The organism is Buchnera aphidicola (Hyalopterus amygdali) (assembly GCF_964059015.1).
Taxonomy (GTDB): Bacteria; Pseudomonadota; Gammaproteobacteria; order Enterobacterales; family Enterobacteriaceae; genus Buchnera; species Buchnera aphidicola_BN.
Map to the genome: position 1 here is coordinate 1 of NZ_OZ060383.1, position 230,686 is coordinate 230,686.

The 230,686-nt window shown below is 25.2% G+C and carries 203 protein-coding genes, 9 tRNA genes, 2 other RNA genes and 3 pseudogenes; 132 read left to right on the forward strand and 85 right to left on the reverse strand.

From position 1 onward, the window contains the following. The first annotated feature begins 237 nt into the window (after positions 1–237). The 9 genes from mnmG to AB4W74_RS00045 all read left to right on the forward strand — a co-directional run bounded on the left by mnmG (position 238) and on the right by AB4W74_RS00045 (position 8,977). Entirely contained in the window at positions 238–2,136 is a 1,899-nt protein-coding gene (gene mnmG / locus AB4W74_RS00005; protein WP_367681979.1) for a tRNA uridine-5-carboxymethylaminomethyl(34) synthesis enzyme MnmG, read from the forward strand. 269 nt (positions 2,137–2,405) lie between these two features. Beyond that, positions 2,406–3,224 (forward strand): F0F1 ATP synthase subunit A, encoded by an 819-nt coding sequence (atpB, locus tag AB4W74_RS00010; RefSeq protein WP_367681980.1) that lies wholly within the window; start codon positions 2,406–2,408, stop codon positions 3,222–3,224. Between the two features lie 42 nt (positions 3,225–3,266). After that, the gene (atpE, locus tag AB4W74_RS00015; protein ID WP_367681981.1) at positions 3,267–3,506 is read left to right on the forward strand and encodes a F0F1 ATP synthase subunit C; all 240 of its coding nucleotides are present in this window, start codon (positions 3,267–3,269) and stop codon (positions 3,504–3,506) included. A gap of 109 nt (positions 3,507–3,615) precedes the next feature. Continuing rightward, positions 3,616–4,101, forward strand: coding sequence for a F0F1 ATP synthase subunit B (locus tag AB4W74_RS00020; RefSeq protein ID WP_367681982.1), 486 nt, complete (start codon positions 3,616–3,618; stop codon positions 4,099–4,101). 17 nt (positions 4,102–4,118) lie between these two features. Beyond that, the gene (locus tag AB4W74_RS00025) at positions 4,119–4,652 is read left to right on the forward strand and encodes a F0F1 ATP synthase subunit delta (protein WP_367681983.1); all 534 of its coding nucleotides are present in this window, start codon (positions 4,119–4,121) and stop codon (positions 4,650–4,652) included. Between the two features lie 13 nt (positions 4,653–4,665). Beyond that, on the forward strand, positions 4,666–6,204 hold the full coding sequence (gene atpA, locus AB4W74_RS00030; protein ID WP_367681984.1) for a F0F1 ATP synthase subunit alpha: 1,539 nt from the start codon (positions 4,666–4,668) through the stop codon (positions 6,202–6,204). Positions 6,205–6,242: 38 nt separating this feature from the next. Further along, on the forward strand, positions 6,243–7,118 hold the full coding sequence (gene atpG, locus AB4W74_RS00035; RefSeq protein WP_367681985.1) for a F0F1 ATP synthase subunit gamma: 876 nt from the start codon (positions 6,243–6,245) through the stop codon (positions 7,116–7,118). A gap of 21 nt (positions 7,119–7,139) precedes the next feature. Then, entirely contained in the window at positions 7,140–8,537 is a 1,398-nt protein-coding gene (gene atpD / locus AB4W74_RS00040) for a F0F1 ATP synthase subunit beta (protein ID WP_367681986.1), read from the forward strand. A gap of 17 nt (positions 8,538–8,554) precedes the next feature. Beyond that, positions 8,555–8,977, forward strand: coding sequence for a F0F1 ATP synthase subunit epsilon (locus AB4W74_RS00045; protein ID WP_367682263.1), 423 nt, complete (start codon positions 8,555–8,557; stop codon positions 8,975–8,977). 64 nt (positions 8,978–9,041) lie between these two features. On the opposite strand, the gene gyrB is transcribed toward AB4W74_RS00045, so the two are convergent. From gyrB to dnaA, 3 genes are all read right to left on the reverse strand, one after another. Beyond that, on the reverse strand, positions 9,042–11,435 hold the full coding sequence (gyrB, locus tag AB4W74_RS00050) for a DNA topoisomerase (ATP-hydrolyzing) subunit B (protein WP_367681987.1): 2,394 nt from the start codon (positions 11,433–11,435) through the stop codon (positions 9,042–9,044). A 79-nt stretch (positions 11,436–11,514) separates the two neighbouring features. Further along, a complete protein-coding gene (dnaN, locus tag AB4W74_RS00055; RefSeq protein ID WP_367681988.1) occupies positions 11,515–12,615 on the reverse strand; it encodes a DNA polymerase III subunit beta in 1,101 nt (366 codons plus the stop codon). Positions 12,616–12,619: 4 nt separating this feature from the next. Next, the gene (gene dnaA, locus AB4W74_RS00060; protein ID WP_367681989.1) at positions 12,620–13,984 is read right to left on the reverse strand and encodes a chromosomal replication initiator protein DnaA; all 1,365 of its coding nucleotides are present in this window, start codon (positions 13,982–13,984) and stop codon (positions 12,620–12,622) included. 357 nt (positions 13,985–14,341) lie between these two features. Between dnaA and rpmH the strand changes: the two genes are divergently transcribed. The 5 genes from rpmH to mnmE are packed head-to-tail and all read left to right on the forward strand — an operon-like array spanning position 14,342 to position 18,094. Next, a complete protein-coding gene (gene rpmH, locus AB4W74_RS00065; RefSeq protein WP_295163978.1) occupies positions 14,342–14,485 on the forward strand; it encodes a 50S ribosomal protein L34 in 144 nt (47 codons plus the stop codon). A 13-nt stretch (positions 14,486–14,498) separates the two neighbouring features. Beyond that, positions 14,499–14,843 (forward strand): ribonuclease P protein component, encoded by a 345-nt coding sequence (gene rnpA, locus AB4W74_RS00070; RefSeq protein WP_367681990.1) that lies wholly within the window; start codon positions 14,499–14,501, stop codon positions 14,841–14,843. Beyond that, positions 14,822–15,079 (forward strand): membrane protein insertion efficiency factor YidD, encoded by a 258-nt coding sequence (yidD, locus tag AB4W74_RS00075; protein WP_367681991.1) that lies wholly within the window; start codon positions 14,822–14,824, stop codon positions 15,077–15,079. Before rnpA ends, yidD begins: the two co-directional genes overlap by 22 nt. Before the next feature lie 2 nt (positions 15,080–15,081). Beyond that, on the forward strand, positions 15,082–16,686 hold the full coding sequence (yidC, locus tag AB4W74_RS00080) for a membrane protein insertase YidC (RefSeq protein WP_367681992.1): 1,605 nt from the start codon (positions 15,082–15,084) through the stop codon (positions 16,684–16,686). Positions 16,687–16,723: 37 nt separating this feature from the next. Continuing rightward, positions 16,724–18,094, forward strand: coding sequence for a tRNA uridine-5-carboxymethylaminomethyl(34) synthesis GTPase MnmE (gene mnmE, locus AB4W74_RS00085; protein WP_367681993.1), 1,371 nt, complete (start codon positions 16,724–16,726; stop codon positions 18,092–18,094). Positions 18,095–18,102: 8 nt separating this feature from the next. On the opposite strand, the gene AB4W74_RS00090 is transcribed toward mnmE, so the two are convergent. Continuing rightward, positions 18,103–18,175, reverse strand: a tRNA-Phe gene (locus AB4W74_RS00090). 227 nt (positions 18,176–18,402) lie between these two features. Here AB4W74_RS00090 and AB4W74_RS00095 point away from each other — a divergent pair. From AB4W74_RS00095 to efp, 3 genes are all read left to right on the forward strand, one after another. Next, the gene (locus AB4W74_RS00095) at positions 18,403–18,693 is read left to right on the forward strand and encodes a co-chaperone GroES (RefSeq protein ID WP_367681994.1); all 291 of its coding nucleotides are present in this window, start codon (positions 18,403–18,405) and stop codon (positions 18,691–18,693) included. 69 nt (positions 18,694–18,762) lie between these two features. Next, a complete protein-coding gene (gene groL, locus AB4W74_RS00100) occupies positions 18,763–20,409 on the forward strand; it encodes a chaperonin GroEL (protein ID WP_367681995.1) in 1,647 nt (548 codons plus the stop codon). A gap of 217 nt (positions 20,410–20,626) precedes the next feature. After that, positions 20,627–21,193 carry an elongation factor P gene (gene efp, locus AB4W74_RS00105; protein ID WP_367681996.1) on the forward strand — a complete coding sequence of 189 codons (567 nt, stop codon included), beginning with the start codon at positions 20,627–20,629 and terminating at the stop codon, positions 21,191–21,193. Between the two features lie 18 nt (positions 21,194–21,211). Here the strand turns inward: efp and dnaC are convergent, their stop codons facing one another. The 3 genes and pseudogenes from dnaC to rsmD all read right to left on the reverse strand — a co-directional run bounded on the left by dnaC (position 21,212) and on the right by rsmD (position 23,055). Beyond that, positions 21,212–21,952 (reverse strand): DNA replication protein DnaC, encoded by a 741-nt coding sequence (gene dnaC, locus AB4W74_RS00110; RefSeq protein WP_367681997.1) that lies wholly within the window; start codon positions 21,950–21,952, stop codon positions 21,212–21,214. Beyond that, entirely contained in the window at positions 21,952–22,449 is a 498-nt protein-coding gene (gene dnaT, locus AB4W74_RS00115; RefSeq protein ID WP_367681998.1) for a primosomal protein DnaT, read from the reverse strand. The genes dnaC and dnaT overlap by 1 nt, the downstream gene beginning before the upstream one ends. Positions 22,450–22,483: 34 nt before the next feature. Beyond that, positions 22,484–23,055 (reverse strand): annotated as a pseudogene (gene rsmD / locus AB4W74_RS00120) (16S rRNA (guanine(966)-N(2))-methyltransferase RsmD). Between the two features lie 125 nt (positions 23,056–23,180). On the opposite strand from rsmD, the gene ftsY reads away from it, so the two are divergent. Next, positions 23,181–24,236: a signal recognition particle-docking protein FtsY gene (gene ftsY / locus AB4W74_RS00125; RefSeq protein ID WP_367681999.1), complete on the forward strand. Its 1,056-nt coding sequence runs from the start codon at positions 23,181–23,183 to the stop codon at positions 24,234–24,236. A 131-nt stretch (positions 24,237–24,367) separates the two neighbouring features. After that, positions 24,368–25,225 (forward strand): RNA polymerase sigma factor RpoH, encoded by an 858-nt coding sequence (rpoH, locus tag AB4W74_RS00130; protein ID WP_367682000.1) that lies wholly within the window; start codon positions 24,368–24,370, stop codon positions 25,223–25,225. Between the two features lie 164 nt (positions 25,226–25,389). Here the strand turns inward: rpoH and glmS are convergent, their stop codons facing one another. Continuing rightward, entirely contained in the window at positions 25,390–27,216 is a 1,827-nt protein-coding gene (gene glmS / locus AB4W74_RS00135; protein WP_367682001.1) for a glutamine--fructose-6-phosphate transaminase (isomerizing), read from the reverse strand. Positions 27,217–27,300: 84 nt separating this feature from the next. After that, a complete protein-coding gene (glmU, locus tag AB4W74_RS00140; protein ID WP_367682002.1) occupies positions 27,301–28,659 on the reverse strand; it encodes a bifunctional UDP-N-acetylglucosamine diphosphorylase/glucosamine-1-phosphate N-acetyltransferase GlmU in 1,359 nt (452 codons plus the stop codon). A gap of 191 nt (positions 28,660–28,850) precedes the next feature. On the opposite strand from glmU, the gene AB4W74_RS00145 reads away from it, so the two are divergent. Next, a complete protein-coding gene (locus tag AB4W74_RS00145; protein WP_367682003.1) occupies positions 28,851–29,657 on the forward strand; it encodes a Cof-type HAD-IIB family hydrolase in 807 nt (268 codons plus the stop codon). 49 nt (positions 29,658–29,706) lie between these two features. On the opposite strand, the gene metR is transcribed toward AB4W74_RS00145, so the two are convergent. Next, positions 29,707–30,609 (reverse strand): HTH-type transcriptional regulator MetR, encoded by a 903-nt coding sequence (gene metR / locus AB4W74_RS00150; protein WP_367682004.1) that lies wholly within the window; start codon positions 30,607–30,609, stop codon positions 29,707–29,709. 134 nt (positions 30,610–30,743) lie between these two features. Here metR and metE point away from each other — a divergent pair, with 134 nt between their 5' ends. Beyond that, positions 30,744–33,002, forward strand: a complete 2,259-nt coding sequence (metE, locus tag AB4W74_RS00155; protein WP_367682005.1) for a 5-methyltetrahydropteroyltriglutamate--homocysteine S-methyltransferase — start codon at positions 30,744–30,746, stop codon at positions 33,000–33,002. Positions 33,003–33,202: 200 nt separating this feature from the next. On the opposite strand, the gene purH is transcribed toward metE, so the two are convergent. The 15 genes from purH to murB all read right to left on the reverse strand — a co-directional run bounded on the left by purH (position 33,203) and on the right by murB (position 49,389). Next, on the reverse strand, positions 33,203–34,783 hold the full coding sequence (purH, locus tag AB4W74_RS00160; RefSeq protein ID WP_367682006.1) for a bifunctional phosphoribosylaminoimidazolecarboxamide formyltransferase/IMP cyclohydrolase: 1,581 nt from the start codon (positions 34,781–34,783) through the stop codon (positions 33,203–33,205). Between the two features lie 176 nt (positions 34,784–34,959). After that, positions 34,960–35,232, reverse strand: a complete 273-nt coding sequence (locus AB4W74_RS00165) for an HU family DNA-binding protein (RefSeq protein WP_367682007.1) — start codon at positions 35,230–35,232, stop codon at positions 34,960–34,962. Between the two features lie 461 nt (positions 35,233–35,693). Further along, positions 35,694–39,941, reverse strand: a complete 4,248-nt coding sequence (gene rpoC, locus AB4W74_RS00170; protein WP_367682008.1) for a DNA-directed RNA polymerase subunit beta' — start codon at positions 39,939–39,941, stop codon at positions 35,694–35,696. A 73-nt stretch (positions 39,942–40,014) separates the two neighbouring features. Next, positions 40,015–44,043 carry a DNA-directed RNA polymerase subunit beta gene (gene rpoB / locus AB4W74_RS00175; protein ID WP_367682009.1) on the reverse strand — a complete coding sequence of 1,343 codons (4,029 nt, stop codon included), beginning with the start codon at positions 44,041–44,043 and terminating at the stop codon, positions 40,015–40,017. A 187-nt stretch (positions 44,044–44,230) separates the two neighbouring features. Then, positions 44,231–44,599: a 50S ribosomal protein L7/L12 gene (rplL, locus tag AB4W74_RS00180; protein ID WP_367682010.1), complete on the reverse strand. Its 369-nt coding sequence runs from the start codon at positions 44,597–44,599 to the stop codon at positions 44,231–44,233. Positions 44,600–44,668: 69 nt separating this feature from the next. Further along, a complete protein-coding gene (rplJ, locus tag AB4W74_RS00185; protein WP_367682011.1) occupies positions 44,669–45,166 on the reverse strand; it encodes a 50S ribosomal protein L10 in 498 nt (165 codons plus the stop codon). Between the two features lie 247 nt (positions 45,167–45,413). After that, the gene (gene rplA, locus AB4W74_RS00190; protein ID WP_367682012.1) at positions 45,414–46,109 is read right to left on the reverse strand and encodes a 50S ribosomal protein L1; all 696 of its coding nucleotides are present in this window, start codon (positions 46,107–46,109) and stop codon (positions 45,414–45,416) included. A 1-nt stretch (position 46,110) separates the two neighbouring features. Then, on the reverse strand, positions 46,111–46,539 hold the full coding sequence (rplK, locus tag AB4W74_RS00195) for a 50S ribosomal protein L11 (protein ID WP_367682013.1): 429 nt from the start codon (positions 46,537–46,539) through the stop codon (positions 46,111–46,113). Between the two features lie 50 nt (positions 46,540–46,589). Next, positions 46,590–47,135: a transcription termination/antitermination protein NusG gene (gene nusG, locus AB4W74_RS00200; RefSeq protein ID WP_367682014.1), complete on the reverse strand. Its 546-nt coding sequence runs from the start codon at positions 47,133–47,135 to the stop codon at positions 46,590–46,592. 5 nt (positions 47,136–47,140) lie between these two features. Continuing rightward, positions 47,141–47,524 carry a preprotein translocase subunit SecE gene (gene secE, locus AB4W74_RS00205; RefSeq protein ID WP_367682015.1) on the reverse strand — a complete coding sequence of 128 codons (384 nt, stop codon included), beginning with the start codon at positions 47,522–47,524 and terminating at the stop codon, positions 47,141–47,143. A 313-nt stretch (positions 47,525–47,837) separates the two neighbouring features. Then, positions 47,838–47,910: transfer RNA gene (locus AB4W74_RS00210), tRNA-Thr, on the reverse strand. Between the two features lie 27 nt (positions 47,911–47,937). After that, positions 47,938–48,009 (reverse strand) — tRNA-Gly (locus tag AB4W74_RS00215). A 14-nt stretch (positions 48,010–48,023) separates the two neighbouring features. Beyond that, a tRNA-Tyr gene (locus AB4W74_RS00220) sits at positions 48,024–48,105 on the reverse strand. Positions 48,106–48,126: 21 nt separating this feature from the next. Then, a tRNA-Thr gene (locus tag AB4W74_RS00225) sits at positions 48,127–48,199 on the reverse strand. A gap of 158 nt (positions 48,200–48,357) precedes the next feature. Further along, complete coding sequence (gene murB, locus AB4W74_RS00230) at positions 48,358–49,389, reverse strand: UDP-N-acetylmuramate dehydrogenase (RefSeq protein ID WP_367682016.1); 1,032 nt, start codon at positions 49,387–49,389, stop codon at positions 48,358–48,360. A 117-nt stretch (positions 49,390–49,506) separates the two neighbouring features. On the opposite strand from murB, the gene metF reads away from it, so the two are divergent. Further along, a complete protein-coding gene (metF, locus tag AB4W74_RS00235) occupies positions 49,507–50,385 on the forward strand; it encodes a methylenetetrahydrofolate reductase (RefSeq protein ID WP_367682017.1) in 879 nt (292 codons plus the stop codon). A gap of 6 nt (positions 50,386–50,391) precedes the next feature. Here the strand turns inward: metF and argE are convergent, their stop codons facing one another. After that, a complete protein-coding gene (gene argE, locus AB4W74_RS00240) occupies positions 50,392–51,540 on the reverse strand; it encodes an acetylornithine deacetylase (protein WP_367682018.1) in 1,149 nt (382 codons plus the stop codon). A gap of 141 nt (positions 51,541–51,681) precedes the next feature. On the opposite strand from argE, the gene argC reads away from it, so the two are divergent. From argC to cysE, 7 genes are all read left to right on the forward strand, one after another. After that, the gene (gene argC / locus AB4W74_RS00245) at positions 51,682–52,686 is read left to right on the forward strand and encodes an N-acetyl-gamma-glutamyl-phosphate reductase (protein WP_367682019.1); all 1,005 of its coding nucleotides are present in this window, start codon (positions 51,682–51,684) and stop codon (positions 52,684–52,686) included. Between the two features lie 21 nt (positions 52,687–52,707). Further along, positions 52,708–53,481: an acetylglutamate kinase gene (gene argB / locus AB4W74_RS00250; RefSeq protein ID WP_367682020.1), complete on the forward strand. Its 774-nt coding sequence runs from the start codon at positions 52,708–52,710 to the stop codon at positions 53,479–53,481. Between the two features lie 28 nt (positions 53,482–53,509). After that, positions 53,510–54,712, forward strand: a complete 1,203-nt coding sequence (locus AB4W74_RS00255) for an argininosuccinate synthase (RefSeq protein WP_367682021.1) — start codon at positions 53,510–53,512, stop codon at positions 54,710–54,712. 56 nt (positions 54,713–54,768) lie between these two features. Further along, a complete protein-coding gene (gene argH / locus AB4W74_RS00260) occupies positions 54,769–56,148 on the forward strand; it encodes an argininosuccinate lyase (protein WP_367682022.1) in 1,380 nt (459 codons plus the stop codon). A 122-nt stretch (positions 56,149–56,270) separates the two neighbouring features. Then, a complete protein-coding gene (locus tag AB4W74_RS00265; RefSeq protein ID WP_367682023.1) occupies positions 56,271–56,708 on the forward strand; it encodes a rhodanese-like domain-containing protein in 438 nt (145 codons plus the stop codon). Between the two features lie 74 nt (positions 56,709–56,782). Next, a complete protein-coding gene (gene secB, locus AB4W74_RS00270) occupies positions 56,783–57,247 on the forward strand; it encodes a protein-export chaperone SecB (RefSeq protein WP_367682024.1) in 465 nt (154 codons plus the stop codon). A 58-nt stretch (positions 57,248–57,305) separates the two neighbouring features. Then, on the forward strand, positions 57,306–58,136 hold the full coding sequence (gene cysE / locus AB4W74_RS00275) for a serine O-acetyltransferase (protein WP_367682025.1): 831 nt from the start codon (positions 57,306–57,308) through the stop codon (positions 58,134–58,136). Positions 58,137–58,246: 110 nt separating this feature from the next. Here cysE and rpoD read toward each other — a convergent pair whose 3' ends face one another. The 3 genes from rpoD to rpsU form a co-directional block, all read right to left on the reverse strand. Continuing rightward, positions 58,247–60,136 carry an RNA polymerase sigma factor RpoD gene (gene rpoD / locus AB4W74_RS00280; protein WP_367682026.1) on the reverse strand — a complete coding sequence of 630 codons (1,890 nt, stop codon included), beginning with the start codon at positions 60,134–60,136 and terminating at the stop codon, positions 58,247–58,249. 87 nt (positions 60,137–60,223) lie between these two features. Beyond that, on the reverse strand, positions 60,224–61,963 hold the full coding sequence (dnaG, locus tag AB4W74_RS00285) for a DNA primase (RefSeq protein ID WP_367682027.1): 1,740 nt from the start codon (positions 61,961–61,963) through the stop codon (positions 60,224–60,226). A 68-nt stretch (positions 61,964–62,031) separates the two neighbouring features. Further along, entirely contained in the window at positions 62,032–62,247 is a 216-nt protein-coding gene (gene rpsU / locus AB4W74_RS00290; protein ID WP_009874014.1) for a 30S ribosomal protein S21, read from the reverse strand. Positions 62,248–62,453: 206 nt separating this feature from the next. Between rpsU and tsaD the strand changes: the two genes are divergently transcribed. Then, entirely contained in the window at positions 62,454–63,467 is a 1,014-nt protein-coding gene (tsaD, locus tag AB4W74_RS00295; RefSeq protein WP_367682028.1) for a tRNA (adenosine(37)-N6)-threonylcarbamoyltransferase complex transferase subunit TsaD, read from the forward strand. A 31-nt stretch (positions 63,468–63,498) separates the two neighbouring features. Here tsaD and ribB read toward each other — a convergent pair whose 3' ends face one another. Together ribB and rfaE1 are read right to left on the reverse strand one after the other, a co-directional pair. Next, a complete protein-coding gene (ribB, locus tag AB4W74_RS00300) occupies positions 63,499–64,152 on the reverse strand; it encodes a 3,4-dihydroxy-2-butanone-4-phosphate synthase (protein WP_367682029.1) in 654 nt (217 codons plus the stop codon). Positions 64,153–64,387: 235 nt separating this feature from the next. Further along, on the reverse strand, positions 64,388–65,335 hold the full coding sequence (gene rfaE1, locus AB4W74_RS00305) for a D-glycero-beta-D-manno-heptose-7-phosphate kinase (RefSeq protein WP_367682030.1): 948 nt from the start codon (positions 65,333–65,335) through the stop codon (positions 64,388–64,390). Between the two features lie 213 nt (positions 65,336–65,548). On the opposite strand from rfaE1, the gene AB4W74_RS00310 reads away from it, so the two are divergent. Beyond that, a complete protein-coding gene (locus AB4W74_RS00310) occupies positions 65,549–66,781 on the forward strand; it encodes a tRNA CCA-pyrophosphorylase (RefSeq protein WP_367682031.1) in 1,233 nt (410 codons plus the stop codon). A gap of 16 nt (positions 66,782–66,797) precedes the next feature. Here the strand turns inward: AB4W74_RS00310 and AB4W74_RS00315 are convergent, their stop codons facing one another. The 5 genes from AB4W74_RS00315 to cysK form a co-directional block, all read right to left on the reverse strand. Next, complete coding sequence (locus tag AB4W74_RS00315) at positions 66,798–67,595, reverse strand: undecaprenyl-diphosphate phosphatase (RefSeq protein ID WP_367682032.1); 798 nt, start codon at positions 67,593–67,595, stop codon at positions 66,798–66,800. 61 nt (positions 67,596–67,656) lie between these two features. Next, the gene (crr, locus tag AB4W74_RS00320) at positions 67,657–68,160 is read right to left on the reverse strand and encodes a PTS glucose transporter subunit IIA (RefSeq protein ID WP_367682033.1); all 504 of its coding nucleotides are present in this window, start codon (positions 68,158–68,160) and stop codon (positions 67,657–67,659) included. Between the two features lie 61 nt (positions 68,161–68,221). Then, positions 68,222–69,934, reverse strand: coding sequence for a phosphoenolpyruvate-protein phosphotransferase PtsI (ptsI, locus tag AB4W74_RS00325; RefSeq protein WP_367682034.1), 1,713 nt, complete (start codon positions 69,932–69,934; stop codon positions 68,222–68,224). A gap of 147 nt (positions 69,935–70,081) precedes the next feature. Then, complete coding sequence (locus tag AB4W74_RS00330) at positions 70,082–70,339, reverse strand: HPr family phosphocarrier protein (RefSeq protein WP_367682035.1); 258 nt, start codon at positions 70,337–70,339, stop codon at positions 70,082–70,084. A gap of 142 nt (positions 70,340–70,481) precedes the next feature. Beyond that, positions 70,482–71,450, reverse strand: coding sequence for a cysteine synthase A (gene cysK, locus AB4W74_RS00335; protein ID WP_367682036.1), 969 nt, complete (start codon positions 71,448–71,450; stop codon positions 70,482–70,484). Positions 71,451–71,806: 356 nt separating this feature from the next. On the opposite strand from cysK, the gene ligA reads away from it, so the two are divergent. Further along, positions 71,807–73,813, forward strand: a complete 2,007-nt coding sequence (gene ligA, locus AB4W74_RS00340) for an NAD-dependent DNA ligase LigA (protein WP_367682037.1) — start codon at positions 71,807–71,809, stop codon at positions 73,811–73,813. A 70-nt stretch (positions 73,814–73,883) separates the two neighbouring features. Here ligA and AB4W74_RS00345 read toward each other — a convergent pair. After that, positions 73,884–73,956, reverse strand: a tRNA-Lys gene (locus AB4W74_RS00345). Positions 73,957–73,966: 10 nt separating this feature from the next. Further along, positions 73,967–74,042: transfer RNA gene (locus tag AB4W74_RS00350), tRNA-Val, on the reverse strand. A 205-nt stretch (positions 74,043–74,247) separates the two neighbouring features. On the opposite strand from AB4W74_RS00350, the gene gltX reads away from it, so the two are divergent. Together gltX and AB4W74_RS00360 are read left to right on the forward strand one after the other, a co-directional pair. Next, complete coding sequence (gene gltX, locus AB4W74_RS00355; protein WP_367682038.1) at positions 74,248–75,681, forward strand: glutamate--tRNA ligase; 1,434 nt, start codon at positions 74,248–74,250, stop codon at positions 75,679–75,681. A 225-nt stretch (positions 75,682–75,906) separates the two neighbouring features. Continuing rightward, positions 75,907–75,978: transfer RNA gene (locus AB4W74_RS00360), tRNA-Ala, on the forward strand. 187 nt (positions 75,979–76,165) lie between these two features. On the opposite strand, the gene fliE is transcribed toward AB4W74_RS00360, so the two are convergent. Further along, on the reverse strand, positions 76,166–76,471 hold the full coding sequence (fliE, locus tag AB4W74_RS00365) for a flagellar hook-basal body complex protein FliE (RefSeq protein WP_367682039.1): 306 nt from the start codon (positions 76,469–76,471) through the stop codon (positions 76,166–76,168). A 166-nt stretch (positions 76,472–76,637) separates the two neighbouring features. On the opposite strand from fliE, the gene fliF reads away from it, so the two are divergent. The 13 genes and pseudogenes from fliF to fliR all read left to right on the forward strand — a co-directional run bounded on the left by fliF (position 76,638) and on the right by fliR (position 86,590). Beyond that, a complete protein-coding gene (gene fliF, locus AB4W74_RS00370) occupies positions 76,638–78,296 on the forward strand; it encodes a flagellar basal-body MS-ring/collar protein FliF (RefSeq protein ID WP_367682040.1) in 1,659 nt (552 codons plus the stop codon). Then, a complete protein-coding gene (fliG, locus tag AB4W74_RS00375) occupies positions 78,293–79,288 on the forward strand; it encodes a flagellar motor switch protein FliG (RefSeq protein WP_367682041.1) in 996 nt (331 codons plus the stop codon). Before fliF ends, fliG begins: the two co-directional genes overlap by 4 nt. Further along, on the forward strand, positions 79,281–79,967 hold the full coding sequence (locus AB4W74_RS00380; RefSeq protein ID WP_367682042.1) for a FliH/SctL family protein: 687 nt from the start codon (positions 79,281–79,283) through the stop codon (positions 79,965–79,967). The genes fliG and AB4W74_RS00380 overlap by 8 nt, the downstream gene beginning before the upstream one ends. Next, complete coding sequence (locus AB4W74_RS00385) at positions 79,928–81,334, forward strand: FliI/YscN family ATPase (RefSeq protein ID WP_367682043.1); 1,407 nt, start codon at positions 79,928–79,930, stop codon at positions 81,332–81,334. The genes AB4W74_RS00380 and AB4W74_RS00385 overlap by 40 nt, the downstream gene beginning before the upstream one ends. A gap of 36 nt (positions 81,335–81,370) precedes the next feature. Next, positions 81,371–81,820 (forward strand): flagellar export protein FliJ, encoded by a 450-nt coding sequence (gene fliJ, locus AB4W74_RS00390; RefSeq protein WP_367682044.1) that lies wholly within the window; start codon positions 81,371–81,373, stop codon positions 81,818–81,820. 2 nt (positions 81,821–81,822) lie between these two features. Further along, entirely contained in the window at positions 81,823–82,035 is a 213-nt protein-coding gene (locus AB4W74_RS00395) for a hypothetical protein (RefSeq protein WP_367682045.1), read from the forward strand. A gap of 68 nt (positions 82,036–82,103) precedes the next feature. Next, a complete protein-coding gene (locus AB4W74_RS00400; RefSeq protein WP_367682046.1) occupies positions 82,104–82,955 on the forward strand; it encodes a flagellar hook-length control protein FliK in 852 nt (283 codons plus the stop codon). 111 nt (positions 82,956–83,066) lie between these two features. Beyond that, entirely contained in the window at positions 83,067–83,969 is a 903-nt protein-coding gene (locus tag AB4W74_RS00405) for a FliM/FliN family flagellar motor switch protein (protein ID WP_367682047.1), read from the forward strand. An 18-nt stretch (positions 83,970–83,987) separates the two neighbouring features. Further along, positions 83,988–84,383 carry a flagellar motor switch protein FliN gene (gene fliN, locus AB4W74_RS00410; RefSeq protein WP_367682048.1) on the forward strand — a complete coding sequence of 132 codons (396 nt, stop codon included), beginning with the start codon at positions 83,988–83,990 and terminating at the stop codon, positions 84,381–84,383. Between the two features lie 11 nt (positions 84,384–84,394). Next, positions 84,395–84,700: pseudogene (gene fliO / locus AB4W74_RS00415) on the forward strand (flagellar biosynthetic protein FliO); the annotation flags it as partial. Positions 84,701–84,802: 102 nt separating this feature from the next. Beyond that, on the forward strand, positions 84,803–85,534 hold the full coding sequence (gene fliP / locus AB4W74_RS00420) for a flagellar type III secretion system pore protein FliP (RefSeq protein ID WP_367682264.1): 732 nt from the start codon (positions 84,803–84,805) through the stop codon (positions 85,532–85,534). A 25-nt stretch (positions 85,535–85,559) separates the two neighbouring features. Next, positions 85,560–85,832 (forward strand): flagellar biosynthesis protein FliQ, encoded by a 273-nt coding sequence (fliQ, locus tag AB4W74_RS00425; RefSeq protein WP_367682049.1) that lies wholly within the window; start codon positions 85,560–85,562, stop codon positions 85,830–85,832. Then, entirely contained in the window at positions 85,832–86,590 is a 759-nt protein-coding gene (gene fliR / locus AB4W74_RS00430; protein WP_367682050.1) for a flagellar biosynthetic protein FliR, read from the forward strand. The genes fliQ and fliR overlap by 1 nt, the downstream gene beginning before the upstream one ends. A gap of 159 nt (positions 86,591–86,749) precedes the next feature. Here fliR and rpmG read toward each other — a convergent pair whose 3' ends face one another. After that, positions 86,750–86,917, reverse strand: coding sequence for a 50S ribosomal protein L33 (rpmG, locus tag AB4W74_RS00435; RefSeq protein WP_367682051.1), 168 nt, complete (start codon positions 86,915–86,917; stop codon positions 86,750–86,752). 11 nt (positions 86,918–86,928) lie between these two features. After that, positions 86,929–87,156, reverse strand: coding sequence for a 50S ribosomal protein L28 (gene rpmB / locus AB4W74_RS00440; protein ID WP_367682052.1), 228 nt, complete (start codon positions 87,154–87,156; stop codon positions 86,929–86,931). Between the two features lie 181 nt (positions 87,157–87,337). Between rpmB and AB4W74_RS00445 the strand changes: the two genes are divergently transcribed. Next, on the forward strand, positions 87,338–90,223 hold the full coding sequence (locus AB4W74_RS00445; protein WP_367682053.1) for a translocation/assembly module TamB: 2,886 nt from the start codon (positions 87,338–87,340) through the stop codon (positions 90,221–90,223). Between the two features lie 16 nt (positions 90,224–90,239). On the opposite strand, the gene ppa is transcribed toward AB4W74_RS00445, so the two are convergent. After that, positions 90,240–90,773: an inorganic diphosphatase gene (gene ppa / locus AB4W74_RS00450; RefSeq protein ID WP_367682054.1), complete on the reverse strand. Its 534-nt coding sequence runs from the start codon at positions 90,771–90,773 to the stop codon at positions 90,240–90,242. A 176-nt stretch (positions 90,774–90,949) separates the two neighbouring features. Between ppa and pmbA the strand changes: the two genes are divergently transcribed. Further along, on the forward strand, positions 90,950–92,293 hold the full coding sequence (gene pmbA / locus AB4W74_RS00455) for a metalloprotease PmbA (RefSeq protein WP_367682055.1): 1,344 nt from the start codon (positions 90,950–90,952) through the stop codon (positions 92,291–92,293). 68 nt (positions 92,294–92,361) lie between these two features. On the opposite strand, the gene rnpB is transcribed toward pmbA, so the two are convergent. After that, positions 92,362–92,730: RNase P RNA component class A (rnpB, locus tag AB4W74_RS00460), an RNA gene on the reverse strand. A gap of 33 nt (positions 92,731–92,763) precedes the next feature. After that, positions 92,764–93,621, reverse strand: a complete 858-nt coding sequence (rsmI, locus tag AB4W74_RS00465; RefSeq protein ID WP_367682056.1) for a 16S rRNA (cytidine(1402)-2'-O)-methyltransferase — start codon at positions 93,619–93,621, stop codon at positions 92,764–92,766. A gap of 116 nt (positions 93,622–93,737) precedes the next feature. Between rsmI and AB4W74_RS00470 the strand changes: the two genes are divergently transcribed. From AB4W74_RS00470 to dapE, 4 genes are all read left to right on the forward strand, one after another. After that, the gene (locus AB4W74_RS00470; RefSeq protein WP_367682057.1) at positions 93,738–94,964 is read left to right on the forward strand and encodes a beta-ketoacyl synthase N-terminal-like domain-containing protein; all 1,227 of its coding nucleotides are present in this window, start codon (positions 93,738–93,740) and stop codon (positions 94,962–94,964) included. A 121-nt stretch (positions 94,965–95,085) separates the two neighbouring features. Continuing rightward, the gene (gene tal, locus AB4W74_RS00475; RefSeq protein ID WP_367682058.1) at positions 95,086–96,036 is read left to right on the forward strand and encodes a transaldolase; all 951 of its coding nucleotides are present in this window, start codon (positions 95,086–95,088) and stop codon (positions 96,034–96,036) included. 40 nt (positions 96,037–96,076) lie between these two features. Then, complete coding sequence (gene tkt, locus AB4W74_RS00480) at positions 96,077–98,074, forward strand: transketolase (RefSeq protein ID WP_367682059.1); 1,998 nt, start codon at positions 96,077–96,079, stop codon at positions 98,072–98,074. Between the two features lie 83 nt (positions 98,075–98,157). After that, positions 98,158–99,285, forward strand: a complete 1,128-nt coding sequence (gene dapE, locus AB4W74_RS00485) for a succinyl-diaminopimelate desuccinylase (RefSeq protein WP_367682060.1) — start codon at positions 98,158–98,160, stop codon at positions 99,283–99,285. Positions 99,286–99,409: 124 nt separating this feature from the next. Here the strand turns inward: dapE and AB4W74_RS00490 are convergent, their stop codons facing one another. From AB4W74_RS00490 to aroC, 3 genes are all read right to left on the reverse strand, one after another. Then, positions 99,410–99,664, reverse strand: a complete 255-nt coding sequence (locus tag AB4W74_RS00490) for a hypothetical protein (RefSeq protein ID WP_367682061.1) — start codon at positions 99,662–99,664, stop codon at positions 99,410–99,412. After that, positions 99,642–100,526: a 4-hydroxy-tetrahydrodipicolinate synthase gene (dapA, locus tag AB4W74_RS00495; protein ID WP_367682062.1), complete on the reverse strand. Its 885-nt coding sequence runs from the start codon at positions 100,524–100,526 to the stop codon at positions 99,642–99,644. The genes AB4W74_RS00490 and dapA overlap by 23 nt, the downstream gene beginning before the upstream one ends. 529 nt (positions 100,527–101,055) lie before the next feature. Next, the gene (aroC, locus tag AB4W74_RS00500) at positions 101,056–102,126 is read right to left on the reverse strand and encodes a chorismate synthase (RefSeq protein ID WP_367682063.1); all 1,071 of its coding nucleotides are present in this window, start codon (positions 102,124–102,126) and stop codon (positions 101,056–101,058) included. 246 nt (positions 102,127–102,372) lie between these two features. On the opposite strand from aroC, the gene smrB reads away from it, so the two are divergent. The 12 genes from smrB (at position 102,373) to metG (ending at position 114,572) form a co-directional block, all read left to right on the forward strand. Beyond that, a complete protein-coding gene (smrB, locus tag AB4W74_RS00505; RefSeq protein WP_367682064.1) occupies positions 102,373–102,906 on the forward strand; it encodes an endonuclease SmrB in 534 nt (177 codons plus the stop codon). Between the two features lie 321 nt (positions 102,907–103,227). After that, the gene (hisG, locus tag AB4W74_RS00510) at positions 103,228–104,127 is read left to right on the forward strand and encodes an ATP phosphoribosyltransferase (RefSeq protein WP_367682065.1); all 900 of its coding nucleotides are present in this window, start codon (positions 103,228–103,230) and stop codon (positions 104,125–104,127) included. 7 nt (positions 104,128–104,134) lie between these two features. Continuing rightward, a complete protein-coding gene (gene hisD / locus AB4W74_RS00515; RefSeq protein ID WP_367682066.1) occupies positions 104,135–105,448 on the forward strand; it encodes a histidinol dehydrogenase in 1,314 nt (437 codons plus the stop codon). Next, complete coding sequence (gene hisC, locus AB4W74_RS00520; protein WP_367682067.1) at positions 105,438–106,511, forward strand: histidinol-phosphate transaminase; 1,074 nt, start codon at positions 105,438–105,440, stop codon at positions 106,509–106,511. Before hisD ends, hisC begins: the two co-directional genes overlap by 11 nt. 19 nt (positions 106,512–106,530) lie before the next feature. Continuing rightward, complete coding sequence (gene hisB, locus AB4W74_RS00525; RefSeq protein WP_367682068.1) at positions 106,531–107,598, forward strand: bifunctional histidinol-phosphatase/imidazoleglycerol-phosphate dehydratase HisB; 1,068 nt, start codon at positions 106,531–106,533, stop codon at positions 107,596–107,598. Continuing rightward, positions 107,599–108,192: an imidazole glycerol phosphate synthase subunit HisH gene (gene hisH / locus AB4W74_RS00530; RefSeq protein ID WP_367682069.1), complete on the forward strand. Its 594-nt coding sequence runs from the start codon at positions 107,599–107,601 to the stop codon at positions 108,190–108,192. A 6-nt stretch (positions 108,193–108,198) separates the two neighbouring features. Beyond that, positions 108,199–108,945 carry a 1-(5-phosphoribosyl)-5-[(5-phosphoribosylamino)methylideneamino]imidazole-4-carboxamide isomerase gene (hisA, locus tag AB4W74_RS00535; RefSeq protein ID WP_367682070.1) on the forward strand — a complete coding sequence of 249 codons (747 nt, stop codon included), beginning with the start codon at positions 108,199–108,201 and terminating at the stop codon, positions 108,943–108,945. Beyond that, positions 108,915–109,691 (forward strand): imidazole glycerol phosphate synthase subunit HisF, encoded by a 777-nt coding sequence (gene hisF, locus AB4W74_RS00540; protein ID WP_367682071.1) that lies wholly within the window; start codon positions 108,915–108,917, stop codon positions 109,689–109,691. Before hisA ends, hisF begins: the two co-directional genes overlap by 31 nt. Next, positions 109,685–110,314: a bifunctional phosphoribosyl-AMP cyclohydrolase/phosphoribosyl-ATP diphosphatase HisIE gene (hisIE, locus tag AB4W74_RS00545; protein ID WP_367682072.1), complete on the forward strand. Its 630-nt coding sequence runs from the start codon at positions 109,685–109,687 to the stop codon at positions 110,312–110,314. The genes hisF and hisIE overlap by 7 nt, the downstream gene beginning before the upstream one ends. 362 nt (positions 110,315–110,676) lie before the next feature. After that, positions 110,677–112,098: an NADP-dependent phosphogluconate dehydrogenase gene (gene gndA, locus AB4W74_RS00550; protein ID WP_367682073.1), complete on the forward strand. Its 1,422-nt coding sequence runs from the start codon at positions 110,677–110,679 to the stop codon at positions 112,096–112,098. 155 nt (positions 112,099–112,253) lie between these two features. Next, positions 112,254–112,835 (forward strand): dCTP deaminase, encoded by a 582-nt coding sequence (gene dcd, locus AB4W74_RS00555; RefSeq protein WP_367682074.1) that lies wholly within the window; start codon positions 112,254–112,256, stop codon positions 112,833–112,835. Between the two features lie 108 nt (positions 112,836–112,943). Then, the gene (metG, locus tag AB4W74_RS00560) at positions 112,944–114,572 is read left to right on the forward strand and encodes a methionine--tRNA ligase (RefSeq protein ID WP_367682075.1); all 1,629 of its coding nucleotides are present in this window, start codon (positions 112,944–112,946) and stop codon (positions 114,570–114,572) included. Between the two features lie 42 nt (positions 114,573–114,614). On the opposite strand, the gene tilS is transcribed toward metG, so the two are convergent. Both tilS and AB4W74_RS00570 read right to left on the reverse strand, forming a co-directional pair. Then, on the reverse strand, positions 114,615–115,958 hold the full coding sequence (gene tilS / locus AB4W74_RS00565) for a tRNA lysidine(34) synthetase TilS (RefSeq protein WP_367682076.1): 1,344 nt from the start codon (positions 115,956–115,958) through the stop codon (positions 114,615–114,617). A 28-nt stretch (positions 115,959–115,986) separates the two neighbouring features. Then, positions 115,987–116,060, reverse strand: a tRNA-Val gene (locus tag AB4W74_RS00570). A gap of 150 nt (positions 116,061–116,210) precedes the next feature. On the opposite strand from AB4W74_RS00570, the gene AB4W74_RS00575 reads away from it, so the two are divergent. From AB4W74_RS00575 to tyrS, 10 genes are all read left to right on the forward strand, one after another. After that, the gene (locus tag AB4W74_RS00575; RefSeq protein WP_367682077.1) at positions 116,211–116,837 is read left to right on the forward strand and encodes a riboflavin synthase subunit alpha; all 627 of its coding nucleotides are present in this window, start codon (positions 116,211–116,213) and stop codon (positions 116,835–116,837) included. 51 nt (positions 116,838–116,888) lie between these two features. Further along, positions 116,889–117,470 (forward strand): electron transport complex subunit RsxA, encoded by a 582-nt coding sequence (gene rsxA / locus AB4W74_RS00580; protein WP_367682078.1) that lies wholly within the window; start codon positions 116,889–116,891, stop codon positions 117,468–117,470. A gap of 8 nt (positions 117,471–117,478) precedes the next feature. Beyond that, a complete protein-coding gene (locus tag AB4W74_RS00585; protein ID WP_367682238.1) occupies positions 117,479–117,976 on the forward strand; it encodes an RnfABCDGE type electron transport complex subunit B in 498 nt (165 codons plus the stop codon). A gap of 21 nt (positions 117,977–117,997) precedes the next feature. Continuing rightward, the gene (rsxC, locus tag AB4W74_RS00590; protein WP_367682239.1) at positions 117,998–119,614 is read left to right on the forward strand and encodes an electron transport complex subunit RsxC; all 1,617 of its coding nucleotides are present in this window, start codon (positions 117,998–118,000) and stop codon (positions 119,612–119,614) included. A 7-nt stretch (positions 119,615–119,621) separates the two neighbouring features. After that, positions 119,622–120,653, forward strand: coding sequence for an RnfABCDGE type electron transport complex subunit D (locus AB4W74_RS00595; RefSeq protein ID WP_367682079.1), 1,032 nt, complete (start codon positions 119,622–119,624; stop codon positions 120,651–120,653). Next, positions 120,650–121,264 (forward strand): electron transport complex subunit RsxG, encoded by a 615-nt coding sequence (rsxG, locus tag AB4W74_RS00600; RefSeq protein ID WP_367682080.1) that lies wholly within the window; start codon positions 120,650–120,652, stop codon positions 121,262–121,264. The genes AB4W74_RS00595 and rsxG overlap by 4 nt, the downstream gene beginning before the upstream one ends. Before the next feature lie 11 nt (positions 121,265–121,275). Then, a complete protein-coding gene (locus tag AB4W74_RS00605; protein ID WP_367682081.1) occupies positions 121,276–121,962 on the forward strand; it encodes an electron transport complex subunit E in 687 nt (228 codons plus the stop codon). Next, positions 121,955–122,584 (forward strand): endonuclease III, encoded by a 630-nt coding sequence (gene nth, locus AB4W74_RS00610; RefSeq protein WP_367682082.1) that lies wholly within the window; start codon positions 121,955–121,957, stop codon positions 122,582–122,584. Before AB4W74_RS00605 ends, nth begins: the two co-directional genes overlap by 8 nt. Before the next feature lie 25 nt (positions 122,585–122,609). After that, positions 122,610–124,802, forward strand: a complete 2,193-nt coding sequence (gene priA / locus AB4W74_RS00615; protein ID WP_367682083.1) for a primosomal protein N' — start codon at positions 122,610–122,612, stop codon at positions 124,800–124,802. Between the two features lie 133 nt (positions 124,803–124,935). Then, positions 124,936–126,219: a tyrosine--tRNA ligase gene (tyrS, locus tag AB4W74_RS00620; RefSeq protein WP_367682084.1), complete on the forward strand. Its 1,284-nt coding sequence runs from the start codon at positions 124,936–124,938 to the stop codon at positions 126,217–126,219. 16 nt (positions 126,220–126,235) lie between these two features. Here tyrS and AB4W74_RS00625 read toward each other — a convergent pair whose 3' ends face one another. Then, entirely contained in the window at positions 126,236–126,628 is a 393-nt protein-coding gene (locus tag AB4W74_RS00625; RefSeq protein WP_367682085.1) for an iron-sulfur cluster assembly accessory protein, read from the reverse strand. Positions 126,629–126,822: 194 nt separating this feature from the next. On the opposite strand from AB4W74_RS00625, the gene ydiK reads away from it, so the two are divergent. The 12 genes from ydiK to yajC all read left to right on the forward strand — a co-directional run bounded on the left by ydiK (position 126,823) and on the right by yajC (position 139,194). Then, positions 126,823–127,917, forward strand: a complete 1,095-nt coding sequence (gene ydiK / locus AB4W74_RS00630; RefSeq protein WP_367682086.1) for an AI-2E family transporter YdiK — start codon at positions 126,823–126,825, stop codon at positions 127,915–127,917. 422 nt (positions 127,918–128,339) lie between these two features. Further along, entirely contained in the window at positions 128,340–129,386 is a 1,047-nt protein-coding gene (locus AB4W74_RS00635) for a 3-deoxy-7-phosphoheptulonate synthase (protein WP_367682087.1), read from the forward strand. A 135-nt stretch (positions 129,387–129,521) separates the two neighbouring features. Continuing rightward, positions 129,522–131,450, forward strand: coding sequence for a threonine--tRNA ligase (gene thrS / locus AB4W74_RS00640; protein WP_367682088.1), 1,929 nt, complete (start codon positions 129,522–129,524; stop codon positions 131,448–131,450). A 3-nt stretch (positions 131,451–131,453) separates the two neighbouring features. After that, the gene (gene infC, locus AB4W74_RS00645) at positions 131,454–131,993 is read left to right on the forward strand and encodes a translation initiation factor IF-3 (RefSeq protein ID WP_367682240.1); all 540 of its coding nucleotides are present in this window, start codon (positions 131,454–131,456) and stop codon (positions 131,991–131,993) included. 72 nt (positions 131,994–132,065) lie between these two features. Then, positions 132,066–132,263 carry a 50S ribosomal protein L35 gene (gene rpmI / locus AB4W74_RS00650; protein WP_367682089.1) on the forward strand — a complete coding sequence of 66 codons (198 nt, stop codon included), beginning with the start codon at positions 132,066–132,068 and terminating at the stop codon, positions 132,261–132,263. A gap of 39 nt (positions 132,264–132,302) precedes the next feature. After that, positions 132,303–132,659: a 50S ribosomal protein L20 gene (gene rplT, locus AB4W74_RS00655; protein WP_367682090.1), complete on the forward strand. Its 357-nt coding sequence runs from the start codon at positions 132,303–132,305 to the stop codon at positions 132,657–132,659. 144 nt (positions 132,660–132,803) lie between these two features. Beyond that, positions 132,804–133,793, forward strand: coding sequence for a phenylalanine--tRNA ligase subunit alpha (gene pheS / locus AB4W74_RS00660; protein WP_367682091.1), 990 nt, complete (start codon positions 132,804–132,806; stop codon positions 133,791–133,793). 9 nt (positions 133,794–133,802) lie between these two features. After that, the gene (pheT, locus tag AB4W74_RS00665; RefSeq protein ID WP_367682092.1) at positions 133,803–136,223 is read left to right on the forward strand and encodes a phenylalanine--tRNA ligase subunit beta; all 2,421 of its coding nucleotides are present in this window, start codon (positions 133,803–133,805) and stop codon (positions 136,221–136,223) included. A gap of 4 nt (positions 136,224–136,227) precedes the next feature. Then, the gene (locus AB4W74_RS00670) at positions 136,228–136,530 is read left to right on the forward strand and encodes an integration host factor subunit alpha (protein ID WP_367682093.1); all 303 of its coding nucleotides are present in this window, start codon (positions 136,228–136,230) and stop codon (positions 136,528–136,530) included. Between the two features lie 72 nt (positions 136,531–136,602). Beyond that, complete coding sequence (gene queA, locus AB4W74_RS00675) at positions 136,603–137,676, forward strand: tRNA preQ1(34) S-adenosylmethionine ribosyltransferase-isomerase QueA (protein ID WP_367682094.1); 1,074 nt, start codon at positions 136,603–136,605, stop codon at positions 137,674–137,676. 52 nt (positions 137,677–137,728) lie between these two features. Then, complete coding sequence (gene tgt / locus AB4W74_RS00680) at positions 137,729–138,832, forward strand: tRNA guanosine(34) transglycosylase Tgt (RefSeq protein ID WP_367682095.1); 1,104 nt, start codon at positions 137,729–137,731, stop codon at positions 138,830–138,832. Between the two features lie 29 nt (positions 138,833–138,861). Beyond that, entirely contained in the window at positions 138,862–139,194 is a 333-nt protein-coding gene (yajC, locus tag AB4W74_RS00685) for a preprotein translocase subunit YajC (protein WP_367682096.1), read from the forward strand. Positions 139,195–139,265: 71 nt separating this feature from the next. On the opposite strand, the gene glyS is transcribed toward yajC, so the two are convergent. Next, complete coding sequence (gene glyS / locus AB4W74_RS00690) at positions 139,266–141,347, reverse strand: glycine--tRNA ligase subunit beta (RefSeq protein ID WP_367682097.1); 2,082 nt, start codon at positions 141,345–141,347, stop codon at positions 139,266–139,268. Positions 141,348–141,384: 37 nt separating this feature from the next. Next, positions 141,385–142,260, reverse strand: a complete 876-nt coding sequence (glyQ, locus tag AB4W74_RS00695) for a glycine--tRNA ligase subunit alpha (RefSeq protein ID WP_367682098.1) — start codon at positions 142,258–142,260, stop codon at positions 141,385–141,387. A 136-nt stretch (positions 142,261–142,396) separates the two neighbouring features. Here glyQ and folE point away from each other — a divergent pair, with 136 nt between their 5' ends. The 3 genes from folE (at position 142,397) to rplY (ending at position 144,403) form a co-directional block, all read left to right on the forward strand. Further along, positions 142,397–143,053: a GTP cyclohydrolase I FolE gene (folE, locus tag AB4W74_RS00700; RefSeq protein ID WP_367682099.1), complete on the forward strand. Its 657-nt coding sequence runs from the start codon at positions 142,397–142,399 to the stop codon at positions 143,051–143,053. Between the two features lie 141 nt (positions 143,054–143,194). After that, on the forward strand, positions 143,195–144,058 hold the full coding sequence (gene nfo, locus AB4W74_RS00705; RefSeq protein ID WP_367682100.1) for a deoxyribonuclease IV: 864 nt from the start codon (positions 143,195–143,197) through the stop codon (positions 144,056–144,058). 54 nt (positions 144,059–144,112) lie between these two features. Next, complete coding sequence (gene rplY / locus AB4W74_RS00710; protein WP_367682101.1) at positions 144,113–144,403, forward strand: 50S ribosomal protein L25; 291 nt, start codon at positions 144,113–144,115, stop codon at positions 144,401–144,403. Between the two features lie 50 nt (positions 144,404–144,453). Here rplY and AB4W74_RS00715 read toward each other — a convergent pair whose 3' ends face one another. Then, positions 144,454–145,212, reverse strand: coding sequence for a DedA family protein (locus AB4W74_RS00715; RefSeq protein ID WP_367682102.1), 759 nt, complete (start codon positions 145,210–145,212; stop codon positions 144,454–144,456). A 264-nt stretch (positions 145,213–145,476) separates the two neighbouring features. On the opposite strand from AB4W74_RS00715, the gene AB4W74_RS00720 reads away from it, so the two are divergent. From AB4W74_RS00720 to apaH, 3 genes are all read left to right on the forward strand, one after another. Further along, complete coding sequence (locus AB4W74_RS00720; protein ID WP_367682103.1) at positions 145,477–146,769, forward strand: peptidylprolyl isomerase; 1,293 nt, start codon at positions 145,477–145,479, stop codon at positions 146,767–146,769. A gap of 66 nt (positions 146,770–146,835) precedes the next feature. Beyond that, positions 146,836–147,648 (forward strand): 16S rRNA (adenine(1518)-N(6)/adenine(1519)-N(6))-dimethyltransferase RsmA, encoded by an 813-nt coding sequence (gene rsmA, locus AB4W74_RS00725; protein WP_367682104.1) that lies wholly within the window; start codon positions 146,836–146,838, stop codon positions 147,646–147,648. Positions 147,649–147,691: 43 nt separating this feature from the next. Further along, positions 147,692–148,510, forward strand: a complete 819-nt coding sequence (gene apaH / locus AB4W74_RS00730; RefSeq protein WP_367682105.1) for a bis(5'-nucleosyl)-tetraphosphatase (symmetrical) ApaH — start codon at positions 147,692–147,694, stop codon at positions 148,508–148,510. 35 nt (positions 148,511–148,545) lie between these two features. On the opposite strand, the gene folA is transcribed toward apaH, so the two are convergent. The 8 genes from folA to ribF form a co-directional block, all read right to left on the reverse strand. Beyond that, entirely contained in the window at positions 148,546–149,031 is a 486-nt protein-coding gene (folA, locus tag AB4W74_RS00735; RefSeq protein ID WP_367682106.1) for a type 3 dihydrofolate reductase, read from the reverse strand. Positions 149,032–149,094: 63 nt separating this feature from the next. Then, positions 149,095–152,316 carry a carbamoyl-phosphate synthase large subunit gene (gene carB / locus AB4W74_RS00740; RefSeq protein WP_367682107.1) on the reverse strand — a complete coding sequence of 1,074 codons (3,222 nt, stop codon included), beginning with the start codon at positions 152,314–152,316 and terminating at the stop codon, positions 149,095–149,097. Positions 152,317–152,329: 13 nt separating this feature from the next. Then, positions 152,330–153,475, reverse strand: coding sequence for a glutamine-hydrolyzing carbamoyl-phosphate synthase small subunit (carA, locus tag AB4W74_RS00745; RefSeq protein ID WP_367682241.1), 1,146 nt, complete (start codon positions 153,473–153,475; stop codon positions 152,330–152,332). A gap of 151 nt (positions 153,476–153,626) precedes the next feature. Beyond that, entirely contained in the window at positions 153,627–154,457 is an 831-nt protein-coding gene (gene dapB, locus AB4W74_RS00750; protein ID WP_367682108.1) for a 4-hydroxy-tetrahydrodipicolinate reductase, read from the reverse strand. Positions 154,458–154,471: 14 nt separating this feature from the next. Further along, entirely contained in the window at positions 154,472–155,410 is a 939-nt protein-coding gene (gene ispH, locus AB4W74_RS00755; RefSeq protein ID WP_367682109.1) for a 4-hydroxy-3-methylbut-2-enyl diphosphate reductase, read from the reverse strand. Positions 155,411–155,486: 76 nt separating this feature from the next. Next, on the reverse strand, positions 155,487–155,978 hold the full coding sequence (gene lspA, locus AB4W74_RS00760) for a signal peptidase II (protein WP_367682110.1): 492 nt from the start codon (positions 155,976–155,978) through the stop codon (positions 155,487–155,489). After that, on the reverse strand, positions 155,965–158,784 hold the full coding sequence (ileS, locus tag AB4W74_RS00765) for an isoleucine--tRNA ligase (RefSeq protein ID WP_367682111.1): 2,820 nt from the start codon (positions 158,782–158,784) through the stop codon (positions 155,965–155,967). The genes lspA and ileS overlap by 14 nt, the downstream gene beginning before the upstream one ends. A 24-nt stretch (positions 158,785–158,808) precedes the next feature. Next, on the reverse strand, positions 158,809–159,747 hold the full coding sequence (gene ribF / locus AB4W74_RS00770; protein WP_367682112.1) for a bifunctional riboflavin kinase/FAD synthetase: 939 nt from the start codon (positions 159,745–159,747) through the stop codon (positions 158,809–158,811). A 161-nt stretch (positions 159,748–159,908) separates the two neighbouring features. On the opposite strand from ribF, the gene rpsT reads away from it, so the two are divergent. Further along, the gene (rpsT, locus tag AB4W74_RS00775; RefSeq protein ID WP_367682113.1) at positions 159,909–160,178 is read left to right on the forward strand and encodes a 30S ribosomal protein S20; all 270 of its coding nucleotides are present in this window, start codon (positions 159,909–159,911) and stop codon (positions 160,176–160,178) included. A gap of 56 nt (positions 160,179–160,234) precedes the next feature. Here the strand turns inward: rpsT and dnaJ are convergent, their stop codons facing one another. Both dnaJ and dnaK read right to left on the reverse strand, forming a co-directional pair. Next, a complete protein-coding gene (dnaJ, locus tag AB4W74_RS00780; RefSeq protein WP_367682114.1) occupies positions 160,235–161,371 on the reverse strand; it encodes a molecular chaperone DnaJ in 1,137 nt (378 codons plus the stop codon). Positions 161,372–161,476: 105 nt separating this feature from the next. After that, the gene (dnaK, locus tag AB4W74_RS00785; RefSeq protein WP_367682115.1) at positions 161,477–163,393 is read right to left on the reverse strand and encodes a molecular chaperone DnaK; all 1,917 of its coding nucleotides are present in this window, start codon (positions 163,391–163,393) and stop codon (positions 161,477–161,479) included. A gap of 368 nt (positions 163,394–163,761) precedes the next feature. Between dnaK and ndhC the strand changes: the two genes are divergently transcribed. From ndhC to AB4W74_RS00870, 17 genes are all read left to right on the forward strand, one after another. Next, positions 163,762–164,142 carry an NADH-quinone oxidoreductase subunit A gene (gene ndhC, locus AB4W74_RS00790; protein ID WP_367682116.1) on the forward strand — a complete coding sequence of 127 codons (381 nt, stop codon included), beginning with the start codon at positions 163,762–163,764 and terminating at the stop codon, positions 164,140–164,142. A 67-nt stretch (positions 164,143–164,209) separates the two neighbouring features. Next, positions 164,210–164,881, forward strand: coding sequence for an NADH-quinone oxidoreductase subunit B family protein (locus AB4W74_RS00795; protein WP_367682242.1), 672 nt, complete (start codon positions 164,210–164,212; stop codon positions 164,879–164,881). Between the two features lie 104 nt (positions 164,882–164,985). Next, positions 164,986–166,779: an NADH-quinone oxidoreductase subunit C/D gene (gene nuoC / locus AB4W74_RS00800; protein ID WP_367682117.1), complete on the forward strand. Its 1,794-nt coding sequence runs from the start codon at positions 164,986–164,988 to the stop codon at positions 166,777–166,779. A 31-nt stretch (positions 166,780–166,810) separates the two neighbouring features. Continuing rightward, positions 166,811–167,290 carry an NADH-quinone oxidoreductase subunit NuoE gene (gene nuoE, locus AB4W74_RS00805; RefSeq protein WP_367682243.1) on the forward strand — a complete coding sequence of 160 codons (480 nt, stop codon included), beginning with the start codon at positions 166,811–166,813 and terminating at the stop codon, positions 167,288–167,290. Then, entirely contained in the window at positions 167,287–168,630 is a 1,344-nt protein-coding gene (gene nuoF / locus AB4W74_RS00810; protein WP_367682118.1) for an NADH-quinone oxidoreductase subunit NuoF, read from the forward strand. The genes nuoE and nuoF overlap by 4 nt, the downstream gene beginning before the upstream one ends. A 75-nt stretch (positions 168,631–168,705) precedes the next feature. Next, entirely contained in the window at positions 168,706–171,438 is a 2,733-nt protein-coding gene (nuoG, locus tag AB4W74_RS00815) for an NADH-quinone oxidoreductase subunit NuoG (RefSeq protein WP_367682244.1), read from the forward strand. Then, positions 171,435–172,403 carry an NADH-quinone oxidoreductase subunit NuoH gene (gene nuoH / locus AB4W74_RS00820; RefSeq protein ID WP_367682119.1) on the forward strand — a complete coding sequence of 323 codons (969 nt, stop codon included), beginning with the start codon at positions 171,435–171,437 and terminating at the stop codon, positions 172,401–172,403. The genes nuoG and nuoH overlap by 4 nt, the downstream gene beginning before the upstream one ends. A gap of 21 nt (positions 172,404–172,424) precedes the next feature. Then, positions 172,425–172,967, forward strand: coding sequence for an NADH-quinone oxidoreductase subunit NuoI (gene nuoI / locus AB4W74_RS00825; protein WP_367682120.1), 543 nt, complete (start codon positions 172,425–172,427; stop codon positions 172,965–172,967). 13 nt (positions 172,968–172,980) lie between these two features. After that, positions 172,981–173,472, forward strand: a complete 492-nt coding sequence (gene nuoJ, locus AB4W74_RS00830; protein ID WP_367682121.1) for an NADH-quinone oxidoreductase subunit J — start codon at positions 172,981–172,983, stop codon at positions 173,470–173,472. Between the two features lie 49 nt (positions 173,473–173,521). Next, on the forward strand, positions 173,522–173,824 hold the full coding sequence (gene nuoK, locus AB4W74_RS00835; protein ID WP_367682122.1) for an NADH-quinone oxidoreductase subunit NuoK: 303 nt from the start codon (positions 173,522–173,524) through the stop codon (positions 173,822–173,824). Next, a complete protein-coding gene (nuoL, locus tag AB4W74_RS00840; protein ID WP_367682123.1) occupies positions 173,821–175,665 on the forward strand; it encodes an NADH-quinone oxidoreductase subunit L in 1,845 nt (614 codons plus the stop codon). The genes nuoK and nuoL overlap by 4 nt, the downstream gene beginning before the upstream one ends. Positions 175,666–175,751: 86 nt before the next feature. Then, positions 175,752–177,257, forward strand: a complete 1,506-nt coding sequence (gene nuoM / locus AB4W74_RS00845) for an NADH-quinone oxidoreductase subunit M (RefSeq protein ID WP_367682124.1) — start codon at positions 175,752–175,754, stop codon at positions 177,255–177,257. Positions 177,258–177,288: 31 nt separating this feature from the next. Beyond that, complete coding sequence (locus AB4W74_RS00850) at positions 177,289–178,746, forward strand: NADH-quinone oxidoreductase subunit N (RefSeq protein ID WP_367682125.1); 1,458 nt, start codon at positions 177,289–177,291, stop codon at positions 178,744–178,746. A gap of 193 nt (positions 178,747–178,939) precedes the next feature. Then, positions 178,940–179,707, forward strand: coding sequence for a TerC family protein (locus AB4W74_RS00855; protein ID WP_367682126.1), 768 nt, complete (start codon positions 178,940–178,942; stop codon positions 179,705–179,707). A 61-nt stretch (positions 179,708–179,768) separates the two neighbouring features. After that, entirely contained in the window at positions 179,769–180,527 is a 759-nt protein-coding gene (locus AB4W74_RS00860; protein ID WP_367682127.1) for a Mur ligase family protein, read from the forward strand. Next, positions 180,494–181,009, forward strand: coding sequence for a glutamate ligase domain-containing protein (locus AB4W74_RS00865; RefSeq protein ID WP_367682128.1), 516 nt, complete (start codon positions 180,494–180,496; stop codon positions 181,007–181,009). Before AB4W74_RS00860 ends, AB4W74_RS00865 begins: the two co-directional genes overlap by 34 nt. A gap of 36 nt (positions 181,010–181,045) precedes the next feature. After that, positions 181,046–181,501 (forward strand): CvpA family protein, encoded by a 456-nt coding sequence (locus AB4W74_RS00870; RefSeq protein ID WP_367682129.1) that lies wholly within the window; start codon positions 181,046–181,048, stop codon positions 181,499–181,501. 83 nt (positions 181,502–181,584) lie between these two features. Here AB4W74_RS00870 and AB4W74_RS00875 read toward each other — a convergent pair whose 3' ends face one another. Both AB4W74_RS00875 and ispE read right to left on the reverse strand, forming a co-directional pair. Then, complete coding sequence (locus tag AB4W74_RS00875) at positions 181,585–182,532, reverse strand: ribose-phosphate pyrophosphokinase (protein WP_367682130.1); 948 nt, start codon at positions 182,530–182,532, stop codon at positions 181,585–181,587. 62 nt (positions 182,533–182,594) lie between these two features. Then, positions 182,595–183,476, reverse strand: coding sequence for a 4-(cytidine 5'-diphospho)-2-C-methyl-D-erythritol kinase (gene ispE, locus AB4W74_RS00880; RefSeq protein ID WP_367682131.1), 882 nt, complete (start codon positions 183,474–183,476; stop codon positions 182,595–182,597). A 289-nt stretch (positions 183,477–183,765) separates the two neighbouring features. Here ispE and prfA point away from each other — a divergent pair, with 289 nt between their 5' ends. The 3 genes from prfA (at position 183,766) to sirB1 (ending at position 186,632) form a co-directional block, all read left to right on the forward strand. Further along, on the forward strand, positions 183,766–184,851 hold the full coding sequence (gene prfA, locus AB4W74_RS00885; RefSeq protein WP_367682132.1) for a peptide chain release factor 1: 1,086 nt from the start codon (positions 183,766–183,768) through the stop codon (positions 184,849–184,851). Continuing rightward, the gene (gene prmC / locus AB4W74_RS00890) at positions 184,848–185,675 is read left to right on the forward strand and encodes a peptide chain release factor N(5)-glutamine methyltransferase (protein ID WP_367682133.1); all 828 of its coding nucleotides are present in this window, start codon (positions 184,848–184,850) and stop codon (positions 185,673–185,675) included. Before prfA ends, prmC begins: the two co-directional genes overlap by 4 nt. A gap of 147 nt (positions 185,676–185,822) precedes the next feature. Further along, on the forward strand, positions 185,823–186,632 hold the full coding sequence (gene sirB1 / locus AB4W74_RS00895) for an invasion regulator SirB1 (protein ID WP_367682134.1): 810 nt from the start codon (positions 185,823–185,825) through the stop codon (positions 186,630–186,632). 17 nt (positions 186,633–186,649) lie between these two features. On the opposite strand, the gene nadE is transcribed toward sirB1, so the two are convergent. Further along, the gene (gene nadE / locus AB4W74_RS00900) at positions 186,650–187,456 is read right to left on the reverse strand and encodes an ammonia-dependent NAD(+) synthetase (RefSeq protein ID WP_367682135.1); all 807 of its coding nucleotides are present in this window, start codon (positions 187,454–187,456) and stop codon (positions 186,650–186,652) included. 129 nt (positions 187,457–187,585) lie between these two features. Between nadE and AB4W74_RS00905 the strand changes: the two genes are divergently transcribed. Together AB4W74_RS00905 and pta are read left to right on the forward strand one after the other, a co-directional pair. Next, a complete protein-coding gene (locus tag AB4W74_RS00905; RefSeq protein WP_367682245.1) occupies positions 187,586–188,788 on the forward strand; it encodes an acetate kinase in 1,203 nt (400 codons plus the stop codon). A 52-nt stretch (positions 188,789–188,840) separates the two neighbouring features. Continuing rightward, positions 188,841–190,973 carry a phosphate acetyltransferase gene (pta, locus tag AB4W74_RS00910; RefSeq protein ID WP_367682136.1) on the forward strand — a complete coding sequence of 711 codons (2,133 nt, stop codon included), beginning with the start codon at positions 188,841–188,843 and terminating at the stop codon, positions 190,971–190,973. Positions 190,974–190,977: 4 nt separating this feature from the next. Here pta and yfaE read toward each other — a convergent pair. The 4 genes and pseudogenes from yfaE to gyrA form a co-directional block, all read right to left on the reverse strand. Then, positions 190,978–191,237 (reverse strand): annotated as a pseudogene (gene yfaE / locus AB4W74_RS00915) (class I ribonucleotide reductase maintenance protein YfaE). A gap of 1 nt (position 191,238) precedes the next feature. Then, positions 191,239–192,369 (reverse strand): class Ia ribonucleoside-diphosphate reductase subunit beta, encoded by a 1,131-nt coding sequence (gene nrdB / locus AB4W74_RS00920; RefSeq protein WP_367682137.1) that lies wholly within the window; start codon positions 192,367–192,369, stop codon positions 191,239–191,241. A 58-nt stretch (positions 192,370–192,427) separates the two neighbouring features. After that, positions 192,428–194,719: a class 1a ribonucleoside-diphosphate reductase subunit alpha gene (gene nrdA, locus AB4W74_RS00925; RefSeq protein ID WP_367682138.1), complete on the reverse strand. Its 2,292-nt coding sequence runs from the start codon at positions 194,717–194,719 to the stop codon at positions 192,428–192,430. Between the two features lie 68 nt (positions 194,720–194,787). Then, a complete protein-coding gene (gyrA, locus tag AB4W74_RS00930) occupies positions 194,788–197,298 on the reverse strand; it encodes a DNA topoisomerase (ATP-hydrolyzing) subunit A (protein WP_367682139.1) in 2,511 nt (836 codons plus the stop codon). A 266-nt stretch (positions 197,299–197,564) separates the two neighbouring features. On the opposite strand from gyrA, the gene AB4W74_RS00935 reads away from it, so the two are divergent. Then, entirely contained in the window at positions 197,565–198,278 is a 714-nt protein-coding gene (locus AB4W74_RS00935; protein ID WP_367682140.1) for a DUF2076 domain-containing protein, read from the forward strand. A 92-nt stretch (positions 198,279–198,370) separates the two neighbouring features. Here the strand turns inward: AB4W74_RS00935 and AB4W74_RS00940 are convergent, their stop codons facing one another. Beyond that, positions 198,371–198,964 carry a peroxiredoxin gene (locus AB4W74_RS00940; RefSeq protein ID WP_367682141.1) on the reverse strand — a complete coding sequence of 198 codons (594 nt, stop codon included), beginning with the start codon at positions 198,962–198,964 and terminating at the stop codon, positions 198,371–198,373. 83 nt (positions 198,965–199,047) lie between these two features. Between AB4W74_RS00940 and ung the strand changes: the two genes are divergently transcribed. Further along, entirely contained in the window at positions 199,048–199,713 is a 666-nt protein-coding gene (ung, locus tag AB4W74_RS00945) for a uracil-DNA glycosylase (protein WP_367682142.1), read from the forward strand. Between the two features lie 67 nt (positions 199,714–199,780). Here the strand turns inward: ung and grpE are convergent, their stop codons facing one another. Continuing rightward, positions 199,781–200,332: a nucleotide exchange factor GrpE gene (gene grpE, locus AB4W74_RS00950; RefSeq protein ID WP_367682143.1), complete on the reverse strand. Its 552-nt coding sequence runs from the start codon at positions 200,330–200,332 to the stop codon at positions 199,781–199,783. 109 nt (positions 200,333–200,441) lie between these two features. Here grpE and nadK point away from each other — a divergent pair, with 109 nt between their 5' ends. Together nadK and AB4W74_RS00960 are read left to right on the forward strand one after the other, a co-directional pair. Then, positions 200,442–201,320, forward strand: a complete 879-nt coding sequence (gene nadK, locus AB4W74_RS00955) for an NAD(+) kinase (protein ID WP_367682144.1) — start codon at positions 200,442–200,444, stop codon at positions 201,318–201,320. Between the two features lie 119 nt (positions 201,321–201,439). Continuing rightward, positions 201,440–201,754, forward strand: a complete 315-nt coding sequence (locus tag AB4W74_RS00960) for an outer membrane protein assembly factor BamE (RefSeq protein ID WP_367682145.1) — start codon at positions 201,440–201,442, stop codon at positions 201,752–201,754. A 19-nt stretch (positions 201,755–201,773) separates the two neighbouring features. Here the strand turns inward: AB4W74_RS00960 and ssrA are convergent. Beyond that, positions 201,774–202,141: a transfer-messenger RNA gene (gene ssrA / locus AB4W74_RS00965) on the reverse strand. Between the two features lie 103 nt (positions 202,142–202,244). Here ssrA and grxD point away from each other — a divergent pair. Further along, positions 202,245–202,574 (forward strand): Grx4 family monothiol glutaredoxin, encoded by a 330-nt coding sequence (gene grxD, locus AB4W74_RS00970; RefSeq protein ID WP_367682146.1) that lies wholly within the window; start codon positions 202,245–202,247, stop codon positions 202,572–202,574. 96 nt (positions 202,575–202,670) lie between these two features. On the opposite strand, the gene rnt is transcribed toward grxD, so the two are convergent. Beyond that, entirely contained in the window at positions 202,671–203,342 is a 672-nt protein-coding gene (rnt, locus tag AB4W74_RS00975) for a ribonuclease T (protein WP_367682147.1), read from the reverse strand. 334 nt (positions 203,343–203,676) lie between these two features. Here rnt and AB4W74_RS00980 point away from each other — a divergent pair, with 334 nt between their 5' ends. The 3 genes from AB4W74_RS00980 to ychF all read left to right on the forward strand — a co-directional run bounded on the left by AB4W74_RS00980 (position 203,677) and on the right by ychF (position 206,109). Further along, positions 203,677–204,288 carry a Fe-Mn family superoxide dismutase gene (locus tag AB4W74_RS00980; RefSeq protein WP_367682148.1) on the forward strand — a complete coding sequence of 204 codons (612 nt, stop codon included), beginning with the start codon at positions 203,677–203,679 and terminating at the stop codon, positions 204,286–204,288. Between the two features lie 136 nt (positions 204,289–204,424). Next, the gene (gene pth / locus AB4W74_RS00985; protein ID WP_367682246.1) at positions 204,425–204,958 is read left to right on the forward strand and encodes an aminoacyl-tRNA hydrolase; all 534 of its coding nucleotides are present in this window, start codon (positions 204,425–204,427) and stop codon (positions 204,956–204,958) included. Positions 204,959–205,020: 62 nt separating this feature from the next. Beyond that, positions 205,021–206,109 (forward strand): redox-regulated ATPase YchF, encoded by a 1,089-nt coding sequence (ychF, locus tag AB4W74_RS00990; RefSeq protein WP_367682149.1) that lies wholly within the window; start codon positions 205,021–205,023, stop codon positions 206,107–206,109. Between the two features lie 71 nt (positions 206,110–206,180). Here the strand turns inward: ychF and thrC are convergent, their stop codons facing one another. The 3 genes from thrC to thrA are packed head-to-tail and all read right to left on the reverse strand — an operon-like array spanning position 206,181 to position 210,870. Then, entirely contained in the window at positions 206,181–207,470 is a 1,290-nt protein-coding gene (gene thrC / locus AB4W74_RS00995) for a threonine synthase (RefSeq protein ID WP_367682150.1), read from the reverse strand. Between the two features lie 3 nt (positions 207,471–207,473). Beyond that, positions 207,474–208,403: a homoserine kinase gene (gene thrB / locus AB4W74_RS01000; RefSeq protein ID WP_367682151.1), complete on the reverse strand. Its 930-nt coding sequence runs from the start codon at positions 208,401–208,403 to the stop codon at positions 207,474–207,476. 19 nt (positions 208,404–208,422) lie between these two features. After that, positions 208,423–210,870 (reverse strand): bifunctional aspartate kinase/homoserine dehydrogenase I, encoded by a 2,448-nt coding sequence (gene thrA / locus AB4W74_RS01005; RefSeq protein ID WP_367682152.1) that lies wholly within the window; start codon positions 210,868–210,870, stop codon positions 208,423–208,425. 736 nt (positions 210,871–211,606) lie between these two features. Between thrA and hpt the strand changes: the two genes are divergently transcribed. Next, positions 211,607–212,140 carry a hypoxanthine phosphoribosyltransferase gene (gene hpt / locus AB4W74_RS01010; protein ID WP_367682153.1) on the forward strand — a complete coding sequence of 178 codons (534 nt, stop codon included), beginning with the start codon at positions 211,607–211,609 and terminating at the stop codon, positions 212,138–212,140. A 12-nt stretch (positions 212,141–212,152) separates the two neighbouring features. On the opposite strand, the gene panC is transcribed toward hpt, so the two are convergent. From panC to dksA, 3 genes are all read right to left on the reverse strand, one after another. Next, a complete protein-coding gene (gene panC, locus AB4W74_RS01015; RefSeq protein WP_367682154.1) occupies positions 212,153–213,010 on the reverse strand; it encodes a pantoate--beta-alanine ligase in 858 nt (285 codons plus the stop codon). A gap of 15 nt (positions 213,011–213,025) precedes the next feature. Continuing rightward, on the reverse strand, positions 213,026–213,817 hold the full coding sequence (gene panB / locus AB4W74_RS01020; protein WP_367682155.1) for a 3-methyl-2-oxobutanoate hydroxymethyltransferase: 792 nt from the start codon (positions 213,815–213,817) through the stop codon (positions 213,026–213,028). Positions 213,818–213,935: 118 nt separating this feature from the next. Beyond that, entirely contained in the window at positions 213,936–214,391 is a 456-nt protein-coding gene (gene dksA / locus AB4W74_RS01025; RefSeq protein ID WP_367682156.1) for an RNA polymerase-binding protein DksA, read from the reverse strand. Positions 214,392–214,678: 287 nt separating this feature from the next. Here dksA and truA point away from each other — a divergent pair, with 287 nt between their 5' ends. The 3 genes from truA (at position 214,679) to AB4W74_RS01040 (ending at position 220,087) form a co-directional block, all read left to right on the forward strand. Next, complete coding sequence (truA, locus tag AB4W74_RS01030) at positions 214,679–215,473, forward strand: tRNA pseudouridine(38-40) synthase TruA (protein ID WP_367682157.1); 795 nt, start codon at positions 214,679–214,681, stop codon at positions 215,471–215,473. Between the two features lie 1,586 nt (positions 215,474–217,059). Next, a complete protein-coding gene (secA, locus tag AB4W74_RS01035) occupies positions 217,060–219,684 on the forward strand; it encodes a preprotein translocase subunit SecA (RefSeq protein WP_367682158.1) in 2,625 nt (874 codons plus the stop codon). A gap of 37 nt (positions 219,685–219,721) precedes the next feature. After that, the gene (locus tag AB4W74_RS01040) at positions 219,722–220,087 is read left to right on the forward strand and encodes an NUDIX domain-containing protein (protein ID WP_367682159.1); all 366 of its coding nucleotides are present in this window, start codon (positions 219,722–219,724) and stop codon (positions 220,085–220,087) included. Between the two features lie 15 nt (positions 220,088–220,102). Here the strand turns inward: AB4W74_RS01040 and coaE are convergent, their stop codons facing one another. Then, the gene (gene coaE / locus AB4W74_RS01045; RefSeq protein WP_367682160.1) at positions 220,103–220,747 is read right to left on the reverse strand and encodes a dephospho-CoA kinase; all 645 of its coding nucleotides are present in this window, start codon (positions 220,745–220,747) and stop codon (positions 220,103–220,105) included. An 85-nt stretch (positions 220,748–220,832) separates the two neighbouring features. On the opposite strand from coaE, the gene AB4W74_RS01050 reads away from it, so the two are divergent. From AB4W74_RS01050 to lpdA, 4 genes are all read left to right on the forward strand, one after another. After that, positions 220,833–221,882, forward strand: a complete 1,050-nt coding sequence (locus AB4W74_RS01050) for a GMP reductase (protein WP_367682161.1) — start codon at positions 220,833–220,835, stop codon at positions 221,880–221,882. Between the two features lie 190 nt (positions 221,883–222,072). Beyond that, complete coding sequence (aceE, locus tag AB4W74_RS01055; RefSeq protein WP_367682162.1) at positions 222,073–224,736, forward strand: pyruvate dehydrogenase (acetyl-transferring), homodimeric type; 2,664 nt, start codon at positions 222,073–222,075, stop codon at positions 224,734–224,736. A gap of 14 nt (positions 224,737–224,750) precedes the next feature. Further along, entirely contained in the window at positions 224,751–225,971 is a 1,221-nt protein-coding gene (locus AB4W74_RS01060) for a 2-oxo acid dehydrogenase subunit E2 (RefSeq protein WP_367682163.1), read from the forward strand. A 29-nt stretch (positions 225,972–226,000) separates the two neighbouring features. Beyond that, the gene (gene lpdA / locus AB4W74_RS01065) at positions 226,001–227,434 is read left to right on the forward strand and encodes a dihydrolipoyl dehydrogenase (protein WP_367682164.1); all 1,434 of its coding nucleotides are present in this window, start codon (positions 226,001–226,003) and stop codon (positions 227,432–227,434) included. Positions 227,435–227,566: 132 nt separating this feature from the next. On the opposite strand, the gene speD is transcribed toward lpdA, so the two are convergent. From speD to erpA, 4 genes are all read right to left on the reverse strand, one after another. Further along, positions 227,567–228,379 (reverse strand): adenosylmethionine decarboxylase, encoded by an 813-nt coding sequence (gene speD / locus AB4W74_RS01070; protein WP_367682165.1) that lies wholly within the window; start codon positions 228,377–228,379, stop codon positions 227,567–227,569. A gap of 26 nt (positions 228,380–228,405) precedes the next feature. Further along, the gene (gene speE, locus AB4W74_RS01075) at positions 228,406–229,266 is read right to left on the reverse strand and encodes a polyamine aminopropyltransferase (RefSeq protein ID WP_367682166.1); all 861 of its coding nucleotides are present in this window, start codon (positions 229,264–229,266) and stop codon (positions 228,406–228,408) included. Between the two features lie 255 nt (positions 229,267–229,521). Continuing rightward, on the reverse strand, positions 229,522–230,214 hold the full coding sequence (locus AB4W74_RS01080; RefSeq protein ID WP_367682167.1) for a 5'-methylthioadenosine/adenosylhomocysteine nucleosidase: 693 nt from the start codon (positions 230,212–230,214) through the stop codon (positions 229,522–229,524). 55 nt (positions 230,215–230,269) lie between these two features. After that, positions 230,270–230,614, reverse strand: coding sequence for an iron-sulfur cluster insertion protein ErpA (gene erpA / locus AB4W74_RS01085; protein ID WP_367682168.1), 345 nt, complete (start codon positions 230,612–230,614; stop codon positions 230,270–230,272). Positions 230,615–230,686: the final 72 nt, after the last annotated feature.

The window sequence follows — 230,686 nt, forward strand, 5'->3', positions numbered from 1 at the left end:
TTGTACACAGTTAGTTAATTAAATAAGTTCTTTGATTATCAATATGACACGTTACTTATCCACAGATTTTGTATTTTCTAATAATAAATGTTTTTTGTTTTTTTTTTTTTAGTTAAATAAAAAAAATTAATATTTAATTTAGTTTTTTTTATTTAACATTTTGTTATATGTCATCTTGATTAAAATATTAATACTGTATAGAATAATTTGAATATTTGAAATGGGCATTTTGTGTGTATGTTAAACTTAGATTCAAAAAATTTTGATGTTATTGTTATTGGTGGGGGACATGCTGGCACTGAAGCTGCTGCTGCCTCTTCGAGAATAGGTTGTAAAACGTTATTATTAACTCAAAAAAATACGGATATAGGTGTTTTATCTTGTAATCCTGCTATTGGTGGGATCGGGAAAAGTCATTTAGTGAAAGAAATAGATGCTTTAGGTGGCTTGATGGCTAAAGTTATTGATTATTCAGGAATTCAGTTTAGAATTTTAAATTCTAAAAAAGGTCCTGCCGTAAGGTCTACTAGAGCTCAAGCTGATAGAAAACTATATTCATACAATGTTAAAAAATTATTGAAAAAACAGATTAATTTGTTAATTTTAGAAGAGGAAGTAAAGGATTTAATTGTTAAAAATTATCAAGTAATAGGTGTTTTAACACAGAATAATGTAAGTTTTTATTCTACTTCTGTTATATTATCTACAGGTACTTTTTTAGGTGGGAAAATACACATAGGTTTACAAACTTATTCTTCTGGAAGAAAAGGAGAAAAAGCTTCTATAGATTTAGCAGCTCGTTTACGGGAGTTACCTCTTCGTGTAAATAGATTAAAAACTGGTACGCCACCTCGAATTAATACTACTACAGTTAATTTTAATGAGTTATTTGTACAACATGGTGATTTACCTACTCCAGTTTTTTCGTTCATGGGAGATGTATCTAATCATCCCTCTCAAATACCATGTTATCTTACTTATACTAATGAAAAAACACATGAAATTATACGTAAAAATTTAGATAAAAGTCCTATATATACAGGTATAATTAAGGGCGTAGGACCTCGTTATTGTCCTTCTATTGAAGATAAAATCATGCGCTTTCCTGATAGAAAAGCACATCAGATATTTTTAGAACCGGAGGGGTTAAATAGTATTAAAATATACCCTAATGGTATTTCAACTAGTTTACCATTAAATATTCAAGAAAAGTTAGTGAGATCTATAAAAGGACTAGAAAAATCTCAAATTATCACCCCTGGTTATGCAGTAGAGTATGATTTTTTTGATCCTAAAGATTTAAATCTTACTTTGGAAAGTAAATGGATTAAAAATCTTTTTTTAGCTGGTCAAATTAATGGTACAACTGGTTATGAAGAAGCTGCTGCTCAAGGTCTTTTAGCAGGTTTAAATGCAGCATTAAGAGCAAAAAATAAAGAACAATGGTTTCCTAAACGTCATCAAGCCTATTTAGGTGTATTGATAGATGATCTAACTACGCAAGGAACAAACGAACCATATCGAATGTTTACCTCTCGAGCTGAATATAGATTAACTTTAAGAGAAGACAATGCTGATTTGCGTTTAACTGAAATTGCTTATAAATTTGGTTTAATAGATCATCCAAGATGGATTCGCTATAATGAAAAAATATTGAATATTTCCAATGAAAGAAATCGTTTAAAAAAAATTAAAATTTATCCTAAATCCCCCGATGCTAATATTTTAAAAAAAAGATTCAATATTTTTTTAAATCGAGAAACTACAATTTTGCATTTATTAAAACGTCCAGAAATTACATATAAAAATTTATCTTATTTAAATTCGTTTCAAACTGGAATTAATGATTTAGAAGCAGCAAATCAAATCGAAAATGATGCTAAATACGAAGGTTATATTAAGAGACAATTAGAAGAAATTAATAGACATTTAAAAAATGAACATACTCCCTTATCACCTACTTTTAATTATAACAAAATTAAAGGTCTATCTCTTGAGGCGGCTATAAAATTAAATGATTATAAACCAGTTTCTGTTGGTCAAGCATCACGTATTTCTGGTATAACACCAGCTACTATATCAATTTTATTGATATATCTCAAAAGGGAATATTATAAAAAAAATTATGTTTTTTAAGATTTTTTTTATTTTTAAACATATAATAATTTATTTAACTATTAAAATTCACTTCCAATTTGTTTAAATAAAAATATTTTAAATAAAAATAATAAATTTTAAAAATTACAAAGTAGAAATAACTCATTTAAAGTTTCTACTAAATAATAGATAATCATATTAATTATTAAAGATAATTTTTTAGGTTTTTGCTTAATATTTTTTTTGATAATTTTTAAAATTAGTTATTTTATTTTTATTTAAACTATGTAAAATAAATGAGAAAAATTATGTTTTTAGAGAAAATAACAAATCCTCAAAAATACATCAGTCATCATTTAAATCATTTGCAAATAGATTTAAGTAATTTTAAAATTGTTGAACCAGGAAATATTGTCTCTCATTTTTGGATTTTAAATATTGATTCGATAGTATTTTCTCTTATATTGGGATCTTTTTTTTTAAGTGTCTTTTATATAGTAGCAAAAAAAATTACAACTGGTGTTCCAAATAAATTGCAGGCTTGTATTGAATTAATTTTTGACTTTGTTAATTTTAATGTAAAAACTATGTATCAAGGTAATAATCCTCTTATTGCACCTTTGTCATTAACAATTTTTATTTGGGTTTTTTTGATGAATCTAATGGATTTAATTCCTATTGATTTATTTCCTTTTTTTTCCGAAAAATTTTTTCGATTTTCTACAATTCGTATTGTACCATCTGCAGATATTAATATTACGTTATCAATGTCATTAGGTGTGTTTTTTTTAATTTTATTTTATAGTTTAAAAGCAAAGGGATTAGTTGGTTTTTTTAGAGAACTTACTTTGCACCCTTTTAAACATCCTATATTTTTTATTTTTAATTTTTTATTGGAATTTGTTTCTTTATTATCAAAACCAATTTCCTTAGGATTACGTCTTTTTGGAAATATGTATTCTGGTGAAATGATTTTTATTTTAATTGCTGGTTTACTTCCATGGTGGTTGCAATTTGTTTTAAATGTGCCATGGGCTATTTTTCATATTTTAATAATTTCTCTACAGGCTTTTATTTTTATGGTATTAACAATTGTTTATTTGTCAATAGCTTCACAATCTCATTAAGATTAAAATTGACTACAATTATATTGAAAACAGGAGTTTGTAATGGAAAATTTAAATTCTGACATGTTGTATATAGCAGTAGCGATCATGATTGGATTAGCGGCAATTGGAGCAGCAATTGGTATTGGTATTTTAGGTGGTAAATTTTTGGAAGGAGCTGCAAGACAACCTGATTTAGTTCCTTTGTTGCGCACGCAGTTTTTTGTAGTGATGGGTTTAGTAGATGCTATTCCAATGATTGCAGTTGGTTTAGGTCTATATATGCTTTTTGCTATTTCTTAATTTTTTTAAAAAATTTTATAATTTTAAATTATAAGTACAATCTTTACGTTTCTTAGATAGCGTAAAGATTAATTTCTATTTTAATACGTAATAATTAAGGTTTATTATTGTGAATTTGAATGCGACAATTCTTGGACAAGCACTTTCATTTTTTTTATTTGTTTGGTTTTGTATGAAATATGTATGGCCCCCTATTATTTTGGCTATCGAAAAAAGACAAGAAAAAATTAAAAAATCTTTGTTAAAATTAAAAAAATCTGAAGAAGAATTTATTCTTATTCAAGAAAAAATGAATAAAAAAATTGAAGATTCTAAACAAAAAGCTTCATTTATTATCAATGAAGCAAATAAACAAAAAACATTAATTTTAGAGAATGCTAAAAACTATGCTGTTGAAGAAAGTAAAAAAATTTTTTTAAAGAATCAATTAGAAATTGATATGCAAATTATGCTTGCACGTAAAAATTTACATAAAGAAATTGTAAATTTATCTATTGCTATAGCTGAAAAAATTATTCAAAAAAATATTAAAAAGGATCAAAACAAAGATTGGATAAATAAATCAATTGTTTCTTTGTCAAAAATAAAAAATTAATGTAGGTGGAAATATCAATGTCATCATTTGATACTATTGCTAGACCATATGCTCGAGCAATTTTTGAATTAGCAATTGAAAAAAAATCCATAAATAAATGGAAGAGAATGCTAATTTTTATTAATGATATCGTTTCTTCAAAAAAAATTGAACAATTTTTATCCGGATCTTTGTCAGCTAATTATTTATCATCATGTTTTATTTTTATTGCTGGTGATCAAATTGATGAAAATGCAAAAAATTTAATAAAATTATTAGCGAAAAATCAGCGTTTTAAAATATTTGGCCATATATTAAAAAATTTTTTAAATTTACTAAATTCTTATGAAAAAAATATAGTCGTTGAACTTACATCAGCGTATTCTTTACAAGAAAATCATATTATTAAAATACGTTCGGTTTTAGAAAAAATACTATTATGTAAAATTAATTTTGTATATAAAATTGATCATCTAATACTTGATGGTATACTTATTAAAATAAATGATACAGTATTTGATTTTTCTATTCGTAATCATTTGCAGCAATTGTCTAATATTTTAAAATTTTAAGAGAATATTATATATGCAATTAAATTCTACAGAAATTAGTCAATTAATTAAAGAAAGAATTTCTCAATTTGAAGTATTTAATCAATCTTATAATGAAGGTACTATTATTTCTGTTAATGACGGTATTATAAAAATTTATGGTCTTTCTAATGTCATGTTAGGAGAAATGATTTTATTATCTAATAATGAATATGCAATTGCATTAAATATAGAAAGAGATACAATTGGTGCTGTAGTAATGGGACCTTATATTCATATTGTTGAAGGTACTAAAGTTCGGTGTACAGGAAAAATTTTAGAAGTACCTGTAGGTATTGAACTTTTAGGCAGAGTAGTTAATGCCTTAGGTGTTCCTATTGATGGTAAAGGTTCTTTAAAAAATAATATTTATCTACCAGTAGAAGCTGATGCGCCTGGTGTGATCGAACGAAAATCAATTAATGAACCAATTCAAACTGGTTATAAAGCTATTGATGCAATGGTCCCTATTGGTCGTGGCCAACGTGAATTGATTATTGGAGATCGACAAACAGGAAAAACTGCACTTGCAATCGATACAATTATTAATCAAAAAAAATTTGATATACCATGCATTTATGTTGCTATAGGACAAAAATTATCGACAGTTATAAATGTTGTTAAAAAATTAGATGAAAACAATGCTTTGTGTAATACTATTATTGTTGTTGCATCAGCATCAGAATCAGCTTCTTTACAGTATTTAGCTCCTTATTCAGGTTGTGCAATGGGAGAATATTTTCGTGATCGTGGAAAAGATGCTTTAATTGTGTATGATGATTTATCAAAACATGCAATAGCATATCGTCAGATTTCTTTATTGTTACGTCGACCACCTGGAAGAGAAGCATTTCCCGGAGATGTATTTTATCTTCATTCGCGTTTATTAGAAAGATCAGCTCGTGTTTCTAAAGAACATGTAAAAAAAGTTACTAAAGGTCAAATCATCGGAAAAACTGGTTCATTAACTGCGTTGCCTATTATTGAAACACAATCTGGAGATGTTTCTGCATTTGTTCCTACAAATGTGATTTCTATTACTGATGGACAAATATTTTTAGAATCTAGTTTGTTTAATTCTGGTATTCGCCCAGCTGTTAATGCAGGTATATCTGTTTCCCGTGTTGGTAGTGCAGCACAAACTAATATTATTAAACATTTATCTTCTGGCATTCGTACAGCATTAGCACAATATCATGAACTTGCTGCTTTTTCTCAGTTTGCATCTGATTTGGATGAAACAACTCGAAAACAATTAATATATGGTCAAAAAATTACTGAATTATTAAAGCAAAAGCAATATAGACCTATGTCTATAGCGGAACAAGGATTAATGTTTTTTATTGCTGAAAATAATTTTCTTGATGATATTTCTATAAATAATATTATGCGTTTTGAAAATGAAATTTTAATATATTTTCATAATTATCATTTAGATTTAATCAAATCAATAAATAAAGATGGTCATTTTAATGCGAATATAAAACAGAAATTCATAACATTGATTAATAAATTTAAAGGTTCTCAATGTTAAAATAAATTAATGATATTTAATTTTATTAAGAGAAACTAGTGACTAGTACAAAAGAAATAAAAAATCAAATAAATAGTGTTATTAATACTAAAAAAATTACTAAAGCTATGGAGATGGTAGCTATTTCCAAAATGAGAAAAACAGAAGAAAGAATGCGATTAGGTCGGCCATATTGTGAAATTATTGGAAAAGTAATTCATCATATTTTACAAGGTAATTTAGAATACAAACATAGTTATTTAGAAAGTAGAAATATTAAAAGAGCATGTATAATTATAGTTTCTACTGATCGAGGTTTATGTGGGAGTTTAAATACTAATCTTTTTAAACAAGTACTATTTAAAATTCAAGATTTTGCTAAAATTAACATTCCTTGTGATTTAATATTATTTGGTTTAAAAAGTTTATCTGTTTTTAAATTATATAGTGGTTCTATTATTTCTTCTGTAACTAAATTAGGTGAAAAACCGGAAATATCAAAATTAATTGGTTCAATTAAAATTTTTTTAGAAAAATATCAAAAAAATGAAATTGATAGAGTTTTTATTGCTTATAACAAATTTCAGAACAAACTTCTTCAGTATCCTACTATTAGTCAGCTTCTCCCATTACACAGCGAAAAAAAAATACTTTACAAAAAAAAAATAAATTGGGATTACTTATATGAACCGGAATCTAAATTAATTTTAGATACATTATTTGATCGTTATATTGAATCTCAGATTTATCAAGGTATTTTGGAAAATATTGCAAGTGAGCAGGCTGCTCGTATGGTGGCGATGAAAACCGCTACTGATAATAGCGGGAATCGTATTCAGGAATTACAGTTGGTTTATAATAAAATTCGTCAAGCGAATATTACTCAAGAATTAACTGAAATTATTTCAGGAGCATCGGCAGTTTCAGCGGATTAAAATTAGTTAAAGGTTAAAACAATGGCTACTGGAAAAATTATTCAAATTATTGGTGCGGTGGTAGATGTAGAATTTGATCAAAATTCAGTGCCAAAGATATATAATGCTCTAGAAGTAAAAGATAAACATATACAACTTATTTTAGAGGTACAGCAGCAATTAGGATCTGGGGTTGTTCGAACTATTGCTATGGGTTCAACTTATGGTTTAAAAAGGGGTATAGCTGTTATTGATCTTGGACATTATATAAAAATCCCAGTAGGACGAGCTACATTAGGTCGTATAATTAATGTTTTAGGTAAAACAATAGATGATAAGGGACCTTTAAAAAATTCTGATAATTCTAATTTAGAATATTGGGAAATTCACCGTTCTCCTCCAAGTTATCAAGAACAAATTGCTTCTCAAGAATTATTAGAAACAGGAATAAAAGTTATTGATTTAATTTGTCCTTTTTCCAAAGGTGGTAAAGTTGGTTTATTTGGTGGAGCGGGTGTAGGTAAAACAGTTAATATGATGGAATTAATCAGAAATATTGCAATAGAGCATTCTGGTTATTCAGTTTTTACCGGAGTTGGTGAAAGAACACGAGAAGGTAATGATTTCTATCATGAAATGAAAGATTCTCAAGTACTAGATAAAGTATCTCTTGTATATGGTCAAATGAATGAACCTCCTGGTAATCGATTGCGTGTTGCTTTTACAGGATTGACAATAGCTGAAAAATTTCGTGATGAAGGTAGAGATGTTTTATTGTTTATTGACAATATATATCGTTATACTTTGGCTGGAACAGAAGTTTCTGCATTACTTGGTCGAATGCCATCTGCTGTTGGTTATCAACCGACTTTATCTGAAGAGATGGGCATACTTCAAGAAAGAATTACTTCAACTAAAAAAGGTTCAATTACTTCTGTTCAAGCAGTATATGTTCCAGCAGATGATTTGACAGATCCATCTCCAGCAACTACATTTGCACATTTAGATTCTACAGTAACACTTAGTCGTCAAATAGCTGCATTAGGTATTTATCCAGCAATTGATCCTTTAAATTCGACTAGTCGTCAGTTAGATCCTTATATTGTAGGAGAAGAACATTATGAAACAGCGCGTGGTGTACAGTTAATTTTACAAAGATATCAAGAACTAAAAGACATTATTGCAATTTTAGGAATGGATGAATTATCTCAAGAAGATAAATTATTAGTTTCAAGGGCACGTAAAATACAGAGATTTTTATCTCAGCCTTTTTTTGTGGCAGAAGTATTCACTGGTTTTCCAGGAAAATACGTGTCTTTAAAAGATAATATTCGTGCTTTTAAGGGTATTATAGAAGGTGAGTTTGATAATTTACCAGAACAATCTTTTTATATGGTAGGAACAATTGAAGAAGCCATTGAAAAATCAAAACTATTATAATTAAATATTTTTTGGATATATACATGGATTTTTATTTAGATATCGTTAGTGTTGAAAAACGTATATTTTCTGGATTAATAGATAAGATAAAAGTATCTGGAAGTGAAGGGGAAATGGGAATTTATCCAGGACATACTCAATTATTAAGTATAATTAAACCAGGTATAATACACATTTTTCACCAAAATAAAAAAGAAGAATGTCTTTATATATCTGGAGGGATTTTAGAGGTTCAACCTGCTACTGTATCTATTTTAGCGGATGTAGTTATTCGTGGTTTTGACTTAGATCGTGAACGTGTTTTACAAGCGAAGAAAAAAGCTGAAGAAAGTTTTCAAAAAGATAATATTGGTCTAAAAAAAGACGATATTTTACTTGAAATTTCTAAAGCTATTGCAAAGTTACGTGTACTTGAAATTATAGATAAATTTAAAAAATAAAAAATTTTTCGCGGCTGGTTTCTCCCGCCGCAATTATTAGTAAAAAATTTTTCGATTTTATAGATTAAATATCTATATTTTGTGCTTTTAAGGCATTTTTTTGAATAAATATTCTTCTTGGTTCTACTGCATCTCCCATTAGTGTATTAAACAAATTATTGGCAGATATTGCATCTTGTATTGTAACTTGCAGCATATTTCGTGTTTCAGGATTCATTGTCGTATTCCATAATTGATCTGGGTTCATTTCTCCTAATCCTTTATATCGTTGTATAAATAAACCACGTTTTGATTCTTCTATTAACCATTCTAATGTATTTTTGATGTCACTTATTTTATAGAGATTATCTCCTTTTTCTATAAATTTGTTATTTTTTTTGAATTTACAAAATTTTTGTCCTAAATTTGTCATAGAAACATATTCATTACTTGTTAAAAAATCATACTTCAAATCATATTGTATTTGATTTGCATATCTCGAAGTGACTATACTTGGTTCAAATATCTTTTCTTTTTCATTTTTTTTAATTTTTGCTGTATATATAGTGTTATTTTGATTTTGAATGTTTAATACTTTTACTAGTTTTTCTATCCAATTTTGAACTATTTTTTTATTTTTTAAATTATCTAGATGAGAGTGATAAATTAGTGCATTTGATATTGATTCAGGCAGGTGGTTTTTTTTTTGAATTTGATTGAATTCATCTATTATTTTTTGAAATTCTTTTATATTATTAACATCTTTATTTTTTGTGTTTTTTATAGTTATTTCTTTTAAAGCTATTTTCATCTGATATTTATGCATTTCCTCATCATTTTTAATATATTTTTCTTTTTTTCCTTTTTTGACTTTATATAAAGGTGGTTGAGCAATATAAATATATCCTTTTTCAATTAGTTCTGGTAATTGACGATAAAAAAAAGTCAACAATAGTGTTCGAATATGCGCACCATCTACATCTGCATCAGTCATAATAATAATATGATTATATCGTAGTTTAGATAAATTATATTCGTTATTTCCAATTCCGCATCCTAATGCAGTAATAAGGGATGCTACTTCTTGAGATAATAACATTTTTTCGAATTTTGTTTTTTGTACATTCAATATTTTCCCTTTTAAAGGAAGAATTGCTTGATTTTTTCGGTTTCTACCTTGTTTAGCTGATCCGCCAGCTGAGTCTCCTTCTACTAAATAAATTTCTGATAATTTAGGATTATTTTCTTGACAATCAGATAATTTTCCAGGTAATGCACCTAAATCTAGTGTTCCTTTTTTTTTATTTATTTCTCTTGCTCGTTTTGCAGCTTCTCTCATTTTTGCTGAGTTTATTATTTTTTGAATTATAGATTTTGAATCAATAGGATTTTCTAAAAGATATTCGATAAGATTTTCATTAATTAGTGATTCTATTACTGATTTTACTTCCGAGGAAACTAGTTTATCTTTTGTTTGTGAAGAAAATTTAGGATCAGGTATTTTAATTGATATTATTGCTGTTAAACCTTCTCGTGTATCTTCTCCTGTAATAATTGTTTTATTTTTTTTATTATATCCTTCACGTTCTATGTGTAGATTTAATGTACGTGTTAATCCTGAACGGAATCCTGCTAAATGTGTTCCACCATCTTTTTGAGGGATGTTATTAGTAAAACAACGTATATTTTCTTGATGTGAATCATTCCATTGTATTGCTATTTCTAATTCTATTCCATCTTTAATAGAACGAAAATGAAATATATGTAAATTAATTGGTAATTTATTTTGATTAAGAAATTTAATAAACGCTTTAATACCGCCTTTATAGTGATAATGATCCTCTAAATGAGTACGATGGTCTTTTAAAAAAATAGATATATTAGAATTTAGAAAAGACAGTTCACGCAATCGTTTAGATAAAATTTCATATTGAAATTCTATTTTATTAGTAAAAATTTTATAGCTAGGCCAAAATCTTATATATGTACCTGTTTTATTAGTTTTTCCTACTATTTTTAAAGAAGACTCTGGGTTTCCATTATGGTATATTTGTTGAAATTTTTTTTTATTTTTATAAATTATTAGTTCTAATTTTTCTGATAAAGCATTTACAACTGATATTCCAACTCCATGGAGTCCACCTGATATTTTATAGGAAGAATTATCAAATTTGCCACCTGAATGAAGCATTGTCATAATAACTTCTGCGGCTGAAATCTTCTCTTCAGCATGTATATCAGTTGGAATACCTCTACCATCATCTTGTATTGAAATAGAATTATCTAAATGAATAATTACTATAACTTTTTTACAAAAACCTGCTAATGCTTCATCGATAGAATTATCTACAATTTCGAAAACCATATGATGTAATCCACTTCCATCGTCAGTATCTCCGATATACATTCCGGGTCTTTTTCGAACAGCATCTAGTCCTCTTAATATTTTAATTTTAGAAGAATTGTAATTATCTGTCATTTTATTTCCTGTTTTATTTTTTTATTTATAGTTTTCTATTATTATCTACAATCATAAATTTTTTTTAAATTAATTAATATTATCTTTTTAATAGCATTATCAGATATGTACTTGGAGAATTCTCTTCTTCTTTAATTTGTATCGAAGATTCAGAGTTATTTACAAATAATAAAAATTTTTCGCTTTTTATAGTATTTATTACATCTAGTAAATAATAAACATTTATTGATAATTCTATTTTTTTTTCAAAGTAATCAATTGAAAATGTATCTTCAGCAGTCTCTTCTTCTTGATTATCAGATATTACTTTAAAATTTCCATTTTCAATTTTTATTTCAATTCCACAGAATTTTTCATGTGCTAAAATAGAAGCACGTAATAGTGATTTTTTTAGTAATACACAATTACACATAATTACATGCAATTTTTTTTTGAGCAAAACAGTCTTATAATCGGGGTACTCACCTTCAATTAATTGACAAGTAAAAGTTAAATTATTTATATTTATTCTTATATTATTAGTACCAATGAAAATATGTAATAATTTTATTTCTGTAGTTAATAATTTGTATAGTTCCATTATTGCTTTATTAGGAATAATAATTGCAAAAGAATTAATTTTTTTTTCTACTAAAAAATAAGATGTAGCTAATCTATATCCATCTGTTGCAACTCCACGAAGAACATCACCTTTTTTTTCTAAAAAAATACCATTTAGATAATATCGAACATCCTGTTTTCCCATTGAAAAACTTATTCTTTCTATTATTTCTTTTAAAAATTGTGATGATAGATAAAAATCAGAAGTATATTGAAAATTTTGATGATTTGGAAATTTATCAGCAGATAAAGTACTTAATATATATTTACTTCTTTCAGAAGAAATATGTATTTTTTTTTCCTTTAATTGTATTTTAACTTCTGATTTTTCAGATAAATTTTGACAAATATATAAAAGTTTTTTACCTGAAATTGTTATTTTTCCAGATATATTTTTTTTTAAAATTTTTATATTTGATATAAGTTCTATTTCTAAGTTTGTTGTTGTTAAAGATAATATGTCATTTTTAATTTGAATAAGTATGTTTTCTAAAATAGGAAATGAATGATTTTTGACTAATAATCGAGTAATTTTTTTTAAACTTTTAATTAAAATATCATTTTTAATAGTAAATTGCATAATTTTACACTGATAAAGTTCTGATTAAGTTTGAAAAGTCTTCTTTAATATCATGACTTTCTTCGCGTAATTGATCAATTTTTCGACAAGCATGTAATACAGTGGTATGATCTCTTCCGCTAAAAGCATCTCCAATTTCAGGTAAGCTATGATTTGTTAATTCTTTTGCCATAGCCATAGCCATTTGTCTGGGTCGCGCTACTGAACGAGAACGTCTTCTAGATAATAAATCTGCTACCTTTATTTTATAGTATTCTGCAACTGTTTTTTGTATTTGATCAATTGTAATAAGTTTTTCTTGTGAAACTAATATATCTCTAAGTGCTTCACGAACAAATTCTACAGTAATAGAACGATGAGAAAAATTAGCGTTAACAATAACTCTATTTAGAGCCCCTTCTAATTCGCGAACGTTAGAATGCAGATGTTTAGCTATAAAAAAAGCAACTTCATGAGGTAATATAATATTATTTTCGTCAGCTTTTTTTATTATTATAGCCACTCTAGTTTCTAGTTCTGGTGGATCAATAGCTACTGTTAGGCCCCATCCAAATCTTGATTTTAAACGATCTTCAACACCATTAATTTCCTTAGGATAGCGATCAGAAGTTAAAATAATTTGTTGATTACCTTCTAAAAGAGCATTAAATGTATGGAAAAATTCTTCTTGCGAATGTTCTTTATGTGCAAAAAATTGAATATCATCAATTAACAATGCATCAACAGAACGATAGTATAGTTTAAATTTTTCAATTGCATTGTTTTTTATTGCTTTTACCATATCTTGTACAAAACGTTCAGAATGCATATAGACAATTTTTACATTATATTTATATGCTAGTATTCCATTTCCTATAGCATGTAATAAATGTGTTTTTCCTAAACCTGTACCTCCATATAAAAATAGTGGATTGTAAGAATTTCCAGGATTATTTGCTACCTGTGAAGCTGCTGCTCTTGCTAATTGATTCGATTTTCCTTCTATAAAATTTTCAAAATTATATTTTTTATTAATGTTAGAACGGTAAGATAATTTTTGAAAAGTTGGTATCTTATCCCAAATCTTTTCTTCATTTTGATTATTTATTTTTTTTAAAGTGTTTTTTTTAAATTTTTTTTCTTTAGAAATTTGATATACTTTAAATTTTATTAATGGTGCATTAGAACCGCAGAAATCTTGTAATATTGATTTAAAATTAATTAAATATTTATCTTGTACCCAATCTAATATAAATTGATTTGGAGCATATATTTCTAAAATATTATTGTTTAGTTTGGCTTTCAGAGAGCGTATCCACATACTAAATTCTGTAGATGGTAGCTCATCCTGCAACCGGTCAAGACACTGTTTCCAAAGACAAAGTGACACGGTAGACTCCAAGCGAACAAAAATTATTAAATAAACTTTGAAAAGTTGCTTTTTTTATTTTGACATATATATTTTACATAAAAAATTATATTTTTTTTTATTAAAAGTTATACAATTTAAGATTATCAAGTACAGTAAAAATTATGTAATATATTTTTTATATACTATTTTTTAATATATCTAAATAGTTTTTAGATATAATACTTTTTAAAACAATACATTTATCATGCTGTCATAAAATATAAAAAAACTTTTTTTAATTTGATATATTTTTTATTTAAAACAATCTTTTATTTTTCTCTTTTTTAACAATATTATTAATTATATTTAATAAAATACATTTAGGTAAATATAAAAATGAAACGTACTTTCCAGCCTTCAATATTAAAACGTAATCGTTCACATGGATTCAGAATTCGGATGGCAACTAAAAATGGTCGTTACATTTTATCCCGCAGACGTGCTAAATTGAGAACACGTTTAACTATTTCTAGTAAATAATAGGTTAAATATAGTGTTGAATTACTTTTTTAAAAAAAAATCAAGATTATTAAAGTCTAAAAATTTTAAATATGTTTTTAGCAATCCTTATTCAAAAAATACTTTTCAAATAAATGTATTATCACGTTTTAATTTATTAGATTATCCAAGATTAGGTCTTAGTGTTTCTCGTAAAAATATTAAAGATGCATATAAGCGTAATACAATTAAACGAGTAATTCGAGAAACTTTTCGTTTATTACAACACGAACTAATATCAATGGATTTTATTGTTATAGCTAAGAAAAACATTATTTATCTAAATAATAAGAACATAATGAGTATATTGGAGAATATATGGTCAAATTATCATCGATAGTTATATTTTTTTTGATTTTTTTGGTACTAATTTATCAAAAATTTATTAGTTTCTTTATGAAATCAAATTGTCGTTTTTATCCAACTTGCTCAACATATATGATTTTGTCTTTACGTGAATTTGGTTGTATTAAAGGTTTAATTTTAACTATTTTACGTTTGTTAAAGTGTCATCCATTTCATTCAGGTGGACAGGATTTTTTACCCTTAAAAATAAAAGACAAAAGTGAAAATTAATGATGGAACTGCAACGTAATTTTTTTATTTTTATTTTTTTATTCCTGTCTTTTTTATTATGGCAAGCATGGCAAGACCGATTACCAACAAAAAATAAAACAGATAATACTACTACTTCAATTTTTCATGTTAATCAGACAAAAGAAGACAAAAGTTTAATCACCATTGAAAGTGATGTACTTCGTTTAGTTGTCAATATGTATGGTGGGGATATAGAAGAGGCAATTTTACTTAATTATAAAGATAAATTAAATTCCTCTGAAAATTTAAAATTACTAGAAACACGCTCTGATTTTGTTTATCAAGCACAAAGTGGATTAATTGGAAAAGATGGTCCAGATAATTCAACAAATAATAGTAGACCATTATATTTTTCAAAAAAAAATTTTTTTAAATTGAGTAATAATAAAAATGAATTACGTGTTCCAATTACCTTTGTTGGAAAAAATGGTGTAATTTACAAAAAAATTTTTATTATCAAGTCAGGAAAATATGATATAGAAATAGAACATAATATTTACAATACAAGTAATAAAAATATAGAACTAAATATTTTTGGACAATTAAAACAAACAATTAAATTGCCTCAGGATCGTGATATTTATAGTGGTAATTTTGCTCTTCAAACTTTTCGGGGTGCTGCATATTCTAGTATGGACGAAAAATACGAAAAGTATAAATTTGATGATATTTCTAGTAATAAAAATTTAAATATTATTACTCAAAATGGTTGGATTGCTATGCTACAGCAGTACTTTGTCGTTGCTTGGATACCTGAAGTGAATTCTAGTTCTAATTTAATTTATACATCTTATGTAAATAATGATGCTGCCGTAATTGGATATAAATCTTCTTTAATTAATATTCCTTTAAAATCTAGATATGTTATTAAATCTAAATTATGGATAGGTCCTGAAAAGCAGCAAGAGATGGCAATAGTAGCACCAAATTTAGATTTAACAGTAGATTACGGTTGGCTTTGGTTCTTATCCCAGCCATTGTTTAAATTGTTAAGTATTATACATAATTTTGTAGGAAACTGGGGATTTTCTATTGTTCTCATTACTTTTCTGATGAAAGCAATTACATATCCATTAACGAAAGCACAATATGTTTCTATGGCAAAAATGAGAAAGTTACAACCAAAAATTCATGAATTAAAGAAAAATTTTGGTTATGATAAAGCAAAAATGAGTCAAGAAATGATGGCTTTATATAAAAAAGAAAAAATAAATCCATTAGGAGGTTGTTTACCCATTTTTATTCAAATGCCTATTTTTTTGTCTCTTTATTATATGCTCATTGGATCTGTTGAATTACGTCATGCTCCTTTTTTTCTTTGGATTAAAGATTTATCTGATCAAGATCCTTATTATGTTTTACCAGTAATTATGGGTTTAACTATGTTTTTTATCCAAAAAACATCACCTAACCACATTTCAGATCCTCTTCAAAAGAAAATAATGAATTTTATGCCTATTATTTTTACAGCATTTTTTTTATGGTTTCCTTCTGGATTAGTACTATATTATATTGTTAGTAATTTAGTTACTATAATACAACAAAAATATATTTTATCTAATTTTGAAAAGAAACAAAAAATGTAAAAATTATCTATTGATTTAAAAATTAAGAAAATATTTTATGATTTTAAATGAAACTATTATCGCTCAAATTACTCATCCGGGAAAAAGTGCCGTTGGAATATTGAGAATTTCAGGAAGCCAGGCTAGTCAAGTGGCGATTAAAGTATTAGGCAAAATTCCTATTCCAAGATTTGCAACCTACTCAAAATTTTTAGACAAATATAATAAAGTTTTAGATGAAGGTATATCTTTATGGTTTCCATCACCTTGTTCTTTTACAGGAGAAGATATATTAGAACTACAGGGTCATGGCAGTCCTTTAACAATAGATTTACTTATCAAAAGAATTTTATCTATAAAGAATATTTCAATAAGAATAGCCCAACCGGGTGAATTTTGTCAACGTGCGTTTTTAAATGGAAAAATAGATTTAATTCAAGCAGAAGCAATAGATGACTTAATTAATGCAGAAACAAAATCTGTTGCACGTGCTTCTCTAAACTCTTTAAATGGATATTTTTCAATTTATATTCGTGAATTATTAGAAAAATTAATTGAAATTCGTGTGAATATAGAGTCGCATATTGATTTTTCAGAAGAAGATATCGATTTTGATTCTAATGAATTGATTATTTTGAATTTAAATAAGTTACATAATAAATTTTTAAAGATAAAAAATATAGTTTTAGAAGGTAGTATAATACGAGAAGCAAAAAAAATAGCCATAGTTGGTCCACCAAATGCTGGAAAATCTAGTTTATTAAATACTTTATCACTTCGTGAAAGAGCAATAGTGACAAAGTTTCCTGGTACAACAAGAGATATTATTTTCGATAATATTAATATTTTTGGAGTTTTATACGAAATTTCTGATACTGCAGGTTTACGTGATACACACGATGAAATTGAAAAAATTGGAATTCAACGAACCTGGAAAACTATTAAGGAAGCTGATCACATTCTTTATGTTATGGATAAAACAACAGGTTTAAAAAAACAAAAAGAAATAGCTACTTTATTTTTAAAAGAAATTTCTGATTTTGATACAAAAAATGTAACCTTTATTTTAAATAAAAATGATTTATTAAAAGATGCTTATGGAATAAAAAAAATAGAAGATTTTGTTTTTATTAGTATTTCTGCACTTACAGGTCATGGAATAGATACTTTAAAAAAATATCTCGCTAATATAGAAAGAAAAAAAATTCAAACAGGTAGTTTTATTGCTAGAAGACGTCATATACATCAAATTGATTTGTCATATTCCGAATTTGTAAAAGCTAAAGAGAATTGGTTAAAATATCAAAATATTGAACTTTTGGCCGAATCATTGAATATAATTAGTCAATTATTAGGAGAAATAACAGGAAAGTTTACTTCTAATGCTTTGTTAAAACGTATTTTTTCTACTTTTTGTATAGGTAAATAAAAATTTATTGCCCGGAGGCGGAATTGAACCACCGACACGGGGATTTTCAGTCCCCTGCTCTACCGACTGAGCTATCCGGGCAATTTTCTACATTAAATCATCAAAGATGAAACTTTGTCAATCTTTTTTTGTAAGAATACTTTTAGTTCAAGTAATTTATTTTTTTAATTTTTGATTAAAAATAAAAAAAAAATTTTTACCCTTGAAAGTTTTAATAAACATCCCTATATTTAAATATATAGAAAAAATATTCAATTTTAAAAAAATATAATATCATTAAGCAGGATTATTCTTAGGAGTATTGTTATATGAAAATTCGTCCATTGCATGATCGTGTGCTTGTAAAGCGTCAAGAAGCAGAATTAAAATCAGCAGGTGGAATTGTTCTTACAGGTTCTGCTGCGGGAAAATCTACTCGTGGAACAGTCACGGCAGTTGGTAATGGCCGCGTGCTAGATAATGGTGAAATTAAACCATTAGATGTTAAAGTTGGTGATGTAGTAATCTTTAATGAAGGTTATGGTGCAAAAACAGAAAAAATTGATAATGAAGAACTATTAATTTTAACTGAAAGTGACATTTTAGCAGTTGTTGAATAGTAAACTAAATTAGTAAAATAAAATACATTGCTATATCAATAAAAACAATATATTTAAGGAAATGTCAAAATGGCCGCTAAAGATGTAAAATTTGGTAATGAAGCTCGAATTAAAATGCTTCGTGGAGTAAATGTATTAGCAGATGCAGTTAAGGTGACTTTAGGACCAAAAGGTAGAAATGTAGTTTTAGATAAATCTTTTGGCGCACCTAGTATTACTAAAGATGGTGTATCCGTAGCTCGCGAAATCGAATTAGAAGATAAATTCGAAAATATGGGAGCACAAATGGTAAAAGAAGTAGCATCAAAAGCAAATGATGCTGCAGGAGATGGTACCACTACAGCCACTTTATTAGCACAGTCTATAGTAAATGAAGGTCTAAAAGCCGTAGCAGCTGGAATGAATCCTATGGATTTAAAACGCGGTATCGATAAAGCTGTTATTAGTGCAGTTGAAGAATTAAAAAATTTATCTGTACCATGTTCAGACTCTAAAGCTATTACTCAAGTAGGGACAATTTCTGCAAATGCAGATGAGAAAGTTGGTTCCTTGATTGCGGAAGCAATGGAAAAAGTTGGAAATGATGGTGTTATTACAGTAGAGGAAGGAACAGGTCTTCAAAACGAACTTGAAGTTGTAAAAGGCATGCAATTCGATCGAGGTTATTTGTCTCCATATTTTATTAACAAGCCCGAATCAGGTATCGTTGAATTAGAAAATCCATATATTTTAATGGCTGATAAAAAAATATCTAATGTTCGTGAAATGCTACCAATATTAGAATCTGTAGCGAAATCTGGAAAGCCATTATTAATAATTTCAGAAGATTTAGAAGGAGAAGCTTTAGCTACCTTAGTAGTAAATTCTATGCGTGGTATAGTTAAAGTTGCTGCTGTTAAAGCTCCAGGATTTGGTGATAGACGTAAAGCAATGTTGCAAGATATTTCTATATTAACTGGTGGTTCTGTAATATCTGAAGAATTAGCTATGGATTTAGAAAAATCTACTTTAGAAGATTTAGGACAAGCAAAGAGAGTTGTAATTAATAAAGATACTACAACTATCATTGGTGGTATTGGAGAAAAACATGCCATTCAAAGTCGTATTAGTCAAATTCGTCAAGAAATTCAAGAAGCTACTTCTGACTATGATAAAGAAAAGTTAAATGAACGTTTAGCTAAATTATCAGGAGGTGTCGCGGTTCTTAAAGTAGGTGCGGCGACTGAAGTCGAAATGAAAGAGAAAAAAGCTCGTGTAGAAGATGCTCTTCATGCTACTCGTGCTGCAGTAGAAGAAGGTGTGGTTCCTGGTGGAGGTGTTGCATTAGTTCGTGTAGCTGGAAAAATATCTAATTTACATGGTCATAATGAAGATCAAAATGTTGGAATTAGAGTAGCGCTTCGTGCTATGGAAGCTCCATTACGTCAAATTGTTTCAAATTCTGGCGAAGAGCCTTCTGTAGTTACTAATAATGTAAAAGATGGAAAAGGTAACTATGGTTACAATGCTGCTACTGATGAATATGGCGACATGATTGATTTTGGTATACTAGATCCTACTAAAGTGACTAGATCGGCATTACAATATGCTGCTTCTGTTGCTGGACTAATGATTACAACAGAATGTATGGTAACTGATTTACCAAAAGAAGATAAATCTTCTGATATTAATCCATCTCCTGCTGGAGGAATGGGTGGTATGGGCGGAATGATGTAAGATTTTTAGTTAATAATTTTTTTAATTAATTTAAAGATATCCTTCCTCAGATGTATTTTCTGGGGAAAGATTTTTAATTTTATTAAAAAATATATTATTTATTTTTTCATATTAAATAAATCTTTTAATTGTTAATAAAATTTTTTTAAAAAAATAAACAATTTATTTTTTAATATATTTAAATTTTTATAAATGTATTTAAAATATGGAGTTTATTGTGAAATTATATAATAGTAATAATTTTCGTTCAGGTCATAAAATTATTTTTGAAAAAGAACCTTATTTAATAGAATCTAGTGAGTTTGTTAAACCTGGTAAAGGTCAAGCTTTTGTTCGTGTTAAATTAAGAAAATTATTAACAAAACAGCTAATAGAAAAAACATTTAAATCTACACATTCTTTAGAAATAGCTGATATTTCAGAGTATACTTTTTCTTATTTATATAATGATAGTTATTTTTGGTATTTTATTAAAAACAACACCTTTGAAGAATTATCAGTAGATAAAAAAATTGTTGGTGTTAATAAAAAATGGTTATTGGAACAAGATACGTGTACAATTACTTTTTGGGATAATCAACCAATTTCTATTACACCAAATATTTTTGTTGAATTAAAAGTTGTTGAGACAGAAACATCATCAAAAAGCGATACGATTAACTCTAGTAGTAAATTAGCTATATTAAGTACAGGAGCAATTCTCAAAGTACCGTTGTTTGTACAAGTTGGGTCTTTAATTAAAGTAGATACTAGATCTGGTGAGTATGTATCTAGAATTAAATAGTTTTTCTTTAAAAAGTAATTAATATTCATTGCCTTTTACATATTTCCTATAACTATCCCATTCAAAAGTTAACCATAAGCTATTACCTAAACGCATTCTATCAATAACTCTTTCTCCTAGTAAGTTTTTCATACCTTTATGATCTAAATTAGACAGCATACCAGTAGAACGTTTAGAAGATGATCTTCTATCTACTATTTGATTAATGATAACTTTTTCATAACGTGATTCAGTTTGCATACCAATTTCATCAATCATTAATAAATCTACGCTACTGAGATTATGTAATAATTTTTCCTCAGTAATATTACTAGTACCGCTAAATGTACCTTTCATATTAGACATTAAATCTGCAACGGTTACAATTAAAATGCTTTTTCCATGTAGAATTAAATAGTTACCTATAGCTGATGCTAAATGATTCTTTCCAGTTCCTGGTCTCCCTGAGAAAATAAAACTAGCGATATTTTCATGAAATTCTTCGGCATAACGTTTTGCTGCTTTAAGAACTTTTTGCTGTCCTTCATGCTCAATTTTATAGTTTTCAAACGAACAATTCATATACAATTCACGTATTCCTGATCTTCCTAGAACCCGCTGCATCTTCATAGCTTTATTTTCGCGTAATATCGATTCAGAAGATAATCTTCCTTGTTCTTGATTCCAGGCTAATAAGTCTTGATCATTTTCAAATTTTGGTTGTATTTTATTAGGCATAAGTCGTTGAAGACGTTTAAAAAATTCAGTATAAAATGTCATTATTTACCTCTAAATCCTTCGGGTATTTTTTGATCAGGTATCGGTATGTAAGTAATATCATTTTTTTGTTTAATTATATTTATAGAACGACTGCGTTCTAAACTTCTAGCCAGTTTTTGTTGCCATTGTATATGATGAAAAAAACAGCCTTCTGCTTCCCAGTAAGAAATAAAAGATGCAAGTTCGAACTGTGAAATTTCTTTGTCTAATGATATACCCCATAGTGCGGATTTTTTAATAAAATCTGCATCTGGTTTCCAATTAGAATGCATTGAAAATTTTTTAATAATTTTTTTTTCTGTTTCTGTTATTTTATTTTGTAAATTATATTTTTCAATATCAAATAATTTTTTTAAAAAATCAGGATTGATTACATAGAATAAAATTTTTTTATTTTTTGATATAGATATAATGTTATTTTTTTTTGATTTTATTATTTGCATAGGATTTTGACAAAATGCGTTAAGAGTTATATTTTTAGAAAATAAAATTTTCATAAATTTTTAATTATCCTATAATAATTTATTTTTTTTATAGATAGACAATATAAAGATAACACGCTATTTTAGATGTGGTTTTTTTTTTATGTAAGATCCAATTTTTCGGTGCAGAAAAAATATTTTCTTTTTTCATTTCTATATAAATTAATGATTTATTTTTTATAAATTTATTTTTTTCTAATAGAAAAATTGTTTGATCAACTAATTTTTGATTATATGGTGGATCAATAAATATTATATCATATGGTTTTTTTTTTTTTTGAGCCAATCAATAGTATTAGTATGTATTAATTCTAAATTTGATATATTTAAATTTTTAATATTTTTTTTTAAGGAAAATATTGTTTTTTTTTCTAATTCTAATAAAGTTACAAATTTTGCATATCTAGATATAGCTTCTATTCCTAGTGCACCGCTACCTGAAAAACAATCTAAACAACGAGAATTTACAATATATTTAGATAACCAATTGAACAATGTTTCTCTTATTCGATTAGTTGTTGGTCGTATATTAGGATTATTTTTAATTAATATTTTTTTTCCCTTAAATTTTCCAGAAATAATATAAATTTTCCCATTTTTTTTAAAAAAATAATTATACATTTTATTAGATTTTTTATGTTATTAATATAATTTATTTTATTATTAAATAAAGTTTAAATAAATATTTTTATTTCTTAATTTTAAAATAAAACAATTATTGTTTATTTAAATATAGGAGTATTAAAGTGAGTAGTAATAAAAAAAATGGTTTTTTTTCTTGGATTAATTCTAAAATACACATGGAAAGTAAAAAAGACAAAAATGAAGATAAATTAATAACAAATGAAACAAGTAATGTTAAAAATTACAAAAATGTATTTAATAAAAAAGCAACTTTTCTTTTTAAATTAAAGAAAGGATTAAATAAAACTAAAAAATTTTTTGGTGATGGCATTAATAATATTTTTTCATCAAAAAAAATAGATGATACTCTTTTCGAAGAATTAGAAGAAACTATGATTTTATCTGATATTGGAATTAATACTACAGATAAAATTATTAAAAAATTAATTAATGATACAAGTCGCAAAGAACTAAAAAATACTGAAAAAGTATATTCTATTTTAAAAGATAGAATGCACTCTATTTTAAAAAAAGTAGAAATTCCTCTAGAAATATCTCATCAAGTCCCTTTTGTTATTTTAATAATAGGAATTAATGGTACAGGAAAAACTACAACAGTGTCTAAATTGGCGAAAAAATATAAATTAGAAGGAAAATCTGTTATGCTGGCAGCAGCAGACACGTTTCGGGCAGCTGGCATAGAGCAACTACAAAAATTAGGAAAGTTAATCAATACTCCTGTTATATCTCAATCTTTTGGTGCAGATCCCGCTGCAGTAGCATTTGATGCCGTAAAATCTGCTATTTCAAAAAAAATAGATGTTTTAATTATTGATACTGCTGGAAGATTACATAATAAATTGCATTTATTAGGAGAATTAAAAAAAATAATTAGAGTTATAAAAAAAATAAATTTGTCTTATCCCCACGAAATTATATTAGTTCTTGATGCTTGTAATGGGCAAAATATAGTTAAACAGACAGAAACATTTCACCAAGAAATAGGAATTACAGGATTGATTATTACTAAATTAGATGGAACGGCAAAAGGTGGAGTTATTTTTTCATTAGCTGATCAATTTTTAATTCCTATTCGTTACATTGGTATCGGTGAAAAAACAGATGATTTAGTTGTGTTTAATAGTAAAGATTTTATTCATTCTATCTTTCAAAGATAATTTATTAAGCAATATTTTTCTACGAATAGTATTTTTATAAAATTTTGATTTTAATTTTTAATTACAGTATGATAAAACAGTCCCACATATTTATACATATTAAATATATTTTTTAATGCGCGGGAATTACAATGATTAGTAAAGTACAGATGTTGTCTGTAACAGCACTAGGTAATTTAGATGCTTATATTAGAATAGCTAATTTATGGCCCATGTTATCTATTAAAGAAGAAAATTCATTAGCTAAACGTTTGCGTTATCACGGTGATTTAGATGCTGCGAAAACTTTAATTCTTTCTCATCTTCGTTTTGTTATTCATATTTCTCGCCATTATTCAGGATACGGTTTACTTCAAGCTGACTTAATACAAGAAGGTAATATTGGTTTAATGAAAGCAGTGCGAAGATTTAATCCAGAGATAGGAGTGCGTCTTGTTTCTTTTGCTGTTCATTGGATTAAATCAGAAATACATGAATATGTATTACGTAATTGGAGAATTGTTAAAGTAGCTACTACTAAGTCTCAAAGAAAATTATTTTTTAATTTAAGAAAAAGCAAAAAAAGATTAGGTTGGTTTAATGAAGAAGAAATTGAAATAGTAGCTCGGGAATTAGGTGTAAGCAATGAAGATGTAAGAGAAATGGAATCCAGAATGTCAGCTCAAGATATTACTTTTAATGCATTTCCAGAAGAGGATGTAAAAGATGGGAAAATAAATAATAATATGCTTTATTTACAAGATAAAACTTCTAATTTTGCTAATGGACTTGAACAAGATAACTGGGATAAACATGCTACCGATAAATTAAGTAGTGCTTTATTAAAATTAGATGAACGCAGTCGAAATATTATTCGCGCACGTTGGTTAGATAATAAAAAAAAGAGTACTTTACAAAAAATAGCAAATGATTATGGTATTTCTGCTGAACGTGTTCGGCAATTAGAACAAAATGCTATGAAAAAATTAAAAATAGCTATAGAAAATTAGTTTTTTTATTTAATCAATTTAATAAAATAAAACTAAAAATTTATTAATTTTTTTAACGTTCAACGAATATTTATATAGAGTATGAGATTAAATTTTTTTTTAACTGAGAACTCATACTCTTTTTTAAAAAAATTGTATTTTTAATATAAATATCGATCAATTTTTTATTCTACTGTAACTGATTTTGCAAGATTTCTTGGTTGATCAATGTTTTTTCCCTTACGTAATCCGATATAATAAGCAAGTAATTGTAATGGAATTATATATAAAATAGGCGCTATTATTTCTTCTACATATGGAATTTTTATAACAGTCATATTTTCTTCTAAATCTATTTCTTGGTCTGAAAAAACATAAATTATACCACCTCTTGCAGATATTTCTTTAATATTTTTTTTTGTTTTTTCAAGCAATGAGTTTTTTGGTGCAGTAATAATAACTGGTATATTTTTATCAATTAGTGCTAGTGGACCGTGTTTGAGCTCTCCTGATGGATAAGCTTCAGCATGAATATAAGAAATTTCTTTTAATTTTAAAGCACCTTCCATAGCAATAGGGTATTGGTCTCCTCGACCAAGAAATAAAATGTTATTTTTATTACATAATTGATGCGATATAGTTTTAATTATATTGTTTTTTTTTAAAATTTCTTCAATTCTAAAAGGTAAAGTAGTTAATATATTAGCTATTTTTTTTTCAATGTTACTTTTTTTTTGTTTTAATTTTGTTATTTTTGCTACTAACATTAATAAAACAGTTAATTGTGTGGTAAAAGATTTTGTAGATGCTACACCTATTTCTATCCCTGCTTTAGTGAGTAAATAAAAATCAGATTCTTGAACTAAAGAAGAACCTTTCATATTACATATTGTTAAATTTCCTAAATATCCTAATTTTTTTGATATTCTCAGTGCCTCTAAGGTATCAGCTGTTTCACCAGATTGTGATAAAGTAATAAAAAAACTTTTTTTTCTAACAGCTAATTTTCGTGAAGAAAATTCAGAAGCAACTTCAACGTCACACGGAATACTAGCAAGTGACTCAAACCAATGTTTAGATACCATTGCAGCGTGATAGGAAGTTCCACATGCTACTATTTGAATATGCTCTATATTTAAAAATATTTTTTTTGCTCTATATCCTAATTCAGAAAAATTTATTTTATCTTTTTTTATACGATGATGCAAAGCATGACGAATAGAAGAAGGTTGTTCGTATATTTCTTTTTCCATATAATATTTATATTTACCTTTACCTATTGTTTTATATTTTACATTTGATATTATTTCTTTTCTTTTTTTTATAAAACCATGTTTATTAAAAATTTTAATATTTTTGCTATGAATAATAGCAATATCTCCTTCTTTTAAATATATTAATCTTTTTGTAATATTTAATAGCGCAATTTGATCAGAAGCTATAAAATTTTCTTTTTGACCTAATCCAATAACTAGCGGACTTCCAGAACGTACTGCTATTAATTTTGATGAATTATATGCATCCATAATAACCATGCTGTAACTACCATGTAGCCTATTTTTACTGTTTTGTATTACTTCTATAAGAGATTTTCCTGTTTTAGTTTGTTCCCAGTGTAATAAGTGAGCAATGACTTCAGTATCAGTATCGGAATGAAATATATAACCTTTTTTTTCTAAAAAACTACGTAGTTTTAGACTATTTTCAATAATACCGTTATGAACTATAACAATATTTGAAGAAATATGAGGATGTGCATTTTCTTCTGAAACTTTACCGTGAGTAGCCCATCTAGTATGAGCAATACCAATTTTCCCAAATATTTTTTTTTGTTTTACTTTTTTTGAAAGTTCGTTTACTTTTCCTATACATCGGATTCGAATAATATTTTTTTTTTGATTTATTATAGCTAATCCTGAAGAATCGTATCCTCTGTATTCTAATCTTTTAATGCTTTCGAGAAGAAAATCAGTTATATTTCGTTCTGTTACTGCAGCAACAATACCACACATAGAAACGTACCTTTTTAATTTTATGAAATAGTTTTTAATAATATTTTTTGCATTAATCGTTTTATTTTATCGATTAATTTTTTATCATTTTTTAGGATGTATCAATTTTTTTTTTTCTTCTTTATTATTATAAACCAAACATGGTGTATCAACATCGTGTATTAAAGTTGTTCCTGCAGCAATAATTGTGTTTTTTGCAATTTTAATGGGCGCAATTAGTTCTGTATTTGCACCTATAAAAACGTTATCTCCAATAATAGTTTTGAATTTATTTACACCATCATAATTGCATGTAATGCTACCTGCTCCAATATTCACTCGAGCGCCAACTTCAGAATTTCCTAAATAACTAAGATGTTTAATTTTAGATAATTTTTTTATACTACTTTCTTTAATTTCAACAAAGTTGCCTATGTGAATGTGATCGTATAATATAGTTTTAGGTCTTAAATGAGCAAAAGGACCTACAATACATTTTTTTCCTACTGTGACGTTTTCTATAATTGTATATTCTTTTATTTCACTTTTATTGCCAATAAAGCTATTTTTAATCACAGATCCAGCTCCAATTTTTACATCATTTCCTAAAACAATTTTTCCTTCTAATACGACACCAGTGTCTATTTCTACATTTTTTCCATGCTTTAAGACTCCTCTTAAAATAAAATGATATGGGTCTTTTAATGTTACACCTGAAAGAAGCAAATCATCAATTTGTTTTTTTTGAAATATTTTTTCTAATATAGATAATTGTAATTTATTATTTATGCCTAATATTTCTTCGTAATTTGAAGTTTGTATTGTTTTAATTATTTTTTTTTCTAAATAAGCAAAATGAATAATATCAGTTGCATAAAATTCTTTTTTGATATTTTTATTTTGAACTTTATTTAACCATCCTTTTAAATCTTTTGCATTTGCTATAAATGTACCAGAGTATACTTCTTTTATTTTTTTTTGATCTGCATTTGCGTGTTGATCTTCTATTATTTTAATAATTTTTTTATTTTTTCTAAAAATTCGTCCATATCCATCAGGATTTTCAATTTGTGCAGTTAATAGGGTAATATGAGATTTTTTTTTGTATTTTATTAATTTTTTTATTGATTTTTCTGAAATAAATGGCATATCTCCATATAGAATAATTATATCATCGTTATCTGAAAAGTATTTTGATGCTTTTAGTATTGCGTCCCCTGTCCCTTTTGGCTCTTTTTGGATTACCCCTTGGACATATTCATTATTAATTATAGATAATATTTTTTTTTCTTGATCTTTATAAACTAATATTATTTTATTAGGTTTAATAGATTTCGCTGTTTTTATAACATGTTCCAAAATTGTTTTTCCACCTAGTTTATGCAATACTTTAGGATAATTAGATTTCATTCTGCTACCTTTTCCAGCTGCAAGGATAACTATATTTATTTCTTTTTTTAACATGAATATACCCTTTCTTATAATTTTTAAGATTCTATTTTTTAAAGAATTTTACAATATTATTTTAATTTCAATTTTTATTTTAGATGAAAGTTTAGATTGGTTTTACAAAAAAATATATCTTTAACTTATTTTTATATTTGTAATATATTTTGTATATATTAAAAATATATATTTTTTTATTGAGGTTTTTTATGTATCGAGTTATTACAGTAGATTTAGATGGTACTTTACTTTCTCCAGAAAATAAAATAACAAAATATACTAAAAAAATCATAAAATTATTAATAGAAAAAGGATTTTATTTTATTTTTGCTTCAGGTCGTCATTATATTGATATGATAAATATTCGAGATAATTTAAATATTAAAGCTTTTATGATTACTTCTAATGGTGCTAAAATATATGATGTAGATAATGTATTAATTTTTGAAAATAATTTAAATCCGAAAATTGCTTTAAAATTGTCTAGAATAAGGTATCTAGATACAGATATTATTACTCAAGTATATCGGAATAATCAATGGTATATAAATAATAATAAAATAGACAATAATTTTTCTCCGACCTTATCATTATTAAAATATAAATATTTTTTTCCAGATAAGTTTAATTTTAATAAAGTTAGTAAAATTTTTTTTACAAGTTTTAACTTTAATAAATTAAAATTCCTTGAAAAAGAAATTATTTCTACTTTAAAAAATAGCGTTAATGTAAGCTTTTCTATGCCAGGTTGTTTAGAAGTAGTGTCCAAAGAAGTTTCAAAAGGATATGGACTAAATTTAATATCTAATATTCTGGGTATTCCTTTGAAAGAATTCATCACTTTTGGTGATGGAATGAATGATTTAGATATGCTGAGTATTTCTGGTAAGGCATGCATTATGCAGAATGGAGATGTTCGTTTAAAAAAAATTTTAGCATCTGCTGAAATTATTGGAAGTAATAAATATGATGGTGTTGCAGTTTTTCTAAACAATAAATTTATACAAAAAAATTAAAGCCTTTAACGATTTTTAGGACGAAAATTTTTTAAAAAAATTGCGGTTTTCATGCATCACGAATAAACTTTAAATGAGTAGCGGCGTTTAAACATATAGAATGAATAAAATTTTTTATAATTAATTCTTTCTGATCGCCATTACGTATAGCAGCATATAAACGTTTCCAAATTCCATTTCCTAATTTTTTTGTTACAATTAATCCTTGTTTTTCAAAATTGTATACAACCCAATGTGGTAATGCAGTAACGCCCATTTGTGCTGATACCATTTGAATTAAAAGTAATGTATTATTAACATTTTTAAAAATAGGTATAATACCAGCTGGTTGTAAAAATAGTTTCCATATATCTAATCTATCACGCTGAACAGGATATGTCATTAGTATTTCTGATGCTAAATCTTCTGGTAAAATACTTTGTTTTTTTTGAACTAAATTATGATGAGGAGATAGTACTAAACGTACTTCAAAATCAAACATAGGCATATAAAATAAATTACTTCTTGGTAACACTTCTGAAGTTAATACAATATCTAATTTTCCTTGTTGAAGAGACGGTTGAGGACTAAACATGACATCTGAATAAAAATCAACTTCCACTCTTGGCCACTTTTTTCGAAATGTTTTAAGTGCTGGTGTTAACCATTGAATACAACTGTGACATTCAATAGCTAGTTTAATATTCATTTGATGATTTTTTTTACAATTTTTAATTGCTTCATGAATTTTTGGTAATATTTCTTTTGATAACTGCAGTAGAATTGCACCTTGTATTGTAAATTTTATAGGATTGCTTTTTCTAATAAACAATTTAAATCCTAGTTTTTTTTCTAGCTCATTGAATTGGTGAGAAATTGCTGATTGCGTTTGGTGCAATTGAATTGCTGCTCCACTTAATGAACCGCTATTTTTTAAAGCTTGTAGTGTTCGAAGATGTTTGATTTCGATCATGAGATTCCTTCATATCGAGAATTAACTATTTGCGCTTGCGAATTTTATTTAATACTAGAATTATAAGATATCTATTTTAAATAAATCAATATATAAAAATTTATTAGTAATTAATTTAAAAAATTGAGGAAAAAATGCTTATTTCTAATCATACACTTGGATTTCCAAGAATAGGTTTAAATCGTGAACTCAAAAAAGCTCAAGAAGATTATTGGTCTGGTAATATTACATATGAAAATTTGTTATCTGTAGGATCAAAAATACGAAGGGGGAATTGGAAGAAGCAAAAAGATGCTGGAATTGATTATATACCTGTAGGAGATTTTGCCTGGTATGATCATGTATTAACTACCAGTATGATGTTGGGTAACATTCCTGATAGACATCTTAATTTGAATAAAGAAAAAGATTTAGATTGTTTATTTCGCGTTGCTCGTGGTGCGTTTCCAGATATTTCTGCTTCAGAAATGACTAAATGGTTTAATACTAATTATCATTATATAGTGCCAGAATTTGATAAAAATAGAAAATTAAATTTTTTTTGGAAACAAATTTTACACGAAACTGATGAAGCTTTATCTTTAGGATACAAAGTAAAACCTGTTATTTTAGGTCCTATTACATATCTTTGGTTAGGAAAAGTAAAAGGAGAAAAGTTTGATCGATTAGATTTACTTAAAACTATATTACCAATATATAAAGATATTTTAAATAAATTATCTCAACGCAATGTTGAATTTATTCAAGTTGATGAACCAGCCTTAGTATTAGATCTTCCGGAAAAATGGAAAAAGGCATATTTATATGCGTATGAATATTTACATGGAAAAAATAAAATATTATTAACAACTTATTTTGATAGTATTGAACATAATTTAGAGTACATTCGTAATATACCTATTTACGGTATTCATATTGATTTAATTTTTGGAAAATATGACTTATTTAATTTTAATTCTAAAATACCTAAAGAATGGATGTTGTCTTTAGGAGTGATTAATGGTCGAAATGTATGGCGATCTGATCTGATGTATTGGTTTAAAAATATTTCTACTATTACAGGTTTTCGAAAAAAATTATTAATTGGTTCATCTTGCTCTTTATTGCATTCTCCAATTGATTTAAAAAAAGAAAATAAATTGGATCAAGAATCTAAAAAATGGTTTTCTTTTGCTGTACAAAAATGCAGTGAATTAAGTTTATTATCACAAGCTTTGAATACAAATAATATAGATTTTATTAAAGAATGGTCTGCACCTATTCATGATCGTAATTTTTCCAAAAGAGTACACAAAATTGAAGTAGAAAAACGTTTATCTGATGTCTTAAATATTAAATTTAAACGTTTAGATTGCTATGAAGTACGTTCTCAAGAACAAAAAAAGAAATTTAATTTACCAATTTTTCCAACAACTACTATTGGTTCTTTTCCGCAAACAATTGAAATAAGAAAATTACGAAGCGATTACAAAAAAGGATTAATAAATTATAGTGCATATGAAATAGGAATAAAAAAACATATTCAGGAAGTCATAAAAGTACAAGAAGAATTAGACATAGATGTTTTAGTGCATGGAGAAGCAGAAAGAAACGATATGGTTGAATATTTTGGTGAACATTTAGATGGATTTGTGTTTACGGAGAATGGTTGGGTTCAAAGTTATGGTTCACGTTGTGTTAAACCTCCTATTATTATTGGTGATATTAGTCGTCTTAAACCAATAACTGTAAAATGGTCTAAATATGCACAATCTTTAACAAAAAAACCAGTAAAAGGCATGTTAACAGGACCTGTAACTATTTTGTTTTGGTCTTTTCCTAGAGAGGATATTTCATTAGAAAAAATTGCTAAACAAATTGCATTAGCATTACATGATGAGGTCTTAGATTTAGAAAAAGAAAAAATAGAAATTATTCAAATTGATGAACCTGCATTACGAGAAGGTTTACCTTTACGAAAAAGTTTATGGAATGAATATTTATGTTGGGCAGTTGATGCATTTCGTTTAAGTGCTTCAGGTGTAAAAAATAGTACACAGATTCATACGCATATGTGTTATTGCGAATTTAATGATATTATGAATTCCATTTCTGCATTAGATGCAGACGTAATTACAATTGAAACTGCTCGTTCAGATATGGAGTTACTGGAATCATTTAAATTATTTAAATATCCGAATGAAGTGGGTCCTGGAGTATACGATATTCATTCTTCAAATATACCTAATGTTCAATCAATAATTTTTTTATTAAGTAAAGCAATAAATTATATTCCTATAGATCGTATTTGGGTAAATCCAGACTGTGGTTTGAAAACTAGGAATTGGAATGAAACTATATTAGCATTAAAAAACATGATTTATGCTGCGAAAAAAATGAGAAATAAAATATAAAATAATTTATAAAAAAAGATTAGTTTTTTATAAAATTAGTTAATAAATTCAAAATTAAATCATCTTTTAGATTTTTTTATTAAAAGTAATTAATCTAAATGATGATTTAAAAAATTTTTTTCAATATATAGTTAAATGATATTAAAAAAAATCAAATTAAAAATTTTATTAATTGAGTAAATATATTTATTAATTTTTAATTAATGCGTAAATTGACGTTTATGAGTAAAAATCATCGTTATGTTATGTTCGTTAGCAGATTGAATGACTTCGTTATCTCGAATAGAACCACCTGGTTGAATAATACAACTAATGCCGATTAAAGCTGCGCTATCTACACCATCCCGAAAGGGAAAAAAAGCGTCAGAAGCCATAGTTGCACCAATAGTATTATAATAATTTCGGTCTTTTACTTTTAAATTAGCTAATTTAGTTGCATCAATCCTACTTGTTTGTCCAGAACCTATTCCTATAGTAGTCTTATTAAGACTATAGATAATGGCATTTGATTTAACAAATTTAGCTACTTTCCAAGAAAAAATAGCATTTTTTAATTCTGTTTTAGTAGGTAAACGTTTTGTAACAACATGAAGTTTATTTACATCTAATTTATCTCTATTATATTCTTGTAGGAGCAATCCATTCGTTACTCGTTTAAAATCTAATCCCTTTTTGTTATCTTTAAATTTTCCACAAATAAGAACACGTATATTTTTTTTATTTTGTAGTATTTTTAAACTTATCGGATGTATTTCGGGAGCAATAATAACTTCAACAAATTGTTTTTTAATAATTTCTTCAATTGTTTCGACGTCTAATAGAGTATTAAATGCAATAATTCCACCAAAAGCTGAAATAGGGTCTGCATGATAGGCAGATAAATAAGCTTCTCGAAGAGAAGTACTTTCAGCAACTCCACAAGGATTGCCATGTTTAACAATTACACATGTTGGTTGAGAAAATTCTTTTACACATTCTAGTGCTATATCAGCATCACATATATTATTATAAGACAGATCTTTTCCTTGTATTTGATATGATGAACTAATCGTTCCTGATTTTAATTCTTTTTTGTCTATATAAAAAGAAGATTTTTGATGTTGATTTTCTCCATATCTTAAATTTTGTTTTTTTATAAAATTTAGTTTAATTTTATCTGGAAAGAGTTTTTTTTGATATTTTGATTTAAAATTTTTATTTTTTGTAAAATATTTTGAAATTTCTTTTTCATAATTTGAAGTATATTCAAAAGCTTTAGCAGCTAAATCAAATCTTTTTTCTAAACTTATAGCTTTATTGTTAATTAGATGAATAATTGATTCTAAATCTAAAAGATCTACTATTATTATCACATCTTTATAATTTTTAGCAGCAGATCGAACTAAAGTTGGACCACCAATATCAATATTTTCAATAATTTTTTCTCTATTATATTTTTCTTGTATGCTGACTTTATCAAATGGATAAAAGTTAACAATGACTATATCCATAGGTAGTATATTATACAATTTCATACATTTTTCGTCTTGTTGTCTTCTACCTAGAATACCACCTATTATTTTAGGATGTAATGTTTTAATTCTTCCATTCATGATTTCAGGGAAATTTGTATATTTTGATACTTCTATAACTGGTATTTTATTTTTTTTTAATATTTTTGCTGTTCCTCCTGTAGAAAATAAATTAATTTTTTTATCTAATAACATATTTGAGATTTTTAATAAATGCATTTTATTTGATAAGCTGATTAAAGCATTTTTTATAGAATAATTTAATAACATAATGTCTTTTCTTTTTTTATAAAAAAACTTTTTTTAATTGGTTTGAATATACAATATATAAAAATGTATTTATATCTAAATATGAGAAAAATAAATATTTTATTTTTTTATTTTTCTTATAGAATTTTTTATTAGGGGCGATATGCCCCTTTAATTTTTTAATATAATTGTATAAATTACTTTATTGCGTTTTTTAGTGTTTTTCCAGATATAAAACTAGGAACTTTTGTTGCAGGGATAATAATTTCTTGTCCTGTCTGAGGATTTCTTCCTGTTCTAGATGCACGTAAATTAACTTTAAATGTACCAAAACCAACAATCTGTACTGATTCTCCTTTTTTTAAAGATTCAATGATTGTTGATAGTATTGTTTCTAAGGTTGATTTAACTTGTATTTTAGATAAATTAGATTGCTTGGAAATCATGTTAATTAGTTGAGTTTTATTCATTATTTTCCCTTTCCTTACTTAAAAAGTAACAATTAATTTAATTATTTTTTTCATAAATTCAAGATAAAAATAATTTTTAATATGAATTTTTATAGATTTTATGAATAAGATAAAAAACATGTCTAATTGTATTTTTAATATAAATGAATTAATATTAGTTTAATAAAAAAGTTAATTAAAAATAAAAAAAACAATTTTTTAAAGTTGAAATATATAATATATCTTAAAATAATTAAAAAGATAGTATAAATAAAGGATGTATACGTGTTTTTAGAATAATTAATGTATATTTTTTTTAATAAAATTTATTAAATTTTTAACTTTTTTTGAATAAAAAAATTATTTAAAAGTTTTGAACTGAATGAAAATATATACACATAAGTATATGTATTATTTTTTAAATAAAAAATTTTTGTATTTTGGCTGCTTTTAAAAGCAGCCATAGTATTTTTTTAAAATATTTATATATCATCATTTTTTACAAGAGTAGAATTTAATAATTCTGACAAACTTGCAGATGCTTCTTCTGCACTTAATTGTGAAGAAGAATGATTATTTTTATTTTTTATAATTTGATTGTTGTTTTTATGACGACGATTTAAACGTTCTTTATGATATGCATATCCTGTACCTGCAGGTATTAAACGACCTACGATGACATTTTCTTTTAATCCTCGTAATTCATCTTTTTTTCCTGCTATTGCTGATTCTGTTAATACTCGCGTTGTTTCTTGAAATGAAGCAGCAGATATAAAAGACTCGGTTGCAAGAGAAGCTTTAGTTATGCCTAATAAATCTCTGGAAAAAGTAGCTGATTTTTTTTTATTTTTATTTAGAATACGATTTGAGATTTTTATTCGAGAAAATTCTACTTGCTCTCCGTCTAAAAATTCTGAGTTGCCCGATTTTATTATAGTTGCTTTTCTTAGCATTTGTCTGATAATGACTTCTATATGTTTATCGTTAATTTTAACACCTTGTAGACGGTATACTTCCTGTACTTCATTTACAATATATTTTGTTACTGCTTGTACTCCTCTTAAACGCAGAATATCATGTGGTGATTCCGGTCCATCTGATATAACATCACCTCTTTCTACTCTTTCTCCTTCAAAAACATTTAATTGTCTCCATTTTGGAATCATTTCTTCGTATGCATTACTTCCATCTACTGGTGTTATAACTAATCTTCTTTTACCTTTTGTTTCTTTTCCAAAAGATATAATTCCACTAATTTCAGCTAAAATTGCTAGTTCTTTTGGTCGTCTAGCTTCAAATAAATCAGCAACTCTTGGTAATCCACCAGTAATATCTTTTGTGCCTCCTGATTCTTGAGGTACTCTTGCTAGAGTGTCACCAGAACTAATTTGAACTCCGTCATTAATTTGCACAATTGCTTTTCCAGGTAAGAAATATTGTGCTGGCATTTCTGTACCAGAAATAAGAACATCATTTCCATTTTTATCAACAATTTTTAATGATGGTCTTAAATCTTTCCCAATTGCCATTCTTTCAGCTGTATCTAATACGACTATGGAAGATAACCCTGTTAGTTCATCTGCTTGTCTTGTAATACTTTGTCCATCTACCATATCTATAAACTGAATAAAACCATTGACTTCAGTAATAACAGGAATAGTATGTGGATCCCATTTTGCAACTGTTTCTCCTGCATTCACCTCTTCGCCATGTCCCTTAGCCATAATAGCACCATAGGGGACTTTATAGGTTTCTTTGGTTCTTCTGAAATTATCAATTATATTGAGTTCTACATTTCTTGAAGTAATTACTATTTTCCCTGCAGAATTAGTTACAGATTTTGCATTATTAAGATTAATAATACCTTTGTTTTTTATTTGAATACTTGATTCTGTAGCTGCTCTTGATGCTGCTCCACCAATATGAAAAGTTCTCATTGTTAATTGTGTACCCGGTTCTCCTATCGACTGAGCAGCTATTACTCCTATTGCTTCTCCTTTATTAACTAAGTTACCTCGCGCTAAATCACGACCATAACAATAGGAACAAACACCAAAATTAGTTTCACAATTTACTACTGAGCGTACTTTTACAGTATCTATAGAATTTTTTTCTAAAAGATCACACCATTGCTCATTTAATAGAGTATTTCTTTCAATTAAAATTTTTTTTGTGTTGGGAATTAATATTTTTTCAGCTGTAACTCTTCCTAAAACACGTTCACGAAGTGGTTCTTTTACATCTCCTCCCTCTATTAAAGGGGTCATTAAAATTCCTTCATGTGTCCCACAATCGTTTTTTGTAACAACTAAATCTTGAGCTACATCTACTAAACGACGTGTTAAATAACCAGAATTAGCTGTTTTTAAAGCTGTATCAGCTAATCCCTTACGTGCTCCATGTGTTGAAATGAAATATTGTAACACGTTTAAACCTTCTCTAAAATTAGCTGTTATTGGTGTTTCAATAATTGATCCATCTGGTTTTGCCATGAGTCCTCTCATACCAGCTAATTGACGAATTTGTGCTGCCGATCCACGAGCCCCTGAATCAGCCATCATAAATATGCTATTGAAAGAAATTTGTTTTTGTATTTTTCCTTTTTTATTTAATACAGATTCAGTAGATAAGTTTTCCATCATTGCTTTAGCTACTCTTTCATTTGCAGCTGCCCAAATGTCAATTACCTTATTATATCTTTCCCCTGCTGTAACTAATCCAGATTGAAATTGTTCTTGTATTTCGGCTACTTCAATTTCCGCTTCATGAATGATGTTTGATTTTTTTTCGGGTATAACCATATCATCAATTCCAACGGATGCTCCAGATCTTGCAGCATAAGCAAAACCTGTATACATAATTTGATCGGCAAAAGAAACAGTAGGTTTTAAACCTAAAATACGATAGCAAGTATTCAACATTTTAGAAATATCTTTTTTACCTAAAGTTTGATTTACAATATTATATGGCAATCCTTTAGGCACAATCATCCATAAAATAGCCCGTCCTATAGTGGTATTTATTATTTTTTTTGTAGGAGAAAAACTGTTGTCTTCGTTTTTTTTATATTCTGTTATACGTACTTTAACTAAAGAGTGTAGTTCTGCAATACCTAGTCGATAGACTTTTTCTGCTTCATTAGAATCATTTAAAATCATTCCTTCTCCCTTTCCATTAACTTTTTCGCGGGTCATATAATATAAACCTAATACTACATCTTGAGAAGGCACGATAATTGGTTCTCCATTAGCTGGAGAGAGTATATTATTTGTAGACATCATTAAGGCTCTAGCTTCCAATTGTGCTTCTAAAGTCAACGGAACATGAACAGCCATCTGATCTCCATCAAAATCAGCGTTATAAGCTGCACATACTAAGGGATGTAATTGAATAGCTTTTCCTTCTATTAAAACCGGTTCAAAGGCTTGTATTCCCAATCTATGTAAAGTAGGCGCGCGATTAAGAAGAACAGGATGTTCTCGAATGACTTCGTCTAAAATATCCCATACTATTGCCTCCTCTCTTTCAACCATTTTTTTTGCAGATTTGATAGTATTGGCTAATCCACGTACTTCTAATTTTCCATAGATAAAGGGTTTAAATAATTCTAATGCCATTTTTTTAGGTAAACCACATTGATGTAAATGAAGACAAGGTCCTACAGTAATTACTGATCTTCCTGAGTAATCTACACGTTTTCCAAGAAGATTTTGTCGAAATCGGCCTTGTTTTCCTTTTATCATATCCGCTAGTGATTTTAGAGGTCTTTTATTAGATCCAGTTATAGCCCTTCCTCTTCTACCATTGTCTAATAGAGCATCTATTGCTTCCTGTAACATTCTTTTTTCATTTCTAACAATAATATCAGGTGCAGCTAAGTCCAATAATCTTTTTAATCGGTTATTTCGGTTAATTACTCGACGATATAGATCGTTTAAATCAGATGTTGCAAACCTTCCTCCATCTAGTGGAACTAATGGACGTAAATCTGGTGGTAGTACTGGTAAAACAGTAAGGATGATCCATTCTGGTTTATTATGAGATTGTATAAAGGATTCTAATAATTTAATTCTTTTAGTTAGTTTTTTTCTTTTTGTCTCGGAATTAGTATCGTTGAGTTCTGTTCTTAAATTTTCACATTCTTTTGTTAAATTAATATTTTTTAATAAATGTTGAATTGCTTCTGCGCCCATTGTGGCATGAAATTCGTTTCCGAATTCTTCTAGTGCATCTAAGTATTGCTCTTCAGTTAAAATTTGACGTTTTTCAAGATTTGTCATTCCTGATTCAATAACCACATATGATTCAAAATACAGTACTCTTTCAATATCTCTTAAAGGCATATCTAATAATAAACCTATACGTGATGGTAAGGACTTTAAAAACCAAATATGAGCAGTAGGAGACGATAGTTCTATATGACCCATTCTTTCACGTCTTACTTTACTTTGTGTCACTTCAACGCCGCATTTTTCGCAAATTACTCCTCGATGTTTTAGTCTTTTGTATTTTCCACATAAACATTCATAATCTTTTACTGGACCAAAAATACGAGCACAAAATAGTCCATCTCTTTCAGGTTTAAATGTGCGATAATTAATCGTTTCTGGTTTTTTAACTTCGCCAAATGACCAAGATCTAATCATATCAGGTGATGCCAACGAAATTTTAATAGCATCAAAATCTTCAGTTTTAGTTTGGGCTTTTAAAAATTTTAGTAAATCTTTCACGCATGATCTCTCGTTGGAGTGAAATTTTTGAAGGTGTTAAATTCATATTTTTTATTTGACATTTATATAAAATTTATTCGTTTTCTAATTCAATATTAATACCTAACGAGCGTATTTCTTTTATTAGAACATTAAATGATTCTGGCATTCCAGGTTCCATTTGATGATTCCCATCGACAATATTTTTATACATTTTTGTTCTTCCGTTAACATCATCAGATTTTACAGTTAACATTTCTTGTAATGTATAAGAAGCTCCATATGCTTCTAAAGCCCAAACTTCCATCTCACCAAAACGTTGTCCTCCGAATTGAGCTTTTCCACCTAATGGTTGTTGAGTTACTAAACTATAGGAACCAGTAGAACGTGCGTGCATTTTATCATCTACTAAATGATTGAGTTTTAGCATGTACATATAACCAACAGTAACAGGTCTTTCAAATTTTTCACCTGTTCTTCCATCAAATAGAGAAATTTGTCCAGAAGTCGGAAGATTTGCAAATTTTAACATTTCTTTTATTTCACTTTCTTGTGCTCCATCAAATACTGGAGTAGAAATAGGCAGACCTTTTTTTAAATTTTTTGCTAAATCTAATATTTCTTCATTTGAAAAATCATCTAAATTAACTTTTTGTGTTTGATTTTCTCCTAAATCAAAAGCTTTTTGAATATATTTTTTTAAATTAGATATTTTTTCTTTTTGTTTGATCATATTGTTAATTTTGTCGCCTATACCTTTTGCGGCCATTCCTAAATGTGTTTCTAATATTTGTCCAATATTCATTCGAGATGGAACACCTAAAGGATTTAAAACAATATCAACAGGTACACCATTTTCATCATATGGCATATCTTCAACAGGATTAATTTTTGAAATTACCCCTTTATTTCCGTGTCGTCCTGCCATTTTATCACCAGGTTGTATTTGACGTTTTACAGCCAAATAAACTTTTACTATTTTTAAAACGCCTGGTGCAAGATCATCTCCTTGTGTAATTTTGCATCTTTTTGTTTCTATCTTTTTTTCGAATTCTTTTTTTAGTTTATTGTGTTGATGTAGGAGTTTTTCTATTTCTTTTTTTTGATTTATATTTTTTAAATCTATATTAAACCATTTTTCACAAGGCATTTTATTTAAAAAATTTTCTTCTATATTAAAAGAAATAAGAGTTTTTTTGATTCTTACAAATAAACTAGATTCAAATATTTTAAATTCTTCTGTTAAGTCTTTTTTTGCTTTTTTTAGTTGCATACTTTCAATTTCTAGTGCTCTTTTATCTTTTTTTACACCATCTCTAGTAAAAATTTGTACGTCTATTACAGTTCCAGATACCCCATTAGGAACGCGTAATGAAGAATCTTTTACGTCAGAGGCTTTTTCGCCAAAAATAGCGCGTAATAATTTTTCTTCTGGTGTCAATTGTGTTTCACCTTTAGGCGTAACTTTTCCTACTAATATATCTCCTCCAGTTACTTCTGCTCCAATATATACTATCCCTGATTCATCTAATTTAGATAAAGCTGCTTCTCCTACATTTGGTATGTCAGAACTAATTTCTTCTGGTCCTAGTTTTGTATCTCGGGATATACAAGATAGTTCTTGAATATGAATTGTAGTAAATCTATCTTCTTGTACAACTTTTTCTGACACTAATATAGAGTCTTCAAAATTATATCCATTCCATGGCATAAAGGCTACTCGCATATTTTGACCTAAAGCAAGTTCTCCTAAATCAGTAGATGGACCATCTGCTAATACATCACCTTTATTAATTTTTTCATTTAGTTTTACACATGGTTTTTGATTGATACAAGTGTTTTGATTGGATCTAGTATATTTCGTCAAGTTATAGATATCTATTCCAGCTTCGCCTGTATTTGTTTCTATTTCATCAACTTTAATAATAATACGAGAAGCATCTATATATTTAATTCTTCCCCCTCTTTTAGCTACTATTGTAACTCCTGAATCTACAGCTACTGCTCTTTCCATTCCAGTTCCTACTAAAGGTTTGTCGGTTTTTAAAGTAGGAACTGCTTGGCGTTGCATATTAGCTCCCATTAATGCTCTATTTGCATCATCATGTTCGAGAAAAGGGATTAAAGAAGCTCCAACAGAAACGATTTGTTGAGTAGATACATCCATATAATCAACTTGATTACAATTAAACAAACTCGATTCACCTTTATGTCGACAAGTTACCAAATCATCGATAAAACAATTATTTTTATCTATATTAGTATTAGCTTGAGCAATAATATAATTGCCTTCTTCTATAGCAGATAAATAATGAATTTCGTTGGTGATAAAACGATTTTGTACTTTTCTATAAGGTGTTTCTAAAAACCCATATGAATTAGTTCTTGCATATACTGATAAAGAATTAATCAAACCAATATTTGGTCCTTCTGGTGTTTCTATAGGACAAACACGTCCATAATGTGTTGGATGTACATCTCTTACTTCAAATCCGGCTCTTTCTCTTGTTAAACCACCTAAACCTAATGCTGAAATTCGTCTTTTATGTGTTATTTCTGATAAAGGATTATTTTGATCCATGAATTGAGATAATTGACTAGATCCAAAAAATTCTTTAACTGCAGCGGATATTGGTTTTGCGTTAATCATGTCTTGTGGCATTAAATTATCTAAGTCGCCTACAGATAATCTTTCCTTAACTGCTCTTTCTACCCTTACTAAACCAATTCTAAATTGATTTTCTGCCATTTCTCCTACTGATCTAATTCTTCGATTACCTAAATGATCAATATCATCTACTTCTCCCTTTCCGTTTCGGATATCAATTAGTTTTTTTATTACATCTATAATATCTAATTTATTTAAAGTACTATTTCCTTCGATTTCTTGACGCAAAAGAGATCGATTAAATTTCATTCTTCCGACTGAAGAAAGATCATATCTATCTTCTAAAAAGAATAAATTTTCGAATAAATTTTCTGTTGCTTCTTTAGTAAGAGGCTCTCCAGGTCTCATAACTCGATAAATTTCCATTAATGCACTCATGCGATCAACAGAAGAATCAATTCTTAAAGTTTCAGAAATATAAGGACCATGATCTAGATCATTCGTAAAAAGTGTTTCTATAGATGAAAAATGAGATTTTTTTAATTTTGTTAATATTTCTAAAGATAATTCCGTATTAGATGAAACAATTATTTCTTTAGTTTCAGGGTTTATATATGTTTTAGATACTGTCCTGCCTAAAATATATTCTACTGGTACAGTGATGAAATCTACTTGATTTTTTTTTAATTCTTGGATATGTCGTGCAGTAATACGACGACCTTTTTTTATATATACTTTTCCATTTTTTTTAATATCAAAAGATGCAGTTTCACCTCTTAGTCTTTCAGATACCAGTTCTAGTTGAATTTTTTCATTTTTTATATGAAAAATATTTTTTTCAAAAAATAAATTTAATATATCTTCTGTATTATAGTTAAGTGCACGTAAAATAATAGTTACAGGAAGTTTTCTTCGTCTATCAATTCTTACAAATAAATTATCTTTTGGGTCAAATTCAAAATCTAGCCAAGAACCTCGATAAGGAATAATCCGTGCATTATATAAAACCTTTCCTGATGAATGTGTCTTTCCCTTGTCACTGTCAAAAAATACTCCAGGACTACGATGTAATTGAGATACGACTACTCTTTCTGTGCCATTAATTATAAAAGTTCCATTATTTGTCATTAATGGTATTTCGCCCATATATACTTCTTGTTCTTTTATATCTTTAACTGTAGGTTCTAGAACATCACGTTCATAAATAACAAGACGCAATCTTACTCTTAATGGTGCTGAATAAGTAGCACCTCTTATTTGACATTCTTTAACATCAAATATTGCATTTCCTAAACGATAACTTACATATTGAATTTCAGAATTTCCATTATACCCCCGTATAGGAAATACAGAACGAAAAGCTGCTTCTAATCCATGTTGACCTTCTGGATCCGCTTTAATGAATTTTTTAAAAGAATCGATTTGGATCGAAAGAAGATATGGTATATCTAAAACTTGGGGGCGTTTCCCAAAATCTTTACGAATGCGTTTTTTTTCGGTATAAGAGTAGACCATGGGGTTCCTAAGCTCGTTGACAAATGAATTAAGACTAAATTGTCTTTTTGTCTGAAGGAGAGACAGTTTCTATTGTTTAAATTAAATTTTTTAAAATTATTATGTACTATTTACATCAAAACGGCTGGTGAATTAAAAACACCAGCCATTCTTATAGAATTTACATAAATAAAAATATACAGTATTTTTATTTTATTTCTATTTCAGCTCCTGCATCTTCTAGAGTTTTTTTAAGAGATTCTGCATCATTTTTACTCATATTTTCTTTTAAAATTGTTGGAGCAGATTCTACTAAATCTTTTGCTTCTTTTAATCCTAAACCTGTTGCGCTACGCACACTTTTAATTACAGAAACTTTATTAGGACCAATAACTTTTAGGAAAATATCAAATTCTGTTTTTTCTTCTACGGTGTTTTGTTCATTTTTGTTATTGTTATTCATAGACATATTTGCAGAGACGTCAAATTTTTTTTCCATTTCTGCAATAAGCTCGACAACATTCATAACAGACATTTCTGAAATAGCTTCTAGAATTTGTTCTTTAGTAATAGACATAGCAATAATTCCTAATAAAAATTAGAATTATTTTAGATGTGAATAATACATCAAAAATAATAACTTCTTTTAAGAAGTCTCTTTTTTTTCTTTTATAGCAGATAGTGTATAAATGAGTTTTCCAGCAACTAATATTTTTAGTGTTACTAAAAGTTTTTTTATTGCTTCTTCATAAGTAGGCATATCTGCAAGTTGGTTAATTTCTAATTCAGATAATAATTTACCTTCAAAAACAGCTCCTTTGATTTTAAATTGTTTATTTTTTTTTTCAAATTCTTTAAATAATCTTACGCCACTTCCAGGATGTTCTGTAGAATAAGCTATAAAGTTAGAACCTTTTATTTTTTTTTTTAAACACTCAAAAGCAGTATTTTTAATAGCCAAACACAACAAAGTATTTCGAACAATACTCATTTTTACACCAACTTCACGTCCTAACTTGCGTAGTTGATTTATTTTATTTACTGATATACCTTGAGAATTTGCTATGATTGCTGATAGTGCTAAATTAGAAATTTGATGTATTTTAGAAACGATTGTTTTTTTTTTCTTAAGATTTAATGCCATTTATCGTATTCTCCTATAATTTTATGCAGAGAAAAGATTTTATTTGATTTATAAAATTTTTATTAAATATATTAGTAAGGAAAATTGTATTTTTAGCCCTATAATAAGATTTTAAAAAAATGATTAAATAATATTTAAATTTAGGTTTTAAAAATTTTTTTAATTATAATTAATTTTGGATTTTTTTAAAAATGGGGTTTTTATTATAGATAAAAATTTTTCTATCGTAAAGTAAAAAAAGATTCAATTAAATAGATAAACTAGATTGATCAAGGATTAATCCTACACCCATAGTGCTTGATAAAACTATTTTTTTTATATATATTCCTTTGGATTGAGGAGGTTTTGCTTTTTTAATAGATTTTAAAAAAGCGTTAAAATTTTCTTTTATTTGATTTTTCTCAAAATTTATTCGACCAATTGTAGCATGAACAATTCCATTTTTGTCATTACGGTAATAAACTTGTCCGGTTTTGGCATTTTTAATGGCTTGGGAGATATTATCAGTAACAGTACCTAATTTAACGTTAGGCATGAGTCCACGAGGACCTAGTATTTGTCCTAATTTCATAACAATTTTCATAGCGTCTGGAGAAGCAATTGCAATTTGAAATTTAATACCTTCTTTTTTTATTTTTTCAGCCAGATCTTCCATCCCTATAAATTCTGCTCCTGCTTCCTGTGCTATTTTTACATTTTCACCTTGAGTAAATACAGCCACTTTAATGCATCGTCCGATGCCGTATGGTAATATTGTGGCACCTCGAATATTTTGATCTGATTTTTTAGGGTTAATTCCTAGATTAATAGCAACATCAATACTTTCGATAAACTTTACTTTAGATGATTTTTTTAATAATTTTATTGATTCATTTATAGAATACATTTTTTTAGAATTTATATCATTTTTAATTATTTTCATGCGTTTATTAGGTTTATTCATTTTATTCCTCAATAACCAAACCCATTGATTTTGCTGTTCCTTCAATAGATCGAATAATACTATTAATATTAGAACCAGTCATATCATTTTGTTTAGTTGTTGCTATTTCTTTAATTTGCGATTTTGTTATTTTTCCAATTTCTTCTATTTTTGGTTTTTTTGATCCCGATTTTATTTTAGCTGCTTTTTTTAATAAAATTGATGCTGGTGGTGTTTTTGTAATAAATGTAAAAGAACGGTCAGAATATACTGTTATAATTACTGGTATTGGTAAACCTTTTTCTATTTTTTCTGTTTTTGAATTAAACAGTTTACAAAACTCCATAATATTCACCCCTTTCTGTCCTAGTGCAGGACCTATAGGTGGACTAGGATTAGCCATTCCAGCAGCTACTTGAAGCTTAATATAAGACTGTATTTTTTTTGCCATCTCTAAAATTCTCTTAAATAGAAAATACTTATTACTAAAAATAAGTAATGTTAATTTTTTTCAACTTGTCTAAAATCTAATTCTACAGGGGTTGCTCTACCAAAAATAGAAACAGATACTTTTAATCTACTCTTATCATAGTCTACTTCTTCTACAACACCATTAAAATCTGCAAATGGACCATCATTTACACGAACCATTTCTCCAGGTTCAAATAAAGTTTTTGGTCTTGGTTTATCTCCAATTTGACGTAGTCTATTAATAATGATTTCTACTTCTTTATCACTAATAGGTGATGGTTTATCTGATTTTCCTCCTATAAAACCTAATACTCGAGGAACATTTCTTATTAAATGCCATGTTGAATCTGTCATAACCATTTGAATTAAAACATATCCTGGAAAAAATTTGTATTCGCTTTTTTTACGTTGTCCGCCTCGTATTTCAATAACTTCTTCCGAAGGAACCATAACGTCTCCAAAAAAATTTTCCATTTTTTTTAATTTAATATGTTCTTTTATTGATTGTGCAACTCGACCTTCAAATCCAGAAAAAGCTTGTAATACATACCATCTTTTTTTTTGATTTTGATGCATTTTTTTTAAAACCTTAAACTAATAATAAATGCTATTAAACGAAATATAATACTATCTATCCCCCATAAAAGTAGAGACAATACTGTTGTTACAGAAATAATGATAATTGTAGTATATAAAGTCTCTTTATATTGAGGGCAAATTATTTTTTTTATTTCATTTTTTGAAGCATTTATATATAAAAAAAAATTTTTCCCTTTTTTTGTATAACATACAATAATAATTGCACAAAACAGCAATAAAGTTAGTATAGAAATACGTGTAAAAAATTGAATTTTATCGAAAAATAAATTAATAAAAATCGAAATAATTAAAATTATAGCTATTAAAAACCACTTTATTTTTTCTAAAGATTTATATCTTTTCTGATTAGGTATGCGAATATTCATAGTTTCTCTTAATAATTATAAGAATAAAATAGTAAAATAGTAAATAAAAAAATAATGTTAATGTTTTTAACATTTGATTTATCTAAAATATTTATTTTTTAGATTTTTTCATTTTATGTTTATTTTTTTATGTTTATTTCTATTACTATTTAATGTAAAAAAACTATTAATGATTTCGTGATATGTTAGACGTATTTGATGTTAATTGAATTTATAAATTAGATATTAAAATATTTAGGTGAGATTTATTTTGACTTAGTAATTATTTTTTTTCATATAAATCTATTTTTGTATATTTTTATTTAATTACTAATGCTGATACCCAGGTTTGAACTGGGGACCTCACCCTTACCAAGGGTGTGCTCTACCTACTGAGCCATATCAGCAAATATTATTGTTATATTACTTTTTTGAGCGGTCAGCGGGAATTGAACCCGCATCATCAGCTTGGAAGGCTGAGGTAATATCCGTTATACGATGTCCGCATTTATTATTTTTTTGGTGGGAGAAGGATTCGAACCTTCGAAGTCTTAGACGGCAGATTTACAGTCTGCTCCCTTTAGCCACTCGGGAATCCCACCATTTTATTTATTTAAATTTTATGCCGGCTACCGGAATTGAACTGGTGACCTACTGATTACAAGTCAGTTGCTCTACCTGCTGAGCTAAGCCGGCTTTTTTATTTTATTTAAATTAATTTTAATTCTTTATTATATAATTTTTCGTCTTTATTGCAAGTTTTTTTGAAAAAATAATTTTTTTCTCATTTATGAAAAGTTTTTTAAAAATATATTTCTGGAAATATAATTTATAATAAAAATTATTTAAATTTTTTATAATAATTTTATTTTTCCTGAAGAATTAATAAAATCTATTTCAGGTTCTAGCAATATTTTAAATTTTTTGAAAATAGATTTTTGTATTATTTTAGCTAATTTTAATATTTCTTGACCTGTAGCTTTTTTTTTGTTAACTAATATAAGATTGTGTTTTTTATAAATTGCCGCGTCTCCAATTTGAATATTTTTAAAATTACATTTTTCAATTAACCAAGCAGCAGATATTTTTATAAAACCATTTTTTTGAAGATAATGTGGTACATTAATATATGTAGATAAAATGTTTTTTGCTATTTGAGATGTTACAATAGGATTTTTAAAAAAACTACCTGCATTGCCTATTTTTTTTAAATTAGGTAATTTACTTTTTCTTGTTTGACATATTATATTAAATATTTTATAAGCATTTATTTGTATTATTTTCTTGCTTTTTAATAGTATGGGAAAGATAATTGGTTTCCAATTTTTTTTTATTTTTATACCAACTGCAATAACTGCATATCCATTATTATATTTATGTTTAAAAATACTATTCCGATAAGAAAATTGACATGAATTTTTTTTCAGCCTTATAATATTATTTCTTTCTAAAGAAAGAACATCGACATATTCACATATATGTTTTATTTCTAAACCATAAGCACCAATATTTTGAATAGCTGCTGATCCTACTGAACCAGGTATTAAAGATAAATTTTCTAATCCAAATAAACCTATTCGCATGGTATATTTAACTAAATCGTGCCATTTTTCTCCAGAAAAAACATGCAATATCCACACGTTTTTTTTTTCCTGAATTGTAATACCCTTAATACGGTTAATGATAACTATTCCCATATAATTTTCTAAAAATAGTACATTGCTACCTTCACCTAAAATTATGTAGGGTAGATTATATGACTTGCATATTTTCCATATTTCAATTAAAGATTGAATTGTATTTACAAAAATTATTTTTTTTGCTGTAACATCCATTGAAAATGTGTTTAAATCTTTTAAAGATTGATTAGATTTTTTTTTATACATAAAAATTTAATTTTATAATAGTTTTAAAATAGTATTGTTAAAAAAATGATATAAATTTTATGTATAATATACTAAAAAATATTTTTTAAAAATTAAATTATTAATGGAAATATAAATATGAATTTTTTGAATCATTATCATCAAGATATAATTGAGAAGAAGTTAGAAAATTTAAATGATAACATAAAATGTTCTTTTGAATTTTTTCCACCTAAAAGTATTAATGGAAAAGAAAAATTATTTTCTACAGTTTTAAAATTAAGTAAATTAAAACCATTTTTTTTTTCTGTGACTTATGGTGCAAATAGTGGAGAACGGCAAAATACTTATAATATTGTTCAAAAAATATATAAAAAAACAGGTATTACAACAGCCCCACATCTTACTTGTGTAGATGCAACATTTAATGAATTAAAAGAAGTTGCCAAGTTCTATTGGGATAAAGGTATTAGAAGCATAGTTGCTTTAAGAGGCGATGCAACAGAAAAAACATATCGACATAAAATATATGCTGTAGATTTAGTTTTATTATTAAAGAAAGTAGCAGATTTTGATATTTCTGTTGCTGCTTATCCAGAAATGCATCCAGAAGCAAAAAATGCACAGTCTGATCTTTTAATTTTAAAAGAAAAAATTGATGCCGGTGCAAATAGAGCTATTACTCAGTTTTTTTTTAATGTTGAGAGTTATTTACGTTTTCGAGATAATTGTATAAAAAATAATATAAATGTTGAAATTATACCTGGTATATTACCAGTTTATAATTTTAATCAACTAAAAAAGTTTTCTAGTATGACGAACGTAAATATTCCCACCTGGATGTTTAAAATGTTTGATGGATTAGATAATGATTTATTAACTCAAAAAATTATAGGAACAAGTATCATAATAGATATGGTAAAAAATTTATCTCATGAAGGAGTGAAAAATTTTCATTTTTATACTTTAAATCAATCAGATGTAGTATATTCTATATGTCACATGTTTGGTTTTTAAATTTTTTTATTGACAAAATATTTTTATCAATTTTTTTATAATTTTTTTAGTTGGTTTGATAAAAGAACAATCCAGATATTCATCTGCTTGATGTGCTTGTTCGATAGAACCTGGTCCTAATATTAAAGTTGGTGCAATTTTTTTAAGAAATGGTGCTTCGCTACAATAATTAGCTGTTATTGGAACTAATTTACACGTATTCTCTATTATTTTAATTATTTTATTTTCTTTAGGATATTCGTACGGAGGTACTGAAAAAAAAAGATTTTTTAAAAAAATGCGATTTGGCCATTTTTTTATTATTTTTTCTAACGTTTCTTGAACTAAAAATTTAATTTGTGTTAAAGTCAATCCCGGTATAGGTCGTATTTCAAAAGTTAAATTACACAATGAGCAAATTCGGTTGATCGTATTTCCTCCATTGAGAGAAGCAAAATTCATAGTAGGGTATGATATAGAAAAATCTTTATGAAAATATTTTTTTTTTAAATATTTTTTTAGTTCCATTAATTTTTTTATAATTAAATACATAATTTCAATACTATTAATACCATTATGAGGATTACTAGAATGACCTGTTCTGCCTATAACATCGATGGAATAAGAAATATGCCCCTTGTGTGCTTTTACTAATTTTAAAGATGTAGGTTCTCCGATTATTATACAATCTGGTTTGATATTTGCAGATTTAACAAAATATTTTGCTCCTGACATATCAGTTTCTTCATTTGCCGTTGCAAGAATATAAATTGGTTTTTTAAGCATTGTCATGTTTATAGAACATAAAACATCCAATATAAAAGCAAAAAAACCTTTCATATCTACTGTACCTAGTCCATATAATTTATTATTTTTTTCGGTTATTTTGAAAGGATTATTTGTCCACGTATGTTCATCAAAATCAACAGTATCTGTATGACCAGAAAGAAAAAGACCTCCTTTTCTATTGCCATTAAACGTAGCTAACATATTGAATTTTTTTGTATTTGGAATTTCTTGTATTTCTATTGAAAATTTTAGTTCAGAAAAATAATTAGATAGTAAATCAACAAAATTTTTATTACTTTGATCAACTATTTTTTTTTCACTACTAATTGTGGGTATTTTAATTAACGATCGGAAAATTTCAATAAAAGAAGGCAATTTTTTTTTCATTGAATTAAACTTCAAAATTATTTACAAGATATAATCTATTTTAATTATAAAAAAGAAAAGATCAATAAAAAATTAAATATATAAAATATATCTATAATTTTTTATAGAAAAATAAATTTATTTTTTATTTAAGGTTTGTTTATGTTGAATGTATTAATTGTTGGTGCCAGTGGGTATGCTGGTGCAGAAGTGGTAAATTATATCAATCGTCATATTTTTGCTAAAATAAAAAAAATTTTTGTTTCAGAAAATAGTTTAAATGTAGGTAAATTATTTTCAGAATTACATCCAGAATATACAAATATTATAGATTTACCATTTGAAGAAATAACTCATTCAACTATAATTGATGAAAATATCGATGCGGTTTTTTTAGCTACAGATCATCATGTTAGTCATAGTTTTGTACCTTTTTTTTTATCTCTTAATTGCGTTGTATTTGATTTATCTGGTGCATATAGAGTTAAAAATGTTGATATTTATTCAAAGTATTATGGATTTTCGCACAAATATAAAAATATTTTAAAGAAATCTGTATATGGATTAGCTGAATGGAATGAAAAAAAAATTAGTAAAGCTCAGTTAATTTCAGTCCCAGGATGTTATGCAACTTGTATACAATTAGCTTTAAAACCTCTTATAGAAGCAAATATTTTATATAAGAAATATATTCCTGTAATTAATGCAGTAAGTGGTGTAAGTGGTGCTGGTAGAAAGGCTAGTATTAATAATAGTTTTTGTGAAGTAAGTTTAAATCCTTATAATATTTTTACTCATCGTCATACTCCTGAAATTATAGAACATTTAGGAATACCAATAATTTTTATTCCAAATTTAGGTTCTTTTGCACGCGGTATTATTGCAACGATTACATGTAAGTTAAAATCTTGTTTAAAAATAGAAGACGTTTATAGTATATATAATCAATTTTATAAAGAAAAACCATTAATTCGAATATATCAGAAAAATTTTCCTAGTATCAAAGCAGTTGTAAAGTTACCTTTTTGTGATATTGCTTTTGTACTTCAAGATTCATATCTTATCATCATTACAGCAGAAGATAATCTATTAAAAGGTGCAGCTACTCAGGCAATACAATGTTTTAATATTCGTTTTGGATTTTCGCAAATTGAATCAATTATTTAATTAATGAGGTATTTTTTTATGATGAATCCCTTAGTTCTTAAATTAGGTGGAGTTCTTTTAGAAAGTCATGATGCAATGAAACGTTTATTTCAAGCACTTCTTAATTATCAAAAATACAATAAACGATATATTTTAATAATTCATGGAGGAGGAAGATTGATAGATGACTTAATGAAAAAGTTATCATTTCCTATTGAAAAAAAAAACGGTTTGCGAGTTACTCGTGCTGAGCACATTAATTTTGTTACAGGAGCATTAGCTGGAACGGCTAATAAAATTTTACTTTCATGGGCATTAAAATATAAAATAAATGCTGTTGGTTTATGTTTATCAGATGGAAAAAGTATAAATGTAGAAAAATTAGGTGAAGATTTAGGACATGTAGGAATAGTTAAACCAGGTTCTCCTATTTTTTTGAGACGATTATGTAAAGAAGGTATTGTGCCCATTATTAGTTCTATTGGTATTACAGAAGATGGACTGTTAATGAATGTTAATGCCGATTTATCAGCAATGGCTTTAGCTGCTACTTTATCAGCTAACTTAATTTTATTATCTGATATTAGTTCAATATTAGATGGTAAAGGTCAAAGGATTGCTGAAATTAATAATGTTCAAGCTAAAAAATTAATTTCTCAGGGTATTATTACTAATGGTATGATTGTTAAAGTAAATGCAGCTTTAGAAGCTTCACGTATTTTAAAGTGTCCTGTGGATATTGCTAGTTGGCAAAATACAGATAAACTAAAATTGTTATTTGATGGTATAAATATTGGAACAAGAGTTATAGCATAGTTTAATTACAATTTATAAGAGAATATATATGAATAATAAAAAAGTTGTTTTGGCATATTCAGGTGGGTTAGATACTTCAGCAATTATTCCATGGTTAAAAGAAAACTATAGTCTTGATGTTATTGCTTTTGTCGCGGATATCGGTCAATCAAAAGAAGATTTATATGGAATAGAAAAAAAAGCATTACAATCTGGTGCAATTCAATGTCATATAATTGATTTAAAAGAGGAATTTATAAAAAATTACGTATATCCAGTGTTAAAAACTGGTGCTTTATATGAAGGTTCTTATTTATTAGGAACGGCAATGGCAAGACCTATTATTGCTAAAATGCAAGTCGAATTTGCTTTAAGCATTGGAGCTGATTTTTTATGTCATGGTGCAACTGGAAAAGGTAATGATCAAGTACGTTTTGAAATAGCTTATGCAGCATTGGCACCTCATATGAAAATCATTGCTCCATGGCGTGAATGGAATCTTAATTCACGAGAATCGTTATTAAAATATTTAAAAAAAAGAAATATTCCAACTTCAGCTAGTTTAAAAAAAATTTATAGTAAAGATGAAAATGCTTGGCATATTTCTACAGAAGGTGGTTTACTTGAAAATCTTTGGAATGCACCAAACAAAGATTGCTGGAATTGGACAGTAGAACCAGAAAAAGCCCCAGAATCGCCAGAATATATTTCTTTAAGAATAATAAAGAGTTCTGTAGTAGCTGTAAACAATGAAAATTTAAGTCCTTTAAAATGTTTAGAAAAATTAAATAAGATAGGTTCTAAACATGCTATTGGAAGAATAGATATTGTTGAAAATAGGTTAATTGGTATTAAATCTAGAGGTTGTTACGAAACGCCCGGAGGTACTATTATGAATGTAGCAATTCGGTCAATCGAACAATTAGTTTTTGATAGAGAAAGTTTTCAATGGAGAGAAAAAATTGGTTTAGAGATGTCTATGGTTGTTTATGATGGTCGTTGGTTTACTCCTATACGTGAATCTTTGCAATCTGCTGCAGATTCTTTATCTTCTGAAGTTAATGGTGAGGTTATTTTAAAACTATATAAAGGCAGTGTAGTTGCAGTACAAAAAAAATCACCAAATTCTTTATATTCTGAAGAATATGCAACTTTTAATGGAGATGAAGTTTATAAACATTCTGATGCCGAGGGTTTTATTCGTCTTTTTTCTCTTTCTTCTAGAATACGTGGAAAAAAAAAGATAAAATAAAAAAATATAAATATTTTTCATATTAATTAATTTTAAATTTTATAGAGAAAAAATATATGTCACTTTGGGGTGGAAGATTCTTGAATGAATCTAATAAAATATTCAAAAAATTCAATTCTTCTTTAACTTTTGATTATCTTTTAGCAGAAGAAGATATATTTGCATCTATTTCTTGGTCTCATGCTCTTGTAGAAGTTGGAGTTCTCACTTTAGAAGAACAAAAAAAAATAGAATCTGCATTAATTTTTTTGAAAAAAGAAATTTTTAATAATCCAAAAAAAATTCTTGAAAGTAATTATGAAGATATTCATAGTTGGATAGAATCTAATCTTATTAAAAAAATAGGAGAATTAGGTAAAAAATTACACACTGGACGTAGTCGAAATGACCAAATTACAACTGATTTAAAATTATGGTGTAAAAGAAAAGTTAATTTTTTATTAGAAAGTATTATTCTTTTACAAAAAACTTTTGTTTTTGTTGCCGAAGAAAATTACGATATTATAATGCCAGGATATACTCATTTACAGCGCGCTCAGCCAATTACATTTGCTTACTGGTGTATGGCTTATATAGAAATGTTAAAACGTGATGAAAGTCGATTAAAAGACATTTTAGTAAGATTAAATATTAGTCCACTGGGATCAGGAGCTTTATCTGGAACAGCATGGAATATTGATCGAACTAAACTTGCTATATCTATGGGGTTTGATTCTGCGACTAATAATGCATTAGATAGCGTTTCTGATAGAGATTATGTAATAGAATTATTATCTGCTTCTTCAATTAGTATGACACATCTATCTCGATTTTCTGAAGATTTAATTTTTTTTAATTCAAGCGAAGCTAATTTTATCGAATTATCTGATTCTATTACATCTGGATCATCTTTAATGCCTCAAAAAAAAAACCCCGATGCATTAGAAATTATACGTTCTAAATGCGGTCGTGTTCATGGAGCTTTGATGTCTATTTTAGTTGTTTTAAAATCTCTTCCTTTATCCTATAATAAAGATATGCAAGAAGATAAAGAAGGTCTGTTTGATTCTTTAAAAACTTGGCATGATTCTTTATCTATAGCAAATTTAGTTTTAAAAAATGTGAAATTAAATCCTGTATCTTGTCGTAAAGCTGCAGAGCAAGGATATGCTAACGCGACAGAAATTGCTGACTATTTAGTAAAAAAAGGTGTTACTTTTCGTGAAGCACATCATATATCTGGTCAATTAGTACTTCGAGCTATTAATGAAAAAAAATCTTTAAATGATTTAGATCTATCTACATTTAAAATGTATAGTGATCTTATTGAAAATGATATATATAAAGAAATAACTTTAGAAGCATGTCTTGAAAAACGTGGATCTCAAGGTGGAGTGTCTTTTCAAGAAGTACGTAAACAAATTAATAAAGAAAAAGAAAGATTGAATATTTTATAAAAAAATTTATTGCTAATCAAAATGCTATTTAATTTTTAAAATTTTAAGAATGTACTAAAATTTTTTAATATTAAAAATAAATTTTTTGAAGCATCTGCAAAAAAATATAGGATATTTATTGTATGCAAGATATATTATTTTTTATTTCTAATCATTTAGTACTTAGTATTATATGGTTATTTTCTCTTTTTTTAATAATTTTTTTTAGTACTAGAAATTTATATTCAAAATCTAAAATCATTAATAACTTTGATGCAATAAAATTAATAAATAAAAAAAAAGCTATTATTATTGATACACGTTCTTTTGAATTATATAGTTCAGGACATATTGTCAATGCAATTAATATTCCTATTAAAGATATTAGTTTAACAAATATAAACAAGTTAAAGTTGTCTAAATCTCTTCCTATTATTCTTATAGTAGATTCATTAACTCATCACAATAAATGTATTAAAGAATTTATTCGAAGTGGATTAGATAAAATTTATCTTTTAAAAGACGGTATGGATTCTTGGGAAAAAGAAAGATTACCTATTATTGTCAATAAAAAAAAATAATATTTTTAAGAAAAATAAAAAAATATTTTTTTAAGATCTAAATTATAAATTTAATTCATTTAAATGGATAATATATGTCAGAAAAAAAATTAAAAGAAAAATCTTTTGAAATTAAAAGAATTTATATAAAAGATGCTTCTTTTGAAGCTCCAAACACTCCTAATATTTTTCATAAAAAATGGGATCCAATTATAAAATTTAATTTAAATATAACTTCTAATAAATTAAAATCAAATATTTTTGAAACTGTTTTACAGGTACGAGTAATAGTTAAAAGTGAAGAAAATTTATTTTTTTTATGTGATGTACATCAAGCAGGTGTTTTTTTGATTTCTTATTTTAATGAAAAAGAATTAAGACATTGTTTGGGTTCTTATTGTCCTAATATTTTATTTCCTTATGCTAGAACATGTATATCAAGTTTAGTATCCTATGGTAGTTTTCCGCAGTTAAATCTTACTCCTATTAATTTTGATGATATTTTTTATAAAAATTTAAAATCTGAAAGTAATATTTTTAATAAAGAAGAAAATTGTTAATAAATATTAGTGTTATACATAAAATAATTTAATTGATATGTTTTTTTAAGGAGGAATTGTGGTTTCTTTAAAAAATTTGAAATTATGGAATAAGATACAAGGCGAAGCTCGACTTTTATTTAAAAAGGAACCAATTCTATCAAAATTATATGAAAAAAGTATATTAAACCATGATAAATTAAGTCATTCTTTAAGTTATATATTATCTACTAAATTATCAACATCAATTATATCTTCAAAAAAATTATTTAATTGTTTTAGTGAAATATATTCAAAAAATATTTTTATAATTAATTCTGTAGTTAAAGATTTAAAAGCAATATTAGAACGTGATCCGGTTGTAAATAATTATATAACTCCGCTTTTGTATTTTAAAGGATTTCATGCTCTAGAATCTCATAGATTAAGTAATTATCTTTGGAAGAAAAAAAAATATGAATTATCTACATATCTCCAAAGTAGAATATCTACTGTATTTTCAGTAGATATTCATCCTCGTGCTTATATTGGTTCTGGAATTGTCTTTGATCATGCACATGGTATTGTTATCGGAGAAGGTGCAATTATAGAAGATGATGTATCAATTTTTCATTCAGTAACATTAGGAGCAACAGGTAAAAATACTAGTATCAATAGACATCCAATAATTAGAAAGCAAGTTGTTATAGGTGCTGGAGCAAAAATATTAGGAAACATTGAAGTTGGTCAAGGAGTTAAAATAGGTGCTGGCTCAATAGTCTTAAAGAATGTTCCTCCATTTGTTACAGTCGCTGGTATTCCTGCGAAAATTATTAAAAATGTAAATATTTGTAAAAATTTTTCCTTTGAAAAAAATAAAAATAATTCAATGCATTATACAAAATTTTTACAATATGGAGACGGTATATAATTTATACAATTAAAACTTCTTTTTTTATTAAAACTGAAATTTATATTTTACGATTTTATCGTGTATAGTACAGAAGTTTTATTTTGTATAAAAATACATTTAATTTTAATTTAATCATCTAAAAAACTACGTAACACTTCTGATCGACTAGGGTGACGAAGTTTTCTTAATGCTTTTGCTTCTATTTGTCTTATTCTTTCACGAGTAACATCAAATTGTTTTCCTACTTCTTCTAAAGTATGATCAGTATTCATATCAATCCCAAAACGCATACGAAGTACTTTTGCTTCACGAGCTGTTAGACCTGATAAAACATTATGTGTAGCTGATCTTAAACTTTCCGATGTAGCTGAGTCTAGTGGCAATTCTAGTGTTGTGTCTTCTATAAAATCACCTAAATGAGAATCATCATCGTCTCCAATGGGTGTTTCCATAGATATTGGTTCCTTTGCTATTTTTAATACTTTTCGAATTTTATCTTCAGGAATCATCATTTTTTCAGAAAGTTCTTCTGGAGTAGGTTCTCGACCTATTTCTTGAAGCATTTGTCTAGAAATTCTATTTAACTTATTAATAGTTTCGATCATATGTACGGGTATTCGAATAGTTCTTGCTTGATCGGCAATAGAACGAGTAATGGCTTGTCTTATCCACCATGTGGCATAAGTTGAAAATTTATAACCTCGACGATATTCAAATTTATCTACTGCTTTCATCAATCCAATGTTACCTTCTTGAATTAAGTCTAAAAATTGTAATCCTCTATTAGTATATTTTTTAGCAATAGAAATAACTAATCTTAAATTAGCTTCCACCATTTCTTTTTTTGCTCTTTTAGCTTTTGCTTCTCCAATAGACATTCGTTTATTAATATCTTTAACTTGTTCAATTGTTAAACCTGTTTCTTTTTCTATTTGAATTAATTTGTCTATACTAAAAAAAACTTCTTCTTTAATATATTCTAATTTATTAGACCACGTTTGATTTGAATCCTGTTCCTTTCTAAACCAATTTTTATCAGTTTCTCTTCCTAGAAAAATTTTGAAAAAATTTTTCTTCGGCATTTTGCATTTTTCAATACATAATTTCATAATAGTTTTTTCTTGTTTTTTAACTCTATTCATCATGTTACGCATATTATTCACTAAATGATCAAATTGTTTTGGGACTAATCTAAATTGTTTAAATATTTCTGAAAGGTGATAAATTTCTAATAGTGAATCTTTATGATTTCTATTCTTTTCTTTAATCGTATTACTTGTACTAGTATACTGTTTTCGTAATTCTTTAAACTTTTCGTTTGCTAATTCTGGATCAATGCTATTTTCATCGTCGTTCTCATCGTCGTTCTCATCGTCGTTCTCATCGTCGTTCTCATCGTCGTTCTCATCGTCGTTCTCATCGTCGTTATTATGAGTGTTGGGAACTTCATCTAAAATTTCAGAATTGATATGAATCGTTGAGGGATGAGAAAAAATTTCTTCATTATTTGGATCGACAAAGCCAGTTATTATATCTGATAATCTTATTTGACCAGTTTTAATTCGATCATATTGCTCAAGAAGATAACTAATAGCTTCTGGATATTCTGATACGGAAGATTGAACTTGATTAATTCCTTCTTCAATGCGTTTAGCTATATCAATTTCACCTTCTCTTGTAAGTAATTCGACAGTTCCCATTTCTCGCATATACATACGAACAGGATCAGTGGTTCTGCCAAATTCAGATTCTACATTAGATAAAACTTGTGTAGCTGCTTCAACTGCATCTTCATCTGTATCTGTATTTATTTCGTTTAAAATTAAATCATCTGCATCAGGTGCTTCTTCTACAACTTGAATTCCCATATCGTTAATCATCTGAATAATGTCATCAATTTGTTCAGAGTCAATAATTTCTTCTGGCAAATGATCATTAATTTCAGAATAGGTTAAATACCCTTGCTCCTTACCATGTGTCACAAGGAGCTTAAGTTGTGACTTTGGGTTTTTCTCCATATGAAAACATCCAAATTTTATTAAAAATAATGAATATTAATTGACTTGTTAGTCAATAATGAATAAAAATTAATTTTTTATATGAAATTATTTTTTTGATAATTTTTTATTAATAGACCAAATTTCTTTTTTTTCATTTTTTGTTAATCCTTTAACTCTTTCTTTCGCAATTAAATTTTCTTGTCTTTTTTCTAAAATTTTACTATATGTGTTTTTTATTAAATCTAAAAACATATTTTCAATTTTTTCTCTAATTATCATGTGATCCCATTTAGATAAAATTTTTAAAATGTTAATTATTTTGCTATTTCTATAAAATTCTAGTAATTGACCTGTATTAATAATAGGATTGTTAGAACATGTTTTTAAAATTTCCAAAAAAATAGGAAGTCCTTTTATTTTTTTATTTTCAAATTTTTCAGTTGAAGATACTAATCTTGATAAATTAGGATTTTGAATTAATAGACTAATTAGTGTTCGCATAGGAGTATATTTAATTTGGAATGATGTATTTTTATTTTTTCTTTCTTGTTCATATAAAAATTTTTTAAATTGATAATCATCTAAAATTCCTATTATTCTAGCTAATTTTTGTCGTAAATAAATTCTTATTATATCGCTAGATATACAATTTATTAAAGGTAAAGCAAGTGAGCTCAAGTAAAACTTATCATTATTAGATGATAAATCAATATCTTTTAAAATGTTTTTAAAAAAAAATTCTGACATTGTGAGAGCATTATCAATTCGCAATTGGAATTTATTTGTCCCTTCTTTTTGAATAATTGTATCTGGATCTTCATTTTTTGGTAAGAGTATAAATTTAATACATTTTTTTTCAGATATATATGGTAATGCAATTTTTAAAGTTCTCCAAGAGGCATTTCGACCCGCATCATCTCCATCATAACAATATATAACTGTATTAGTATAACGAAAAAGTATTTGTACATGTTCTTTTGTAATACATGTACCCAATGATGAAACGACATATTCAATATTATGTTGTGTTAACATGATAACATCTATATAACCTTCTACAACTAATAGATGTTTTGGTTTGAAGTGTTTTTTTGTAACTTGGTATAATCCATAAATTTGTTTTCCCTTTTGAAAAATATCTGTTTCACGAGAATTTAAATATTTTGGAGAAATTTTTTTATTTATTGAACGCCCTCCAAAACTAATAGTTCTTCCATGTTGATCATATATAGGAAAAATTATTCGTCCTTGAATAGGATTATATATATATCCGTAATTATTAGTTGAGATTATTTTTTGAGTTAATAATTCTTTTTCAAGGTGCTTTTTTATATTAAATTTTTTAGAAAATACATTCCATTGATATCCTGAAAATCCAATTGAATATAATTCAATCATCTCTTTGCTAATTCCTCTTTTAATTAAATATTGATAAGCAGAATTAGAAAGGATAATGTTTTTTTGGTAAAAATAAGACATCTTCTCCATTAATAAATATAATCTTTGTTTTTTTAAATAATCATTTTTTTCAATTCTATTTTTTTTTTCAAAGGGTATTTCGACACCATGAATTGTAGCAAGTTCTTCAATGCTTTCTACAAAATTAATATTGTCATATTTTATTAAAAAATCAATTGCATTACCATGTGCGCTACATCCGAAGCAATAATAAAATTGTTTTTCATAATTTACAGTGAAAGATGGAGTTTTATCGTTATGAAAAGGACAATGAGCTTGATAATTTTTACCATTTTTTTTTAATTTTATTCGCGTATTTATAAGTTCAACAATATTAGTGCGAAATAAGAGTTCATTAATAAAATATTTTGGTATTTTTCCAGACATGTATTTTATGTATAGTATAATAAAATTCCGTTCTTGTTAAAGAACGGTTTTTTTATTTTTTTAAAATTTTAGTACATACGAATACGTCTTGCATTTTCTCGAGTTAGTTTTTTTGCAAGACGTTTTACTGCTGAAGCTTTAGCACGTTTTCTTTCAGTAGTTGGTTTTTCATAAAACTCTCTTCTTCTAATTTCAGCTAAAATGCCAGCTTTTTCGCACGATCTTTTAAATCGACGTAGTGCTACATCAAATGGTTCATTTTCGCGAACTTTTATTATTGGCATTTATATTCAACCTCAATTTTTTGTTTTAAAAACATAAGAAATATTATTTCTTTATCTGAAAAGAAATTATATCTTAATTAATATTATTTTTGTAAAATATCATTTTTTTAGAAAAATGCAATTAATAAATTATCTGTGATATTATTGATATCGAATAGTATTAAATATTATTTAATTATTAATTAATTTTATAGGTATGTAAAAAAATGAAGGTATTAGGTATCGAAACATCTTGCGATGATACTGGAATAGCTGTTTATGATGTGTCAAGAGGTTTATTAATTAATGAACTGTATAGTCAAAGAAAAGTACATGCTCATTATGGTGGTATAGTTCCAGAGTTAGCATCACGTGTCCATGCAAAAAAAATAACTATTTTGATTGATAAAGTTTGTAAAAAAATAAATATTTCGAATGAAATTGATCTTATTGCATATACTGCTGGTCCTGGTTTAGTTGGTTCTTTGTTAGTTGGTGCAACATTTGCTTGTTCTTTAGGTTTTTCTTTGAATATTCCAGTTTTACCCGTTAATCATATGGAGGCACACTTATTATCACCAATGTTAAATTATAAGTCAATTAAATTTCCATTTATTGCACTTTTAGTTTCTGGTAAACATACACAAATCATTGCTGCTCATCATTTAGGAAAATATGAAATATTAGGTCAATCTTTAGATGATGCTGCAGGAGAAGCATTTGATAAAGTATCAAAAATGTTAGGTTTAAAATATCCAACTGGACGTATTTTGTCTGATTTAGCTGCTAGAGGTATAAAAGACAATTTGTATTTTCCAAGACCTATGCTAAATCATTCAAATTTAAATTTTAGTTTTTCAGGATTGAAAACTTTTACCTTTAATACTATTAAGAATAGTATTTTAAATATGCAAAAAAAAGCGAATATTGCAAAAGCTTTTGAGGATGCGGTAATTGATATACTGTTAATTAAAACTAAAAAAGCATTACAAAAAACAGGATGGAAACGTTTAGTAATAGCAGGTGGTGTTAGCGCTAATAATGTATTACGAAAAAGATCAAAAATTATGATGAACAAATTTTTTAATGGAAAAGTTTTTTATTCTAAATTAAAGTTATGTACAGACAATGCAGCAATGATTGCTTATCTTGGATCATTGCGTCATAAAGACGTTAATTCTTCACTCGTAGAAATATTTGTTGATCCAAAGTGGTCTATAGACAAATTAAATCTCGTTTAAAAAAAATAACATTATTACGTAAAATCAATATTTATTTATAAAAAATTGGTTTCTTTTGAAGATATAGGATTAAATCTTGGATAGTTAGAATTTTCATATTTTGAGATTTTGAAAATTTTATAATTTCAGGTGCGCGAGACATAGATCCATCTTTATTTGTTAATTCGCAAATCACCCCAGATGGTTTTAGTCCCGCAAGAGATACTATTTCAATGGCTGCTTCTGTATGTCCTGCTCTTGCTAAAACCCCCCCATTATCAGCTCTAAGAGGAAATACATGTCCGGGTCTATTTAAATCGCTAGGCTTAGCGTTATCGGATATAGCTGTTTTTATAGTAGTCAATCGATCTTGTGCTGATACACCAGTAGATATTCCCTTTGATGCTTCTATTGTTACCGTAAATCCGGTACGATAAGTACTTGTATTATTTTGAACCATCATAGGCAAATCTAGTTTTTTTCGTTTGTCTTCTGTTATACATAAACATACAATTCCACTACCATATCGAATTGTTAATGCCATTTGTTCAACTGTCATTTTTTCAGATGAAAAAACGAGATCGCCTTCATTTTCACGTTTTTCATCATCTAATATAATAATACCTTCGCCTGATTGTAAAGCAATTATAGCTTTTTCAACACGATCTATAGGTTTTCCAAATTCAGAAAGTATTTTTTGATTCATTTTAAAAATCTTCTTAAATTATTTAATAAAAAATCTTAAAGAATAAAGAATTGCTGAAAATTAAATAATATATATTTTATAAGTCCATGAATTTTATTATATCGTGAATAAAATACAAGGGCAATCTAGAAATGCATCGTTTTAAGTACATTTAAATATTTTTTTATACCTAAGTATTACAAATAATATTTAGATATAAATTTTTAATTATTTGATAACAGCAATAATAATTTTTTTATTCTATGTTTAATACTGCATTTAATTCATTAATTGTTAACGTTTCAGTCCCCATTTTTTGGACCACTACGCTAGCTCCGACATTAGCATGAAAACAAGCTTCTTCTAATGAATAACCTGTAGCTAGAGAAGAAGCTATTATTGAGATTACTGTGTCTCCTGCTCCTGTTACATCTGATGCTATCTTAGATATAGCTGGAAAGTGTATTGGTTCTTTTTTAGGTTGAAATAAAGTCATGCCATTTTCAGAACGTGTAACTAATAAAGCTGATATATTTAGTTTAGATACTAATTTAATTCCTCTATCTAATATTTCTTTTTCTTCATGACATTTTCCTACTATTTTTTCAAATTCCGAAAGGTTTGGCGTCAACAAAGTCGCACCTGAATATTTTTTAAAATCTGGACCTTTTGGATCTATAAGTATGGGAATAGACATTTTTTTTACCGTATTAATAATTTTTTTTATATCAACTAATGTACCTTTTGCATAGTCTGAAAGCACTAAAACTTTATAATATGTTAATGCACTAATAATTTTTTCATATAATAAATCAAATTTTTTTGGAATGTATTTTTCTTGAAAATCCAGTCGAATTAATTGTTTTTGTTCTGATAAGATTCTAATCTTCGTAATTGTTTTATTTTTTTTTATTCTTATTAAATCAGATTCAATTCTAGTGTGATTAAGAAGTTTTTTTAATATTAAACCTTCGTAATCGATTCCAATAAATCCAATAATTTTTGAATTTCCACCAATTTCTGCAATATTTTTTGCAACATTTGCTGCGCCACCTGGTTGTTTTTGTATTGTATGAATTGGTGCTACTGGTATTAATTCTTCAGATAAAACATAGTAGTTTTTGCTATACCAGTAGCAATCTAATATTAAATCTCCTACAACAAGAACAAGTGCATTTTTAAAATTAATTAATTTTTTTTTCATGATGTTCTCTTTAAAAATTATTTAAAATCATTCATTATGTTTTTAAAATTAAATAATTAGATTTAAATAATTTAATAAAATAGTTAAAATTTCTTAATTATAATTTTTTAAAAATATTAATTTTTTTATATATTATCTTAATATCTTTTACAAGATTTTATTTTTTTTTCTATTATAGAATATAATTTAAATTTTTAGTATGGGAAAATTATTATGAAAATATATTTAGTAGGTGGAGCTATTCGTGATAGTTTGTTAAATTTACCTATTAAAGATAGAGATTGGGTAATAGTAGGAACTACAAGAGAAAAATTATTAAAAAAAAAGTTTCAACAAGTAGGAAAAGATTTTCCAGTATTTTTACATCCAGAAACACATGAAGAATATGCATTAGCAAGAAAAGAACGAAAATCTGGTAGAGGATATACTGGGTTTTATACCGAATTTCATTCTAATGTTACTCTAGAAGAAGATTTAGTAAGACGAGATTTAACAATTAATGCTATTGCTCAAGATAAGTATGGTAATTATATTGATCCTTTTGAGGGAAGAAAAGATTTAAAACGTCGTTTATTACGTCATGTATCGGAATCTTTTATTGAAGATCCATTAAGAGTTTTACGTACAGCAAGATTTGCAGCTAATTTAGTACATTTAGGCTTTCATATTGCTAAAGAAACAATGATTTTAATGTGTAAAATGGTAAATAATAATGAACTTTTATATTTAACAAAAAATAGAATTTGGAATGAAACTGAGAAAGCTTTAAAAACTTCTAATCCTCATGTTTATTTTCAAATTTTATATTCTTGTAGAGCACTAAATTATATTTTCCCAGAAATTTATTTTTTTTATCAAAGAAAAATTTTTTATTCTTCATATTTTTTTAAAAGTTTAAAAAATAATATTTACATATCAATGGGTTTGTCTAAAATATCTAATTTAACTGAAGATATTTCTATACGTTTTGCTTATTTGTGTCAGTTTTTATCTCAAAAAACAGAATATTTTTGTATAAAAAAACCTTATGATGAATATTCTGCTCTTCTTGTAAAGAATTTATGTAAACGTTTTAACATTCCATTAGAAATTAGAGAATTAGCTATTTTAAATAGCGGTTTTTATATATTTTTAAATTCTATTTATTATCAATCTTCTAAAAATATTGTTAACTTGTTTTTAAAAATTGATGCTTGGCGTAAACCAGATCGAGTCAATAAATTATCGTTCTTATGTGATTTTAACTTAATACATCATAGTCAAGATAAAAAATGTAATCTGAAATTCAAAATTAATTTTTTAAAAAAATCTTTCTTTTCCATACAAGATATTTCTGTAAAAAAAATATTAAATCAAGGATTTAAAAGTTATAATATCAGAAATGAATTAAATAAATTAAGAGTTAGAAAACTTGAGCTATGGCGTACAAAAGAAAAAATATATTAAAATAAAAATGATTTTTTTATTTTGTGAAATAAATTAATACTGCTATTAAAAATCGATAAATTCCAAAAAAATTTAAAGATATTTTATTTAGTATATTAATTAATTTCTTAATAGATATAAAAGAAATAAAAAAAGATATAATAAATCCACTAAAATAATATGGCAGATTAAGTTTATTAATATTGTGAAAATTTTTTATTAAATCTAAACATGATGCTCCTATTGTTAATGGAATTGAAATTATGAAAGAAAAATTTATTGCAACTGAACGTTTTAAACCCAATAGCAATCCTGTCGCTATAGTTGCTCCGGACCTTGAAAATCCTGGACATAAACACAATGTTTGAAAACATCCAATAATTAAAGATTGGAAAATATTTATATCATAAATAGTATTTACTGTTAATTTTTTTGGTTTAAAAATTTCTGCAATTATAAGAAAAATTCCGCCTGATATTAATGCATACATAACATTGGTAGGATTAAATAGTAATTTGATTTTATTATAAAAAATTAATCCTAAAAAAATTGTAGGTAAAATTGAAACAATAAGATGTATATTTTTTGTTTTATTATATTTTTTTTTTGTATTTATTATTAATAGTTTTATTATATTTTTATGAAAAAAAAATAAAATTGCCATAGCAGAACCAATTTGAACAAATATTTCTAATATTTTAGTATGTTTGTTTTCTACATTTAACCAATGAATAAAAATAATCATATGTCCTGTAGATGAAATAGGAAAAAATTCTGTTATTCCTTCTATTGTTCCTATAACGATAGAAATAATTAAATTATGAAGATAAAACATGTTTTTTCCTTATCTTATTTTAAAACGGTACTAAATAAAAGTACCGTTTTTATATGATAAATTAATTATATAAAGATATAATAACTGTTTTCCCGGCAATAATTTTACCTGATGCTTTTTCTATTTTTTTAAAATTTTCCATATTAGATATTACGACAGGAGTTATGATAGAATGAGCTTTTTCTCTTAATAGATTTAAATCAAATAGTATTATGACATCTCCTATTTTTACTTTTTGATTATCTTTTGCTATTTTTTTAAAACCTTGACCTTTTAGTTTAACTGTATCAATTCCAAAATGTACAAATAATTCTACTCCATCTTCTGAAACAATTGAAAAAGCATGCATACTATCTAGTATTTTTCCAATTGTACCATTTATTGGTGCAAGAATTTCTTTCCCAGATGGATTAATAGCTATTCCGTCACCTACAATTTTTTTAGAAAAAACTATATCTGGTACATCTTCAATATTTATTATATCACCTGATAAAGGTGCTAAAATGTTTATTTTTTTTGAAAAAATCGATTTTTTTTTGATAAAAAAATCAGATAAAAAATTCATTTTTCCTCCTAAATTCCTTTCTATAATACTAAATTTTTATTTTTAAAAATTTTATTTTTCCCTAAATATTAAATTTGTTTAATATATCTAAAATTTCTTTTCTAGTTGCTACATTTAGTACATTTTTAGCTAATTTTTTGGCTTTTATATAAGATGTTTTTCGAATAATTTCTTTAATTTTAGGAATACTTGATGAACTCATGCTAAATTCATCTAAACCCATACCTAATAAAAGTGTCGTTACGCGTTCATCTCCCGCCAATTCTCCACACATTCCTGTCCATTTTCCATGTAAATGCGATATATCAATAACTTGTTGAATTAATTTTAAAATAGATGGACTTATGGGGTTATAAAGATGTGAAATTAAATCGTTTCCTCTATCAACAGCTAAAGTATATTGTGTTAAATCATTTGTTCCAATGCTAAAAAAATCTACTTCTTTTATTAAATATTCTGCTATTATAGCTGATGCAGGTGTTTCTATCATAATTCCAATTTTAATATTTTTATCAAATTTTATTTTTTCATTTTTTAATTTATTTTGAATTTTTTTAATTTCTTTTTTTAATATTCGAATTTCCTCTACTGATATAATCATAGGAAATAAAATATATATTTTACCAAATGCAGATGCTCGAAGAATAGCTCTCAATTGTGCATATAACATTTCTTTACGATCCATTGAAATACGTATGGCTCTCCATCCTAAAAAAGGATTTTCTTCTTTTGGCAAATCCATATATGGAAGATCTTTATCTCCACCGATATCCATGGTTCTGATAATAACGGATTTATTATTCATTGATTTCGCAATTTCTTTATAAGATTGAAATTGTTCGTCTTCAGTAGGAAATGTATTTCTCCCCATAAATAAAAATTCTGTCCGATAGAGACCAATACATTCGGCACCATATTTTTTTGCTGAATCAATATCTTTGATATTTCCAATATTAGATCCAATCTGAATATTGCGTCCATCAGTAGTAGTAGCAGGTAAATATCTTAATTTTTTTAATTTTTCTTTTTTAAAAAAATATTTTTTTTCTATTTCTTTTTTTTCATTTATTAATTTTATTGATGGATTAATAAAAATTTCGTTATTAATTGAATCTAAAATAATAAAATCATTGTTTTTAACTTTTTTAGTTATGTTTATGGTACCTACAATCGCTGGTATTTCAAGTGATCTCGCTATAATTGATGTGTGTGATGTTGGACCACCTAAATCTGTAATAAATCCTAAAATGTATTTTATATTAATCTGTGCTGTTTCTGAAGGAGTTAAATCTTTTGAAATTAAAATAACTTTATTTTTTATATTATTTAAATCAATAATATCAATATTAAGAATATTTTTTATTAGACGTAAACCAATATCTCTGATATCAATTGCTCTATTTTTTAAATATTCATCTTTTATTTTTTCCAATGCCTTGGCTTGTTCTTCAATAACAAATTCAGTTGCTTCTGCAGCAGATATTTTTTTTTCTTTAATTAATGTAATTATTTCTTTTTCTAATTCTTCATCTTCAAGAAGCATTATATGACCTTCAAAAATGCTTTCTTTTTTCTTACCAAATTTTTCGCCTGTTATTACTTTTATTTCTGTTAGTTGTTTTACTGATTTTTTTCTACCGTTAAAAAACTTATTTATTTCTTTTTTGATATTTTCAGCAGAAATTATTTTCCGGTTAATAACAATTTCTTCATTTTTTAATAGAAGCGCATTGCCAAAAGTTATACCCGGTGATGCTAAAATTCCTGAAATCATAACATTACCTTTAACTATAAATTTTATTTTTGAAGAGGAGAAAAATAGAATGTCAGGCGAACATAGTATTTTATACAAAATAAATCCGGAAGTAATATAAAACCTCCGGTATTTTTTACTAATTTTATAATTTTTTTTAATTATAATCTATTCTAGATCTATCATAATTTCAGATAAATGTTCAATCGCTTTTTTTTCATCTTCACCTTCTGCAGTTAATTTAATAATACTGTCTTTAACTAAACCTAATGTTTGAATTTTAAATAAACTTTTTGCGTTAATAGATTTTCCGTTATAAATAATATTAATATCTGAGGTAAATTTTTTTGCTTCTTTTACAAATTCAGCTGCAGGTCGAGTATGTAAACCATGCAAAGCAGTAATTTTAATTTCTTTTTGAAACATTTTTTTTCCTTAAATGAATTAAGATTGATTATGTATAAATATATTTAATGTACTTTATAGCGAATTGTTTAATTAAAATATAAAATACAACTTTTATAATAAAAAATAACTTTTTTTGTTGTTTTATTACAGAAGTTGTATTTTAATAGTTGTATCCATTTTTAAATGATGTAGAAAAGAGATCTGTACTTAAATATCGTTCTCCAGAAGAAGGTAATATAACTACTATATTTTTATTCGAAAAAATTTTTTGTTTTTGTACTTTTAATGCTGCTGCTATTGCCGCACCAGAAGAAATCCCTGCGAGTATCCCTTCTTTTTTCATAATCATTTGAGCATGAAATATTGCTTCTTCACTTGATATAGTAATTACTTCATCAATTAACGATAGGTCTAAATTATTCGGAATAAATCCTGCCCCTATACCTTGTATCTTGTGTATTCCAGGTTTTATTTCCTTTCCTGATAAAAACTGTGTAATTACAGGTGATTCTACAGGTTCAACAGCAATACTAATTAGCTCTTTTTTTCTTTTTTTAATCTTTATATATCTTGTAGTTCCTGTAATTGTTCCACCTGTTCCAACACCTGCAATTAATATATCTATATTACCTTCGGTGTCCTGCCAAATTTCTGGACCAGTTGTTTTTTCATGTATTTCTGGATTAGCTGGATTATCAAATTGTTTTAATAAAAGATAGTTTTTTTGATTTAAAGATACGATTTCATTAGCCTTAGAAATAGCACCTTGCATACCGTATTTTCCGTCTGTTAATATCAAATTAGCACCTAAAGATTTAAGTAGTTTTCTTCTTTCCATGGACATAGAATCGGGCATTATAAGAGTTAATTTATAATTTCTTGCTGCTGCAACATATGCTAAAGCAATTCCTGTATTGCCACTAGTTGCTTCAAATAATTCTATATTTTTTTTTAAAATTCCTTTTTTTTCTGCATCCCATATCATATTAGCACCAATTCTACATTTGACACTAAAACTTGGATTTCTAGATTCTATTTTTGCTAAAATTTTTCCATTTCCTATTTTATTTAAGCGGACAAGAGGTGTATTACCAATAGTAAAAGAGTTGTCTAGATATATTTTATTCATTTTATTCTCTGATTGATTAATGATTATTTCTATTTTTTAATGAAAAATAAATTTTCCATTTGAAAAAATTTTATCATTTTCAGATATATTTTGTATAAAAATTATATTTTTTTTACATTTTATTTATTTTTAGTCATAATCAGATAAATATATTTTTTTAAATCAGAAAAATATTATTAAAATAATAAATTTTTTTATATTTTTATGTTAATAAATAGTTTTATATTTAAATATATAAAAAATATTTTTTTTTATATTATGATAAAAAATTAAATAAAAAAATATTAATATTATTAATTTAAAAAAAATTGCAATAATTAAATATTTTTTATATCAATATATTACTTAATATGCTTATGAAATCAATAAAAGAGAAAATTGATAAATTACGAGAAAAAATTCTAAGATATAATTATTTTTATCATACTTTAGATCAACCAATTGTTTCTGATTCGGAATATGATTATTTTTTAAATAAATTATATGATCTGGAATCAAAAAATAAAAAATTTATAGATCCTAATTCCCCTACACAAAAAATTGGTGCTAATTTAATTACAAAATTTCAAAAAGTAGTACATTTTTCTCCTATGTTATCTTTGGAAAATACATTTAATTTAAACGGAATTGTAGAATTTGAAAATAGGATTAAAAGAAAAATTGATCAAAATTGCTTAATAAATTTTTGTTGCGAATTAAAGTTTGATGGTGTAGCTGTAAGTTTAATTTATGAGGAAGGGGTTTTAATCTCTGCATCAACTCGTGGTGATGGTTATATAGGAGAAAATATAATAGATAATATACGTACTATAGAATCAGTACCATTAGAATTAAAAGGACTACATATACCTAGAAAATTTGAGGTACGAGGTGAAGTTTTTATGTTAAAATCTGATTTTAAAAACTTAAATCATCAATTTTATATTAATAACAAAAAACTTTTTTCAAATCCTCGAAACGCTGCAGCAGGATCTCTACGTCAACTTGATTCGAAAATTACTTCTGAAAGAAAGTTGAGGTTTGTTTGTCATGGATATACTATTTTTGAAGGAATGGAGGATTTTAAAAATCATTATGAAAGATTAATTTGTTTTTCTAAATGGGGACTACCAGTTAATAAAGAAATGTTGATTTGTTCAAATCAAGAAGAAATATTTGATTTTTATAAAAAAATAGAAAAAAAACGTTATTTTTTTAATTTTGACATCGATGGTATTGTAATAAAAGTAAATTCAATTAAACTACAAAGAAAAATAGGATGTAATAATAAGTTCCCCCGTTGGGCGATTGCATTTAAATTTTCTTCTAAGGAAGAAATTACTAAATTACGTGATGTAAAATTTCAAGTTGGTAGAACTGGTGCCATTACACCAGTAGCTTATTTTAATCCAATTTATATATCAGGAGTAATAATAAAAAAAGCGTCTTTATACAATAAAAATGAAATTAAAAAGTTAGATTTACATATTAATGATTTAATTTTAGTTAGTCGGTCCGGAGACGTTATACCTAAAATTATAGGTGTTATTAAAAATAATCGTATTAATAATTTTCAAAAAATAATTTTTCCTATTTTTTGTCCTGTATGTAATTCCAAATTAATCGAAAATAAAGTGGATAAAATAGTACGTTGTCCTTCTGGTTTGATATGTGAAGCTCAAAAACAAAAATCTATTCATCATTTTTTTTCAAAAAACGCTTTAAATGTAGATGGTTTGGGACCAAAAATAGTTAATTCATTAATAAAAAAAAATGTTGTTACAAACATTATTGATTTTTTTTACCTTACAGAGATACAGTTAAAAAAATTAGACAATATTAAAGAAAAGAAAAGTATTAATATTATTAATGCTATTTTAAAATCAAGAACATGTTCTTTAAATCGTTTTATTTATGCTTTGGGAATACCTTTTGTAGGTATCGTGTCATCGGCGAAAATAGCAAAATATTTTAAGAATATATATAGATTAATAAATGCTACTATATTAGAGTTAAATTCTATAAATGGTATAGGGAAAGTTGTTGGTAATAACATATTTAATTATTTTTCAAATTCTTCAAATCGACAATTAGTTATTAATCTTGCTCAAAAAATGAATTTTTTTGAAATTAAAGAAAAAAAAATAAAAGATAAAACTTTTCTGCATAAGAAAATAGTTTTAACAGGTAAATTTAATTTTCTTTCTCGAAGGAAAATGGTAAAAAAGTTAATTGGATTAGGTGCTGAAGTTAGCAATACTGTCTCTAAGAATACAGACCTTGTAATTTATGGGCAAAAAAAAGGAAAAAATAAGTTTGATAGAGCAAGAGAATTAAAAATAAAAATAATCAGTGAAGAAGAATTTAATCTTTTAATCAGATAGATAAATAATTAAAGGACTTTAATTATTATGCAAATTTACTTATTTATACAAATAAGTAAGGCATTTTTTATGGGTCGTGCAGGATTTGAACCTGCGACCAATTGATTAAAAGTCAACTGCTCTACCAACTGAGCTAACGACCCTGTATTTTTTTGGTAGGTGATGACGGACTCGAACCGCCGACTTCCTCCGTGTAAAGGAGGAGCTCTACCAACTGAGCTAATCACCCTTTTTAATAAAATCTGTATTTTTATTCTACAGATAAGAGAGTTAGAGTCAATCTTTTTTTTGAAAAGATTATTTGTTTGTTGTAATTTTAATCATTATGTTGAGATAATAATCTATATTTTAAAAAAAAATTATAAATATTAAACATTATATAGTTATATTATTTTTCTGAGTTGATTAAGTAATAATTTTTAACTAAGGAACATATGAAAGTAAAAACTCGTTTTGCGCCTAGTCCTACTGGAAACTTACATATTGGTGGTATTCGTACCGCTCTATATTCTTGGTTATTTGCACGCCACTATAATGGAAAATTTATTCTTCGTATAGAAGATACTGATATTGAACGTTTTAATTCAGAATCTGTTAATTCTATTTTAAATGGACTAAAATGGTTAGGTTTAAATTGGGATGAAGGTCCTTATTTTCAAACTAAGAGAATAAAAAGATATAAAGAAGTTATTAATAATATGTTAGACAAGGGTAGTGCTTATAAATGTTTTTGTTCTTCAAAAAAAATAGAGGAAGAAAGGAAAAAACAAATTTCTGAAGGGAAAAAACCACGATATAATAGAATGTGTAGAAATTTAGATAACAGCAATGTTTTCAATAAAAAATATGTAATAAGATTTAAAAATCCTATTTCTGGACGAGTAACATTTGAGGATAAAGTCAGAGGAACAATTACTTTTGACAACACAGAATTAGATGATTTTATAATTCAACGTTCAAATGGGACACCTACATATAATTTTTGTGTTGTAATAGATGATTTAGATATGAATATTACTCATGTTATTCGAGGAGAAGATCATATTAACAATACTCCACGACAAATAAATCTTTTAAATTCTTTAAGTGCTAAAGTACCTATTTATGCTCATGTCTCAATGATTCTTGATGAAGAAGGATGTAAATTTTCTAAAAGAACAAATTCTTTAAGTGTTTTACAATACTATAAAGATGGTTTTTTACCTGAAGCATTGCTTAATTATATTATGCGGTTAGGTTGGTCTCATGGCAATCAAGAAATTTTTAGTATTACAGAAATGAAAAAATTATTTAATTTAAAACATATTACGAAATCTTCTAGTATCTTTAGTATGAAAAAATTATTTTGGTTAAATAAATACTACATTAATAATCTACCATTAAATTACGTATGCAATTATTTAAAAGATTATATAAAAGATGAAAATATTGATATAAAAAATGGACCTAATTTAGAATCTGTTTTCGTTCTTTTAAGAACTCGTCATGATACTTTAAAAGAAATTGTTCAATCTTCTAGATATTTTTATGAAGAATTTGAAATATTTAATCAAAAAATATTTGATCAATATTTTATTACAGGAAATGATTGTATTTTAGAAAAATTATATAATAAAATAAAAAAAATGTCTATATGGAACAAAGAAAAATTGTCTATAATTATTAATGATGTATGTGTTAAACTTAAAATGCAATTAAGAGAAATTAACATGTTACTACGTGTTGTATTAACAGGTAGTACGTGTTCACCTAATATAACTTCAGTAGTTTTTTTGATTGGAAGAGAAAAAACTTTATTAAGGTTAAAACGGGCTATTTCTCTAATTAAAGAAAATACAATTAAAAATAAAATTAAAATAGAAATATAAAATTTTTTTTAACTATTAATAACTTAGTTATAAAATTTTTAATATATGTTATATTCAATACGATTTTATACAAATAAAACTTATTCTAGATCATTATCTTATACATTTACATATAATCTTTTTTACATTATAAGTGACACTATAATTAAATTAATTTTTTATACATGATTTTGATGGAAAAATAAATTGACAGAATTCACGTGTTTTTATATTGTAATATTTTTTGGGGCTATAGCTCAGAGGTAGAGCGCTTGCATGGCATGCAAGATGTCAGCGGTTCGATCCCGCTTAGTTCCAACAGCATTTTTTAAGTATTTATAGATTTTTAAAGAATATATATTTTAATTTTAATTTTTATTTAAAAAAATAATAATAAATAAAAAATTTATATATATTTATATATATTTTAAACTTCTGTGCTAAAAAAAATGTAAGTTTAGCACAGTATCTTAGTTGAAATTTTTTAATGCATAATTAATTCATATTAGATTTGTTGGTTCATAATTTCTTTATATGCCGAGATAATTTTATTTTTTATTTGTATAGCAAGTTCTATAGAAATAGACGATTTTTGTAGGTCCATCATTATGTTATTTAAAGATATTTTGGAATTATTTAACTGAAATTTTTCAATGTTTTTTTTTGAATCATTTTGAATATTACTAATTTCTCCTAATGCTGTTTGAAAATAATTAAAAAAATTATTAGATTCTTTACTTTTTGTTTTTTTTTTATCTAAGAAATCAATTTTTGTGTAAACATCTTGATTTTGAATGTTATTAATAAACATATCTTCCTCTTTTTTATTTGATTAAAATATTATATTTTTTAAATATCAGTGATTTTGGATATAAATATTTTAATTTCTAATTTATCAGGAAATGTTTTTATTTCAAGTAAAATTTATTTATGATTCAATTATATAGTAAGGTTAACTATTAGATTAGGAAGATGTCATGAATTTTAGTGCTGAAGAATCAATTTCAGAAGAGAAAAAAAAATTCAATAATTTTTTATCTTATTTTTTTAAAAATTCGCGTGTTTTAATTATTTTGTTAGTATTAGCTGTAATTACTACTATTTCAATTTCTATATGGCGTAAATCTCCCGATTATCAAATTTTATATAATAATTTGTCTAACGAAGATGGAAAAAAAATTATTGACCAATTAAATCAAATGAAAATTCCTTATAAGTTTTCTGAAGATTCTGGTGAATTGTTAATTGCTAAAAATAACATCTCTGATGTACGTTTGTTTTTATCTGAACACAACTTACCTCATCGAGGTGTTGGTTATGAAATTTTAGACAAAGAAAAATTTGGATTAAGTCAATTTGGTGAACAAATTAATTATCAACGTGCTTTAGAAGGAGAATTGTCTCGTAGTATAGAAAAAATTAACGCTATAAATAACGCAAAAATACATATAGTTTTACCAAAAAGTTCTTTATTTTTAGAAGATAAAAAAAAACCATCAGCGTCTGTTATTTTAAGTCTTAAATATAATCAATCATTAGATCATAATCAAGTGAATGCTATACTACATTTAATTGCTAGTAGTATCTCTGATTTATCTATAGATAATATAACTATTGTAGATCAATTTGGAAAATTATTAAATAATAAATCATTAGGAGTAAATCAAGATAATGATTTAAAATTAAGATATTCTGAAGAAGTAGAATCTCGTTATAGAAATAGAATTAAAAATATTTTAGAACCTCTTTTGGGCCTCGGTAATATTTATGCTCAAGTAACTGCACAAATAGATTTTAATGATAAAGAAAAAACACAAGAAAAATATACACCAAATACAAATCATAAAAAACAAGCAATACGATCTCGACAAAGTGTAATTAATGATAAAATAAAAACTAAACAAGATTCAGACAAATCAGAATTATTTCCTAAAGAGAATCATTTTTTTTCAAATCGTGACTTTATCAGAAAAAAACATGATAAAGATAAAGAAACCAATATTCATAAGAATCTTATTAATTCAAATTCCACTATAAGTCATGATAATACAATTAACTATGAATTAAACCATACAATATCTCATACAAAAATGAATGTAGGAGAAGTTAAAAGATTATCAGCTGCTGTCATAGTTAATTTTGTTAAAAATAAAAATGGAAAATTAATACCTCTAACTATAGAACAGATAAAAAATATTAAAAAATTAGTATGTGAAGCGATAGGATATTCTAAAATTAGAGGAGATACTGTACACATTGTCAATGAATCTTTTTTTAAAAAAGATCAAAATTCTCCTATTCAAGTATTAAATTATTCCGATAAATCTATTTTTTCAAATCCTTTTTTTATTATAACACCATGGTGTCTTTCTTTTGTATTTCTTGTCTTTTTTATAAAAAAAGTTTTTTTCTCTTCTTCCTCTCATAATTCTAAAAATACTATTCAAAATTACGAATTATCTAATCGTGAGAGAAGCGAAGATATAAATAAAACAGAGAACATTCACGATCAATTAAAAGATTCAAAAAACATGAATACAACAGATAAATTAATTCATCAAATTTGTAATATATCTAATCAAAATCCACGTATTATAGCGTCGATTATTCGTCAATGGATGAGTGATAAAAAATGACTTTAAATGGTACTAAGAAAAGTGCACTTTTATTAATGTCAATAGGAGCTGATCAAGCATCAGAGGTATTAAAACATTTAACTCCTTTTGAAGTGCAAGAGTTAGTTACTTCTATGATTAATATTCATCAATTTTCTAATGAAACATTAAATACTGTATTACAGGAGTGTTATAGTATTTTTTTAAAAAAAAATAATTCACTATCTTATAGTGATGAGAATTATATTAGTGATGTTTTAAATAAAACTTTAGGTGAGAAAAAAGGCAGTATATTATTTAATGAAATGTTAGAAATTCGAACTATTAAAAATGGGATTAAAAAATTTAATTCTATGGAACCAAAGAAATTAGTTGATTTATTGAAAAAAGAACATCCTCAGATTTTAACAACAATCCTTATATATTTAAAAAAAAGTCAAGCAGCTAAAGTTCTTTCACTTTTAAATGAAGAAAAACGTGCTGAAATTATTTTGAGAATTACAAAATTTAACGGAATTAAAGAGTCTAATTTGACTGATTTAAAAAAAATAATTAATAATTTATTACAAAGAAAAAATTTACTTTCTTCAGAAGAAGGTGGTATAAAAACTGCTGTTAAAATTTTAAATTATCTGAAAATAGAATATGAAAAAGACATTTTAAAAAAAATTAATATGTCGGATAAAAATTTGAATCGCAAACTTATTAAAGAAATGTTTTTATTTGATAATATAATTAATACAGATGATAAATATATTCAATGTCTTATCAAAAATATAGAAAGAGAAAAATTATACATTGCACTTAAAGGTACTAGTTTATTAGTAAGAAAAAAATTTTTTAAAAATATGAACGAAGAACAAGCAAAAAAATTATCTGCATGTTTAGAAAAAAAATCTTATATTTCCAACATTGCTATAAAAAATGAACAAAAGTTAATTTTAATGATATTGAAAAACATTTTACATCATGGTTTTTTTAAAGAAAAAAATTTAGGAAAATATTATGTCTAATGTAGATATAAAAGAGTCCAATGCAGATATAAAAAAAATTTGGAAATTATGGTATCCAAAAGAAACATTTTTAAAAAAATCAAAAAATAATAAAATTTTTTTTTCGAACTTACATGGTTTAACAGAAAAAGATTTCTGCATAGATCTTAAAGATAAAAAAAATTTTGATCAATTAGAGAAAAAAAATGAAATAAAATCATGTTCTTTTAATAAAGAATCATATAATTTAGGTTTTAGCGACGGTATAAAAAAACAAGAAGAAAAAAATATTATATTAGATCATAAATTGAATGCATTGTTTTTAAAGTTTGATGTTGCTATTTCTTTATTTGATAAAATGTTGTATACCCGTTTATTAAAAACAGTTTTAATTATTTCTTCTTATGTAATTGGTAAAAACATTAAATTTGATAAATCAATTTTATTAAAAAAAATAAAAAACATTATGAATAACGATAATTTCTTTTTGAAAAAAACACAATTAATTATTCATCCTAATAATAAAAAGATACTAAAAAAAATTATAGAGAATTCTGTTCATAGCAATAAATTAGAATTATACTATGATGATAGTATAGATATAAATGGTTGTAAAATTCGTTCAGAAAATGGTGATGTAGATAATACTATTGATGCTAGATGGAAAGAGATATGTCGTCTTGTGTCAGAGGAATCCTAATGGAATCAAGATTTTTTAAATTATTAAATAATGTTTCTTCTTTTGAAAAAAAAATTAACAATTTATCTGATAATATTTTATGTGGTCATCTTGTTGCTATTAATGGTTTTGTTTTAGAAGTAATAGGGTTAAAAGCACCAATTGGTGCTCAATGTTTTATTGAAAGAATAATAGATGGGAAAATATTGAACATCAATGCTGAAGTAGTCAGTTTTAAAAGAGAAAAAACGCTTTTATTTGCTTTTGAGGAAACTTATGGTGTTTTTCCTGGATCACGAGTATTTGTAAAATCTAATAAAAAAGATGTCAATTGTATTGCAAAAAAAATTCCATTAGGAATGGAATTATTAGGAAGAGTTTTAAATGGTAAAGGAATACCTTTAGACGGTTTACCTCATTTAGATCCGAAATGTTTTTCAGTTGTAAAAAATAATATCATTAATCCATTACATAGAAAACCAATTAGTGAAATTTTAGATACTGGAATACGAGCTATTAATGCTCTTATAACTATAGGAAGAGGACAAAGAATAGGAATTTTTTCTGGTTCGGGTATGGGTAAAAGTATTTTATTAGGAATGATGGCGAAATATACAAAGGCTGATATAGTAGTAATCGGTTTAATTGGAGAAAGAGGACGAGAAGTAAAAGATTTTATAGAAAATATATTGGGAAAAAATGGACTGTCTCGTTCTGTTGTTATTGCAGCTCCAGCTGACGTTTCTCCTTTATTACAAGTAGAAGCGGCGTCATATACTACTAGTATCGCCGAATATTTTCGTAATAAATCCAAACATGTTTTATTAATTATGGATTCTCTAACTCGTTATGCAATGGCGCAAAGAGAAGTTGCATTGTCTTTAGGAGAATTACCTGTATCAAAAGGATATCCATCTTCTATTTTTTCAAAAATTCCTATTTTAGTGGAACGTACAGGAAATTCAAATAATCATGGTTCTATTACTGCATTTTATACAGTATTAACTGAGAATGAAGATGATTACCAACAAGATCCTATTTCTCATATTTGTCGTTCTATATTAGATGGTCACATTATATTATCTCGATATTATGCAGATTTAGGACATTATCCAGCAATTGATATTGAATCTTCTATTAGTCGTGTAATGCCTAATATTATTAGTAGTAAACAATATTTACAAGCATGTTATTTTAAAAAGTTAGTATCTTCTTATCAAAGAAATAAAGATTTAATAAATATTGGTGCTTATTTAAAAGGTACCGATTCGGTTTTAGATCATGCGATTAAAATATGGCCTACTTTAGAAACATTTTTACAGCAAAAACAAAATGAAAAAAGTAGTTATTCATCTTCTTATAAAGAATTAAATAAAATATTTGTTTAAACTTGTTTTATTTTACTTTTAATAGGATATTTATTAATGAAATATAAAAAAATTTCATACTCTATATTAGAAGATATAGAAAAAAAAAATATAGAAAAACATAAGATAAATATTAAAATTTTATATCTTCAAAGAGAAAAATATATTCAACAATTAAAATTATTAATAAATTATAGAAGCGAATATGTAAATAGGTTAAAGAATAAAATCAATTCAGGAATATATATATATGAATGGAATAACTATAATGATTTTATTTTTATCTTGTACCTTCTTATTGAAAACAATCAATTAATTATTAAAAAAAATAAAAAACAAGTTAAAGAAAGTTTAAAAAAATGGTCTCAAAATCAAATTAAGTTAAAAACATGGGATTATTTAAATAATAAATATAAAAAACATTTAATCAATAAAAAATTATTGAGAGAGCAATTAACTTTAGATGAATTTTGTATTGCTAAAGATATTTCAAAAAGGAATTTATAACAATGTTAACAAAGCTTAATCATTTATTTTCAGATAAAAGATCATTACCTAATAAGGTTTCTTATTTAACTTCTTCAAATAATTTTTGTAAATCTATATTTGATGAATTAAAAAAACACTTAATTAAAAAAGAAATAGAATTTGATAATACTTCTACTAAAAAAAAAAAGATGATACTGAAAAAATTACCTATAATTTTATTATTGCTAATTTAATACATGTTTTAAGAAAAAAAGATACTATATTAAAATATAATATTAAAAATATTAACAAAAATAAAGTGATGAAAGAAAAAAAGTTCGATAATAATATTGAGTTAAAATTTCATCAATGTAGAAAAATTAAAAAAAATAATAATATTAAAAAAAATAAAACGTATAAAAAAATTTTTATTCATGACATCTTTAAAAAATCAATAGTTATGCAAAGTCAATTAAATAAATTAAAAGAAGTTAAAAAAAATAATATATTTAGTAATTTGAAAAATAATTTTTTATCAAAGATAAATCATATTTATAATAAAAAAAATAATACAAAAATTTTAAAAAATGATGATAACTCATTCTTTTTTAAAGAAACTAAAAATAAAAAATTTAACACTCTTTTATTTAAAAATTTTAATAAAGAAAATAGTTCAATTCAAAATATAAATATTTTTAAAGATATAAATAAAACAAAAAATTTTCAATACGATGTCAATTTTATTGAATTTTCTCATTTAGAAAAAAATGATGAATGGAAAAAAGCAATTAGTCAGCAAGTATTATTATCTATTGCAAATAAAGAAAATAAAGCAGAAATACATTTTAAACCGGAATACCTAAGTCCTATAAATATAAAAATTAAAATAAAAAATGATAAGGCGATGTTGAATTTTATTTCTAATCATAATGAGATTAAAACTTTTTTAAAAGATTCTATTCCATTTTTACAAAGTGAATTAATTAAAAATGGTATTAAATTAGACAAAATTAATATTTGTAAACCTGGTTTTGAAGAAAAAAAAATTTCTGAAAAGAATATAAGTTCAATGAAAAATTATGTTTATGAAAAATGGAAATCAAAAAATATTTTTATATTCCAAAAAAATGATACTGAATGCATTGATCATCAATATATTGATATGTATATTTAAATAGTATAAAAAATTCATTTATTTTTAATAGGACTTTAATTTATTCTTATCCTAAAATATAGGCAATGAAAATAACATTTTGATTACTTTCACCTATGAGGTGATTTATAAATGGACAAAAGTATTAATTCAAATAGTCAATTTAAAAAAAATTTACACAGCTTTTTAAGCAAAAGTGAAATAGAAATATTAGAAAAAATTAATAAAAAATTTATAAAAAAAATTATAATACAATTTTCTAATTTCTTAAAAAAAAATATTAAACTAAACTTTTATACCATCAACAAAGATACTTACACTAATGATGACAGAAATTTAGAATTTTTATATTGTAATTCAATAAAAATACTACCTTTAGAACAGGAATCTTTTATATTTTTTTCATCTAATTTATTATCTGTTTTTATAGATTTTTTATTTGGAGGGAATAGTACTTTTGTCAATAACATTGATATAAAAAGAAATATGACATATACGGAAAATCGCGTTAACAAAAAAATAATAAAATTAATTATAGATGCCTATTGTAGTTCTTGTCGAAGTTTTTTTTCTTTGGATATTGAATTCGTTAAATGTCAAATTATTAATTTAAAAAAACATACTATCTATCCGAATAATTTTTTCATCACTAATTTTTTTAACTTTAGTTGTAATGGAATTAAAATATTTTTAAGCATTTTATTGCCTATTGAAATAATTAAACAAAAAAGTTCAAAAAAAATAAATTCAACAGATAAAAATATATATTCAGAAAAAAAATTTTTAAAAAATAATGTTTCTGTTAAAAATATATATGACGTTAAATTAGACATAGTTGTAGAATTAATTGTATCGCCTATTTTTAGAGATAATTTTAATAAATTATCTGAAGGTGACATTCTTTCCCTAAAAAATCCTAAAAAAATAATAGCATTTATAGAAAAAAAACCTATTTTTTTAGGAGAACATAAAATTTTTAACAACCAATCTATCGTTTTCTTAGAAGAATTTATTATTGATAATTTAAAAAAATAAGTTTAAAGGAAAATTTTCATGAATAAAATAAAAAACAAAGATGTTTCTAATAATTTAGATAATGATTATTCAAAAAAAAATGATGGCAGCACTGTTGATATAAATTCAGCTATCAAAGAAAAAAATGAAACAAAAAAATTAAATAATATGAATGAATCTTTAGATAATAAAAAAACAATTGTTAACGTACCATTAAAGATAAGAGTTGAATTAGGAAAATCTAAAATAAAAATAAAAGATTTATTAAGTTTTTCAAAAGGAAGTGTATTTTTTTTAAATAAAAAAAAAGAAGATCCTTTAAAAATTTTTATAAATAATAAATTAATTGCTTTAGGTGAAATTGTAGTATCTGATAATAAATATGGGATTCGTATTATAAGCATAAATAATTCTTTAAATTCTATTAATATATAAATTTAAATATTATGGAAAATAATCTATCATCACAAATATTATCTAGTTTTTTTAGATCATTTTTTTCTAGTACAAATTTTTTTCATACAGTGAGTGCATTAATTGAAATATTATTATTAATATTAATTTTATTCTGGATTTTAAAAAAAATTTCTTTTTTTAAAATAAATAAAAAATATTCTAATATAAAGATTATTGATAAAATATCTCTTGGAACTAATGAATCAATAGTAATCATTAAAGTAAAAGAAAAAAAATTAGTTTTAGGTGTAACAAAAAATTACATAAATCATTTATATACGTTGTCGTCTAATTTACCAGATGAGTTAGTTGATAAAAAAAAAGAAATAATTTTACCAATACAACAGTACAACGATTCTTTAAAAAACTTTACTAAAATATCTTGGAAAAACACAATGTTGCATCGAATTATTCCATTTTTATTTTTGTTGTTATTTTGTCCATTAGCTTATGCTGATATTCCTGGTTTAACAAGTCATATTTTAAATGATGGCAGCCAAACTTGGTCTTTGCCAGTACAAACTTTAGTTTTTCTTACTTCTTTAACTTTTCTCCCCGCTTTTATTCTCATGATGACTAGTTTTACTAGAATTATTATTGTTTTTGGTTTATTACGAAATGCTATAGGTACACCATATGCACCACCAAATCAAATATTACTTGGTTTATCTCTTTTTTTAACTTTTTTTATTATGTCTCCTACGTTTGATCAGGTTTATAAAAACGCATATCTTCCTTTTAGTCAAGATAAAATAAATATGGATGAAGCTATTATTAAGGGTTCTATTCCCTTTAAAAATTTTATGTTAAATCAAACACGTTCGTCTGATTTAGAGTTATTTTCAAAACTAGCTCATATTTCTTCTTATAAAGACAAAGAAGAAATACCAATGCGGATTTTATTGCCATCGTTTATTACGAGTGAGTTAAAAACAGCTTTTCAAATTGGTTTTACTATTTTTATACCTTTTTTAATTATTGATTTAGTTATTGCCAGTGTTCTAATGGCCTTAGGTATGATGATGGTTCCTCCTTCAACAATATCTTTGCCTTTTAAATTAATGTTATTTGTACTAGTAGACGGATGGCAACTATTAGTAACTTCATTATCGCAAAGCTTTAAAATGTGACTTTTTCCTAGAAAAGGATTTTTTTATGACACCAGAATATGTAATGGAACTTTTTCATGAAGCTATGAAAGTCGGATTAATGATTGCATCGCCTTTATTATTATCAATTTTAATTAGTGGTTTGATCATTAGTATATTACAAGCGGCTACACAAGTGAATGAACAAACATTGTCTTTTATTCCTAAAATTATTTCTATTCTTATAGTAATAGCTATGCTTGGTCCTTGGATGTTGGGTGTTATGTTGGATTATATGCATAACTTATTTAATAATATATCATTGATTATGATGAAATAATGTTAACATTTAATAGTTTAGAATTAGCAATTTTAATAAATAATTTTATTTGGCCGTTAGTTCGTATTCTATCATTTTTTGCAACTGCTCCTTTTTTTAATGATGAGAATATAAATAAAAAAATTAAAATAATTTTTTCTGTTCTAATTACTGTATTAATAGAACCTTTTTTACCTAAAGTTCATATGGAATTATTTTCTATAATGAGTTTATTTGTAATATTACAGCAAATTTTAATTGGTACAGCTTTAGGTTTTACCTGTCAATTTTTATTTGCTGCATTTAATTTTTCTGGAGAGATAATAGGATTGCAAATGGGTTTATCTTTTGCAAATTTTTTTAATGCCAATCGTTATATTGGTACCTCTATAGTGTCACGTTGGATAAATATTTTAATTTTATTTTTATTTTTAACAATTAATGCCCATCTTTATTTAATTGTTATATTAGTAGATAGTTTTTATAGTATGCCTATTAATATGAACTTTATAAGCTCGAGTTTTTTTTGGAGTCTATTGCAATTTTCTAGTAGCATTTTTTTAAATGGTATTATTTTTGCTCTTCCAATTATGATTTTTTTATTACTATCTGCTTTAATAATGAGTATTTTAAATCGATTGTCTCCCCAGATATCTATTTTTTCTATTGGATTTCCACTAAATTTATTAATAGGAATGTTTATAATATATTACTTGATATCAATTATTTTCCCCTTCTTTAAAAATTCGTTAAATCAATTAATTACATTTTTGTCTTAATATATTAAAAATATAGTTTTGTTAAATTACAAATAATAGGTTTAATTTATTTAAATACTTAATCTTAAAAAGAAAAAATTATTTTACTTTAAATAAAGTATAATTTCCTCAAAATTATACTTTAATTATAAAATATAATCTTAATTTTATTAATTTTTATTATTTAATTTTTCCTTCATTGTATAATACATGTTTTCTAATGACAGGATCATATTTTTTTAATTTCAATTTATCAGGAGTATTTCTTTTGTTTTTTGTAGTAGTATAATAATGACCTGTTCCTGCAGAAGAAATCATTTTAATTTTTTCTCGATTTTTTTTAGCCATAAATTCCACCTTTATTTTTTATAATAAATTTTTTTTATTACTGCTTCTATTCCTTTTTTATCAATACAACGCATTCCGTTAATAGATACTCTTAATTTAATAAATCTTTTTTTTTCAGGAATCCAAAATCTATGATATTGAATATTTGGCAAAAATTGTCTTTTTTTTGCATTCATAGCATGTGATCGATTATTACCAATCATTCTCTTTTTTCTTGTAACTTGACATATACGAGACATGTAAAATTTTCCTAATTTTAAAAATTTATTTTTTTTTTTAAATAATATACTAAAATAGTATAAATTACTATAATAGGTATTTGATATTAGTTTGTTTCGCCTATTACATAAGTAAGTATATTATAAATGATAAAGTATATTTTATAAATAATAGGATTGATATTAAATTGGGATAATTGATATGAGTATATATCAGAAATATTTATCTAAATCTTTGATTTTTGTTTTTTCTTTATTTTTTCTGATATTATTCTTTTTAGAAACTAGTATTGGATTTAAATATTTTTTTAATTTTGCTAATTATTTTTTTATGGGACTTAAAGTAGAAAAAATATCAGGAAATTGGCGTAATTTTACGTTAAAAAAAATTAATTATAAAATTTTAGGAGGATCCATTAAAGCTGAAAATATTCATATTATAACAAATCCAGTGTCCTTTTTTAATACCCCTATTATTTTTAAAAATATAGAAACAAAAAAATTAGTAATTTCATTAGAAAAAAATCCAAAATTAATTTTAAAAAATAATTCTTTTGAAAAAATCAAATTAAACAAAAAATTTTTTTTTCAAAATTCTATAATTTTTCGTAATATATATTTTGATAAAATTTCATTAAAAATACAAAAAAAAAATATATTTTTATTTAATGTATTAAGTAGTATAACGTTAAATCGAAATACTTTAACTATATTTCCTACTTCTGTTAATTTAGTTCGCAGTAATTTAATATATAATAAAACAAAGAATGATATAGATAAAAAAAATTTTTTTTATACAAATAAAATAAATAATTTTTTATCTTTTTTTTCGAATTACAAAGAATTTCTTCCCACGTTAGACATAAAATTAATTAATTTAAAATGTAATCAGTTAAAATTTTTTGATCAAAAAAATCTAATTTTTCATAAAATAGAGTTGAGTGCTCGATTTAAAAAAAATATTTTAAAAATTAAAAATATGAAAGCATTTTCAAAATTTATTAAAATAAAGTCTAAGGGTAAAATTTTTTTTAGAGATAATTTTTCTACCTTTTTTATTATTAATAATAAAGTATCAACAAATCTTTATAAAGATAAAGTAATAAAAGTTTTATTTAAAGGTACCTTGAATAAAAAATTTGTATTTACATTAAAATCAAGTAATTTATTAAAATTTAATATCTATGGGAAAATATTATTAGATTATCTAGATTATCCTATGTGTATTAATTTACATATTGATGATCTTTTTTTCCCTATAAATAAAAATTTAATATTAAGTTCGAAAAATTTTAATTTGATATTAAAAGGAAAATTTAATAATTATTTTTTATCTTTGAAAAACATTTTTACTATTTCAGGTATGCCATCTATTTTTATGCATATTTCTGCTATTGGTAATTTGAAAAATATTTTTTTAAAAAAAATTAATTTTTTTCCATTTTTAAAAAATATACAAAAGAAAAAAAATCTACCACAAAAAAAAGTAAAATACAGTGAATATATATCCCAATTAGCAGGTAAAATAAATTTACTTCTTAATTCTAACAAAAAATATAAAAATATTTCTTTCCCTCATTTTTGTTTTAAAGGAGATATAATTAGAAAAAAAATATCTTTATCAGGTTCTTTATATTATCAAAATATAAATGGTATAAAAATACCTAGAATAAATTTTATATTAGGTAAAAATAAAGGATTTCTACTAGGTTCAGTATCAAATAAAGTTAATATCTATTCCTCTTTTAATTTCAATCATTTGGAATATTTTTTACCAAATTTAAAAGGCATAATTAAATCTACTTTAAATGCATATGGTTTTTATCCCTTTCCTTCTATTTCTTCTTCTTTTTTAGGGAAAAAAATAAATTGGAAAGATGTTATATCTTTAAATAGTATAAAAATTTTTACTAATTTAAATATGAAAAAAGATTTTTCCAAAAATATTTTTGTTAGGATTAAAAAAATACGTTTTTTAAACTTTTGTATTGATTCTTTAAATATTAAATTCGATTGGAATAATATAAATCAAAATTTTTATTTTTCTTTAAAAAATAAAAAATTATCTATGAAATTACTTTTTAATGGATATATGAACAAAAAAACAGGAGTATGGAAAGGTATTATAAAACAAATAAATATTAAACATCCTTTTGGAATATGGATGACAGAAAATAATCCCTTAATATTTTATTCTTTTCAAAAAAGTATTAATGATGATAATTTTAAAGAATTAAGAAAAAAAAATTTGTTTTCTTCGATTATATATAATACAAAAATGTTATTTATTAAATTGTTTTTTCAAAAATCTATAAGTATTAAAACTAATGTATTTATTAATACAAAATTTCAATGGCAATTAGGAAAAAAAATTTCTAATATAAAACTTGCTTTGAAAACTCAAAATATAAAATTAGAAAAAAAAATCAAAGATAATGTATTGCATGAGAAGATAGAAAATTTTAATTTATTCGTTAATTTTAAAAAAAATAATTTTATGACGCAATGGATTATAAATCGATCAAAAAATAAATTAAAAATGAATAGAATATCTGGTTTTTTAAATGTTTATGATATTTATCATACACAAAGAATTAAAGGTCAATTTTTTTTATCAAATTTTTCTTTTTCTGTATTAAATATATTTACAAATAATTTAAAAAAATTTCAAGGAAAATTTACAGGAAATATAGAATTATTAGGAAATTTATATCAGCCTAAAATATTGGCTGATATTGATTTTCAAAATATTTATATTAAAAGCGATCATATATTAAAATATATACTTTTATGTTTTCATTTTTTTTCAAAAAAATTAGAAAATGTTAAAATTGATCAAGAAATTATTATAAAAAAAGGAGATATATTATTTGAATTAAATTCAAATATTAAAAATAATATTTCTAATTTTCAATGGAATTTTTTATTTAATAGTAACAATGTTATACTTGTATTTTTACCTGAAATAGAATTTAGTTTTTCTTCTCATTTAAACTTAATTTATTCTTTGTTTAAATACAATTTAATTGGTTATTTAAATTCCTCTTTGTTTTCTTTTAAAATTAATGAAAAAAATTTTTTATTTTAAATATAAATATATTTTTTTATTTATTTTTTTTGGCACGATTATATGAAGTAGAAATTTCTAATTTTGCTGCTTTATGATCTCCCCATTCTATAATTTTTACCCATTTGTCTCTTTCTAATTTTTTGTAATTTTGAAAAAAATGTTCAATTTGTCTTTTTAGTAGTTCGGATATGTCTGATATATTATTTATATTTTCGTATTCTCTGCACACTTTACTGTTTGGTACAGCTAGAATTTTAGCATCATCTCCAGATTCATCATGCATCTTTAATATTCCAATGGGTTTGCAATGAATTACTACATTGGATTGTATTGGATATGGAGAGGCAACCAAAACATCTAATGGATCTCCATCAAGTGATAAAGTTTCGTTAATATAACCATAATTACATGGATAGAACATTGGCGTAGATATAAAACGATCTACAAAAAGAACACCTGATTTTTTGTCTACTTCGTATTTAACAGGCGACGAATTTGATGGTATTTCAATGATAACATATATATCATTTGGTATATTTTTTCCTGCTTTAATAGAATTAAAGTTCATTTTTAATATATTCCTATATTTAGCGTTTTAAAAATTTAATTTTCCACTTAATTAAAGAAAAAATTTTTTAAAAAATCAATTTGTTTGGATAATTAATTTTTTTTTTATATAATTATTTTAACAAAAATGATTTTTAAAATTCATATATAGTATATATATCACCTAAGGAGTTATAAATGCAATCATTCAATCAAATTGAAAAAGAAGAAGATACACTTATAAATACGGTAAAAAATACTCTTTATTTAGCTCGAAAAAAATTTAATTTTTCTGTTGAAGTATTTGTAAAAAAAACAATAGGTATAAATGTTAATATAAGAAATAGCATTATCGAAAATGTAGAGTTTAACAGAGATGGTGGATTATTTATTACAGTTTATAACAAATTTTCTAAAGGTGTTGTATCATCTAGAGATTTTAGTATAAATGGTATTAAAAAAATGTTAGATACGGCAGTTGATATTTCTAAATATTCTTCGTCTGATTTTTTCTCAGGTTTGCCTGATATAAAATTACTTTGCTTTGGATCTAAAGATCTTGATTTATTTCATCCTACTGAGTTTAATCTAAAAAATGCAATTAATTTTACTTCTATATCAGAACAAGAAGCGTTTAAATTTGATAAAAGAATTGTTAATAGTGAAGGAAGTTTTTTTAGCAATCATATTAGTATAAATGTTTTTGGAAATAGTTTAGGCATGTTAGAAAAATATAAATCTACTTATTATAACAATTATAATTGCATGATTGCAAAAGATAAAAATTGTATGCAAAGAAGTTTTAGTTATTCTACTGCAAGAAAACTAGAAGATTTAGAAAAACCAGATATATTAGGACAAAAAACAGCTAAAAATGCTATATCTCGTTTAGGTTCTAAAAAAATCAATACTACGAAATGTCCAATAATTTTTTCAAGAGAAATCTCTCCTACATTTTTTTCTCATTTTATTTCAGCCATTAGTGGTGATAATGTTTATCAAAAATCTACTTGTTTATTATATGATTTAAAAAAAAGAATTTTTCCTGAGTGGTTAAATATTGAAGAAAAACCACATTTGATAGCAGGTCTAGGTAGCAAACCGTTTGACAGTGAAGGTGTTGCAACAAAGAGTAAAAGTATTATTAAAAATGGAATTTTACAAACATGGTTATTAAATACGTATAATGCTCGCAGATTAAATTTATTTAGTACTGGTAATTCTGGAGGTATTACAAATTGGTTTGTTTCGCATAAAAACATCTCTTTTAAAGAAATGTTACATACAATGTATAATGGATTATTGATAACAGAGTTAATGGGACAAGGAGTAGATATTATTAGTGGCAATTATTCACGTGGAGCAATAGGTTTTTGGATTAAAGGTGGGAAGATTCAATATCCAGTTAACGAAATTACTATATCTGGAAATTTAAAAAATATGTGGCATAATATTATTAGTATTAGTAATGACATTAATATATATAGTAAGATTCGATCTGGTTCAATTTTATTATCTGAAATGCAAATTTCTGGAAATTAATTTAATTGAATGGATATTTATTAAAAAAGGTAATAAATTTATTACCTTTTATTTCTTTATATTTATTTTTAAGAAGTTGACCTATAAGCCGGGTTCTGTTTAAACAGTCATTTATCTAGATTAACAATTACTTGCTAATTCAAGCAGCCTACCCAGGTTTTTTAGTACGAGCAATACAGATAACCTATATTTGGCTTTGCTCCAGGTGGAGTTTACCTTGCCATAAATTGTTACCAATTATGCGGTGTGCTTTTACCACACCTTTTCACCCTTTCCCTTTTTATTTTTGATAATTATATATAAAAAAGGCGGTTTTTTTTCTGTTGCACTCGTCATAAGCTCACGCTTTCCAGGTGTTACCTGGCACCTTGCTCTATGGAGCCCGGACTTTCCTCTCTTCAGAAAAATTACTGAACAGCGACTGTTTAGTCAACTTCAAAAAAAAATTATATATTATTTTTATGCAAATGTCACTGATCTTCTTTTTTTATTGCATATTCATATAAATTGTTTTTTTGAATTTTGTGTATTTTAGAAGTAATCAGAACAGATTGTTTTAATGACAAAAAGTTTCTTAACATGATAAATGTATTTTTTATTTCTTCTGAAATATCTTTTTTCTTCAATTCTTTGAAACCATCTATGATAATTATCATTTCTCCTTTATTGTAACGATTTATATCTTTTTTTAACCAAGATAGAATAATATTAGCTTTTGCACCATAAATAGATTCCCATTTTTTTGTAATTTCTCTTGCTATTACTAAGTATCTATTCTGATCTATTTTTTCTATAATATCTTTTATACTTTGAAGTATTCTATGCTTTGATTCATAAAAAATTATTGTTCTTTTTTCTTCTCTTAAGGAATATAGTAAATCTCGTCTTGTTTTTTTTTTAGAGGGAAGAAATCCTTCGTAACAAAAACGATTAGTAGATATTCCAGATGCGCTTAGTGCTGTGATAGCCGAACAAGGTCCCGGAAGAGGAATAATTTGAATATTAAAAATATAACATTGTTTTATTAAAAAATATCCTGGATCATTAATAACTGGCGTTCCTGCATTAGATACTAGAGCGATTTTTTTTCCTTCTTGTAATTTTTTAATTACATAGTGACTTTGTTTTTTTTCATTTTCTTTATTAAAAGATATTAAAATATTTTTAACATTATAATGTTGTAGTAAAATGTTAGTATGATAAATATTTTCTGCTGCTATTAAATTTACACTTTTTAGTGTATCTACTGCACGATAAGTAATATCAGATAGATTGCCAATAGGAGTAGGTACAATATAAAGAACACCACTTTTTTTAAATAAATTCACTTTTTTTCCAGATATTTTTTTAAAAAATAAAAAATAATTTATTATATAAATAATATTAGATTTCATCTTTTTTTTACATATAAATTTAATTAAATTCATCATCATAGGATATTTAAGTGAAGAGAGTTGTTATTACAGGATTTGGGATTATTTCAAGTATTGGAAATAACAAGAAAGAAGTTTTAAATTCTTTATATTATGGTATTTCTGGAATTACTTTTTCTAAAGAAATGAAAGAATTAGGTATGCGTAGTCAAGTTTGGGGAAATATAAAGTTAGAAGATATAAAACATATTAAAAAAAGTAAAATATCTCGTTTCATGAATGATGGGTCTATATATGCTTTTTTATCTATGGAACAAGCAATTAAAGATGCTAATTTAAATATTAAACAATATCAAAAAAATCCCCGCGTTGGACTTATTGCTGGTTCTGGAGGTGGTTCTCCTAAATATCATACAAAAGCTATAGATTCTATTAGAAGCAAGCGTGGTTTAAAAGCTGTTAGTCCTTATATTGCTATCAAAGCTATGACTTCTGCTGTTTCAGCTTGTTTATCGAGCTTATTTAAAATTTACGGTGTAAATTATTCTATAAGTTCGGCTTGTGCTACTTCAGGTCATTGCATTGGAAATGCTTTTGAATTAATTAGATTTGGTAAACAAGATCTTATTTTTGCAGGTGCTGGAGAAGAAATTACTTGGGAATTAGCATGTGAATTTGATGCAATGAAAGCTCTTTCTAGTAAATTTAATAATACTCCTATTACAGCATCACGTGTTTATGATGTACATCGGGATGGTTTCGTTATATCTGGTGGTGGAGGAATACTAGTTATTGAGGAATTAAATTCTGCTTTGTCTCGATCTGCTCATATTTATGCTGAAATTATTGGATATTCTGCAACGTCTGATGGTAAAGATATGATTGTACCTTCAGGAGAAGGGGCAGAACGTTGTATGCGTTTAGCCAAGCAAGAAAACGATTTTTTATCCATTGATTATATAAATGTTCATGGAACTTCAACGAAAATAGGTGATCTAGTTGAATTAGAAGCAATTAAAAAAGTTTTTTTAAATGATAAAAAAAAGCCTTTTATTTCGGCAACAAAGTCAATCACTGGTCATTCTTTAGGAGCATCTAGTGTACATGAAATTATTTATATACTATTAATGTTAGAATATAATTTTATAGCACCTTCAATTAATATTCAAAAATTAGAGCCTTCTGCTAAAAAAATGAATATTATACAAAAAACTTTCAATAAAAAAATTGAAACAGTTATGTCTAACAGTTTTGGTTTTGGTGGAACTAATGTTTCTTTAATATTAAAACGATATTAGTTTTATTGAGAAAAATATTTTTTGTATGTATTTAATAAAAATACATTTTTTGAAATAAAATATTTATTTTATAGATAGTTTTAATTTTAATAATTTTTTTAAAAAAATACAAGGTATAAAAATGAATCAATTAAATGAATTAAGAAAATTTACAACTATTGTTGCAGATACAAGTGATATAGAATCTATTTGTAAATATCGTCCAGAAGATGCTACTACTAATCCTTCTTTAATACTACAAGCTGTAAATTCAAGTATTAATAAAAAATTTATTGACCAAGCTGTAGAATATGCAGTAAAAAAAGGAGGTTCGCGTGAGAATAAGATAATAAATGCTAGTGATAAAATTGTAGTTGATCTTGGAATAGAAATTTTAAAATATATACCAGGTTATATTTCTACTGAAGTTGATGCACGTTTATCTTTTGATAAAGAAAAATGTATTTTAAAAGCAAAAAAAATAATTAATATGTATGAAGAAGAAGGTATTGATCGAAATAGAGTACTTATTAAATTAGCAGCTACATGGGAATCTATAAAAGCTGCAGAAGAACTTAAAAAAAGTAATATTTTTTGTAATCTAACTCTTTTGTTCTCTTTTGCTCAAGCTCGTGCTTGTGCAGAATCGCATGTTTTTTTAATATCACCTTTTGTGGGACGAATTTATGATTGGTATATATCAAAAAATTTAATTTCAAAAAATTCTTTTGATCAAGATCCAGGTGTTTTATCTGTTCGTAAAATATATAATTTTTACAAAAAACATAAATATAAAACTATTATTATGGGAGCAAGTTTTCGGAATATTCATCAAATTTTATCTCTTTCTGGATGTGATCGATTAACTATTTCACCTGTTTTTTTAAAATATTTGGAAAACAGTAATGAAAAATTAAGTAGAAAATTAATTCCTCCTAGTACATATATCACTCCTCCATCTTCGCTTACAGAAGAAGAATTTAGATGGGAACATAATCAAGATGAGATGGCAGTTCAAAAATTATCAGAAGGAATACGAAATTTTGGAAAAGATCAATTATTTTTAGAAGAAATTTTTTCTAAGTTTATATAAATATTTGGTATTTTTTAATACTTAATCTAAGGAAATATTTATGTTTAAAAAAAGAGAATTAGCGAATGCAATTCGAATTTTAAGTATAGATGCTGTACAAAATGCAAAATCAGGACATCCTGGCATGCCTATGGGCATGGCTGATATTGCCGAAGTGTTATGGAGAAACTTTTTGAAACATAGTCCAATGAATCCTAATTGGTGTGATCGTGATCGTTTTGTTCTTTCTAATGGACATGGTTCTATGTTGTTATATAGTTTACTACATCTTACTGGATATGATGTATCTATAGACGATATAAAAAATTTTAGAAAAATAGATTCAAAAACACCAGGACATCCTGAAATAGGAGAAACACCTGGTGTTGAGATTACTACTGGTCCTTTAGGTCAAGGTTTAGCTAATGCAGTTGGAATGGCTATTGCAGAAAGAACATTAAGCTCTTATTTTAATAGACCTAATTACAATATAGTTGACCATTATACCTGGGTTTTTGTAGGAGATGGATGCTTAATGGAAGGTATTTCTCATGAAGTATGCTCTTTAGCAGGAACATTGAAACTAGGTAAATTAATTGTTTTTTATGATAATAATGGTATTTCAATAGATGGTAAAATTTCTAATTGGTTTACAGATGATACAGTTATGCGATTTAAATCTTATAATTGGCATGTAATAGATCAAGTAGATGGTCATGATGCGAATGCTATTCAAAATAGTATTGAAAAAGCAAAATCAATACAAAACCAACCTTCTATTATTATTTGTAATACAATTATTGGTTTTGGTTCTCCGAACAAATCAGGTACAGCTGATTCTCATGGTGCTCCTCTTGGAGACGAGGAAATTAATTTAACAAGAAAGGCACTAAATTGGAAATATTTACCCTTTGAAATACCTGATAAAATTTACCATGCATGGAATTGTGTAAAAAAAGGTTTAGAATTAGAAGAAAATTGGAATAAAAATTTTAATTTATATCAATCTCAATATCCTGAACTGGCAATAGAGTATTTAAGACGGATTAAAAGACAATTGCCTAAAAAATGGACTACAAAGACTCAAGATTATATTCTAAATTTACAAAACAATCCTCAAAATATTGCGAGTCGAAGTGCTTCTCAAAATACAATAGAAAAATTCTCAGAATTTTTACCTGAATTAATAGGAGGATCTGCAGACTTATCACCAAGTAACTTAACTAAGTGCTCACGATCTAGTTCTATAGTAGAAAATTTTTCCGGTAATTATATTCATTATGGTGTTCGTGAATTTGGTATGACTGCTATTGCGAATGGTATTTCTCATCATGGAGGATTTATCCCCTATACTGCAACATTTTTGATGTTTGTTGAATATGCACGCAACGCAGTTCGTATGGCAGCACTAATGAATACTAAACATATTTTTGTGTATACACATGATTCTATTGGATTGGGTGAAGATGGTCCTACTCATCAGCCAATAGAACAATTAGCAAATTTAAGAATGACTCCAAATATAGACGTTTGGCGTCCTAGTGATCAAGTCGAAACTGCTGTAGCATGGAAGCATGCTATTGATAAAAAAAGTGGTCCAACTGCGTTAATTTTATCACGTCAAAATTTATTTCAACTTCCTAGAAATAATGCTCAAGTAAAAAATATATGTTATGGAGCATATATATTATACGATTCTAATCGTCCTATTGATGTTATTTTTATTTCTACAGGTTCTGAATTACAAATAACTTTAATTGCTGCTAAAAAAATTGCTTCTTTAGGTTATTCTGTACGTGTAGTTTCTATGCCATCTAATAATGTTTTTGATCGACAAAATATTCATTATAAAGAATCTATTTTACCTTCTTATGTAACTAAGAGAATTGCAGTAGAAGCAAGTATAAAAGACTTTTGGTATAAATATGTAGGTATGGAGGGGTTAATTATTGGAATGGAAAAATTTGGAAAATCTGCATCAGAAGAAGTATTATTTAAAAAATTTGGTTTTACTGTAGACAATATAGTACATCAATCTAAAATTTTATTGAAATATTAATTGCAAATTTGTATATAAAAAATTATAGGGGCTTTTCTAGCCCTATTTTTTTAAATTTATCTATAAATAAAAATGAGAAAAAAATGATTTCTTCAATTACTAAATTAGCACAAAAATTAATTTCTATTCCCTCTATCAGTCCTCAAGATTTAGGTTGTCAAGATATTATGATTAATTTTTTAAAAAATATTGGATTTAAAATCAAAAAAATTAATATAAATAATACAAAAAATTTTTGGGCTACAAGAGGAATTGGTAAAACTTTAACATTTGCAGGCCATACAGATGTTGTTCCAGCAGGCAATTTTAAAGATTGGAAAAATAATCCTTTTAATCCAGTGATATATAATGATTTTTTATTTGGCCGAGGATCCTCGGATATGAAAGGCGCTTTAGCTTGTATGATGATTGCATCTGAAAATTTTATAAAAAAATTTCCTGATCACAAAGGACGTTTGTCATTTTTAATTACTTCAGACGAAGAGTCAAGTGCTATTGATGGTACAAAAAAAGTAGTGGATTATTTAATATCTAAAAAAGATAAAATTGATTATTGTATTATTGGTGAACCATCTAGCAGCTCTGAAATTGGAGATATAATAAAAAATGGACGAAGAGGTTCTATAACAGCTAATTTAACAATTCATGGTATTCAAGGTCATATTGCATATCCTCATTTAGCAGATAATCCGATACATAAAGGATTACCTATTATTTCACAAATAATGTCTATGAAATTAGATAATGGTAATATTTTTTTTCCCCCTACTAGTTTAAATATAGCTAACATTCATGCAGGAGATGGAAATAATAATATTATTCCTAGTTCTTTGTTTGTTCAGTTTAATTTTCGTTTTAACACAGAAACTTCTGATCAAGAAATTAAATCAAATTTTATAAAAATATTAAATGATAATAATATTAATTATTCTTTAAAATGGTATCTCTCAGGACAACCATTTCTTACAAAAAAAGGATTATTAATAGATACAGTGATGAAATCTATTACAAATTTAAATAAAATTCAACCAATTTTATCAACTGATGGTGGAACTTCAGATGGTCGTTTTATTTCTTTAATGAATTCTGAAATTGTGGAATTGGGTTTAACAAATGAAACAATTCATAAATCCAACGAATGTGTTAGAATATCTCATTTAGAAAAGTTAACTATAATATACGAAGATATTATGAGAATTATTTTAACTTAATATATTCTTTTTTATTATTGATGCAGAGTATCATTTAAGATAATCTGCACCTATTTTTTATAATTATAATAATAAAATTATTTATATCATTTTTAACCTCATTTCTTTATCAAGAATACTTTTTTTATATGGGAGGAAAAATATCATGATTTTTTTTATTTAATTCTTTTTGCGTATAAGGAATCTTATATTCTTGATTTTCTTCAGGCATATTAATTCCTTTTGGTATAATTAACTTTTTAAGTTGATTATCATGCTTTTTATTCAAAAAAAAAGTATCATTTTTTTTTAAGGTGCAAGATGTTATTAAAGAAAAAAATAAAATTTGAAAGACTATTATTGTTTTTGAGATTAATTTATATCTTTTCAAGATTGGCATATTGAAGTGCTTTTTCAATTTTTATACGCGTAGAATTTAAAATCGGTGTCATTGGTAATCTTAATTTGTCACTTTTTATTAAACCTATTTTTTTTGCTAACCATTTTATTGGAATAGGATTAGGTTCAATAAACAAAGCTTCATGTAATAACATTAGCCGTTTATTTATCGATCTTGCATTTTTAAATTTACCTTCAAGTGCATATGAACATATTTGTGTCATTTCTTTTGCCGCAATGTTAGCAGTAACTGATATCACTCCCTGTCCACCTAATTGCATAAAATCTAATGCCGTAGTATCATCTCCACTAATTAGTAAAAAATCATCCTTAACTAACTTTTTTATTTTATGAATTCTTGATAAATCACCTGTTGCCTCTTTAATTCCAATAATATTTTTAAATTTAGATAGTCTAGCTATAGTTGAAGGAAGTAAATCACATCCCGTTCGGCTGGGAACATTATACAAAATTTGTGGTAATTTTGTGCTTTCTGAAATTGCTTTAAAATGTTGATACAATCCTTCTTGCGTCGGCTTGTTATAGTATGGAGTAACGGTAAGACAGGCTGCAATACCTGTCTTTTCAAATCTCTTTGTTAATAATATCGCTTCTGTTGTAGCATTTGATCCTGTACCTGCAATTATAGGAATACGTTTTTTTGCTATTTTTAATGTTAACATTACTATTTCAATATGTTCTTCTTGGCTTAGAGTAGCAGATTCTCCAGTAGTTCCAATTGAAACAATAGCTGTCGTTTTATTTTCAATATGATAATCAATTAGCTTTTTTAAGCTAGAATGACAAATTTTACCTTCTTTATTCATTGGTGTAATTAATGCAACAATACTTCCTTTGAACATTTTTTTTTTCTCCTCCATAAAAAAGATTTTATGGTATCTTTAATACAAAGATAAATTTGAGTAAATAAAAATTTATAAATTTTATATTTTAATAAAATCTAACTTTTTATACAATTATTACTATATAATTTTTGATAAAAGACCAATATGATTTTTTAAAAAATATATTTAAGTTATTTAATATTTATTTAGTTTATAAGATATTATGACTAAATTTTTATTTTTACTGAAACAATACTTTATTTTTTTAAAAAAAATATCATATGATTATTGCTATTAAATATAGAGATATCTTTTTTAAGATTTAAAATAAAAAAATTTTTTTGAAAATGTTAAATTAATTTTTTAACCAATATATCTTATGTGATCAATAAAATACTTGCTAAGTGTAAACACAATAATTATATATAAAATATATAAATATAATTAATCTTATATAAGATATTTTATTTCTAAATATAAACATATTAATTTTTTTATATGCTACTAAATTAATGTAATTTAGTAGCAATCATGTTGAAAAATTTTTTTATATTTTATCCTTTGTACATTGTGCTCTAAATCTTAATAAATGATCCATTAGAACTATAGCTACCATTGCTTCTGATATTGGTATAGCTCGTATTCCTACACATGGATCATGTCTACCTTTGACAGTAATTTTAACATTTTCATTTTTTTTATTTATTGTATTACCTGATTTTCGAATACTTGAAGTAGGTTTAAATGCAACTTTTAATAAGATTTTTTCACCATTGCTGATTCCACCTAAAATCCCTCCACAATGATTACTTGTAAAACCATTAGAGGTCATCTCATCTCGATGTTCGCTTCCTTTTTGATTTATTACTTTAAAGCCATCTCCAATTTCTATTCCTTTGGCCGCGTTTATACTCATTAGGGCATGCGCTAGATCAGCATCTAGCCGATCGAAAACTGGTTCTCCAAAACCTGCTGGTACATTTTCAGCAACAATTGTTACTTCAGCTCCTATTGAATCGCCTGTTTTTTTTAAACTTTTAATTAAATCTTTTAAAGTTGCAATTTGATTTTGATTTGCACAAAAAAAAGAATTTTTTTCTACTTCTTTCCATGATTCAAATGGACATTTTATATCACCCATTGCTGACAAATATGCTCGAATAATTATTCCATGTTGATGGTTTAAATACTTTTTTGCGATAGCACCAGCGGCTACTCGCATTGTTGTTTCTCGAGCTGAAGATCTTCCTCCACCACGATAATCTCTTATCCCATATTTTTTTTCATAAGTATAATCAGCATGTCCGGGTCTAAATAAATCTTTTATTTCGCTGTAATCCTGAGAGCGTTGATCTTGATTATAAATAATTAAGCCAATACTTGTACCTGTAGTTACTCCATTGAATATTCCTGAAAGTATTTTTACTTGATCTAATTCAGATCGTTGTGTAGTATAGCGAGAATTTCCAGGTCTTCTACGATTTAAATCATTTTGTAGATCGTCTGAAGATAATTCTAAACCTGGTGGCATACCGTCAATTATACATCCCAGTGCTATGCCATGAGATTCGCCAAAAGTTGTTACACGAAAAACTTTTCCAATTGTATTTCCAGCCATGTTTTTTTCTTCTATAAACTTTTTATATAAATAATTTCACTATACAGAAAAAATAAGAAAAAATTTTTTTATTTAAAACAATTAAAGCACTCTTTTAAAAATTTTATGATTTATTTTTTTATATTTTTAAAAATAATATCTAATGACAAGTTTTTATTTGTTGTTTTTACAAAAACTAAATTATATAATCAAAAAAATATTAGATCAAATATGTAAATTTATTAATTTTTTTGGTAATGAATAATTATGAATAAGAATCGACAATTTGCTATTGATAATAGCAATATTTTATTTCGTCAATGGTTAAGTGGTACGCGCGAAATAGTACAAGATACTATCTTTCATTCTCGATTGAATAAGGTAAATAAAAATATTAGATTCAAACGTATTCTTTTTGAACAAGATATTCATAGTAATTATTTTTCTTTTTATAAAAGAAAAGATTTTTTCAAAGAAAATCCAGTTTCTTATATTCGGAATAAAAATTCTATTAATGTATTAAAAAAATTAAAAAAAGGACAATACTATCCAGATATTTTTCTTGATTTGCACGGTTTAAATCAATATCAGGCAAGGAAAAAATTAGGTCAGTTAATTGCAATATGTCATAAAGAAAAAATTTTTTGTGCCCATATTATGCATGGATACGGCAAAAACATTTTAAAACAGCAAATACCTTTTTGGTTGTCTCAACATCCCGATATAGTCGCTTTTCATCAAGCACCTAGAACATTTGGAAATGATGCTGCAATTATCGCTATAATTGAAATACATTCTTAATATAATATAGTAAATATTTATATGAAAAAATTATTTTTTCATTTTTAATTATGCACTTATTTTAAATAAATTTTATTTTTTAATATAAATTTAAAAAAATAAATATTCTAAATTTTTTAAATAAAAAATTTTTATTTTCAAAAAAAAGATGTCATATAAAATATATATTGTATTTATTTGAAATAAACAATTTTATTGTTTGAAATAAATATGATGTTTTAAAAAACCCTTTATTTTTGGGTTTTTTTATTTTAAAAGATTTAGAATTATATTTTTTTAAGTATAAAAATTAAATGTAAAATTTTTGAAGGATGTTTAAAGATGTTTAATAATAATCGTGTTCGTATAGCGATGCAAAAAACTGGTCGTTTAAGTAGTGAATCTATTAAACTAATTACATATTGTGGGATAAAAATTAATTTAAAACAACAAAAATTAATAGCTTTTTCTGAAAATATGCCTATTGATGTTATGTTAGTACGCGATGACGACATTCCAGGATTAGTAATGGACGGTGTAGTTGATTTAGGTATTGTTGGAGAAAATGTTCTCGAAGAAGAATTATTACATCGCACATCACAAAATTTAGAAAGTTCTTATATTACGTTAAGACGTCTTGATTTTGGTGTATGTAGGCTCTCTTTAGCTATTCCTATTGATACTCCATATGTTAATATAAAATCTTTAAAAAATTTTAGAATTGCTACTTCTTATCCTCATTTATTAAAAAAATATTTGGATAAAAAAAATGTTATTTTTAAATCCTGTATGTTAAATGGATCTGTAGAAGTTGCACCGAGAGCTGGTTTATCAGATGCAATTTGCGATTTAGTTTCGACAGGTGCTACATTGGAAGCGAATGGTTTGCGTGAAGTACAGGTTGTGTTTCGTTCTCATGCATGCCTGATTTGCAAAACAGGGGATATTAATTCTGCTAAAAAGGAAGTTATTAATAAATTAATGACTCGTATTAAAGGTGTAATTAAAGCACGTGAATCTAAATACATTATGTTACATGCTCCTGTTGATAAATTAGAAGAGGTGATATCTTTATTGCATGGTGCAGAAAAACCTACTGTGTTAAAATTAGCAGGAGATACTAGTCGAGTAGCAATGCATATGGTAAGTAGCGAAACATTATTTTGGGAGACAATGGAAAAATTAAAATCTTTAGGTGCTAGTTCAATTTTAGTGTTACCAATTGAAAAAATGATGGAGTAAAAAATTGATGAAATATTTTGATAAAATTATTAATTGGAATGAATTAAATGATAATAAAAAAAGAAGTATTTTATCAAGACCTATCAAAAAAAATAATGCTTCTATTAAAAAAAAAGTTCATGAGATAATAAGAAATGTTCGAATTTCAGGTGAAAAAGCTTTAAAAGAATATAGTTTTTTATTTGATAAAGTTGATGTTAAAGATTTTGAAATTTCTAAAGAAAAAATTTTATTTTCTTCTTCACGTGTTAATTCTTCATTAAAACACGCCATAGAAGTTGCTAAAAAAAATATTTCTTATTTTCACAAAGCACAAATTTTGTCGCAAGTAGATATTGAAACTCAAGATGGAGTACGTTGTCAGCAAATCCATGTTCCTTTGAATTCTGTTGGAATCTATATTCCTAGCGGAGTAGCACCTTTATTTTCAACTGTTCTAATGCTCTCTATACCTGCTAAAATTGCTGGTTGTAAAGAAATAGTACTCTGTTCCCCTCCACCTATTAGTGAGAAAATACTTTATGCAGCACATATTTGTGGTGTTAATAGAGTATTTCAAATCGGTGGTGCTCAAGCTATAGCAGCAATGGCTTTTGGTACGAAAGCAATTCCTAAGGTAGACAAAATTTTTGGTCCAGGTAACGATTATGTAACAGAGGCAAAATTACAAGTAAGCTCGATTTTTAACGGACCAGCAATAGATATGTTAGCAGGACCTTCAGAATTATTGATTATTTCAGACCAAACATCTAACCCAGATTTTATTGCTGCTGATTTGTTATCTCAAGCTGAACATGGCATATCTTCTCAGGTTATTTTATTAACTTCATGCAGTCAATTAGCTAAAAAAGTAGTTATGTCAGTTAATGAGCAATTAAATAATTTATCTAGGTCAGATGAAATATTAATTGCATTAAAAAATAGTTTTATTATTTTAACAAAAGATATATCTCAATCTATAAAAATATCTAATATTTATGCACCTGAGCATTTAAGTATTCAAATCAAAGAGCCAAGGTCAATATTAAAAAAGATATTAAATGCTAGTTCTATTTTTTTAGGATCTTGGTCACCTGAATCAGCAGGTGATTATGCATCTGGGACAAATCATGTTTTACCTACATATGGAAAATCTATTTCCAGTTCTGCGCTTGGTTTGTGTGATTTTCAAAAGCGTATATTAATTCAAGAATTGTCTTCTCAAGGATTAGTTAATTTATCTAATACGCTCGAAATCTTATCTGATGCTGAAAAGCTTGAAGCACACAAAAATGCTGTGAAGATTAGAGTGGATTTTTTAAGGAGTAAATATGAAGTCTAATTTAAATAATTTAACTAGAATTAATATACAAAATCTATCTCCCTATCAATCTGCTAGACGAATTGGAGGTCATGGTGATACATGGTTAAATGCAAACGAATCGCCTATGTCTGCTCTATTTAAATGTAGAGTAGAATCATTTAATCGTTATCCGGAATGTCAACCTAATAATTTAATTTCTGCTTATGCTGATTATGTTGGTTTGTTTAGAAAAGAAATTCTAGTTACAAGAGGAGCAGATGAAGGAATTGAACTTTTAATCAAAGCTTTTTGCGAACCAAAAAAAGATGCAATAATTTACTGTCCTCCAACTTATGATATGTATGCTATAAATGCAAAAATTGCAAATGTTAAAATAAAAGAAATTCCTATTTTAAAAAATACTTGGAAAATAGATTTATTTAATCTTCAAGCAAGTCTTGATGGAGTAAAATTAATATATATTTGTAATCCAAATAATCCTACTGGCAATATTTTTTCTAAAAAAGATTTAATTATTTTATTACAAGTAACATTTAATCGATGTCTTGTAGTAATAGATGAAGCTTATATTGAATTTTCTTCTAAGGATAGTATGGTAAGTTATTTAAAAGAATTTCCAAATTTAATTATTTTACGAACATTATCTAAAGCATTTGCATTAGCAGGTATAAGATGTGGTTTTACTTTGGCAAATGAAGAGATTATTAATATTTTACATAAAGTTATTAGTCCGTATCCAATATCTACCGTTGTGACCGATATAGCCATTCAAGCTTTAGAAAAAAATGAAATTAAAAATATGCAGAATAGAGTTATAAAATTGAATAAAAATCGTGTTTGGTTAATTAATAAATTAAAAAAAAACAACTTTGTAAAAAAAATTTTTGATAGTCACGCCAATTATATTTTGGTTAAATTTTATATGTTTAAAAGAGTATTTCAGCATTTATGGGAAAAAGGTATAATTATAAGAAATCAAGATCATAAAATAAATTTACAAGGTTGTCTGCGAATATCAATAGGATCAGATAAAGAATGTCTTCGTTTAATTGAAGAATTAAAAAATTTATCTAAAATATAATATTTTTAATGAGGTTTTAATGAAACAAAAAATTTTATTTATTGATCGAGATGGTACTTTAATTCATGAACCAACTAAAGATTTTCAAGTAGATCAAATTGAAAAACTTATGTTTAAAAAATATGTTATTTCTTCGTTGTGTCAATTAATGAAATTTGGTTATAAATTTGTTATTATTACTAATCAAGATGGTCTTGGAACTAAAAACTTTCCCTTAGAAAAATTTAATGCTCCTCATTTTTTTATGTTAAATATTTTTCAATCAGAAGGAATAGTATTTGAAGACGTTTTAATTTGTCCACATTTTTCACATGACAATTGTGAATGTCGTAAACCTAAAATTAATCTTTTAAAAGATTGGTTACAACATAAAAAAATAGATAAAACACGTAGTTATGTTATTGGTGATCGAACAAGTGACATGGAATTAGCAAAAAATATTAAATTAACTGGAATACAATATCAAGAAGATAGTTTTAATTGGATAAATATTACTCAAGAAATTATAAAAAAAAATAGATATGCAGAAGTACTAAGAAAAACAAAAGAAACTGATATAAAAATCAAGGCATGGATAGATTTAGAACATTATAGTAATATTAAAACTGGTATTAACTTTTTTGATCATATGTTGGAACAACTATCAATTCATAGTGGTATTTCTATGCATATTATAGCAAAAGGGGACCTAAGAGTTGATGATCATCATACTATAGAAGACATAGGAATTGTTTTGGGAACAGTTTTATTAAAAACATTAAATAATAAATGTGGTATATCCAGATTTGGTTTTGTTTTACCTATGGATGAGAGTGAAGCAAAATGTATTATTGATTTGTCAAATCGTCCCTATTTATCTTTTAATGCTACGTTTAAACATAAAATGGTTGGTGACCTTAATACTGATATGATTAAACATTTTTTTTATTCTCTTTCTTATTCTATGAAAATAACTTTGCATCTTGATGTGAAGGGAGAAAATGATCATCATTGTGTAGAAAGTTTATTTAAAGCATTTGGACGTGCACTTCGACAAGCAGTAAAAATAGAAGATAATACATTACCAACATCAAAAGGGATTTTATAAGTGGATATTACAATAATTAATACTGGTTGTGCTAATCTAACTTCAATTCAAGTTGCAATTAAAAAATTAGGTTATTCTTCTACAATAACTTCTAATCCTTCAATGATTGTTAATTCTAAAAAAATTTTTTTTCCGGGGGTTGGAACTGCCGCTGCTGCTATGAAAAAAATATATGACAAAAATTTAATTAATATTTTAAAAAAATTAACACAGCCGATTCTTGGTATTTGCTTGGGAATGCAAATTTTTTCTGAATTTAGCGAAGAAGGAGAAGGGACAAAAACTGTTGGAGTATTTGACAATTGTTTTACATATCTTTTAAAAAATAAAAATTTACCTTTACCACATATGGGTTGGAATTATATTACTTTTGATAGTATACATCCATTATTTAAAAATATTAAAAAAAACTCAAGATTTTATTTTGTTCATAGTTATATTATACCAGTCAATACATACACTTTAGCAACAACTAAATACGGTTTTTCTTTTAGTTCTGTTATGCAAAAAAATAATTTTTTTGGAGTTCAGTTTCATCCAGAAAAATCTGGTAATGTAGGATCCCTATTATTAAAAAATTTCTTAGAGATGTAAAATTATATGATAATTCCAGCTTTTGATTTTATTAATGGACAACCAGTGCGTTTGTATCAAGGAAATTATTCTAATCAAACCAAATATAATATAAATTTATATAAACTTTTTCAAATTTACGAAAAAAGTGGAGTTCAAACTATTCATTTAGTTGATTTAGATGCTGCAAAGAATGTTAAAAATAGACAGTTAAATATTTTTAAAAATATTATTTCTTGTACTAATATTCCTATACAAATAGGTGGTGGAATACGAACTGAAGACGATATCAATATTTTTTTAAAATTAGGAGTGAAAAGAGTCGTCATAGGTTCTTCCGCAATAAAAAATAAAAAAGAAGTAAAAAAATGGTTTAAAATATATGGATCAAATACTATTATTTTAGCATTAGATGTTGTAATAAAAGATAATAAAAAAGAAATAGCAATACATGGTTGGCAAGATCAAACAAATTTAACTCTAGAGGAAATTGTCGAATATTTTGAACCAGCAGGATTAAAACATGTATTGTGTACTGACATATGTAAAGATGGAACTTTATCTGGTCCTAATACTATATTATATAAAGAAATTGTTAAAAAATTTAAATATATAAAATTTCAAGCATCTGGAGGAGTGGCAACTTTAAAAGATATTTCATGTTTAAAGAATAGTGGAGTTAGTAGTATTATTGTTGGTCGCAGTTTATTAGAAAAAAAATTTACAATACAAGAGGCACTAAAATGTTGGCAAAACGCATCATTGCATGCTTAGACGTAAATAATGGAGTAGTAGTAAAAGGCGTTCAATTTAAAAATCATAAAATTGTTGGTGATATTCTATCTTTATCTAAAAGATATACTGAGGAGGGTATAGATGAACTAGTTTTTTATGATATAACTGCTTCTACTGAGAATAAGTTAGTTGATAGAAGTTGGATACAGAAAGTTGCTGAAGTAATTAATATTCCATTTTGTGTAGCTGGAGGAATTAAAAGTATAGAAGATGTAAAGAACATTTTATCTTTTGGTGCTGATAAAGTATCAATTAATTCTTCAGCGTTGATTGATCCTGATTTAATTACAAAAATTGCTGATCGATTTGGTGTACAGTGTACAGTTGTAGGTATCGATTCCTGGTTTGATACAGATAAAAAAAAATATATGGTACAACAATATACAGGTGATGTTCGTCGTACTTATCAAACTACTTGGGAAACTTTAGATTGGGTAGAAAAAGTACAAAATAATGGAGCTGGTGAAATTGTTTTAAATATGATGAATCAAGATGGACTACAAAGTGGATATGATTTATTTCAATTATGTCAAATTAGAAAAAAATGTAAAGTTCCATTAATTGCATCAGGTGGAGCAGGACGAATAGAACATTTTTATGAAGCTTTGTATTATGCTAATGTAGATGGTGTTTTAGCCGCTTCTGTATTTCATAAAAAAATAGTAAATATAAAAGAATTAAAAGATTATTTAATTATAAAAGGTATGGAGATCAGAACGTGTTAAATAAAAAAGAAAATTTGTTAAAATTAAATTGGATTAAAACAAATGGCATGATGCCAGTAATTATACAAGATTTTTTATCTAATTCAGTTTTAATGCACGGCTATATGAACCAAGAAGCACTTTTAAAAACTCAAAAAGAAGGTTTTGTTACTTTTTATTCACGTACCAAAAAACGTTTGTGGATGAAAGGGGAAAAATCAGGTAACTTTTTAAAAGTCGTTGATATTACTACCGATTGTGATTATGATACTTTATTAATTTTAGTTGAACCCCTAGGCAAGACATGTCACCTAGAAAAAAAAAGTTGTTTTTTTTTAAAGAAAAAAAATAATTTAGGTTTTCTTCACATATTAGAAGAAACTATAGAAGAAAAAAAGAAATATGGTATAGAAACTAATTCATATACTTCTAATTTGTATCGATCTGGAACAAAACGTATAGCACAAAAAGTTGGTGAAGAAGCTGTAGAAACAATATTAGCAGCGATGCAAAAAGATCCAGATGAACTTATCAATGAATCTTCAGATTTAATTTATCATTTAATAGTTTTATTGCATGATCAGAATTTAAATTTTAATTTAGTTGTGGAAAATTTAAAAGCAAGAAGATCAAAAAAATTATAATATTAATTATATTAAATAGGTATTTAGTTACTATTAATTTTTTTTAGAAAAGATAATTTTTATTATACATAATAATTCATATTACATACATAATATTTCAATTTCAAAAAAATTCAATAAAATTTAACATACGTATTTTTTTTATATACGTATTAATTTTCTTTTATTTGTAATTTAAAAAAATAAAAAACAGTTTTAATCAATATATTAAGAAAATTATTTTTTTAAAAAATATTTTTTTTAAAAAAATGATAAATTGAAAATAGTTGTAATATCATTTATTGTGTAAGTGTATGTGATTTAACTTTATTGGTTTAAAAATATTTTTTATAAGTTATATGAATATAAAACTGGAGAAAACAATGTCAAAGCAAGAAATTGGTGTTATAGGAATGGCAGTTATGGGTAAAAATTTAGCATTAAATCTTGCAAATAAACAATATACTGTTTCTATATTTAATAGAACTCAATCAGTAACGGAAAACATTATAAAATGTAATAAAGAAAAAAAAATTTTCGGATATTTTTCTATTAAAGAATTTGTTTATTCAATAAAAAAACCTAGATGTATTTTACTAATGGTGCAATCAGGTCAAGCTACAGATGAAACTATTCAGTCTATTTTGCCTTATTTAAATCAGGGTGATATATTAATTGATGGTGGGAATACCTTTTATCAAGATACAATTAGAAGAAACAAAGATTTAGTAAAATATGGTATCAATTTCATTGGAATGGGTGTATCTGGAGGGGAATATGGTGCACTCAACGGTCCATCTATTATGCCAGGCGGTTCAAAAAGCGCATATGAACTTATTTCTCCCATTTTAAAAAAAATATCTGCTAAATTTAAAGGTGAGCCATGTGTTAGTTACATTGGTCCAAATGGAGCTGGTCATTATGTTAAAATGATTCACAATGGTATTGAATATGGTGATATGCAGTTGATATCTGAATCATATTTTATATTAAAAAGTTTGTTAAATGTAAATAATAAAGAGTTATCTGATATTTTTGACAATTGGAATCAAGGTGAATTAAATAGTTATTTAATTGAAATAACAAAAAATATTTTTCTTAAAAAAGAAAAAAATAACACGCATTACTTAATAGATTCTATATTAGATGAAGCAGAAGATAAAGGGACAGGCAAATGGATTAGCAAAGATGCCTTAGAATTGCGTGAACCACTCTCATTAATTACAGAATCTGTTTTTGCTCGATATTTATCTTCTCTGAAAGATCAACGTGTTCTTGCTGCAAAGATACTAAAAGGACCTACTTTAAAACCTATATCTTTCGAAAATAAAGAAAATTTTATTGAAGAAGTAAGAAGAGCTTTGTATTTGGGTAAAATTATTTCTTATGCACAGGGTTTTTCGCAATTAAAAAAAGCATCAGAAAAATACTCATGGGATTTAAAATATGGCGAAATTGCTAAGATTTTTAGATCCGGGTGTATTATTAGAGCAAGTTTTTTAGAAAAAATAACAGATGCTTTTCAAGATAATAGCGTAACTAATTTATTATTAACCAATTACTTTTCAGAAATATCTAATCAATATGAAAAATCTTTACGTTGTGTTGCTATACATGCAATAAAACATGGAATTCCAATTCCTGCTTTTTCATCAGCGATAACATATTACGATAGTTATCGAACAGTTTCTTCATCTGCTAATTTAATTCAAGCTCAACGAGACTACTTCGGTGCACACACCTATAAAAGAATTGATAAAAAAGGATATTTTCATACTAATTGGTTTATTAAAAAAGAGCTTTAATTATTAAAATAACATTAAATTTTATTAAAAAAAAAGTAATTATAAATTTTTTTATTTTATTAAAATAGCAGAGGATAATAAAATATGTCTTTCTGCTATTAATAATATAATTTTTTATTTTTTATAACATATACAATATCATTGTAGGAAAAAAAATGCGCTTATGTGATACAGACATTGAAGAATGGTTAAATAAAAAAAAATTAGTTATTACACCCTTACCTAAAAAAGAGTTAATTAATGGAATTACTGTTGACATACATCTTGGTAATAAATTTCGTGTTTTTTATGAGCATAATGCTTCTTGCATTGATTTAAGCAGTTCACATGAAAGAATTGCTGTAGATTTAAATAAAATTATGAGTTACGAAACTATTTTTTCTAAACAAAAACCATTTTTTTTAAAACCAGGATCTTTAGCATTGTTTTTAACTTTAGAAAGTATTAAGTTGCCAAATAATTTAGTTGGTTGGCTAGATGGACGTTCTTCTTTAGCTCGATTAGGTTTGATGATTCATTTAACATCTCACCGCATTGATCCTGGTTGGGATGGAAATATTGTTTTAGAAATTTTTAATGCAGGAAAATTAACATTAGTTTTAACTCCTGGTATAAAAATTGCTGTGCTAAGTTTTGAATTGCTTTCTAAATCAGTTTTACGTCCTTATAATTCTCGGAATGAATCTAAATATAAAAGTCAAAATGGTGTAATACCCAGTCGAATTTACGAAGAATAAAAATTTACATTATAAATAAAACTTATTTTACAGGCAATTATTCAAATCATTAGTTTACGATTATCAATATTTTGTATATTATATTAATTATTTAAAGAATATAAATTTATGCATAGTAAGTATAGAAAGATATTAGTAACTTGTGCCTTGCCATATGCAAATGGACCTATTCATATAGGTCATATGCTTGAGCATATTCAAGCAGATATTTGGGTTCGTTATCAAAGAATGAGAAATCATGAAGTTTGGTTTATTTCTTCTGATGATGCTCACGGTACGGCTATTATGTTAAAATCTGAAAAATTGGGAATAAAACCCGTACAATTAATTAAAAAAATTCGAGAAGAACATATAATAGATTTTTCAAAATTTAATATTTCTCATGATAACTACCATAGCACACATTGTAGAGAAAATTTTTTTTTACTAAGAAAAATTTTTTCATCTTTAGTAAAAAATAAATTGATTGATGAAAAAAAAATTTCTCAATTTTATGATAACGTAAAGAAAATTTTTTTACCAGATAGGTTTATAAAAGGCATTTGTCCATTCTGTTATGCAAAAAATCAAAACGGAGATAATTGTGAAGTATGTGGTTCAATATATGAACCAACAGATTTAATTGATCCTCTTTCAGTGATTTCCAATACAACTCCTATTTTAAAAAATACAACTCATTTATATTTTAATTTACCTGTTTTTACTAAAATGTTAAAGATATGGATAAAATCAGGTGTTTTAGAAAAATCAGTTATAAAAAAAACAGAAGAATGGTTGAAATCAGGACTAAAATCATGGGGGATTTCACGAGACGGTCCATATTTTGGATTTAAAATTCCTAAATTTTTTAATAAGTACTTTTATGTTTGGTTAGATGCTCCAATTGGTTATATAAGTGCATTTAAAAATCTTTGCAACAAAAATAAAAAAATAAATTTTAGTGAATTTTGGAAAAAAGATTCAGAATGTGAATTATATCATTTTATCGGTAAAGATATTATCTATTTTCATACGTTATTTTGGCCTGCAATATTAGAAGCTGCTTCTTTTCGTAAACCTAATGGTATATTTGTACATGGTCATCTTACTATCAATGGATTAAAATTATCAAAATCTCGAGGTATTTTGATTACAGCATCAGATTGGATTAAGAATTTTGATTCAGATAGTTTGCGTTACTATTACGCAAGTAAATTAAACAACAATATTCATGATATTGAAATTAATTTACAAGATTTTATTCAAAAAATTAATACTGATATTGTAAATAAATTAGTAAATCTTGCGTCAAGAAGTAGCAGTTTTATTCATAAATTTTTTGATAGCTATCTCTCTAGTTCATTAGATAATTTAGATTTATATAATCATTTTGTTGATATAAGTACAAAAATTTCTAATTTTTTTGAAAATCGAGAATTTAGCGCAATCATTCGAGAATGCGTAAAATTATTAGATCTTGCAAATCAATATATTAATAAGCAACAACCATGGAAAATAAAAAAAGAAAATTTTAATAAATTACATATGATTTGTACAATGGGTATTAATTTGTTTAGATTAGTTATGATTTTTTTGAAACCAATAATACCAGATTTAGCAAGAAAAACAGAATTTTTTTTGCTTATTAATTTAACGTGGGAGAGTATAAAAAAACCGCTTTTATCTCATAAAATAAAAAAATTTTCAAAATTATACAATAGAATTAATACAGATATAATTGAAAAATTATCTATTTAATACGAGTAAAATAGAATATATCTTTTAAGATATAATTTTAATTTAATGAAATAAAAATAAGTTATTACTATTTATCTCAATATCACTTATCCAAGAAATAATCCATTTTTTTTGAATTTCTGTTTCCCTACTATACATTTCTCTATTTATAACAAATACACCTATAGCAGAAATAAAATGATTATTATAGAATAATAGTGGAATTTGTGTCCTTAACCAAGGAGGTATATTACATTCCTGCCATATTTTTTTAATTTTTCTTCGTTTTTCTCGTCCTATAATAAGAATTTTTCCTTCAAATTGAAAACGAATATTAATTAATTCATTTTTTTTAGGAGCAGGTAGAACAAAACCTTTATTGTTTTGAATTAAATATCCTAAATTATTAGGAAGAAATAATTTTTTATTTTGGTTGTGCCAAAATATTAATCTATTATTAATATTTTTTTGGGTCTTTATAAAATAAAGAGAATTTTTATAGCGTCTAATTTCATTTTTCTTTATAATAATTTTTGGATTAGCATCTGTTTTGCTAAATATTATTTCATTATAAATACATTCAATTAGTTTATATGATGGCATTTTTATATTTTTTAAAGAAATCCAGTATCGAATTAATGCTGTGCATATTTCTTTTTTCATATTTTTGAAGAAAGAAAAATTTAAAGATGTATCACAATTAATAAAATTTTTAATTTTTTCTTTCAATAAAATATTTTTTAACTTAGTTTCTTCACTACATATCATTGCTGTACGAGAACAATTTTTTAAAAAAAAAGGCCAACGTTTTTCTAATATTGGAATAATTTTATGACGTATGAAATTGCGATCATAATTAATATTTAAATTACTAAAATCTTCAATCCATTTTATTTTTTTATGATTAGCCCATTGCTCAAGTTCTTTTTTTTTTATTTTTAAAAATGGACGTACTATTTTTTTTTGACCAAAAAATCTTTCTGAATATATACCAGATAATCCAGTAGGACCACTACCTCTTTTGAGAGATAAAATTAATGTTTCGCATTGATCATTCAAATGATGTCCAGTAAGTAAAATTTCATCAGGCATCAAATGATTAAAAATAATTTTATATCTTTCAATTCTTAATTTTTCTTCAACGTTTTTTTTAAATTTTGTATTAATTTTTTCGAGGATTAATGGTACATGGGAGTGTTGGCAAACTTCTATACAGTGTTCTTCCCATTGATTTGAAGATGATTGGATATTATGATTAATATGGATAGCACGTATTTGTATTTTAGGATAGTTTTTTTTTATTTTGATCATTTTATATAAAAGAACTGTGGAATCTATTCCACCACTATATGCTATTAAAAAAAAGTTCTTTTTATTTTTCAAAATAATTTTTTTAATTAAATACATTTTATTTGCGAAGAAAATATTTTTTTAATACGTTCGAGTGGACTTGAACCACTAACCTTTACTATGTCATAGTATTGCTCTAACCTATTGAGCTACGAACGTAGAATATTGAGTAAATATTATATTTTTTAATTTTTTATAATTATATATTATTATTAATATAATATACAAATTTTTATTTATAAAAAATTATATTTTTAATAAAAGCTAAATTTATTAAATTAATAATATTAATTTTAAGGAAAAAAAATTATGTTCACAGGTATCATACATGGATTAGGACAAGTAATATCTATAGATAAGAAAGAAAAATTTCATACTTATGTTTTAAACTTTCCATATATTTTGTTAAAATATCTAAAGATAGGCGATTCAGTTGCGCATAATGGATGCTGTTTAACTGTAAAAAATATTAATAATTCTTATGTATTTTTTGATGTAATGTATATTACACTTAAAAATACTAATTTAAGAACTTTAAAGATAGGTGATTATGTTAATATTGAAAGATCATTAAAATATGGTGATGAAATGGGAGGTCATATCATTTCTGGTCATATTATGAATACAGTTAAAATTTTTAAAATATTAAAATTAGATAACAATTATATTTTGTGGTGTCAATTACAAGATGATCACTTATCAAAATATATTTTTTATAAAGGTTTTATTTGTCTTGATGGAATTAGTTTAACTGTGAATGATATTTTTAAAAATACATTTTGTGTTAGCATTATACCAGAAACTTTATCTTCGACTACTATAGGAAATAAAAAAATTGGAGATTTAGTTAATATTGAAATTGATTTTTATACTCAAATAATTGTAGATACCACAGAACGTTTAATCAAAAATAATATTTCTACGTTAATTAAATAATTATTTTTTACTGTTATTTATAATATTTTAAGTAATATTATGGAATTTAAAATGAAAAGTTATTTTTTTTTGATTATATCAAATATATTAATTGATAATTTTATTTTAGTAAAATTTCTTGGCTTATGTCCTTTTATAGGTACATCTAACCAAATAGAAAGATCTTTTGGAATGAGTCTGGCGACTACTTTCGTTATTCTAATATCAACAATTTTACTATGGTTTATTAACTTTTTTATTTTGTTGCCACTTAACTTAATTTATTTAAGAATTATAGTATATATGTTAATTATTTCTTTTGGTGTACAATTGTTAGAAATTATTTTACGTGGTATAAGTCCCTTTTTTTATCGTTTGCTTGGTATTTTTATTCCATTAATTACAACTAATTGTGCTGTTTTAGCTATCCCATTATTTAGTCTTTATTTGCATCATACATTCTTAGAATCGATATGCTATGGAGTTAGTGCTTCTTTAGGATTTAGTTTAGTTATGCTAATATTTTCTGGTATTCGCGAGCGTATATTATTATCTGATATTCCTTTAGTATTTCAAGGAGCTCCAATTGTTCTTATTACTGCAAGTTTAATGTCCATTGTTTTTATGGGTTTTAGAGGTTTAATAAAAATATAATTATGTCTATAATAATTGTTTTGGTTTTTTCTTTTTTGTCGTTCTTATTAGGTATAATATTAGGTTATTTTAAATATATTTTTCCAGTGAATAAAAATTCAGTTGTAGTTTTAGTAGATAATTTATTACCTCAAAGTCAATGTGCACAATGTGGTTATTCTGGATGTTTGCCTTACGCAGAAGCAATAGTCAATAAAAATGAAAAAATTAACAAATGTATTCCAGGAGGAAAAGAATTAATATTAAAAATTTCTAATTTGTTGAATATAGAAAAAATAGATAAATATTTAGATAACAATATAAAACTTTATAACGAAAAAAAAAAATATACAACTGTTTTGATTGATGAAAAAAATTGTGTTGGGTGTTCTAAATGTGCGGCTTTTTGTCCAGTAGATGCAATAGTTGGATCCCCTAATTTTATTCATACAGTATTACAAAAATTTTGTACTGGATGTAATATTTGTTTATTACACTGTCCAACAGATTGTATAAAAATAATTTAAGAATTATATCAAATGATAAAAATGCATTTTTTATTCAATATTTTTTTTATAAAATATTATAAAAAAATAAAAAATTTTATAAAAAAAAAAATAAATAAAAAAAAATATAATTTTAGCGGTGGAATAAAATGTGTGAATTTAAAAAATAATCCTGAAGAATATTTTTTAAATTATTTTCCTAATCCTAAAGAATTTTATATTTATATAAAATATGATCATTTTAAAAAAAATAATTTAAGAGTACAAGTCGGTCAAAAAGTGTTGTGTGGACAACCTTTAATTTTTGGTAGCAACAAAACAGTTCCTGTTCATTCACCTACTTCAGGTTGGATAAAAAATATAGATTTTGATTCAAATATATCTAATACTAATCAAAAAAAAATAAAAATTATAATTTTATCTGATTATTTAGATAATTGGATTAGATTAAAAACTATTAAGAATTATACAAAATATAGTCCTACAAAATTAATAAAAATTATTGATCAATCAGGAATTATTGGTCTCGGAGGAGGGGGATTTTCTTCTGCTGAAAAATTAAGATTAAGTCTTAATAAAGTACATACATTAATTGTAAATGCAGTTGAAAGTGATCCATGTATAACTGCTGACTATTGTCTTATAAAAAATTGTATTCACGAAATATTAATAGGATGTAAAATTGTAGCTTGGATATCCAAAGTCAAATGTATTTTAATTGCTATCCAAGAAGATAAATTAGAATTAATTTTAAAAATTCAAAATCTTATTAAAGATATATCATTATTTAAAATTTGTATTTTAAAAAAAAAATATCCTGGTGGAAGTAGCAAAATACTTATTAAATCTTTAATAGGAATAGACATTCCTTCGGGAAAACATTCTTTGGATCTAGGATATCTTATTTTTAATATAACTACTATATATGCTATTAAAAGATCTATTATTAATGGAGAACCATTAATTCATCGTATTATAACTTTTCACAATGAGGATAAAAAAGTTTTTTCCAAAAATTTTTTTATAAAAATAGGAGTTCCTATTGATTTTATTTTAAATTATTTAAAGATTGATATAAAAAATAAAATAATATATTCAGGAGGCGTTTTTATGAAGGATATCATTACTAATTCAGATTATTCAATACAAAAAAATACAAATTGTATTTATATAAAAAAAAAAGACAAAAAAATAATTGAATATCCATGTATTAACTGCGGTTATTGTGTAGAATTATGTCCAGTTAATTTGCTCCCCCAAGAAATTTTTATATATTGTAAAAGTAGTGATTCTCAAAAATTAAAAAAATTACATTTTTTAGATTGTATTGAATGTAAAATATGCGAAAAAGTTTGTCCTAGTAATATCCCGTTGGTTAAGTATTTTATAGATCAAAAAAAAATAGAAAGCAGTATCAATCTAGAGAAGAAACGAAAAGAATTATTTTCATATCTCTTTAAAAAAAGAGAAAAAAGATTATTAAGTGAAAAAAAAATTTTTTCTTCAGAAAATCAATTAATTAATATAAAAAAAACAAATATTTATTCCGAAATTAAAGATTTGTCAAAACAATCTATAATTAATAAAAAAAATATTAGAAAAAAGATGTTAAAAGACGCTATAAAACGTGCAAAAATAAAAAATAAAATTTTAAAATGAAAAAAAAATGAATCTTTATATATCTAATACATATAGCGTTAAAAAAATAATGATTTTAGTAATTTTATCCTGTATTCCAGGAATTTTAACTGAAATTTATTTTTTTGGATATGGGGTATTAATACAAATTTTATCAATTATAATTGTTTCTTTATTTTTTGAAATGATAATTTTAATAATTAGACGTAAAAATATTAAAAATATTTTATTTGATTATTCATCTATTTTAACTGCAGTTTTACTGGGATCTAGTATTCCTTGTGTGCTTCCTTGGTGGATGATAATTTTTGGTTCTTTTTTTTCTATTATTATTTCAAAACATTTATATGGTGGTTTAGGACAAAATATATTTAATCCAGCCATGATTGGTTATGCTATATTATTAATCTCGTTCCCCTTGTATATGTCTTCTTGGAATGAAAAAAAATTGTCTTTATCTTTTTATAACGATATAAAACAATCAATAAATTTAATTTTATATAAAAAAAGTCTGTATGATGTAAATTTAAAATTTCATCCTGATGATTTTACGTCAGCTACACCATTAAGTGTTTTTAAAGTGAATTCTCATTTTAATTATGACGAATCTATAAATAAAAAAATAGTTTTAGAAAAACAAAAATGTATTTCAGTCGCTTGGAATTATATAAATATTAGTTTTTTGCTGGGAGGTTTGTTTCTATTATATAAAAAAATTATTTGTTGGCGTATTCCATTTAGTTTTTTATTTAGTTTGGTATTTTTTTCAAGTTTAAGTTTTTTTTGTTCAAAAAATATTTCTTTTTCTCCCTTATGTCATCTTTTTTCAGGAGGAACAATGATATGTGCTTTTTTTATTGCTACAGATCCTGTTACTACTTCTGCTACGAAAATAGGAAAAATAATTTTTGGTATAATAATTGGTTTCTTAGTATGGATTATTCGAAATTATAGTGATTATCCAGATGGTATTGCATTCTCAGTATTATTTGCGAATATGATAGTTCCATTAATGGATAATTATATTAAAACATCTGGATATGGTCATAAAAATCGATGAAGTTTTTAAAGAAAATAATAATAAATGCATTTTTAATGACTCTTTTTTCTATTTTTTCTCTATCTAGTATAATGTATATTAATAACATCACAAAAAAAAAAATAATAGATCACAAAGAGAAAGAAAAAAATATTCTTTTCAAACAAATTATCCCTTCTAATTTATATTATAATTTTAAAAAAAAACATTTTTTCGTGCGAAATAAATTATTAGGAGACCAAAAAAATCATAATTTGTGGTTATTTTTTAAAAATAAAGTAGCAAAAGCTGCTATTGTTGAAACTGTTGCACCTGATGGATATTCTGGATCTATTTTTATTTTAGTTGCAGCTTATTTCAATGGAAAAATTATTGGTGTACGAGTTTTATCTCACAAAGAAACTCCAGGTATTGGAGATAAAATTGATATTTCTATTTCTAATTGGATTACTAAATTTAATAATATGAATGTAGTTAATTTAAAAGATAAGAGTTTTTTATTAAAAAAATATGGAGGAAAAATTGAACAATTTACAGGAGCCAGTATTACACCTCAATCAGTTGCTAATGCTGTAAATAGAACAGTTTTTTTTATTAAGGAAATACCGTTAATGTTTTCATTAAAAAAATAATAAATATATATATGAAACTAAAAAAATTTTTACAATATAGAATATGGGAAAATAATTCTTCTTTAGTCCAACTTTTAGGTTTATGTCCAGTTTTAGCTATGACCACAAATTCTGTTAATGCTATAGGATTAGGATTAACAACTACCGTTATATTAACTATTACAAATGTTATTATTTCGATTTTTAAACTTTTTATACCTAAAGATATTCGAATTCCTATTTATATGATTGTTATTTCTTCAATGGTAACATGTATAGAAATGTTGTTACATGCTTATCAATTTAGTTTATATCAATCATTAGGTGTTTTTATTCCATTAATAGTAACGAATTGTATTATTGTTGGAAGAGTAGATTTTATTGCTTATAATAGTTCTATTTTTATTTCTTTTTTAGATGGCATATCAATAGGAATAGGATCAACATTGGCAATGTTTGTAGTTGGTTCTATACGTGAAATTTTAGGAAATGGAACTTTTTTGTTTGGTATAAATAAAATTTTTAAATTTTTAAATGATTTATCTTGTTTTACGCTAATAGATAAAAAATATACAATAATTTTAGCAATTTTGCCTCCAGGTGGTTTTTTTATATTAGGTTTTTTAATTGCTTTTAAAAATTATTTAGATTTAAGAAAAAATAAAACAAATAATGAAAATTGTTTACAATCTTGTAAATTAAAAAAATTTTATGAATAAAAAAAAACGTTATGAAATTTTATTTTTATTTTTTAAAAATAATCCTAATCCTAATACAGAATTAATTTTTTCTTCCGCTTTTGAATTATTTATTGCGGTCATTTTATCTGCGCAATCTACTGATATAATGGTTAACAAAGTTACTAGTATTTTATTTAAAGTTGCGAATACTCCTCAAGATATCCTAAATTTAGGATTCGATAAATTAAGACACTATATTAAGAGTATCGGCTTAAATAATAGAAAAGCTTCTTATATTATAAATAGTACATTGTTAATTATAAATAAATATAAAAATCAAATTCCATCAGATCGTTGTGCATTAGAATCTTTGCCTGGAGTAGGTAGAAAAACAGCGAATATTCTCTTAAATATATTATTTCAAAAAAAAACGATCGCAGTGGATACTCATGTATTTAGAGTTGCTAATCGAACTGGATTTGCTAAAGGTAAAAACGTAATTGATGTTGAGAAAAAAATGTTAAAAGTTGTACCATCTCTTTTTAAGAAAAACATTCATTTTTGGTTTGTTTTACATGGTCGATATATTTGTACTGCACGTCAATTAAAATGTAAAATATGTTTAATAAAAAAATTATGTGAATTTAATAAAAAACAATAAATATTAAATTTTTATAGGTACATAAGTGATTATTGTAAAAGTTGTTTTACCTGTTCCAATTAGAGAATGTTTTCAATATTTTATGCCTAAATCTATGATTCCTATTATTGGAGGACGTGTCATTGTTCCATTTCGTTCTAAAGATACAATAGGAATTGTAATGTCGTTTTATAATCAAAAAAATACAAATGAAATAAATTTACAATTTATTAAATCATCTATTGATAAAAAATCAATTTATAATGATGTTTTATTACGTGTTTTAACATGGTTAAGTAAATATTATTATATTCCTATAGGAAATGTTCTTTTTTCAATTTTGCCTAAATATTTAAGAAAAATATTTTTAATAAATAATACAAACTATAATTATTCTATATCGTTAAGTGAAATTAAAAAGAAGAATACCAATAAATTTAATTTAATAAGAATAATAACAAAATTTTGTCCTATATTTTTTCCAAATAAACATGGTATTTACAATCAAGATATAGAACAATTTTATTTGTTTAATTTTTATATAATAGAATCCATTTCTAAGAAGCAATTCAAAAAATTTTTTTGCTATAAAAATGTCTTCTGTATTGGGTTTAATCATATAATCAAAAAAAATTTTTTTTTAAATAAAAAAATTATCACCCCCATTAATAAAATTTTAATTAAAAATTGTTTTTCATCTTGGTTAATAACTAAAACTAGTTTGCTTTTAAAAATAAAATTTTATTTAGGATTAATTAAAGAAATTTTAAAAAAAAATTTACAAATTTTAATTTTGGTCCCCTTTATTAAGGATATATATAAAATATTATTTTTTTTAAAAAAATATTTTAATATACGTATTGATATTATTCATCCTGAATTAAATGATGAAATATATTTAAAAAAATGGTTGCGAACAAAAAATGGTCAAAATAACATTATCATAGGAACAAAAAATAGTATTTTTTTTCCATTTTTAAGATTAGGATTGATTATTATTCATGAAGAACATCACTTAAAGTATAAAAATTTAGATAAATATAAATATAACGTTAGAGATATAGCAGTATTAAGAGCCTATAAAGAAAAAATTCCAATAATTTTAGATTCTAATACCCCCTCTTTAAAAACATTGCATAATATTTTACATAAAAAATGTTCTTATATTAATTTTGTTAACAAGAAAAAATTTATTTTTTTAAAAAATAATATTATTGATTTAAAAAAAGAGAAAATAAAGTTTGGTTTATCTTGGACTTTAATTAACGAAATTTTTAATAATATAAAAAAAAATAATTCAGTATTATTAATTTTTAATAAATTTAGTTTTTTTTTATTTGGTGTAGTATGCAGTAATTGCAAATGGATAGCAAAATGTCATATTTGTAACAACTACCTAGAAACAAAAAAGTATGACAATTTTTTATTTTGTCGAAATTGTATTATTAGTTTAAAAAAACCATATTCTTGTTTTATTTGTGGATTTTTTTCTTTAAAAGTATTTAATTTTGGTCTAAAAACAATAAAAACTAGCTTAAAAAAAATTTTTTATACTATACCATTGTTTTTTTTATTTAATATTAAAAATATTGAAACAAAACAATTAAAAATAAAATTTTTTAAATTTCCTAATTTCTCACCCTGTCTGATTATTACTACTGAGAAAATTGTTTATAATTATTACTTTCCTAATGTAAAATTTATCGCTTTAGTAAATGTTGATCATTATTTGTTCTCATTTCATTTCCGTGCTATAGAATACTTTTTACAGTTTTATTTTAATTTAATTAATTTAATTGGAAAAAATGAAAAACTATTAAAAATATTAATACAAACATCTTTTCCTAATAATAAATATTTATTAGAATTAAATAATATTGATTACTTTTCATTTGCACGTAATCTTTTCTTTGCAAGAAAAAAACATTTTTTACCTCCTTGGAGTATTCAAGCAACTCTTTATTCTGAAAGTAAAATTTTTGAAAAAAGTTTTATTTTTTTAAAATTTATACGTTTTATTTTAAAGAAAAAATCTAAAAAAGATAATGTTTTTTTTTGGTTTTTTGGACCATATCCAAATTTTTTATCAAAAAATAAAAAAAAATATTTTTATCAGTTATCAATACATTGTTCTTCAGGTCTTTATCTGAAAAATGCACTTCAAGAATCACTTGATATTGTTCAAAATTTTGATATATCAAGAAATGTTAAATGGTTTGTAGATATGGATGTGAACTAAATATAGTATATTTTTTATAAATAAAATATTCTTAATTTTCTTTTATACTTTTATATTTTCTTTATTTTCAATAAAAAAGAGGTTAAAATATTTTTATAAAAATTTTTTTAGAACATTTTAGACAAGGATTTAAATGAATAAAATTAATTTAATTGATGAATTACATAAGAGGAAATTAATATTTCATATTACAAATGAAATAAAGTTTAAAGAACTCTTGAATAAAAATGTCGTTTCACTTTATTGCGGATTTGATCCTACTGAAGAAAGTTTACATATAGGACATTTACTTCCCTTGATGATGTTAAAACGATTTCAATTAGCGGGTCATAAGCCTATTGTACTAATAGGAGGGGCAACAAGTCTGATTGGAGATCCTAGCTTTAAAAAAAAGGAACGATTTTTAAGCAAAGAAAGTGTAATTGATAAATGGACTGTAAAAATAACTAAACAAATTTCATTTTTCTTAGATTTTAATTGTGGTACTAATAGTGCACTTATATTGAACAATAATTCATGGTTTAAAAAAATTAATATTTTATCTTTTTTACGTGATATTGGAAAACATTTCTCGATTAATACGATGATTAATCGAGAAGCTATTAAGAAACGTATTCAGAGAGTGGAACAAGGTATTTCTTTTACGGAATTTTCATATAATTTATTACAGGCATATGATTTTTTTATTTTAAATAAAAAACATCAAGTATCTTTGCAGATTGGAGGTTCTGATCAATGGGGAAATATTTCTTCAGGTATGCATTTAATACATCGATTATCTAAAAGAGAGGCTTATGGTTTAACTGTCCCCTTGCTTATGCAAAATAATGGTATGAAATTTGGTAAAACAGAATCAGGAACTATTTGGTTAGATCCTAAAAAAACTTCTCCGTACAAGTTTTATCAATTTTGGATGAATATAGATGATGCTAATGTTTACTATTTTTTAAAATTATTTACTTTTATGGATCTAAAGGAAATAAAGAGAAGAGAACAAAATAAAAATATAAATAACCAAATTATTTATGATAAAGCTTTATTAGCTAAAAAAATTACTTCTTTAGTACATGGAGAAAAAAATTTGTTAGCTGCAGAAAGAATCACAAATGTACTTTTCTTTAAAAATATTGAAGATATAAAAATATCTGATTTACAACAATTAAAAAAAGATGGTATACCCGTACTTGAAGTTTATAAAATGAAAGATTTACAAGAAGCATTGGTATTTTCTTCATTATCTAAATCTCGTACTCAAGCAAAAAATATGATTTTATCACACTCTATTTCAATTAATACTAAAAAAATAACAAATAAAAATCATGTATTTAATGAAAATGATAAATTATTTAATCAATATACTCTAATTTCTAGAGGGAAAAAAAATCATTGTCTTATTTTTTGGAAAAGAATGATTTAAATTAATTTAATATTCTTCAATCAATTGAAAAACTTTCTCCACAACCACAAAACTTTTCTATCCTAGGATTATAATATTTAAAAATTGAGTTAATATTATCTTTTATAAAATCAATTTTAATTCCATCTAAAAATACTATTTCTTGTAAAGAAATATATACTTTAATATTTTTGCACTTAAATAGTATATCAGTACTTTTTTGTTTTTTTATAACTTCTTTATGTTTTACTAATTTCATTGTATAACGAAATCCTGCACATCCAGATTTCTTTATTCCTATTTTTATCCCCTTATTTTCTTTATTTAAGCTAATTAAAAATAAAATTTGTTTTGCTGCATTATCAGTGATATAAATGCCTTTCCATTTATTCTGATTTGGTAAATATGTACTTATTTTTTTTATTTTCATATTTTTTATTTTAAGTATACATAAATATATAGAAATATAATTATATAGAATATTTCTATGTTTTAAGAAAATTATTTTTATTAATTATTTTATAAATTTTAATGTTATAATTATTTAAATTAAAAAGATTATATAGTACAAATTCGTTTTGCAAATTTATTTATAATATAAAAATATTGAGGTGAAACGATTATATGCAAAATCCAAAAGAAACAATGGATTTATCGCAGTTTATTTTATCACTAATATTTATTATTTCTATAAGTATTACAAGTTTTTTAATTGCTCAACCTTTTATACTTGGTTTTTCTTGGGCTAGTATGATTGTCATTGCAACTTGGCCTCTTATGTTAAAAATACAAAAGTTTTTAGGTGGTAAACGACTAATTGCTGTTATTAGTATGATTGTAATTTTATTGCTATTATTTATAATACCGATTGTTTTTTTAGTAAATAGTTTAATTAAAACTAGTATTCCATTAATTCACTGGTTTAGTTCGAATACTTTAGAATTTCCAGAATTAATATGGCTTCAAGACATACCTATTATTGGCAAAAAAATATTTATTAGCTATCAAGAATTATTAGACAGTGATGGAGGCGAATTAATTCGAGAAGTTAAACCATATATGGGACGTACAACTGAATTTTTTATCATTCAAGCTAAGAATTTTGGTTTGTTTATTGTACATTTAACATTAATGCTATTATTTAGTATTTTATTATATTGGAATGGAGAAAAAATTAGCAATTATATTCGTCAATTGGCTTTTCGAATCAATTCTCGAAATGGATATGCTATTGTTGCACTTTCAGTTCAAGCAGTTAGAGCAGTTGCATTAGGTGTAGTTGTTACAGCTTTAATTCAAGCTTTTTTATCTGGTATAGGACTATTAATATCCGGTGTTCCATATTGGACATTATTAATGATTTTAATTGTTTTTTCTTGTTTAATACAATTAGGTCCTTTACCGATTTTAATACCTTCTGTTATATGGCTTTACTGGAACAGTAATACGACTTGGGGTACGGTATTATTAATTTGGAGTTGTTTTGTTTTTATATTAGATAATATATTAAGACCTTTTTTTATACGCATAGGATCAGATTTACCTACTTTTCTTATCTTATTAGGCGTAGTAGGTGGGTTACTTGCATTTGGCATGATTGGATTATTTATCGGTCCTGTTTCGTTGGTAATATTATATCGTTTAATCATATCTTGGCTATATGGTATTTCAATCGCTACTTTTTTAGAAAATAAAAATTTTAAATCTAAATTTAATTAAATTTATGTTAATATCATAATTCTAAAAAATATCACATAATAAAATGATGTAATTTAATCTATGATATTATATAAAGTAAATAGAATAAAAATTTTCGCGTAAGAAATTAATAAATTGTGATATTATATAAAATAATATAATTATTTTCCAGAAATCAATAAATTATATTTATATTTATTTGATAAGTAGGAAATTGATAATTTCGTGCAATTATTTTTTTAAATTTCTATGTTGATTTTATTTCGTATTTAAACTTCTATCATTTTATTTTTAACTATACTATTGAACTAATTTTTCCTAATATTATAATTTATATTATTTCTAAAAAATTATTAGAAATAGCTTTATAACTGGTTAGTTTATCGTGATTTTATCACATCTTGCTATTCTTTTCAGGATAAAAAATTCATTTAGAGAACAAAATGAAAAAAACAGATGAACTACGTACAATACGAATAGATCCATTGATAACCCCATCTGAATTAGCAAAAAAATATGCTATTACTTCAGATATCATGGATAACGTCATTATAACAAGACAAAATATAGCGCGTATTATGACTGGAGAAGATTTGCGTTTACTTGTTGTAATAGGTCCATGTTCTGTTCACGATCCTATAGCTGCAGTGGAATATGCGCATCGATTATGTGAATTACGTAAAAAATATCAAGATCGTCTTGAAATCATCATGCGTACATATTTTGAAAAACCGAGAACAGTGGTCGGTTGGAAAGGATTGATTTCAGATCCAGATTTAAACGGTAGTTTTAGAGTAAATCATGGACTTTCTGTTGCACGTAAATTATTATTAGATATTAATTCATTAGGAATGCCTGCAGCAACAGAATTCTTAGATATGGTAATTGGTCAATTTATTGCAGATTTAATTAGTTGGGGCGCAATTGGAGCTAGAACTACTGAGAGTCAAATTCATAGAGAAATGGCTTCAGCACTTTCTTGTCCAGTAGGATTTAAAAATGGTACAGATGGAAATATACGTATTGCAATTGATGCTATTAGAGCTGTAAAAGCACGTCATTTATTTTTAGCTCCGAATAAAGACGGACAAATGACTATTAATCATACCAGTGGAAATCCCTATGGACATGTTATTATGAGAGGTGGTCGCACTCCCAATTATCATGCTCATGACATTGATTTAGCAATAAAATATTTACGTGAATTTAATTTGTTAGAATATCTAATGATTGATTTTAGTCATGGTAATTGTTTAAAAGAACATATTCGTCAAAAAGATGTGGCTAAATCTATTTCAAAACAAATTTCTCAAGGTTCTAAATTTATATTTGGCGTAATGATTGAAAGCTTTTTAGAAGAAGGATTTCAAACTGTCAAAGAAAATAAACCATTAATATATGGAAAGTCAATTACTGATGCTTGTTTAAATTGGGAAGACAGTGTCTTAATTATAAAGCAATTAGCCGACGCAGTAGATACTCGTTTTTAGTTGACATAAATGCTAGTCAAAGGTTTGACTAGCATATTCTTATTTCTTCTAAAAAAAACTTTTATTAATAATTTATAAAAATATTTTTTTAAATTATATAAAAAAAATAACATTTTTCAGTTAAGGATCTAAAAAATGCCTGTAATAAGATTTTGTGATGGAAGTCAGCAGGTATATAAACATTCAATCTCATTAAGAGAAATTATAGAAAGAAATAAATCTAGTATAATAGAATCTCTTATTGCTATTTCTGTTAATAATAATTTTGCAAATTTAAACACTTTAATCACAGAGGATTCTTCGATATCGTTTTTTACCAAACAAGATTATGAAGCCTTGCATGCGATTCGATATTCATGTATACAACTTTTAAGTTATGCCGCAAAAAAGACTTGGCCATCATGCCAAGTGGGAGAAGGCAACATTACAAAAAATGGTTTTTATTGTGATTTTTATTTTCAGAATAGTATTACAGAAAAAGATCTTTTAATATTACAAAATAATATGCAAGATCTTATAAAACGAGAATATATTATATCTAATAAAGATATTTCCTTTGATCAATTATGTAAAATTTTTAAAAATAAGTCAGAAATATATAAAATTCGCTTGTTAAAAAAATATATAAATAAAAAAAACTGCATATCATTATATTATCATGAAAATCATATTGACATTGATATAGGACTACAAGTTTTTAATATAAAGTTTTGTAAATATTTTAAATTACAAAAAATTAGTGGCGTTTATTGGCAAGGTGATCACAAAAATAAAATTTTTCAGCGCGTTTATGGTACTGCTTGGTCAACTGAACAAGAATTAGATAAATATTTAAATTATGTCCATGAGTTAGAAAAAAGAGATCATAGAAAAATTGGAAAGTTTTTAAATTTATATCATATGCAAAATGAATCACCAGGTATGGTTTTTTGGCATAAAAATGGTTGGATAATTTTTAATGAGTTAGAGAAATTTGTTCAAGAAAAGTTAAGAGAATATAAATATGAGGAAGTAAAAACACCTTTATTAATAGATAAATCAATATGGGAAAAAAGTGGTCACTGGGATAATTATAAAAATGCTATTTTTACTACCCTTTCGGAAAATCGAGAATACTGCATTAAACCCATGAATTGTCCTGGTCATGTTCAAATTTTTAACTATGGATTAAAATCTTATCGAGATTTACCTATTCGTATGGCTGAGTTTGGAAGTTGTCATCGTAATGAACCATCAGGATCATTACATGGTCTTATGAGAGTTCGTAATTTTACTCAAGATGACGCACATATATTTTGTACAAAAGATCAAGTACGTTTTGAAATAAATAATTGTATTAAGATGATATATGATTTATATAATATATTTAATTTTAAAAAAATATTAGTAAAGTTTTCCACTCGACCAAAAAAACGAATTGGAGATGATTGTATTTGGGATCGTGCAGAAAAAGATTTGTCTGATGTATTAATAGAAAATAATTTATCTTTTGAATATCAAAAAGGGGAAGGTGCTTTCTATGGTCCTAAAATTGAATTTATTTTGCAAGATTCTTTAGGCAGAAATTGGCAATGTGGAACGATACAACTTGATTTTTATTTGCCTATGCGTTTAAATGCATTTTATATCAATAAATATAATGATCGAAAACATCCTATAATAATTCATCGAGCTATATTAGGTTCTATAGAAAGATTCATTGGAATATTAATTGAAGAATATTCAGGTCATTTGCCAACATGGCTGTCTCCAGTTCAAGTAGTAATACTCAGTATTACCGATAAACATGTTGAATATGTCAAGAAAATACTTAAAAATTTTTCTAATATTAATATTAGAGTTGAAATAGATTTAAGAAACGAAAAAATAGGTTTTAAAATTCGCGAACACACTTTACGTCGAATTCCATATATATTAATTTGCGGGGATAAAGAAATTCAATCTAAAAAAGTTTCTGTTAGAACTAGAAATAATAATAATTTTGGAACTTTAGACTTGAATATTTTTATTCAGAAATTAAAGAAAGAAATTTTTACTCGTAGTTTTCATCAAATGGAGGGATAAAGTATTAAAGTCGGAAAACGAATTCAATTAACTCGGGCACATCGTATTAATAATGAGATCCGTGCCGTTAAAGTGCGTCTTACAAGTACTGAAGGCAATCAAATTGGGATAGTTAATTTACGTGAAGCGCTCGAAAAAGCTGAGGAATTAGGGTTAGATTTAGTAGAAATTAGTCCAAATGCAGAACCTCCAGTTTGCCGTATTATGGATTATGGAAAATTTCTTTATGAAAAAAGCAAATCTTCTAAAGAACAGAAAAAAAAACAAAAAATAATTCAAGTAAAAGAAATTAAGTTTCGTCCAAGCACAGATGAAGGAGATTATCAAGTTAAGTTACGCAATTTAATTCGTTTTTTAGAAGATGGAGATAAAGTTAAAATTACCTTGCGTTTTAGAGGTAGAGAAATGGCACATCAAAAATTAGGTGTTAAGGTTTTGAATAGAGTAAAAAATGATTTAATCGAGCTAGCTATCGTTGAATCATTTCCATCTAAAATTGAAGGTCGTCAAATGATTATGGTTTTAGCACCAAGGAAGAAATAGTAATTTTTGACTAAACATATTTAGATATAAATATATAACTTCTTTTTCTTTTCATAATTTAATGAAACATTTATGCCAAAAATTAAAACTTTAAAAAGCGCATCAAAGCGATTTAAAAAAACTGCATCTGGTCAATTCAAGCGTAAGCAAGCAAATTTACGTCATATTTTAACAAAGAAAACAACAACTAAAAAAAGACATCTTCGTCCTAAGGTTTTAGTTTCAAAAGGAGATATAAGCAAAGTTAGATCTTTTTTGCCATATGTTTAAATTAATTCTTAATAAAATATACACACAGGAAGTATATCAATGGCTCGTGTAAAACGTGGCGTCACTGCTCATGCTCGCCATAAAAAAGTTTTAAAACAAGCAAAAGGTTACTATGGAGCTCGTTCTCGTATTTATAGAGTTGCATGCCAAGCAGTGATTAAAGCAGGACAATATGCTTATCGCGATAGACGTCAAAGAAAAAGACAATTTCGTCAGTTATGGATCACACGCATTAATGCTGCTGTTCGTCAAAGTGAAATGTCTTATAGTAATTTTATATACGGATTAAAAAAAGCTTCGATTAACATTGATCGGAAAATATTATCTGATATTGCAATATTTGATAGTTTTTCATTCAAGATATTAATTGAAAAAGCAAAATTAGCTTTATCATAAATAGCGTCTTGCTTAATAAATATGATAAAAACACATTTTTTTCTGTATTTTAAATATAAAACACACTAAGCTTCCTTTATGGAAGCTTTTTAATATTTTGACTATATAAGTAGTAAACTAAAAAATATAAAAAGAATACATAATATGTTGACTTTAAAAAAAATATTTAAATCTCTAACAATAGAAATTAAAAAATCGTCTGAAATAAATGAATTAAATGCAATTCGAATTAAATATTTAGGGAAAAAAGGCGTTTTTTCTAATTGCATAAAAAATTTCAAAAGTTTTTCTTTTGAAGAAAAAAAGAAATATATTATCATGTTTAATGATATTAAAAAAAAAGTCATATCTGAAATTAATGAAAAAAGAATAGAACTAGATAATGTTCTTTTATATAAACGTATTAAAAAAGAAAAGATTGATGTATCTTTACCTGGACGTCGTCTAGAACATGGTTCTATCCATCCTATTAATTGTAGTTTAAACAATATAAAAATATTTTTTTCTAAATTAGGATTTGAATCAATTCACGGTCTTGAAATAGAAGATGAATATCATAATTTTGATGCATTAAACATACCTAAAAATCATCCTTCACGTAATCATAATGATACGTTTTGGTTAGATAGTGATCATTTATTAAGAACCCAGACTTCTAGTATGCAAATTAGAATTATGAAAAAAGAAAAACCACCTATTAGGTTTATTTTTCCTGGTAAAGTATATAGAAATGATTATGATTCCACACATACACCTATGTTTCATCAAGTTGAAGGTTTAATAGTTGAAAAAAATATTAATTTTTCTAATTTAAAGTGGATTATATATAATTTTTTGTATGATTTTTTTGATAAGAATATTTCTATTAGATTTCGTCCATCTTATTTTCCATTTACCACTCCTTCAGCGGAAGTGGATATCATTACTAATGATAAAAAATCATTAGAAATATTAGGTTGTGGAATGGTTCACCCTATAGTTTTAAAAAATGTTAATATTGATCCTCATATTTATTCCGCTTGTGCATTTGGTATCGGTGTAGAAAGAATTACTATGTTACGTTATGGTGTTTCTGATCTTCGTTCGTTTTTTGAAAATGATATAAAGTTTATAAAACAATTTAAATATATTTAGTGAGAAAAAATGAAATTCAACGAAAAATGGTTGCGTGAATGGATAAATCCGAAAATAAGTAGTACTACTTTAATAAATCAAATTATTGAGTCTGGAATAGAAGTAGAATCAGTTAATAATTTTAATCCCATATTTAATGGGGTATTAATTGGCGAAATAATTGAATGTATTACCCATCCGAAAAAAAGTGATTTAAAAATAGTAAAAGTAGATATAGGTAATAAAAAATATTTAAAAATTGTATGTGGTGCATTGAATTGTCGTAATAATATTAAAGTAGTTGTCGCAACTATTGGTAGTACTTTACCAAATGGACTAAAAATTAAAATAAAAAAAATACAAGATGAAAAATCTGAAGGTATGTTATGTTCTTTTTTTGAATTAGGCTTATTTAATTTTTCTAAAAGTATTATTGAAATTTCTAAAGATGTTCCTTTAGGAAAAAAAATTAATGATGTTTTTTCATTAAAAGATACATTTATTAAAGTTGCAACTACATCTAATCGTCCAGATGGTTTAAGTATTTTAGGTATAGCTCGTAATTTATCTGCTATAAATAATTTAGCAATTACTTCTTTAAAAAAAACAATTTTTCCAGTAAGTATTACAGACAAATTTTTAATTAATATTGAAATTAAAGAAAAAAACATTAAATTCTTCGGAAGAATTATTAAAGATATTAATATTAATGCTGATACTCCATTTTGGATGAAAAAAAAATTATTTTTTTGTAATGTATTATCAGATAATGTAATTGAAAACATTCTTAATTATGTTTTAATAGAAATTGGTCAACCATTAAATGTATTAAATGCAGATAAAATAAATGATTCAATTTATGTACGTATGGCCAAAAAAAAAGAATTTTTAATTTTAAAAAATAAATCTAAAATAATTTTAGATGAAGATATATTAGTTTTTTCTGATAAAGAAAAAATACTATTTATACCAGGTAACATTAATTCTCATCTTTTAGAATTGAATAAAAATAGTAATAATATATTTTTAAGTTCATATTCAGTTGAAAAAAAATTATTTTTTAATCTTTTAAAGAAAGTTAGTATCAATAGTATTTTAGATTACCATAATCATGGTATTGATCCATCACTTCAAAAATATGCAGTAGAATATGCAACAGATTTAATTATTAAAATCTGTGGTGGTCAAGCAGGGCCTATTACTGAAAAAAAATCTAATTTTAGTTCTTTATCTTGTTTAAAGAAGATAAAATTATATCATAAAAATTTTAATAATCTTATAGGTTTTTTTGTTGATGCTTCTATTATTTTAAATATTTTATCTAAACTTAAATATAAAGTATATTTTCAAGAAAAATACTGGGATGTACTTCCACCTAATTGGCGATTTGATATTTTAATTGAAGAAGATGTAATAGGTGATATATTACGTATATATAATTATAATAATATTCCACTTAATCCTTTAAAAGAAAAATTTTTTATTAAAAATGATAAAAAAAAGAAAATATATTTAAAAGACATTTTATTGGATCAAGCTTCTATGCTACTTGTACATAGAGGTTATTATGAAGCTATAAACTATTCTTTTATTAATCCTACTCTACAGAATGATATTGTTCCAAATCAAAATAAATTATTAATTACCAATCCTATTTCTAAAGATTTTTCATCTATGCGCGCATCGTTATTGCCAGGTCTGCTAAAGACAGTTTCCTACAATAAAAATCGTCAACAAGAAAGTATTAAATTTTTTGAAAGAGGATTTTGTTTCTCAGTTGATAAATCAAAAATACTTGGTATTAAACAAGAGATGTTTTTAGGAGCTGTAATAAGTGGTTTTTCTAATAAAGAAAATTGGTATTCTATTAAAAGAAAAACAGATTTTTATGATTTGAAGGGTGATTTAGAGTCGTTGTTAGAGCTAGTTTGTGGATTAAATAATTTTGAAATTAAACATGAAGAAATATTAGGTTTACATCCAGAACAAAGTGCAAAAATATATATAGATAATAAATATATTGGCAAAATTGGGAAAATTCATCCAAAATCAGAAAAAAAATTAAATGTAGATAGTTCTACATTTTTATTTGAAATATCATTTAGTTGTATTTCAAAATTAAATAGTCTAAATATAAAAGAAGTGCATAAAATAGAAGAAGTTTCTAAATTTCCTACAAGTCGTCGTGATATATCTATATTAGTACCAAATGATGTTTCCTTTATAGATATTATAAAAACGTGTAAAGATTTCTTTTTTAATAAAAAAGTAGAAATTAATTTATTTGACGTATATGTCTCTAAAGAAGAATCTAATCAAGAAAAAAGTTTAGGGATTAGTTTTATATTCCAAGATCACAAAAAAACTCTAAAAGAAGATGAAATTAGCTTCATGCTTAATGCTTGTATAAAAATATTAAAAAATAGATTTCAAATAGATTTAAGAAGGTGAGTTTATGGTGCTTACAAAAAATAAAATTTCAGAAAATTTATTTGAAAAATTACAGTTAACTAAACGTGACTCAAAAGAATTTGTCAATTCCTTTTTTGAGGAAGTTAGAAAATCTTTAGAAAATGGAGAAGATGTTAAGTTATCTGGATTCGGTAATTTTCAATTGAAAAATAAAAAAGAACGTCCTGGTAGAAATCCTAGAACAGGAGAAAAATTTCTTATTACTTCAAGATGTGTAGTAACTTTTAAAGCTGGTCAAAAATTAAAAAATAGAGTTGAAAATTATTCAATAAAAATAAAATCTTAATAAGATTTTTATATTTTATTATATAAAATTTATTTATAATAATAAATATTGTCTTTCTTTAAGAAATTAAATATGCATCTTAGTCATTTTTCTTTTGAAATACCACAATCGCTTATAGCTTTTTATCCTTGTTTAGTTCGTAGAGAATGTCGTTTACTAATGATTAATGGTGAAACAGGAAAAATAAAGCACAAGTTTTTTTTTAATCTTATAAATGAAATTAATCCTGGTGATTTAATTATTTTCAATGATACAAAAGTAATTTCTGCTCGTTTATTTGGTTATAAATCAAGTGGAGGTAAAATTGAAGTTTTATTAGAGAGAATATTAGATAAAAACAGTATTTTAGCTCGAATTAAATCATCAAATCAAATTAAAATTAATTCTTTTTTATTCTTTGGCAAAAAAAATGAAATAAAATCTTTTGTCGTGGATTATCAATCTCCTTTTTATAAAATTAAATTTATTAATATAAAATATTCAATTATGAAGATTTTTACAAATTTAGGTATTATACCCTTGCCTCCTTATATTAAGAGATTGAATAAAAAAATAGATTTAAATCTTTATCAAACTGTTTATAATAAAGAATTTGGTTCTATTGCAGCACCAACTGCCGGTTTACATTTTGATTGGCAATTATTAGAAGAATTTAAGAAAAAAGGAGTTAAAATAGGTTTTTTAACATTACATATTGGAAGTGGAACATTTCAACCTATTAATACTGTACATATAGAAAATCATGTCATGCATTCTGAATTAGCAATAGTGTCTTCAAATTTAATTCAACAAATAAAATTATGTAAGAAAAATGGTGGTCGTGTAATTGCTGTTGGTACTACTACTTTACGTGCCCTAGAAAGCGTATATCATTCAAGTGCATGGAACAATACAGAAGATTATATCGCAGAAACTAATTTATTTATATATCCTGGTTATAAACATAGTGTTGTAGATGGTTTAATCACTAATTTTCATTTTCCTAAATCAACATTAATAATATTAGTATCTTCATTTCTAGGATACAAAAATACTATAAATGCTTATTTTGAAGCAATTAAAAATAATTATCGATTTTTTAGTTATGGAGATGCTATGTATATTACACATAATACATCTGCTCCGTATGAAATATTATCAACCTAGTGTAATCTTATAATTTATTAAAAATTAATTCTTTTAAATTTTTGGGAAGAAAATGAAATTTCAGATTATAAGCGAAGACAAGAAAGCCAGATATGGTATTTTTACATTTAATAAAAATATTATAGAGACTCCTATTTTTATGCCAGTTGGAACTTATGGTACAATAAAAAGTCTTAGTTCAGAAGAAATTAAAAATACTGGTAGTAAAATAATTTTATCTAATGCATTACATCTATATTTGAGACCCGGTTTTGATGTAATAAAACTGCACGGTAGTTTGCATAATTTTATGAATTGGTCTGGTCCAATTTTAACTGATTCTGGTGGGTTTCAAGTTTTTAGTTTATCAAATTTTTGTAAAATTAATGAAGAAGGAGTGATTTTTAAAAATTATAGAAATGGCCAAAAATTTTTTTTGACTCCAGAGTTATCAATGGAAATTCAGTTAAATTTAGGTTCTAATATTATAATGATTTTCGATGAATGCATCGCTTATACCAAGGATTGGGAAAAAACCAAGAATGCCATGGAAAGATCACTAAATTGGTCAAAAAGAAGTCGTATATATTTTGATTTAAAAAAAAGAGATAAAAATCTTTTATTTGGTATTATTCATGGTGGAATATATAAGTCTTTACGTGATATTTCTCTTAAAGAATTAATAAAAATAAATTTTGATGGATATGCATTAGGTGGATTAGCTGTTGGTGAGTCTAAGTTAGAAATGCATCATTTATTAGATCATATTACTCCTCAAATACCTAAAGATAAACCAAGATATTTGATGGGAGTAGGTAAACCTGAAGATTTAATAGAAGGTGTATATCGTGGTATAGATATGTTTGATTGCGTTCTTCCAACACGTAATGCTAGAAATGGACATTTATTTGTAACCAATGGTATAATTAGAATTAGAAATAAAAAATATAAGAAAGATGTATCTGCATTAGATGAAACATGCACTTGTTACACTTGTAAAAATTATAGTAGAGCTTATTTGCATCATCTAGATTCTTGTAATGAAATGTTAGGTGCACGTCTTAATACAATACATAATTTACATTATTATCAAACATTAATGTTTAATATAAGAAATGCAATAAAACAAAAAAGATTTAATGAATTCATGGTAAATTTTTATAATCAAAAAAAATAATTTTATTTTAAAATAAGGAAAATCATTTAATGCTTTCTTTAATTGATAATGCATATGCAGCAGTAACTTCCCCTTTAGAAGGAAACTCTTATTCTTTATTTTTTATGTTGTTAATCTTTATATTAATATTTTATTTTGTTCTGTTTCGTCCTCAACAAAAAAAAGATAAAGAACACAAAAAACTTATGGAGTCTATTTCCCCAGGAGACGAGGTAATGACTAATAGTGGATTTTTAGGACGAGTTAGTAAAATTACAGAAAATGGATATGTTTTACTTCAATTAAACAACAAAACTGAAGTTTTTATAAAAAAAGATTTTATAGTTTCTTCTCTTCCTAAAGGAACTTTAGAAGTTTTATAGTATATTTTAAATTTTTTTATATAATTAAATATCAAACATATTCGTTTAATTAAAACATTAGTTTTTTCTTGTTAATATAAATAAGAAAAATTTGTTATTTGTAAAAATATTTTTCTTAATTTTATTAATAAAATTACTCTATTCTTTTGAATTTCGATATCTTCGTGATTTATTTGTACTTTTTTAAAAAATGTATTTATAGGTTTTATGAGTAATTTTGTTTTTAATAAAATCTCTGTATATTTTTTTTCAATAAATAGTTGTTTGGTTGTATAATTAAAGTCATTAATTATTTCTAATAATTTTCTTTCTTCTATTTGAATTAATAATCTTTCATTAATTTTAGTTGAAATCATTTTTTCATGTTTATCTTTTAAAAAATTAGATATTCTTTTAACTATTAAGATAATTGATTCTATTTTTTTAAAGTTTGATATTGCTTTAATTTTTTCATCAATATCTAATAAATCCATTGATTCATATGCTAGTACAGATTGTACAATATTAATATTGTATTTTTGATTTTCATAAAAGAATATTAGTCGCTTTATAAAAAAATTTTTAATTTTTTCAAAAATTACTGATATATTTGATTTTTCAACATTATGTTTTTCTAAACTAATTTCAATTATTCTTTTTAAATTTATAGGTATTTTTTTTATTATAATAATTCGTATTACTCCTAGAGTAGCACGTTTTAATCCGAATGGGTCTTTTTCTGGACCTGGAATTTCACCAATAGAAAACATACCTGATATAGTATCAATTTTATCAGCAATTGATAGTACAGATCCTATAGGTGTAGAGGGTAATTTATCAGTTGAAAAAGATGGTAAATATTGTTCTTTAATCGCTATAGCTACTTCTTTTTTTTCCTTATTTTCTAAAGCGTAATACATTCCTATCGTACCTTGTAGTTCTGGGAATTCAGATACCATTTCGGTTACCAGATCACATTTTGATAATAATGTTGCTCTTATTAAATTTATTTCGTTAATTTCTTTTGTATAAAAAAATATTTTTTTTACAATAAATACTAAACGTAGTGTTTTTTGATATAATGTACCTAAACCTTTATAAAAAGAAATATTTTTTAAACATTTTAAATAATCTTTTAATTTACTTTTTCTGTCTTTTTTTAAAAAAAATATTGCGTCTGATAAACGTGCATGCATCACTTTTTCATTTCCTAAAATAATATTTTTATTATTTTGAGAATGAATATTAGTTATAAATATAAAATATGGTAAAATGTTTTTTTCTTCATTAATACTATATATAGGAAAACATTTTTGTTGTTTTTTTATAATATACCCAATTATTTCTTGAGGTATCTTATCAGTATAATCTTTTTTTAAATTTGCTAAAAGTACTTTAGGTGACTCCACTAAAGAAGTCACTTCTTCTAAAAGAAGTGAATCTTTTTTTATTGCCCCATTCACTTTTTTTGCTATTTTGTTTATTTCATATTTTATTTGTTCTTTACGATTTTCGTGATGAGCTATTATTTTACTTTTTTTAAAAAGAATACTTGGATATTCTTTTGCATCTGTAATATATATCTTTTCTTCCTTAGAAGAAATATGACTCTGCAGTATGTTATTACAACGTAGGTGAAATATTATTGCTTCTTTAAGAATTATATTATCTAATAACATTACAATGTTTCGAATAGGACGAATAAATTTAATATTTTCTCCTTCCCATCTCATATTACTATTTACATTAATATTTTTTAGTGCTACTTCTGTTATTATTGGAAGTAATAATTCAATTTTTTTTTGTTTTTTTTCAGCATAATGTATAAGCCATTCTCCTTTTTGATTTTTTAATCTCTGGGTTTGATTTAAATTAACTTTATAATTTTTAGCCCAATTTTGTGCGGCTATTGTTGGATTTCCATTTTCATCAAAAGCATTTTTTATAGCTGGACCCTTTTTAATTATCTTTTTTGTTTTTTCTGATGTATTAATTTCTATAATTTGTAATGCTAATCTTCTTGGAGTAGAAAAATAATTAATTTTTTTATATGAGATATTATTTTTTTTGAGTTCATTAATAAAATTTTTATAAAAAATTAAAGAGATATTTTTTAGTTTTTTTGCGGGTAATTCTTCAGTTCCTATTTCTACTAAAAATGTTTTTTTTGTCATTTTTTTCTCTTCTTTTAAATGATTGATCAATTTTTTATTATTTTCTTAAATATAAATATTTTTTTGCTATTTTTTTAGTTAATTTTTGAATTTTTAAAATATAATTTTGACGATCGCTAGAAGATATTGCTTTTCTTGCATCTAATAAATTAAAAATATGATTTGCTTGTAATACTTTTTCATAAGAAACGAGTAATAATGGTTTTTTTAATTCTATTAAACTTTCTGCTTCAAACATATTTTTTTCAAAATACTCAAATAATATATTAATATTAGAATATTCAAAATTATATGTTGACTGTTCCATTTCATTTCTTTGAAAGATATCTCCATAAGTAATTTTATTAAATTTATTTTCGCTCCAAACAAGATCATATACATTTGATTTATTTTGCATATGCATAGCTATTCTTTCTAATCCATAGGTAATTTCTACAGTGACAGGATTACATTGTATTCCACCTACTTGTTGAAAATAAGTAAATTGAGTGACTTCCATTCCATTTAACCATACTTCCCATCCGACTCCCCAAGCGCCTAATGTAGGATTTTCCCAATTATCTTCTACAAAACGTATATCGTTATTTTTTTCATGTATTTTAAGTAAATTTAATGATGTTAAATAAATATTTTGAATATTTTTTATAGGAGGTTTTATGATTACTTGAAATTGATAGTAATGTTGTAAGCGATTAGGATTTTTTCCGTATCTGCCATCGGTAGGACGTCGGCAAGATTGTACATATGCAGCTTTAATAGGTTCTGTAATAATTGCTCCAAAAAAAGTTGTTTGATGAAATGTACCAGCTCCTATTGGCAAATCTAAAGGTTGAAAAATAGTACATTCTTGTTCTATCCAATATGACTGTAATATTTTAATTATATTACAAAAAGTATTATGATTATTTGTCATGATTTACATCCAAAAGAAATAATAGTAGATATATTTTATATTTATTTATAGTATGAATAATATCTATTTTTTTAGAGAATTTAAGTAAATTAAATATTTAATAAATTTATAATATATACTTTTTAAAGGAAAAATATTGATGGAAATTAGTAAAGAAGCTAGTTTAGTACATAATGTTTTATTGTTAAAGGGATTAGAAAATCCTATTTTAAAAGAATACAATGATATAAAAAAAAAAGAAAGAGAATTATTAATTACAAAATATTTATCTAAGATTATGTCTTTACTTAATTTAGATTTAAAAAATGACAGTTTAAAAAATAGTCCTATAAGAATATCAAAAATGTATATAAATGAGATTTTTTCTGGTTTAGATTATAGAAATTTTCCAAAAATTATGTTAATGGATAATAAAATAAAATTTAATGGAATGATTATGGTACGTGATATTTTACTGATTAGTACCTGCGAACATCATTTCATTACTATTAACGGAAAAGCTACTATTGCATATATTCCTGAAGATAAAATAATTGGTTTGTCTAAAATAAATAGAATTGCACAATTTTATGCCAAGCGGCCTCAAATTCAAGAACGCTTAACAAAACAATTAATATTAGTTCTTCAGGTTTTATTGCAAACTAAAAGTGTTGCAGTTGTTATTAAAATGGATCATTTTTGTGTTAAAGCTCGTGGAATTTGTGATAATAATAGTAATGTAGTTACTTCTTGTATAGATGGTTTATTTAAGTCTAATAAAAATATTCGAAATGACTTTTTTTTAAAATTATAATGTAAAAAAACATATTATGTTTAGTTTATTTTATTGATTAAAATAAATTTTCTAAGTATGATATAAGCTATAAATTAATATATTTTTTAATAAATTAGAATTTAAAAATTTTTTGTTCAATAAATAAAAATAAAAATTTTTATGAAAAAAAAAACAAACTATATTGGTGCACATGTTAGTTCTTCTGGTGGACTAGAAAAAGCAGTTTTTCGGGCTTTTCAAATAAAAGCAACAACTTTTTCTTTTTTTACAAAAAACCAGTTAAGATGGTCCTCTTCGCCTTTACAACAAAAAAATATAGATAATTTTAAAAAAAGTTGTGTGAAGTATAATTTTTTTCCTGAAAAAATTTTACCTCATAGCAGTTATTTAATTAATTTAGGTCATCCAGATAACGAACTCTTAAAAAAATCACGTATTGCTTTTATTGATGAAATGACACGTTGTAATCAACTTGGTCTATTTTTTTTAAATTTTCATCCTGGTAGTCATTTAAATAAAATTTCTACAACTTTTTGTTTATCAAGAATTGCTGAATCCATTAATATAGCTTTAGAAAAAACTAAGAATGTTACTGCTGTTATAGAAAATACAGCCGGACAAGGTACAAATGTTGGTTATAGATTTGAACATTTATCTGAAATTATTAATCAAGTTCATGATAAGTCTAGAATTGGTGTTTGTATTGATACTTGTCATTTATTTGCATCAGGATATGATTTAAGAACAAAAAAAGATTATGAAAGTACATTTAATCAATTTTTTAATATAATAGGATTGCAGTATTTAAAAGGTTTTCATTTAAATGATTCTAAAAAAACTTTAAATAGTCGTGTTGATCGACATGAAAGTTTGGGTGTGGGTAAAATAGGCACATCTATTTTTTCATATATTATGAAAAATCAAGATTTTAATAATATTCCTATGATATTAGAAACAGTTAATCCAAAAATATGGGAAAAAGAAATTTCTTGGTTAAGATCGTTAAATCAGAAATCTATTTAATCTGATTAAATGAATTTATATTTTGACTATGATCAAAATGAGAGAGAATAAGTTATGCTAACAGTTCATGCAGAAATAAGAGATAAAAAAGGAAAAAGTTTTAGTCGAAAATTACGTATAAAAAACAAATTTCCAGGGGTTATATATGGTCGGAATAAAATGCCCATATCAATTATATTAGATCATAATCTTATTTTTAATTTACAAAAAAAACCGGAATTTTATAAAGAAAATTTATGCTTATCAATTATAGATGACAAATATATAGTTAAAGTTCAAGAAATACAACGTCACGCATTTAAAATGAAAATATTACATATTGATTTTATTTATATAGATATCTAATATCTTTTTTATTTATATATTGATATCAATTGTATTGATACCAATACATACTATAATATCGTGGATAAAACTTTTCTAAAAATTAACATTGTAGGATGAAATTGAATTAGTATCAATCCAATTAAACCTGTTGAGAGTATAATAAACGCTATCCATCCAATTTTTCTTTTAAAAAAATTCATATTGTTTTTATTTTTTATTTTTTTAATTTTCCACCATTTTGATATTAGCCATATTCCAAGCCATATTAAAATTGAAATGATTAATAAAAACCATTTAAAATTATCATTTTTTGTATTTGTAGGTATATTTATAGTTATACCTGTAATAATACCTGGAAAAAAATATATTGGAGGCCATAGAATACATCCTAAAATACTAGGAAAAAAAAATTTTTTTAAAGGTAATTTTAGCATACCGGCAACCATAGGGATAAGAGGTCTAGTAGGTCCTATAAATCGACCAATTAGTATTGTTAAAATACTATGTTTATGTAATAAAGATTTTGTTTTATCAAGTAAGTTTAAATGTTTTTTTAAAAAATTTAAATTATGCAACCAATTTTTAAAATATAAGCCAATATAGTATGAACACCAGTCGCCTAATAAGCATCCAAGTATTCCTGCTATCCAAGAGGGATACAAAGGTAGTATGCCGTTACCTATAAAAGTTCCTAATGTTGCCATTAAAACTATTCCAGGTAAAAGTAGACCAACCAAAGCCAATGATTCCAAAAAGGATACTATTCCTACTATAAATATTGCATATGCTAAAGATTGTGTAATTAAAGATGTTAACCAAGATTCCATAAATACTCATTAATTTTTTAAGTTTTTTATTATAAAAAATATCAAAAAAATTATAAAATGTTTTAAAAACCACCTGAATATTTTTTTGATTTTTTTGTGAGTTAATTTAATTATTTTCCTTTGATAGAGATTAAATATTACGTTTTTATATATATTTTTTTTATATCTAGTATCTCCAAAAAAATTTTAAAGAAAATATAAATTTTTAAAAATAGTAAAAAGAAATTAAAATATCAAGAGAATGCTTAAAAAAGAAGAATAATGATGAAAGTATATTTTTTTTTAATTCTATGTTTTTTTTCGAATATTTTTTCTTTTGCTTATGGTAAAGAATGTGAAATTGACAAAATTGTTGCTATTGTTAATCATCAAATTATATTAAATAGTGACGTAAATCAAGTTCTTTTTTCTCTAAAAAAAGAAGATCAAGAAATCAAGATACCTTTTAAAATTAATTTAATAAGAGATAAAATAATTGAAAAACTAATTATTGATACTTTAATTTTAGAAGAAGCAAGAAAATTTAATGTTACAGTATCTGATGATCAAGTAAATACAATACTAAAAAGATATGCTTTAAAGCAGAATATTACATTTAATCAGCTAAAAAATAATATTATTATGAGTAATATAAACGATTGGTTTAGCTATAATGATTATATTCAAAATATCAAAAAATCATTAAAGATTAAAATAATACAAGATTATGTATTAAATAGACGTATTAATATTTCAGAAAAAGAAGTGTATTTTTTTCTAAATAAAAAAAATATTGATAAAAATAAATTTAAAAAAATAGATTTAAATTATATTTTATTACCTTTTTTAAAAGAAAAAAATAAAATTTTAATGAGTAATACAAAAAATTTAGCTGATCAATTTATGCAAAAAATTAAAAGTAATTCATCGTTTGATTATTATCATGAATATTTTAAAAAAAATGATAAGATTTTTTTATCAAAAAAAATAAGATTAAATTCTTTGACAAATCTAAAAAAAATACTATTGAATGAAGTAAATATTATAAAAAAAGGTCAAATTTTAGGCCCTATATTAGGAAAAGATGGATTTTATATTTTTAAAGTAGATAACATTGTAGAAAATACTAAAAATAATCTTATTAATGAATTTCATATACAACATTGTTTAATACGTCCTTCTGTAATTTTAACGAATAAAAAAGCAAAAGAAGATATTTTTTATATATATAAAAATATAAAAAATAGAACGTATAGTTTTGATTATGCTGTTGAAAATTTATCTCATGATGTTTATTCATCGCATAAAAAAGGTGATTTAGGATGGATTTCAAGTAATTTTTTTAATAGTGATGTCAATAAAATTTTAAAAAATTTAAAAATAAATGATATTACTCATCCAATTCAATCTCGTTTTGGATGGCATATAATAAAATTATTAGAAATACGAGAAAGAAACAAACAAGATACTTTAGATAGAGATTCAGCTTATCAAATTTTGTTAAAAGATAAAATAAAAATAGAAAAAGATAAGTGGATAGAAGAACTTAAAAATTCGTCTTATATTAAAATTTTATAGTTTATTGAAAATCATTGAAAATTTTTTAAAGTCTTCCGTTTTATATTAAATATTCGATACCCAATAATGAATAAAAAAATAAAAAAATATTTTCCTCTTAAAAAATATAGTCAGAATTTTCTTATAAATCAAAAATTAATTGAAGAGATAGTAAATTTTATAAATCCTAAAGTAGAACAAACATTGGTTGAAATTGGACCAGGACTAGGTGCGTTAACGAAACCTATATGTAATATAGTAGATGAGTTAATTGTTATTGAAATTGATCCTGTTGTATTAAGTTGTTTAAAACAATTTTCTTTTTATTCACAATTAAGAGTTTTTTGTCAAGATGCTTTGAATTTTAATTATTTGAATTTATTTTATAATAAAAACAAATTAATTCGTATTTTTGGAAACTTGCCATATAATATTGCTACATCTTTACTGTTTTGTTTTTTTAAAAAAAATAACATCATTTATGATATGAATTTTATGCTACAAAAAGAGGTTGCAAAACGCTTAGTTGCATCTCCAGGAAGGAAATCATATGGTAGATTAAGCATTATATCTCAATATTACTATAATATTAAAATAATATTTGATGCTTTATCTGTAAATTTTCGGCCTATACCTAAAGTTGATTCTGCTTTTGTTCATTTTCAGCCTTACAAAAAACGGCCTTATTTTACTTATAATGTAAATGTTCTTAGTTATATAACAAACTTAGCTTTTCAAAAAAGGAGAAAAATATTGCGACATAGCTTAAAAAGTATTGTTTCGGAAAAAGTTTTATTAAAATTAGATATTGATCCAAAGTTAAGAGCGGAAAACGTTTCTGTATTACAGTATTGTCAGTTATCTAATTATATTATTAACAACAATATTCTTAAAAAATAAACGTTTGTTTCTAAAATGTTTTATTAGGAGTACATTTAAAAAAATGAGTACCTATTTTATTAGTGATATTCATGGTTGTTACAAAGAATTGAAATTAATCTTAAAAAAAGTTTTATTTAATGTAAAAAAAGATTATTTATGGATTGCAGGTGATTTAGTATCCAGAGGACCTCATTCTTTAAAAGTTATTAGATATATTTTTTCTCTGAAGGAAAGAGTTCAAATTGTGCTTGGAAATCATGATTTAAATTTAATTGCAGTACATTCTGGTATTAAAGAACGGAAAAAAACCGATTTTTTTGATGAATTTTTATCAGCACAAGATAGTTCAGAATTAATTAATTGGTTACGATCTCAATCAGTTCTAAAAATTGATGAAAAAAGAAAAATTATTATGGTACATGCTGGTATAAGTCCACAGTGGGATATAAAAACAGCAAAAAAATGTGCATTAGAAATTGAAAGATGTTTGTCAAGTAAAAATTACTCTTTATTTTTAAAATCTATTTATAAAAATGAAATAAATTATTGGACTAACAATTTAAAAAAGTTAGATCGTTTGCGATATAGTATAAATGCTTTCACACGTATGAGATATTGCTATACTGATAGTCGATTAAATCTTTTTTGCAAAAAATCTCCTAATTTAGTTAAATATCCTCTTGTTCCCTGGTATAAATTATTATGCAATTTTGAAAAAGAATATTCGGTCTTTTTTGGACATTGGTCTTCTTTAAGAGGCATTAAGGTACCTCAACCATTTTTTCCATTAGATAATGGTTGTTGTTGGGGAGGGGAATTAACTATATTTCGATGGGAAGATAAAAAATATTTTTTTCAGCCTCTTGAAAAAAATATTTAAATTGAATAAAAAATATTTTTTAATTCTTATATTATTTATCTTGATAGAATTTCAAAACAGAAATTGTAAGGATTTATTTTATCTTTAAAATATTTTTTTCTGAATATTATTTTCCAACTTTTATATAATTTATATTGAGGAAAATAAGTATCACCAACTCCATTAAAATCTACGTGTGTTAAATATAATTTATTTGCATAAAACAACATTTGTTGATATATTTTCTCTCCTCCAATTACCATAATTTCTTTATCATGTTGTGTATAAATTAAAGCCTCTGCAATTGATTGAACTGATATAACATTTTCTTGTATAATTTTTTTATGACTAATAACAATATTATTACGCATGGGCAAAGGACGACTTAGAATAGATTCCCATGTTAAACGTCCCATAATAACATTTTTATATATTGTATTTTTTTTAAACCATTTTAAATCTTTTGGAAGATGCCAGGGTATTTGCTTATTGTGTCCAATAACTAAATTATTTGAAATGGCTGCAATTAGGCTAACTTTCATAGTTATATTTAACTTTTTATAGTTATAAATATGTTTTACAACATATTTATAAAAATTTATTTTTTAATTAATTAAATTTATTTTTTTATGCATATCTTGTAAAGATATAATATTTTTTGTTGGTTTTTCATTTAGTGCCATAATTGTTGCAAAAGCCCCATTGATAGTAGTATCATAATGTACTTTATATTGTAAAGCACTACGGCATATTAATTTAGAATCTTTTATTCCCTGATGACAAGATGTGGTGTTGACTATATATGAATATTCTCCATTTTTTAAACGATCTTGTATATGAGGTCTTCCTTCATGAACTTTATTTACTAATCGAGATATAATTCCAGATTTTTTTAATGCTATAGCTGTACCTTTTGTAGCATCTATTATAAATCCTAATTTTTGAAGTTTTACTGCTAAGTTTACAATATTTTTTTTATCGTCATTTCTAACTGAAAGAAGAACACGACCTGATTTTTTCATATTTGTATGTGCACCTAGCATTGCTTTTGAAAATGCTTCTGAAAAGTTTTTTCCAATGCCCATTACTTCTCCTGTAGAACGCATTTCAGGACCTAATATGGGATCTACACCTTGAAATTTATCAAAAGGAAGGACTGCTTCTTTTACTGAAAAATATGATGGTATGACTTCTTTATCAAATCCCTGTTCTGATAATTTTTGACCGCACATTACACGAACAGAAATTTTTGCGAGTGCTAATCCTGTTGCTTTTGAAACAAATGGAACTGTACGAGATGCTCTTGGATTAACTTCAATAATGTATATATCATTGTTTTTTATAGCAAATTGAACATTCATAAGACCTTTTACAGATAATTCAAAAGCTAATTTTTTAACTTGATTTCTAATTTTATCTTGAATTTTATTTTTTAAAGTATATGCAGGAAGAGAACATGCAGAATCTCCAGAATGTATCCCGGCTTGTTCAATATGTTCCATGATACCTCCAATTAAAACTTTTTCTCCATCACAGATTGCATCTACATCTACTTCTATAGCATAGTTGAGATATTGATCTAGCAAAATTGGAGTGGTATTGTCTTTTTTTAAAATTATTTTAAAATAATTGTCTAGATCGTTTGGTTCATATACAATTTCCATTGCTCTACCACCTAATACATAGGATGGTCGAACCATAATAGGATAACCAATTTCTATAGCTTTTTTATGAGCCTCTTCTATACTAAATACAGTCGCATTTAGAGGTTGTTTCAACTTTAATTTACTTACAATTTTTTGAAAACGATTACGATCTTCTGCTTTATCAATAGCGTCAGGATTTGTTCCAATAATAGGTATTCCTTCTTTTTCAAATTGACGTGCTAGTTTTAATGGTGTTTGACCTCCATACTGTATAATAACACCTTGTGGTTTTTCAATTTTAACTATTTCTAGAACATTTTCTAATGTAATAGGTTCGAAATATAGTCTATCAGAAATATCATAATCTGTAGATACAGTTTCTGGATTACAATTTATCATAATTGCTTCGAAACCATCTTCTCTTAAAGCTTGAGCTGCATGTACACAACAATAATCAAATTCTATACCTTGTCCAATTCTATTAGGTCCTCCTCCTATAACAATAATTTTTCTTTTATTTTTTGTAGGATGTGATTCACATTCATCTTCCCATGTTGAATACATATATGCTGTTTCAGTTGAAAATTCAGCAGAACATGTATCAATTCTTTTATAGACAGGATGTAAATTCAGTTTGTTTCTAAGATTACGTATTTCTTCTTCTTTTTTTCCAGTTAAAATAGATATACGTAAGTCTGAAAAACCTTTTCTTTTTATAAAGTATAAAAATTTATATTTTAGTCCAATAAATCCCTTTTCTATAATTTTTTTTTCTAATAAAATAATTTCTTGAATTTGAATAAGAAACCAAGGATCAATTGATGTCAATTCAAATACTTCATTTACAGACATGCCAAAACGGAAAGCATCACCTATATACCAAAGACGATCTGCTCCAGCATCTTTTAATTCATGTCTAATTTTTATTAAGTTTAAACACGAAACTTTAGAATCGAAACCACTAGCTCCTATTTCCAATCCACAAATAGCTTTTTGTATAGATTCTTGAAAAGTACGTCCTATTGCCATTACTTCGCCAACAGACTTCATTTGAGTTGTAAGTCTATCATTACATCCTAAAAATTTTTCGAAATTAAATCTAGGAATTTTAGTTACTATATAGTCTATTGATGGTTCAAAGGATGCTGTAGTATTTGTTCCTGTTATATCGTTTGCCAGTTCATCTAAGGTATATCCTATAGCTAATTTAGCTGCTATTTTTGCAATTGGGAAGCCAGTAGCTTTAGAAGCTAAAGCAGAAGAACGAGAAACTCGAGGATTCATTTCAATAACTATCATCCGACCATTTTTTGGATTAATTGCAAACTGTACATTAGAACCTCCTGTTTCTACACCAATTTCTCTTAAAATTGACATAGAAGCATTTCTCATAATTTGATATTCTTTATCAGTTAAAGTTTGTGCTGGCGCTATAGTTATCGAATCACCTGTATGTATACCCATAGGATCTAAATTTTCAATTGAACATACAATAATACAATTGTTATTTTTATCTCTTACTACTTCCATTTCATATTCTTTCCAACCAATAAGCGATTCGTCAATTAATAGTTCAGTAGTAGGAGATAATTTTAAACCTCTTTCACAAATTTCTTCAAATTCTTCTTGATTATAAGCTATTCCTCCACCATTTCCTCCCATAGTAAAAGAAGGTCTGATAATACATGGAAAACCTACATTTTTTAAAACGTATAATGCTTCTTTAATATTATGTGCTATACCACATTTTGCCGTCTTAAGATTAAGTTTTTGCATGGATTTTTCGAATAATTTTCTATCTTCTGCTTTGTTAATAGCATCAATAGTGGCACCTATTATTTTTACATTAAATTTTTTTAATATTCCTCTTCGATCTAGCTCTAAGGCGCAATTTAGTGCAGTTTGACCACCCATAGTAGGTAACAATGCATCGGGTTGTTCTTTTTTTATGATTTTTTTAACTATTTTCCAATGAATAGGTTCAATATATGTAGAATCCGCCATGCAAGGATCAGTCATAATAGTTGCTGGATTTGAATTTACAAGAATTATTTTATAACCTTCTTCTTTTAATGCTTTGCACGCTTGTGCACCTGAATAATCAAACTCGCATGCTTGCCCAATGACTATTGGACCAGCACCAAGAATTAAAATCGACTTTATATCAGTAGATTTAGGCATTTTTTTTCTCTAATTAATTACTAAATTTTACTTGATTAAGTAATTTAATAAAATGGTCAAATAAAGATGAAGCATCGTGTGGTCCAGGACTAGATTCCGGATGTCCTTGAAAACTAAAAGCTAATTTGTTTGTTAAACGTAGTCCTTGTAAGGTCCCATCGAAAAGAGAACTGTGTGTTATAGCTACATTATTTGGCATGTTTTTTTCATCGACAGTAAAACTATGATTTTGTGATGTTATAATTACTCGATTTGTTTGTATTTCTTTTACCGGATGGTTTGCACCATGATGACCAAATTTCATTTTAACAATATTAGCTCCGCTAGCTAATGCAAGCAGTTGATGGCCTAAACAAATTCCAAAAATAGGAATATTTATTTTTAAAAAATATTGAATTGCATGAATTGCATAATCGCACGGTCTAGGGTCGCCAGGACCATTAGACAAAAAAATTCCATCAGGATGAAAATTTAAAGCTTTTTCAGGATCAGTTTCAGCTGGAACAACAGTTAAATAACATCCTCTATCTACAAGCATACGTAATATATTTCTTTTTACGCCAAAATCATACACAACAATATGAAAAAGAAATTTTTTTTCTTTTTTAGGAGTACTTTTTTTTAAATTAATTGAAAGACTATTTTCTTCCCAATTGTAAATTACTTTAGTACTAATTTTTTTCGCCAGATCTAGTCCTTGTAAACTTAAAAAATTTTTTGCTTTTTGCTGTGCTATTGTATAATTTTCCTCTTTGTCTTCTATAATGCATCCGTTTTGAGAGCCTTTAGTACGCAGAATGCGTGTTAATTTTCTTGTATCAATATCAGATATGGCAACAATATTATTTTCTTTTAAGTAAGAAGAAAGATCTTTTACGCTTCTATAATTACTTGATATAGGTGATATATCACGAATAATTAATCCTCTTATATGAATTTTAGATGATTCTTCATCACTAGGATTAGTACCAATATTTCCAATGTGGGGGTGAGTTAATGTTACAATTTGATGTGAATAAGAAGGATCGGTGATTATTTCTTGATATCCAGTGATTGATGTATTAAAAACAACTTCGCCTACAGTTGTGCCCTTAGCTCCAATGGAACGTCCATGAAATCTAGTTCCATCTTCTAAAACTAGTACTGCTGATTGTCCCAAAGCATCCTCCACTAAATTGTTTTTTTAATGTTAATTAAATATTGAATATAAGTAGAATTTTAAAAAAATTGTATTATATTTTAACTAAAATTAACGTTTTTGTCTATTATACTAAATATATTTACATTATTGACATTTGATTGAAAATTTTTTAAATGTTTTTAAATTTATCTTTAAGTATATCGTTCATATTAAATAGTCCTGTATTTTTTTTATGAATCCATATTGCTGCCTCAATAGCACCTTTGGCAAAGGATTTGCGATTGAAAGCACTGTGATTAATTTGAATTTCTTCATCTTTATTAGAAAATATAATAGTATGTTTTCCAATAATATTGCCTGATCTGATACTAGAAAATCCAATTTTTTTTGTTTCTCTTATTTTTTTTGTGATACCTTTTTTATAATATAATGTATGTTGATTTAATTTCCAATTCATAACTTTTGCTATTTTTTCCCCAATAGTTAGTGCTGTTCCTGAAGGGATATCTACTTTATCTCGATGATGAAATTCTATGATATCAATATCTGAATCATTTCCTAAAATTTTAGTTGTTTTTTGAACTAATTCATGAATTAAATTAATTCCAATGCTAAAATTAGAGGAAAGTATTAAAGCAATTTTTTTAGAATACGAATTAATAATTGAAATTTCTTCATCTAAAAAACCGGTTGTACCAATAATAATATTTTTTCTAAAATCATAACATTGTTTTATAAAAGATAGAGTACTACTTGGCTTCGTAAAATCAATCAAAACATCAAAGTTATTTTTTTCTATGTTTAAAGCATCTTCTATATATACACCTATTTTACCTATTCCAATCATTTCTCCTATATCATGATTAATTAATGGATGATTTTTTTTTACTATTGCACAGGCTAAAATAGCATTTTTATTTTTTTGTATTTCTTTAATTAATATTTTTCCCATGCGACCCATAGGACCAGTGATCGCAATGCGAGTTATTTTTTTATTCATAATTTTTTCTAATTTTATGTGTATATTAAATTTTTAGGAATTTTAAATATTTTTTTTTCTTTATCGTTTAAAATTTCTTGTGGTGGATTATTAAATCCAATTTTTTTTAAATATTTTATAACTTCTTGTACCAGTATATCTGGTGCGGAAGCACCAGCTGTAATACCAATATTTTTTGTTTTTTTTAGCCATTCCTCTTTGATATCTAAAAACGATTCAATTTGTTTTGTAAATATTCCTGTTTCTTTTCCTAATTCTGTAAGACGATTTGAGTTAGAAGAATTTTTAGAGCCAATTACAAGAATTGTATCAGTTATTTTCGATAATTTAAGGAGTGCATTTTGTCTATTTGTGGTGGCATAACATATATCTTCTTTTTTAGGTCCAGATATATTAGGAAATTTATTTTTTAAAGCTAAAATAATAAATTGGGTATTTTTGATAGATAAAGTTGTTTGTGTAAAAAAATTTAATTTTTGATTACTTTTGATATTTAATTTATTTATATCTTGTACTGATTCAATAAGATGTATTTTTCTTTTTTTGTTTTCATAGTGTCCTATTGTACCAATAACTTCAGGATGTCCTTTATGCCCAATGAAAATTGTTTCTATGTTGTTTTTGCTTGACTTTTCAACTTCTAAGTGTACTTTTTCAACTAATGGACATGTTGCATTTAAAATAGTTAAATTTTTTTTTATAGCTTTCTTTTTTGTTGCTTTTGATACTCCGTGTGCTGAAAAAACAACTATGGAATTGTTTGGAATATCTTTAATTTCTTCAACGAAAATTACTCCTTTTTTACGAAATGTTTCTATGACATATTGATTATGTACTAGTTCATGTTTAACATAAATAGTTTTTTTATAAATTTTTAAAGCATTTTCAACCATTAATATAGCTCTTTTAACACCTGCACAAAAACCTCTTGGATTAGCTAATATAATATTCATTATCATTTTTCTCGAAATACATTTATATTGAATTAGATAAAAATTGACAATTTATTTTTTTAAAACTAATTTTAAATTAATTAGAATAACTATTTTTTATAAGAATAATCATACCAAAAAAAATACTACAATCAGCTATATTAAATGTTGGAAAGTGATAATGTTTAATATGTAAATCGATGAAATCTATTACAAAACCGTAATAAATACGATCGATTAAATTACCTATTGCTCCAGCAAGAATCATTGAATAAGAATAAATTTTATTTTTATCTATTTTTTTTAATTTTATTATTTTTGAACATATTATTAATATAATAACTATACTAAATATTGAGAGAAAATATTTTTGCCATCCTCCTTGATCTGATAGTATGTTAAATGCAGCTCCAAAATTATGTACATGAAATATATTTAATATTAGAAAGATTTTTTGTTTTTCATATATATTCAAATTATTTAAAATCCATTTTTTACTATAAAAATCTATTGTTATAATAAAAATTATTATAGTTATATAAATCCAATAATTTTTCTGAAAATAGTATTTTTTTTTATATAAAAACACGTTTTTCTCCGTTTCCTATTGTATTTTCAATACAACGTGAACAAATTTTTTGATCATTTTCATTTTTTTTTAAAATACTATAATGCCAACATCTTGGACATTTTTCTTCTGTCATTTTTTTTATAAATATTTTAAAATTTGATATTTTTTTACTTTTTTTTGAATTTTTTGGTGCTTGATTATATAATTTTATTTGAACTTGAGATGTTAAAAAAATAAATTTTAATTCATCTCCTAAATTTTTTAGTTTTTCATTTAATTCTGGCATTACGTATAACGTTAAATGTGCTTCTAATGAATGGCTGATATTTTTATTATGTATTTCTTCTTCTAAAAATTTGTTTATTTCATTTTTTATTTCTATTATATAATCCCAAAATTGATAATTAAATATATTGTTTTCATCTAAATAAAATAGTTTATCAAACCATTCTTCTGTAAATACATATTTAGAATTGTTTCCAGGTAAATGAGTCCAAATTTCGTTAGCTGTAAAAGATAATATTGGTGCTATCCATCTCACTAATGCATGAATTATATAATACATAGCGGTTTGGGAACTACGTCTTTCTTGACTATTTTGTTTGAGAGTATATTGTCTATCTTTTATGATATCAAGATAGAAAGAACCCATTTCAACTGAACAAAAATACATTAAACGTTTAATTACCGCATGAAAGTTATATTTTTTATAAAATTCAATGATTTCATCTTGAGCTTTTTTTGTTTGACCTATAGCCCATTGATCTAATAAAACCATTTTTTCTTTAAAAATAGTATTTTTTTTTGGATCAAAATCACTTATATTTCCTAAAATAAAACGTGCTGTATTTCTTATTCTTCGATAAATATCTGAAGAACGTTTTAAAATTTCATCAGAAATAGAAATGTCATTAGTATAATTCGAAGATGCCACCCAAAGTCTTAAAATATCTGCACCTAATGTTTTTACTATCTCATTAGGACTAAGTGTATTACCTATAGATTTAGACATTTTTTGACCATTTTTATCTATTACGAAACCATGAGTTATAACTTCAGAATATGGTGGTTTATTTTTTTTTAACATAGAGATAATTAATGACGACATAAACCATCCTCTATGTTGATCTGAACCTTCTAAAAACATATCTGCAGAATTTTTTTGGTATTTTTTATTTTCATAGTTTATTAAAGTATGCGTACTACCTGATTCAAACCATACGTCTAAGATATCGAATATCTTACAATACATATTGTGTGTTTTACCTAATATTTCTTTTTTATCAATTTTCCACCAGGCTTTTATCCCTTCTAATTGAACTTTTTTTATTATTTTTTTCATTAATAGATAAGTTTTAGGATGTATATCTCCTGTTTCTTTATGTACGAAAAAACACATTGGAACACCCCATTTTCTTTGTCTTGAAATGCACCAATCAGGTCTTTTTTTAATCATCTCCCTTATTCTTATTTCTCCCCATTTTGGTATCCATGAAACTTTTCTAATTTCTTCGAGGGTTTTACAACGTAGTTTATTTTGATCAATCTTTATAAACCATTGCTGAGTAGCTCGGAAGATCACAGGAGTTTTATGTCTCCAACAATGTGGATAACTATGTTTTAAAAATTCATGATGTAGTAAACAATCTTTTTTAATTAGAATATCTATAATAATTTTATTTGCTTTAAAAATATTTATACCATCTAATTCAGGATGTACGTTATTTATATAATCACCTTTAAAATCTACTAAATTAATTGTTTTTATATTGTATTTTTGACTTACAATATAATCTTCTTCTCCATGATCAGGAGCTGTATGAACAGATCCTGTTCCTGAATCAAGAGTGACATGTTTGCCTAATATTACAGGTAAGGAAACATTTTCCAAAAATGGATGCAAAAATTCCTTTCCTTCTAGATCTTTTCCTTGAAAAGAAGATAAAATGTTCCATTTTTCTATCTTTAAAATTTTCATTACATTAGAAACTAATGCTTTTGCTAAAATTAAATTTAACTTTTTAGTTTTTACTAATTGATATTCAATTTTTGGGTGTACTGTAATAGCTTGACTCGATGGAAGAGTCCATGGTGTAGTTGTCCAAATAGGCAAATGTATATCTTTGTTGTTTAATGTATCAATATTAAATATTTCTTTAAACATTTTATTATTTTTATTTTTCATTGAAACGAATATTGAATCAGATTTTTTATAGAAATATTCAATTTCTGCATCAGATAAAGATGAATGACATTTTAAACACCAATGTATAGGTTTAAATGCTTTATATAAGTATTTTTTTTTAATTATTTTAGATAATGTTTTAATTATATTAGCTTCGTTTTGAAAGTCCATTGTAAGATGTGCATTTTCCCAATCTCCAATTATACCTAATCTAATAAAATCTTCTTTTTGTTTTTTTACTTGTTTTTTTGCATATTTTCTGCATTTATCCTGAAATATTTGAGTGTCTATTTGTTTGCTGATCAAACCAATTTCTTCTTCTACTTTTTGTTCAATAGGTAAGCCATGACAATCCCAAGAAGGTATATATGGAGCATCAAAACCCGACATATTTTTAGATTTTATAATAATATCTTTTAAAATTTTATTTACTGCATGACCAATATGAATGTTTCCATTAGCATATGGCGGTCCATCATGAAGATAAAATATTTCCTTTCCTTCTTTTTTTTGTCGTATTAATTGATAAAGATTATTTAGATACCAATTTTTTAATATTTCTGGTTCTTTTTGAGAAAGATTAGCGCGCATAGAGAAAGAGGTTTGAGGTAAATTTAAAGTATTTTTGTAATCATTCATAATGTTCTCTTTTTTTATTTATACTTAAATATGAAAATATTTTTTAGTAATATTAATATCTTTAGAAATCTGTTCTTTTAGCTTTTCTATCGAGGAAAAAAAAATCTCATCTCGTATTTTTTTATATATAGAAACTTCTATTTTTTTTTTATATAAATCTAAGTTTACATCGAATAAGTAAACTTCAAGAAGCCTATTTTCTTCTAAATAATTATGGTTAGGCTGAACTTTAATATTGCATATTCCTAAAATATTTTTTTTTGAGATACAGGATACTTTTACTGCATATACTCCATTATTTATTGGAATATTATTATTTAATAGTATATTTGCTGTTGGATATCCTAATTTTCGTCCTATTTTTTTTCCATGGATTACTCTACCTATGATACTAAATGGGCGACCGAGTAATTCAGTTGCCATTTTGAATTTATTCTCTAATAAATATTTTCTAATAATAGTACTACTTACTTTAATATTATATTTTTTATATAAAAACGACTTAATTTCTATAACATTAAAATTATGTTGTTTTCCGATTTTTTTTAATAAAGATATATTGCCTTCTCTTTTTGATCCAAATCTAAAATTTTCTCCGACTATGATAAATTTTACATTTAATTTTTTTATTAAAAATTTTTTGATAAATTTCTCTGAACTTAAAGATGAAAAATTTTTGTTAAATTTAATACACAAAATGATATCAATTTTATGTAATTGGATGTACTTAATTTTATTTTGTAATGTTGTTATTCTTTTAGGAGGGTCTTGATTATTTAAAAATTCTAAAGGTTGTGGTTCAAATAATATTACTATAGTTTGTATGTTATTTTTTTTTCCTATTTTATATAAATTTGAAAGTAATATTTGATGACCTAAATGTATTCCATCAAAATTTCCAATGCTAATAGCAGAATTCGAGTCTATTTTTTTTAAATTATGTATGCCTCGTATAAGTTTCATTATTAATCGACCTCATGAAAAATGAAGTAATCTTTATATTAAAATTTTTTACTTATTTTATAAATAACTTTAATGTATCGTCCTTATAATATATAATATTATCCTCACATATATAAAAAGTTTTATTAGATTTAAATTATTTTTTATAATAGGAGTTGAAATTGGCAAATATTAAATCTGCTAAAAAAGATGCTATAACTTCAGAAGAACGTCGTAAAAAAAATGCTAGTAATCGTTCAAGGATTCGCACTTTAATAAAAAAAGTCCGCCTTTCTATTGCTTCTGGAGATAAAGAAAAATCATATGATGCTTTTAAAAGAATGCAACCTATTATTGATAAGTATGCAACTAAAGGTTTGATACACAAAAATAAAGCTGCAAGATATAAATCTATTTTATCTTTAAAGATCATGAAATTACAAAAAAATTAATTATTGAAGATAGTATTGCCTCTAATTTTATTAAGAAGCAATACTGTATAATTTTTTTATTTGGTTAAATCATCAAAAAATCTTTTTACACCATCAAAAAATCTTTTCGAACGTGGACTGTTTTTGTCTCCTCGAAAACTATTAAAACTATTTCCTAATTCATGTAAGAGGCGTTTTTGTTCTTCATTCAGATTTACTGGTGTTTCTACAACTACACGACATAATAAATCACCTTGACTTCTACCTTGTATTGATTTTACACCTCTTCCTCGAATTCGAAATAGTTTTCCTGATTGAGTTTCAGATGGTATTTTTAATTTAACTCTGCCATCTAATGTAGGTACTTCTATTTCTCCACCTAATGCAGCCATAGTAAAATTAATTGGTACTTCACAGTACAGATTGTTTTCTTCTCGTTCAAAAATAGAATGTTTATTTACTGTTATTTGAACATATAGATCACCTGATTGTGCACCATTTGTTCCCGCTTCACCTTCGTTGTTTAATCGTATTCTATCATTAGTATCAATACCAGGTGGGATTTTTACTGATAATGTTTTATGTGTTTTTGTTCTTCCTTGTCCACGACATATATGACATGGATTTTTAATTACTGAACCTCTTCCATTACATGTAGGACATGATTGTTGGACAGTAAAAAATCCCTTTCTGATATGAACTTGACCCTTTCCATGACATGTAGCACAACCTTGAGGTGTAGTTCCATGACGTGCTCCGCTACCGTAACAACTTTGACATTTTTGAAGTGTAGGAATTCGTATTTCTTTTATAATACCTTTTACTGCTTCTTCTAAAGAAATTTCCATATTGTAGCACAAGTCAGCTCCTTTTTTTACTCTTTGATTTCTAGCATTACCAAAAATATCTCCGAATACATCACCAAAAATATCTCCAAAATCTGTATCGCTAGTAAAAGTACTATATGTATTATTTTGATTATAACCATTTTCAAAAGCAGCATGTCCATATTGATCATATGCACTTCTTTTCTCTGTATTTATTAGAATTTCATATGCTTCTTTTATTTCTTTAAATTTGTTTTCAGCATTTTTGTCTTTTTGATTACGATCAGGATGATATTTCATTGCTAATCTTTTATAAGCTTTTTTTATTTCTCGTTCTTCAGCTGATTTAGGAATTCCTAAAATTTGATAATAGTCTTTTTTTGACATGTGATAACTCTCTTTTCTTTTAAAACAAGTACACGGGCGTAGATTTTTTCTACGCCCGTGTTATTTAAAAGATAATTCTAAATTTTTGTGTTTTTTGAGTAAATTTTATTTTTTAGGATCTTTTATTTCTTCAAATTCTGCATCCACAACATTTTCATTTTTGTCTGACGCAGATGAATGTGTTGTATTTTTTTTGTTTTCTTCTGATTTATTTTGATGTATTTCTGTTAGTTTAGATGAAATTTTTAAGAGATTTTGTATATTTTTTTCAATTTCATTTTTGTTTTCTCCCTTTAATGATTTTTCTAATTCATCTAAAGCAGATCTAATTTTATCTAAATCTGTTTTTTCTATTTTGTTTTTATTTTCATCTAGTTGTTTTTTTGTGCTATGAATCAGTTGATCACCTTGATTTCTTATTTGAATTAATTCTTCAAATTTTTTATCTGCTTCAGAATTTGCCTCAGCATCATTAATCATTTTTTTTATTTCTTCTTCGTTCAGTCCAGAAGATGCCTTAATAGTAATTTTTTGTTCTTTTCCAGTTTTTTTATCTTTTGCAGATACATGTAATATACCATCAGAATCAATGTCAAATGTTACTTCAATTTGAGCTGTTCCTCTTGGTGCAGGTTCAATTCCATCTAAATTAAATTGTCCCAAAGATTTGTTATCTAATGCTCTTTTTCTTTCACCTTGAAGTACATGTATTGTTACTGCTGATTGGTTATCTTCTGCTGTTGAAAAAACTTGGCTGTGTTTAGTAGGAATAGTAGTATTTTTATTAATGAGTGAAGTCATAATACCACCCATTGTTTCAATTCCTAATGATAGTGGAGTAACATCAAGTAATAAAACATCTTTCACATCGCCTGAAAGTACTCCTCCTTGAACTGCTGCTCCAACTGCTACAGCTTCATCTGGATTGACATCTTTTCTAGGTTCTTTTCCGAAAAATTCCGCTACTTTAGATTGCACCATAGGCATACGTGTTTGACCGCCTACTAAGATTACATCATTAATATCTGAAACAGATAGATTTGCATCTTTTAATGCCACTTTAAGTGGTTCAATTGATCGTAGTACTAGATCTTCTACTAAAGATTCTAATTTTGAACGAGTAACCTTTATATTTAAATGTTTAGGACCATTAGAATCTGCTGTGATATATGGCAAATTAACATCAGTTTGTTGTGCTGATGATAATTCTATTTTTGCTTTTTCTGCAGATTCTTTTAATCTTTGCATAGCCAATGGATCTTTTCTTAAATCTATACCTTGCTCTTTTTTAAATTCTTGTACTAGATAGTTAATTAGTCTGCTATCAAAATCTTCTCCACCAAGATGGGTATCTCCATTAGTAGATAATACTTCAAATGTTTTTTCTTTATCAACATCGTCAATTTCAATAATTGATATGTCAAAAGTTCCTCCACCTAAATCATAAACTGCTATAGTTCTATTACCCTCTCCTTTATCTAAACCGTAAGCAAGTGCGGCGGCTGTAGGTTCGTTAATTATTCTTTTAACTTCTAGTCCTGCTATTTTTCCAGCATCTTTTGTTGCCTGTCTCTGAGCATCATTAAAATAAGCAGGAACTGTAATAACAGCTTCTTTTATGGATTCCCCTAAATAGTCTTCTGCTGTTTTTTTCATTTTTTTTAATACTTCAGCGGAAATTTGAGGAGGTGCCATTTTTTGTTTTTTTACATCAATCCAAGCATCACCATTTTCAGAATTTACAATGGCATATGGCATAATTTTTATATCGCGCTGAACTTCGTCATCTTTAAATTTTCTACCAATTAAACGTTTTATAGCAAATAATGTATTTTTGGGATTAGTAATAGCTTGACGTTTAGCAGGTTGTCCTACTAAGACTTCTCCTTCTTGAGTATACGCAATAATTGAAGGTGTAGTACGATCACCTTCTGAATTTTCTAAAACACGTGGTTTATTGCCATCCATAATGGCAACACAAGAGTTGGTTGTTCCCAAGTCAATACCAATAATTTTACCCATTAACATTCTCCTATTTATAATATCTTGATAAATTGGGTTTGCAACCTTTATGCGGCCATTTTTTTTGGCTTGATAATTAGCTACATAGGATTGTTTTTTAATATTTTGATATATTGTTGAATGATTATTAGATGGGGTCTTTTTTCAAGTCATCAAGGTCTGAGTATAAAAAAAATACTTTTTTTAAACCAATTTCTTTTAATTAATAATTAATGTAATTTATTATTACATATTTTTCATGTATATTTTATTAATATTTATTTAAATTAATTCAATCAGAATAATTTACATTTTTTATATGAAATACAATACACTATTCAAGTGTACTTCTTATAAATTTTGATGTATTTTATGCATGGGAAATAATTATGTCAAAAAATATTTCAGATTTTAATCAATATTTATCATTTTTCTGGTTTATATTTTTTTCTTTGTTTTTTTGTTCTTTTATGTTATTTGCAAGTTTTTTTTTAGGAGGAAAATCAGTATCAAGATATAAAAATACTCCTTTTGAATCTGGTATTGTTGCAGTAGGTGATACATGTCTTCGTTTTTCTATAAAGTTTTATTTAATTGCTATGTTTTTTGTCATTTTTGATGTTGAAGCACTTTATTTATATGCATGGTCTGTAACTATTGTAGAATCTGGATGGACCGGCTTTATAGAAGCAACTTTTTTTATATTTTTTATTTTTTTATCATTATTTTATTTAATTCGCGTTAAAGCTTTAAATTGGGTATCATCATAAAATATATATGATAGCATATATTATTGATATCAAATATATTATAGGATGTGTTCAGATGAAAAATAAAATGAATTATACCTTAACTAGAGCAGAGACAAGAGATCATAAAATCTATCCGAATCAAAGTATTACATCTGTTTCCGATCCGATGGAAAAATACTTAGAAAAAAATATTTTTATTGGTAAATTAAGCAAATTAATACATAAAGTAGTAAATTGGGGTCGAAAAAATTCTCTATGGCCTTATAATTTTGGATTATCTTGTTGTTATGTCGAAATGGTAACAGCATTTACTTCGGTGCATGATGTTGCACGTTTTGGATCTGAAGTTTTAAGAGCTTCTCCAAGACAAGCAGACGTAATGGTAATTGCTGGAACACCATTTATTAAAATGGCTCCTGTTATTCAGAGATTGTATGATCAAATGTTAGACCCTAAATGGGTTATTTCAATGGGTTCGTGCTCTAATTCTGGTGGTATGTATGATATTTATTCTGTTGTTCAAGGAGTAGATAAATTTTTACCGGTAGATATTTATATACCTGGTTGTCCACCTAGACCTGAAGCATATATACATGCTTTAACATTACTTCAAAAATCAATTAGCGAAGAAAGAAGACCTTTATCTTGGATTATTGGAGAACAGGGTATATATCGTAAAAATATGTCATCAGAAAAAATACAAAAAAGAAAAAAAAGAATATCTATTGTTAATCTGCGAACTTCAGAAAAGATTTAATTTACTTCAAAAAAACAAATTTTTTCATTCTTATAAAATTAATATTTTTAAAAAATTATTGATATCAAAAATTTTTGAATTTCATCAAAAAAAATGAGAAGTCTATGGTAGATAAAAATAAAAAAAAAAATACTTTTTTAGATAAAGATAAATATAAAGAAAATTCAATCATAAAAGAATTATTTGATTTTTTTGGTGAAAGTTTTTTTATTCCCCAGGATACCAAGGTAGGGTTTCCGATAATTTGGATAAATAAAGATTTTTTATTAAAAGTTGGTAGTTTTTTATTAAATTTATCTAAACCGTATAATATGCTTTTTGATTTACATGGTATAGATGAACGTTTTCGATTAAATCGAAGAAATTTTCCTAAAGTGGATTTTTCAGTTTTTTATCATTTAGTTTCTATTGAGCGTAATAGTGATATTTTAATTAAAGTTCCTTTGTTGATAAATGATTTAACTTTGCCAACTTTTACTAATTTATTTCCCAATGCTAATTGGTATGAACGCGAAACTTGGGAAATGTTCGGTATTGTTTTTGAACAACATCCCAATTTAACACATATTATTATGCCTAATTCATGGAAAGGATATCCATTAAGAAAAGATTATCCAGCTCGTGCAACAGAGCATGAATCTTTTTTTTTAGATAAGCAGAAAGAAGATTTAGAAATGGAAAATCTTAGATTTAAACCTGAATTATGGGGAATGCAGCGTAAAAATGATCATGTAGATTTTATGTTTTTAAATTTAGGACCTAATCATCCCTCCGCTCATGGTGCTTTTAGAATTGTTTTACAATTAGATGGTGAAAATATTATCGATTGTGTACCTGATATTGGTTATCACCATCGTGGTGCAGAAAAAATGGCAGAAAGACAGTCATGGCATAGTTATATTCCCTATACAGATCGCATTGAATATCTTGGTGGATGTGTGAATGAAATGCCTTATATCTTGGCAGTGGAGAAATTAGCAAATATTTCGGTCCCTGAAAAAGCAGAAGTAATAAGGGTAATGTTATCTGAATTATTTCGAATAAATAGTCATTTATTATATATTTCAACTTTTATTCAAGATGTAGGATGTATGACTCCTGTTTTTTTTGCATTTACTGATCGTCAAAAAATTTATGATGTAATTGAATCGATTACTGGTGCTCGCATGCATCCTGCTTGGTTTCGTATTGGTGGTGTAGCACATGATCTTCCTAATGGATGGGATGTTTTATTAAAAGAATTTATTGAATGGATGCCTAAAAGATTACATTATTACGTAAAATTATCTTTAAAAAATCCCATTTTAATAAATCGTTCTAAAGGTATTGCTGAATATAATAAAAAAGAAGCGTTAAAATGGGGTGTTACAGGAGCAGGTTTACGTGCTACAGGATTAGATTTAGATATAAGAAAGTGGCGTCCTTATTCTGGATATCAAAATTATGTTTTTGAAATTCCTATAGGAAATGGTATAAGTGATTGTTATTCAAGAGTAATGATTAAAGTAGAAGAAATATATCAGAGTTTAAATATTCTAAAGCAGTGTTTAAAAAATATGCCGAAAGGTCCTTTTAAATCTGATCATCCTCTTACTACTCCTCCTCCTAAAGAACGTGTTTTACAAGATATAGAAACTATGATTACTCATTTTTTGCAGGTTTCTTGGGGTCCTGTTATTCCAGCAAATGAAAGCTTTCAAATGATTGAGGCAACTAAAGGTATTAATAGTTATTATTTAATAAGTGATGGTGGTACGATGAGTTACAGAACAAGAATACGAACACCGAGTTTTCCACATTTACAGCAAATACCTTCAGTTATTCGTGGAAGTTTAATATCAGATTTAATTGTATATTTAGGTAGTATCGACTTTGTTATGTCAGACGTGGATAGATAATTATGTGTAAAAAAAAAGACAATTACGAGAAATTTGTACAAGTTTTGCTTTAACTTCTTTTGAAATTAATGAAATAGAAAAACGAAAAAAACATTATGAAAATTCTAGGTCAGTTTCAATAGAAGCATTAAAAATTGTTCAACAAAAAAGAGGATGGATTTCTGATCAATCTATTATTGAAATTGCAAAAATACTTAATCTTCATCCAAGTGAAATAGAAAGTGTAGCTACTTTTTATAGTCAAATTTATCGTCAACCTGTAGGACGAAATATTATTCGATATTGTGATAGTGTAGTTTGTTATTTAACTGGATATGAAAAAATAAAACAAGCTTTAGAGGATTATCTGTTAATTAAAATAGGAAGTACCACTAAAGATGGAAAATTTACTTTATTACCAGTTTGTTGTCTAGGAAATTGTGATAAAAGTCCTACAATCATGATAAATGACGATTTACATTCCAATTTAAATCCAGATTTAATACCTAAATTGCTGAAATTATATATATGAAGAATATTATACGCACCAATGAAACTCATCCATTAACTTGGAGGTTAAGAAAAGATCAAGAAACCGTTTGGATTGAAGAATATTGCAAAAAAAATGGTTATTCTGCTCTAAAAAAAACGTTAAAAAGCATGTCTTCAGAAGATGTTATTCAATTGATTAAAGATTCTGGTTTAAAAGGAAGAGGGGGAGCTGGATTTCCTACAGGAACAAAATGGAGTTTAATGCCTAAAAATAAAAATTATAGAGTTCGTTATTTATTATGTAATGCCGACGAAATGGAACCAGGAACCTATAAAGATAGATTTTTAATGGAACGCATGCCTCATCAATTAATTGAAGGAATGGTTTTATCAGCATTTGCTTTAAAGGCATCTCGAGGTTATATTTTTTTACGAGGAGAATATATTAATGCCGAACATATTTTAAAAAAATCTATCAAAGAAGCGACAAATTTTGGTTATGTTGGTTTTAATATTTTAAATAGCGGATTTAATTTTGAATTATTTCTACATACTGGTGCTGGTCGTTATATTTGTGGTGAAGAAACAGCATTAATTAATTCATTAGAAGGACGAAGAGCTAATCCAAGGTTTAAGCCCCCTTTTCCTGCGCTATTCGGATTATGGGGTAAACCCACTTGTGTTAATAATGTTGAAACATTATCCAATGTTCCATCTATTATATTAAATGGTATTGATTGGTACAACAATTTATCTAAAAGTATCGATGCTACTGGTACTAAGTTAATGGGATTTTCAGGAAGAGTAAATAATCCTGGTCTTTGGGAACTGCCGTTTGGAATAACTGCACGCGAAATTTTAGAGGATTATGCATGTGGAATGAAATCAGGTTTGTCTTTAAAATCTTGGCAACCTGGGGGAGCAGGGACAGATTTTCTTCTCGAAAAACATTTAGATTTACCAATGGATTTTTCAAGTATTTCTAAAGCAGGGAGTCGTTTAGGAACAGGTATTGCTATGGCTGTTGATAATCAAACCAATATGGTTTCTCTTGTGTGTAATATAGAAAAGTTTTTTTCTCGTGAATCATGTGGTTTATGTACACCTTGTAGAGAAGGACTACCTTGGATTGTAAAAACATTAGAAAGTTTAGAAAAAAAAGAAGGCCAGAAAAATGATATAGTAAATTTAGAACGACTATGTATGCATTTAGGACCAGGAAAAACATTTTGTGCTCATGCACCTGGTGCAATAGAACCTTTACAAAGTGCAATAAAATATTTTCGTTCCGAATTTGAAGCGGGCATTAGTACAAATACATCAAATATACGTTTAAATATTCTTGGAATACAAGAAAATCAATTTATTTCAAAAATATAATTTTTTTAATTTAACTATTCTTAATAGAATAAGAAATATTTATATAAATAAAAGTTTTTTTGGAACTCTTCTATGATATCTATAATTTATGTAGATGGTAAAAAATATTCTGTAAGTGCATTAGACAACTTATTACAAGCATGTTTATCAGTTGGTTTAGATGTACCTTATTTTTGCTGGCATCCTATGTTGGGTAGTTTAGGAGCATGTCGACAATGTGCGGTTACACAGTATAATAGTCTTACAGATAATCACGGAAAGTTGATTATGTCGTGTATGACACCTGCAAAAAATGGCACTATAATTTCTATTAATGATTCATCATCGAAAGAATTTAGAAGGAGCATTGTTGAGCTTCTATTAACTAATCATCCACATGATTGCCCAGTATGCGAAGAAGGTGGCCATTGTCATTTACAAGATATGACTGTGATGACTAATCATAATTCAAGAAGTTATAGGTTCTCTAAAAGAACACATAAAAATCAATATTTAGGATCCTTTATTAAACATGAAATGAATCGATGTATTGGATGTTATCGTTGTGTGAGATATTATAAAGATTATGCGGATGGTGTTGATTTAGATGTTTATGGAACACATGACAATATTTATTTTGGTCGTATAGAAGATGGTGCATTAGAAAATGAACATTCTGGTAATTTAATAGAAATATGCCCTACTGGAGTATTTACAGATAAACTGCATTCTAAAAAATATAATCGTAAATGGGATATGCAGTATGCTCCAGGAATATGTCAAAATTGTAGTATTGGTTGTAATATTAGTATTGGAGAACGTTACGGAGAAATACGTCGTATAGAAAATAGATATCATCAAAATATAAATCATTATTTGATTTGTGATCTTGGTCGTTTTGGATATTCTCATACTGATTTAAAAAAACGTCCTAAACAACCTTTCATATATATGAATACAAATAATGTAAGTATATTAAATTTTTCTGAATCAATAGAAACTGCAGTAAATTTTTTTCAACGTTATAAACGAGTAATTGGTGTTGGTTCAATTCGTTCTAGTATAGAAAATAATTTTGCTTTGCAAGAATTAGTGGGTCAAGAAAATTTTTCCCATGGTATGTCCAAAAAAGAAATATCCTGTGTTAAATTAATTTTAAACGTATTTAAAAATAATCAATTGTATATTCCGTCTTTAAAAGAAATTGAAAGTTATGATACAATTTTGATTATTGGTGAAGATTTAACACAAACGTCTCCTCGAGTTGCATTAGCGGTACGTCAAGCTATGAAAAAAAGAGCAAAAAAATTAGCTCAACTCAACGGAATTCCAGAATGGAATGCCTCTTTTGTATCGCATATAGCAGAAAATCATAAAAATTCTCTTTATATCATTCATACACATGAAACTAAATTAGATGACATTGCTGAATGGTGTTATGTTTCTTCTATTAATGAACAAATAAATTTTTTATCTTCTATTTCTTATCAGATAGATAAAACTTGTCCAAATATTTCAAATTTAAGTTCTTACTTAATAAGTAAAGCTCATCTCATTTCTAAAAAAATCATGCTTTCTAAAAAAGTTCTAATTATTTGCGGTTCTCATTCTTTTAGTCAGTCTCTTATTAAATCTGCTATAAACATAGCTATGTCAATTAATAAAAAAAATATTAATCATGTTGGATTGACTTGTTTAACATCTTCTTCTAATACATTAGGATTAGGATTAATTGGTGGTTTTAGCATAGAGACAGCATTGCAAAAATTAAAGCAAAAAGAAGCAGATGCGATAATATTTATGGAATACGATATATATCGTTATATTTCTGAAAATGAATGTAATGATATATTAAGAAACAGACGTAATATTATTACAATAGATCATCAATATAGTAGAACATATCAACAATCTGGATTAGGTTTACCAGCTGCTAATTTTACTGAAAGCTCTGGTACGATAGTCAATTTTGAAGGAAGAGCACAGAGATTTTTTCAGGTTTATGATCCTATATTTTATGATAAAAAAAATTGTCTTTATGTTAGTTGGAAATGGCTTCATTTGATTAAGAGTAAAATTGAAAAAAAAGAAGTATATTGGATTAATTTAGATGATGTTATTTCTGCATTTTGTAATAAATATCCAATTTTTAAAAAAGTAAAAGAAGCAGGTCCTCATTCTAATTTTCGTATACATGGTCAAAAAATTGCTCGTTCTCCACATCGATATAGCGGTAGAACTGCTATTCTATCTCATCTTAACGTACATGAACCGTCTCAACCAAAAGATGTAAATACTATGTTTTCATTTTCTATGGAAGGTTATAATCAACCAAATAAATTTCTATCTCATGTTCCATTTGCTTGGTTTCCTGGATGGAATTCGCCGCAATCCTGGAATAAATTCCAGAAAGAAGTAGGAAAGAGTTTAATATCAGGTGATTCTGGAGTTCATTTATTTAAGGATAATAAAAAAGTTTTAGATACTTATTTTAATTTTTTTTCTAAAAATATTATTAAAGAAAAATATTGGTCAATTGTTCCATATTATCATATTTTTGGAAATGAAGAACTAACTCAGTATTCACCTATTATTAAAAAAAATATACCTTTAGAATATATTTTAATCAATGAAATCGAAGCGCTTGAATTAGGTTTCAAAAAAGATTCTGTATTAGAATTTAATTGTTTAAATCAAGATTTTCGTTTACCAATACGATTATCGAAATATATAAGTCAGAAACAAATAGGTTTACCTATTGGAAGGAAGGGATTCCCTATCTCTCTTGCGGGTAAAAAAATTAAATATTTACGGGAATTTATTACATGAACTTTTTCGGAATAAATTTTTATGAAATATTATTTCAAATCATAAAAGTTACATTAATAGTAATTTTTATTATTTTTTTTGCAGCAACTTTAAGTATTTTTGAACGTAAGTTTTTAGCATTTTTTCAGAATAGACATGGTCCTAATCGAGTTGGTTGGTTTGGAAGTCTACAATTATGTGCAGATATGATAAAAATTTTTTTTAAAGAAGATTGGATACCACCATTTAGTCAAAAATCAATTTTTGTTCTGTCTCCAATTATAGCTTTTGTTTCTTTGTTTTTTGTTCTTCCAATCATTCCGATAACACCTAATTTTGTAATATTTAATTTAAATATAGGTATTTTATTTTTTTTAATGATGGCAGGTTTATCTGTTTATGCAGTTTTATTTGCTGGTTGGTCAAGTAAGAATAAATATGCATTGTTAGGAGCCATTCGTGCAATTACTCAGACTTTGAGTTATGAAGTTTTTTTAGGTTTATCACTAATGGGTGTAGTAGCGCAATCTAGATCTTTCAGAATAGTGGATATTATAAATAGTCAAAAAGAAATGTGGAATTGTATACCACAATTTTTTGGTTTTTTGTGCTTTTTTATAGCAGGTATAGCTATTTGTCATAGACATCCTTTTGATCAGCCAGAATCAGAACAAGAATTAGCTGATGGTTATCATATTGAATATTCTGGTATGAAGTTTGGATTATTTTTTATTGGAGAATATATTTCTATTATTACTATTTCATCATTAATATCAGCAATTTTTTTTGGAGGATATTTTGGATTTTGGGGACCTAGTTTTTTTTGGTTTTTTTTTAAAACTATTTTTTTTATTTTGATTTTTATTTTAATTCGAGCCGCTTTACCAAGGCCTAGATATGATCAAATATTGTCATTTGGATGGAAGATTTGTTTACCATTAACATTATTAAATTTAATTTTGACAGCTTTTTTTATATTAATATAAGTTGTATTAAGAGATTTTTTTATGAATTTAAAAAGAATTATTATTGGATTTTTAGTTCAAATAAGAAGTATTTCAATGGTGTTTAGAAATTTATTTTCTAAGTCTGAAACTAAAATGTATCCAGAAGAAAAGTTATATTTATCTCCGCGATATCGAGGACGTGTTATTTTAACTCGTAATTTAAATGGAGAAGAAAGATGTGTTGCTTGTAATTTGTGTGCGGCAGCATGTCCAGTGGATTGTATTGCTTTACAAAAATCTGAAAAAAAAGGTGGCCGCTGGTATCCAAAGTTTTTTAGAATTAACTTTTCTCGGTGTATTTTTTGTGGTTTATGTGAAGAAGCTTGTCCAACAGCAGCAATTCAACTTATCCCTGATTTTGAATTGTCAGATTTTAAAAGACATAATTTAGTGTATGAGAAAGAAGACCTATTAATTTCAGGTCCAGGAAAATATCCCGATTATGATTTTTATCGTTTTTCTGGTGTAGAAATTAAGGATAAAAAAACAGGTGAATTAAAAAATGAATTAAAACCTGTTAATGTAAAAGATTTATTGCCATGAGGAGATTTATTTAATGGAATCAGTATTTTACATATGTTCTTTTGTAGCAGTTATTTCGACTTTTTTAGTCATTATTCAAAATAATGCTGTTTTTTCTTTAATATATTTAATTATTTCTCTTTTATCAATATCTAGTATTTTTTTTATATTGGGTGCTTTCTTTGCTGGTGCTTTAGAAGTAATTATTTATGCTGGAGCAATCATTGTTTTATTTGTTTTTGTAATTATGATGCTTAATCTTGGTCAGGAATATGATTTTCAGGAAAAAAAATATTTAAAATCTATAGTTTGGATTGGTCCTAGTATTTTATCATTAATATTATTTTTTTCTATGACATACGCAGTTTTCTTTGTTAAGAATAAAGAAATTAATTTTTCCACTATTGATATAAAAGATGTAGGTATTAATTTATTTGGTCCATACTTGTTGTTAGTTGAACTTGCTTCCTTACTTTTATTATCTGCTTTAATTGTAGTTTTTCATATTGGAAAAGAAAAGAAATGAATTTAAAATAATATTATAATTATTTTAATTATTAAAAGGATAATAATTTGTGATTTCTTTATTTCATGGTTTGTTTTTATCATTATTACTTTTTACTTTAGGTTTAATATCTCTTATAGTTCGTAGAAATATTTTATTTATATTAATTAGTTTAGAAATAATGATTAATGCTGCTGCATTATCTGTAGTTATAGCAGGAACTTATTGGAAACAATCTGATGGGCAAATAATGTATATTTTAGCAATTACTTTAGCTGCATCTGAAGCTAGTATAGCGTTGGCTTTGTTATGGCAACTTTATAGACGTAAAAAAACATTGAACATTAATATTTTAAGTGAGATGAGTGGATGAATATTATTTTTTTAATAATTTTGTTTCCATTAATTAGTTTTTTGTTTCTGTCTCTTATTCAAGGAACGATTTCTAAAAAGAATACTATTCTTATAGGTATATCTTCAATATTTTTTTCTTTTTTAGTTGTTTGTTTTTATGCTGTAAATTTTATACATTATTCATCTCGAGTTTTTATACAAAATTTATGGCATTGGATTGCCGTTAATGAATTAAATATAGATTGTAGTTTAGTATTAGATGGATTATCTATAAGTATGTTAGCGATGATTGTTGGCGTAGGGTTGTTAATACATGTTTTTTCTATTTGGTATATGAATAATAAAGAAGGTTATTCACGATTCTTTGCATATACTAATTTATTTATAGCTAGTATGTCTCTTTTAGTATTAGCAGATAATTTTATTTTTATGTTTTTAGGATGGGAATTAGTTAGTTTGTGTTCTTATTTATTAATTGGTTTTTATTACAATAACTCTAATAATATTTTTTATGCGCTTAAAGCTTTTATCTTAACTCGTATTTCAGACCTATTTTTAATAATTTCAATTTTTTTAATATATAAAAAATTTGGAACTTTTAATTTTCAAGAAATTAAATTTTTATCAAATATTTTAATCACAGAAAATTCTTTTGATTTAAATTTTATAACTTTTTTTTTATTAATAGGAGTTATTGGAAAGTCAGCTCAATTACCTTTACATACTTGGTTATCTGATGCTATGGTTGGTCCTACTCCAGTTTCAGCATTAATACATGCAGCTACTATGGTAACAGCTGGAGTTTATTTAATAGCACGAACTCATTTTTTATTTTTGTTGGCTCCTAATGTATTATATATAATAAGTTTTATTGCTATAACAACAATGTTGTTTTCTAGTCTTTGCGCTTTAGTTCAAACAGATATTAAGCGTATTCTTGCATATTCTACTATGAGTCAAATAGGATATATGTTTTTAGCTTTAAGTGTAAAAGCATGGTCTGCAGCAATTACGCATTTAATTTTTCATGCTATTTTTAAAGCACTATTGTTCTTATCTGCTGGGTCTTTAATTTTATCTTGCAATAATGAAAAAAATATATTTAAAATGTCTAATTTAGAAAAAAAATGTCCTTTTTTATATTCTTGTTTTTTAATTGGCGGTGGATCTTTAGTATCTTTTCCTTTAATTACATCTGGTTTTTATAGTAAAGGAAACATTTTGTTTAATGTTTTACAAAATGGTTATTTCAGTTTTTTTTTCATTGGTTTATTTTGTTCTTTATTAACATCTATTTATACATTTAGAATGATTTTTGTTGTTTTTCACAATAGTTCTATTGATTCTGTTATTTCTAATAAAAAATTAGTACATATTTTCCCATTATTAATTTTATTATTTTTTTCTACTGTATTTGGTTATTTTATAATAAAACCTCCATTATTTTATATTTTTCCATTGTCTAAAGATACAACAAATAGTAAGTTTTTATATGAAATAATCTCTAGTTTAATTGTTTTCTTTGGTATATTTTCTGCTTATTATATTTGGGTAAAAAAATTAAATTGTATTGATAAATTGATGAATTTAAAAGTAATGCGATTAGTTCATCATTTTTTATTAAATGGATTTTATTTTGATGTTCTTTACAAAAATTTATTTTTTAATTCTTATTTATATATATCTAAAGTTTTATCTTATGAAATATTTGATATATTCCCTAAATTTTTGGTTAAATTTACTAAAAATATTAATTTAATTTTATTATATACCGTTAATGGTAAACTAGAACGTTATATAACAACAATGTTAATTGGTATTAATTTTCTTTTTATTTTAATTTTATGTTCATTTTTATAATAAAAAATATTCATTTCTTGATTTTTTAATTTTAAAAGTCTTTATATTTTTAAATAAATATAGTAAATAATAGGAATATATATCTGATGTTGCTTTCTTTATTAGTTATCATTCCATTTTTAAGTGGTGTTTTTTCTTTTTTTTCATTTAAATATCAAAAAAAAATTTCGCGTTGGATTGCATTAATAGGAATAGGATTAACACTATTAATTGTTATTAAAATATGGTTGTCTGAAAATTATTGTATCCATCAGATAAAAGATTTTCCTTATCTAGAATATCAATTAATATTACCTTGGATACCAAGCCTTGGTGTTAATTTTCACCTTTCTATTGATGGTTTTTCAATCATCATGCTTTTTTTAACTTCTTTTTTAGGAATAATAGCTATTTTATGTTCTTGGAATGAAATTAAAGAAAATGAAGGTTTTTTTTATTTTAATATAATGTTAGTTTTAACTGGTATAATCGGAATTTTTATCGCATTTGATTTATTTTTATTTTTCTTTTTTTGGGAATTGACACTAATTCCTATTTATTTTTTAATTTCATTGTGGGGTCAAAAACAAGAAGAAGGAAAAAAATATATAAAAATTGCTAATAAATTTTTTATATATACTCAAATATCTGGTTTAATCATGTTGGCATCTATTTTATTATTAGTTTTAAATTTTTATCAAAACAATAATATTTTAACTTTTAATTATAATTTATTACTTACAACACCAATTGATAAAAATATAGAATATGTTGTTATGTTAGGATTTTTTTTAGCATTTATTATCAAAATGCCAATATTTCCTTTCCATGGATGGTTGCCAGATTTTTATGAAAAATCACCATATTGTGGAGCTATTGATATAATTGGCACCTTATTAAAAACTGCTCCATATGGTCTTTTACGTTATAATAAAGTTTTTTTTCCTCATGCAACAGAACATTTTTTACCGATAGTAATTTTTCTAGGTTTTTTTAGCATGTTTTATGGGGCTTGGATGGCTTTTTCTCAAATTAATATCAAACGTTTAATTGCTTATTCATCTATTTCCCATATGGGATTGATTTTAATTTCTATTTATGCTGGCAATGAAATTGCACTGCAAGGTACAATTATTCAAATTTTATCTAATAGTATATCTACTTCTGCTTTATGTATTTTGTCCGGTCAAATGTATAAATATTTAAAAACACAGGATATAAGAAAAATGGGAGGATTATGGAAAAATATTTATTGGATTCCAGGTTTTTCTTTATTTTTTGCTTTATCAAATTTAGGTATTCCAGGAAGTGGAAATTTTATTGGCGAATTTTTAATTTTATTTGGTATATTTAGTATACATCCATTTATATCTAGTTTTGCAACAATAGGTATTATTTTTACATGTATTTATTCTTTAAATATGATTCAAAAAATGTATTATGGTTCTTCTAAAGAAGATTTTCCGATGTTTTTTTTGAATATAAAAGAGTTTTTAATATCAATAGTATTAATTTTTGCATTAATTTTATTAGGATTTATGCCTCAAAAAATATTAAATACTTCATTTGATACAGTTCATTTTATATATAATTTTTCAAAAAAAACCTACTGATTCTATTTTAAAGATAAGGTTATGATTAATAATGATATTTAATCTACAAGAATTAATAGCACTTTCTCCTTTTTTTATTTTAATATTAGCTGTAATAATAGTTATTTTATCTATTGCTTATAATCGAAATCATTTTTCTATTGCTGTTTTTACTGTTCTCAGTTTAAGTTTAACTATTTTTTCATTATTTTTTTTAATTTTAATTGTTCCTATTAATATAACTAGTTTAGTTTATATTACTAAGCGTTCTATTTTATATATTAGTATGATCATTGTTTCTAGTCTTTCTAGCTGCATTTTTGCTTATCGGTGGTTATCAAGATATTCTTCTAATAAAGAAGAATTTTATTTATTAATGTTACTTTCAACATTGGGTGCTATTTCTTTAACTATTTCTAATCATATGTCATCTGTATTTATTAGTATTGAATTAATGTCTTTACCAATTTTTGGTTTAATTGCTTATTCTCAGTCTTACAAACACGCTTTAGAAGCATCATTTAAATATCTTATTTTATCTGGTGTAACTTCTTCTTTTTTATTGCTTGGTATTTCATGGATATATGCTATTTTTGGTAATCTTAATTTTTTATCTATAAATCAATTTTTTTCTTCTTTATTAGATGGTGAGAAAATAATAGTATTATTTGGCGTTATTATGATGTTAATGGCTTTTCTCTTTAAATTATCTGTAGTTCCTTTCCATTTATGGGTGGGTGATATTTATCAAGGTTCTCCTTCATCTGTTTTGTCTTTTTTTTCCGTTTCTGGAAAAATTGCTATTTTTAGTTTATTATTTTATTTTTTTTCGAATTTTTATATTTTTAATAATAAAATCATATTTTTAATATTGTCATTAATTAGTTTTTTTTCAATTTTGATTGGTAATTTAATGGCTATATTTCAAAAAAACATTAAAAGATTTTTTGGGTATTCATCTATATCACAAATAGGTTATTTATTAACAATATTACTTGTATCAAAAAATCAGAATTTTTTTTCTTTTCAGACAAGTAGTATTTTTCTATTGAATTATTTGTTTGCCAATATAGCATATTTTGGTTTTATTAGTTTATTTTCTTATTCATCTGATCATGATATAGATGTGATTGATTCATATAGGGGTTTGTTTTGGTCTCAACCTCTTTTATCTACCATGATAACTATTGTTTTACTTTCTTTAGCCGGATTTCCTATAACTTTAGGATTTATTGCTAAGTTTTCTATTTTTTCTATTATTTTAAAAAATCATTTATGGGCACTTGGCTTTTCATTTTTAATTGGTACAATATTGGGATTTTATGGATATTTAAGATTAATTATTAATATGTATTTAAGTGTATGTAATTCGTCATTTCATAATGTCAAACTCTCTCGTTCGTGGTTATATACTCCTTCTGGAATGTTAATATTTTTTTTTAGCACAATGTTATTGTTATTCGGATTATATCCTAATCCATTAATACATTTGATAAAATTAGCTCAATAAATATTATTAATTAATATAATCATTTAATAATTATTTTTTATTTACTATTTTTTTGGTTTTAATTATATTAATGTACAAAAAATATTTTAATATAAAAAAAATAAGTTTCTTTAAAAGTTATTTTTTTTGTTATATCTATATATTTTTACTATTTATTTTAATATTTTGGTATTTTGTTTATTGCCATCAAGGTATGCAAATAGCCAATGAAAATATTATTTGTTTTTTAACTAGCTATTTGTTGGAAATTTTACTTTCAATTGATAATGTTTTTGCATGGTTTCTTATTTTTAAATTTTTTAAAATACCTCTTATTTATCAAAAAAAAGTTTTATTATATGGTTTATGGGGGGCTTTAATTTTCCGTTCTATTTTTTCTTTCTTTGGATTTTTTTTATTTATTAAGTGGAGTTGGATTTTATATTTTTTTGGCATATTTTTTATATATACTAGTGTAAAAATTATTTTTTGCCGCCATGAAGAACTTAATAATAAAGAAGATAATATAAAATTTCTATGGATTTATAAATTTTTTCGGGTAACTAGAAATATTGATAACGAAAAATTTTTTGTAAAAATAGAAAAAAAATTATTTGTTACACCTTTGTTTATATCTTTAATTCTTATAGAGTTTAGTGATATTATTTTTTCAGTAGATAGTATTCCTGCTATTTTCTCTATTACTCATAATTTTTTCATTATTTTTTTTGCAAATTTTTTTGCAGCTATATGTTTAAGATCTATGTATTTATTTACATCAAATTTAATAAAAAATTTTCCTTTAATACAATATGCTTTACCAACTATTTTAGTTTTTCTTGGATTTAAAATACTAATAGAAAAATTTTTTAGTATTTCAATTTTTCTGACTTTAAGTGTTATAATAACAATATTAATTGCTGCATTTTTATTAAATATAATTTTTAATTATAAAAATTTTAATAACATATATAAAAAATAATAAAATATTAGATATTAATATCTAAATAAATTCTTTATTTGATTTAAATAAGTAAAAAGATATGCATAAAAAAAATTACACATTTTCTCAATGGATGAAGTATTTAGAAAACTTTGATACAAAGAAGAGAGAAAATCTTTTCCAACTGAAAATTATTGCAAAAAAATTAAATTTACTATCTTCAAAAGCGTTTTTTTTCATTGTCGGAGGAACTAATGGAAAAGGAACAACTTGTTCAATGCTGGAAACAGTATTATTAGATTCGGGATATAAAGTAGGATTATATAGTTCTCCACATCTTATACATTATAAAGAACGCATTAGAATTAATGGATTATATCTAAATAAGAATGAGCATATTTTTTCATTTTTAACAATAGAATCTATGAGAAATAATATTTCCCTAACTTATTTTGAATTTGTTACACTTTCAGCATTATTTTTATTTAATCAATATTCTCTAGATATTATAATACTAGAAGTAGGTTTAGGTGGACGATTAGATGCGACTAATATTATAGATGCAGATTTATCTATTATTACTAACATAGGAATTGATCATACTTCTTTTTTAGGTAGTAATCGCTATAGTATTGGTCGTGAAAAATCAGGTATTTTTAGGAAAGGAAAAATTGCAGTTATTGGAGAGAAAGACATCCCCTACTCTGTTGAAGAGGTAGCTAAAGAAAAAAAAACAATATTAAAAAAAATTCATGTAGATTGGTTTTGGAAAAAAAAAATATTAATTCATGGGAATTCATTCATTCAAATATTCAATTATATAAATTGCCTATTCCGAAAATACCATTATCTAATGTAGCAATTGCCTTATCTGCTTTGTTTTATTCAGGTTTAAAAATTAAATTACATAAATTAAACAATGCTATTTCTAATATTCAATTAGCTGGTAGATTTCAAATAATTTCTAGTTCTCCTTTTATAATTCTTGATGTTGCACATAATGTTCATGCTGCATTATATCTTGCAAAAAAAATTGATGAAATAAATAGCAAGAAAAAAAAAATATATGCAATTTTTGGAATCTCGAAAGACAAAGATATTTTAGGTATTTTTAGAGTCTTAAATAAAAAAATTTATTATTGGTATGTTGCGGGTTTAAAAACAAATCGTGCTGCCGATATTGAGGATTTAAAAAAAATTTTGATTTTTAATAATATATTATTCTTTAAAAATATTTATGATGCTTGGAAATCTATTCAAAAAGTGGTTACTAAAAATGATATTATTTTGATTTTTGGTTCTTTTTTTACTGTTTCTGAATTTATGTCTATAAAAGAATAGTACATTATTTTTTTAAAATAGTTTTGGAAAATTTATGTGTTTAATAGATTATTTTTTTTTTCTATTATTTTTATTTCTTTTTGTTTTGGATTATTTCGTGGTTGCATAAAAGAATTAATTTCTTGTTTTTTTTATTTTTTTATTATTTATTTCTTTATTAATTATTTCTATTTTAGTTCTTTTTATTTTAAAATATCAAAAAATTTTATTGAAAAAAAATTTTTTTTGATGATTTTAATTTATTTTTTTTTATTTATTTTAAAGTTTTTTTTAAATTATTTTTTTAAAAATTTTTTTATCATAATTGGGCTATCATATTTAAATATTTTTTTAGGAGGTATATTTGGTTTATTTCGTGGTGTTTTATTGATTTTTTTTCTTTACTTTTTTATTTTTTATTTTGATTGTTTATTTCATTTAAGTTATTTAAAAAATTCTTTATTTACTAATTTTTTTTTAAATATCAAAGATCATTTATTATTAAATATATAATAATTAAATAATTTTTTCTAAATGCTAAGCACATTAATATAGATATAGTGTGCTTAGGATTATTATAATTAATGTAAATAAAGTTAATGTTCAAACATAGCTGAAATAGATTCTTCATTGCTAATACGTCTTATAGCTTCTGCTAGCATACCTGCTAATGTTAAACTTCTTACATTTGGTAATAGTCTAATTTTTTCTTGTAATGGAATCGTATCACATACAACAACTTCATCAATTACGGATTTTTTTAAATTTTCAAATGCTTTTCCAGAAAAAATAGGGTGTGTAGCATATGCAAAAACTCTTTTGGCCCCTCTTTCTTTTAAAGCCTCTGCTGCTTTACATAATGTCCCACCTGTATCGATGATATCGTCAACTAAAATACAATCTCTATTTGCTACATCACCAATAATATGCATGATTTGGGAAATATTAGGACGAGGTCTTCTTTTATCGATAATTGCCATATCAGTATCATAAAGAAGTTTAGCAATAGCTCGAGCTCTTACTACTCCACCTATATCTGGTGATACAACAATTGGATTTTTTAGTTCTCTTTGCAACATATCTTCTAAAAGAATCAAACTACCGAATACATTATCTACAGGTACATCAAAAAATCCTTGTATTTGTTCTGCATGAAGATCAACTGTTAAAACACGATCTACTCCAATACTAGATAAAAAATCAGCTACTACTTTAGCAGTAATTGGAACACGTGCTGATCTTACGCGTCGATCTTGACGAGAATATCCAAAATAAGGAATTACTGCTGTAATTCTTCCGGCTGACGCTCTTCTTAATGCGTCTACCATGACAACTAATTCCATAATATTATCATTAGTAGGTGAACACGTAGATTGAATTATAAAAACATCGCTACCTCTAACATTTTCATTTATTTGAACACTAATTTCACCATCACTAAATCGACCCACATTAGCTTTTCCTAAGTTTATATAAAGTCGATGTGCAATAAATTTTGCTAATTTGGGAATAGAATTTCCAGCAAATAATTTCATGTCTGGCATAAACAACCTTGTTTTTTTATTTTTTTAAATTATTAACATAATTTATGTAAAGTAAAATACTTTTAATAATCAACAAACTGTATTTTTTTTTCGTGTAAAATACGATGTAATGGAGAAATATTAACACTTTTTGCAATAAAACCTTGTACATTTTTCGGAAGTAAAGAATATATTTTTTGTGCAGATATTTTATCATTAAATTCTGAAAATACGCATGATCCTGTTCCAGTAATACGAGAAGGTGCATAAGTAGATAATATAGAAAGTAATTTTTTTATTTTTTTAATTTTTGTTTTAGCAATACTTTCAAAATCATTACGAAATGGTGATGTTAATAAATCTTTAATGGTTTTTTTTTGTGTACCTTGTTTTAAAGAATAGCTAGAAAACATATTTTTTGTTAATATTGGAATATTAGGATAAACAATTAAATACCATTTTTCCTTTGTATGTATTGGATGTAGAATTTCTCCTATTCCTTCAACAATTGTAGTTTTTCCCATAATAAAAGCTGGTATGTCTGCACCTATTTTTAGGCTTAATAATGCTAATTCTTTTAATGTAAATTTTATATCCCATAAATTATTTAATACAATTAGTGCTGTTGCGGCATTAGATGAACCACCACCTAATCCACTACCTATAGGTATTTTTTTATTTAAAAATATTTTTGCTCCAAAATTAGAAGATTTTTTTTTTCTACAGTATAATGCTTGTTCTTTTAACAATTTAGCTGCGGTAATTATGCTATTTTCTTTGTTTAAAAGAGAATTATGTTCATTAAATAATTCAATAGTTCCTTTTTTGTTTGGAATTATTTTTAATGTATCACCATAATTAATAAATTGAAATAAACTTTGTATATAGTGATATTTATCTGAACGCATACCAGTTACATAAAGAAACAAATTAATTTTTGCAGGAGATGGCCATGTATATATCATTTATAATGTTTTTTTTATATTAATATTAGTTAAAATTATACTGAAAAATGTTAAAAATGATATAATCATTTTATTTAAAAAAATCTGTTTTTTAAAAGTAAATAAAAAAATATCTTCTTAATTATATTAAAATATATTGTATTTTTTATAGATAAAATCTATTTTTTTTAAAAATATGAAATATTTAGTACAAGTATTTTTTTAATGAAATTATTCGTATGATATAATTTTTACTTTTTTTAAGTAACAGAAATAATTTTAAGATAGATTGTGAATAGGATAATATTTTATGAATTCATCTATTTTTAATAAATTAAAAAATTTAAAGCATCGTTATGAAGAACTTGAAATAATGCTTTCTCAGAAAGATATTATATTAAATCAAGAAAAATTTAAAAAATTATCTCAAGAATATTTAAAAATTTCTGAAATTGTAAAAAATTTCATTGAATGGGAAAAATTGCAAATTGATATTGAAAATATTAGTTCTTTGTTTAATGATGCAGAAATGCATGATATAGCCCAGGAAGAGTTAGATATAGTAAAAAATAAAAAAAAAAATTTGGAAGAAAATATAAAAATATTATTGATTCCTATAGATCCTAGTGATCAACATAGTTGCTTTATTGAAATTAGAGCAGCAACAGGTGGAGATGAATCCTCAATTTTTGCCAGCGAATTATTTAGAATGTATATGCGTTATGCTGAAAATTGCATGTGGAAAACAGAAATAATGAGTTTAAGTGAGAATGAACGAGGTGGTTTTAAAGAAATAATAGCTAAAATTACAGGAAAGGGTGCTTGTGGTCGATTAAAATTTGAATCTGGAGGACATCGTGTTCAAAGAGTGCCTGAAACGGAATCTCAAGGTAGAATTCATACATCAACTTGTACTGTAGCTATTATGCCAGTTAGACCTATAACTGAAAAAGAAGAAATTAAAAATTCTGATTTAAAAATTGATACTTTTCGTTCTTCTGGAGCTGGCGGTCAACACGTAAATACTACTGATTCTGCAATTCGTATCACGCATATTCCGACTGGTAATGTAGTAGAATGCCAAGATGAAAGATCACAACATAAAAATAAAGCTAAAGCTTTATCTATTTTATCTGCTCGTGTATATGCTAATCAATTAGCTAAAAATAAACAAGAAAATTGCTTTATAAGACGAAATTTATTAGGGAGTGGTGAAAGATCAGATAGAAATAGAACATATAATTTTCCTCAGAATAGAATTACAGATCATAGGATTAATTATACTATATATAAATTAGATGAAGTTTTACAAGGTAAATTAGACTTACTTATTAAACCAATAATGCGAGAATATCACGCAGACATGCTGTCTTCTTTATCTAAATTTAAACTATGAATATAAATCTGTGGTTGGATAAATCTACTAAAATATTAGCTCATCTTGATAATCCTCGGTATGAAGCAGAATTATTATTAAGTCATTTTTTAAAATGTACACGTATTACAATCATGACTTCTGATAAAATTATTTTAAGCAAAAAACAATGTCAAAATTTAAATACTCTTGTTTATCGCCGATCTATAGGAGAACCTCTAGCTTATATTACTGGTCAAAAAGAGTTTTGGTCTTTACCTTTATGTGTTTCATACCAAACTCTTATTCCTAGACCGGATAGTGAAATTTTAATAGAAAAAATTTTATCTAGAATAGATAAAAATTTTAGATGTATTCTTGATTTAGGAACCGGTTGTGGTGCAATTGCTTTATCTTTAGCGAGTATTTGTTCTAGATGGAATATTGTTGGTGTTGATAATTCTAACGAAGCTCTTAAAATAGCGAAGATTAATCAATTAAAATTCAATTTTAAAAATGTTAATTTTTTTTATAGTAATTGGTTTTCAAATATAAACAAGAAGTTTCATGTTATTGTAAGCAATCCTCCATACGTTGATATCAAAGAATTAGGTATGCTTAAAAAAGATCTTTTTTTTGAGCCATTTAATGCGTTGATTTCTAAAAAAAATGGACTATTAGATATTAATTGGATTATACAAAAATCAAGTCAATATTTATTTCATGGAGGTTGGTTATTTATTGAGCACGGATGGAAACAAAAATTGCAGGTGCAGTATTTATTTAAAAAATATAATTTTTTCTACATAGAATCTTATAAAGATTATGGAGGTAATGATCGTATTACTATTGGTAAAAAAAAATAGTATATTTATTGATTATTTTTTTAAAATATTCAATATATTTTTTATTTTAAAAAAAAATAAATTTTACATTATTATAAAATATATATTAATATGTACACTTATCTAATTTTAATTTTTTGCTATCTAAAAATATTACTATAAAAAAATATGAAATATTCTCCAAAAATTGATTTTTCTAAGTTATCTCTTCTTGAGTCCGTAATTGCTACTTCTCAAGTTATTCGAGATGATTTTCCTACAAATTCTGTAGTTTCTGATTTAGATAATAAAATTAAAGAAGCAAAATCCTATATTGCATCTGAAAGTCAACCAAATTTACAACTAAAAAAGTTATTAACGCTATTTTATGAGAATTGGAATTTTGGTGCTGCAAGTGGTATTTACAAACTTTCAGACGTATTATGGATTGATAATGTTTTAAGAACTCGAAAAGGGACTGCAGTTTCTTTAGGTATTATTTTTTTGCATATTGCTAAAGAATTGCAATTACCATTAAATCCTGTAGTCTTTCCGACGCAATTAATCCTAAGGGCAGATTGGGTTAATCAAAAAAAATGGTTAATTAATCCGTTTAATGGTGATATTTTGGATCAACATACTCTAGAAGTCTGGTTAAAGGGAAACATTAGTCCTACTGCAGAATTATATGAAAATGATTTATATAAGTCCGAATCTATTACTGTTTTGCGTAAAATGTTGGATACATTAAAATTAGCCCTAATGGAAGAAAAAAAAATGGAACTAGCATTAAATGTTAGCAACTTACTTCTACAAATTAATCCAAATGATCCATATGAAATTCGTGATAGAGGACTAATATATTCGCATTTAGAATGTAATCATGTTGCTTTAACAGATTTAATTTATTTTGTAGAACATTGTCCAGAAGATCCAATTAGCGAAATTATTAAGGTACAAATTCATTCTATTGAACAAAAAAAAACAATTTTACATTAGATAATGATATTTATATTTTATCCTAAATTAATTTTTTTATGTTTATGTTGTCTTTCTAAAAATAATGTTTCAATTTTTTTTTGAATCGAAATATCTATTTTTTTTCCTTCTAAATAATCGTCAATTTCATTATATTTTATACCTAAAACATATTCGTCTTCTTGTTGTGGTTTTTTATCTTCAAGATCAGCTGTTGGTTTTTTTAGGTATAAATGTTTAGGACAATTTAGTTTTTTTAACAACAATCTTCCCTGTCTTTTATTTAATTTAGAAATTAAATTAACATCTGTCGCATTATCTCCGTGTTTAGTAAAAAATCCTGTAATAATTTCTGATGCATTGCTTGTTCCTATAACTAATCCATTTTTAACAGCAGCAACACTATATTGTACTTTCATTCTTTCTCTTGCTTTTTCATTTCCTTTAATATAATCTGAAATTTCTATTCCTCCTTTCTTTAAAGATATTTCGCTGCTTAAAACTGAATTTTTAATATTGATAAAAAAAACTTGATCTGGATTTATAAAGTTAATTGCATCTTGACAATCTTTTTCATCTAATTGTTTGCCATATGGTAATCGTAATGCAATACATTGATAAAAATTTTTTTTTGTTTCTTGTCGTAGTTCATTGATTGATAATTGACATATTTTTCCAGTTAAAGTAGAGTCTTGTCCTCCACTAATGCCAACTATTAATGATTTTATATGAATATTTTGAATTAAATATTTTTTTAAAGATTGAATACGATGAGATATTTCTTTTTCTGGTACAATTATTGATTGTACGCCTAATAATTCAATAATTTTTTTTTGTAAGTTCATTTGGATTTATATATTCTTTATTTTTAATATTATCTTTTTTTATTAAGTAATGTATTATATATTAAAAAGAAAAAATTCAAAAGATTGCATTAAAATATAATTTTTTTAAAAAAATAATAAATGGTAAAAATATTGAATAATTTAATTTTTGTTTTAAATTGTGGTAGCTCTTCTATAAAATTTGCAATATTAAATCCTAAAAGTAAAAAAAAATATTTATCTGGTATAGTAGAATATTTATTTTTATCTAAAACGTATATTAAATGGAAATATTTAGGGACAAAAAATAAAAAATGTATAGGTTTTTACATATCTCATAAAGATGCTTTAAATTTTATTTTTAATAATGTTCTTTTAGAATGTCAAGACGTATTTAAACATATAATAGGTATCGGTCATAGAGTGGTACATGGAGGTCATAAAATAAAATATTCTACTTTAATAAATAATAGTATTATTCAATTAATTGAGGATGCAGCTATATTTGCACCATTACATAATCCAGCAAATTTAATTGGTATAAAAGAAATTGTAAAGAAGTATCCTATTTTCTCAAAAAAGAACGTAGCAGTATTCGACACATCTTTTTATCAAAACATGCCAAAAACTTCATTTTTATATGCTATTCCTTATTTTTTTTATAAAAGACATAATATTAGACGATACGGAGCGCATGGTATTAGTCATCGTTATGTAGCTTCTGAAGCAGCTCTAATTTTAAATAAAAGTTTTAATTCGATTAATCTTATTACGTGTCATTTAGGTAATGGAGCTTCTGTTTCTGCAATTTGTAATGGAGTATGTGTAGATACTTCTATGGGATTAACACCATTAGAAGGATTGGTTATGGGAACGCGTAGTGGTGATATAGATCCTTCAATTATTTTTTTTATGCATAAAAAACTTGGTATTAGTATTAAAGATATTAATAATATTCTTACAAAAGAATCTGGTTTGTTGGGTTTAAGTGGTGTAAGTAGTGATTTTCGTTATTTTGAAAAAAATTATTTTTTAAAAAATCATGCAAAATTATCCGTAGATATTTTTTGTCATCGTTTAGCTAAATATATAGCTTCTTATATGTCTTTGATGACGAATTCTTTAGATGCTATTGTGTTTACAGGAGGGATTGGTGAAAATGTACCGTTAGTTAGACAAATTACTTTATTAAAATTATCTTTGATTGGATTTCAAATAGATATTCATCGTAATTCATTGATAAAAAATGGGAAACTAGGATTAATTAGTAAAGATAAGTCTCATCCAGTTCTAGTTATTCCAACTAATGAAGAGTTAGCAATAGCTGAAGAAACCATCAAGATAATTAGTTAGAATAATAATTATTATATCGTATTTTTATGTTAAATTTAAATAATAAAAAATTATGTCGCGTATTATAATGTTAGTACCTTTAAATAAAAATGTTGGTTTAAAAACAATTAGTTTAAGTTTACTTTATTATTTTTATATAAAAGAAAAAAATAATCATTTGAAATCTTTTTCTTATTTTCCTCTTATAGATAATTCGTCATTTGATAAAAATTTTATTAAAGAGCATTTTTTAAGATATATTGATGTATTAGATAATATAAATTTTTCTAAAAAAAACTTTAATTCTGATGAATATTTAGTTCTTGTTAATAGAATAATTAAAGAATGCTATAATAAAAAAAAATTAAACGAATTTATTTTAATTCAAGGTATTAATAAAAGAGAACATTTTGATGCAGATCAAATTAATTTTGATATTGCTCAAAATACCAATGCAGAAGTAATACTTTTAGAGAATCTAGAACAATATTCATTGTGTTCTTTTAAAGAAAAAGAAAAACAAATAAAAGGTTTTTTAGAAAATAAAAAATATAAAAATATTTTAGGTGTGATTTATAACAATATAAATTCTCCTTTTATTAAAAGAGAATATACCTTTTTTGATAAATTAACATTGTTAAATGATATTAAAAAAACAAAAAATTTCAATGAAATTAAAAAGAAAATTTTTTTTAATAGTTTTTTTTCTGTGATTGCTTTGATCCCTTGGAATAAGAATTTTTTTCAATTGTCTTCCATAAATATTTCTAATTTTTTAAATGCACATCTTATTAATGAAAAAAATTTAAAAAATTACATTATAAAAAATATAATGATCTTTGAAGAAGAGTATTTAGAGAATTTAAAAAAAATATCTTTTACCACCTTAGTCATCGTTTCTTCAAGTCGAATAGACTTTTTTTTAGAAAAAATATATTTACGATCAATATATAAAAAAATAGGTGGAATTTTATTTACAGGATTGCTAAATTTAAAGAAAAATTTTATTAATAAATTAAATTTTTTAATAAATCAAGGTATTCCCATATTTTTTGTAAAATATAATATAATAGAAACTCTATCTAGATTAGAACAATTTAATTTTAATATTCAAATAAAAAGTAAAAATTGCATTAAAAATATGTTACAATATTTTTCTAAATTTTTTAAAAAATCATTTTTTCTTAACTCAAAAGATAAAGTTATTACTTTTCAAAAGACATTATATTCTCCTAAAGAATTTTGTTATCGATTAACGTTGCTTTCTAAAAAAAAATATAAACGTATTATTTTCCCAGAATCATATGAAACACGTATCTTAAAAGCTGTTTCTATATCTCACCATTTAGGTATTGCGGAATGCGTGCTATTAGGCAATCCAAAAAAAATTTATAGTATAGCAGATGAAAATAATATTTATTTAAGTAAAAAAATTGAAATAATTGATCCATTCTTAATAAGAAAAAAATATATTTCTCGTTTAATAGAAATTAGAAAAAATAAAGGAATGGATGAAATTTCTGCACAAAAAGAATTAAAAGATAATATTGTTTTAGCTACGTTAATTTTAGAATCTGATCAAGTTGATGGGATGGTATCTGGTGCAGTAAATACTACTGCTAACACTATACGTCCAGCATTGCAAATTATTAAGACTAACCCTATGTACACTTTAGTGTCATCTATATTTTTTATGCTTTTTCCAGATCAAGTTTTAGTTTATGGAGACTGTGCGATTAATATAGAGCCGAATGCACAAGAATTAGCTGATATTGCAATTCAATCTGCAGATTCAGCAAAAAATTTTAGTATTAAATCACCACGTATAGCAATGTTATCGTATTCTACTGGTTATTCAGGAATGGGACAGAAAGTTGAAAAAATTAGATGTGCAACTAAAATTGTTCAAAAAAGAAGGCCCGATTTAATTATTGATGGTCCAATTCAGTATGATGCAGCTATTTCAAAAGAAGTCGCACAATTAAAAGCGCCATTGTCAACTATTTTAGGAAATGCTAATGTTTTTATATTTCCTGATCTAAATTCCGGTAATATCGCTTATAAGGCTGTGCAACGTTCGGCAAACTTAATTTGTATTGGTCCAATGTTACAAGGATTAAGAAAACCAGTTAATGACTTATCAAGAGGTGCATCCGTTCAGGATATAATTTATACAATTGCGTTGACTTCAATTCAATCTTCATAATTTTTTATATTTTAATGATAATATTCCCCTCTGGTTCGCAACAGCATGGAAATATTTCTTTTCTTTTGAATAAAGCAGCTATTGGTTTTTTTATCGAATAAGATATATTACCTTTTAATATTTGAATTCGACATGTTCCACAATAACCAGATCTACATTGATATTCAATTTTAATATTATTATATTCTAAAATTTTCAATAAAGATGTTTTTTTTTATATTTTATTTTTTTTTGATTTAATATTTCAATCGTAAAGTTTTTCATTTTATAATTTAAATTTTCTAAATTCTTGATTAGAAACTTCTGATTCAATTTGTCCTACAAGATAAGAACTAATTTCTGTTTCTTGAGGAGCCACTTGTATATAATCAGAATTTAACCAAGAATTGATCCAAGGAATTGGGTTAGATGTTTTCTCAAAAAGCATGTTAAAGCCTATTGCATTCATGCGGATATTGGTAATATATTCTATATACTGACATAATATATCTTTATTTAATCCTAGCATGGAACCATCTTGGAATAAATATTCAGCCCATTTTTTTTCTTGTTCTGCAGCAGACATAAATATTTTTATTGCTTCATCTTTACATTCTAAAACAATATCTTTCATGTCTTCATTATTTTTTTTATTACTTAAAATATTTAAAATATGTTGAGTGCCAGTTAAGTGTAATGCTTCATCTCTTGCTATTAATCTGATAATTTTTGCATTTCCTTCCATTATCTCTCTTTCTGCGAATGCAAATGAACAAGCGAAACTAACATAGAATCTAATAGCTTCTAATACATTTACACTAATTAAGCACAGATATAATCTTTTTTTTAATAAATTTAGTTTAATTTTAATTTTTTTTTCATTAATTTTATGTTTTCCTACTCCTAGTAAATGCCAATAACTTGTTATTTTTATTAGTTCATCATAATAAAAAGAAATATCTTGTGCTCGAGCATTAATATTTTTATTAGAAATAATATCGTCAAATATAATCGATGGTTGATTAATAATATTTCTAATAATATGAGTGTATGAACGTGAGTGAATTGTTTCTGAAAAAGACCATGTTTCAATCCATGTTTCTAATTCAGGTATGGAGACTATAGGTAAGAATGCAATATTAGGACTTCTTCCTTGAATAGAATCTAGTAACGTTTGATATTTTAAATTACTTATAAAAATATGTTTTTCATTAGAGGGTAGATTTTGAAAATCTATTCTATCTTTAGATAAATCTATTTCTTCTGGTCTCCAAAAAAACGAAAGTTGTTTCTCAATTAATTTTTCAAAAATATTGTATTTTTGTTGGTCATATCGAGCTATATTTACAGATTGTCCAAAAAACATAGGTTCTATGAGTTGATTATTTTTTTCTTTTGAAAAAGTTGTATAAGACACTTGATTATACCTATAAGGGTTTTATTTTTTTATTTTTAAAAAATAGATAATTTATTTATTATATCGTACAAGAACCACTTGTACAATTGTCTTCTTTTGTTTTTTCAGAGTATTTATTAAGATTTTGATTATCTTCAGCTCCATCACGAGTATTTTGATAATATAGTGTTTTTATGCCTAGTTTATATGCTGTAAGTAAATCATATAAAAGTTGTTTCATAGGTATTTTTTCATTTAAAAAACGTTTTGGATCATAATTAGTATTTACTGAAATAGATTGATCAATAAATTTTTGCATAATGGCTACAAGTTCTAAATATCCTGTATTGTTTGGTATTTCCCAAAGTAGTTCATATTCTGATTTAAATTTTTTATATTCTGGAACAACTTGTTTTAGCATTCCGTCTTTTGAAGCTTTTATACTAATAAATCCTCTTGGAGGTTCTATTCCATTAGTGGCATTAGAGATTTGAGAAGATGTTTCTGATGGCATTAAAGCTGATAAGGTAGAATTTCTTAATCCATATTTTTTAATTTTTTTACGTAGTCTATCCCAATTAAAATGTAATGGTTCGTTGCATATTGAGTCTACTTCTTTTTTGTAGGTATCTATAGGAAGTTTTCCTAAATAGTAATTAGTTTCATGAAACAATTTACAAGATCCTTTTTCTTTAGCTAGTTCACAAGATGCCTGTAACAGATAATATTGTATTGCTTCGAAAGTTTTATGGGTTAAATTTTTTGCACTGCCATCTGAATATCGAACTTTATTTTTAGCTAAGTAATATGCAAAATTAATTACACCAATTCCTAAAGAACGTCTTGAAATAGAAGATGTTTTTGCACATAAAATTGGATAATTTTGATAATCTAATATTTCGTCTAGTGCTCGTACTGATAATGTAGACAGCTCTTGTAGGTCTTTTAAATTATTGATTATTCCTAAGTTAAGAGCAGATAAAGTACAAAGTGCAATTTCTCCGTTTTTGTCATCGATGTTATTCAATGGTTTTGTAGGAAGTGTAATCTCTAGACATAAGTTGGATTGTCTTATTGTTGCGACATTCGGATTAAATGGACTATGTGAATTACAATGATCGACATTTTGTATATAAATTCTTCCTGTTGATGTTCTTTCTCGCATAATTAAGCAGAACAAATCAATTGCATTAATTCTTTTTTTTCTTATATTATTATTATTTTCATATTTAGTGTATATCTCTTTAAATTTTTTTTGATCTGAAAAAAAATATTCATATAATTTTGGAACATCAGAGGGGCTAAATAATGTAATTTTTTTTCCTAATAGCATTCTTTGATACATTAATTTATTAATTTGTACAGCATAATCTAGATGACGCACTCTATTTTCTTCAATTCCTCTATTATTTTTTAAAACCAATAAATTTTCAATTTCCAGGTGCCATATTGGATAAAAAACAGTTGCGGCTCCACCTCGTACACCACCCTGAGAACACGATTTTACAGCGCTTTGAAAAAGTTTATAAAAAGGAATACATCCTGTATGAAATGCTTCTCCATTTCTAATAGGACTTCCTAAGGCTCTGATTTGACCTGCATTTATGCCGATTCCTGCTCTTTGAGAAACATATTTTACGATGGAACTAGTTGTAGCATTAATAGAGTTTAAATTATCTGCACATTCAATTAATACACAAGAACTAAATTGACGTGTAGGTGTTCTTACACCAGACATAATAGGTGTAGGTAGGGAGATTTTAAAAGTAGAAATTGCATCGTAAAATCGTTTAATATAATTCATACGAATATTTTTTTGATACTTAGAAAATAGGCATGCAGATATTAAAATATATAAAAATTGTGCACTTTCATATATTTCTCCAGTGACACGATCTTGTAATAAATATTTTGATTCTAGTTGTTTTACTGCTGCATAAGAAAAATTCATATCACGTAAATGATTAATAAAAGAATTCATTTTTTTATATTCTTCGAAAGAATAGTTTTTTAATAAACTTGCATCATATTTGCCTAATTTTACCATTTTTTTTACATGATAATAAAGAATTGGTGGTTCAAATTGACCATAAGCTTTTTTTCTAAGATGAAAAATAGCAAGTCTTGCAGCCATATATTGATAGTCTGGTGTATCCTGAGAAATTAAATCTGCTGCAGATTTTATAATTGTTTCATGTATATTGATGGTACTTATATTATTATATAATTGAATTCGTGAACGAAGTTCTACTTGAGAAACAGATACATTTTCCAATCCTTTAGCTGCCCAATTTAAAACTTTATGAATTTTATCTAAATTAATTTTTTCTTTTTTTCCGTTTCTTTTGGTAACAAAAAGATTTATTTTCATATTTATTTAACCTATTTTAAAAAAATATAATAAATATTATTTTTTAAATTGCATTGAAATGATTTTTTTTATATAGGTTCTACGATTCTTTGTAATGCAACAACTTTTTCATTTTTTGATGTCCTTATTAATATCACACCTTGCGTATTTCTTTTTAAAACACCAATTTCAGATGCTCTTATTCTTACTAGTGTTCCTGCATTAGTAATCATCATTATTTGATCTTTTTCTACTACTTGTATTGCACCGACTATTTTTCCATTTTTCTTAGTTATTTTAATTGAAATTACACCCTGTGTTGCACGTGATTTTATTGGGAAATCTTTTATTTCAGTACGTTTTCCATAACCATTTTGTGTTGCTATTAAGATACTTTCTTTTTTATGTGGGACAATCAGAGATACTACTTTGTCATTTTTAGAAATTTTAATACCTCTTACTCCAGATGCTGTTCTTCCCATTGTTCTTACACTATTTTCTACAAATTGAACTACTTTTCCATTTTGTGTAAATAACATGATATTATTATTTCCACTTGTTAATGCTACTCCTATAAGTTCATCATTATTATGTAAATTAATTGCTATAATCCCAGCGATTCGAGGTTTTTTAAATACTTTTAGAGAACTTTTTTTAACTATACCATTTGCAGTTGCCATAAAAATATTAAGATTATCTTTAAACTCATGCATAGGTAATATTGCTGTAATTCTTTCTTTATTACTTAATGGTAGCAGATTTACTATAGGCCTACCTCTTGCATGTCTACTTGATTCCGGTAATTGATAAACTTTCATCCAATATAAAAGACCTCGACTAGAAAAGCATAGTATTGTATCATGTGTATTTGCTACAACTAAACTTTCTATAAAATCTTCTTCTTTTATTTTTGCAGCTGATTTTCCTTTTCCGCCTCTTTTTTGAGCATTATAATCAGAAAGAGGTTGATATTTAACATATCCAGAATGAGATAGTGTTACTACTACATCTTCTTGATTAATTAAATCTGCTACAGTAATATCTGCTTGATTTTCTGTAATTTCTGTTTTTCTTTTGTCTCCGAAATTATTTTTTATTGATATTAATTCATCTTTAATAACTTGACGTAGACAATCAGGATTATCTAAAATTTTTTTTAATTCTTTACTTTTTTGAATTAGATTATTTTTTTCTAAAAAAATTTTATTTTTTTCTAAAGTAGTTAGTTTGTGCAAACGCAAGTCTAAAATAGCTTGCACTTGTTTTTTCGTAAAATAATAATTATAAATTTTTTGGTTTATTTCTTTTTTTTGTTTTTCTAATTTTCTATCTATATATTCAATATTATTATGAATCCATTTTTTTTGTATTAACAGCTTTCTTGCTTCATTTAAGTTTTTTGATTTTTTTATTAAATCAATGATATATTGAATATTTTCTAAGGCAATACTTAATCCTTCAAGGATGTGAATACGTTTAGATGTTTTATCTAGTTCAAAAATACTACGACGTGTAATTATTTCTTCTCTATGTGATAAAAAATATTTTAATATTTCTTTTAAAGGTAATATTTTTGGTTGTCCTTGACATAATGCAACCATATTTATACCAAAAGAGATTTGTAGTTGAGTAAGAGAATATAACTGATTTAAAATTATTTCTGATATAGACTCTTTTTTAATTTCCACTACAATTCTCATTCCATCTTTGTCAGATTCATCACGTAAAGCAGTAATTCCATCAATTCTTTTGTCTTTTACTAATTCTGCTATTTTTTCAATTATGCGTGATTTATTAACTTGATAGGGAATTTCATAAAAAATAATAGATTCTTTTTTACTTTTTTTGTTTTTTTCAATTTTATTGCGAGCGCGAATATAAATTTTTCCTTTTCCTGTTCGGTACGCTTCTTCAATTCCATTTTTTCCATAAATAATTCCGGCAGTAGGAAAGTCTGGACCAGGGATGTATTTAATCAATTCTTCTAATGTAATATCATTATTTTCAATATATGCTAAGCATCCATTAATTATTTCATTTAAGTTATGAGGCGGAATATTTGTTGCCATACCAACAGCAATTCCGGATGATCCATTAATTAATAGATTGGGTATTTTAGATGGTAATATTTCTGGAATATGTTCTGTTCCGTCATAATTTGGAATAAATTCTACAGTATTTTTTTCTAAATCAGTTAATAATTCATGAGAAATTTTAGACATACGAATTTCTGTATATCGCATAGCCGCTGCTGCATCTCCATCAATTGAACCAAAATTTCCCTGACCATCTATTAAAACATAGCGTAATGAAAAATTTTGTGCCATTCGAACAATAGAGTCATATACTGCAGAATCGCCATGAGGATGATATTTACCTATAACATCTCCTACTACTCTAGCAGATTTTTTATATGTTTTATTCCAATTATTATTCAATATATACATTGCAAAAAGTATTCTTCTATGAACAGGTTTTAGACCATCTCGAACATCTGGTAATGCTCGTCCTACTATTACAGACATAGCATAATCTAAATAAGAGCTTTTTAATTCTTTTTCGATATCGACTTGTGCTATTTTTTGATTAAAGTCTTTCATGTTAACTATTTTCTCTTTTTTTTAATTAATCAAATTAAATTAAGTTTAAAATTATAACATAATTAAACTATTAGATGCATGGAAAGAAGTTTATCTACATGATAAAATCATTGTTTTTAGTTTAAATTATAAAGAATTAAAAAATATTTTTTATATTGTTTATTTTAATTGAAAGTATTAATATAACGAATAGATTAATTTTTATAGATAATTATTGAATGATAGAAATAATAACTTTTCTAAATCCAATGAAAAAGAGATAATTTATGAAAGATGAAGAAAAAAAATTAATAGAAAATTTATTTCATCGTTTAAAAAATACTGAATTAAAATCTTCTGAACGCGATGATCAAGCAGATGTTTTAATCCAAAGTTTAGTAAAAAAAAATCCTCATTCTTCTTACTATATGGTACAAACAATGTTAATTCAAGAAACAGCCATAAAAAAGATGAGTTTACAAATCGAAGAATTAAAAAATAAAATATCAATTCTTAATTCAGAAAAATTAAAGAAAAAAACTAGTTTCTTATCAAATTTTTTAAAAAAAGATTCAGTTTTACCAAGTTCGTCTTATGATAATACGAATGTATGGAATAACAATCAGAAGCCTCTACAATCTGCTAATACTAATTTTCCAACATCTTCTACGATGAATACGACGAGTAATAATGGATTTCTTAAAAATGCCTTACAAACAGCGACAGGTGTAGCAGGAGGCATGATTTTAGGTAATATGTTGATGAATATATTTCATCATACGACACCAGAAGAAGAAATATTTGATAATATTCACGAATCTTCTGTATCTCATATAAATGAACATAAAGATATTATAGAAGAAAATGAAAATGATAATGATCATCTAATTAATTATGTTGATAGTGAATATGAATTTAATTCTTCTAACAATAATATTTCAGATGTTGATGAAATAGAAAATTTTGATGAGAGTGGGATCAATGATGATAATTTTATTTGATAATTTTAATCAATAAAATTTTAATTACTAATAATTTGTGTTTTAAGTAGAAATAAAGCCAGCATATTTTTTTGCTGACTTTAAATTTTTTATTAATAATATTTTTTTAAGTATGAAGAAATTCCTTGTTGAGAAGCTTCTATTCCTTCTTCACCATGTTTCCAATTAGCAGGACATACTTCTCCATATTGATTGTGAAAATTTAGAGCGTCTATCATGCGTATCATTTCGTTAATATTGCGTCCGAATGGAAGATCGTTAACAACTTGATGACGTACAATCCAATTTTTATCAATTAAAAATGAAGCTCTTAGAGCTATATTTAATTCTGGATGTTCAATGCCATAAGATTTTTGAATTTCATGTTTTATATCAGAAACCATCGGAAATTGAATTTTTCCAATCCCACCATTTTTCGGGAGAGTGTTTTGCCATGCTTGGTGCACAAAAATACTATCAATAGAAACACCAACAACTTTTACGTTTCTTTTTTTAAATTCTTCATAGATTTTATTAAATTCTATAATTTCAGAAGGACAGACGAAGGTAAAATCCATTGGCCAAAAGAATAATACAACTTTTTTTCCTTTAGAATATTTTTTTAAATCAAAATTATTAATAATTTCGCTATTTTTTAATATTGCTGGCGCTATAAAGTTTGGAGCCTTTCGCGTTACTAAAATCATTTTTTTTCCTTTAATTTGAAAAAATATAATAAGATATATGCTTTTTACAAAATAAGAATTTTTTATTAAAATATGGAGGCACTATGAGTAATATTTTAACTTGGAAAGATATTTTATCTCAAGAAAAAAAAAAATATTTTTTGAAAATTATTCATTATATAAAAAAAGAGCGCCTAAAGAAGACTATATACCCTGTTTCAAAAGATGTTTTTAATGCTTTTTTATTAACTGATTTTAGTAAAATAAAAGTTGTTATTATTGGACAAGATCCTTATTTTTCTAAAAATCAAGCTCATGGATTAGCTTTTTCAGTTCCTAAAAATCAAACTATACCACCTTCTTTAAAAAATATATATAAAGAATTAAATAGTGATTTTAAAAAAAATCATATTTTTCATCATGGTTGCCTTAAAAATTGGGCTGAGCAAGGAGTATTTTTATTGAATACCACCTTAACTGTTGAGTCAGGAAGACCAAAATCTCATTCTAATATAGGATGGAATATTTTTACTAATCAAGTTATTTCTTTAATTAGTCAACATAAAAAATTTATTGTTTTTTTAATGTGGGGGAATGATGCTCAAAAAAAGTCTTATTTAATTGATGTTGAAAAACACTACATTTTACAAGCATCTCATCCTTCTCCTTTGTCTGCACATCGTGGTTTTTTTGGATGCAAACATTTTTCTAAAACTAATAATATTTTATTTAAACATAAGATTAATATAATTGATTGGTTTAAAATTTAAAAATAGAAAAAATATCACAATTTTTTCTATTTTTATGCTGAATTTAAATAAATTTAAAAATAATTTTTTAATTTTTGGAAAGTATAACAATTGCTTTACGGAGTATTTTTTTATTAAAACTAAAACCCTGTCTTTCTACAGATACAATATGATTTACTTTTTCTTTATGTGATGATTGAATGAGAATAGCATCATGAAATTTTGGATTAAAAATTTCATTTTTTTCTCCTTCTTTTTTTACTCCAAATTTTAATAGTATATTTATTAAAGATTTTAATGTTAAATTTATTCCTTGTATTGATGATTCATCATGAATTTTTAATTCCTTAGATTTTTTTAATATGTCTTCAAGAACATTTATTATGGGCATAATTTGTTGAAAAAAATTTTCTATTTCTATATTTTTTATTTTTTTTATTTTTTGTTCTGCATTTTTTTTAATATTTTCTATATGAGCTAAATGTCTTAATTTGATTTCATGTATTGTTTTTTGTTTCTTTAGTATTTTTGTTTTTAAATTGTTAGTTTTTTCATTTTGATTTATCAAATTATCATTTATTTTTTTTGTATTTTTTTTTTCAATTTTTTTATTATTTATTTCTTTTTCTGTATTATCCATAATATCACCACTTTAAATATTACTAATTAATTAATTATAGAGTCGTTAATATGCTTTTAAGACAATTGTTTGTTAAAAAATATATTTTTTTATTAGGAAAACTAATGCAATGAAGAAATATTTTAATTGTATTGGCATTATTGGATATCCTCGTCATCAAAGTGCATTAACAATACATGAAATACTTTATAAATGGTTAATTAAAAAAGGTTATAAAGTTTTTATAGAGCATAATATTTCTAAAAAATTAAATTTAAAAAAACCTAAAACTGCAACATTAATAGAAATTGGTCAATTATGTGACTTGGCAGTAGTCATCGGTGGAGATGGAAATTTATTATTTACGGCTCGAATTTTAGCATATTTTAATATTAAAATCATTGGTATTAATCGAGGAAATTTAGGTTTTCTTGCAGATTTACATCCAGATAATAGTTTTAAAAAACTAGAAGAAGTATTGTCTGGGGAATTTTTAATAGAAAATCGTTTATTATTAGATGTAAAAATTTATAAGAAAGAAAAAATTTCTAAATCTAGTATAGCTATTAATGAAGTTGTTTTACATCCAAAATATGTATCTCATATGATAGAATTTGAGGTTTATATTGACGAAAAATTTGCTTTTTCTCAACGTTCAGATGGATTGATTATTTCAACTCCAACAGGTTCAACGGGATATTCTCTTTCAGCTGGAGGGCCGATTATACAAACTTCTTTAGAAGCTATTTTATTGGTTCCAATGTTTCCTCATACTTTATCTGCACGGCCTCTTGTTATTCGCAGTGATAGTGTTATATGTTTAAGATTTTTAGATATAACAACTGATTTAAAAATTAGTTGCGATAATCAAATAGTTTTACCTGTAAATAAAAATGAATATATATTTATTCGTCGCAGTAATTATCATTTAAATTTAATACATCCTCAAAGTTATAATTATTTTAATAATTTAACTTCTAAGTTAAATTGGTCTAAAAAATTTTTTTAAAAAATAAAATGTTATGATAGCATTTTTTATTATATTAAAAATTAATATCTTAAATTTTGACAGTTAAATATTGTTATTCAGCACATTTCATATAAAATATTATAGGTAGTAAATTATTGATGACAAAAAAATTTTTTTTAAAAATATTATTAATAACCTTTTTATTTCCTAGTTGTTCATTTTTAGAGAAGAAAAGCACTATAAATAGTTTACACGAGTTGCATTTTGATCTAAATAAGTTAAAAAAAAATTATAAAGGTATGACAAAAGAACAAATAATTTATATTTTTGGAAATCCTATAATTTCTGATTCATTTAGTGATGTTTATCATTATGTTTTTTGTGAAAAAGAAAGCAAAAATAATGGATGTTATCAAAGAACACTTAGTGTCTTTTTTAAAGATAACACAGTATTAAAATTAAATATTGAATAATTGATAAAAATAGTTTTTTTTGGAGCTGGCGGGATTTGAACCCGCGTCCAAAATTTCTATAAATAAAGATGCTACATGCTTAGTTTTTCTTTTTTTTCTTCGTTTAATTTGGAAAAACTCATTTTAAACGTATAGCTTGAAAATTAATCTCGTATTGCTTCCAAGCTAAGCAATGACGTTTTCTCTTTAAATTTTGACCTTTCTTAGTTTCTCTTTCTCAAGAGATAAGTCAGAGAAGAAAGGGCTTTAAGACAGTTTTTTAAGCTGCTAAAGCGTAGTTTTGTTTGTTATTTGCAGTTATTTTTTTACGGTTTTTTATCGAGGCAAACCGTTCCTCGACATGCACTTTACTTTTTCGACAATTTTGTCGAATCCAGAATCAGCCCCATATTTTTAATGCCAAATTTTTAATATTATTTAGTATTACAAAAAAAAATAAAATTGTCCATACAATATTTAAAAGTATTATTTATAATAATTGAGGAAAAATATGAATACAATTGAAAAAATTAAACGTCAAATTCACGATAATATAATTTTAATTTATATGAAGGGTACGCCTCAGTTTCCCAGTTGTGGTTTTTCTGCTCAAGCAGTACAAGCTTTATCTTCTTGTGGTGAAAAATTTGCATATGTCGATGTTTTAGAAAATACGGATATTAGAGAAGAATTGCCAAAATATGCCAATTGGCCAACTTTCCCCCAATTGTGGATAAATGGAGAATTAATTGGTGGATGTAGCATTATACTTGAAATGCTTCAAAATGGAGAATTACAAAAAAAAATATCTGATGCAGTATCAGAAAATAAAAAAAAATAAAAAAATTGATTTTTTAAATAAGATATGACATTACTTATAAAAAAACATTTTTATCGTCAATGTCATATCTTTTTTTTATATAAAATTAAAAAAAAATCATTTTTGGTATTTAACATAATTTTCTTCATTTTTTTTAATATTTATAGGCCATCCACCTAGACGTTTCCAACGATTTACTATTTCGCAAAAAAGATTAGCTGTTTGGAGAGTATCGTATAGTGCTGAATGAGCTTGTTGGTTGTCAAAAGATAAACCCATAGCTTTGCACGCTTTTGCTAATACTGTTTGACCGACAGCTAATCCACTTAATACAGCTGTATCGAATGTAACAAATGGATGAAAAGGATTGTTTTTAGTTTGTACACGTTTAATAGCTGCCATTAAAAAATTATGATCAAAATTTGCGTTATGTGCAACTACAATTCCACGAGTGCAACCTTGTAGTTCTATACCCTTACGAACTTTTTCTATTATTAATTCAATTGCTGATTTTTCGCTAATAGCTCCACGTAAGGGATTAAATGGGTCAATTTTATTAAAAGCAATTGCATCAGAATTAATAATAGAACCTTTAAATGGTTTTACATGAAAGTGAAGTGTATCTTCTTTGTGTAACCAGCCTAGTTTATCCATTGTTAATGTTATTAATGCAATTTCTAAAACTGCATCAGTTTTGGCGTTAAATCCTGCTGTTTCAATGTCAATGACAACAGGATAAAAAGTACGAAATCGATTACTTAATAAATTCAATTCTTCATTTGTAGACATCAAAATCTCATCGTTCAAAAAACTTAGTGTGTAATATAGTTGACTTAAAATTTATTTTTATTACTTGTTTCTTGTAAAAATAAAAAATATTAAAAATAAAATAAATAAATTTTAAAAAATATTTTGTACAAGAGTTACATTTAAAAAAAATGAATATTTTACAAATTGATATTTTTAACATTTTTTAATTTGGATATTGACTAAATATTTATTATGATTATTGTGTATAACTTAATAATTGTACTATAATTTAGTATAATATTTAAGATTAAATTATTAATTTAATTTTCAAATTATTACTTTATTTTATTTATTTTTTAATTTAGGAAAAAAAATGAGTTATTCCCTACCAGATTTATCTTATGCATATAATGCTTTAGAACCTTTTTTTGATGAAGAAACAATGAGAATTCATCATACAAAACATCATCAAAATTATATTAATAATGCCAACACTATTTTAGAAAAAACAAGTTTTTCTTCTCTTTCGGTAGAAGAATTAATGTCTATTTTTAATGAAATAAGTTTAGAAAATAAAATAGAACTAAAAAATAATGCAGGAGGACATATAAATCATACTTTGTTTTGGAAAAATTTAAAAATTGGGACAATATTGCAGGGTGATTTAAAATCAGAGATTGATAAGCAATTTGGTTGTATTGAAAATTTTAAGAATAAGTTTGAGAATGTTGCTTTAAAACATTTTGGTTCAGGTTGGGCATGGTTAGTGAATCAAAATGGTTTATTGCGTATTGTATCTACACAAAATCAAGATAACCCATTAATGGGAAAATTGATATCTAATACTCATGGTAATCCTATTATTGGATTAGATCTTTGGGAACATGCTTATTATTTAAAATATCAAAATAGACGATTAGATTATATTAAAGCTTTTTGGAACGTAGTGAACTGGGATGAAGCATCCAATCGTTTATTAACGTAACTTTTTTAAATAAATACTACTTACAAAAAATAATTTTTAATTTAATATAAAACATATAATTTAAAAAATTATATGTTTTTCATTTTTTATATATACCTTAAAATATTAAAGGATTGTTTTTTTGAATAAAATAAAAATGATAGTAGGATTATCTAATCCTAAAGAAAATTATCATAAAACACGTCATAACGTTGGATCGTGGTTTGTTTATTCTCTAGTAGAAAAACATTCTAGTATTCTACAAAAAGAAAAAAAATTTTTTGGTTTTACTACTTACATGAATATAAAATCAAATATTATTCGTGTACTTGTTCCTAATATTTTTATGAATATAAATGGTTGCGCAATATATAAAATGGCTTCGTTTTATAGTATCAATTTAAATCAAATATTAATAGTACATGATGATTTAGATCTAGAACCGGGTATTGCAAAACTTAAATATAGTTATGGACATAGCGGTCATAATGGATTAAGAAATATTATTAAAGTATTTAATAAAACAGAAAGTTTTTATCGATTCAGAATAGGGATTGGTCGTCCAAAAGATAAGAATCAAATATCATCTTTTGTGCTGTCAGAACCTAGTGCCAGAGAAATAAATTTAATTAAAAATTCTATTTTGTACGCAATAAACGAAACTTCTATATTATTAGATTCTATATTCTAGTCAGATAAACAATCATTTTTACTCAATTATTAAAATAATTTATTTTTTAAGGTATATACAATATGAGTTTTAAATGTGGAATTATAGGTTTACCTAATGTTGGTAAATCTACTTTATTTAATACGTTAACTAAAAGTAGTGCAGCAATAGCTAATTTTCCATTTTGTACTATTAAGCCGAATATAGGAATTGTTTCAGTCCCCGATATTCGTATTAGTCAATTAGCTGAAATTATTTCGCCAAAAAAAATAGTAAATGCATTTATAGAGTTTGTAGATATTGCTGGTTTGGTTAAAGGAGCATCTAAAGGAGAGGGATTAGGTAATCAATTTTTAAGTAATATACGAGATACTCACGCTATTGCACATGTTGTTCGGTGTTTTAAAGATGATAATATTAGTCATATATACAACTGTATACAACCTAAAGTAGATATTGACATAATTAATTCCGAGCTTATTTTAGCGGATTTTGATACTTGTGAAAAAGCGATATTAAAACTTGAAAAAAAAATAAAATTTAATAAAAAAGAGACAGAAGAAAAATTATTTGTTTTAAATAAATGCCTTCATCATCTTAAAGGTTTTTTAATGTTAAAAACACTTAAATTAGATGATATTGAAAAAAATATCATTGGTTGTTTTCGTTTTCTAACCTTAAAACCAACGTTTTATATTGCTAATATTAATGAAGGAAAAGAATCATTATCTTTTCTAAATGAATTAAATGAAATAGCTAAAAAAGAAAATTCCTTAGTAATTCCAATTAATTCACATTTAGAATTAGATTTAGTAAAAATGAATCAGGATGAAAAAAAATATTTTATGAAATCTTTTAATATAAAAAGTTTAGGATTAAATAAAATTATTAAATCTGGATATAAAATGCTTAATTTAATAACATTTTTTACTGCAGGAGAAAAAGAAGTTCGTGCATGGTCTATACCCGATGGAAGTACAAGTTTGCAAGCTGCTAATAAAATACATAGTGATTTTAGCAGAGGTTTTATTCGCGCACAAATTATTAAATATTCAGATTTTATCAAATATAAAAGTGAAATTAAAGTAAAAGAATTAGGTAAATGTAAAAGCGAAGGAAAGTTTTATCGAATTGAAGATGGTGATATTATTAATTTTTTGTTTAATATATAAAAACTAATTTTTTAATATATATTGATAATATGAATTAGAGAGGACAATAAAATTTATCCTCTCTATTTTTCTTATTTTTCTAATAAAAATTCTTTCAATTTATTAAAATCAGGATTTATGTTATATGATAATAATGGTAGACTGTTCCATTTTTTTAATTCTGGTGGTAAAGAAATTTCCTTCTTTAAAATTTTTTCTACAGTATTTTTAAATTTAGATGGGTGTGCAGTTCCTAAAAATAAGCCAAATTCATCTTTTTTTAATTGATCATATAATAATCTATATGCAATTGCAGCATGAGGTTCTGATACATAATTTAATTGAAATAATTCTTTTATACTTTCTTTTGTAATATCATCTGATACACTTCCAAATCTTAATTTTTTTAAATTCCATTTTTTTCGACGGAATAATTCTTTAATTCGTGTCCAATTATTAGGACGACTAATATCCATAGCATTAGATATTGTTGATACAGTTTTTTGAGGATCCCATTTTCCATTATTTAAAAATCTTGGAACTGTATCATTTGCATTTGTACATGCAATAAATGATTTAATCGGCAAACCAAGAGATTTAGCTAATAGGCCGGCGGTGAGATTACCAAAATTACCGCATGGTACAGCAATAACTAATTTTTTTCTTTGTTCTTCTGAAAGCAATGAAAAAGCTTCAAAATAATAGCATATTTGAGCTAACAATCGACTAATATTAATAGAATTGGCAGAGTTTAGTCCTATTAATTCTTTTAATTTCTTATCATCGAATGCTTTTTTTACTAATTTTTGACAATCATCAAAACTACCATTAATTGATATAGTCTTTATATTTTTTCCTAAAGTGCAAAATAATTGTTCCTGCAATGTACTAATTTTTCCCTTTGGATAAAGAATAATAACGCGAATATTTTTCATTCCATAAAACGCATGTGCTACTGCGGCACCAGTATCACCTGACGTTGCAGTTAAAATAGTAAAAGATTCATTTTCTTTGCTAAAAGCTAGTATCATTTGTGCCATAAAACGTGCACCAAAATCTTTAAATGCCAATGTTGGACCATGAAATAGTTCAAAACAACTTATTTTTTTATTAATATCAACTTTTAATGGTTTGGCAAACGAAAATGCCTTTTTAACATGTTTATGTAGTACTTCTTTAGATATTTCATTGCTAATAAATTTAGAAAGTATTTCAGTACTTCGTGTAATAAAATCCATTTTTAATATTTTTGACAATTCAGAAGGTGGAATAATGGGTAAATCTACTGGGAAAAATAAACCTTGTTGCTGTCCTAATCCAAGTTTTACAGCAGTTTCAAAATTTACTTTTTCACTATTATTTTTTAAGTTATAAAGTTTCATTTTTCATCCTATTTTACGAACACCTTTTAAATCGATATAACAAATATGAACAAATCCTGTTTCATTTTGCAAATAATTATTTTTTAACCATAAAGATATTTTTTCAGCTATTTTTATGTTATCAGAAATAGCAAAAATTGTAGGACCTGAACCTGATATTCCACAGCTAATTGCTCCAATTTCTTTCATTTTTTCCTTGGTATTTATAAAATTAGGAAGTAATTTACTGCGGTATGGCTCCGCTATAAAATCTTGCATACATCTAGCTGCTAAATGAGATTGTTGAGTATATGATGCATGAATAAAACCTGCTAAATAACGACTATTTTTAATGCAAACATCTTTTTTATATTTTTTGGGTAAGATTTTTCTTGCTTCTGCAGTAGAAACTTTTATTCCTGGCCAAGCAATAACCCAAAACCAATTTTTAAAATTTGGTAAACTGTGACTAATAATATCAGAATCTTCTAATATTAGTTGAAGACCTCCTAAGTAAGATGGTGCAACATTGTCATAATGTACGCTTCCTGATATTTCTCCTTCTATTTCTCCCATGAGTAAAAGCAGTTCTTTTGAACTTAAAGGGTTGTTAAAAACGTAATTTATTGCGACTAAGGTAGCCACTATTGAACAAGCACTAGAACCTAGTCCTGATCCGATTGGCATGTTTTTTTCAAGAAGAATAGAAATTGGAATATTTTTTTTTACTGCTTGACAAAATTTAAACCAACATTTCCAAACAATATTATGTTCTTTGTTTGTAGGTAATTTATTAGAAAAAACTCCTTTGTTAATTAATTCAAATTTTTTTGATAACTTTACTGTTACACAATCACCTAATAAAGTTCCATTGATTGGTATAATAGCTGCACCTAAAATATCAAATCCAACTCCAACATTGGCAATAGAAGCTGGTGCATAAATTTTAATCATTACTGTACTCCGCTGATGTTTATAATATTATACGTAGTAAATCAGAAAACACCCCAGAGGCAGTAACATCGTTGCCCGCACCATATCCTCTTAATACGAGAGGAATTGGTTGATAATATTTTGTGTAAAACGTTAATGCATTTTCGCCATTTTTTACTTTATATAATGGATTTTTTTTATTTATTTCTTCAATTTTTACTGAACATTTGCCTTCTTTTTCTATAGTTCCAACGAAACGTAAAACATTCCCTAAATTACGTGCTTTATTAATACGATTCGAAAAAGACAGATCTAATTCTTTTAATTTTAAGAAAAATTCTTCAGTATTTTGATATTTTTTAAATTTTTCAGGTAATATAGATTCAATTTCTATATCCTTTAATTCTATTTTATATCCAATTTCTCGAGCTAAAATTAATATTTTTCTAGCAACATCAATACCAGATAGATCATCAGATGGATTTGGTTCGGTAAAACCTAGTTTTTTTGCTTCTTTAGTGGCTTCTGATAATGAAATCCCTTCTTCTAATTTTCCAAAAATAAAAGATAATGAACCTGATAATACACCTTTAAAACGTATTAGACTATCACCTGTATTCAATAAATTTTGCAATGTGCTAATAACAGGTAGTCCTGCTCCAACGTTAGTTTCATATAAAAATTTTTTATTTTTTTGTAATGCAGTATTCTTAATTTCATTATAATATTTTAATGAATCAGTATTAGCTTTTTTGTTTGATGTAATTACATGAAATCCATGTGAAATAAAATTAATATATTGTTTAGATAATAGTTCATCAGATGTACAATCAAGTATCACTGAATTTTCATGATAATTGCGTTGTAATAATTTGTTTAATATTTTTAAATTAAATTTTTCTTTTGAGATTTTAAAATCATCTTCCCAATTATTTAGATTGCTTGGATTTTTTAAAAATAGTAATTTTTGAGAATTTGCAATAATACGAAATTTTATTTTAATATTTTTTTGATCTAAAAATTTTTTTTGTTTTAATATTTGTTTTAATAGTGCTTTTCCTACTCCTCCTATTCCAATTAAAAAAGCATTAATGATTTTTTTCTTAATAAAAAGTGTATTATGAACATTTTTTATCGCTTGTAAAATATTTTCTTTTTTAATTACTATAGAGATAGTGTGTTCTGAAGATCCTTGTGCAATTGCAATTATATTAATTTTTGAACAACCTAAAGAAGAAAAAATTTTTGATGCAATATTATTTTTATAAATAATATTAGAACCTATGACGGATAAAATAGATAAATTTTTTACTATATTTAAATGATTTAGTAATCCTTCTTTCATTTCTAATAAAAATTCTTTTTTTAATATGAGCAAAATAACATCAATACTTTTTTCTAAAGTACAAAAGTTTATTTTATTTTCTGAAGATGATTGAGTTATTAGAATAACTTTAATTCTTTCTCTTGAAAGAACAGTAAATATACGCGAAATTATTCTACCTGAGTCTTTTAGACACGATCCAGACATAGTAAACATGGCAATATTTTCTAAATATGTCACGCCTTTTAAAAAATTTTCCTCGGAACTATTTTTTTGACATATCAAGGTACCTTTAGAATTAATATTATTTGTATTTTTAATGATGCATGGTATTTGGAAGTGAGCAATAGGTTCAATAGTTCGTGGATGAAGCACCTTAGCACCAAAATAGGATAATTCCATTGCTTCTTGATATGATATTGATTCTAATAAACAAGCATTAGAAACTATTCTTGGATCTGATGTAAAAACACCATCAACATCAGTCCAAATTTCGCAAGAATTAGCATTTAAACAACAAGCTAATACCGCTGCAGAGTAATCGGAACCATTACGTCCTAATACAACAAGTTCTTCTTTTTTGTTTCCTGCAATAAAACCTGCCATTAAAATAATATTTTTTTGATTTATTTTAATTTTTTTGATTCTATTTTTTGATTCATGTATATCGACAGTAGAATCTAAATAACTTCCTGTAGATAAAAGATTTTTAACTGGATTTAATATAGTAACGTCATAACTTTTAGACTTTAATATATTTTTCATAATAACAACTGAAAGTATTTCACCACGAGATATTATGATTGGCTGAATACTTTCTGGACATTGTTTAATTAATACAATACCATTTACAATTTTTTTTAATTTATTAAATTCTTTTTCAATTACTTCCTTTGTCTTTTTATATAAAAAGCATGGTTCTATTTTTTTTATATCTTTTATTAATTTAATGAAAATATTTTCTGCTAGATCAATTTTTTCCAGCATTTCATCATTATTAATATCATTTTCAATAATTGTAACTAAGTAATTAGTTATTTTAGCTGGCGCTGAAAGGACAACTGCAATTTGATCACTTTTAGCTTTTTTTTCTATAATATCAGCTACACATAAAAATTTTTTTGCATTAGCTAATGAAGTTCCGCCAAATTTTAATAATTTCATTTTTTATATCCTTAAATTCATATCATAAAAAACCCGCATTATCTATGAGCGGGTTTTTGTTAAGCATGCACATTATCCCATAGCACGTATAATTAGTTTTAATAAATAAAAAAGTGATTCTATGCCAAAGAAACTATAAGTGCTAGATGTTAATATTATTAAATAATACTTTTAGATATACATTGATAAATATTTTAATTAAATTGATTTCTTAAATTGTTTTATTTAATAATATTTAAAGCTGTAATTGTAAAAATTTTTATTTTTTTAGTATAACGTATATTTTAAATATTATTAATTTTACCATAAATTTAGTCTATGAATATTGTAAAAAAATGTTGTTAATAGAAGATGAATAAAGTGTTGTAAATAATTTTTTTTATTTTTACATGATTTTTTAAAATGATATTTTTTATTTATATATAAATAACAATATTTAATATATTCTTGTATTTTTAAATATATTAACAATTATTTTATAAAATAAATATTTAGTAGTGATTTGAAAGTAAAATATTTTAAATTAAATTTTTATTAAATTGATGCTGTTTCTTTATTAGTAGTTTAATTTTTATAACATAATGATTATTATTAGTGCAATAGTTAAAAATAAATATTTTTTCAATTTTATGTTGAAATTTTTATTTTTAAATATAATCAATTTATTTTTATAAATACAAATTAATTATTTTATTATAATAAATATAAAATATACATTACATACTTAGTTAATATTATGAAGCATACTATTAAAGTTATTATTTCCAAAAAAGAATTAGATGTTCGTGTTCGTGAGCTAGGTGAAGAAATCACTAAAAAATACAAAAGTAGAAAAAATAAAATAATATTAATTGCTTTATTACGTGGTTCATTTGTATTTATAGCAGATTTATGTCGTAGAATTAAAATTGAACATGAAGTCGATTTTATGACAACTTCAAGTTATGGAAGAGGTATGACATCTACCGGAGATGTGAAAATTATCAAAGATTTAGATGAAGATATTTATAATAAAAATGTTTTGATTGTTGAGGATATTATTGATTCTGGAAAAACTTTAAGCAAAGTATTAGGTATTTTAAAATTAAGAAATCCGAAATCAATATCGATTTGTACCCTTTTAGATAAACCAGAATGTCGAGAAGTTAACATTAATGTTGAATTTATAGGTTTTTCTATACCTGATGAATTTATTGTTGGATATGGTATAGATTACGCTCAATCTTATCGATATTTACCTTATATAGGGAAGGTTGTTTTTAATAAATAAAATAATAGATGTTCAATCTTTTAATGTAATTTTTTTATTATCAATTAGTCGAATTTTACCTAACCAAACTGATGCCAGAATGATGAGTTTTTTGTTTTTTTGAGTTATAGGATCTAGTGTATTTGAATCGTATATATTAAATACATCAATATTAAAACCTTTTTCAATAAGATATTTTTTTGATTTATTAATGGTTTTTTGAATGTTTTTTCCTTTATTTTTGATAATTGTATTATGTGTTTTTTTTATTATTCTATACAAATAAGGTGCTATTTCTTTTTCTGAAGAATTTAAATTGTTATTTCTCGAGCTATAAGCCAATCCATTATGCAATCGTACTGTAGGCAAACTAATAATTTTTATAGGATAGTTTAATTCTTGAACTAATTTTTTTACAACTAATAATTGTTGATAATCTTTTTCTCCAAAAAATGAAAAGTTTGGTTGTATTAAATTAAATAATTTACAGAGTATTGTTGTTACGCCTATGAAATGACCAGGACGTGATTTTCCTTCTATAATTTTAGATAGTTTAGGTATGTCGATATATGTATGATTTTTTAGTCCATTAGGATACATAATATGATTATCTGGGTAAAAAAGAATTTTAATTTTTTCCCTGTTTAAAATATCATAATCTTGATTAAAAGTTTGAGGGTATTTTTTTAGGTCTAATAAGTCGTCAAACTGCATGGGATTAACAAAAATACTTACTACAACAATGTCTACATATTTTTTTGCTAAGGAAATTAGTTTAATATGACCTTTATGTAAGTTTCCCATCGTAGGAATTAATCCAATTATTTTTTTTGTTTTTTTGATTTTTTTAATTTTTTTTTCTAATATATTTATATTTTTTATAACTTCCATTTTTCTTCCAAAATTTTAAAAACTATATTTTTCATTAGGAAAAATACCTTTTTTTACTTCACTTATGTATTTCTTAATAGCATCTTGAATGCTCCCATTTTTATGTAAAAAATTTTTTGCAAATTTAGGTTTTTTCCCTTCATTCATTCCTAATAAATCTTGCATAACAAGTATTTGACCATCAGTATATTTCCCTGATCCGATACCAATAACAGGAATAGATAAGTTTTTACTTATTTTTTTAGCTAATAATGCAGGAATACATTCTACAACTAACATTTTAATTCCTGCTTCTTCCAGTAAGAATGCTTCTTCTATTATTCTTTTTTCATCGTTTTTTTCGTTTCCTTGGATTTTGTATCCGCTTAAATAATGCACAGATTGTGGTGTTAATCCTATATGTCCACAAACTAATATTGATCTATTTGAGAGCTCTTTTACAGTTTCAATCAACCATTTTCCGCCTTCTATTTTTATCATATTAGCGCCAGCTTGTATAACTTTAGCTGTGTTTTTTAATGTTTGTTTTATTTCATAATATGACATAAATGGTAAATCGGATAATAAAAAAGTTTTAGGTGCACCTTTTCTTACTAATTTTGTATGATATTCCATATCTTTTATTTTTACAGATAATGTAGATGTATGACCTTGAATAGTCATACCAAGAGAATCACCAATAAGAATTATTGGTACACCTGCATTTTCAAATAGTTTAGCAAAGCTAAAATCATAAGCTGTGATGGCTGAAAATTTTTTTTTATTTCTTTTCCAGTTTTGTATTTTTTCAATAGTAATAGATTCCATTTTTCCTGCTATTTAAAATTAATTTTTTTAAAAATAATTATTTAATAATAATTAGGAAAGGATACTCGATATAATTTAATATATCAATCGAATATCCTAATCTATACGTTTTATTTTTTTAACCAGCCATTTGTTTTTCTCGAATTTCTGCTAATGTTTTACAGTCAATACAAAGATTTGCAGTGGGTCTAGCTTCTAAACGACGAATTCCAATTTCAACACCGCAAGAATCGCAATAACCGAAGTCTTTGTCTTTTATTTTTTTTAAAGTTTCTTGTATTTTTTTTATTAATTTACGACTTCTATCTCGATTTCTTAATTCTAAACTAAATTCTTCTTCTTGTGCAGCTCGATCAATAGGATCAGGAAAATTAGTTGATTTGTCTTGTATGTAAAGCAAAGTATGATTGATTTCAATTTTTAATTGGTTTTTCCATGTTTTAAGAATTTTTTTAAAATGCCACATTTGATTTTCATTCATATATTCTTCATCTATTTTTTTTTGGTATGGTGTTAATCCCGCAATAGAAAGAACGTTTAAAGATGATGTTTTTTTGTTTTTTTCTTTTCCCATAGTTTTTTCCTAATATAGTGTGCATAAAAAAATAAAATAAAAGATATATATCAATTAGTTAATAATATAAATTATGAATCATTGATATTATTTAATGTAATTAATATTTAAAAAATATAAAAAATAGTTATAGGTTTTTTTTATTTTTTAATTTAATCAAATTAATATATTAAATAGTATTTTAAATAATAGTAACATAAACTTTAATAATACAAGAACATCAATTAAAAAATGATTTTTTTGATTAAATAAGTAATAGTGTTTATCTATTAATGGAAATATTTAGAATGAAAGAAAAAAAATTTAAAAAATTTGCTCTTGGAATTGAATATAATGGAAGTTCTTATCATGGCTGGCAACGTCAAAAAATAATTCCTACAATTCAAAAAGAAATTGAAGAATCTTTGTCTAAAATTGCAAATCATAAAATTGATATTACATGTGCAGGTCGAACTGATACTGGTGTACATGCTTTAGGTCAAGTAATACACTTTACAACAGATTCTATTAGGAGTAATTTTGCTTGGTCAGTCGGAGTAAATAGTTACTTATCTAAAAACATTTCTATAAAGTGGGTTAAAGAAGTTTCAAAAAATTTTGATGCTCGATATAGTGCTATTTCGCGTTCTTATCGTTACATAATATATAATCATACTTCTCGTTCTCCGGTTTTTTATAATAAATCAAATCATATTTATAGATATTTAGATGTTGATAAGATGCATATTGAAGCACAATCCTTATTAGGAAAACATGATTTTTCCTCTTTTCGTGCTACAGGTTGTCAATCAAACTCGCCAAGAAGAGAAATTATTGATTTAAATATTTGGCGTTTAAATAATTGGGTAATTATTGATATTACTGCGAATTCTTTTTTATATCGTATGGTTCGAAATATTGTTGGTTCGTTAATTCAAATTAATGACTCTACAAAATCTGACTATATAAAAAAATTGTTAGAAAAAAAAAATAGAAACTATGCAGGTCCTACTGCTCCAGCTTGCGGTTTATATTTTTTATTTGCAAAGTATCCTGATGATTTTTGTTTACCTATATTTAAAAATGATTTTATTTTTTTTTAAATAAAAATTAATTTTATTTTTTTTAAAAATTTTTTAACTAATATTTTTTCAATAATTAAAAAAATTAATAAAATATATATATGGTTATAATTTTAAATTATTTTCATTAACCAAATTGAATTGTAAAACAATATTCAAATTAAGTTTATTTATAAAAAATAGTAATCAGAAATAGATTCTAGCTATTTTTTTTATTTAAATAAATTTTCTTTTATTTTCGTTTTATAAAAAACAATATATTAAAGAAAAAACTATTCTAAACTAAGATAAGAATCTTTTATAAATTAGATCAGAAAAGTTCTTGTATTTCTTCTTGTTCTATTTTTTTAGATATTGTTCTAATAAAAATAAATAAAAAAGAGTAAAAATTTGTCACGTATAATACTTTTTATAACGCTATATATTTTTTTTTAAATAGCATTGAAAAAGATGCTAATATAGCTAAGTTCAAGGCTAAAATAGATTAAATATTTATAAGTAAATATGTCTATGATAAATTGTTTTTATAAATGATTTAATTTTTAATAAAAGGTTTTAATTGAAATTTTTATAGATATTTGTGTATTTGATGTACTAGTTTTGCTATTTATTTTTTAATTTAACTAATTATTTTTTTTAATTATTTTTATCTGACCCTAAAAAAACTAGTTTTAATAATTAAATTTTTAGATCCTTCTCTTTCTATTAGATAATAGAAATATTTATAATCTAAAAAGCAATAATTATTTTTTTAAAAAAAAAGTAGTATTAATATCTATTTTGAATTATCCAATAAATATTATTAGAGTGAAATTTTATTATTGATATAAGTTAATAAAACATTAATTTAACATCTATTAAAATAGATCGATTTTTTTCAAATAATAATAAGTGCAGATACTAAAAATTTTTCTCTTAACTGAGATTGATTATTTATAAAAATAGTAGAGAATGATGCTAAAATTAATTTTTAATTTAAAATATAAATTCTATTCAATCAACTTATTTAATATGTAACAAGTAATTATTTCTAGAACAGAAAAATTGCTAAGGATGCAAATTAAAAAGTTTTCTAGGTAAGCAAATAATTTAATGAATAATTTTTTATCGGTATTAATAGGAAAATATTATTCCTATTTGTATAGAAAAATACAATAGTTCACTAATTATATTATATGCTTTTTTTAATTCTATGAAAATTGTTACAAATATCTTGAATGTCAATCTCTTGTACTATTAACAAGAAATTCTTCTGAAGGAATAATTTTTTTATTTAAACAAATAGAAGAATTATTTTTTTTTATAAAAGTCATCAATGCAATACATATTTATCAATATGGCTATTGAATAATAAAAATTTATACTATAAAAATATTTTTTATAAATAAAATTGATTTTTTTAGATGAAAAAATTTACTGCATTATTTAATATTCTAGTTATTTTATTTTAAATAAGTATTTAAAAAATTTTGCATTATAAAAAAATATTTTTTAATTGGTTGTTAACTATATTTAAATATATTTAATTAAAATAATTTATTATTAGATAATAATGAAATTTTTATTACATAATCATTAATTAAAAATTATAACTTGAGAAGTCTAATATGTTAATTAAATTTTTAAAAAAAATATTCAGTAATCGTAACGATCGAATTTTAAAAAAATTCAACAAGATAGTGTCTTCAATTAATCAATTAGAAGAAAAATTTAAAAAGTTATCAGATAAAAATTTAAAAGAAAATACACAATTATTTCGGTTTAGGTTAAAAAAAGGTGAAAGTTTAGAAGAATTATTACCAGAGTCTTTTGCAACAGTAAGAGAAGCTAGTCGACGAGTTTTTAATATGCGTCATTTTGATGTTCAAATTCTTGGTGGTATCGTGTTAAACCAACGATGTATCGCAGAAATGCGTACAGGAGAGGGAAAAACATTAACTTCTACTTTACCAGCTTATTTAAATGCATTAACAGATCGAGGTGTTCATATAGTTACTATGAATGATTATTTAGCAGAGCGAGACGCAAAAAAAAACACCCCATTATTTAAATTCTTAGGTTTAACTGTAGGTTTAAATTTATCTGATATGTCTTTTCCTGATAAAAAAAATGCTTATTTATGCGATATTACCTATGGTACTAATAATGAATATGGATTTGATTATTTACGTGATAATATGATTTTTTCTCCTGAAGAAAGAGTTCAACGTGAATTACATTATGCTTTAGTAGATGAGGTTGATTCGATTTTAATAGATGAGGCTAGAACACCTTTAATTATTTCTGGACCTTCTGAAGATAGTTCTTTTTTATATCAAGAAGTCAATAAAATTGTACCATATTTAATTTCTCAAAAACAGGAAGATTCTGATTATTTTCATGGACAAGGCGATTTTTATATTGATGAAAAGTCCAAACAAATATCTTTAACTGAAAGAGGTTTAATTAAGATTGAAAAAATTTTACTTAAACAAAAATTAATGAAAAAAGGAGAATCTTTATATTCTTCTAATAATATTATATTAATGCATCATGTAATATCTGCTTTACGTGCGCATAAATTGTTTATTCGTAATGTAGATTATATTATAAAAAACAATGATATCATCATTGTAGATGAACATACTGGTCGTGCAATGCCTGGCCGAAGATGGTCTGATGGATTACATCAAGCAATAGAAGCAAAAGAAAATGTTCCAATAAAAAATGAAAATCAAACTTTAGCATCTATTACATTGCAAAATTATTTTCGTTTATATAAAAAAATAGCAGGAATGACAGGTACTGCTGCTACTGAATCTTTTGAATTTAATTCAATATATGATCTTGATACTATCACTATTCCAACAAACAAACCAATGATAAGAAAAGATATGGCTGATTTAGTTTATATGACAGAAAAAGAAAAAATAAATGCTATATTAAAAGATATTCAAAATTGTGTAAAAAAAAATCAACCTGTATTAGTTGGTACAATTTCAATTGAAAAATCGGAAATTTTATCAAATAAATTAAAAAAAATAAATGTTAAACATAATGTTTTAAATGCTAAATTTCATGCTAGAGAAGCAGAAATCATATCCCAAGCTGGTATACCTGGATCAGTGACTATTGCTACTAATATGGCTGGTAGGGGAACAGATATTGTATTAGGAGGAAGTTTAGAAACCCAATTAGAAAAAGGCATGTCTTTAGATGAAACAAATAAAATTAAAAAAAATTGGAAAAGACAACATGATTTAGTTGTTTTATCTGGAGGTTTGCATATTATTGGTACTGAACGACATGAATCGCGTCGTATTGATAATCAATTAAGAGGACGTTCTGGTCGTCAAGGTGATAGCGGTTCTTCACGTTTTTATATTTCCATGGAAGATTCACTAATGAGAATTTTTGCATCTAATAAAATTATTAGTATGATGAGGAAATTAGGACTTTCGCTGAATGAAGCCATTGAGCATCCATGGGTTACAAAAGCTATAGAAAATGCTCAAAAAAAAGTAGAAAATCATAATTTTGAAATTAGAAAACAGTTATTAGAATATGATGATGTATGTAATGAACAACGTTATGTAATTTATGCTCAACGTAATAAATTAATTAATTCTAAAAATATTCAAAAAACTATTTTTGATATTTTGAAAGACGTTTTACAAACTACAATTAGCATATATATAAATTACGAGACTCCAAGAAATAAGTGGGCAATTTTAGATTTAGAAAAAAAATTGCGTTTTGATTTTAATTTAAATATATCTATTCAAAATTACTTAAAAGACAATCCTTATGTAAAAAAAGAAAAGATTATAGAACAAGTTTTTACTTTAGCAAAAAAGAATTATATGGAAAAAGAAAGAGAAATAGGTGTAGAAAATATTAGAATAATAGAAAAATCTATTATGTTGCAAACATTAGATTCTCTTTGGAAAGAACATTTATCTGCTATGGATTATTTAAGACAAGGAATTCATTTGCGTGGTTATGCTCAAAAAGATCCTAAACAAGAGTATAAGCGTGAATCTTTTAATATGTTTTCTAACATGCTAGAATTATTAAAATATGAAGTTATATCTTTTCTTAGTAAATTAAACTTATCTTATATAAAAAATAATTTTAATACACATATTAATAAAAATTCTAATTTTTTAGAATATGATATAAAAATAGGAAGAAATAAACTTTGTTTTTGTGGTTCTCAAAAAAAATTTAAGTATTGTCATGGTAGTTTTTAATTTGGATTTCATTTTATGAAATATAAAAAAATAGTAATTGGGATTATTATCAAAAAAAATAAAATCTATATTACTAAAGCAAAAAAAAAAATATAATTTCTGTTTTTGGGAATTTCCAGGAGGAAAAGTAGAAGAAAATGAATATTTGATCTTTTCTTTAAAACGAGAACTTTTAGAAGAAGTTGGAATTCGAATATTAGATTTTCAAACTTTTGAATCTACCACATTTTTTTATAAAAAAATGAAATTGTACTTTTTTTTGATCAAAAAATGGAAGGGCTATGCATATAGCAGGGAAGGATATTTATATCGCTGGGTATCTCATGATCATTTAAAATATTTTAATTTTCCTGCTGCAAATTATAATGTTATTAATCTTTTAGAAAAAATAAAATTTATATAAGAAAATATAGATTGTTTAATAAAATTTAGTTAAGTTATTTTCTTTATCATTTTTTTTATTAATTTTTTTTGATAAATGAATATAAAAATTATTAAGATAATTAACATATAAATCTAATTTTTGAAGGTTTTTTTTATTGACAATAATATCATCTGATAAAGCTATTCTCTGCTTTCTACTAGCTTGATTAGAAATAATTTTTTCAGCTTCATCGTAAGTTATTTTATCTCGTTTTATTATACGTTGTATTTGTATTTTTACTGGGGTGTCAATTAAAAGTATTCGATTTGCTTTTTTTTCTAGTTTCTTTTCTATGAGCAATGGGACAACCCAAAGACACCATCTTGATTTTATTGATTTTATTATTTTTTTACTTTCTTTTAAAATTTCTGGTTGAAGTGTATTTTCTAGCCAAAATCGACTGTTTTTATTATTAAAAATATGTTTTCGAAGTAAAATACGGTTGATTGAATCATCTGTATTTAATATTTTTTTTCCAAATTTTTTTTTAATAACATTAGATATATTTGCATTTTTTTCTATTATTTTCCTTGCAAGAATATCGGTATCAATAATATTTATACCTATTTTTTTAAATCTATCAGAAACGGCAGTTTTTCCGCTACCAATGCCTCCAGTAAGTGCTACAATATAGGTCATAATTTTTTTAAAATTTTATATATTGAAAAAACTTTTCAGTGATATTTTTTATTATATTTTAATATTTAGTATAGGATTTTATTTTATGCGTATTGAAGAAGATATTAAATTAGGTTTTAAAGATGTTTTAATAAGACCAAAAAGATCTATTTTAAAAAGTCGTTCTGAAGTTAATCTTATTCGTTCTTTTTCTTTTAAATATTCTACCATAAAATGGTGTGGAATTCCAATTATTGCTGCTAATATGGATACCATAGGTACTTTTTGTATGGCTAAATCTTTGTCTCAATTTAATATATTAACCGCGGTACACAAATATTATTCTTTTAATGAATGGAGAGAATTTATTAATATTGCCTCCGAAAATACATTAAATCATGTGATCATTACCATTGGTACATCTGATTTAGATTTTTTAAAAATAAAAAAAATTTTTTCATTATCTTCTAAATTGAAATATATTTGTATTGATGTTGCTAATGGTTATTCTGAAAATTTTGTTGATTTTTTAAAAAAAGTACGAGAATTTTATCCAGATAAAATTATTTGTGCCGGAAATGTTGTTACTGGTGAAATGGTTGAAGAGTTAATATTATCTGGAGCAGATTTAGTAAAGGTAGGAATTGGATCTGGTTCTGTATGTACTACAAGGGTTAAAACAGGAATAGGTTATCCTCAGTTATCAGCTATTATAGAATGTGCAGATGCTGCACATGGATTAAGTGGTCACATTATTAGCGATGGTGGTTGCACTGTTTCAGGAGATATTGCAAAAGCTTTTGGAGGTGGGGCAGATTTTGTCATGTTAGGTGGTATTTTTGCAGGTCATAGCGAATGCTTAGGAGATGTAATTAAAGAAAAATCTAAAAAATTTATGTTATTTTATGGTATGAGTTCTACTTCTGCAATGAAACGTCATACAGGAAAAGTTCCTGGATATCGTGCATCTGAAGGGAAAATAGTTAAAATACCTTTTCGTGGAAAAGTTGATGCAACTGTACGTGATATTTTAGGCGGACTCCGTTCTGCTTGTACTTATGTAGGTGCACAAAAATTAAAAGAATTAACTAAAAGAACAACTTTTATACGAGTGAGTGAACAAGAAAACTGTGTCTTTAATCATTTTAAGAATTAAAATACATTTTATTTTAAAAAATAAAATCAATAAAATTAATTATATTTATAGTTAGTTTTGTTGATTTTTTTTAAAGTTTAATAACTATTTTAAATAGAAAATATAATTTTTAAAATTAATTATAGTCTTAATAATATTTTATATTAAATATAAATTTTTTTTTATAAAAAATATATAAGGAATTTATACCATGTCAGAAAATGTATATGATGACGTGGATCCAGTCGAAACTCATGATTGGGTGCAATCAATTGAATCTGTCATTCGTGAAGAAGGAATTGAAAGAGCTAGTTTTTTGATTGAGAAGGTTTTAAAGGCATCTAAAATAACTAGGTCCAGTTTTTTTAAGTGTTTTTTTACTAGCGACTATGTTAATACAATTAGCAGCGAAGATGAAGTAGAATATCCTGGCAACTTAGATATAGAAAAGCGTATTCGTTCGGCCATTCGTTGGAACGCTATAATGATGGTTTTACGGGCTTCAAAAAAAAATTTAGAATTAGGAGGACATTTATCTTCTTTTCAATCTTCTGCAACAATATATGAAGTATGCTTTAATCATTTTTTTCGATCTAGTAATAACGAAGATGGAGGTGATTTAGTATATTTTCAAGGTCATATTTCTCCAGGTATTTATGCTCGATCTTTTTTAGAAGGCCGTTTGTCAAAAAAACAAATTGATAATTTTAGACAAGAAGTCGATGGTAAGGGGTTATCTTCTTATCCTCATCCTAAATTAATGCCAAATTTTTGGCAATTTCCGACTGTTTCCATGGGATTAGGTCCAATTTGTGCTATTTATCAAGCCAAGTTTTTAAAATATTTACAAAATCGTGAACTAAAAAATACCTCTAAACAAACAGTTTATGCATTTTTAGGTGATGGTGAAATGGATGAACCAGAATCTAAAGGGGCAATTTCTATTGCTGTTCGTGAAAAACTAGATAATTTAATTTTTATTGTTAATTGTAATTTACAACGATTAGATGGTCCTGTAGTTGGTAATAGTAAAATTATAAATGAATTAGAGAGTTTTTTTTATGGAGCAGGATGGAAAGTAATAAAAGTTATATGGGGAGGAAAATGGGATCATTTATTAAAAAAAGACAAAACTGGAAAATTAGTTCAATTAATGAATGAAACAATAGATGGTGAATATCAAACATTAAAATCTAAAAATGGAGCATATGTTCGAGAATATTTTTTTGGAAAATATAAAGAAACATTAGAATTAGTGAAAGATATGACAGATGAGGAAATATGGGATTTAAATAGAGGAGGACATGATCCTAAAAAGATATTTAATGCTCTAAAACAAGCTAAAGAAGTTATAGGTAAGCCGACTGTTATTTTAGCTCATACAGTGAAGGGTTACGGTATGGGTGTAATCGCTGAAGGAAAAAATATAGCACATCAAATTAAGAAAATTAATATTAATGGAATTATTTATATTAGAGATCGTTTTCATGTTCCTATATCAAATGAAGATATTAAAGATTTACCATACTGGATTTTTAAAAAAAATTCTCCAGAAGATTTATATATACATAAACAAAGACGAAAACTAGGTGGTTATATTCCATTTCGTTTATCTAAATTTACAAATATATTAAACATTCCAGATTTAACATATTTTCAATCTTTATTAAAGGAACAAAATAAAAAAATTTCTACTACTATTGCTTTTGTTCGCGTTTTAAATTTAATTTTAAAAAATGATTGTATTAAAAATTTAATAGTTCCAATAATTGTAGATGAAGCTCGTACTTTTGGAATGGAAGGTTTGTTTAGGATGATTGGTATTTACAGTTCTATTGGACAAAAATATATTCCTCAAGATAGAGAACAATTATCTTATTATAAAGAAGAAAGAAAAGGACAAATATTACAAGAAGGAATTAATGAATTAGGTGCGGCTTCATCTTGGCTAGCTGCAGCCACTTCCTATAGTACCAACAATTTTCCAATGATTCCTTTTTATATTTATTACTCAATATTTGGTTTTCAAAGAATAGGTGATCTTTTTTGGGCAGCTGGTGATCAACAAGCAAGGGGTTTTCTCATTGGAGGGACTTCTGGAAGAACGACTTTAAATGGAGAAGGTTTACAACATGAAGATGGTCATAGTCATATTCAATCTTTAACGATTCCCAATTGTATTTCTTATGATCCAGCATTTGCTTATGAAGTCGCTGTTATCATACAAGACGGATTAAGAAGAATGTATGGTCCTCTTCAAGAAAATATATATTATTATATTACTACTATTAATGAAAATTATTATATGCCGGCTATGCCAAAAGGAATAGAAAAAAATATTTGTAGAGGAATGTATAAGTTAAAAACTTTTTATGCGAGTGAATTAAAAATTCAATTAATGGGGTCTGGTGCTATTTTGCGTTGTATTTGCGAAGCTGGCGAAATTTTGTTTAATGACTATCAAATTACTGTAGATATTTATAGTGTTACTTCGTTTACAGAATTAGCTAGAGATGGTGAAGACTGCGAGAGATGGAACATGTTACATCCTTTAAAAAAGAAAAAAATTGCTTATATTAAAACGATAATGAATTCTTCTCCTGCTGTTGCTGCAACTGATTATATGAAATTATTTGCTGAACAAATTCGACATTATGTTCCATCAAACGAATACCATGTATTAGGTACAGACGGTTTTGGTCGTTCAGATAGTCGTGATAAGCTACGTAATCATTTTGAAGTTAGTGCTCATTATATTGTGATAGCTGCCTTGAGTTTATTAGCTAAATTAAATACCATTAATAAAAAGGTAGTAGAAGACGCAATTATAAAATTTAACATTAATGCAGACAAAGTGCATCCGCGTTTAGCTTAAGAGGTATAAAAAAAGTGCATATTGAAGTTAAAATGCCTGATATTGGTGTAGATGAAGTAGAAATAATAGAAATATTAGTAAAAATTCATGACGAAATAAAATTAGATCAAGCATTAGTAATTGTAGAAGGAGATAAGGTTTCTATGGAAATTCCTTCACCAATATGTGGATTTGTAAAAGATATTTGTGTAAAAGTTGGTCAAAAAGTAACTACTTCTTCTATTATCATGATTTTTGATGTAAATGATATTAATTCTAATACAAGTGAAAAAAAATTTGAAAAAATTAAATTAGATAAATTAAAAAACAAAAATTCTAAAAAAAATAATATTAAAAAACATTTTTTTTCTCATGCTACACCAGTTATACGACGTTTAGCTCGTGATTTAAATATTAATTTAGATAATGTTATTGCTTCTGGTCCTAAAAATCGTATCTTGAAAGAAGATATTGAATCATATATAAAAAAAAGTATCACTAAAAAAGATTTATTTTGTCAAAATAGTACTGTAATTAAAAATTTTAATGAAACTAAATCAGAAGAAGTGTTAATTAATAATCTTCAAAGAGTTATTGGTAAGAATTTGCATAAAAATTGGATGAATATACCTCATGTAACACAATTTGATGAGGTTAATATAACTATATTGGAAGAATTTCGTCAAAAATATAATTTTGAAGAAAAACAAAAAAATAATACATATTTGAATATTACTATATTACCTTTTGTTATTAAAGCTGTAGCACATGCATTGTTAAAATTCAGAGTTTTTAATAGTTCTTTATCTACAGATAAAAAATCGATAATTTTTAAAAAATATATTAATATTGGCATTGCTATTGATGTTAAAAATAGTTTATTTGTTCCTACATTAAAAAATGTTGATAAAAAAAATATAACAAATTTATCTTCTGAATTAAGTTTTCTTGCAGAAAAAGCACATAATAATAAGTTGAATCCATCTGATATGCAAAATGGTACTTTTACAATTTCAAATTTAGGAGGTATTGGAGGAACCTGTTTTACTCCTATAATTAATTCAAATGAAGTTGCAATTCTCGGTATTTCAAAATCTATTATAAAACCATTATGGGATGGTAAAAAATTTTCTCCATCTTTAATGTTACCTTTATCTTTGTCCTATGATCATCGTGTTATTAACGGTGCAGAAGCAGCTCGTTTTATAACTTTTATTGGAAAATTATTATCTGATATACGTTTTTTAATTATGTAACTTTTTTGTTTTTAACGGAGTTTATTAATATGAATAAAGAAATTCAATCTGAAGTAGTTGTTATAGGATCAGGACCTGCTGGTTATTCTGCTGCTTTTCGATGTGCTGATTTAGGGTTAGATACTGTTTTAATAGAACAGTATGAACAATTAGGTGGAGTGTGTTTAAATGTTGGTTGCATTCCTTCAAAAGCACTATTGCATATAGCTAAAGTTATAAAAGATGCAAATGAACTTTCTAAAGCCGGTGTAGTTTTCAATCAACCAACTATTGATATTAAAAAAATAAATGATTGGAAAGAAAGTATTGTCAAAAAGCTTACTAGTGGCTTGTTTAGTATGGGAGAAAAAAGAAAAATAAGAATTATTCAAGGAAAAGCATCTTTCAATACTAATAATAGTATTTTTGTAGAAAATAAAAAAATTAATTATATGGTATTTTTTAAAAATGCTATTATTGCAACTGGATCAAAACCTATTAATATATCTTCTTTTCCTAATGAAGATCATAGAATTTGGAATTCTACAGATGCTTTGTCATTAAAAACTATACCTAAACGTTTTTTAATTATAGGCGGCGGAATAATTGGTCTAGAAATGGCAACAATATATAGTGCATTAGGATCAAAAGTAGATATTGTTGATCGATTTAGTGTTTTTCTCCCGGCAGTAGATAAAGATATTACTGATATATATAAAAAATCAATTGAAAAAAGATTTAATTTATTATTAAATACTCATGTCAAAAATGTTATTACGTCAAATAATGATAGTGTAATTGTAACGTTTTCAAAAGAAAATAATCATGAAAATACCGTGCATTATGACAATGTACTTGTTGCAATAGGTAGAAGTCCCAATATTAATTGTTTAAGAATAAATAGAATTGGATTACAATTAAATGAATCTGGATTTATTCAAACAGATATGCAACTAAAAACAAATATATCACATATTTATGCTATTGGAGATGTAACAGGTTTTCCTATGCTGGCTCACAAAGCAATACAACAGGCTCATATTGCAGCTGAAGTGATTTTTGGTAAAAAACATTATTTTGAACCTAAAGTTATTCCGTCAGTGGCTTATACAGAACCTGAAATTGCTTGGATCGGATTAAGCGAACAAGAAGCTAAAGATAAAAAAATAGATTATGAAATATCTGTTTTTCCTTGGAGTGCTTTAGGTAGGGCTAATGCATCAAATTGTACTATAGGGATGACAAAATTAATTTTTGATAAAAGTACAAATAAAATTATTGGTGGATCTATATTAGGTACAAATGCTGGTGAATTAATTGCTGAAATTGGACTTGCAATTGAAATGGGATGTGAAGCAGAAGATATTTCGCTTACTGTTCATCCGCATCCTACTCTAAGTGAGTCAATCTGTTCTGCGTCAGAGGTATATCAGGGGACAATAACAGATTTAATAAATTTAAAAAAAGTATCATTATTAAATTAATAATTCATACTATTCTTTTAGAACAAGAAAAGATTATAGAATTGAAATTTCTATAATCTTTTCTTGTTCTAAAAGAATAGTATGAATTATTTGAACTCTTTTTAATCAAGATAAGTTTATAGCTATAAAAAATTATTTTTTTATTTTTTTGATTATAGGAATATTTCTGCCATAAAATATCTCTCTCATTTCCTTCCATAGTAAATCTATAATATAAGAACGTTCAACTATTGATAGATCTTCTATATTAATGTTAAATAAATAATTTTTTAAATTAAATTCTTTTAATAACATCCGTGTATGAAAAATATTTTCTTGATATATATTAACATCAATCATTTCATACATTGATTTTATATCATCAGACATAAAATTTTGTATGGAATTAATTTTGTGATCAATAAAATGCTTGATGCCATGAATATCTCTTGTAAAACCTCGTATACGATATTCAATTGTTACAATATCTGATTCTAATTGATGGATAAGATAATTTAACGCATTAAGTGGTGAAATTATGCCACATGTCGAAACTTCTATATCTGCACGAAAAGTGCAAATTCCGTTTTGAGGATGACTTTCAGGATATGTATGAACACAAATGTGACTTTTGTCTAAATGGGCTAGTACAGAAGATGAGACAATATTATTATTTTTATTTATAATTTTTACTGTTTCTAGATTAATTGGATCTTCACATACTAAAATAGTTACGCTAGCACCCTGAGGTTCATAATCTTGATGAAAAACATTCAGGACATTAGCTCCAATAATTGAACAAGTTTTTTTTAAAATTTTTGTTAATCGAATAGCGTTATATTGTTCGTCAATATAAGAAATATAACTATTTCTTGAATCGTTGTTATTGGCATAACAAATATCGTAAATACAAAAACTTAGGCTTTTAGTTAAATTATTAAAGCCATGCAATTTTAGTTTTTGCAATTTAATTACTCTCCTATAAAAGGATTTTAACTTTTATCTAAAGTATTAATTATATATTCAGGCAAATAAAAACTACTTATATGAATTTTAAAATTATAGTAATTAAAATTTAATTTTGTATTTTTTATACGCAATTCTAAATCTTTTATATTTATTTGACGGTAATATGGGTCATCAGTCGCCCAAGAAAACATCATTACTCCTCCATAATAAGTAGGAATAGTAGCCTGATAAAAACTTACATCATTAAAAATTTTTTTTAACTTATTATAAGTTTGCCGAACATTATTTTTTTGTAGGAAAAAAACACCATTTTGTCCTACAAATATGCCGTTTTTATGAAGGCAGTTTTTACAATAGGAATAAAATTCTGGTAAAAATAAATCTTTCCCACATCCTACCGGATCAGTAGAATCTGATATGATTAGATCAAATTTTTCTTTTGAATTTTTTACGAAGTTTAATCCATTATCTATAATTAATTTTAGACGAGAATCATTGTATCCATTATTAGAGTGTTTTGGGAAATATTCTTTGCATAAATTAATAACGTTTTGATCAATTTCAATCATAGTAATACTATCAATACTATCATGTCGACATATTTCTCTTAATATTCCTCCATCTCCACCACCAATGATTAATACATTTTTTATTGATCCATGAGAAAATATAGGAACATGAGTTAACATTTCGTGATATATAAATTCATCTTTTTCTGTTGTTTGGACAATTCCATCTATTGTCATTACTCGTCCCATAATTGAGTTTTGAAAAATGATAATTTCATGGAATTTGTTTTTTTTTTGATACAATATCTTATCAATCGAAAAATACTGTCCAATATCGTAATGAAGATTTTCATACCATATTTTTTTTTTAATCATATTTTTATCCTATAAAAAATAAATGAATAAATTATTTAAGATTAATAACTTATTACAAATATAGTGAAAATATAGAATTTTTTTATATTTTTTTTTAAAAAAAGAAAATTTTTTATGAAAAAAATTTTTAAAGTTTATTTTTTGTTATAAATAATATGTTTTTCCTATCATCTAAAAAAAATAATATTTTGATATATTGAATATTTTTTATTTTAAGGAAAATAAACTTTGCGTAAATATTATAAAAATATTTTTTTATTCAAGTTTTTGTAAAAGTAGTTTAACTAATTTTGAAGATTGTAAAGACGCAATAGAAATGTTATTTTTAAATTTCAATGTGGCATTGCTATCAGATAAATCAGATATTGATTTTATTATAATAAATGGCATATTAAATTGATAACATGTTTGACCTATTGCAGTAGATTCCATATCTACTGCTATTGCAGAAGAAAATTGATTTTTTATTTTTTTAATCACATTACTACCTCTAACAAATGAATCTCCAGTAATGAGAAGTCCAGTTGAAAATAAAAAATTAGATTTAAGAATAATATTTTTTAAAATTTCATGTAAATTTTTGTTTGTTGCAAATGTTGTAGGATAGTTGGGTATTTGTCCTCTAGCATATCCAAAGTTGATCAAATTTACATCATAGTAGCATACCTGTTTTGGAATAATGATATCTCCTATATTGAGAAGAGACTTTAAACTTCCTGCGGAACCACTATTAATAATAAAATTTGGTTGATATAACTCAATAAGAATCATTGTAGCTATACTAGCTGCAACTTTTCCAATGCCCGACTTAATTAAAAAAATATTTATTTTGTTGAACTTGCCTATATAAATTTTAATTTTTCCGTGTTTTTTTATGATTAGATTGTCTATAATATTTTTAATTTCTTGAATTTCTTGTTCTATGGCGCCGATTATTCCAATTTTCATAAATAAGATTTAACTATTTTATTATTTTTAATAGTGTAAAATTGATGATATTTTTTTAAATATTAAATGAGGAACCACATCCACATGTATTTTTTGCATTTGGATTAGATACAATAAATTTTGATCCTTCTAAATTTTCTAAGTAGTCTATTGTGCCGCCATATAAATATTGTAGACTAATTGGATCCACTACTAGAAATATATTTGATTTTTTAATTAAAATATCATCTTTATCTATGTTTTCATCAAAAATAAATTGATATTGAAATCCACTACATCCTCCTCCAATAATATAGATTCTTAGTTTTAAATTTTTATTTTTTTTTTCTTGGATAAGTTTACTTATCTTCTTAGTGGCATTTGTAGTAAGTTTAATATATTTTATAGGATTGTTTTCCATTTTTAATATATTCTCAAAATGTTTACAAATATTTTATAAAAAAATGTTTTATTTAATTTTATCATAAAAAAA

What these genes read in the sequence shown, in the direction of transcription:
- apaH (WP_367682105.1), top strand. Translation starts at nt 147,692, where the DNA reads ATGAGTACCTATTTTATTAGTGATATTCATGGTTGTTACAAAGAATTG.
- groL (WP_367681995.1), top strand. Translation starts at nt 18,763, where the DNA reads ATGGCCGCTAAAGATGTAAAATTTGGTAATGAAGCTCGAATTAAAATG.
- rsxC (WP_367682239.1), top strand. Translation starts at nt 117,998, where the DNA reads ATGCATTTTTTATTCAATATTTTTTTTATAAAATATTATAAAAAAATA.
- hisF (WP_367682071.1), top strand. Translation starts at nt 108,915, where the DNA reads ATGTTGGCAAAACGCATCATTGCATGCTTAGACGTAAATAATGGAGTA.
- aceE (WP_367682162.1), top strand. Translation starts at nt 222,073, where the DNA reads ATGTCAGAAAATGTATATGATGACGTGGATCCAGTCGAAACTCATGAT.
- ispH (WP_367682109.1), bottom strand. Translation starts at nt 155,410, where the DNA reads ATGAATATTATATTAGCTAATCCAAGAGGTTTTTGTGCAGGTGTTAAA.
- AB4W74_RS00715 (WP_367682102.1), bottom strand. Translation starts at nt 145,212, where the DNA reads ATGGAATCTTGGTTAACATCTTTAATTACACAATCTTTAGCATATGCA.
- ptsI (WP_367682034.1), bottom strand. Translation starts at nt 69,934, where the DNA reads ATGATTTCAGGAATTTTAGCATCACCGGGTATAACTTTTGGCAATGCG.
- smrB (WP_367682064.1), top strand. Translation starts at nt 102,373, where the DNA reads ATGAATAAGAATCGACAATTTGCTATTGATAATAGCAATATTTTATTT.
- AB4W74_RS00330 (WP_367682035.1), bottom strand. Translation starts at nt 70,339, where the DNA reads ATGTTTCAAAAAGAAATTAAAATTACTGCTTTGCATGGTTTACATACT.
- dksA (WP_367682156.1), bottom strand. Translation starts at nt 214,391, where the DNA reads ATGGGAAAAGAAAAAAACAAAAAAACATCATCTTTAAACGTTCTTTCT.
- gltX (WP_367682038.1), top strand. Translation starts at nt 74,248, where the DNA reads ATGAAAGTAAAAACTCGTTTTGCGCCTAGTCCTACTGGAAACTTACAT.
- thrB (WP_367682151.1), bottom strand. Translation starts at nt 208,403, where the DNA reads ATGATTAAAATTTATGCACCAGCTTCTATTGCCAATGTTGGAGTTGGA.
- dnaT (WP_367681998.1), bottom strand. Translation starts at nt 22,449, where the DNA reads ATGAAAATTTTATTTTCTAAAAATATAACTCTTAACGCATTTTGTCAA.
- cysK (WP_367682036.1), bottom strand. Translation starts at nt 71,450, where the DNA reads ATGAATAAAATATATCTAGACAACTCTTTTACTATTGGTAATACACCT.
- coaE (WP_367682160.1), bottom strand. Translation starts at nt 220,747, where the DNA reads ATGACCTATATTGTAGCACTTACTGGAGGCATTGGTAGCGGAAAAACT.
- nfo (WP_367682100.1), top strand. Translation starts at nt 143,195, where the DNA reads ATGAAAAAAAAAACAAACTATATTGGTGCACATGTTAGTTCTTCTGGT.
- AB4W74_RS00385 (WP_367682043.1), top strand. Translation starts at nt 79,928, where the DNA reads ATGGAAAGAGATATGTCGTCTTGTGTCAGAGGAATCCTAATGGAATCA.
- rplT (WP_367682090.1), top strand. Translation starts at nt 132,303, where the DNA reads ATGGCTCGTGTAAAACGTGGCGTCACTGCTCATGCTCGCCATAAAAAA.
- metE (WP_367682005.1), top strand. Translation starts at nt 30,744, where the DNA reads ATGCTTATTTCTAATCATACACTTGGATTTCCAAGAATAGGTTTAAAT.
- rpmI (WP_367682089.1), top strand. Translation starts at nt 132,066, where the DNA reads ATGCCAAAAATTAAAACTTTAAAAAGCGCATCAAAGCGATTTAAAAAA.
- AB4W74_RS00875 (WP_367682130.1), bottom strand. Translation starts at nt 182,532, where the DNA reads ATGCCAGACATGAAATTATTTGCTGGAAATTCTATTCCCAAATTAGCA.
- pheS (WP_367682091.1), top strand. Translation starts at nt 132,804, where the DNA reads ATGTTGACTTTAAAAAAAATATTTAAATCTCTAACAATAGAAATTAAA.
- yajC (WP_367682096.1), top strand. Translation starts at nt 138,862, where the DNA reads ATGCTTTCTTTAATTGATAATGCATATGCAGCAGTAACTTCCCCTTTA.
- nth (WP_367682082.1), top strand. Translation starts at nt 121,955, where the DNA reads ATGAATAAAAAAAAACGTTATGAAATTTTATTTTTATTTTTTAAAAAT.
- AB4W74_RS00310 (WP_367682031.1), top strand. Translation starts at nt 65,549, where the DNA reads ATGAAAATATATTTAGTAGGTGGAGCTATTCGTGATAGTTTGTTAAAT.
- nusG (WP_367682014.1), bottom strand. Translation starts at nt 47,135, where the DNA reads ATGCATCAAAATCAAAAAAAAAGATGGTATGTATTACAAGCTTTTTCT.
- ribB (WP_367682029.1), bottom strand. Translation starts at nt 64,152, where the DNA reads ATGAATCAAAAAATACTTTCTGAATTTGGAAAACCTATAGATCGTGTT.
- tkt (WP_367682059.1), top strand. Translation starts at nt 96,077, where the DNA reads ATGTTTAAAAAAAGAGAATTAGCGAATGCAATTCGAATTTTAAGTATA.
- ydiK (WP_367682086.1), top strand. Translation starts at nt 126,823, where the DNA reads ATGCAAAATCCAAAAGAAACAATGGATTTATCGCAGTTTATTTTATCA.
- rpsU (WP_009874014.1), bottom strand. Translation starts at nt 62,247, where the DNA reads ATGCCAATAATAAAAGTTCGCGAAAATGAACCATTTGATGTAGCACTA.
- hisC (WP_367682067.1), top strand. Translation starts at nt 105,438, where the DNA reads ATGAAGTCTAATTTAAATAATTTAACTAGAATTAATATACAAAATCTA.
- yidC (WP_367681992.1), top strand. Translation starts at nt 15,082, where the DNA reads ATGGAACTGCAACGTAATTTTTTTATTTTTATTTTTTTATTCCTGTCT.
- AB4W74_RS00940 (WP_367682141.1), bottom strand. Translation starts at nt 198,964, where the DNA reads ATGATTTTAGTAACGCGAAAGGCTCCAAACTTTATAGCGCCAGCAATA.
- rsxA (WP_367682078.1), top strand. Translation starts at nt 116,889, where the DNA reads ATGAAAAGTTATTTTTTTTTGATTATATCAAATATATTAATTGATAAT.
- AB4W74_RS00595 (WP_367682079.1), top strand. Translation starts at nt 119,622, where the DNA reads ATGAATCTTTATATATCTAATACATATAGCGTTAAAAAAATAATGATT.
- pta (WP_367682136.1), top strand. Translation starts at nt 188,841, where the DNA reads ATGTCGCGTATTATAATGTTAGTACCTTTAAATAAAAATGTTGGTTTA.
- nuoM (WP_367682124.1), top strand. Translation starts at nt 175,752, where the DNA reads ATGTTGCTTTCTTTATTAGTTATCATTCCATTTTTAAGTGGTGTTTTT.
- argH (WP_367682022.1), top strand. Translation starts at nt 54,769, where the DNA reads ATGTCACTTTGGGGTGGAAGATTCTTGAATGAATCTAATAAAATATTC.
- gndA (WP_367682073.1), top strand. Translation starts at nt 110,677, where the DNA reads ATGTCAAAGCAAGAAATTGGTGTTATAGGAATGGCAGTTATGGGTAAA.
- rpmG (WP_367682051.1), bottom strand. Translation starts at nt 86,917, where the DNA reads ATGGCTAAAAAAAATCGAGAAAAAATTAAAATGATTTCTTCTGCAGGA.
- nadE (WP_367682135.1), bottom strand. Translation starts at nt 187,456, where the DNA reads ATGAACTTACAAAAAAAAATTATTGAATTATTAGGCGTACAATCAATA.
- folA (WP_367682106.1), bottom strand. Translation starts at nt 149,031, where the DNA reads ATGAAAGTTAGCCTAATTGCAGCCATTTCAAATAATTTAGTTATTGGA.
- rplL (WP_367682010.1), bottom strand. Translation starts at nt 44,599, where the DNA reads ATGTCTATTACTAAAGAACAAATTCTAGAAGCTATTTCAGAAATGTCT.
- queA (WP_367682094.1), top strand. Translation starts at nt 136,603, where the DNA reads ATGCATCTTAGTCATTTTTCTTTTGAAATACCACAATCGCTTATAGCT.
- dnaC (WP_367681997.1), bottom strand. Translation starts at nt 21,952, where the DNA reads ATGACATTTTATACTGAATTTTTTAAACGTCTTCAACGACTTATGCCT.
- AB4W74_RS00255 (WP_367682021.1), top strand. Translation starts at nt 53,510, where the DNA reads ATGAATAATAAAAAAGTTGTTTTGGCATATTCAGGTGGGTTAGATACT.
- secA (WP_367682158.1), top strand. Translation starts at nt 217,060, where the DNA reads ATGTTAATTAAATTTTTAAAAAAAATATTCAGTAATCGTAACGATCGA.
- hisG (WP_367682065.1), top strand. Translation starts at nt 103,228, where the DNA reads ATGTTTAATAATAATCGTGTTCGTATAGCGATGCAAAAAACTGGTCGT.
- rpoD (WP_367682026.1), bottom strand. Translation starts at nt 60,136, where the DNA reads ATGGAGAAAAACCCAAAGTCACAACTTAAGCTCCTTGTGACACATGGT.
- panC (WP_367682154.1), bottom strand. Translation starts at nt 213,010, where the DNA reads ATGGAAGTTATAAAAAATATAAATATATTAGAAAAAAAAATTAAAAAA.
- glyS (WP_367682097.1), bottom strand. Translation starts at nt 141,347, where the DNA reads ATGACAAAAAAAACATTTTTAGTAGAAATAGGAACTGAAGAATTACCC.
- rplK (WP_367682013.1), bottom strand. Translation starts at nt 46,539, where the DNA reads ATGGCAAAAAAAATACAGTCTTATATTAAGCTTCAAGTAGCTGCTGGA.
- dapA (WP_367682062.1), bottom strand. Translation starts at nt 100,526, where the DNA reads ATGTTCAAAGGAAGTATTGTTGCATTAATTACACCAATGAATAAAGAA.
- dnaJ (WP_367682114.1), bottom strand. Translation starts at nt 161,371, where the DNA reads ATGTCAAAAAAAGACTATTATCAAATTTTAGGAATTCCTAAATCAGCT.
- dnaN (WP_367681988.1), bottom strand. Translation starts at nt 12,615, where the DNA reads ATGCAATTTACTATTAAAAATGATATTTTAATTAAAAGTTTAAAAAAA.
- hisA (WP_367682070.1), top strand. Translation starts at nt 108,199, where the DNA reads ATGATAATTCCAGCTTTTGATTTTATTAATGGACAACCAGTGCGTTTG.
- nuoF (WP_367682118.1), top strand. Translation starts at nt 167,287, where the DNA reads ATGAAGAATATTATACGCACCAATGAAACTCATCCATTAACTTGGAGG.
- AB4W74_RS00445 (WP_367682053.1), top strand. Translation starts at nt 87,338, where the DNA reads ATGAGTATATATCAGAAATATTTATCTAAATCTTTGATTTTTGTTTTT.
- thrS (WP_367682088.1), top strand. Translation starts at nt 129,522, where the DNA reads ATGCCTGTAATAAGATTTTGTGATGGAAGTCAGCAGGTATATAAACAT.
- rsxG (WP_367682080.1), top strand. Translation starts at nt 120,650, where the DNA reads ATGAAGTTTTTAAAGAAAATAATAATAAATGCATTTTTAATGACTCTT.
- AB4W74_RS01080 (WP_367682167.1), bottom strand. Translation starts at nt 230,214, where the DNA reads ATGAAAATTGGAATAATCGGCGCCATAGAACAAGAAATTCAAGAAATT.
- tsaD (WP_367682028.1), top strand. Translation starts at nt 62,454, where the DNA reads ATGAAGGTATTAGGTATCGAAACATCTTGCGATGATACTGGAATAGCT.
- prfA (WP_367682132.1), top strand. Translation starts at nt 183,766, where the DNA reads ATGAATTCATCTATTTTTAATAAATTAAAAAATTTAAAGCATCGTTAT.
- hisD (WP_367682066.1), top strand. Translation starts at nt 104,135, where the DNA reads ATGAAATATTTTGATAAAATTATTAATTGGAATGAATTAAATGATAAT.
- nuoC (WP_367682117.1), top strand. Translation starts at nt 164,986, where the DNA reads ATGGTAGATAAAAATAAAAAAAAAAATACTTTTTTAGATAAAGATAAA.
- fliF (WP_367682040.1), top strand. Translation starts at nt 76,638, where the DNA reads ATGAATTTTAGTGCTGAAGAATCAATTTCAGAAGAGAAAAAAAAATTC.
- dnaG (WP_367682027.1), bottom strand. Translation starts at nt 61,963, where the DNA reads ATGTCTGGAAAAATACCAAAATATTTTATTAATGAACTCTTATTTCGC.
- ribF (WP_367682112.1), bottom strand. Translation starts at nt 159,747, where the DNA reads ATGAAACTTATACGAGGCATACATAATTTAAAAAAAATAGACTCGAAT.
- erpA (WP_367682168.1), bottom strand. Translation starts at nt 230,614, where the DNA reads ATGGAAAACAATCCTATAAAATATATTAAACTTACTACAAATGCCACT.
- glmU (WP_367682002.1), bottom strand. Translation starts at nt 28,659, where the DNA reads ATGTTAAAAAAAGAAATAAATATAGTTATCCTTGCAGCTGGAAAAGGT.
- secB (WP_367682024.1), top strand. Translation starts at nt 56,783, where the DNA reads ATGTCAGAAAAAAAATTAAAAGAAAAATCTTTTGAAATTAAAAGAATT.
- mnmG (WP_367681979.1), top strand. Translation starts at nt 238, where the DNA reads ATGTTAAACTTAGATTCAAAAAATTTTGATGTTATTGTTATTGGTGGG.
- lpdA (WP_367682164.1), top strand. Translation starts at nt 226,001, where the DNA reads ATGAATAAAGAAATTCAATCTGAAGTAGTTGTTATAGGATCAGGACCT.
- argE (WP_367682018.1), bottom strand. Translation starts at nt 51,540, where the DNA reads ATGAAAAAAAAATTGCCTTCTTTTATTGAAATTTTCCGATCGTTAATT.
- nrdA (WP_367682138.1), bottom strand. Translation starts at nt 194,719, where the DNA reads ATGAAAATAAATCTTTTTGTTACCAAAAGAAACGGAAAAAAAGAAAAA.
- dapE (WP_367682060.1), top strand. Translation starts at nt 98,158, where the DNA reads ATGATTTCTTCAATTACTAAATTAGCACAAAAATTAATTTCTATTCCC.
- prmC (WP_367682133.1), top strand. Translation starts at nt 184,848, where the DNA reads ATGAATATAAATCTGTGGTTGGATAAATCTACTAAAATATTAGCTCAT.
- rnt (WP_367682147.1), bottom strand. Translation starts at nt 203,342, where the DNA reads ATGTCTACAAATGAAGAATTGAATTTATTAAGTAATCGATTTCGTACT.
- AB4W74_RS00935 (WP_367682140.1), top strand. Translation starts at nt 197,565, where the DNA reads ATGAAAGATGAAGAAAAAAAATTAATAGAAAATTTATTTCATCGTTTA.
- gyrA (WP_367682139.1), bottom strand. Translation starts at nt 197,298, where the DNA reads ATGAAAGACTTTAATCAAAAAATAGCACAAGTCGATATCGAAAAAGAA.
- thrA (WP_367682152.1), bottom strand. Translation starts at nt 210,870, where the DNA reads ATGAAATTATTAAAATTTGGCGGAACTTCATTAGCTAATGCAAAAAAA.
- secE (WP_367682015.1), bottom strand. Translation starts at nt 47,524, where the DNA reads ATGAATATTCGCATACCTAATCAGAAAAGATATAAATCTTTAGAAAAA.
- rfaE1 (WP_367682030.1), bottom strand. Translation starts at nt 65,335, where the DNA reads ATGAAAAAAAAATTAATTAATTTTAAAAATGCACTTGTTCTTGTTGTA.
- atpD (WP_367681986.1), top strand. Translation starts at nt 7,140, where the DNA reads ATGGCTACTGGAAAAATTATTCAAATTATTGGTGCGGTGGTAGATGTA.
- AB4W74_RS00635 (WP_367682087.1), top strand. Translation starts at nt 128,340, where the DNA reads ATGAAAAAAACAGATGAACTACGTACAATACGAATAGATCCATTGATA.
- yidD (WP_367681991.1), top strand. Translation starts at nt 14,822, where the DNA reads ATGGTCAAATTATCATCGATAGTTATATTTTTTTTGATTTTTTTGGTA.
- nadK (WP_367682144.1), top strand. Translation starts at nt 200,442, where the DNA reads ATGAAGAAATATTTTAATTGTATTGGCATTATTGGATATCCTCGTCAT.
- ileS (WP_367682111.1), bottom strand. Translation starts at nt 158,784, where the DNA reads ATGAATGATTACAAAAATACTTTAAATTTACCTCAAACCTCTTTCTCT.
- atpE (WP_367681981.1), top strand. Translation starts at nt 3,267, where the DNA reads ATGGAAAATTTAAATTCTGACATGTTGTATATAGCAGTAGCGATCATG.
- fliG (WP_367682041.1), top strand. Translation starts at nt 78,293, where the DNA reads ATGACTTTAAATGGTACTAAGAAAAGTGCACTTTTATTAATGTCAATA.
- AB4W74_RS00960 (WP_367682145.1), top strand. Translation starts at nt 201,440, where the DNA reads ATGACAAAAAAATTTTTTTTAAAAATATTATTAATAACCTTTTTATTT.
- ppa (WP_367682054.1), bottom strand. Translation starts at nt 90,773, where the DNA reads ATGAACTTTAATTCTATTAAAGCAGGAAAAAATATACCAAATGATATA.
- AB4W74_RS00720 (WP_367682103.1), top strand. Translation starts at nt 145,477, where the DNA reads ATGAAAGTATATTTTTTTTTAATTCTATGTTTTTTTTCGAATATTTTT.
- argC (WP_367682019.1), top strand. Translation starts at nt 51,682, where the DNA reads ATGTTGAATGTATTAATTGTTGGTGCCAGTGGGTATGCTGGTGCAGAA.
- AB4W74_RS00625 (WP_367682085.1), bottom strand. Translation starts at nt 126,628, where the DNA reads ATGAAAATAAAAAAAATAAGTACATATTTACCAAATCAGAATAAATGG.
- tyrS (WP_367682084.1), top strand. Translation starts at nt 124,936, where the DNA reads ATGAATAAAATTAATTTAATTGATGAATTACATAAGAGGAAATTAATA.
- rplJ (WP_367682011.1), bottom strand. Translation starts at nt 45,166, where the DNA reads ATGGCATTAAATCTTAAGAAAAAAAAAACAATCGTTTCTAAAATACAT.
- AB4W74_RS00850 (WP_367682125.1), top strand. Translation starts at nt 177,289, where the DNA reads ATGATATTTAATCTACAAGAATTAATAGCACTTTCTCCTTTTTTTATT.
- glmS (WP_367682001.1), bottom strand. Translation starts at nt 27,216, where the DNA reads ATGTGTGGTATTGTTGCTGCAGTAACAGAACGAAATATAACTGATTTT.
- AB4W74_RS00980 (WP_367682148.1), top strand. Translation starts at nt 203,677, where the DNA reads ATGAGTTATTCCCTACCAGATTTATCTTATGCATATAATGCTTTAGAA.
- AB4W74_RS00165 (WP_367682007.1), bottom strand. Translation starts at nt 35,232, where the DNA reads ATGAATAAAACTCAACTAATTAACATGATTTCCAAGCAATCTAATTTA.
- AB4W74_RS00095 (WP_367681994.1), top strand. Translation starts at nt 18,403, where the DNA reads ATGAAAATTCGTCCATTGCATGATCGTGTGCTTGTAAAGCGTCAAGAA.
- AB4W74_RS00315 (WP_367682032.1), bottom strand. Translation starts at nt 67,595, where the DNA reads ATGTTTTATCTTCATAATTTAATTATTTCTATCGTTATAGGAACAATA.
- fliR (WP_367682050.1), top strand. Translation starts at nt 85,832, where the DNA reads ATGTTAACATTTAATAGTTTAGAATTAGCAATTTTAATAAATAATTTT.
- hpt (WP_367682153.1), top strand. Translation starts at nt 211,607, where the DNA reads ATGAAGCATACTATTAAAGTTATTATTTCCAAAAAAGAATTAGATGTT.
- rpmH (WP_295163978.1), top strand. Translation starts at nt 14,342, where the DNA reads ATGAAACGTACTTTCCAGCCTTCAATATTAAAACGTAATCGTTCACAT.
- murB (WP_367682016.1), bottom strand. Translation starts at nt 49,389, where the DNA reads ATGTATAAAAAAAAATCTAATCAATCTTTAAAAGATTTAAACACATTT.
- AB4W74_RS00605 (WP_367682081.1), top strand. Translation starts at nt 121,276, where the DNA reads ATGAAACTAAAAAAATTTTTACAATATAGAATATGGGAAAATAATTCT.
- AB4W74_RS00855 (WP_367682126.1), top strand. Translation starts at nt 178,940, where the DNA reads ATGCAAATAGCCAATGAAAATATTATTTGTTTTTTAACTAGCTATTTG.
- ung (WP_367682142.1), top strand. Translation starts at nt 199,048, where the DNA reads ATGAGTAATATTTTAACTTGGAAAGATATTTTATCTCAAGAAAAAAAA.
- pheT (WP_367682092.1), top strand. Translation starts at nt 133,803, where the DNA reads ATGAAATTCAACGAAAAATGGTTGCGTGAATGGATAAATCCGAAAATA.
- rsmA (WP_367682104.1), top strand. Translation starts at nt 146,836, where the DNA reads ATGAATAAAAAAATAAAAAAATATTTTCCTCTTAAAAAATATAGTCAG.
- ndhC (WP_367682116.1), top strand. Translation starts at nt 163,762, where the DNA reads ATGTCAAAAAATATTTCAGATTTTAATCAATATTTATCATTTTTCTGG.
- AB4W74_RS00405 (WP_367682047.1), top strand. Translation starts at nt 83,067, where the DNA reads ATGGACAAAAGTATTAATTCAAATAGTCAATTTAAAAAAAATTTACAC.
- rpoH (WP_367682000.1), top strand. Translation starts at nt 24,368, where the DNA reads ATGATTAGTAAAGTACAGATGTTGTCTGTAACAGCACTAGGTAATTTA.
- dapB (WP_367682108.1), bottom strand. Translation starts at nt 154,457, where the DNA reads ATGAATAAAAAAATAACTCGCATTGCGATCACTGGTCCTATGGGTCGC.
- pmbA (WP_367682055.1), top strand. Translation starts at nt 90,950, where the DNA reads ATGCAATCATTCAATCAAATTGAAAAAGAAGAAGATACACTTATAAAT.
- rpoB (WP_367682009.1), bottom strand. Translation starts at nt 44,043, where the DNA reads ATGGTCTACTCTTATACCGAAAAAAAACGCATTCGTAAAGATTTTGGG.
- metG (WP_367682075.1), top strand. Translation starts at nt 112,944, where the DNA reads ATGCATAGTAAGTATAGAAAGATATTAGTAACTTGTGCCTTGCCATAT.
- gyrB (WP_367681987.1), bottom strand. Translation starts at nt 11,435, where the DNA reads ATGACAGATAATTACAATTCTTCTAAAATTAAAATATTAAGAGGACTA.
- AB4W74_RS00025 (WP_367681983.1), top strand. Translation starts at nt 4,119, where the DNA reads ATGTCATCATTTGATACTATTGCTAGACCATATGCTCGAGCAATTTTT.
- atpB (WP_367681980.1), top strand. Translation starts at nt 2,406, where the DNA reads ATGTTTTTAGAGAAAATAACAAATCCTCAAAAATACATCAGTCATCAT.
- AB4W74_RS00400 (WP_367682046.1), top strand. Translation starts at nt 82,104, where the DNA reads ATGAAAGAAAAAAAGTTCGATAATAATATTGAGTTAAAATTTCATCAA.
- AB4W74_RS00860 (WP_367682127.1), top strand. Translation starts at nt 179,769, where the DNA reads ATGCATAAAAAAAATTACACATTTTCTCAATGGATGAAGTATTTAGAA.
- thrC (WP_367682150.1), bottom strand. Translation starts at nt 207,470, where the DNA reads ATGAAACTTTATAACTTAAAAAATAATAGTGAAAAAGTAAATTTTGAA.
- ligA (WP_367682037.1), top strand. Translation starts at nt 71,807, where the DNA reads ATGAAATCAATAAAAGAGAAAATTGATAAATTACGAGAAAAAATTCTA.
- nuoH (WP_367682119.1), top strand. Translation starts at nt 171,435, where the DNA reads ATGAACTTTTTCGGAATAAATTTTTATGAAATATTATTTCAAATCATA.
- ychF (WP_367682149.1), top strand. Translation starts at nt 205,021, where the DNA reads ATGAGTTTTAAATGTGGAATTATAGGTTTACCTAATGTTGGTAAATCT.
- tgt (WP_367682095.1), top strand. Translation starts at nt 137,729, where the DNA reads ATGAAATTTCAGATTATAAGCGAAGACAAGAAAGCCAGATATGGTATT.
- AB4W74_RS00265 (WP_367682023.1), top strand. Translation starts at nt 56,271, where the DNA reads ATGCAAGATATATTATTTTTTATTTCTAATCATTTAGTACTTAGTATT.
- carB (WP_367682107.1), bottom strand. Translation starts at nt 152,316, where the DNA reads ATGCCTAAATCTACTGATATAAAGTCGATTTTAATTCTTGGTGCTGGT.
- AB4W74_RS00575 (WP_367682077.1), top strand. Translation starts at nt 116,211, where the DNA reads ATGTTCACAGGTATCATACATGGATTAGGACAAGTAATATCTATAGAT.
- AB4W74_RS00145 (WP_367682003.1), top strand. Translation starts at nt 28,851, where the DNA reads ATGTATCGAGTTATTACAGTAGATTTAGATGGTACTTTACTTTCTCCA.
- metF (WP_367682017.1), top strand. Translation starts at nt 49,507, where the DNA reads ATGAATTTTTTGAATCATTATCATCAAGATATAATTGAGAAGAAGTTA.
- purH (WP_367682006.1), bottom strand. Translation starts at nt 34,783, where the DNA reads ATGTTATTAAATTATTCTATAAAAAATGCTTTAATCAGCTTATCAAAT.
- hisB (WP_367682068.1), top strand. Translation starts at nt 106,531, where the DNA reads ATGAAACAAAAAATTTTATTTATTGATCGAGATGGTACTTTAATTCAT.
- metR (WP_367682004.1), bottom strand. Translation starts at nt 30,609, where the DNA reads ATGATCGAAATCAAACATCTTCGAACACTACAAGCTTTAAAAAATAGC.
- AB4W74_RS00795 (WP_367682242.1), top strand. Translation starts at nt 164,210, where the DNA reads ATGAATTATACCTTAACTAGAGCAGAGACAAGAGATCATAAAATCTAT.
- glyQ (WP_367682098.1), bottom strand. Translation starts at nt 142,260, where the DNA reads ATGACAAATAATCATAATACTTTTTGTAATATAATTAAAATATTACAG.
- grpE (WP_367682143.1), bottom strand. Translation starts at nt 200,332, where the DNA reads ATGGATAATACAGAAAAAGAAATAAATAATAAAAAAATTGAAAAAAAA.
- panB (WP_367682155.1), bottom strand. Translation starts at nt 213,817, where the DNA reads ATGGAATCTATTACTATTGAAAAAATACAAAACTGGAAAAGAAATAAA.
- AB4W74_RS00380 (WP_367682042.1), top strand. Translation starts at nt 79,281, where the DNA reads ATGTCTAATGTAGATATAAAAGAGTCCAATGCAGATATAAAAAAAATT.
- nuoJ (WP_367682121.1), top strand. Translation starts at nt 172,981, where the DNA reads ATGGAATCAGTATTTTACATATGTTCTTTTGTAGCAGTTATTTCGACT.
- fliE (WP_367682039.1), bottom strand. Translation starts at nt 76,471, where the DNA reads ATGTTTATTAATAACATTCAAAATCAAGATGTTTACACAAAAATTGAT.
- crr (WP_367682033.1), bottom strand. Translation starts at nt 68,160, where the DNA reads ATGAATTTTTTATCTGATTTTTTTATCAAAAAAAAATCGATTTTTTCA.
- aroC (WP_367682063.1), bottom strand. Translation starts at nt 102,126, where the DNA reads ATGGCTGGAAATACAATTGGAAAAGTTTTTCGTGTAACAACTTTTGGC.
- AB4W74_RS01050 (WP_367682161.1), top strand. Translation starts at nt 220,833, where the DNA reads ATGCGTATTGAAGAAGATATTAAATTAGGTTTTAAAGATGTTTTAATA.
- tilS (WP_367682076.1), bottom strand. Translation starts at nt 115,958, where the DNA reads ATGTATTTAATTAAAAAAATTATTTTGAAAAATAAAAAGAACTTTTTT.
- rpmB (WP_367682052.1), bottom strand. Translation starts at nt 87,156, where the DNA reads ATGTCTCGTATATGTCAAGTTACAAGAAAAAAGAGAATGATTGGTAAT.
- pth (WP_367682246.1), top strand. Translation starts at nt 204,425, where the DNA reads ATGATAGTAGGATTATCTAATCCTAAAGAAAATTATCATAAAACACGT.
- argB (WP_367682020.1), top strand. Translation starts at nt 52,708, where the DNA reads ATGAATCCCTTAGTTCTTAAATTAGGTGGAGTTCTTTTAGAAAGTCAT.
- dcd (WP_367682074.1), top strand. Translation starts at nt 112,254, where the DNA reads ATGCGCTTATGTGATACAGACATTGAAGAATGGTTAAATAAAAAAAAA.
- fliN (WP_367682048.1), top strand. Translation starts at nt 83,988, where the DNA reads ATGAATAAAATAAAAAACAAAGATGTTTCTAATAATTTAGATAATGAT.
- truA (WP_367682157.1), top strand. Translation starts at nt 214,679, where the DNA reads ATGAAAGAAAAAAAATTTAAAAAATTTGCTCTTGGAATTGAATATAAT.
- AB4W74_RS00395 (WP_367682045.1), top strand. Translation starts at nt 81,823, where the DNA reads ATGTTAACAAAGCTTAATCATTTATTTTCAGATAAAAGATCATTACCT.
- ispE (WP_367682131.1), bottom strand. Translation starts at nt 183,476, where the DNA reads ATGATATATACATGGCCATCTCCTGCAAAAATTAATTTGTTTCTTTAT.
- AB4W74_RS00490 (WP_367682061.1), bottom strand. Translation starts at nt 99,664, where the DNA reads ATGCCAATCTTGAAAAGATATAAATTAATCTCAAAAACAATAATAGTC.
- atpA (WP_367681984.1), top strand. Translation starts at nt 4,666, where the DNA reads ATGCAATTAAATTCTACAGAAATTAGTCAATTAATTAAAGAAAGAATT.
- dnaK (WP_367682115.1), bottom strand. Translation starts at nt 163,393, where the DNA reads ATGGGTAAAATTATTGGTATTGACTTGGGAACAACCAACTCTTGTGTT.
- tal (WP_367682058.1), top strand. Translation starts at nt 95,086, where the DNA reads ATGAATCAATTAAATGAATTAAGAAAATTTACAACTATTGTTGCAGAT.
- rplA (WP_367682012.1), bottom strand. Translation starts at nt 46,109, where the DNA reads ATGAATAAACCTAATAAACGCATGAAAATAATTAAAAATGATATAAAT.
- mnmE (WP_367681993.1), top strand. Translation starts at nt 16,724, where the DNA reads ATGATTTTAAATGAAACTATTATCGCTCAAATTACTCATCCGGGAAAA.
- fliJ (WP_367682044.1), top strand. Translation starts at nt 81,371, where the DNA reads ATGAAATATAAAAAAATTTCATACTCTATATTAGAAGATATAGAAAAA.
- nuoI (WP_367682120.1), top strand. Translation starts at nt 172,425, where the DNA reads ATGAATTTAAAAAGAATTATTATTGGATTTTTAGTTCAAATAAGAAGT.
- fliQ (WP_367682049.1), top strand. Translation starts at nt 85,560, where the DNA reads ATGACACCAGAATATGTAATGGAACTTTTTCATGAAGCTATGAAAGTC.
- sirB1 (WP_367682134.1), top strand. Translation starts at nt 185,823, where the DNA reads ATGAAATATTCTCCAAAAATTGATTTTTCTAAGTTATCTCTTCTTGAG.
- speE (WP_367682166.1), bottom strand. Translation starts at nt 229,266, where the DNA reads ATGATTAAAAAAAAAATATGGTATGAAAATCTTCATTACGATATTGGA.
- rplY (WP_367682101.1), top strand. Translation starts at nt 144,113, where the DNA reads ATGCTAACAGTTCATGCAGAAATAAGAGATAAAAAAGGAAAAAGTTTT.
- nuoL (WP_367682123.1), top strand. Translation starts at nt 173,821, where the DNA reads ATGAATATTATTTTTTTAATAATTTTGTTTCCATTAATTAGTTTTTTG.
- grxD (WP_367682146.1), top strand. Translation starts at nt 202,245, where the DNA reads ATGAATACAATTGAAAAAATTAAACGTCAAATTCACGATAATATAATT.
- AB4W74_RS00670 (WP_367682093.1), top strand. Translation starts at nt 136,228, where the DNA reads ATGGTGCTTACAAAAAATAAAATTTCAGAAAATTTATTTGAAAAATTA.